The organism is Croceicoccus marinus (genome assembly GCF_001661675.2).
In the GTDB taxonomy this organism is placed as follows: Bacteria; Pseudomonadota; Alphaproteobacteria; order Sphingomonadales; family Sphingomonadaceae; genus Croceicoccus; species Croceicoccus marinus.
The window spans coordinates 929,495-1,158,669 of record NZ_CP019602.1; the positions used below are offsets into that span (position 1 = coordinate 929,495).

Consider the following 229,175-nt stretch of genomic DNA (forward strand, 5'->3'; position numbering starts at 1 on the left):
GGCGGTCGAAGCCGACAGTGGTGCGGCGATAGGGGGTAAAATCGAAACGGTTCATCTTGCAAATCCTCCATCAGAAGCAATCTAGCGGCAGGTCGCTTGGCAAACCCCGCAAACGGGCATTCGCACTTCCTGCCAGACGAAGCGGGCATCCATCCGAAACCGGCATGGCTGTCCGCCGTTTATAGTTGGTAATCCGGCGAAGCTATTCAAGAGCTTTTGGCCGTCCTGCAACCGGCGAAATCGCCATCTGAAAAGGAAATTCCATGAACGCAGAAGCTTCAACCCCGAAGGTCGAGATCTACACGCAGTTCGGCTGCCCCTATTGCCACCGCGCGGTCGCGCTGCTGAAGGACAAGGACGTCGATTTCACCGAATATGACGTGACGATGGACCGCGCCAAGCGCCAGGAAATGGGCGAGCGTGCGCCCGGTGCGCGAACCGTGCCGCAGATCTTCATCGACGATAAGTCGATCGGCGGCAGCGACGATCTTGCCGCGCTTGAGCGTGAGGGAAAGCTCGACGCGATGCTGGGCCGATGACCCCGTGACGCGGATCGCGCTTTTCCAGGCCAATACCGGCATCGATCCGGCCGCGAACGCCGATCGCCTTGTCGCGGCGATCGACGAAGCGGGCAGGGGCGGGGCGCTTATGCTGTTCACGCCCGAAATGTCGGGCATGCTCGACCGCAACCGCAAGCGCGCGGCCGAGCATGTGTCGCCGGAAGGCGAGAGCGCGGTGCTGGCCGCCGTGGTCGATGCCGCGAGGGCCCCTGGCATATGGGTCGCGCTGGGCTCCCTCGCAGTCCTTCGCGAGGATGGGGAAAGCCGCTGGGCCAACCGGTCGCTGCTGGTGTCCCCCGATGGTTCGGTCGCGGCCCGCTATGACAAGATCCACATGTTCGATGTCGATATCGACGACGGAGCGAGCGGCGAAAGCTGGCGGGAATCGAACGGCTTCGCACCCGGCGACCGCGTGGTGACCGCCGACACGCCGATCGGCAGACTGGGCCTGGCGGTCTGCTACGACATGCGGTTTCCGGCCCTCTGGGCAGCGCTGGGCGATGCGCGCTGCGATGCCATCGCCTGCCCCGCCGCCTTCACCCGCCCGACCGGTGCGGCGCACTGGCACGTCCTGCTGCGCGCCCGCGCGATCGAGGCCAGCGCCTATGTCATCGCCGCCGCGCAAGTGGGCGAGCACGAGGATGGCCGCAAGACCTATGGCCACTCGCTGGTCGTCGACCCTTGGGGCGAAGTGGTGCTGGACATGGGCGGCGAGGCGCCGGGCGTCGGATTTGCCGAGATCGACGCTGGTCGGATCGAGCGCGTGCGCGCCCAGTTGCCCAGCCTTGCCAACCGCCGTGCAATCACTAAGTGACAAATGTCATGATTGTATTCGATCTCCACTGCCGCGAAGACAGCACCCGATTCGAAGGGTGGTTCCGCTCCTCGGAAGATTTCGAGGATCAGCGGCAGAACGGATTGCTGGTCTGCCCCAATTGCGGCGGCGACCAGGTCGAAAAGGCCGTCATGGCCCCCGCGGTGGGACGCAAGGGCAATCAGCAATTGGCAAAACCCATTCCCGAGCGCAGGCCGGTGGTCGATCCTGGCCAGGACGCCGCCGTGGCTACGATGGCGCCCCTGTCCGATGAAACGAAGAAGGCGCTCGTCGCCATGGCCGAGATCCAGCGCAAGGTTCTGGAAAAATCACGCTGGGTCGGCGGAAAGTTCGCGGACGAGGCGCGGTCCATGCACTACGGCGAAACCGAAGCGCAGCCGATCCACGGCGAAACGAGTATCGAGGAAGCCGAGCAACTGATCGAGGAAGGCATCGAGATCGCGGCCCTGCCGTTTCCCGTGGCACCGCCCGACGCCGTCAACTGAACGGCTTGGCAGTCCGTTTTCGGCAATTGCCATTTGCGCCGCGCATCCTTAAACGAACCGGCGCGCGCCCGTAGCTCAGCAGGATAGAGCATCAGATTCCTAATCTGGGGGCCACAGGTTCGAATCCTGTCGGGCGCACCATTTTGCCATAGAAGTACGCACTGGTTCCTCGCCTTAGGCGAGAGGCTGGTGCTGGCATATTAGGCTCAACTGGCGCCGAATATGTCGTCGTCACTATTGGTGATCGTTCCTGCGTCGCAGCTAGCATTGTCCGCTTGCCGAGGCGGCTTGAAGGGATGGGCATTCGTGCGAACGACCACGCGCCATGTTTAAATTCAGTTCCACCGTTAGTGTAGCTAACGCGAGCTTACCGCCGAATGCGCTGCCCCTACTGGCTCCAGCGAAACACGGTTCCGTCTTTCCGCGACGGGGAGGGGCCGGGCCAGTCGGCTGCATAGGGCTCTTCGGTTGCCGGATCGATGCCGAGATAGCGCTGGGTCTTGAGCGACAGCAGCATGAACTGCCCCCGTAGCATGTCCTGCCATTGGAACAGGCTTGCATCGCTTTCGCGCTGGAATCGCACATCGGCTGGCATGCCTTCGCCAACGATTGTCACGAAATTGGCAGGGCTGGGCACACCCAGCGCCTCGATCACGACGCGGCCTTGCCCGCGGTCGTGAATTTTGAAGCGCGTTCGCTGGTCCCGGGCTTCCGCGCTGCCGGCAGCGGCGACATGCAGCATGCCGTGCGGGTCGGCCCACAGCAGGCTGTCATCGGCCAGGTTGGAGATGGTGACCGCCTGCGAGAGCGGAATATTGCCCGACCTGTCGGCCAGCGGTTCGGTCACGGCGAAATCGTCGAACTGCGCGGCCCCGCCCGTGCGGCCTTCGCCGTTGTACGAAAACAGCGCAAAGCGCACGCCCTGGAACGTCTTGAGCTGATAGGGCAGGCGCAGCGGCTCGCCGATGGATTGCCAGCTTTTGCCGCCATCCGTGCTGTAAGAAAATAGTCCGAGCTCGCTGTCCAGATCGACATGGGTGCGCAGCCGGGCCACGGGGCCAGGCAATGGCGCTGTTGCGGTTCGGTTGCGCTGCTGGTCGTAATGGCGGATCTGCCAGCCATCGCCGCCGCGTTCGACCGACAGCGTGCCATAGGGAATATTGAGCAAAGCCAGACCCGCGCGGTCCCCCGCGCCAAGATCGCGCCCGTCCACCGTCACTTGGGCGATGCTTTCGGGCGCGACGGCGCGCTGCGTCAGCGTGTTGCGCGCACGCAGGAAGTCGCTGGCGGGCAGCGCCGTCAGGTGCAGCCTGCCGCCCTGCAGCGTCCATGCCTGATCGATCGGCAGGTGATTCCACTGCCAGATCGGCCGAAGATCGGGCCCCGCGAAATCGTCGCTGCGCTGCCATGTCGGGCGGGGCGGATCGTCGTGGCCGGTGGCGGGCTTCAGCCAGCTTCGCGGGCTGCGGCCCAGATTGCCCGGCAGCCCGAAGAAGGGCCAGCCATCCTTCCACGTCACGGGTGAGAGATAGACCGTGCGCCCCATCGAACGGACATCCATCATCGAAAAGCCCCACCAGTCGCCGTTCGGCAATTCGACGATCCCGCCCTGATGCAGCGGCGACGCGCCGAACCGGTCGGCGGGCGGCGGCGGGGTCAGCTCGACGGGATCGCCCGCCGCGGGCAAGTCGGTACCGAGCCCGACATTGCCGACGCCCCAGCCCAGCGGCTCGCCCATGGTTTCGCGGGCCGAGATCTGGACTGTTTCCCACGGCCCGTCCAGGCTGTCGGCGCGGATCGCCATCATGCGCCCCACCGGCGCGTAATTGGCGGTGATGATGTAATAGTGCCCGTCGACCTTGTAGAAATGATGCCCTTCGCCCAGCGCATTGCCGGCAGGCATGATGACGCGCTCGCTGCCTTCGATCACGCCCGACAGGTCGGACTTGATCTCGACCAGGCGAACCTCGTCGTAATTATATACCGCCCACACGCGGCCGTCGTCGTCGAACAGCACCGATACGTCGTGCAGGTCGCCCGTGAACGGCGTGCGCTTCCAGGGACCGTCGGGGCTGGCGCTGCGAAACACCTGCAGGCCGAAGCCGTTCACATTGGCGAAGATGGTGAACATGCCGTCGTGAAAGCGCAGGCTGGGCGCCCAGATGCCCTGGCCATAGATGTCCTGCCCATCCTCAAGCCGCCAGCCGGGGCCGAGATCGAGCCGGTCGAACGCATAGGACCGCAGGGTCCAGTTCACCAGGTCGCGCGAATGCAGCACCGGCAGGCCCGGCATCATGTGCATGGTCGTGCCGGTCATGTAGTAATCGTCACCGACCCGGATGATGTCGGGATCCGAAAATTCGTCGTTGAAGATCGGATTGGTGAAACTGCCGTCGCCATTGTCCGCCGTCCAGCTTTCGGCGGCGGTAGGATGGGGCTGGGGCGGATCGGGCAGGGGCCGGGCGTGGGTCGCCGCCGGAACAGCCGCCAGCGCCAGCATGGCCCCAAGGACCGCGCTGCCGATCCGCAGCCGGAAACCGGCAATCGGGGCCATGACGGTCATGGCAGCAGCGCGGCATCGCCCCAGGTGACGGGCACGGGGCGGGCGGTCTTGCCGTCGCCGCGCACGACCAGTTCGACGATGGCCGCGCCGCCGGTATCGACCGACAGGGGTTTCGCCGGTTCGGCGAGGCCCATCCATTCGCTGGCGCCCAGCAGCTTTCCGTCGCCATAGACTTCGAACCGCACCCGGCTGCCATCGTCAGGCCCGCTGTCGTCGCGCCCGACCATCGCGCTGAACCGGCGGAATCCGTCGCCGCGAACTTCCAGCCGCGAATTGGCCAGCACGCCGATGCCGGTCAGGAACTCGCGGTCCGCGACGCGCAGCATCTGGCCATAGGGCGAGGAATCGGCCCGCGCGCCGCCCCATCCGGTATAGCGGGGCCGCTCTCCGTTCGAGCGGGTGTTCTGCCACGGCACGATGGCGCGGTGGATCATCGGATCGGGTTCGGGGAAATCGATGCCTTCCTCGGCGACATTGATCCGCCCCGGCATTTCGGAAAGATACATGCCGCCGGGCAGGGCGCGCGTGCCTGCCGCGCGGAACACCCGGGTCTCATGCGGGGCCAGCGTGAACTCCTGCTCGCCGGTGAAACTGCTGGCCTCGCCGCTCCACAGATCGGTCAGGGCGATCTGGCCGTCCGCCGCATATTTCAGGTGATCGGCGGTCAGCGTGACCGGCATCTGCGTGGCCGTGCGGTTGAACAGAGCGACCGCCTTCGTCCCGTCGGCCAGCGTCTTAACGAAGAACTGCACATCTTCGGTATCATAGGCCAGCACGGCCTGGTTGCCCGCAGGGTCCTGGTTCAGCGCGATCAGCTCGCGGTTGCCAAGGATCGCCAGCTGCTCTGGCGTCGCCTTGCGCAGGTCGTAGCCGATGATCAGCGGCGCGTTCAGCATCGCCCACAGGCTGAAATGGCTGCGCGCCTCGGCCGGATGATCGGTGTCGAAATCGCCCGTGCCGACGAACAGCATGTCGGGATCGTTCCAGTTGCCCGGCTGCGCATAGAGCGCGCGGCGCGACGCAGAATCGAGATTGTGCAGCATGCGGCCCCAGTAGGGCGCGATATCCTCGCTCGTGCGCGAGATATTGCCGTATTCCTTGCCCCACGACCGCACGTTCGCGCTGCCCCAGATGCATAGCGAATAGAGGAAATCGCCGTCCGGGTTGTGCTTGACCAGCGCCTGCCCGACCTGTGCGAACAAATCCTTTACCGCGGGCACGTCGGTCTTCGCGATCGAATCGAAATCGATCAGCGGCGTCACCTCGCGGTAGATGCCTTTCTGTACGTTCGGATTATCCGCGCCCATGCCGCGAATGCCGCAGCCATCGACCTTGATATAGTCGAAGCCCCATTCGCCGAAATACAGCGCGATGTCCTGGTCGATATGATCGTACAGGCCCACCTCGCGCTCTGCCGCGGTGCCGGCGGGATTGTTCGCATTGCCGTGGCCGAAGGTCTGGCCGCAGCTGTTGCGCCCGATGTCGGAATAGATGCCCGCCTTCAGCCCCATGGCGTGAAGCCGGTCGGTCAGGGGGCGGAAGCTGGTGCGGTCGCTGTCCGTCGCGGCTGACGGAAAGGTCGCGGTGCGGATCACCATGCGTCCCGTGTCGGTATCGCGCTTCAGCCACCAGCCGTCGTCGATATTGACATAGCGATAGCCCGCATCGGCCAGCCCGCTGTCCAGGATGATTTGCGCGCTGGCGAGGACCTTTTCCTCGTCGATGTCGTGATAGAACGCGTTCCAGCTGTTCCAGCCCATCGGCGGCAGCGGCGCCTGTCCGCCGCCATAGGCGCTCCACTCGCCGGTCGGGTCAAGTTCGTCCGCCCCGGCGGAAAAGGGCAGGGCCGCCAGCGCGCATGCCGCGGCGAGGGTGGGCAAGTGCAGGCGAATCATTCGGACGTTCCCGTAACAAGCGTGCGGCCGAAGAACGGCAGGACATGGTCCTGCATCCGAAAGCCAAGGCGGTTGGTATGGTCGCCGTCATAGACGTCCAGCGTGTTGTCGATGCCGCGTGCCAGCAGCGCGTCATGCAGCAGCCGGGCATCGTCCAGCAGGAAGTCCTTGTCCCCCACGTCGATCGCGACGGCGCGGTAGTCGCGGACCTTGTCGGCATATCGATCGAGGAACGAGAGCGGCGAGTTGGCCTTCCACCGGGCGAGGACGTCGGGCCGTTCCTTGCCCTGCGCATCGACGGGCAGGTCGACGTAAAGCGGCGCAGCATCGGGGTCGGGCGAAAAGGCGGCGGCAACCGCCAGCGCGCTGCGCAGATTGCCCGGCAGTTCCTGCGAAGCGGCGACGCTGGGCACCGCAATGATCGTCTGCACGTCCTGCGCGGTCAGGTCGCGCGAACCCATCGGCGACTGGCAGCACGGCGCCATCAGATAGAGCGCGCCATATTTGTCGGCATGCTTGATCCCGATGCGGCTGGCGCCGTAGCCGCCCATCGAATGGCCGACCAGTCCGCGGCTCTCGGGACGGGCGATGGTGCGATAATTTCTGTCGACATAGTCGATCAGCTCGTCCGCGATGAAATCCTCGAAATTCCCGGTCGTGGGCGAGTCCGAATAGAACGATCCGTTATGTTCGTTCCAGCTGTCGGGGAATACCAGGATCATCTCGGGCACTCCACTGGCGAACGCGCCCTCCGCCGTCTGCGGCATGTGGACTTCCTTCAGCCATTGTTCGGCCTTCACCCAGTAACCGTGCAGTGCATAGACGACCGGATAGCGCCGGTCGGGGTTCTGGTCATAGCTGGGCGGAAGGACGACATGGACGTCGCGCTCGGCGGTCGTGCCCATGAGATTGCCGGCGATGGCGTCCGAATGGACCGTCACGTGGTCGATCCGCACCTTCGCGGCGCCTTCCACCACCGGCGGCTGCTGGGTGCCGACCTGGGCATGGACAGGCGCGGTCGCCGCCGATGCAAGCGCAAGGGCCAGGCCGGCTGACAGGATGCTGCGGATCGCCATGTTTCTTGATTTCCCCTCCAATGCTGCGCTGCGGACGAGGAGGATGGCGGCGGTTTGCGCCGCCCCGCGACCTCTCATCCACGGTGCCCGTTCACCGGTTCTGCGCGCCTTCAATACTCCGGCAAATAAAAAAGAAGCAAGGGGGGGTAGATCGCAGGCGCGACAAGGGATCTGCCGCCGAGCCGATTGTTGGGGGTATCGCGGCAGGCTCCTTACTTTTCGGCGGCTGGCGCGGCCGGCTGTGATGGCGGCGTGCCGCGGATTGACAGGTTTGCCGGAACTTGGCGGTGACTTCTACGCCGACAAGACGCCTGGGCTGAACGGGCTTGTGTTCCCATCGGACAGCGTGGAGAGATCGCCGATCTGATTTCGCGTCCCGGGCAGTTTCTGCGCGAACTGGATCATTTCTGGCAGCCATTGGCCGCAACGGCCGGGAACAGCGGCGCGGACACCGGAACGCAGCACCGCTTCGCAGAGCCTTCACCGCCCCCTTCCGATCAAGTGCGATTGCGCCTTAAAGGCCGGTTTACCTGTTGCGCCTAGGATGCGCAGACCTGAAATCTGGACATACTTGGCATGGCTCATCTACGCGATCTCGCCCAACCGCTGGTGAGCGATGCGCGCACCTCTCTGCCCGAGCTGATGGGCGCGTTCTCCTTCGCTCTCGACCTGACGGAGGGGCAGCCGGAGGGGCACAGCCTGCGCGCATGCTGGATCGCGATGCAGACCGCCATGCGGCTGGGCGCGGGCGCGCAGGACCTGCGCACGATCTATTACACCGCCATGCTGAAAGACCTGGGATGCAGCAGCAATGCGGCGCGCGTTGCCGAAGTCTATCTGACCGACGATCGCAGCTTCAAGCATGACTTCAAGCTGGTCGGCGACGGCATCGGACCGGCGCTTCGCTTCGTGTTCGCCAGGACCGGGCGCGGCACGACGATCTGGCGCAGGGGTGCGGCGATCCTCAACATCCTGCGCAACGGCCCGCGGATCGTCGACGACATGATCGGCGCGCGCTGCACCCGCGGGGCCGAGATCGCGCGCCTGCTGCGCTTCCCCGAAGATGTCGCGCAGGGGATCTATTCGCTGGACGAGCATTGGGATGGCAGCGGCCGCCCGGCAGGGCTGAAGGAACGGGAAGTCCCGCTGGCCTCGCGCATGGCGCTGCTGGGGCAGATCGCCGATGTGTTCCTTTCCAGCGCCGGGCCGGACGCCGCCCGCGCCGAGGTCGCGCGCCTGTCCGGAAGCTGGCTCGACCCGGCGCTATGCGACGCCTTCCTGGCGGTGAGCGGCGATAGCGCGTTCTGGGAGCAGCTTGGCGATCCGGCGCTGCACGACGCGGTGGTCTCGCTGCTGCCCGAAGAAAGCGTCCTGCTGGTCGACGATCAGTTCCTCGACGATATTACCGCCGCATTCGGGCAGGTGATCGACGCGAAAAGCCCGTTCACTTCCGGCCACAGCCAGCGGGTCGGCGACTATGCCGCCATCGTGGGCAAGGCCATGGGGCTGGATGACGCGCAGCTACGCTCGCTGCGCAGGGCGGCGATGCTGCACGACGTGGGCAAGCTGGGGGTCAGCAGCCAGATCCTGGAGAAGCCGGGAAAGCTGGAAGACGACGAATGGACCCTGATGCGCGGCCACGCCGAGCGCACGGCCGAGATCCTGGGCAGGATCGCGCCCATGCGCGACATGGCCGACATCGCCGCGTCGCATCACGAGCGGCTGGATGGCAGGGGCTATCCGCTCGGCCTGGACGAAAGCCAGCTGGCGATCGAGGCGCGCATCATCACGGTCTGCGATTTCTTCGACGCGCTGACCGCGGACCGCCCCTATCGCGCGGCGCTGTCGGTGGACGAGGCTTTCGCGATCATGGAAAAGGAAGCGGGCAAGGCGATCGACCCGGCATGCCTTGCGATCCTGCGTCAGGCGGACATCAGGATCGGTCTGCCGGCGGCCTGACGCCCCATCATCGCCGGCTTCACGAAGCGTCGAGCGGCGCGACCGCCGCGAATCCCTGGCCGGGCTCGGGCTCCGACTCTTCATATTGCACCTCGCCCAGCGCGGCCACTTCGAAAAGGCCCTTCGAGATCGACCTGACATCGCCGAACATCGTCGCGATCCAGAACAATATGGCGAAGGTCGCGGTATAGAAGATCGACTGGCCGTAGGGGCGGTTCTGCAGCGGCAGGCGCAGGTTCAGCGGGCGCGGAACTAGGCGGGTCACCAGATAGACGCATGCCACGCCGATCAGCCCGCCCGCGATCAGGTCGCTGGGGAAATGAAAGCCCGAATAGACCCGCGGCAGGCAGATCACCAGGATCGCCCACGCGAATGCGAGGATGCCCAGCTTTCGCGATTCCCGCCAGATGCCATAGGAAATCGCCAGGGACATCGCGGCATGATCGCTCGGGAACGAGCTCCATCCCTGCAGCTCGTCCATGCTGGCGCCGATCGGGGTGATCAGGTCGAGACCCGCCGTATGCATCGGGCGCGGCAGATGAGGCATGAGGTTCTGCATGACCCGGCTGACGACAAGCGCCAGGAACATGCCCAGCAGTGCCGAGGCGATGCGGTTCCGGCGGCGCGACTGCGCATCCTCGTCATCGGCCAGGAACCATAGCCAGACGATGCACAAGACGAGCGGCAGTGTCTTGACCGAATAGAGCGCAACGACCTTGGTCATCATCAGGTCAAGCAGCGGCCACTTGCCCGCGAACCCGTTGACGGCCTGGAGCAGGGCGATGTCCAATGCGCGAACATCCATCCGAATTCTCCCTTGTGAAAATGCCGCCTATCTTGGGCACGAATCTGCCGACAAGACGCGATGCGGGAGTTTAGCAGAAAAATGGTAATTGTCGGTGACGGTACGACCAATTAGCCGCCAATTAACTCTTAAGGAGCTTCCCGGTCCGGCCCCGGTCCCGCTGCGGCCAATCTGTCGGTCTACGGCTACCGGTTCGCGGCCACCTGCCCGTACCGGATTTTCCGCCGTTCGCAGACGCGACGATGATGTTGGTCGAGTGGATATTGCAGGCTTCGGGCGCCGTTCTACCGGCGGCGCATGACGAAGATCTTCCTTGCAGCGTTGGCGCTGATCCTGCCCGTTCCCGCAATCGCCGATGAGCTGATCGTGCGCGGCGACCGCCTTTTCATTCCCGTCGAGGTCAGAGGAGAAGAGACCGAAGCCTTGTTGGACAGCGGCGCGGAAGTGACGATCTTCGACGCCCGTTTCGCAAGGCGCGCCGGTATCGCCGGGGGCGAGGAAGTGGTCGCGCGCGGGACCGGCGCTTCCACCACGACCGCGCAGCTTGTCGAAGGATCGTCGATCGTCGTGATGGGCCGCCCGATCGCGCTTCCCGTCGCAGCCGTCATGGATCTTTCCGACATCGAGGCGCGGCTGGTGCGCTCGGCGGTTCCGGTGATTGCCGGGCGCGACATCTTCGATGCCGGCCGGCTGGCCATCGACATCGAAGCTGGCCTGATCCGCTGGCTTTCCGAAGCGGAGGGCGCCCCGGGGACGAGGGTCTCGCTGAACGGCGCGCATGGGATCGAGACGATCCCGGTAAGTTTCGGCAATGGGCGTATCGTGCCGGCCGATTTCGACCTGGGCAATGGCACGGGACTTCTGATTTCGTCCGATCTGGCGGATCGGCTCGGCCTGGAACCCGTCGGCGTCGAACCGGCTGGCGGCATAGGCGGCGCGGTCGGCAGGCTGGTCGTCTATGTCCCCGAACTGACCATTGCGGGGAAGAATTTCCGCCATGTCAGGGCGCATGTTGTCGATGATGCGCAGGTTCCTGCCAATATCGGTGTCGGCCTGCTCCGCCACTTTCGGATCGTCACCGATTTCGCGAACGGCGAAGTGTGGCTGGACCCCCGCGACTGAACGGCACCAAACCGCCGCTTTGCGGGGCGGAGAAACGATTTCGGAACGCATCGGCCTCCATGCCGGTTAGAATTCAAAAGGGGGAGATGAATATGAAAACGTTTGGCATAGCTATATTCCTGGTCGCGATCCTGATGCTGGTCGCGGTGCTGGCCTCGCTGGTTCCAATCGATGCCTGGTTCGTGCGAACCGTGGACCTGGTGCGCGAACCGATGGCCTATGCGGCCGCAATCCTGCTGGTGATCGCGCTTTTCGTGAAGGCATCGGTGCGATGGGCGACGGTGCTTTCGCTCGGCCTGGTCATCGTGATCAATGTCTGGCGCATCTGGCCCTATTCCGCGCTCGCCGATACGCAGCTTCCGCTAGCCGATGCGGCCCCTCGGGCAGACGGGCAGTGCTTCACCGCGCTGGCGGCCAATGTGAAGGTCAAGAATACGCAATATGCGATGCTGGCCGACCAGCTGCGCCGATATGATCCCGACGTGCTGTTCCTGATGGAAACCGATGCGAAATGGATCGAGGAGCTGGAACCGGTGATCTCGCGCTACAGCCACGTCCAGCGCCACCCTCAGCCCGAGGCGTTCGGCCTGGTCTTTGCCACGCGCCTGCCGGTGCTGAAGTCCAACGTGATCGAGAACACCCACCGCGACACGCCTACCCTGTATGCCACGCTGCAGCCTGAAGGATCGCAGCCGGTCGAGTTCATCGGCCTGCATCCCAAGCCGCCGCTTCCGGGCTGGGATACGGAAGAACGTGACGAGAATATCGTCAACGCAGGCGTCCAGACACCGGACCGCTTGCCCGACGCTTTCGTGATGGGCGACTTCAACGATGTGCCGTGGTCGAGCACGACCGAGAAATTCCGCGAAACAGGCGACTGGCGCGATCCCCGGATCGGCCGGGGGACCTATCCGACCTTTCCGTCGGACTACAAGATCGTGGGCTGGCCGCTCGATCAGCTGATGCTGACGGGCGATCTCGACCTCGTCTCGTTCGAGGTGCTGCCCGATAACGGGTCGGACCACCGGGCCATGCTCGCCCATCTCTGCGCCAGTTCCTGATTTCGGCGTGCCTCGGCCGCCGCGCTTGCGGGCGCAGGGGGCAGGGGGCGCGCCGATAGATTTGACGTCGGAATGATGAAGGCGTGGTAAGGAGCGGTTGCGGCCAGTCGTAACCGCCGAACGCGGTGAGTCGGTCGCTTCCACGTGACAGCATGACTGCGGCAAGGCGATCGAACTGCTGAAGGTCTCTTAATTTACCGAAAAGCCGAAGGCGCGCCGGTGCCGAGGGAAAGCACCGGCGCGCCTGTCGGTCAGCCCTGTCGGTCAGCCAGGCATCGATACCGCGTTGGTGGCGTGGATCACGCCGTTCGACGCCTTCAGATCGGCCTGCACCACCGTGGCGGTGCCGCCGCTTGCATCGGTCAGGATGACGTTGTCGCCGGACAGGCTGGCCGTCAGCATGCCGCCCTGCACGGTCTTCAGTTCCGCCGATCCGCCATTGCTCTGGATCATGCCGACAAGCTGGGATGCGGTCACATTGCCCGGCACCACGTGATAGGTCAGCACCGAACGCAGCATGCCCTCGTTCTCGGGCTTGAGCAGGTCGGCGACCGTTCCCGCCGGCAGCTTGTCGAACGCGGCATCGGTGGGTGCGAACACCGTGTAGGGCCCTTCGCCGCCCAGCGTATCGGCCAGCTTCGCAGCCTTGACCGCCGCGACGAGCGTCTCGTGCTGCGGTGACGCCACTGCAGTCTCGACGATGGTAGAGCTTGCATGCCCGGACCCGGAATGATGGTCGGCATAGGCGGGAACGGCAGCGGTCAGCGCAATCGCTGCGGCCATGGAAATCGGAAGTCTCATGAAACACCTCTTGTCTCTGGGGGGAAGGATCTGGGGGATGGGGATGGGCCGCGTGCCGGACCCGAAAAAGGCGAACAGGACCTGCAGGTGGGTGGGAGCCCTGCAGGCCCTGTTCCTTCTGGAATCACGGCATCATCATCGCGCCGGTCATCCAGGTAGTCGTCAGGCAGGTAATCGCGAGTGCGAGACTGAAGCCAAGAACATATCGAACAACATGTTCTTCGCCTCCGCCCCGAACATCGTCGGAAGCATGATGGTCTTCTTCCAGTGGTGGCATTGCATCCTCCTCTTGGATAGTGCGAGCCGTGTTCTGGAAGATGCGCGTGGCCCAGGGGATCAACAACCTGTCCCAAGGTGCAATACAGACGACCGGAAAATACTTGCGGTACTTTATTCCGGCAATATTATGATTTTTGCGTAAGCGATCAGTACCCGGCCTCGATGACCACCCGGATCGCCTCGGCGGTGGTCCTGATGCCCAGCGTGCGCAGCAGCGCCGCGCGGTGCATCTTGATGGTCCGCTCGCTCAGGTCCAGTTCGTAGGCGATCTGCTTGTTCAGCTTGCCGCGCGCGATCTCGATCAGGATTTCCTTTTGTCGCGGGGTCAATTCCTCGATCCGCTGGCGCGCCTGGCTCCGCCGGTCTTCACCCACGCCGTCGGCGGGCGCGTTGATCTCCATCTGCGAGCCGAGGAAATATTCCAGATGCCCGTCGGCGTCGAAGATCGGCGCGACCATCACCGCATTGCGGAACGGCGTGCCGTCCTTCTTGTAGTTCAGGATCTCGACCATGGTGGGCCGCTTGTTGCGGATCCCGTCGCGCAATTCCTCGGTCAGGGCCTGTTCCGTGTCCGGCCCGCGAAGGAAGCGGCAGTTCTGGCCGATGATCTCGTCACGGCTATAGCCGGTGAGCGCGATAAACGCAGGATTGCACTCGACAATCGGGTTGTCGGGCAGTCGCGGATCGCTGACGACGGCTGCCACCGTGCTCGATGCGATGAGGTCGGACGCGCTCATGCCGACAAGACTAGTGACTCGGCATGCACTTGGGAAGTTTGCCCTTTGGGCCAGATTGCGGATATCCCCCGCGGCCCGGATGCTTGGGGGTGGCGTCATGGCTGGGGTGCCATGATGGGGGCGGATAAGGTCCCATTGCGATGAACGGGCGCGCACATCTGACGCTAATCGGGAATAGTTCATGAAAGTTGGTATCGTCGGTGCGGGAATCGCTGGCCTTGCCTGCGCCGACCGGCTGGCGGAGCAGGGCTGGCAGGTCCGCCTGTTCGACAAGGGGCGAGGCCCGGGCGGACGCATGTCGACGCGCCGGCTGGCGACCGGGGATGGCGACGCCTCGTTCGATCACGGCGCGCAATATCTGACGGCGCGCGACCCGCGCTTCTGCAAGGCGGTGGCCGACTGGCAAGCGCGCGGCATCGTCGCGCCATGGCCCGCGGCGGGCAAGGATGCGCTGGTCGGCGTGCCCGCGATGAACGCGGTCGTGCGCGACATGGCCGAAAGGCACGACGTCACCTTCGGCGCCGCTGTCCGCGCGGTCGAGCATCAAAGCAATGGCTGGCACCTGCATCTCGCGGGCAGCGCGGCTGGGCCGTTCGACATCCTGATCCTCGCCATTCCGGCCGAACAGGCGGGGCCGTTCCTGTCGCTGCACGATTTCGCGCTGGGCCGTGCTGCCTTGCGCGAAAGATCGTTGCCGTGCTGGACCGCGATGCTGGCCTTCGACCGGCCGCTGCCGATTGCCGCCGACGCGTTGAGGAGCGCGGGAATCATCGGCTGGGCGGCCCGCAACAATGCCAAGCCCGGACGGAGCGGCCCGGAAAGCTGGGTCCTGCACGCCAATCCGGAATGGAGCCAACGCCATTGCGAGGATGAAGGCGATTCCGTGCTGGAACGGATGCTCGCCGCCTTCGCCGACGAATTCGACGTCGAGTTGCCCGCGCCGACCGCCAGCGCCATCCACCGCTGGCGCTTTGCCAGGACGCCCGGAACCGGCGACGCGATCCTGTGGAACGGCGATAAGCTGCTGGGCGCGTGCGGCGACTGGCTGCTGGGCCCGCGCGTCGAATGCGCGTGGCTGTCGGGCGACATGCTGGGTGCGCGCATCGTGTCGAGCATAACCGGCGATCACAAGGTCGAGAGCGCGGCCTGAACCTGAACTCCGGCCAGACGGTGCCGATCATCCCACAGACAAATCGCCCTATGCCTTCGACAATCGGGCGCGCCGCACCTAGATTGGACCGCATGGGCGATTCACCCGATATCTTCGACGCCGAACCGGAAGGCGAGGGCGCGGCTCAGCCCACGGCTGCGGAACTGGAAGCGGCAGGCCAGAATGCGCTGTTCGGCGCGCCTGCCCCTGACGCTCCCCCTTCCCCTGACGCTCCGCCTGCCGCGCCGATCCAGGCCCCGATGCCGCCCCCGCAAGCGGCTGCGCCGGCGCAGCCCTATCGCGTGCTGGCCCGCAAATATCGTCCGCAGACCTTCGGCCAGCTGATCGGGCAGGACGCGATGGTCCAGACCCTGGCCAATGCGATCAAGCGCGACCGGCTGGCGCACGCGTTCCTGATGACCGGCGTGCGCGGGGTGGGCAAGACATCGACCGCGCGCCTGATCGCCAAGGCACTGAACTGCATCGGGCCGGACGGGCAGGGCGGGCCGACGATCGACCCGTGCGGCATATGCGAACCCTGCCGCGCCATTGCCGAAGGGCGCCATATCGACGTGATCGAGATGGACGCTGCCAGCCACACCGGCGTCGACGACGTGCGCGAGATCATCGAGGCGGTGCGCTATGCAGCCGTGTCGGCGCGCTACAAGATCTATATCATCGACGAGGTTCACATGCTGTCGCGCAATGCCTTCAACGCATTGCTCAAGACGCTCGAGGAACCGCCCGCGCATGTGAAATTCCTGTTCGCCACGACCGAGGTGGACAAGCTGCCTGTCACGGTGCTTTCGCGCTGCCAGCGTTTCGACCTGCGGCGGATCACTTCGCCCATGCTAAAGGATCATTTCGCATGGGTCTGCCGCGAAGAGCAGGTCGACGCGGATGACGAGGCGCTGTCGATGGTGGCGGGCGCGGCGGAGGGTTCGGTGCGCGACGGGCTGTCGATTCTGGACCAGGCGATCGCCCACGCCGACATGGCGACCGAGGGAGACGGCACCACCGTCACCGCCGAGCAGGTTCGCGAGATGCTGGGCCTGGCCGACAAGGGCGTGCAGCGGCGGTTGCTGACCGCCCTGCTGGCCGGCGACGGGGCGGACATGCTGGCGGTCATCGACAACCAATATTCGCTGGGCGTGGAGCCGCTTGCCCTGATGCGCGCGCAGATGGACCTGGTGCACCGCATCACCCTGTTCCAGCTTGGCAGCCGCGGCGGCAAGGGATCGCAGCCCGACGCCCCCACTGCCGAGGAACGCGATGCCATCGCCGATTGGGCGGAAAGGCTGCGCCCCGGCCAGTTGCACCGCCTGTGGCAATTATTGCTGAAAGGCCATGACGAGGTGCGGACCGCGCCCGATCCGCTGGTCGCCGCGCAGATGGCGCTGCTGCGCGTGATGCATGCCGCCGACATGCCCGATCCGGGCGAACTGGCGCGCAGGCTCGACGACATTGCCCCGCGCCCCGCCGCCGCGCGGCCTGCGGACGGGCAGGGCGGGGCGGGCGCATCGGCCCCGGCGGCAAGGCTGGACTGGCCCGAACTGGTCGAAAGCGTCGAGAATGCGGGCGCGCTGCGCATCGGGCAGATCATGCGCGATTATGTGCGCGTGGTGGAACTTGCACCGGGCACGCTGCGCTACCATCTCGCACCCGAATACAAGGGCGATGCCGGACCCGATCTGCGCGACGGCCTGCAGCAGGCCACCGGCACACGCTGGCAGGTCGAGCGGGCCGAGCCGGGCGAGGATGGCATGCCCTCTCTGGGCGAAGCCGCCAAGGCGAGGGCCGAGGCGGAGACGCGCGGCATACACGAATCCCCGCTGGTAAAGGCGGCGCTTGCCGCTTTCCCGGGTGCGAAACTGCTCGAACACGGGCGCATGGACAACGGCGGCGATGCGCACGAAGCGCGCTACCGTCAGGCATAAGGACCGAGACGATGAAATCGATGGAAGAAATGCTCCAGGCCGCACAGCAGGCCGCGCAGAACATCCAGAAGCAGATGAATGAGGCGCAGGCCACGCTCGACGGCATCGAGGTGGAAGGCGTATCGGGCGGCGGTCTGGTCAAGATCCGCTGCACTGCCAAGGGCCGCATCCTGGGCGTAACCATCGACGACAGCCTGATGGTGCCCGCCGAAAAGCAGATGCTGGAAGACCTGATCACCGCCGCCTTCAACGACGCCCGCAGCCGTGCCGACAGCCGCGCGAACGAGGAAATGCAGAAGGTGCAGCAGGGCGCCGGCCTGCCGCCGGGCTTCGACCTGTCCAAGCTGGGGCTCTGATCCGCGCGGCGGGCGGCCGGGGTCCTCGCTCCTGTCCGGATTAGTGGGGCAGGGAACTTGTCCTTGTCCGCGCGCGCCCCATATCCGGCTGGAACAAACCGCCGATATGCCGCGCCCGGCCGCCTTGATGACCGGCAGCGGGCAGAAAAGGGTTTAAAACGGAGCCCTCTGGCTCCCCCCCGGCGGCGGACAGGCGTATACAAGGCGATTATCGGGCCGGGCGGCCCTAACATGATGTCGCCCAGCGCGCGGCGGTTCCGGACGGGCCCGCCCGCCGAACATTCGGAAAGTGACAGATGAACAGCTACCCGCTTCTTCCCCTGCGCGACATCGTGGTGTTTCCCGGCATGGTCGTGCCGCTGTTCGTGGGGCGCGAGAAATCGGTCGCCGCGCTGGAAGCAGCGATGGCGGGCGACAAGGACATCATGCTGGTCGCGCAGCTGGATCCCGGCTGCGACGATCCGACGTCCGACGATCTGTACGACATCGGCGTGATCGCCAGCGTGCTGCAATTGCTCAAGCTGCCCGACGGCACAGTCCGCGTGCTGGTCGAGGGGCAGGAGCGTGCCTCGGTCAAGTCGATGGCGCTGCAGAACGACATGCTGGTCGCGAATGTCGAACTGATGGACGAGATCACAGCCAGCGGTACCGAGGTATCAGCCCTGATGCGGCAGGTGCTGGAACAGTTCAACGACTATGCCAAGCTCAACAAGAAGCTGTCTGCCGACGCGGGCGAGCAGCTGGGCGAGATCGACGACGCATCGCGCCTGGCCGATGCGGTGGCGGCCAATATCGCCGCCAAGGTGTCCGACAAGCAGGCCATGCTGACCGAGCGCGACCCGGTGAAGCGGCTGGAAATGTCGCTTGCCTTCATGGAGGGCGAACTGGGCGTGCTGCAGGTGGAACGCCGCATCCGCGGCCGCGTGAAGCGGCAGATGGAAAAGACGCAGCGCGAATATTACCTCAACGAACAGCTCAAGGCGATCCAGTCCGAACTGGGCGGCGAGGGCGAGGACGGCGACGAACTTGCCGAACTGGCCGAGAAGATCGAGAAGGCGAAGCTGTCCAAGGAGGCACGCTCCAAGGCCACGGCGGAGCTCAAGAAGCTGCGCTCGATGCAGCCGATGAGCGCCGAGGCGACCGTCATCCGCAACTATCTCGACGTGCTGCTGGGCTTGCCATGGGGCAAGAAGAGCCGCGTCAAGAAGGACATCGGCCGGGCGCAGGACGTGCTTGATGCCGATCACTATGCGCTGGACAAGGTCAAGGACCGGATCATCGAATATCTCGCGGTCCAGGCGCGCACCAACCGGCTCAAGGGGCCGATCCTGTGCCTCGTCGGTCCTCCGGGCGTGGGCAAGACCTCGCTGGGCCGCTCGATCGCCAAGGCGACGGGCCGCGAATTCGTTCGCCAGTCGCTGGGCGGCGTGCGCGACGAGGCAGAGATCCGCGGCCACCGCCGGACCTATATCGGCTCGCTGCCGGGCAAGATCGTGACGAACCTGAAAAAGGCCGGTGCGTCGAACCCGCTGTTCCTGCTGGACGAGATCGACAAGCTGGGACAGGATTTCCGCGGCGATCCGGCCAGCGCCCTGTTGGAAGTGCTGGACCCCGAGCAGAACGCCAAGTTCCAGGATCACTACCTCGAGATCGACTATGATCTGTCGGACGTGATGTTCGTATGCACCGCGAACTCGCTGAACCTGCCGCAGCCGCTGCTCGACCGCATGGAGATCATCCGGCTGGAAGGATATACCGAGGATGAGAAAGTCGAGATCGCGCATCGCCATCTGATCGACAAGCAGGTCGAACTGCACGGGCTGAAGAAGGGCGAGTTCGAATTGACCGAACCCGCGCTGCGCGACCTGATCCGCTTCTACACGCGCGAAGCGGGCGTCCGCACGCTCGAGCGCGAGATCGCGCGCCTGGCCCGCAAGAGCCTGCGCAAGATCCTGGAGGGCGAGGTCGAGAGCGTGGTGATCACGACCGACAATCTCGGCGACTTCGCGGGCGTGCGCAAGTTCCGCCACGGCGTCTCGGACGAGGAGAACCAGATCGGCGCGGTTACCGGCCTTGCCTGGACCGAAGTCGGCGGCGAACTGCTGACCATTGAAAGCGTGACCGTCCCCGGCAAGGGCGCGGTCAAGACCACCGGCAAGCTGGGCGAGGTCATGAACGAGAGCGTGCAGGCCGCATTCTCCTTCGTGAAGGCCCGCGCCCCGCATTACGGGATCAAGCCGTCGATCTTCCGCCACAAGGACATCCATATCCATCTGCCCGAAGGCGCGGTGCCCAAGGACGGGCCCAGCGCGGGTGTCGGCATGGTCACCTCGATCGTCTCGACGCTGACCGGCATTCCGGTGCGCGCCAATGTCGCGATGACGGGCGAGGTCACCTTGCGCGGCCGCGTGCTGGCGATCGGCGGGCTCAAGGAAAAGCTTCTGGCGGCTTTGCGCGGCGGCATCACCACCGTGCTGATCCCCGAGGAAAACAAGAAGGACCTGGTCGAGATTCCGGCCAATATCGTCGAGCGGCTGGAAATCATCCCGGTCGAGCATGTCGACGAGGTCCTGGCCCGCGCATTGGCCGAACCCGTGGCGCCGATCGAATGGAGCGAGGAAGATGACCTTGCCAGCCAGCCGACCGGTCTGGCGGGCGGCGGATTGTCGCACACCGCGCATTGATGTCGTGATGCTGGCGGGGCGAATCGCTTCGCCCGCATGCGCGCCGGCTCTGGCCCGGCGATCTGTCTGCGGCCAAATCGCCATGGTGCGTCGCAGCAATCCGGATCACCGCGCGGCAAGCCGGCTCGGCTCGTCCCGTCTGATGCCGGATTCATTCAAAAATTCGCGGTTTTTGGCCAATTCGGCGCATGTTTTGGCTTTGACAGTCCGACAAAAAATGCTCACTTGCCCGCCATCCGCGCTTGCGATTCCGGCCATCGGCAGTGGGATCGTTTCTATCGATAAAGACAAACCTGACTGAAGGGGGTTTCCTAAATGAACAAGAACGAGCTGATCAGCGAAGTCGCCGAGACGAGCGGACTGACGCGCAGCGATGCCACCAAGGCCGTAGAAGGCGTGTTCGACGCCATCACCGCCTCGCTGGCAAAGGGGGACGAGGTTCGCCTGGTGGGTTTCGGCACTTTCTCGGTCGCCAAGCGCAAGGCGTCGACCGGCCGCAACCCCCGCACTGGCGAGCCGATGACGATCAAGGCGTCGACCCAGCCCAAGTTCAAGGCTGGCAAGGGCCTGAAGGATTCGGTGAACTGATTTCACGCGGTCCGGCCGCCGGCTGATACAGCCGGCGGACCCGAACAGAAAACCGCGCGGAAGGCGAAAGCCTCCGCGCGGTTTTTCGTCATGACTCCGACTAAAGCGCGATCAGCGCGGTGGGAGCGGTCTTGCTGCTTTCGTCCACCGTCCAGCGCAGCACCTTCATGTCGCCTTCGACCACGGGGCCTTCATCGGTATTGTTGGTCAGGATCTGGCCATCGGTGCGGATGGTGAACTGGCCATCGGGCAGCACGATCTGTGCGGCATCCTTGTCCCCGTCCTGCATCGCACCCATCGCCATCATCATCGGCAGACCCTGCCCCATGCCGGCCTGTTCCCCGCCGAAGCCGGGTGCCTGTACGCGGATGCTGCCGTCGCTGCGCGGCGTGACCGATACGAAATGCGTCATCCCCGGCATGTCCTCGAGGACCGGGAACAGGAAGCTGTGGGTGAGCACGCCTTCAGTCCGGTAGCGAACGTCATAGATTCCCTCGCCGCGATAGGACACCGCCTCCCAGCCGCGCATCTTGCGAAGCGTGGCGACCAGCTTCTCGGCGATTTCCGGATCACTGGGATCCATCCCGCCGAACATCTTGATGAACTGCTCCCTCTCGCGCGCATCCTCGCCCTGTTCGGCTTCCCACTCGGCGCGCTGCTGTTCGACCTCTTCCGCCGTGCAGTCGCGCGGTTCCATGCCGTCGTCGGCGCATGAGGCCTCGAAAGGTTGGGTAGCGCCCATCTGCGCCAGCTGGTTCAGCCCCATGGTGGTGATCTCGCCCTCATAGCTGAACGCGAACACGCCCCCACTGGTCAGCAAGAGTTCGGATTCGAACTTGCCCGGCGTCAGGAAACAGGCCGACAGCGCAAGCGCTCCGCAGGCCGCGACGATGCCGCGCATCACGCGCGGAAATGCTCCCCGTTCCATTCTTCCCCCTTTCGCCGGATCAGCCGGTCCCCAAAGCGACCCTTTCCGTCATGAACCCTGCGGCGTACGCGTCGCGCAGGCGTAGAGCGAGATGGCCGCCGCGTTGGACACGTTCAGGCTCTCGACCGCCGAGCTGATCGGCAGGCGGGCGATCTGGTCGCAATGCTGCCCGATATTGTGGCGAAGTCCATCGCCTTCCGCGCCCAGCACCAGGGCGACCGGCCCGGTGGGCAGCGCCTCGGCCAAGGTCACTTCCCCATCGCCGTCCAGGCCGATGCGCCAATATCCGGCCTCGGCAATCTCGTCGAGGGCGCGGGCAAGGTTCACCACCCGCACCCAGGGCAGCGTCTCCAGCGCGCCCGATGCCGATTTCGCCAGCACGCCCGATTCGGGCGGAGCATGGCGATCCTGCGTGACGATGCACACCGCGCCGAACGCCGCTGCCGAGCGCATGACCGCGCCCACGTTGTGCGGATCGGTCACCTGGTCGAGGATGACGATCGGCGCGGCCGGATCACCCTCGAGCACGTCCTTGAGGAACAGGTCGGGCAGGGGGTCGCATTCGATCACGATGTTCTGGTGCGGCGCATCGCGCGCGACCAGCCGGGCAAGGTCGGTATTCTGCGCGAATTCGACGCGCACGTCGGGGGCGGGCTCGATCCCCTCGGCCCGCAATTCGTCCATCATCTCGTGCGTGGCCCAGATGCGGTTGATGCTGCGATGGGGGTTCTCCATCGCCGCGATCACCGCATGGCGGCCCCATAGCCGCACCGCACCCTTGGTCGCGCGCCCGCTGCCGCGTCCGCCCTGCATCCGACCTGCGCGCCCGCGCAATGCTTTCTTTTCGCCCTTGTTGGCCACTGTAACCTCGTTTCCTGTCAGGCCGGTGCGGCCATGAAATTGCGTATTCCACGCGCTGTTGCCAGCACCCCCATTGACAGGCAAGCGCAGCTTCGCCAAAGGGGCGCCTCTCGGCCGATTGGCTCCGTTTTTCGGAGCATTTCGCCAGGGGCCTTCGGGCTCTTCTTGCACCGGTGTGGACAGGTGGCCGAGTGGTTAAAGGCAGCAGACTGTAAATCTGCCCGCGCAAGCGTACGCTGGTTCGAATCCAGCCCTGTCCACCACCGCGCCGCCTGAAGGCAAGCCCATCCGAGGCCGGGCCGAACCGAAAAAATCACCCATCCAGCAGAGCCTGCAGCCGTGCCCGCAAATGGCTTACCAGGCCCGTGACCTTGGGTGCCTGTTGCCGCCGCGCGGAATAGACCGCCCAGATCGGCTCGTCCTGCGGCTTGTGGTCTTCCAGCACCGTCTGAAGCCGGCCAGCGGCCAGATGTTCGCCGACGTAGAACGCCGGGATCTGACACACGCCCATCCCGCCAAGACAGGCGTCCAGCAGCGATGCCCCGGAATTGCAGCGCCAGCGACCATCGGGCCGATAGCTCTGCCCATAGCGGAACTGCCATTGCGAGGCGGAGCCGACGAGGCATTCGTGGGCGGACAGATCCTCGACCTGCATCGGCTTGCCATGGCGCGAAATATAATCGCGCGAGGCAACCGTGATCAGCTCGCGCTGCGCGACGCGGGTGGCGATCAGGCGGGAATCCTCCAGATGCCCGGTGCGGACCGCCAGGTCGTATCCGCGCCCCGCGATGTCGACGACGTCATTGTCGAGGTCGAGCTCCACCTGAATGCCCGCATGTTTCTGCGCGAATTCGCGCAGCAGCGGCGAGATGAAGCGCTCGCCCAGCGCATAGGAGCAGGTGACGCGCAGCAGGCCGAACGGCTCGTTATGCTGGCTGAGCGCGGCGATCGCTTCCTCGCGCTCCTCGACCAGGCGCTGGCATTGGGCGAAGAACGAGTGGCCGCTTTCGGTCAAGTAAACGGAGCGGGTCGTGCGGTTGAACAGCCGCGTGTCCAGCCGCTGTTCCAGCCGCGCGATCGACCGGCTCATATGCGTGACCGAAGCATTGAACGCCCGCGCGCCCGCGGTGAAGCTGCCCGCGCGGGCCACCGCCACGAATTCCTCGATCCCGTCCCAGCCGCCGATCATGCCTGCCTCTATTATTGCGATACGGGGATAATGCTTTGCAGTAATCGCGCTTTATCACCCTGCCGTGTAAAGGCTAGTGTCGCCGCCAATCGATTCATTTCCGTTGGAGCATGCCCCATGAAGACCCGCGCCGCCGTCGCATTCGAAGCGAAGAAGCCGCTCGAGATCGTCGAAGTCGATCTGGAGGGTCCGAAGGAGGGCGAGGTGCTGGTCGAGATCATGGCGACCGGCCTGTGCCACACCGATGCCTACACGCTCGACGGGCTGGACAGCGAGGGCCTGTTCCCCTCGATCCTTGGCCACGAAGGCGCGGGCATCGTGCGCGAGATCGGACCCGGCGTTACCAGCGTGAAGCCCGACGATCATGTCATTCCGCTCTACACGCCCGAATGCCGCCAGTGTAAGTCGTGCCTGTCGGGCAAGACCAATCTGTGCACCGCGATCCGCGCCACGCAGGGCAAGGGGGTGATGCCCGACGGCACCAGCCGCTTCAGCTACAAGGGCGAGATGATCCATCACTACATGGGCTGCTCGACCTTCTCGAACTTCACCGTCCTGCCCGAAATCGCGGTTGCGAAGATCCGCGAGGATGCCCCCTTCAAGACCAGCTGCTATATCGGCTGCGGCGTGACCACGGGCGTTGGCGCGGTGACCAATACCGCCAAGGTGCAGGTGGGCGACAATGTGGTGGTGTTCGGCCTGGGCGGTATCGGCCTCAACGTGATCCAGGGCGCGAAGCTGGCGGGCGCGGCGAAGATCATCGGCATCGACATCAACCCCGACCGCGAGGAATGGGGCCGCAAGTTCGGCATGACCGAATTCCTCAACACCAGGGGGATGGGCCATGACGAGATCGTGCAGAAAATCGTCGCGATGACCGATGGCGGCGCGGACTACACCTTCGACTGCACCGGCAATACCAATGTCATGCGCACCGCGCTTGAGGCATGCCACCGCGGCTGGGGCGAGAGCATCATCATCGGCGTGGCCGAAGCGGGCAAGGAAATCAGCACGCGCCCGTTCCAGCTTGTCACCGGGCGCGTATGGAAGGGCACCGCGTTCGGCGGCGCGAAGGGCCGGACCGATGTACCCAAGATCGTCGACTGGTACATGAACGGGCAGATCGAGATCGATCCGATGATCACCCATGTGCTGACACTGGACGAGATCAACAAGGGCTTCGACCTGATGCATGCGGGTGAGAGCATTCGCAGCGTCGTGGTCTATTGATGCCGCGCAAGATCAACCTGGACGAGAAGTTCGCCCAGTTCTCCGACCACTGGGCGCCGCGCGTGGCGGGGCGCTACAACGGGAACGAGATCAGGCTGGTGCGCGCAGCGGGCGATTTCCAGTGGCATTGCCACCCCGACACCGACGAATTGTTCATCGTGGTCGAGGGCGAGCTCGTCATGGAATTCCGCGATCACGTCGAAACGCTGGGGCCGGGCGAGATGATCGTCGTGCCGCGCGGCGTCGAACATTTCCCGCGCGTGCCCGAAGGTGAGGTCAGGATGATCGTCATCGACCCCGCCGACACCGCCAATACGGGCGACACATCCACCGCCTTCACTCCGCTCGAAATCTAGGGAGAACGCCAATGTTCAGCCATGTCCATGTCGGCAGCAACGACCCGGCCCGCGCCAAACGATTCTACGACGCGATCATGGCCGTGCTGGGCGGCGGGGAAGGGGTCAAGGATCCCGAGCGCGATCGCTATTTCTACAACCATGACGGCGCGATGCTGATCGTCGGCAAGCCGCTCGACGGGGGAGAGGCTACCGTCAGCAATGGCGCGACCATCGGCTTTCGCGTCGACAGCCCCGAACAGGGCGACGAATGGGTGAAAGCAGGCATCGAGAACGGCGGCACGCTGATCGAGGATGCGCCCGGAATCCGCAAGAAGACCGCGGGCACGCTCTATCTCGCCTATCTGCGCGACCCGGACGGCAACAAGCTGTGCGCGCTGAAGTTCATGGACCGCTGATCATGGAAACCGTCTCGGAAAACCGCAGCCACGGCGGCACGCAGGGCGTCTATCGGCACCAGAGCACGGCGACGGGGACCGAGATGACCTTCTCCGTCTTCGTGCCCGACCATGCCGAGGGGCAGGTGCTGCCTGTCCTGACCTATCTGTCGGGGCTGACCTGCACCCACGCCAACGTGACCGAAAAGGGCGAGTATCGCGCGGCTTGCGCCAAGCACGGCATCGTCTTCGTCGCGCCCGACACCTCTCCGCGCGGTGAAGACGTGCCTGATGATGAAGCCTATGATTTCGGCAAGGGCGCGGCTTTCTACGTCGATGCCACGCAGGAGCCGTGGTCTGCGCATTACCGGATGCGCAGCTATGTCGAGCACGAGCTTCCCGCGCTGATCCAGTCCCGCTTTCCGGTCGACATGGCGCGGCAGGGCATCACCGGCCATTCGATGGGCGGCCACGGCGCGCTCACCATCTCGCTGCGCAATCCGGGGCGTTATCGTTCGACCAGCGCGTTCGCGCCGATCGCCAGCCCGCTGAACTGCCCGTGGGGAGAGAAGGCGCTGAGCGGCTATATCGGCGCGGACAGGGCCGAATGGCGGCAGTACGACGCCTGCGCCCTGATAGAGGACGGCGCGCGCCTGCCCGACCTGCTTGTCGATCAGGGGACGGGCGACAATTTCCTCGAGGACCAGCTGAAGACGCATCTGCTGCAGCAGGCTGTCGACGCCGCCGGGATGACAGCGCAGATCCGGATGCAGCCGGGCTACGACCATTCCTATTACTTCATCTCGACCTTCATGGCCGACCATGTCGCGTGGCATGCCAACAGGCTGAAGCGCTGACGGCCCGTTTGCCGTTTTCGAAAAGCTGATGCGGTTCGCCGCACCGACCCCTCAAACTATCCTATATGGGTAGGGGTTTTAACTCGAACTTTACCCTTTTGACCCATTCCATGACCTGCGCACCGGGCGGTCATGGGATCCCGTCCGGCGCGATTTGGCACTTAATCGCACTTGCGAGGGACGGGGTTCATGGTGAACGGTCGAGGGATGTTTTTGCTTGCGAGTACGGCGCTGGTCTGTCTGACCGGCTGCGGAGGTGGAGAAGCGGGTACGGAAAGCGTGGCATCCGTCCCGACGACAGTGATGCCTGTGGCCAAGCCGGCGCCGAAGCCGACCCCCACGCCCAAACCTTCGCCGAGCCCGGCTCCGGCGCCGGCGCCTTCGCCGACACCCAGCCCGGCTCCGGCCCCCGCGCCGACTCCTTCGCCGACGCCGGCTCCGGCCCCCGCGCCCAGCCCGTCGCCGACGCCCAGCCCTACTCCGGCTCCGACGCCTGCTCCAACGCCGACGCCCACTCCGACACCGACGCCGACGCCTACGCCGTCCAGCGCGCCGCCGGGCACGATGATGATGGGGGCCGCCACGCATCTCAGCCAGGGCTGGGGGCTTCACACGCTCGACCGCGCCGACGACATATCGGTCGACCTGCTGCGTGACGGGCAGGAATGGGACCAGGTCGAACTGTCCAAGGGCACGCTCGACTTCTCGGGAGGCACCGCGCAAAAGCTTGAGGCTGCGTGCAAGCGCGGCAAGAAGCTGCTGCTGGTCGAGATTCCGGTCAACCCGCACTATGACGGCGGAAAGTTCGTCTATTCCCCCGACGCACGCGCCGCTTTCGCCAAATATCTGCGCGCCGTGGCCGACCGCTACGGCAATTGCATCGCCGGGTTCGAGATCGGGAACGAGATCAATGGCGGCGGCAACCTCGGCCTGAAATACCCTGACGGCTACGACCTCGAAGACACCTATATCGCGCTGTTGAAGGACATTCAGACGGCGATGGGGTCCAGCCATCCGGACATCAAGATCATCGGCGGTTCGACCAACATGATCGGCACCGGCTATCTCGAACGCTTCTTCAAGGCGGGGATGCTGAACTATATCGATGGCGTCGCGGTCCACCCCTACAACGGCTATGCCTATAGCCTGCCGATGGAGATCGCCGCGCTGAAGAAGGCGATGCGCGACAACGGCAAGGAGGTCGAGATCTGGATGTCGGAGTTCGCTCACGACCATCCCGACCAGAAGCTTGCGGCATCGGAAGGCATCAAGTCCATCACGCTGATGGCGGCGAACGGCGTGGACGCGGCCGTGTGGTACGCCCTGTACGAGGAAACATGGTTCCCCAACCTTGGCCTGTGGGACGGCACGACGATCAAACAGCAGGGACGGGCGGTTCGCCTTGCCGCCAGCAAGCTGCTGCGGCACGGCAATCCGATTAAGCTGAACACCGGCGATCCGGGCCTGTTCGCCTATCGCTTCGGCCAGGGCGCGACCATCGTGTGGGGCACCCCGCGCAAGATCAGGGTCGAAGGCGCGACCGAAGCCTATGACGCCTATGGCAACCGCCTGTCCTCGACCAGCGAGATGCAGGTGTCCGAGGTGCCGGTGATCTTCATCGGCGGCAATGTCGACAATCCGGGCACCAGCTACGTGCTGGCCGATACGCTGCTGCAATATGGCACGGGCGTCTGGAAATATTTCGCTCGCAGCCGCGATGGCGGGATGGATCCTCTGACCTACAAGACCCAGTGGTACGGCAGCGACCTACGCAGTGCATGGGATGCGGTGCTGGCCCTGGGACCTGAGGGCGGCCTTCCCGCGCGCGACGCCAACGACCCGCTGCGCGCCCTGTGGCAGTGGGAATCGGACAAGGCCCGGTCGGTGACGGTCAAGGCCTGCTTCCACAAGCGGCAGGAGGGCGGCGACGGTATCGACGTCATGATCGATCGCAACGGCAAGCCCTTGGCGACGCAGATCCTTACGAGCGGGCAGACGGTGATCAGCGCCGATATCGACCTTGCCGCGGGCGACAAGATCGCGGTCTCGGTCGGGCCGAACCAGACCTGGGGTCATGATGTGTTCGGCATGCGCGCCAAGGTATTCAAGCGAGGCAGCGCCGGCACGGTCGACTGTCCCAGCTGGCGCAAGGTGGGCTGATAGAGAAAGGGGGCCGGTCGCCTTGCGCGACCGGCCCCCTTTTTACCTCTTATTTCCGAACGTTACTCCAGCGTCATCAGGCTGGCATTACCGCCCGCCGCGGTCGTATCGACCGAGATCGAGACTTCCTCCAGCAGCCAGTGCAGGCAATAGGCCGGAACGTCCGAAGCACAGGTCTCCTCGGTTGCCGACTGGGTCAGGACCAGCGGCCCGTCGCGCTCGGCAAATTCGGCCAGCGCCGCGCCGACGTCGTCGGCATTGCCTTCGACCAGCGCGCCCGCGATCATCTGGTGGCCCAGCGTCTCGACCCGACCATGCAGTTCGGGCGGCAATTCGGCGGCCCAGTCCATGTTCTCCAGCACCGCGACATTGCCGGTGGCCAGCACAGCGGACAGCTGCTGCTGGAACCCCGCCCTGGTCTTGGGGCGGATCAGGATATGGCCGCGCTTGCGCAGTTCGTATGTGTTGCGCTCGCCCACCGGACCCGGGAGCACTTCGCGATAGCCCAGGCCGCCTTGATCGGCATAGGCCCGCGCGGCGTCCGATGCCGCGATCTCGCCGCGCATGCGCAGCCACTGCGCGAACTGGTGCACCGCCGGATCGGAGAGCGCCAGCGGCAGGGCAGGGGGCTGCGAGACGAGGCGGCCCAGATAGAGCGGCCCGCCCGCTTTCGGTCCGGTGCCCGACAGGCGATGTCCGCCGAACGGCTGGCTGCCCACGATCGCACCGATCTGGTTGCGGTTGATATAGATGTTCCCCGCCTCGATCACGCGGGCCACCTGGTCGACCGTCCCGTCCAGCCGCGTATGCAGGCCGAAGGTCAGGCCATAGCCCGACATGTTGATCTCGTGCACCAGCGGCACGAGGTCGTGGCGCGAGAAGCGCGTGACATGCAGGACCGGGCCGAACACCTCGCGGGTCAGCTCGGTGGTGGACTCCAGCTCGATGATGGCCGGGGCGACGAAGCTGCCATGCTCCGCCTCTGGCGGCAGTTTCAGACGCGTGACCTTGTGGCCGGCGGCTTCCATCTCGGCGATGTGCTTCTCGATGCCTTCCAGCGCTTCCTCGGTGATGACCGGGCCGATGTCCTTCGACAGCTGCGTGGTCGATCCGATCGACAATTGCGCCAGCGCACCCTTAAGCAGGCCCAGCGTACGGTCGTACACGTCGTCCTGGATGCACAGCAGGCGCAGCGCCGAACAGCGCTGTCCCGCGCTGTCGAAGGCGCTGGCGATCACGTCGCGCACCACCTGCTCGGCCAGCGCGGAGGAATCGACGATCATCGCGTTGATACCGCCGGTTTCCGCGATCAGCGGAATCGGCTTGCCGGCGGGCGACAGGCGCTTCGACAGCTGCTTCTGGATCAGCTGCGCGACCTGCGTCGATCCGGTGAACATCACGCCCTGCACCTTGTCCGATGCGACCAGCGCCGCACCGACCTCGCCCGGGCCCGGCACTAGCCGCAGCGCATGGTCGGGGACGCCCGCCTCGTGCAGGATGCGAACCGCTTCGGCAGCGACCAGCGGTGTTTCCTCGGCCGGCTTGGCCAGCACCGAATTGCCGCCGACCAGCGCCGCGGCGACCTGACCGGTGAAAATGGCGAGCGGGAAGTTCCACGGGCTGATGCAGCAGATCGTGCCCAGCGGCTCCTGCTCGTGCCCGAAAGTCTCGACCGCGCGATTGGCGTAATAGCGCAGGAAGTCGATGGCCTCGCGCACCTCGGCGATGGCGTTGGGCACGCTTTTGCCCGCCTCGCGGATGGTCAGGCCGATCAGCACGCCCATCTGCGCCTGCATGGTGTCGGCGGCGCGGTGCAGCGCCGATGCGCGCCGGCTGACCGGCACCTCGTCCCAATGCGACGCGGCGACCTTGTCGATGATGCCGGCTACGTCTTCGGGCGACAGGTCGTGGCTGACGCCGACGATGTCACGCCGGTCGGCGGGATTGGTCACGTCGCGCGGCGTGCCACTGCCGGGTTCGCCCGCGACCCATTCGCGCTGCGCGCTTTCCTTCAGGTCGGCGGTCAGCTCGGCCAGCCGGTCCTCGTTCGACAGGTCGATGCCTGCCGAATTCAGCCGCATCGGGAAGATACCCAGCGGCAGCGAGATCTGCGGGTGCATGCTGCCGGGACGATCCATCTCCGCAACCTGGCGGGCGGGATCGGCGATGAGATCCTCGATCTCGACATCGGGGTTCGAGATGCGGTTGAGGAACGAGCTGTTCGCCCCGTTCTCAAGCAGGCGGCGCACCAGATAGGCGAGCAGCGTTTCATGCGTGCCGACCGGCGCATAGATGCGGCAGGGCCGGTTCAGCTTCTTCTTCGGCACGACCTCGTCGTACAGCTCCTCGCCCATGCCGTGCAGGCACTGGAATTCCCAATCGCCCGGCTCGAACGCTTCGCCCTTTATCTCGTCGGCGAGGTGAAAGATCGTCGCCAGGGTCTGCGCGTTATGTGTCGCGAACTGCGCAAAGATATGCTCGCGCGCGTTCAGCAACTGGCGGGCACAGGCGATATAGGACAGGTCGGTGTGAAGCTTGCGGGTATAGACCGGGAAGTCGGGCAGCCCTTCAAGCTGCGCGCGCTTGATCTCGGCATCCCAATAGGCGCCCTTGACCAGCCGCACGGGAATGCGGCGGTCGGAACGCTTGGCCAGGTCGATCAGCCAGTCGAGAACCTGCGGACAGCGCTTGCCATAGGCCTGGATCACGCAGCCAAGGCCGTTCCAGCCCGCCAGTTCGTGCGCCATGGCCAGCTCCTCGATGATGTCGAGCGAGAGTTCCAGCCGATCGGCTTCCTCGGCATCGATGTTGAAACCGATGCCGTATGACTTCGCCAGCACCGCCAGCGCGCGCACGCGGGGCAGCAGTTCCTTCATCACCCGGTCCGCCTGCGCGCGCTGATAGCGCGGATGCAGGGCCGAAAGCTTGACCGAAATGCCGGGGGCGGCATGGACCGGCTTGCCGTCGGCGCGGCGGCCGATGGCGTGGATCGCCTTTTCATAGGCAGCGTAATAGGCAGCGGCATCGTTCAGATCGACGGCAGCCTCGCCCAGCATGTCATAGCTATAGGTAAAGCCGCGCGATTCCGGGCCCTTGGCGTGCCTGATCGCTTCGTCGATCGTCTCGCCCGCGACGAAATGCTCGCCCATGAATTCCATGGCTAGGCGGACCCCCGAACGGATCACCGGCTCGCCCGCGCGGCCGATCAGGCGCTTGAGCGCGGCGGCAAGGCCGAATTCGTCGGTCCGCTCGGTCAGCTCGCCGGTGACGACGAGGCCCCAGGTGGCGGCATTGACGAACAGCGAATGATCGGGCGCCAGATGCGAACGCCAGTTTCCGCGCGCGATCTTGTCGCGCACCAGCGCGTCGCGCGTGCCGGCATCGGGAATGCGCAGCAGCGCCTCGGCCAGGCACATCAGCGCCACGCCCTCTTCGCTCGACAGCGAATATTCCTGCATCAGCCCTTCGACGCCCCAGCCGTCCTGCTTCTTGCGGACCTTGGTGACCAGGTCGCGGGCAGTTTTCTCGATCGGCACGCGCAGGTGCGGCGGCATTTCGGCGCGCGGCAACAGGTCGGCGATGCATTGCTGTTCGGGCCGGCGATAGGCATTGGTAATCGCCTGGCGCAGCGGCGTCGCTTCGCGGATCGGGGGTGCGAAACGGGCAAACGGGTCGTTCCAGTCGGCAGTCCTGTCGAGCATGGAGTCCTTTCGGCTGGTTGGACGTTTGATCGCCTGATCGGCGATTTTCCGTCTGCTTCGGGTGGCCAAATCATTTCTTTATGTTAGCTGCAACCGCTCCCGGCGGACTTCGATCCGAAAAGACAGACACTCGACCCGAAAGAGGAACTATGAGCACGGATATTTCGAGCCAGAGTCAGAACACGCAACCGGACGGGCGGGTTCTTCTCGTCGGATGCGGTAATATGGGTTTCGCCATGCTGAAAGGCTGGATCGAACAGGGCACCCCTGCGAATCGCATCGACGTCGTCGAACCGAATGACGATTTGCGCCAGCGCGCAGCGGGCACCGGCGCCAGCGTGCATGCCGACGTGGCCGACATCATTGATGGCGAGGCGCCCGCCATGGCGATCATCGCGGTCAAGCCGCAAATGATGGCCAGGGTGCTGGCCGCCTACAAGCCGTTCGCGGCCGCCGGCACGACCTTCGTCTCGGTCGCGGCGGGCACGCTGCTGGGCACGATCGAGGGTGCGCTGGGGCAGGGCAGCGCGGTCATCCGCTGCATGCCCAACACGCCCGCCGCGGTGGGCAAGGGCATGATGGTGTGCTGCGCCAACGAAGCGGTGACCGACAAGGCGCGCGCGGTGTGCGAGACGCTGCTCTCCTCCAGCGGCAGCGTCGCCTTTGTCGAGGAAGAGCGCCTGATGGACGCGGTGACCGGGGTCTCGGGCTCCGGTCCCGCCTATGTGTTCCATTTCATCGAGGCGATGGCCGAGGCGGGCGTGAAGTCTGGCCTGCCCGAGGAACTGTCGAAGGAGCTGGCGATCCAGACCGTCTATGGCGCGGCAGCCTATGCGCGCTCGTCAGACGAGGATCCGGGCCAGCTTCGCAGCAATGTCACCAGCCCCAACGGCACCACCGCGGCGGCGCTCGACGTGCTGATGGGCACGGGCCGCCTGCGCGAACTGGTGGCCGAGGCGGTGGAAGCGGCCGCCGAACGCTCGCGCGAATTGTCGCGGGACTAGGACAATGGAGATGCGCGGGGCGGATCAGTCCACCCTGCGCACATCCACCGCATAGCTGAGGTTCTGGACGGTCGATCCGACGAAGACGCCGTCGATGGGCGAGACATCGCCGAAGTCGCGTCCCATGCCAACCGTGACATGGTCGCTGTCGGTCAGCCGGTCGTTGGTGGGATCGAACGTCACCCAGCCATCGTCTCCGCACCACACGGCGACCCAGGCATGCATCGCATCGGCGCCGACGAGCTTCTGCTGTCCCGGGGGCGGGCGGGTGTTGAGATAGCCCGACATATAGGCCGCGGGGATCGAATGCGCGCGCAGCGCCGAGATCATCACATGGCTCTGGTCCTGGCACACGCCGCGCCCGGCGGCGAAAGCCTCGTGCGGGGGGGTGCGGCTGGTCGAACTGCCGGATTCGTATGCGATCTTCTCATGCACTGCATGGGTCAGCTCGTGCGCCGCCTCGACGATCGAGCGTTCGGGCGACAGCATCGGCGCGGCCCAGTCGGCGATCGCCTGGTCCAGCCCCGCGATGCGCGATGCGAACAGATAGGGCGCGGGCGACCGGATCGACAGATCGCGCGACGCGGCGGCCATCTCGCGCACATCCAGTATGCTCATCGTCGTGGTGGGCGGCGGCGGCGGGGTGATCGTCATGGTAAAGCTGCTGGCCACCGACAATTCGGTCAGCGGCTGCTCGAACTGAATGCGCGTGGTGTTGATCAGATAGGGCCCGTCCTCATCCACTGCGCTGGCAGGCTGGGGGTTGAGCACGAGCTGCTGGTCCGAGATGTCCTGCCCCGGCCACGCATAGGGCTTCAGTCGCACATTGAACCGCGCCTGCGCGACCGGCGTAGCATAGGACAGCTTGGTGCTGTGCTCGACCCGGTAGGTGACCGTCTCTCGCCCGTCCTTCGCGTCCGCATCATTCGTGCCGGTTTCGGTAACGCCTGTGTCGTTCATGCCAGCAACGCTCCGCTTTCGCGCGACGGCGCGTCGGGCTGCAGGAAATAGCGCCGCCCGATGGTCGCCGCCAGCGTGCCCAGATCGTCGCGCAGACCCTGCAGAGTGGGGCCATCGAGCTGGCGTGCATCCAGCCCGGCGATCCTGGCGTTCAGCATCTGAGCCAGCCGGAACGGTTCCTCGGGCAGCCCGTCCTGGCGCAGGTCGGGCAGGGCGGCCAGATGTTCGGCCAGCCGCCGGGCCTGGTACGCCAGCCCGCGCGGCTCCGCGGGATCCAGCAGCACCATGTCGAGCACCGGGGCGATGAAGGGAATCGTCAGATAACGGCTGCGATACAGCGCGGTCCCGTCGATCAGGTCGAGCAAAGCGGTCAGATCCTCGGCACTCGCACTGCCGGGCACGATCGCCTGCACCGCCTGCAGCATCATCGAGGCGCGTTCGGTCGCCATGCCCATGTCGTAAAAGCGCCAGGCAGCAGTCCGGCCCATGTTGTCGGACACCAGCTGGGTGATGGCCGCGGTCTGCGCCACCACCGCGTCGCAGGCGTCGATCAGCGAATCGCTGTCCATCGCGTCGACCGCGGGCAGGTTGCGATGCACCGCCCGCCAGCTGTCGCGCGAAAGCCGGTCGCGAAGCAGCAGCGCGATCTGGCGCGCCTTCTCGATCAGAGAGGGGATCGATCCCGACAGCGAGCCATCGGTCAGCGCGGAGATCGCCATGTCATGCGGGCTCGGGTGGTTCTCGTCCGCGGCGGCCAGCGGTGCGGCGGACCATTGACGCAGCAGGGCGGCCAGCCGGTCGGCGGTGGTGACCGATTCCGGCACGGCCGTGCGCCCGGCGGGTCCGTCCGAATTCTCGACCAATATGCGCACGATCCGCGCGGTCTGGTGCAGGCGTTCGCCATAGCGGCCCAGCCAGAACAGATTGTCGGCGGCCTGGCTGGGCAATTGCCCGCCGCCGCGCCGAACCGAGGGTGGGTCCAGATCGGGCGTGCGGACGGTACGGTTGCTGTCCATTTCGCCCACCACGCACAGATCGGCCGAGAAATCGTCCCGTTCCATCAGCGCGGTACGCAGGTGCCCTTGCTTCGAAATGCGCGCGAAACCGCCCGGCATCACCATCCACTGCCCGTTCGGCCCCCGCGCCAGGAAGCAGCGCAGGGTGAAACGCCGCGGCTCGAACCGGCCGTTCACGATCGAGGGTGTCGTCGATGTCGCGACCAGTTCCTGCGCGACATAGTCCATCGGGCGGCGGGCAAGACCCTGCATGATCTGTTCGCGCGCGTCGGGGTCCATGTCCGCGCCGATGCGGGTGCTGCCCTCGGGGATACCGGGAACGCCGCCCCGGAACGAGGAAGCGAACACCAGCTCGTCGAAGCGGGACAGGGCAATGTCGCGCTCTGCCTTTTGCCCGCACCACCATGTCGCCGCATTGGGCAGCATCAGCGGCCCGCCGGTCACCACCTGCGCCAGGCGGGGCAGGAAAGCGGACATGGCGCGCGATTCGACCACGCCGGCACCGGGCCAGTTCGCGACCGACAGCTGGCCCGACCTGCAGGCATCGACCAGTCCGGCGACGCCGATCTGCGAATGCTGGTCGAAGGCCATGGGGTCGATGTCGCTGGTATTGATCCAGCGCCACAGCCCGTCGATCCGCTTGAGCCCCGCGACAGTGCGGACATACAGCTTGCCATCGCGCACCGTCAGGTCGCGGCCCTCGACCAGCGAAAAGCCCATGTGGCGGGCCAGATGCGCCTGTTCGGGATAGCTCTGGTTGAAACGGCCCGGGGTAAGCAGGCCGATGCGCGGATCCGCTCGCGTGCAGTCCGCGGCTATGCCGAAGCGCAAGGCCTCGAAAAATTCGGTGATGCGCCGCGCGCCGATGCCGGCGAGCAGGCTGCCCGTGCTGCGGATCAGCGCCAGCCGGTTTTCCAAGGCATAGCCGATGCCGGTCGGCAGCCGCGTGCGGTCCGACAGTACGCGCCATTCACCCATGGGTCCGCGTGCCAGATCGACGGTATAAACGCGTAAATGATAGCCGCCGGGCGGGCGCAGGCCGACCATCCGGCGGGCAAAATTGGGGCTTCCGCTGGCCAGGGCGGCAGGCAGATGACCCTTGTTGACCAGTTTCTGATCGCCATAGATGTCGGCAACGACATGCTCGAGCAGTTCGGCCCGCTGGATCAGCCCCGCCTCCAGCATGTCCCATTCGGCGGCGCCGATCAGCACCGGCATCGGGCCCAGCGGCCAGGGGCGCTCCCGCTCGTCGCCCGTCAGGCGGAAGGCCAGTCCCAGATCCTCGACATTGCGGTCGAGATAGGACTGGGTCTTCGCCAGATCCCCGCCGCCCAGCTGCCCCAGCGTAGAGGCGACCTGGCGCCAGCGGTTCGCCATGTCGCCGCTCGCCGTGGCGAAGATGTCGCCACGATCGGGCGCACGGTACCAGCCCAGCGGATCGTTGCCGGGGTCGGGGCCGAACAGCGTATCCCCTTGGGAAACTGGCGAATTTTCGTTCATCCCGCGCGTTGCGGCCTGCGAAGATCAAGCGTCATCGGGAACTCTCCACCATCCTCTGCGGGCGGAATCTCTATATCGCCGGGCGTGTGGCCGAATGCCTGGAATCGTGCCCGTCGGCGAGCTTCCGCCTCGAAATCGTTCACCGGCACATCTCCATAGGATCGTCCTCCCGGATGGGCCACGTGATACACACAACCCCCCAGCGAGCGATTGTTCCACGAATCGAAAACATCGAAGGTAAGCGGAGCGTCCGCCGGGAGTAGCGGATGGAGGCAGGACGGCGGCGCCCATGCCTTGTAGCGGATGCCGCCGACCGCCTCTCCGGGCTTGCCGGTGGGGTGCAGCGGAACGCGGCGGCCGTTGCAGGCGACGACATGGCGGCCGGGCACCAGCCCGCGTGCCTTGACCTGCAGCCGTTCGGTGCTGCTATCGACATAGCGGACCGTCCCGCCGATCGCGCCGGTTTCGCCCAGTACGTTCCACGGCTCCAGCGCGTGGCTGATTTCCAGCGCGACGCCGCCAGCCTCGACCTCTCCGTGGATGGGGAAGCGGAACTGGCGCTGCGCCTCGAACCAGTTTGGGTCGAAGTCGAAGCCTGCCTCGCGCAGGTCCTGCAGCACGTCGAGGAAATCGGTCCAGCAGAAATGCGGCAGCAGGAAGCGGTCGTGCAGCGTGGTGCCCCAGCGCACCAGCGATCCCGACAGCGGTTTCTTCCAGAACATCGCGGTCAGCGCGCGGATCAGCAGCAATTGCGCCACGCTCATCTTGGCTTCGGGCGGCATTTCGAACCCGCGAAACTCGACAAGGCCCAGCCTGCCGGTCGGACCGTCGGGCGAATAGAGCTTGTCGATGCAGATCTCGCTGCGGTGGGTATTGCCTGTCACGTCGACCAGCAGGTTGCGGAACAGCAGGTCGCTGATCCATGGAAACTGCGGCGGCGTATCCGGCCCCGGCACCTGCGCCAGCGCGATGTCGAGCTCGTACAGGCTGTCGTGCCGCGCTTCGTCGAAACGTGGGGCCTGGCTGGTCGGTCCGATGAACAGGCCCGAGAACAGATAGCTTAGGGAAGGATGCCGCTGCCAGTAGAGCACGAAGCTCTTCAACAGGTCGGGGCGGCGCACGAAGGGGCTGTCGGGCAGGCTCTTGCCGCCCAGCACGATATGGTTGCCGCCGCCGGTGCCGATCGAGCGACCATCGACCATGAACTTGTCGGCGGTCAGGCCGACCTCGCGCGCATCCTCGTACAGCCCTTCGGTGATCGCTCGGATCTCCTCGAAGCTGGCGGCGGGGTGGATGTTGACCTCGATCACGCCGGGGTCGGGCGTGACCTTGAGCACGTTGACGCGCGGATCGGGCGGAGGGGAATAACCCTCGATCCGAACAGGCTTGCCCATCTTCGCCGCGATATCCTCGATCGCGGCGACCAGTTCCAGGAAGTCCTCCATCGATTCGACCGGAGGCACGAAAACCGACAGATAATGCCCGCGCGGCTCCACCGTCATGGCGGTGCGTACGGCCTCGGCGCTGATTTCCTGTTCGACGCGTTCCTGCGCATGACCGTCGGGGGCGGCGACACGCTCGACGCGCTGGTCGGTGGGCGCGAAGCCGTCCTCGGGCGGCGTCGCTTCGCGCAGGTCGCGTCCGGTCGGGGCGGACTGGTGGCGGAAATCGGCCAGCGGCTCCGCCGGATCGGTCGACACGCGCGGGTGGATATAGGGATAGTCGGACTTGGGCACATGCGGCAGCGACCCCAGCGGCAGGCGATAGCCCAGCGCGCTGTCGCCAGGCACCGCGAACAATGCGCCGCGCCGGGTCGTCCATTGCTCGGTCTTCCAGCGGGGGCCCGTGGCGGGCTGTGCCTGCTGCGTCTGGGCCTTCTGCTGCTGGTCCTTCTGCTTCTGCGTTTCCTGTCGCTGGATCGGCAGGGCGAAACCGACCGGGCTGGTCAGCCCGCGCGTGAACGTCTTGACGATCCGCTGGCGTTCCTCCGGATCGTCGATCTTCGGGTCCAGCGCGGTGACATTGACCGGCAATTCCGCTTCGCGCTCGATCCATTTGTGCGGATCTTCATAGACCGGCTGGATCGTCTCGCCCGTCAGGCCCAAGGCGGCGGCGGCTCCGCCGATCAGGGCCTGCGCATCGTCGGCATCGACCGTCTGCTCGTGGACCGCATCGGTATCGGGATCGTCGCTGCCCCCCGCAATCAGCGATGGATCGTTCCAGATCGGCGTCCCGTCATTGCGCCAGTAGAGCGAAAAGCCCCAGCGCGGCAGGCTTTCGCCCGGATACCACTTGCCCTGCCCATGATGGAGGAGTGCGCCCGGCGCGAACCGGTCGCGCAGCTTGCGGATCAGCCTGTCGGCATAATCGGCCTTGGTCGGGCCGACGGCCTCGCCGTTCCATTCGGGCGCTTCCGGGTCGTCTGCTGCGACGAAGGTCGGCTCGCCGCCCATCGTCAGGCGCACGTCGCCTTCCTGAAGCGCCTGATCCACCTTCGCCCCCAGATCGAGCAGCGCCTGCCAGCGATTGTCGGTAAAGGGCTTGGTGATCCGCACCGCTTCATGCACACGGTCGACGCGCATCTCGAAATGGAAGTTCACCTCTGCCGGTTCGGCAACGCCGGTGATCGGCGCGGCAGAGCGGTAATGGGGCGTGGCGGCCAGCGGAATATGCCCTTCGCCCGCGAACAGCCCGCTGGTGGGGTCAAGCCCGATCCAGCCCGCGCCGGGGACGAAGATCTCGCACCACGCGTGCAGATCAGTGAAATCGGCTTCAGGACCCTTGGGGCCCTCGACCGGCTCGACATCCGCCTTCATCTGAATGAGATAGCCCGACACGAAACGGGCGGCATAACCCAAGCGGCGCAGCAGGTTGACCATCAGCCAGCCCGTGTCGCGGCAGCTTCCGGTGCCCAGCGCCAGCGTCTCCTCGGGCGTCTGCACGCCGGGTTCCATCCGCACGACATAGCTGATCCGCTGTTCCAGAGCCTGGTTGATCGCGACCAGGAAATCGATCGTGCGGCCCTGCTGCCTGCCGGCCCATTCGTTCACCAGCGCCTCGAACTCGGTGCCTGCAGGCACGGCATCGAAATAGGCGGACAGTTCCTCGCGCATGTCGTCCGGGTAGGAGAAGGGGACTTCCTCGGCCTCTTCCTCGACGAAGAAGTCGAAAGGATTGATGATGGCGAGATCGGCGATCAAATCGACGTCGATGGAAAAGCTGGTCACGCGCTCGGGAAAGACGACACGCGCCAGCCAGTTGCCGTGCGGATCCTGCTGCCAGTTGATGAAATGGCCGGCCGGTTCGATCTTCAGCGCATAGTTCGGCACCTCGGTGCGCGTATGCGGTGCGGGTCTCAGGCGGATCACCTGCGGGCCGAGGCGGACGGGCCTGTCATAGACATAGGCGGTGCGGTGGTGCAGGGCTGCTCGGATCATAACCGGTGCTTATCGGACCCCTGCCGGTCACATTGCAACTGCGAAATTATTTCCTCGGAGGTTCGTTTGACACATTATGCCGGGATCGAGATCGGCGGCACCAAGCTTGTTGCGGCGCGCGGCAGAGGATGGTCGATCGCCGAACGGGTGGCCATCGCGACGACCACGCCCGAAGAAACGCTGGGCAAGGCGGTGCGTGTACTGACAGAATGGCACGACCATGAACCGCTGTCCGCGATCGGCGTCGCAAGCTTCGGCCCGGTGCGCATCGATCCCGCAGCCCATGATTACGGGAAGATACTCGCCACCCCCAAGCCGGGGTGGGAGGGAACGGATCTGCTGGCGGAGCTGAGCCGGTTCGGCATTCCGGTCGCACTGGATACCGACGTCAACGCGGCAGCGCTTGCCGAGGCGCGGCTGGGGGCCGGGCAAGGGTGTGACAGCCTGATCTATATCACCATCGGCACCGGGATCGGCGGCGGCGTGGTGGTGGGCGGGCGACCCGCGCACGGATTGCTGCACCCCGAACTGGGCCACATGATGCTACGCCGGGTGGAGGGGGACGATTTTGCCGGCGTCTGCCCGTTCCATGGCGACTGCCTGGAAGGGCTGGTCAGTGGCCCGGCACTTCATGCGCGTTTCGCAGGCGATGCGGCGGCGGCGGACCCGCAGGACCCGCGCTGGGACACCATAGCCAGCGACCTGGCGCAACTGCTCGCCAATCTGCTGCTTGCACTGTCCCCGCAGAGGATCGTTATCGGCGGCGGCGTGGGGCTCGGCCAGCGGTCGTTGGTGCGCCGCGCTGCCGACAGGGTGCCGCAGATCATCGCCGGATATCTGCCTGAAGTCGACCGCGCCGCCATGGACCGCCTGATCGTTCCGCCAGCCCTTGGCGCCGATGCCGGGCCACTGGGCGCGATCCTGCTTGCAACGGACAGCATGGCTTCCGCAGGTAAGTCGTTGCGCTGAGTGTAATAATTGTTAAAGCACTGCAGCAAGCGGCAGGTTAGACCGCGAATTGGCGTGTAAATATCGCGATCCCATCCGGATCGCCAGAAATCTCACAGCTAGGAGAATAATGGCAGAAGCCTCAAGATCAGCAGTCCGCGTCCTTGTCGTCGATGACGAAGCGCTTGTCGCGTTCGACGTGGCGGACCAGTGCGAGGCTGCAGGCTTCGACGTCATCGGACCCGCCCTGACACTGAAGCAGGGCATGGCGATGGCCGAGGCCGGCGATCCGTCGATCGCGTTACTCGACATCAATCTGCGGGATGAACTGGTATGGCCGCTGGCGCGGCTGCTACGCCAGCGATCGGTGCCGATCGTCTTCATCAGCGCCAATTGCAGCCATCCCGAAATCAGGGACGAATTCCCCGATGCCACATGCCTCGACAAGCCGGTCGACAGCCTGATCCTGATGGCCGCAGTCAGGCCGCTGGTAAGCGCCTGACCTGATGCAGCGCGCCGCCCGCGACAGTGTCGCAGGCGACGCGCTGGCCGATCAGATGTCCAAATTGGCGACGTTCAGCGCGTTTTCCTGAATGAATTCGCGGCGCGGTTCGACGATATCGCCCATCAGGCGGGTGAAGATCTCGTCGGTAACGTCCGCATCCTCGACCTTCACCTGCAGCAGCGCACGATTGTTCGGGTCAAGCGTGGTCTCCCAAAGCTGCTCGGCGTTCATTTCGCCAAGACCCTTGTAGCGCTGCACCGACAGCCCCTTGCGGCCTGCCGCCATGATCTGGTCGAGCAGCTGGCTGGGCCGGTTGATCGTCGCCACGACCTGGGCCTCGGTCTGTTCCTCGTCGTCGTCGGACTGTTCGGCCTGCGCCTGCTGGGACACGCGGACAAGGCTGGCGCCCCCCTCGAAGGGTTCGGCCAGTTCCTCGGCCAGCTTGCTGATCTTGCGCGCTTCCGCGCTTTCCAGGAACTTGTTCTCGATCACGTGGAAATCGGTGACGCCGCGCCAGATGCGCGAGATGCCATAGCCTTCGTCGGTGACTTCCGCGGCCCAGCGCGCCTCGGTATCGCCGCGCTGCAGCCATTCCGATGCGCGCTGCAGGGCGGCCGCGCGGGTCGGTGCATCGATGCCCGGTGCCAGCGCACCGGCAAGGGCCAGCGCCTCGATCACGCCCAGGTCATAACGATTGGGCGCAAAGGCCAGCGCGTTGCGGAAACGCCGCGCCTTTTCGACCAGCGCGGCCAGATCCTCGCCCCCGCGCGCGCCGCCCGAAGTTTCCAGCACGCGGCTGCCAAGCCCCGCGTTCACCAGATATCGTTCGAGCGCGTCATTGTCCTTGAGATAGACCTCGGACCGGCCCTTCGCGACCTTGTAGAGCGGCGGCTGCGCGATATAGAGATGCCCCGCCTTCACGATGTCGGGCATCTGGCGGTGGAAGAACGTCAGCAGCAGCGTACGGATATGCGCGCCGTCGACGTCGGCGTCGGTCATGATCACGATCTTGTGATAGCGCAGCTTTTCCAGGTTGAACTCGTCACGCAGGCCCGTGCCCATCGCCTGAATCAGCGTGCCGACTTCCTTGGACGAGATGATGCGGTCGAAACGCGCACGCTCCACGTTCAGGATCTTGCCGCGCAGGGGCAGGATCGCCTGATACTGGCTGTCGCGCCCGTTCTTGGCCGAACCGCCTGCGGAATCGCCCTCGACCAGGAAAAGTTCGCACTTGGTGGCGTCCTTTTCGCGGCAGTCGGACAGCTTGCCCGGCAGGCTGGCGACGCTCATCGCGCCCTTGCGGCTCATCTCGCGCGCACGGCGGGCAGCCTCGCGCGCGGCGGCGGCGTCGACCACCTTCTGGATGATCGTCTTGGCATTGGCGGGGTTTTCCTCCAGCCATTCGCTCATCTTGTCGCTCATCAGGCTTTCGAGCGGCTGGCGCACTTCGGAGCTGACCAGCTTGTCCTTGGTCTGCGATCCGAATTTGGGATCGGGCAGCTTGACCGACACGATGGCGGTCAGGCCCTCGCGCATGTCCTCGCCCGACAGGCTGACCTTTTCCTTCTTGATCAGGCCGGACCGGTCGGCATAGCCGTTCAGCGTACGCGTCAGCGCAGCGCGGAACGCGGCGAGGTGGGTGCCGCCGTCGCGCTGCGGGATGTTATTGGTGAAGCAAAGCACATTCTCGTAATAGGAATCGTTCCATTCGAGAGCGACCTCGATCCCGATGCCGTCCCGGTCGGCCATGATGGCGATGGGCTCGGGGATCAGCGGCTGCTTGTTGCGGTCCAGATAGGACACGAACGCGCCGATGCCGCCTTCGTAGAACAGATCGTGCTCCAGCGGTTCTTCATGACGCAGGTCGCGCAGGATGATGCGCACGCCCGAATTCAGGAACGCCAGCTCGCGGTAGCGGTGCTCCAGCTTGTCGAAATCGTATTCGTTCACGTTCTTGAACGTCTGGTCGCTGGCCAGGAAGCGCACGCGCGTGCCCTTGCGCGGTTCGCCGTCGTCGTTCAGCGGCGCATCGCCAACCACCTTGAGCGGCGAGACGGCATTGCCAAGCTCGAACCGCATCCAGTGTTCCTTGCCGTCGCGCCAGATCGTCAGTTCCAGCCATTCGGACAGCGCGTTCACCACCGACACGCCCACGCCGTGCAGGCCGCCCGACACCTTGTAGGCATTGTCGTCGCTGGTATTCTCGAACTTGCCGCCCGCATGCAGCTGGGTCATGATGACCTCTGCCGCCGAGACGCCTTCCTCGCGGTGGATGTCGGTGGGAATGCCGCGGCCATTGTCGTCCACCGATACCGAATTGTCGGGATGCAGTTCGATGATCACGCGGTCGCAGTGGCCGGCCAGCGCCTCGTCGATGGCGTTGTCGGACACCTCGAATACCATGTGGTGCAGGCCCGAGCCGTCATCGGTGTCGCCGATATACATGCCCGGACGCTTGCGGACCGCATCCAGTCCCTTCAGCACCTTGATCGATTCGGCTCCGTAAAGGTTGCCATTGGGACCCTTGGGCTTGTTCTCTGCACCCTCGTTCGCGGGCGTCGCACCGTTTTCTTCCATGACCACGATATAGGAATTGCGGGCCGAACCCCCAAGCGGAACCGCATCCCGCGCGGCGATTTTCCACAATTGCGGCACTTTGGCCGATGGAAAGGCGGATAATCGACGTGATGATGACCCTGATCGTGGTGCTGGCGGTGTCGGGTGCGCTGTTGCTGGGGGCGATCTGGGGCGTTTACGGGCACATGTCGGGCAGACTGGAGGGCTTCCTGATCGCGCTGGCGGGCGGCGCGCTGGTGCTGTCGCTGGTCAGCGAGCTGATCGAACCGGCGATCGAGCAGTCCAGCGTCTTCCTGGCGAGCGCCGGGGTGGCTGCCGGAGCGATCGTGTTCGCGGCGGCCGACTATCTGATCGACGAGAAATGGGGCCCCAATTCGGGCGGAGGGTTGCTGGCGGTGATCAGCCTCGACGGAATACCGGAAAACCTGGCGCTGGGCGTGGCGCTGATCGGGGCGGGGCCGATGGGGGTGGCCGCGCTGGCGGGATCGATCTTCCTGTCGAACCTTCCCGAGGCGGCGGGCGGGGCGAAGCAGATGGCGGATAACGGGGACAGGTCGAATGGCCGCATCGTCGCGATCTGGGCGGTGACCGCGGCGGTGCTTTCCGCCGCAGCGATCGCGGGCAATCTGCTGCTGGCAAAGGTGTCGCCGGAATGGCTGGCGTTCATCCGCTGCTTCGCGGCGGGCGCGGTCGTCGCCAGCCTGGCGACCGAGGTGTTCCCGACCGCCTTTCGCAAGGACCATCACCTTGCCGGTGTCGCGACCGCGCTGGGGCTCGTGCTTGCCTTCCTTCTCGGCGAGCTGGGCGGGTAAGACGGACAAACCAAAGGAAAAGGGCCGCCCCGGATGTCCGGAACGGCCCCTTTCGAAACTCTGCCCCGGCTGGAAAGCCGGAGTGGGCCGATCAGCCGAATTCGTCGGTTGCGCCCATGGCCAGCGACCGCTGCGCTTCGATCTGCGCATCGGCCTGCTCCATCGCGTCGCGAATGCACGAGCGGACAAGCAGTCGGCTGGAGAAGGTCGGAACCTCGTCGTTGCAGGTCTCGGTAACCTCGGCAAGAACGCGCGACTTCAGCGCATTCACGTCGGTTTCCTGCGACAGGTCGAGGTCGGAGAAGTCCACGCGGACTTCGACGTCTTCAGCGTGCGCGGCCGGTGCAATGCCGAAAGTGGCAAGAGCGGCCAGAGCAGGAACGATAAACTTACGCATAAATTCCTCCTTTGAGTGTGCCGCCAGGTTCAAACATCCCGTCTGGTTTAGGTCAGCCAGTTATCATTCGTTCGAGCCTTTTGTGCACTGCACCATGCGGTTGCGCAAATGCGAAAACAGCGGTCGATTTTGCGTTTTATGCAACAGTAAATCGCCCGTTAGTCATCCATCGGCTTGCCCTGCCTGATGTTTCGGCTTCCGCGTGCAATCGATCGCCGCATCTGGACAGAATCGGGCAGCGTTTCTATCGCGCGCCCATGGCTCATGAACCCTCAGCAACTTCGGGCGCGGCAGCGCGCCTCGGCTCCGATTCCGTCGGCGATACCATCCTGATTGTCGACTTCGGCAGCCAGGTGACCCAGCTTATCGCGCGCCGCGTGCGCGAGGCGGGCGTCTATTCCGAAATCGCGCCCTTTACCATGGCGGAAGAGGCGTTCAGGCGGATGAAGCCGCGGGGCGTGATCCTGTCGGGCAGCCCCGCCAGCGTGCCCGACGAAAACAGCCCGCGCGCGCCGCAGATGCTGTTCGAGGCAGGGGTGCCGATCCTGGGCATCTGCTATGGCCAGCAGGTCATGACGCATCAGCTTGGCGGAGAAGTCCGTCCCGGCCACGAAACAGGTGAGGGCGGCGAGTTCGGCCGCGCCTTCCTGACCGTGACCGAGAAATGTGCGCTGTTCGACGGGCTGTGGCAGAACGAAGAGCGTCACCAGGTCTGGATGAGCCACGGCGACAAGGTGACGAAATTCGCGCCGGGGTTCGAGATCGTTGCCACCAGCGACGGCGCGCCCTTCGCGGTGATCGCCGATGAAAAGCGCCGCTTCTATGGGACGCAGTTTCACCCCGAGGTCGTGCACACGCCCGACGGCGGCAAGCTGATCGCCAATTTCGTGCGCCACGTCTGCGGCTGCGCGGGCGACTGGACGATGGCGCAGTTCCGCGACGTCAAGATCGCCGAGATCCGCGAGCAGGTCGGCGATGCCAAGGTGATCTGCGGCCTGTCGGGCGGCGTCGATTCCGCCGTTGCCGCCGTGCTGATCCACGAGGCGATCGGCGACCAGCTGACCTGCGTGTTCGTCGATCACGGCCTGATGCGCATGGGCGAGGCGGAGCAGGTGGTCGGCCTGTTCAAGGGCCACTACAATATCCCGCTGGTCCACGTGGACGCCTCGACCCTGTTCCTTAAAGGACTTGAAGGCGTTTCGGACCCCGAAGCCAAGCGCAAGTTCATCGGCAAGACCTTCATCGACGTGTTCGAGGACGAGGCCAGGAAGATCGGCGGCGCGGATTTCCTCGCGCAAGGGACGCTCTATCCTGATGTGATCGAAAGCGTTTCCTTCACCGGCGGTCCCAGCGTCACGATCAAGAGCCATCACAACGTCGGCGGCCTGCCCGAACGCATGGACATGGACCTGGTCGAACCGCTGCGCGAGTTGTTCAAGGACGAGGTGCGCGAACTGGGCCGCGAGCTGGGCCTGCCCGACATCTTCGTCGGCCGCCACCCGTTCCCCGGACCGGGCCTTGCCATCCGCATCCCGGGCGAGGTCAGCCGCGAGAAGGCCGACATCCTGCGCAAGGCCGATGCGATCTATCTGGAAGAGATCCGCAACGCGGGGCTTTACGACGCGATCTGGCAGGCGTTCGCCGTGCTGCTGCCGGTCAAGACCGTGGGCGTGATGGGCGATGGGCGGACCTATGATTTCGTCTGCGCCCTGCGCGCGGTGACCAGCACCGACGGGATGACCGCGGATGTCTATCCGTTCGACAGCCATTTCCTGTCGCAATGCGCGACGCGCATCGTGAACGAGGTGAAGGGCATCAACCGCGTGGTCTATGACTATACGTCGAAGCCCCCCGGCACGATCGAGTGGGAATAGGCGGCAGAACCGGCCCGCGACGGGCCGGCGCAAACCATTTCCCTGCGAAAGCGGAACGGGTTATGGTGCGGCCCGTTCGTTCAACAGGGTGGGCACGCAGCCAGTCGTCCGCCCGACGGGCCGCCCACGCACCCGGCGGCCAGAACTGGAGTGCCCGGTGAACGCCATGGACCAAGATTACAAACCGAACGATCTCAACCTGTCGCTTCAGGCCTTCTGGCTTGAATGGTGGATGATGCCGATCACCTTCACCGCTCGCATGATGGGCTTGGGCCACACAGAGGTCGACGACGAGCGCGAGATCGACCGCGAGTGCGAGGATTGCCAGCTTCCGGTGCCAAATTCGCACCAGAAGGACAGGGATCACGATCTTTTCGCCTGATTGTCGCGACTAAATTGGGCCATATCGCCTTCGCATGCTGGACGCGGCCTTGCAGAAGGCTTATCTTGCCGCACGCATGAAACGGCTCCTCGCTCTCCTTGCCCTTGTCTTCGGCATGACCTCGCTGGTCGCGCCGGCGCATGCGCGCATGGTGGTCAGCGCCGAATGCAGCGAAGCAGCGGGGCTTCAGAACGCCCCCACCGCCCGGCCCGACCATCGCGGCGATGCCGTTTCGGCCGAATGCCGCAAGAAACGCAATCGGCCGCTGGGCAAGCCCTTTACCGGGACTTTCCGCACGGTCGTCCTGCCCACCGTCATGCTGGTGGACCGCCCGCTGGAATAGGGCCTTCGCGTCGCCGGCAGCCTGCCGTGCGGCGTTTTTCATTTCAGGCCGCTGGCCAAGCCACCGGTCATTCATGCCCTGCGCGCAGGGCCACGCCATTTTCCTGAACCGCATCCAAAGAAGGGAACGCCCATGATCGGCGGCCTTGCCAAGTCCATTTTCGGATCGTCCAACGACCGCTATGTCAAATCCATCGAGAAGGTGGTCGCGAAGATCAATGCCCTGGAGCCTGAGTACGAGGCACTGAGCGACGAGCAGCTGCAGGGCGCGACCGCGACGTTCCGCGACCGCCTGGCCGAAGGCGAGACCCTCGACGATTTGCTGCCCCAGGCCTTCGCCGTGGTCCGCGAGGCATCGAAGCGCGTGTTCGGCATGCGCCATTTCGACGTGCAGATGGTCGGCGGCATCGTGCTCCACCGCGGCGAGATCGCCGAAATGCGCACGGGCGAGGGCAAGACGCTGGTGGCGACGCTGGCCGTCTATCTCAACGCGCTGGAAGGCAAGGGCGTGCATGTCGTCACCGTCAACGACTATCTGGCCCGCCGCGATGCCGAGACGATGGGCAAGCTGTACAATTTCCTTGGCCTGACGGTTGGCGTGATCGTGCCCAATCTGCATGAAAGCCAGCGGCGCGAAGCCTATGGCTGCGACATCACCTACTCGACCAATAACGAGCTGGGTTTCGATTATCTGCGCGACAACATGAAGCATTCGCGTGAGCAGCAGGTCCACCGCCCGTTCAATTTCGCGATCGTCGACGAGGTCGATTCGATCCTGATCGACGAGGCGCGGACCCCGCTGATTATCTCGGGCCCGACCGAGGACAAGTCCGAACTCTACGTCTCCATCGACGCCATCGTTAAGCAGATGGACGAGGAGGATTACGAGAAGGACGAGAAGACCAAGAACATCGGCTGGACCGAGGACGGGATCGAGAAAGTCGAGCAGCGACTGATCGAGGCAGGCCTGCTGGAAACCGACAATCTCTACGATTTCGAGAATACGCAGGTCGTCCACCACCTGGACCAGGCGCTGCGCGCGAACATGATGTTCAAGCGCGACACCGATTACATCGTCAAGGACGGCAAGGTCGTCATCATCGACGAGTTCACGGGCCGCATGATGGACGGTCGCCGCTGGTCCAACGGCCTGCACCAGGCGGTCGAGGCCAAGGAGGGCGTCAAGATCGAGCCCGAGAACCAGACCATGGCCTCGATCACCTTCCAGAACTATTTCCGCATGTATCCCAAGCTAGCGGGCATGACCGGCACCGCCGCGACCGAGGCGGCGGAATTCTTCGACATCTACAAGCTGAACGTCGTCGAGATCCCGACCAACGTTCCGATCGCCCGCATCGACGAGGACGACCAGTTCTACAAGTCGACGCTGGAAAAGTTCGCCGCCATCGCCAAGGCGATCAAGGAGAAGAACGAGATCGGCCAGCCGGTGCTGGTCGGCACGGTGTCGATCGAGAAGTCGGAACTGCTGTCGAACTTCCTGACGCAGGAAGGCGTGAAGCACTCGGTCCTCAACGCCCGCATGCACGAGCAGGAAGCGCATATCGTGGCGCAGGCGGGCCGCATCGGCGCGGTGACCATCGCGACCAACATGGCGGGCCGCGGCACCGACATCCAGCTGGGCGGCAATTTCGAATTCCGGCTGGAGGACGAGGTGCGCGACATGCCCGAAGGGCCGGAACGCGATGCCGCGATCGCCAGGATCAAGGAAGAGATCGCCGCAGAACGCCAGCGCGTGCTGGAAGCGGGGGGTCTGTTCGTGCTGGGCACCGAACGGCACGAATCGCGCCGCATCGACAACCAGCTGCGCGGCCGCTCAGGCCGTCAGGGCGATCCGGGACTCTCGCGCTTCTACCTCTGTCTCGAGGACGATTTGCTGCGCATCTTCGGGCCGGACACGCTGTTCTCCAAGATGATGAACGCGAACCTGCAGGACGGCGAGGCGATCGGCAGCAAGTGGCTGTCGAAGGCGATCGAGACCGCGCAGAAGAAGGTCGAGGCGCGCAACTACGACATCCGCAAGCAGGTCGTGGAATACGACAATGTCATGAACGACCAGCGCAAGGTGATCTACGAACAGCGCGCCGAGATCATGGACAGCGAGACGGTCGACGATGTCGTGCTGGAAATGCGGACCGACACGGTCAATTCGATGGTGGGCACGGCCTGCCCGCCCGGATCCTATCCCGAGCAATGGAACGTCGAGGTCCTGAAAGCCACCTATGCCGACGTGATCGGCGAGGAAGCGCCCATCGATTCCTGGCTGGAAGAGGATGGCATCGATCCCGAGGACATAGAACAGCGCCTCGCCGCGCAGGCCGATGCCAGGATGGACGCCAAGATCGCCGGCATCGATCCCTCGATCTGGCGGCAGGTGGAGAAATCCGTGCTGCTCGACCGGCTCGATCATCACTGGAAGGAACATCTCGCCACGCTCGACGCGCTGCGCCAGGTGGTGGGTTTGCGCGCCTATGCGCAGAAGCAGCCGATCAACGAATACAAGCAGGAAGCCTTCGCCCTGTTCGAGCGCATGTTGGAAGCGATTCGCGAGGATGTGACCCGCATCCTGATGACGACCAACCTGCGCATGGCGGCACCCGAACCGGCGCCGCTGCCCGAACTGCCGGAATTCCTGACCAATCCCACGGGCGCCATGTCCGTGGGCGGCCAGGCGGCGGGCGGACAGGTGGCGGGCGGACAGGCCGCAGGTCTCATGACCGGCCATGTCGATCCGCTGACCGGCATGGACAACAGCAATGACGGCGACGGCTCGCGCGGGCGCGAGGCGCTGTTCGGGGCGCTGGCGGGATCCACCTTTGCACAGGTCGGTGCCGGCGGGGCGGAGCGCGACAATCCCTATGAAGGGATGGACATCAATCGCAACTCGCCCTGTCCCTGCGGGTCGGGCAACAAGTACAAGCATTGCCACGGCGCGATCAGCTGATCCGCCTTCAAGGGTAAATGCAAGCGGCCCTCCGGACGGGTTTTTTCGCTGTCCGGGGGGCTTTGCCGTTTGATTGTTACGTTCGCAGCGAATGCGTCACGAATGCGTCACATCCTTGCGCCAACTCCGGTCCGCAACCGGGGGACCGCCGCATCGTGGATATCGTCTACATCTACCTGACCGACCCATACGCCGAAGCGATGGAGCCTTTCGCGCATGAGGACATGTGCTTCCGGTTCGAAAGGCTGGAGGCGTCCGGTCCGCGCCGCCTGATCGACGGTCCGATCTGGGCATTCGTAGACTGGGTGATGGACGATCTGTCGGGTCTGGAGATGTGCCGCAGGCTGCGTGCGGACGACCGCACCCGCGACGCGCATGTCACGATGGTGCTGGAACGCGACGATACCGACGACCGCCGCCGCGCGCTGAGCGCGGGCGCGGATGATTACATGGTCGGGCCGCTCGACCGCAACGAGGTGCTGGACCGCGTGCTGGCGGTGCAGGCGCGCAGCCGCCATCGCCACGCGACGCAGAACCTGCAGGCGGGCGAGCTGGTGATCGACCTGATGGCTCTGCAGGCGCGCTGGGGGCAGACCGCGATCGCGCTGCGACCCAACGAGTTTCGCCTTTTGCGATTCTTCGCCGAAAATCCGAATCGCGTGCTTACCCGGCACGAGCTGATCGAAGGGCTGGGCAAGCTTGAGCCCGCCATCGACGAGCGCACCGTCGACGTGTGGATCGGCCGCCTGCGCCGCGCGCTGAAGTCCGCCGGTGCGGGCAATCCGCTGCGCACCGTGCGCTCGCTCGGCTACGTGCTCGACATCGGTTGACCGCGCGTCAGGGCTGGAGCCCGTAAAGCGCGTAGTCCTGCGCCACGCCCGGCCAGATCCGGGCGATATAGGCGATGACATCTTCCCCGCTCCGGTCGCCCAGGCGGCGCTGCGCAAACCCCAGAAGATAGCGGGTCATGTAGGAATCGGGCGCACTGGCGAGCGCGGCCTCGGCATCGGCGCGGGCCTTGTCAGGCTGCCCCATCGTCAGCCATGCCAGCGCCCGGCTGTCGAGCACTGCGGGGCTTCCGCCCTGCTGGACCGCCTGGTCGCATGTCTCCAGCATGGTTTCCCGCCCGACGTTGAAACGGGCGCGATACCAGCAGGAATTATTGAGCAGATAGCTCTTGCCGGGCTGTTCCGCGACCAGCCCGTCGATCAGCGCCAGCCCTTCGTCGGCGCGGCCGCCATAGGCGAGCGCATCGGCCCGCGCGCTGACGAAAGCCTCGTGATCCTCGCCGTTGTCGTCATATTCGTCGAGCAGGGCCAGCGCCTCTTCGGTCCGGTCCATGCGGGCAAGCTGGTCGGCAAGCGTGCGCGCATTGTCGCCATTGGGGTCGAGGTCCAAGGTCTCGCGGAAGTCGGCCAGAGCTTCCTCATCCTTCGCGAGGTAGTGTTTCATGTACCCGCGATAGCGGTAGTTGTCGGGGTTCGGGTCGAGTGCAATCGCCTTGTCCATGTCGGCGAACGCGCCGGCCAGGTTACCGGTCTGATCCCGGAACCGCGCGCGCTTGATGAAGCCGCCGGCTTCGTCGGGATCGCGTTCGATGGCCTTGGCATAGGCATCCTCATAAGGCTGCAGCCGCTTCTTCAGATCGGGCCGGCCATATTCCCAGGCCCGCGGCGCATCGGCCGGGGCGAGCAGGAACGGCAAGGCGCTGGATGCGCGGGCCACTTGCGCGCGGGCGTTCGCGACCTCGCTTGCAGGCAATTCGCCGCCCAGGCTTTCAAGCCGTTCGCGCGCGATCAGGCGGCCACCCGCCAGTTCGACATGCCGTACGACATGTTCGCCGCCGAAAGCCACTTCGGCATCGGGCCTGCCGCGCAAGGCAAATCCCTCGCCATTCTCTGGCAGCAGGATGGTAATTTCGCTTTCGACGAGGCTGGGGAAGCCGAGCGCGACCGGAATATCCTTCCATGCAGGCCGGGCGCGATCGGCGGATAGCTCGTAGTCCGATGCGGGCAGCATATCGAGATCGTGGCGCATGCGAGCGCCCTCCCTCTTCCAGGGCGAGCCGATCAGCCCGGTAACAGTCAACGCGACGACACCGTCTTCCTCCACGATCTCGACCCCGCCCCCCGTCGGCGTCAGCGCGCGGAGCTGGGCGTTGGCGGCCAAGGAATCGATCAGTTGTTCGCGTTGGTCGTCGCTCATCTGGCCGATCGTTGCGGCCAGGTTGCTTGCGGTGGCTCCCGAAATCCTGGTGACGACGGTGGCTATGGTCGGAATCTCGACGCCTCCGCGCTGGTCGAGCGTGATCTGCATCGTCAGCTCGGGAACGGCGGGCAGGCGCGGCTCCACCGCTTGCAGTTCCGCCCCCGCCGCGCGGACGGGCAGCGCATGGCTATAGGGCGGCGTGTTGGCGATATTGGCCAGCCGCGTTCCCGCAGAGGTCCCGTCCAGCCAGTACGGCGTACCGCCGATATCGGCGCGCACGATGACGTGATCGAATGCGCCGGGCATCGGCACCATGCCGGGAACGGCATCGCTGAAGATCGTGTTGACCAGCACCGGCTCAGCAGCGATGTCAAGCCCGTCCAGCAATGCGAGCAGCAGCAGCGACTTCGCCTTGCAATCGCCGAAGCGCAGGTCCCATGTCTTCGCCGGGGCCTGCGGCGTGTAATTGCCGCCGGACATGCCGTTCATCAGATAGCTGATCCGCTCCTGCACCAGCCTTGTCGCCATGGCGGCGCGCTCTAGCGGATCGCTTGTCGTGGCGGCGATGCGTGCGACCTCGCCCGCCAGTGGGCTGCCCGGCGCGATCGTGCCTTGCACGTCATACAGCGGCGCGAAGACCGACGAGACCTGCTGCCAGTCGCGGAACGTGGCGGCCTGCAGGATCTGCGGACGGGTGAAGCGGCTGGGCGCGTCATCGGGCAAGTCCCCGCGCTCTGCCAGCGGCAGGTCGATGCTGACATAGCGATAGCCGCCGCGGCTGGTTTCGTCGGCGCCGGCTACATCGGGCCCGGCATTCCATGTGATCGCCTCGTCCTCGGGCCATGACACAACATTGCGGGCGAAACCTGCTTCCATCGGCTTTGCGAACAGCAGCGAATTGAGCTGCGCGCCGCCCGCCAATGTCTCGTCGCGGACGGTTTGGCTGTAGACGATGTTGAGAACGTCGCCGATGCGCAGGCCTGGGATCGGCATGGTCGCGGTCAACTTGCCGTCCAGCGTGCGCCGTTCAAGCTGCGTCTCGCGCCGCAGCACGGTATAGCGTTCGCCCGACGACAACACGTCCACGGTTCCGCCGCCACGCAGGATACGCACGGCATGGATGGTCAGATCGCCCTTTTCGGGCATCCATGTGGCCGTGCTGGTGCCGCCCTGGGTCAGCGCCTCGGCGCTGTCCAGCTTGATCGCGCGGTCCATATAGATCGTGACCGTCCCGTCCTCGATCCTCTGCTGGACGTCCATGCGCGCGATCGGGGTCTTGGCCGAGATGTCGATGGTATCGGTGCTTAGTACATCGGCCCAATCCGGAGCGGGGCCGTACAGCACCTCCTCTCCGGCAAAGGCGGGCGCAGCCGCAAGCATGACAGGCGCAAGCAGCAGCGCAGTGGCGAAACGCATCGAAAAGCCCCCTTGATCAATCCCTTCCTGCGATGCTGCCACTCGCCGGGGGGCAAGGCAAATCATTCCCGCTTTCGCCGGTTGGCGGCTCCCGCGGCGTGCCGATATGAACCAGCCGGCGCGCTTGCAGCAGGGTCGCAAAAAGCGGCCCGGCATCCCTTGCGGGAGCCGGGCCAGGCAGGTGCAGAAGATCGGGCGGGATCAGAATTCCATCGACGCGCCCAGCGAGAATGAGGCGCCGCGCTTGTAGCTGTTCACGTCGAGGCGATTGGTGCCGTTGTCCTGATATTCCAGATGGCTGCGGGCGAAGATATTGCGCGCCTGGAAGTTCAGCTCGACACCCTGGCCCAGAAACTCCGCCTCAGTCCGTGCGACGAAATCGACGGTCAGGCCTGGATCCTCGACGATCGGCGGCTGCTGCGGGCCATAACCGATCACGCGGTCGCTGGCATAGTTCAGCAGGACGGTGAACTGCTGCAGCACGCCCATGTCCTCAAGCCCGAACTGAAGGTTGGCGACATGCTCCGACTGGCCGGTCATGGCGTCGCCGGTGTCGAAATAGCTGTCGATCGTGACCGGGCTCCCGGGAAACAGCGCCGTCGTCTCGCCGTCGAAGCCCGACAGTTCGGACTTCGAATAGGTGTAGTTCGCGATCAGCATCAGCTTCTTCGTCTCGAACCAGCCGCCTACGTCGAACAGTTCATAGCCGTACTGCGCTTCGAACTCGGCACCGTATAGCTTGGCCTTGGGGACGTTGATGAAGCTCGTGATGCGCCCGCCGCCCGAGGTGATGTTGGTCACCGCCTCGATCGGCTCGTCGATTTCCTTGTAGAAACCGGCGACGCTCAGCCGGTCCCCTCCGCCGATGTAATATTCGGCGCGAACCTCGGCGTTGAGCAGTTCGCTGTCGCTCAGGAACGGGTTGCCGCGGAACTGGCGGTTCGTTTCCGGATCGTAATAGGTCTGCTCGATCAGCTCGCGGAACTGCGGGCGGCCGATGGTCTTCGACCCCGACAGGCGCAGCTGCAGGTCGTCGCTCGCCTCGAACGTCAGCGTCGCCGCGGGAAGGAAATAATCCTCCTCGATATTGGTGACCGAGGCGGTCGGATCGATGTCGCTGAACACCGGCGCGAGCGAGACGTTCTGCTCGCCCTTTTCATAGCGCACGCCGACATCGACCGTCAGCGTGTCGAGCGGCAGCCAGCGCAGCTGCCCGTAACCGGCGTGCACCTGCAGCGCCGCGTCGAAGGCGGGGCTTTGCGAGGGTTCGACCAACGCGACGTTGAAGCCGGCAAGCGTCGCGCCGTTCACGATGTCGCCCGGGCGGCGCAGGCCGACCGCGGTCAGCACGTTATTGTTGAGGCCGTTGCCGACCTGGTCGGGGTCCACGCTCATCTGCAGCTGGAATTCGCGCCGTGCCGAATAGCGGTCGGTGTCGGAATAGGCATAACCGATGGTCGAGACGAGATCGGGCATGATCTCGTAGCTGGCGTCGATGCCGCCGTACCACAGCTGCTCCTGCAGATCCTCGAATACCGAGGTGATCGGGTCAACGTTCTGGATCTGGTTGCCGGTGACATTGGCCACGTAATAATTGCCGGTCGGCGTATCCAGATTGGTGCGGACATAGTTGAACGTCAGATTGTACGGCGCCTCGCGGTCGGTGCGCGCATATCCGCCGCGCAGGTCGAGCGAGAAGGGTCCGAACTCGAACTCGCCCACGACCTGGCTGTCGATCAGCTGGCGCTCGTACCAGGCGGTGTTCTGGGTGACGACGTCGAAATTGTCCTCGAACTGATAGGTATTGGCCAGGCTCGCCTGCTTTCGCGTGTCGCGGATATACAGGTTGGTCCAGCGAATGGTGTGCTCGCCGAAATCCATGCCGATGCCGACAAGCGCGTTGAACAGCATGCGCTGGTCGGTGATGAAGTTCTGCGTGTCGTCGCGCAGGTCCAGGTTGGTCGTGCCGGTCTGCGAGGTGACCAGACGGTTGCGCCAGCTGTTCTTCAGGCCCGCCGTCGCGATCACGCCCAGCACGGCGTCGGAACCGACATCGAACGAGGTGCCGGCAGTGGCCGACGCCGACCAGTTGGGCGGCAGATTGCCGATCTTCTGCACGGTGGCGAGGTTGGTCGGGAAGATCTGCCCGGCGATGCCTTCCTGCGTCTGGATCCCGGCATTCTCGATCCGCTCCCCGCTTGCGTAGAAGGATTCGAGGTTCGAGGGGATGTCGCGGTTGCCATTGTCGAAACCGGTCCAGTCGATGTCCGAACCGTAATAGCTGAGCCCGTCGCGCCCGGTCGTGCGGGTGTCGCCGCCGCCGCTGACCGACAGGGTGAAGAAGCTCTCGTCAGGCACGGCGCGGGTGGTGAGGTTGATCACGCCGCCGCCGAATTCGCCGGGAAAGTTCGCCGAATAGGTCTTCTGCACCAGCGAGGATGCGATGACATTGGTCGGGAAGATGTCGAGCGGGACCACGCGGCTGAGCGGTTCGGGGCTGGGCAGCGGCAGGCCGTTCAGCATCGCCAGCGAATAGCGGTCGCCAAGGCCGCGGACATAGACGCGGCCGTCGCCGACCAGCGACAGGCCGGTCACGCGGTTGAGCGCCCCTGCGATATCGCCTTCGCCGGTACGGGCGATCTGTTCGGCGGTCAGCACGTTGACGACCTGGGTCGACGAACGTGTCACGTCGCGCACGCGGCGGCCGGTCACGATGATGTCGCCGCCCGGAACCGAGATATCGGGTTCGGAATAGGTGTCGTCGACGGGCTGGTCGCTGTCCTCAAGCACTTCGGCACCGGGGCCGAGCGCGTCTTCCGCCTGCTGGATCTCAGCAGATTCGGTGCTGGGATCGTCGCCCGGGGGTACGCCGATGACATCCTGCGCAAAACCGGTGGCGGGAAAGGAAAGCGCGGTGGAAAGCAGGAGCACGCCTGCAAGGCGCTTGCCGGTCGACATGGCTGTGAAACCCCCTCAATGGATCAGTCGGGTCAGGCCCATGCAGGGGCCTGTCAAAAATCAGATATGAAAAGGGGGAGGGCGGACCCGGCGCTGGTCCGGATCGCACCCTCCCCGATCAGGCGATCAGGAATAGACCGGCAGTTCGGTGCACGGTCCGGTGTTGTTGCCAAAGGTCAGGGTGGCGCTGTCGCAGGTCCAGCCTTCGTACCAGGTGTCGGTCTGGTCAGCGACGGCACCGATGTAGTCGGTGTCGTCGAAGTAGCTCGACAGCGCGGTCGGGTTGTAGGCGGCGACGCCCGTCTCGCCCGTGCCGTTGATGAACGAACCGGTCAGGGTGATCGCGAAGGCCGCATCGGTGTCGTCGCCGTCGTTGAAGGCGGCGGCAACCTGCGCGTCGGTCACGCCCGACGAACCGCGGAACGGCTGGGTCGTGCCGCAATCGGCGACGACCGATGCGAACAGCGGATCCTGTGCCAGGGTCACGGTCTCGTCCAGACGCACGCAGGTCCGGTCGCCTTCTATGTCGATCACCGAATTGACCAGGCTGAACTGCGCGCCGCCGCGAAGGCGAAGTGCCTGCGAGCTGCCGGTGCTGCGCGACAGGAAGGTCGCGTTGGCGATCTGCAGGTTCGTGCGGGGCAGGGCGCCGGTGGTGTAATCCTCATCGGGCGAGTCCAGCTCGATGATGCTGTCACCGGTGTTCGCACGCTGTGCGACGATCACGTACTGCAGGTTCGCCTGCGCGCCGGTGTCGACATCGAGCGAGTCGTCCGAAGCGCCTACGACCACGACGTTCTTCATGTTGACCCGGCCGCCGAAGAATTCGGTGCCGTCGTCCGAGCTGTTGAAGCTCATCCAGTGGTCGATGGTCGTGCCCGAACCGATGCCGCCGGTGGTCAGCGACTGCAGTTCCGAGCCGCCTTCCAGCGTGAAGCCCGAATAGCGGATCTGGAAGTACTGCATGGTTCCCGAGCTGTCGCCGGGCGTGTTGCCGCCGAACAGCGTCTCGACGGCCGCGCCTTCCAGGGCCTGTTCGCAGCTGGCCTGGTTCGCCTTGTTCGGAACGCCGTCGCGGCAATCGGAAACCGGCGCGCGGCCCAGCAGCACGACGCCGCCCCACTGCGCATCGGAACCGTCGGTCGACAGGCCCAGCACGTTGTCGCGGCTGGTGAAGACGATCGGCATGTCGGGCTCGCCGACGGCATCGATCTGGTTGCCGCGGTTGACGACCAGATAGGAACGACCGGTCGCGCCATAAAGGATCGCGCCGGGCTCGATCGAGAGCGTCACGTCGCTGTCCGCGTCGCTGGGAACCGCGCCGCCATCGGTGCCGACATCGACGCGGCCATTGATGGAGTAGAGCAGGCCTTCGATATAAGGCAGGTTGTCGCTCTCGTCGAACGAGGCGGGCAGGGTGCAGACGCGATATTCGCCGGTATCGCCGGTGATCGTGCCCGCGTCGGTCAGGCCGCCGCTGGAATTGATGGTCGGGCAGCCGGCGGCCGGCGTCACCATCGGGGTCGGCGTGGGCGTGGGCGAAGGCGTCGGCGCGGGGGCCGGGGCCGGGTTCTCGATGATGATGTCACCGCCCGTGCCGGGAGAGACGATTTGGTCGCCGCCACAGCCGGCGAGCGCCAGCATGCTGCAGCCAAGAATAAGCGAGCGGTGAATATTGGTCACGGCGAATGGTCCCCTTGGTACCGAGAATCGAATAGCGTCGCGATTTCGGATCGCGGGGTCCGGCTAGACCCGCGTTGTGACAGTTTCTTTGCAAGCATTTGATCATCGCGGCGGTGCAGAGGCGAAAGCGGCGGAAATCCGCCGTTTCGACGCTGCAGAAAGATTTTTCGCTTCCCGGCCGCGCCAATGTTTCAGAAAAATGACAATGTTACAGAAATGTTGCAGTCCGCCGCGTGTGAGCGCATGTTTCCTTCAAGACGACAACAAGGAGAGAAGGTAATGGCAATCGCTACGCTGCTTGCAGGGCTGCTTCTGGCAGGAACCACGACGGCCGCGGCCACTGCGGCCGATGGCCAGGACGCTGCGACGCAGCCGACCACTTCCAGCGAGGAGATCGAGGTCGCGGCGGTCATCGACAACGGCGATCCGGTGCAGCTGCTCAATCGCGGCGTAAGCCACGCGCGCGACGGCGAAACCGAGATGGCGCGCGCCATGTTCACCCGCGTCGCCGACAATCGCATGCGCTATCAGGTTGAGACGGTGAACGGCGGCTGGAAGGATTCGCGCAACCTGGCCCGCAAGGCGCTGGGCATGCTCGACCGGGGCGAATTCACGCAGTCGCGTATGGCCAAGGCCGAATAGGCACGATCCAGATATAACTTCGCAAGACGGGGCGCGGTCCGCACCAACGGGTGCCGGACCGCGCCCCTTTTCGTTCGGGCCTTCGGCCGATTCCGACCCATTTCCGATCTTGTCTCGCGTGCGGCAAGCGCGCATGATCGCCGGGTGTTCACATCCAGCGCAGGGCGGTCTTTCGCCCCCGCACAAGCTCTGCAACCGAGATGACGGTCCGATATCTGTCAGGAAACTGTAACACGGTCGTAACACCGTTTCCGCATCGCGCGGCCAGCCCATTTTTTCCTGTATGGCGAGCGTGATGAACGAAATGATTCGATCCGAAGCGGCCTCCATCGGCTCGCTTCTGCCGCAGGAGCTCTACTATAATCGCGAGCTGAGCTGGCTGGCCTTCAACCGCCGTGTCCTGGCCGAAGCTGCGCGGCCCGAATATCCCTTGCTGGAACGTGTCCGCTTCCTCTCGATCTCGGGCAGCAATCTCGACGAATTCATGATGATCCGCGTGGCGGGCCTTGCCGGACAGGTGCGGCGCGGGATCTCGAAACTGTCGATCGAGGGGCGCACCCCCTCGCAGCAACTCAGCGCCATCCGCGAGGCGACCGAGGAACTGCAGATGGAGCAGCAGCACGTCTGGCGCGAACTGCACGGACTGCTGGCCAAGGAACACATCCACGTCGCGGACGAGGGCCGCATCGATACCGAGGCGCGCAACTGGCTGAAGGACTATTTCCTCGACCATCTGCTGCCGGTGCTGACGCCGCAGGCGATCGACCCCGCGCATCCGTTCCCCTTCGTCGCGAACCAGGGGCTGGGCGTGCTGTTCCACCTGACCCGCATCTCGGACGGCGAGCAGGTGGTCGAGATGATCCTGATCCCCTCGGCGCTGCCGCGTTTCGTGCGCGTACCGGGCGGGGAGGACGCGACCTATATCTCGATCGAGCGGCTGATCTGCCGCTTTGCCGATCTGCTGTTCCCCGGCTTCCGCATCGAGGGTGACGGCGCGTTCCGCGTGCTGCGCGATTCCGATATCGAGCTTGAGGAAGAAGCCGAGGATCTCGTCCGCTATTTCCGCACCGCGATCCAGCGCCGCCGTCGGGGCCGCGTCATCCAGCTTGAGATCGAGGAGGATTTCGACCCCGTTGCCGAGGTGCTGCTGCGCGAACAACTGGGCCTTTCGGATGCGCAGGTGATCAAGACCAATGGCATGATCGGCGTCGAAGGGCTTGCCGACATTGCCGAGGAAGATCGGCCCGATCTGAAATTCGATCCCTATTCGCCGCGCTATCCCGAACGCATCATGGAGCATGACGGGGACTGCTTTGCCGCCATCGGCGAAAAGGACATCGTCATCCACCACCCGTATGAAAGTTTCGAGGTGGTGGTCGATTTCGTCCGCCAGGCCGCCAACGATCCCGACGTGGTGGCGATCAAGCAGACGCTGTACCGCGCGGGCAAGCAATCGGCGATCATCAACGCGCTGATCGCGGCGGCAGAGGCCGGCAAGTCGGTCACTGCCGTGGTCGAGCTGAAGGCCCGGTTCGACGAGGAGCAGAACCTGCTGTGGGCCAACCAGCTGGAACGCGCGGGCGTGCAGGTGATCTATGGCTTCGTCGACTGGAAGACCCACGCCAAGGTGTCGATGGTCGTGCGGCGCGAGGGCAATCGCTATCGCACATATTGCCACTTCGGCACCGGCAATTACCACCCGGTGACGACGCGCATCTATACCGACCTGTCCTTCTTCACCGCCGATCCGCGCTTTGGCCGCGATGCTGCCAAGCTGTTCAATTTCGTGACCGGCTATGTCGAACCCCACGGGCTGGAACAGCTGGTCGTATCGCCCATCGACATGCGCAACGAATTGTATCGCAACATCGACCGCGAGATCGCGAACCAACAGGCCGGGCGGCCCGCCGCCATCTGGGCCAAGCTGAATTCGCTGACTGACAAGGGTGTGATCGACAAGCTGTACGAAGCGGGGCAGGCGGGCGTGAACATCAGCCTGGTCGTGCGGGGCATCTGCTGCCTGAAGACCGGCATACCGGGCATCTCGGACACGATCGAGGTCAAGTCGATCATCGGCCGCTTCCTTGAACACAGCCGCATCTGGGCTTTTGCCAACGGCTATCGTCTGCCCAGTCCGCGCGCGCGGGTGTTTATCAGCAGCGCCGACGCGATGAGCCGCAACCTGGATCGCCGGGTCGAGGCGATGGTGCCGATCCGCAACCGCACCGTGCACGACCAGATCCTCCAGCAGGTGCTGCTCGCCAATCTGCTGGATACCGAACAAAGCTGGATATTGCAGGACGATGGCAGCTATATCCGGGCCGATTCCACCGACAGGCCTTTCAACCTGCACAATTATTTCATGACCAATCCCTCGCTTTCGGGGCGCGGCCAGGCACTTGTCGAAGATGCCGTGCCGCGGCTTGCCTTGCGCAAGGGTGCACAGGTCTGACAAGGTCCCCAGAATGACTTCCCAGAACATCCGCCGCAAACGCGACTCCTCCCGCAGCAATGGAGGGTACAGCTGCGCCGTCATCGACATCGGCTCGAACACGGTGCGCATGGTCGTCTATGGCGGCTCGTCACGCGCACCGACGGTCCTGATGAACGAGAAGGTGACCGCCCGGCTCGGCCGCGACCTGGCCGATACCGGCAGGATGCCCGAAGACGGGATGGAGCTGGCGCTGGCCGGGCTGGCCCGCTTCGCGCTGATCCTGTCCGACCTTGAGATCGAGGATGTCCAGACCGTGGCCACCGCCGCCGTGCGCGAGGCTTCCAATGGGGCGGCGTTCCTTGGCAGGGTCGAGGCGCTTGGCCTGGAACCCCGGCTGATCTCGGGCGAAGAGGAAGCGCAGATCAGCGCGGCGGGCGTCATCGGCGCGTTTCCCGGGCGTGACGGCGTGGTCGCCGATCTGGGCGGCGGCAGCCTGGAACTGGTCGCGATCCGCGATGGCGAGGCGCAGGGCGGCGTCAGCATGCCGCTGGGCACGCTGCGGCTTGCCAGCCTGCTTGAACAGGGCGAGGAACGCGTCGACGCGGTGATCGAACAGGCGCTGCGCGATGCGGGCTGGGACCATTCGATTACCGGGCCGCTGTTCATGGTCGGCGGAACGTGGCGATCCATGGCGCTATACGCGATGCACCGCCAGTCCCATCCGCTGTCCGATCCGCACGGGCTCAGCATCGATGCGGACGCCGCGGCCAAGCTGGCGAAGCGCATCGCGCGCGCCGATGGCGGCGAGCTCAAGCTGGTGCCCCGCGTGTCGTCGATGCGCGCATCGATCCTGCCGGGCGCAGCGGTGCTGCTGGGCGCGCTTCTGGACCGCCTGCAGCCCGAGGGGCTGGTATTCTCTTCATGGGGGCTTCGCGAAGGTCTGTTGCATGCACGGTTGAGCAAGGCCGAGCAGGGGCAGGATCCGCTGCTGGCAGGCGTGGGCCAGTTCGCGTCGCAACTTGGCGCATCGCCGGCCGTATCGGCGCGGATCGCGGGCTGGACCACCGCCGCGCTTCCGGCCGAGCGTCACGGAACCGAGCGGCTTCGCCTTGCCGCGACCATGCTGGCGCTGGCCTCGATGCAGGTCGAACCGAACCTGCGCACCACTCAGGCGGTCGAATGGGCGCTGTACAAGCGCTGGCTGGATCTGACGGATAGCGAGCGGGGGATGCTGGCGGCGGCGATCCTGGCCAACAGCGGACAGACCGAAATGCCGCAATCCATCTCAGCGCTCGCGCCCGAAGACCGGCTGCGCGAGGCGATCGGCTGGGGCCTTGCCATCCGTCTCTGCCGCCGGCTTGGCGGACAGTCGCGCAAATCGCTCAACGTAAGCTTGCTGGCGGTCGAGGATGACGAGTTGCGGCTGTATCTTCGCAACAGCCATGCTGCACTGTACGGTGCGCCGCCGCGCAAGGACCTGAAGCTGCTCGCCGAACATCTGGGTCTCGATCCCGTGGTCGAAATCCTGGTGAAGGAGGATTTCGCTGCCAAACGGGATGAAATCGCGGACCGCAAGTGGAGCGATGCCATCGCTGCCAAATAACCAACAAAAAACGTCCCGGCCGAAAGCCGGGGCGTTTTTCTGTTCTATTCGCTTACAAAGCGAGAAGCGTCGTCAGACGTCGTTTCCGAGCGCGCCTTCGACCTTGCCCTTCACCTGCTGCCCTTCGCCCTTGACTTCCTGCTTGCGGCCTTCGTTCCGGGTCTCCGGATTGCCGCTCTGCTGCTTGGCCTTGCCGATGGCTTCGTTGGTGTTGCCTTTTACCTTGTCGCTGAGTTCACCCATGGTGTTCTCCTTTTTCCAATGTGACCCGATTATCCGGGCTTTGGAATAGAAACGAATCGGCGGGCTGCAATGATCCGGGCCGGGCTTCGGTTCGTCGCGCCAAGCGGTCCATTGATCGCGCAATCACGAAAAAGCCATGATTCGCAGCCGTTTGCGGCAACAACCCGCCCGAAATGAGCCTGGGTTGGATCTGGCTGAAAGAAGTGGCTCCCCGAGTTGCAATGTGGAGCCATCCACGCGCATCCATCGCCTTCCACAATGCTGCGCTAAGCCGCAGAAACGCTGGGGATGGGCTCCACACCATTCCATTGACAGCCACCCCAAGCCGCGTCACAAATGGTGAACTTCTGTGGTAACGCAAAGGAAGGCTCCACTTTGAAAAGCCTTACTGCATTGAAGGTCCGAACGGCGGGGCCGGGCATCCATGGTGACGGCAAAGGCCTCTATTTGCGAGTGAAGCCTTCCGGTGCGCGTAGCTGGGTCTTGCGGGTCCAGTACAACGGCAAACGGCAAGACATCGGCCTAGGTTCGACAGATGATCTGACGCTGGCAGAAGCGCGCGAGAAGGCGGCGTATCTGCGCAAGATCGCCCGCCGGGGTGATGATGCCATTGCCGAACGTGACAAGGCCAAGATCAAGATCCCGACCTTTGCCGAGGCTGTCGAGCGCGCTCATGCCGAACTCGGGAAAGGCTGGGCAGAGAAAACCGCAGAGCAGTTCAAGTCATCGCTGGAAACTCATGCTGTGCCTGCCATCGGCAAACGGCGTGTCGATCAGATTGAAACCGCGCATATCATCGCGGCGCTAGCCCCGATCTGGACCGATAAGCCGCAGATCGCTCGCAAAGTTCGCCACCGTATCATGCAGACGCTTGCCTTCTCAAAGTCGCACGGATGGCGCACTGAAGCTGTCCCGCTGGCAAAGGAAATCACGGACGGGCTAGCGAAACAGCCGGAGAGCAAAGGCTTCCGTGCGATGCCTTACAAGGAACTGCCGACCTTTCTTGCAGAACTAATCGGTGAAGAAGATTCTCCTGCGCGGCTGGCGCTGGTGTTCACAGTTCTGACCGCCGCCAGATCAGGAGAGGTGCGCAAGGCGCACTGGTCTGAGATTGATTGGGAAGCGCGAGAATGGAACCGGCCTGCTGATCATATGAAGAGTGGCAAGCCGCATACAGTGCCACTATCCGATGCCGCTTTGGCAATTCTGGATCGAGCCGCAGAACGCTATGGCGACGATGGTTTGATCTTCCCTAATGGCAAGGGAAAGACCCTCTCTGATGCCGCACTAGGCAAAATGTTGAAGGACAGCGGGCGAGGGGAGACGGTCCACGGTTTCCGCTCCAGCTTCCGCGACTGGGCCGCTGAGAGGATGCCCCATATCCCATATGCAGTAGCGGAAATGGCATTGGCGCATAGCGTCGGAGATGCGACCGAACGCGCGTATCTGCGAACCGACCTGCGCGACCTGCGGCGTTCCCTCAGCGATGCATGGGGGGCTTTCGCCGCCCCATCCATAAGTTCTGATCGCGGCGACATCATCAGGATGGAGAGAGTCTAATGCCTGAAGGCGTCCTACATCAGCCTTCGCGAAGATCGCTCGATGAGTTGAAACTTCGCGCACCCGACTTCCCGGTGCGTGAGTTTGAAAGGGCAATCGGAACTTATAAAATCGAACGGGAGCATGTCGAGCAGCCGAGCCGAGATGTGCGAGATGAACTGGACGAAATCGCATCTCTTTCAGCCAAGCTCTATTCCCTGCTTTCCGCCAAAAGCGATGAGATGGAAGGCTATCTTGGCGTCGAATGCGTTAAATTTGGCAGGCCTATGTTGCCCGAAACGATGATGAAGGATCTGCTTCATCTGCAAGGCCTAGCGCTGAACGCGAAGACTGAGGCGGCGAAAAATGTCTCAAAAGGAAGGGGGGCATCTCCAACAACTCGGCTTATCTGCGAACTTGCTGCAGCGCTTGATAGCGCCGGGTTGGAAGCCACCAGTAAAGCTAATGGACCGCTGAGGATCGCGTTCGACATCGCGATGGAAGAACTGAATCTATCTTTTGCAGATACCGGCGACACGGTGCGAAAGGCGCTCAATTCGCCGCTCCGGAAACAAAGGCTTCGTTAATCGGCAATTGTTTCCGAACAGGGTTGCTGCGCGCCGGGCGAATATGAGTATCTATTCCTGCCATCTCATTCCACTTGGAAAGGATGGCAAATGTCAGAACGCCTGTTGCGGCTTGAAGCAGTCGAAGACCGAATTGGTCTGAAGAAATCCAAGATCTACATGATGGTAAGCGCGGGCGAGTTTCCGCGCCCGGTTAAACTCGGCAACGGGCATATCAACGGCTGGCCTGAAAACGAGGTCACCGCATGGATTAAGGCTCGCATCGCTGAACGGGGGGAGGCGGTCTGATGGCCAGCAAAAACCCCCACCAGCGCGAACTGGCAGGGGCTGCATCCTTTGACCGGGAGTGCCAGCCTTCTAGCAGCGAAACGCGCGAAAACTCAACAACTTTCGACCACCAAGTCATCATCGGCCAAGGCATCGGGAACATGTTCCTGGTGTCCGTAGAGCCCGCCCACCCCGATCATCCACCACAGATATTCGACTGCCACCGCAAGGCGCGTGGCTACGCTGGCGGGCTTCGACTCTGCCACCGTTGGCAGCTTGTCGACCAGACGGGAGGCGACAAATGAACACTGTAAAGAAAGACCCAGCCAGCGACATCTTCGGGGCCGTGCTGGCCTTCGAAAATGTGACCAACCGCCTGGTGCGGATCGAGCGCATGGTACGGCTCATGGCGGCATCGCAAGTGCTGTCAGAGCAGGACGGTGATGCCTTCGAAGGGATGGCAGACCTGATCGAGTCCTGCAGCGCCGAAACGGTGAAGTACCAGGATGAATTCTCCGCCCTCTCCAGATCCTACATGCAGGAGGCGGCGCTATGAAAGTTCCTCCCTACTTCATCAAAGAACTGCCGCTGGTCGAAATGGAAGCGGGCTGCGCGTGGCTGCAACTGCCATCAGGCACAGGGCCGCAGCTGGTCGTGCCGCGCAGTACGTGGCGGCATTTCCTTGAGGCCGAAATACGGCGCTTGAACGAGTTCGAAAAGGTCGAGCGCGCGGCACGGCAGGTTGTCCAATTCGAGGAGGCGGGGGGCGCACGATGAACCTCCCCCACTTCAGCAACAGCGCCGTGCCGATTGATCGGAGGCAATTGGAACAGCTTCTGGAAAGCATGACGGCAATGCAGAACCTTACTGCACAGATTGTCGCGACACTGCTCGACAAGCTGGACGACATCGATGGCGACCCAGATGTCGAACTCGACGGCGACGAAACCGACAGCAGCCAGTGCGAAGACGATCACCCGCTGATCGGCACCGGCGCGCTTCGTCCAGGCATCTGGGGCGGTGGTTCCGGCTGTAGCATCTCCGACCCTGACTCGGCGGTGGACGACAGTCCCTGTGATGCCGACTCTGAAGACGGCATTTGAGGTGCGCCCGTGTCTAGGAAGAAGTGGAAAGCGGACCACCGCGCCGACACGCGAGGGGATGGCCTTATCGGCCTCCCCAAGTGCGTTTACACCAGCGAGGCCTATCGTAGTCTCGACCTATACGGGCGGGCTGTCCTGATGGAGATCCTGTCCCGCTTCAACGGCTACAACAATGGCGAGATCGGCTGCAGCTATCGCGAAATTGCCGAGGGCCTTGGCAATAGGAACTTCAACCGCATTGCCCGCGCCGTCGCTGATTGCATGGAACGCGGCTTGCTCGACATTGGGCAGGAAGCTGTCTGGAAAGAGCGGCACTCTCGCCAGTATCGCCTGACATGGATCATGAGCGGCAAACCGCCCTTCACTGCTAAGGCGACCAACGATTACCTCGACTGGGCACAAAAAAAGGCCGCTGACCACGTCTCAGCAGATGGGAATGAAACTGCTGACCACGTCTCAGCAGGGCCGAACATGTCTGCTGAGGCATTGTCAGCAGTGAAACAGGCAAAAGCGCAGAAATCCGTCAAATCTGTTTCAGGCAATCTGCTGACCACGTCTCAGCGCTTATATAATAGCCATCCCAAGGCAGGGAAAACCGGCTGTGAAACACCTGAAATAGTACATGACCCCAAAAGCGGCGATAAGGCCGATCTTTGGAAATGGACGGTCGACCATCTGAAGCGCAGCGAACCCGGCGAGCAATCGCGGCTGGCAAAGGCTGTCCCTATCCCGGCAGCAACCCTGTCGAAGTTCATCAACGGCGGCGGTCTGCCCGACAAATACCGGGAGCCGCTGACCGATGCGGTGGTGGTGTACTGATGCCCTGGCACAAACACCGCCCCGCAACAGCGCACCACTATGGCCCCGCTTACCGCCGAATCCGCAAGCGACTGCTGGCAGGCGATCCAGACTGCGCCATCTGCGGCGAACGGCCAGCCAAGATCGCAGATCACCGCCAGCCAATCTGCATGGGTGGCGAAACGACGGCAGCGAACATGCAGCCGGTCTGCATTCCCTGCAGCCTGAGCAAGACCGGCAAGGAAGGCGCTGCGATGCGAGCGGCCAAGCGTCGGGCACGGCAACGACAGGAACGCAAGGCATGAGGGGGGACCGCCATTGTCTGGCAGCATCGCCTGACACCGCACCGCCACCGTCCCCACGCGCAGATTTAATCCCGCTGTTTGAAAACAGGAGCGGCAATCAATGACCGACCGAACCCCATGGCAGCACAGGCGGCAGTCGGCCACGGCGCGTGGCTACGGAGGAGAGCATAAGCGCCTGCGCAAGATCCTGCTGGCGGCCGAGCCGCTATGCCGGGAATGCCGGAAGAAGGACCGCGTAACTGCCGCCACGATAGCCGATCACATCATACCGCTATCGCGCGGCGGCAAGACCGAACTGGCGAATTACCAGCCGCTATGCCGCGAGTGCAGCGACAAGAAAACGCTGACCGACCAGGGCAAGCGCTATCGCCCGCGCATCGCGCCAGACGGGTGGCCGATCGAATGACGGGGGGCAGCCAAATGTCCAACGCCTGCGATCACAGGCACCGACCCCGCCCACCTCTTCAACCGCAAATACAGTTTCTCGCCCGCGCGCGCGAGGCAGCAATAGGAGACCCGCATGACCGAGATTATCCAACCTTCTGAGCAAGCGCTGAGAGTTCGGGATCAGATCCTGAAGATCGTTTTTGCTGAGAACGACCAGACAGGCGACACCCGTTCGGTGTTCCATGGCATCGCGCTCGCCTTCGGACAGGTGCTTTCGTCCGTCCAGCCCAACCCAGAAGATGCGGCTGCGTGGATGACCCGCGAAGCGCAACGCATCCGATTGACCGGCAAGCCGGAGGGGCCGTTGCAATGAGCGAGGAACTGCAAGAGGCGGCAGAGGTCCGCGCCCGCACCGAACGCCTGATCGATACGCTAGGCGGCGCAGGAATGACGCAGCGGGCCATTGTGGTCGGAATGCAGCTTGCGCTGACCGAACGTCTCCTAACGGCGGATGGAGCAGCGGCTGCAGCCAGGTTCCTGCGCGATCAGGCCGATCAGGTTGAAGCTTGGGGGCCGGACTACCTTGCGGCGCTGCAATCTTGACTTTCGCGATCAATTATGCGACAGCCGCCTTTGTCGATTGCGTGAGATGCGCAGTCAGACCCCGATCCCCCCGTCCGCGATGGACGCAGGCTCGGCCGAAAACCTGAACTTCAGGCACAGGCGAGGTGCGTCCAAGATGAACTACGCGGATTCCGCATTTGAAATTAAACAACTGAACGACAGCGGCGCTATCGAAGGCCTGCTGGCGGGCTTCAACACGCTCGACAGTCACGGCGACCGCATTGACGCAAAGGCCTTTACCCGCACGCTTGCAGAGCGCGGCGACCGCCCGATCCCGATGCTGCTACATCACGATCCGCGCCGCCCGGTTGGTGCCTGGCAGGAATGGCAGGAGCGCCCCGATGGCCTGTTCGTAAAGGGCAAGCTTACGCTGACCGCGCGCGATGCACAGGAGGCCTATGCGCTCGCAAGGGATGGCGCATTGACCGCTCTCTCCATCGGCTATCAGGCCAAGCAGGCTCACCGAGACCAGCGAACCGGCGAGCGGCATTTGCTCGATGTCGAGCTGCACGAAGGCAGTCTGGTCACCATCGGCAGCAACCCTGACACCCGGGTTTCCTCGATCAAGATGATCGCCGGGGTGCGGGATATTGAAGATATGCTTCGGGAAGGCGGTCTTTCCGGGCGCAAGGCCAAGGCAGCGGCGGGCGCTGCGTGGCGAACCATCAACGACAGCAACAACGATCAGGCTGCGGAGGATGCCCTCCGGGCTGCAATCGCTCGCCTGCAGAAATGAGAGATAGAACCATGAGTGACATTGCAGATCTGATTTCCAAGCACACTGACGCGATGGAAGCGCAGCTTGAAGAGACGAAGACCATTGCGCTGGAAACGCGCGGTCAATTCCAGGAACTGGAACAGAAGATGTCTCGCGGGGGCGGCGGCGGCGTTGGCGAACACAGCGATAGCTGGGGATCTGAGTTCACCCGCGAGGTCGGACACGAGGTCAAAGGCCTGATGCAGACCCGAGGACATATCGGGCTGGAACTCAAAACCATCATTACCAGCGCGACGGGCGATAGTCTTATTGTCCCGCAGCGCGATCAGATGCTGGGGCTTCCCAAGCGCCGGCTCACTGTTCGCTCGCTGATGTCCATTGTGAACGTCACCAGCGGCAGCGTGGAATATCCCAAGCTGGCCACCCGCACGAATGCCGCCGATGTGGTGGCCGAGGCGACCCTGAAGCCTGAGAGCGGATTGACGTTCGATCTGGAGACGGCTCCGATCCGTACCATTGCCCACTGGATTCCGGCATCCGTCCAGGTGCTGGAGGATGTGCCGCAGCTTCAGTCCCTCATCGACGAGGAACTGACCTACGGCGTGGCGCTGAAGGAAGAGGCGCAGTTGCTCTACGGCGACGGCACCGGCCAGAACCTCAGCGGACTGGTGACGAATGCAACCGCCTTTGCCGATCCCATGAGTCTGGTGCAGCCGACCATGATTGACCTGATCGGCGCGGCTATCCTGCAGTGCTCGCTGACTGACGTTCCGCCCGATGGGATTGTCATCCACCCGTCCGACTGGTGGCGGATGCGACTGCTGAAGGATGCCGATGGCAAGTACATTTTGGGCGATCCAGGGGCGAACGTGACGCCGATGCTGTTTGGCCTGCCGGTTGTTCCGACGCAGGCGCAGACCATCGACAAGTTCCTGGTCGGCAGCTTCCGCTCCCAGACGCTTTACGACCGCCACCGGACGCGCATCGAGATCAGCACGGAGCATGATGACTTTTTCACGCGCAACCTCGTCGCCATTCGCGGCGAGGAGCGCATCGGTATGGCGGCGAAACGCCCTGAAGCGCTGATTTACGGCGACTTCGGAAACGTGACCTAAGGCCATCGATGGCGCTGCGCAGTCATATCCGCAGTGTCGTCATGCGTGGGGGAAAGGCTGGCAGGGTACTTGGTCGTCACCTGCCAGCCGGAACCCCGGGGGGCCTTCTAAACCGCAGAGCCCTTCGGACAGAGTACCGACCCGCTCCCAAAACATACGCATCAACAGTTCAGACTTCGGACCCCCACCATGCCCAGGCAATGCGAACAATGCGGCGAACTGGTGACCGTTCAGGCGAACACAGCAGCCGAACGCGGCTGGCGCGAGAGGGCGAAGCGGTACTGCACCGAACGTTGCCGGAAACGCGCTGAGCGGGCGCGAGCGAGGGCGAGAGCCAATGCGTGAAATACCCTTCGACCGCTACCCGGTAATCGCAGCCGATCTAATCCGCAACCACGGCCCCGCTGCGCTGTCTCTGGTGGCCGAGGAACACCGGCAGGCCACTATCGGCTGCGACGCCGAGGGCGCGGCCTTTTGGAGGTTGGTGTCGGCGCGGATGAAGAATGGTCCCATAACGTGCGCCACCGCCTGCGACCATGAGCAAATGCCGGATTGAGCCAATAGGCCACCAAGAATGTCGCGATAGTGCCAGCCACCGCAAGGACGCCGACAAGATTGCCGTCGAGCCCACCCGCTAGCGCTTGGAAAAGGGCAAGCACCGCGATGGCCGCTACGCCTGGTAGCATTCTTCCGAAGAATCGCATTCAGGGCTTCCTCCCATTTTATGCACTCGGCATAACACGCTGAAGCAACTTGCCCAAAACGTTCCTGCTCTGTTCCAAAGACTAATGGGCCGAATCAAGCTAGACACGATCACCGACTTTGCGCGGCGAGGATATGACGCCAAGGTGGTCTGCGGTGCCTGTGGTAACGCCGCGCACTGGAATGCGACCGAACTGGCGATGGAATTGCACCGCCGCAGGAAATCGCTCAGGATCGATGCGGTGGAGCCGCACATGCGGTGCCGGGCCTGTGGGAAGCGTGGCGCTATGATTCAGCCGGTGGAGATGTTTTAGCGGATGCGCAGAATTGCGAGAAACCTGTTTTCGCAATCGGCAGACCGAGGGTTCGCCGCCAATATCGGTAATTTTGAAAGAGTGTGCTGACAGAGCTTGGTGAGACACCAAACTCCTCTGCTATGTCGACCATTGAGCGGTCACATGCCAATGCCTCAATAATTGCAGTATTTCGTTCTGAATTTGCGCGAGCATCCCAGAAGACGCGAAACGCCATTTCATAGTCTTCGGTTTTTGGCACACTGCTTACGGCGGCGACCTTCTTCCGGAGATCAAAAAGGATTTTCTCACCCATATTAGGAATTTTTAGCGCTTCGACATCACTTAGCGCATTGAACTGACCAATCGTGGTGATCCCGTCCTTGACGAGCGCATTGACTGCCTTGTCGGTCAAACCGCAGAACCGAAGAGATACATCATCGATTGTGTCTGGAAGAAGCATATGAGTCGCCAGTGAAGCAGTTCTAAAAAGTGTTGAACTGTTCTTGATACCAGCTTCTTGCAACGATGGATTGCAACTGAACCATTATCAGCAGCGCCTGACTGGCATCGCCCGCGATACAGGTGTGTATCCGGTCGAGCATTCCTGATTGCGCAGTTTGGCCAGCAGGCTTTGAAACACCACCGGGTGTAGCGGTTGCTCAAATCTTAGACCTGCGCTGATGCCAGGCCGAACCCATCGAACCGTGGCGTAGAGCGGGCCGATGTTTGCGATGCCGACCTTGATCCTGTCTCCTTCGTACAGAGCCGCAGGTATACCTTCGATCTTGCATCCATGGCAGGTGAGATCGAGAATCGTGACGTTTTGGGCTGGCTGAAAAGCGTGGCGAAAGGAACCCACAGTCTCCACCGGCTCGCGCGAAGCCGACCTCTTCATAATTTACTTCCTCTGCGACCTAAGCCACGGTTTTTGCATACCAATTGAAGAATGAACAGCGCTGTGCGATGGAAGAACCGCCCCGTGGACCAGGAGGCACACGAGACGGTTCCCCGCGGTCGGTCGCGACCCTTGCCCCCATGCGCGCCATGACAGCGCACAGGGTCTGCTAAAACAACCACATTGAACGAAAGGTGAGGACGTCAAAATCGGGTCGCGGGTGATCTTAACGCCCTCGTGCACCATTTACCGAACTGTTGGGTCCCGGTCGATAGCGATTCCTTATTACCGTATCTCGGGAATTAATTGATGGCAGTGAGGATTACTACTGCGATTGCCACTAGGATAATGAGCGGCACGACGAGATGCACATCGCGAGCGCCACACTTGCCGCAAGTCGTGACAAGGAGATCGCCCTCAGTCAACGCACCGCATCGGTGACATCGGTTTGGCAGCTTCCTCAGTTTTACTTCCTTCACCGACCGGGCGCAGGATGGCGCGCAGGATGCTCAATACCTGCTAGTGCGGGCGGCGGTCCATAGACAAGTGGCTCAGCCTGCCGTTCAGCCGGAGAAGTGATTAACAGGACCGCAAAGGGATCGCCTTCACAAATTGAAGATCGGGTGTTTTGCCTTTCTGCAGGTTGGCGAGAACGTGTAGATAGACAGAGGGATAGAGTGGCTGAAGAAACCGCAGCCCAACCTCTCTGCCACGCTCCACCCATTGGATCTTGGCTTCGACTGGCGCGAGGCCCCCGAAGCGGACCGTCAGCATGTCACCGACATTTAAGCTACGAGAGATGCCTTCCAGCCGCGCGCCCTCCGCTGTCAGATCAACCAATCGCGCCGGGTAAGCAATGCCGGAACCGATCCGATAGTGGCAGTCAGCCTTGACGGAACTGCGCTCTTGGGCGCGGCTGAGTATCTCTGCTTGTGCCATGCCGAGAGGTTTAATCAAATATCCCTAACGGACCGTAAACCATAGCAGCTAAAGCCGCTTTCCATGTTGCATGAAGCCGCTGCCCTGTCGATGGTGGGCGAGGCTCTGAAGCTGGCGACGATTGAAGGCGATGCCGATCGGGCGGCCTTATGGGGCCTTGTCCGCGCCCGATTGCGGGCAACTGCCTGACAGGTATTGCGCAGCTTGTTCTCGTCCTGTTCTAACAGACTATGGGGCGAATCAAGCTAGACACGATCACCGACTTTGCGCGGCGAGGATATGACGCCAAGGTGGTTTGCGGTGCCTGTGGTAACGCCGCGCACTGGAACGCGACCGAACTGGCGATGGAATTGCAGCGCCGCAGAAAGCCACTACGCGTGGAGGCTGTCGAGCCGCTGATGAAATGCAGCGCCTGCGGCAAGCGGCGGGCGGTTATCCAGCCGGTAGAGCAATTTTGATTAAGCTGGCCCGCCCTAAAGCTATCGTTCAGTTCGAATAAGCTGGCCTGTATCACTTCCTGAAGCCTGTTCATCTGAATCAATGGGGCCTGCTGCGCTTCCCGCTCCAGCTGCCGTACCGGAACCTGATGGGCTTTCGCCGTCGCTGGGGCTAGATCCTGCCTGCGGGATTCCAGGCTGTATATTGCCATCACTCGACGATCCATGGCCGCTATGACCTGAGGCCAACGCGACAGCAAGACCATCGTCGGTCGCGTCGAATGTCGTGTTAAGATTTTTGCCCAAGTACGAGGCCGCACTTAGCAGCGCCGCCGCGATGATGGCGATAAGCATGGCGTATTCGGTGGAGGTGGCACCGGAAGCATCGCTCCAGAGCCTAGCGATTACATGACGGTGCGATTTTCGAGGCATAGGCCGACACTGGAATAACATCCTTAAATTCTGGTTAAAGATGCCCGTCGAGGCGCGGCTTAGAACAGCATAAATTCTCGAACCTCACCTACAACGGTTGCAAGTATTCATGTTGCATCCATGTTGCACGGAGCCGCCGTCACTTGCGGGGAAATGACAGAAAATGGATTGTGGGAACCAGTGTGGGTTCTAGCTTGGCCGCTAATGGCCAAAGCCCTGTTTTCCAAAGTTAAAACTGGAAAATGTGGCTCCCCGAGTTGGATTCGAACCAACGACCAAGTGATTAACAGTCACCTACTCTACCGCTGAGCTATCGGGGAGCAGCCCCCCAAGCGGTATTGAGGGGGGCAGGGCCGTGCCTATATGAAGGCGCGTCGGGTTTGGCAAGCCACGATTTTCATCTTTTTCCGCAAGACGGCCAGTTCGCGAAAAAAACCGCATGGCGCGCATCTTCAGATCATGAACTGCTCGCCCACGATCCTCTCGTCCAGGCTGTGGCCGCGGTCGAACAGCAGGGTGAGATCGCATTCATGCGCGATCTTGACGTCGATGCTGGCGATGTCGCGGATTTCCTTCTGGTCTGCCACTGCCGAGACCGGACGCTTGGAGGCATTCAGCGCCTTGATCGAGATCGGCAGGAAATCGGGCAGGATCGCCCCGCGCCAGCGCCGGGGACGGAACGCGCTGATCGGGGTCAGCGCCAGCAACCCGCACGACAGCGGCAGGATCGGCCCGTTGGCGGAGAAATTATAGGCGGTGGACCCCGCAGGCGTCGCCACCAGCACCCCGTCGCAGGCGAGTTCCGGAATGCGGATCTTGCCGCCCACGCTGATCTGCAGCTTGGCGGTCTGGCGCGTTTCCCTGAGCAGCGACACCTCGTTGATGGCATGTCCGGTGATGGTCTCGCCGCTCTGCGTGGTGGCGGTCATGTCCAGCGGGGACACGGTCTGCGCCCGGGCGGCGGCGACGCGCTCGGCGATGGGCGCGTTTATGCTGCCCAGCTTGTTCATCAGGAAGCCGACCGTGCCCAGGTTCATGCCATAGGCCGGGATGATCCGCTTCGTCTCCAGCATCTGGTGCAGGGTCTGCAGCATATAGCCGTCGCCGCCCAGCACGACGACGGCGTCGGCGTCCTCCAGCGGCACCCAGTGATGATCGCCGCGCAGGCGCTGCGCCGCGCGCTGCGCCTTGTCCGTGTCGGAGACGGCCAGCGCCAATCGCCTGTATTCTGCCATTCAGCCCTCTCGTCGGATGTCGGCGCGACCCTATGGGCGGGATCGGGCGAACGCAATCGCCGCGTGTGACGGCATCAGGCCGGTTCGGACTTCTTCGCGGGCGTGCCGGCGCGCCGCACGATCGCCGACAGGCCCTTGGTCAGCTGGAACAGGCCGTTGAGCCGCGCCTTCGGATCGTTCCACGGGCGCTCGATCACCAGCTTGTTGTCGGGCCGCAGACGCGCGGTGCCTTTCAGCCGTTCGACATAGCCGATCAGACCCATCGGATCGGGGAACTCGTCCTTGTGGAAATGGATCAGCGCGCCGCGCGGGCCGACGTCGATCTTGGCGATATTGGCGGCCAGCGCCTGCGCCTTGATCTCGATCAGCTTGACCAGATTCTCGGTTGGCGAGGGGAGCGGTCCGAACCGGTCGATCATCTCGGCGGCGATACCCTCGATCGCCTCCTTGTCGTCGGCATCGTTCAGGCGGCGATAGAGCGCCATGCGCACGGCCAGGTCGGGGACGTAATCCTCGGGGATCATGATCGGCGCGTCGACGGTGATCTGCGGGCTCAGGCTGCTGCGGTCCTCGACCACGCCCAGATCGCCCGCCTTGGCGGCCAGGATCGCGTCTTCCAGCATCGACTGGTAGAGTTCGAAGCCGACCTCGCGGATATGGCCCGATTGCTCGTCGCCCAGCAGATTGCCCGCGCCGCGAATATCCAGGTCGTGGCTGGCCAGCTGGAAACCGGCTCCCAGCGAATCCAGATCGCCCAGCACCTTCAGCCGCTTTTCCGCAACCTCGGACAATTGCGTGCCCGCATCATGCGTCAGCAGCGCATAGGCGCGCAGCTTTGCCCGGCCGACGCGCCCGCGAAGCTGGTAAAGCTGCGCAAGGCCGAAGCGGTCGGCGCGGTGGATGATGATCGTATTGGCCGACGGGATGTCCAGCCCGCTCTCGACCACGGTGGTCGACAGCAGCACTTCGTATTTCTTCTCGTAGAAGGCGCTCATGCGCTCTTCCAGCTCGGTCGCGGGCATCTGGCCGTGGGCGGCGACATAGCGCACTTCGGGCACGTTCTCACGCAGCCATTCCTCGATCTCGCCCATGTCGGAAATGCGCGGCACGACGATGAAGCTCTGCCCGCCGCGGTGATGTTCGCGCAGCAGCGCCTCTCGCACCACCATGTCGTCCCATTCCATCACATAGGTGCGCACCGCCAGCCGGTCGACGGGCGGGGTCTGGATGACCGACAATTCGCGCAGGCCCGACATCGCCATCTGCAACGTGCGCGGGATCGGCGTGGCGGTCAGCGTCAGCACGTGGACGTTGGCGCGCAAGGCCTTCAGCTTTTCCTTGTGCGTCACGCCAAAGCGCTGCTCCTCGTCCACGATGACGAGGCCCAGGTTCTTGAAGCTGACGCTCTTGGACAGGATCGCGTGCGTGCCGATGACGATGTCGACGGTGCCGTCTTCCAGCCCGTCGCGCGTTTCGGACGCTTCCTTCGACGGGACGAGGCGAGAAAGGCGGCCGATCTTGATGGGGAAGCCAGCGAAACGCTCGGTAAAATTGCTGTAGTGCTGACGCGCAAGCAGGGTTGTCGGCGCGATCATCACCACCTGCTGCCCCGCCATCGCGGCAAGGAACGCGGCGCGCAGGGCCACCTCGGTCTTGCCGAAGCCGACGTCGCCGCAGACCAGCCGGTCCATCGCGCGGCCATCGGCCAGATCGGTCATGACATCGCCGATGGCGCGTTCCTGGTCGTCGGTCTCGTCCCAGGGGAAACGGTCGACGAAGGCGTTGTAGTCGGCCTCCGGCTCGATCACCGGCGCCTTTTGCAGCGCGCGTTTCGCGGCGGTCGCCAGCAGTTCGTGCGCGATCTCGCGGATGCGTTCCTTAAGCCGGCTCTTGCGCTTCTGCCACGCCTCGCCGCCCAGCCGGTCGAGCGCGGCATTCTCGTTCTCGCTGCCATAGCGCGACAGCACGTCGAGGTTTTCGACCGGGACATAGAGCTTGTCGCCGCCGTGATATTCCAGCGCCACGCAGTCGTGCGGGCTCTTGCCGACGGGAATCGATTCAAGGCCCAGATAGCGCCCGATGCCGTGGTCCATGTGGACGATCAAATCGCCGGGGCTGAGCGCCTGCAATTCGGCCAAGAAGGCGTCGGCATCCTTGCGCCGCTTCTTGCGGCGGACCAGCCGGTCGCCCAGCAGGTCGCGTTCGGTCAGCAGCTCGATCTCGTCACTGACGAACCCGCTTTCCAGCGGCAGTACCACGGCCACGGGCTTGCCCTTGGCGGCAAGGCCCAAGGCTTCCTGCCAGCTCTTGGCAAGGGAAGGTTCCCGTTTGCCCGCTTCGCCCAGCTGCGACGCGATGCGCCCGCGCGAGCCAGGAGAATAGCAGGCCAGCACCACGCGCTTGCCCGCCTTCGCCTGCTTCTCCAGATGCTTCGACGCCGCTTCGTAGACATTTTCCGAGCGCGAGCGTTCAGGCGCGAAATCACGGGCCGAGGCAAAACCGAAATCCAGCGACCGTTCGCTTTCCGGCTCGGCGAAGATCGAGCTGCGGTGCACGGGCCAATCGCCCAGCGCGGCGCTGAATTCGTCCTCCGCCAGATAGAGCGCATCGCTTTCCAGCGGGCGATAGCTGCCCGCCTTCTGGCCCGACGTCTGCTGCCGGGCCTGGCGATAGTCGCGGATCTCGGCCAGCCGTTCCTCGCCCGCCCGGATCGCGCCGCCGTCAATGACGACGCAGTCGTCCTTGCCCAGATGGTCGAACAGGGTGGACAGCTTCTCTTCGAACAGCGGAAGCCAATGCTCCATGCCCGCCAGCCGCCGACCTTCGCTGACCGCCTGATAGAGCGGATCGCCCGTGGCATTCGCGCCGAACATCTCGCGGTATCGTCCGCGGAAACGCTTGATCGTATCCTCGGTCAACAGGGCTTCGCTGGCGGGCAGCAGCAGGTGCTCGTCCGCGATGCCGGTGGTGCGCTGCGTCGTCGGATCGTAGAGCCGCATGCTCTCCAACTCGTCGCCGAAGAAATCGAGCCGCAGCCCCGCCTGGATCGTCTCGCCCGCCTCGTTCCTGGTCTTCAGGCCCGATGGCACGATGTCGAAGATCGAACCGCGCACCGCGAATTCGCCCCCATCGATGGCGGTGTCGCTGCGCGCATAGCCCTGCCGCTGCAGCAGCGCGGTCAGGCTGTCATGCCCGATTTCGATCCCCGGCTTCAGCATCCGCGTCGCCTCGCGGATGCGGAATGGGGTCAGCACACGCTGCAAAAGAGCATTGACCGTGGTGACCAGAAGCTGCGGACCGTCAGGCTTTCCCTGCAACGCCTGCAGCGCCGCCAGCCGCCGCGCGCTGACCGAAAGGGCGGGGCTGGACCGGTCATAGGGCAGGCAGTCCCACGCCGGAAACTCGATCACGTCCAGTTCGGGCGCGAAGAACGGCGCGGCGTCGGCGATCGCGATCATCGCCTGCTCGTCCGGTGCGACGAACACTGCGCGCGCGGCGTTTCCGGTGCCGCGGCATGCCCGCGCAAGGTCGGACAGCACCAGCGGCAATGCACCGCGGGCAAGCGAAGACAGCACCAGCGGCTGTTCCGCGGCGATCAGGCGTGAAAGATCCGTCATGTCGGGGCTATCTGGCGACGGAACAGCCGCGCTGCAAGCCCCGGCTTACTTATGAATATAGACGTAGTCGAGCCGCTGGAGCGCATCCATCATCGGCCCCTGGAACCGCTGCGGCGGAGGCTGGACGCCCAGCGCCCATGCCATGATGTCGACATCATCCTCGTCAAGCAGGGCCTCGAACCAGCTGAGTTCCTGTTCGACCCATTCGGCGTGGCGCTGGTCGAAATAGCCGCCGATCATGAAGTCGGCCTCACGCGTGCCCCGGTGCCATGCACGGAATTTAGCTCGTCCGAGCCGTGCGGGTTCGGGGAGGTCCTCTTCGGGCTTGGCATCGTCGCTCATGTCGGTCGGGTATACCTGTCGGCGATGCGGTGCAAGCAGCGGAATGCGGCGCTATAGCCATCGGCATGCGTCCTGAAGTGCTCAATCCCCTGTTCGCCGCAGCCGACAGCCTGAAAGGCGTGGGCGCAAAGCTGGAGAAGCCTCTCGACCGGCTGGGCCTGACGCGCGTCAAGGATTTCGCCTATCATCTGCCCGACCGCTTTATCGAGCGGCGACAGGTCAGCGCGCTGGCCGAAGCCGGCATCGGCGAACACATCATCGTGAAGCTGACGGCCGACCAGTACCGGGCCAGCGGATCCGGGCGCGGGCCGTTCCGCGTGATGGCAACCGATGCCGAAGGCGCACAGATCGCGCTGACCTATTTCGGACGCGCGTCCTTTTCCGCCAAGAAACTGCTGCCGCTGAACGAGGCGCGCTGGGTCGCGGGCAAGCTGGAGCAATATGGCGACACGCTGCAGATGGTGCACCCCGACCATGTGGCGGAGGACGGCGGCGCCGCGCTGGGCCAGACGTGCGAGCCGGTCTATCCGCTGTCCGACGGGCTGACGGCAGGGCGGCTGCAGCCCTTGGTCGAACAGGCATTGGCGGCGCTGCCTCAGCTGCCCGAATGGATCGAGCCGAGCGTGATGGAGCGGCGCGGCTGGCCATCCTGGCGCGATGCGCTGCACCTGGTCCACCGGGCACGGCACAAGGAGGCGCGCGACCGGCTTGCCTATGACGAATTGTTCGCCAGCGCGCTCGCGCTGATGCTGGTGCGCGCCGACAATCGCCGCCGCAAGGGCATTCCGATGCAGGGCGACGGCCATCTGCGCGACCGGCTGACGCTGCCCTTCGCGCTGACGGGCGCGCAGCAACGCTCGATCCGCGAGATCGAGGGCGACATGGCGCAGCCGCACCCGATGCTGCGCCTGCTGCAGGGCGATGTGGGCAGCGGCAAGACGGTGGTGGCGCTGCTCGCCATGCTGAACGCCATCGAATGCGGCAAGCAGGCGGCGCTGCTGGCGCCGACCGAGATCCTTGCGCGCCAGCACCATGCCACCCTGCAGGAAATGGCGCGCGGTACCGGCGTGGAGGTCGCGCTGCTTACCGGCCGGGACAAGGGACGCGCGCGCGAATCCATCCTGATGGGCCTGCTCGACGGGTCGGTGCATATCGTCGTCGGCACCCACGCGATCTTCCAGGAAAGCGTGAACTACCGCGATCTGGGCCTTGTCGTGATCGACGAGCAGCACCGCTTCGGCGTTGGCCAGCGGCTGATGCTGCAGCAAAAGGCGAGGGGGACTGCGCATTGCCTGGCGATGACCGCCACGCCGATTCCGCGCACCCTGCTCCTGGCCCAGCATGGCGAGATGGAAGTCAGCCAGCTCGACGAATTGCCGCCGGGCCGCAAGCCGATCGATACGCGCGTGGTGCCGACCGAACGCATGGACGATGTCGTCGCCGGGCTTGTCCGCCACGTCCAGTCGGGCAAGCAGGCCTATTGGGTCTGCCCGATGGTGCATGAGAACGAGCGCGAGGATCTGGCCGCCGCCGAAGAGCGCTTCGACATGCTGAAGCAGGTGCTGGGCGAGGGCAATGTCACGCTGGTCCACGGGCAATTGCGGCCCGAGATCAAGGACGCGAACATGGCGCGCTTCGCCAGCGGAGAGGTCGCCGTGCTGGTCGCCACCACGGTGATCGAGGTGGGGGTCAACGTGCCCAATGCCTCTCTGATGGTGATCGAGCAGGCCGAGCGTTTCGGCCTGGCGCAATTGCACCAGCTGCGCGGGCGGGTCGGGCGCGGGGCGGCGGAATCGGTGTGCCTGCTGCTGCGCGGACAGGCCCTGTCCGAGACGGGACGCGAGCGGTTGGCGCTGATGCGAGAGACGCAGGACGGGTTTCGATTGGCTGAGGAGGATCTGCGCCTGCGCGGCGGGGGCGAAATACTCGGCACCCGCCAATCGGGCGAAACCGCGTTTCGCGTGGCCAGCCCCGAACAGATCGCCGAACTGCTGGAAGCCGCGCATGACGACGCCCGCCTGCTGATGGAGCGCGAAGGTGCGGAGCTGTCCGGTTCGCGCGGCGATGCGGCACGCATCGCGCTCTATCTGTTCGAGCGCGACTATGGCGTGCAGCTATTGCGCGGGGGATAGCACCGCCTTTCGAGGTTGCGCGGCCGCCCCGGATGCGAAACAACGGCAGCCGGGATCAGCGGGCGGAGAGGGCGGCTTGTCGCGAACTATCGATATGGGATTGGCTATCCGGCTTGTGCCGCTGGCGGCGTTTGCCGCGCTGGCGGGATGCGGAGAGCCCGAGCCGGGCCTTGAAACGCCCGAACGGACCGCGGCGCTGGAACGCTGCGACGTGAAGCTGGCCGCGCTCGCAAGCGGCGAGGAGCAGTTGAAGCGCCTGTGCGATTGCACCACCGGCCGGCTGGCGCAGCAGGGCTTTACCTTGGCCGATCTGGAAGGCGAACACCGCGACCGTGCAATGGAGCAGGTTCGCTGGTGCATGACGCAAAGCGGCGCAATACCGCTGAAGACGCCCGGCGGCATCGAAATGCCGGCCGAGACCATGCCGGAGCCTTTGGAGGAGACTGGGGAAACGGCCCCAGCGCCGGGCAGCGAGGCCGAAGCCCCGGTTGCCGCCGAACAGGATCAGCTCTGAAGCAGAGCCAGGTCGACGGTGCCGCTGCCGCGCTGCTTGATGCCGATTTCCTTGGCAGCAGCTTCCGACAGGTCGATCACGCGGTCGCCGTGAAAGGGGCCGCGGTCGTTGATCCGCACGACCACCGATTTGCCGGTCCGGCTGGATGTCACGCGCACCAGGCTGCCGAAGGGCAGGGTACGGTGGGCCGCCGTCAATTCGGTCGGGTTGAATTTTTCGCCGTTGGCAGTGCGGCGGCCCGCGAACTTGGGTCCGTACCAGCTCGCTACGCCGGCACCCAGGGTCTCGACCACATCGCTCTGCGCCAGTTCGGCGATAGCGCCGGACTGAAGCCCCAATTCGGCATTTTCCGAAGCGGGGATCAAATCGACGGCAGCGGAGTTATCCGATGCGAGGCCTACGCTGGCCTCGATGTTGGTGGGCTCTTCGGTGCCTGCACGGGCGACCGAGACCGGAACGGCCGCGAGCGAGGCGAGACCGAAGAAAGCGATGGTGCGCACTGGGCGCAGCCGCATGTTTACACGCGTCTTCATGCCCTGAAGCATAGCAGGAAAAGCCCGGCTGTGGGTTCGACCCGCCGCCTTTCGGCCACATTTGGTCCTGCGTTTTCGGGTTGATGGCGCGCTTTCCGGCAGATTTGCGGGATAAGCGAAACCTGCCCGAATCACGAAATTGCCCGATCGGGATGCAAGGCTGCCGCCTTCGGCAACAGGTGTCGGAACGGGCCGAACCACGGCAAATGGGGCCGGTATCGCTACCGGCCCCACTCTCACCGGCCCGTGGCTTCCACATCATGCAAGCACGAGTAGAAGGCTTGGCGCCCGGCGGTATTGGCGTCCGATCCGAAGATCGTCAGGCCTCTGTCGCTCGGCGCTCGCGCCGGCATCCGGTATATGCCTGCCCTGCAGTTCGATCGCCGTGGCCGAAGCCATTAGGATCGTGTCGCAGGCGCTTCCACATACCGAGACCTTGGTTCCAGCCACCGTTTCATCCGCATCATCGACCCGAAGGCCGGATGAATTGTCCGCGGCAGCCGGTCTTCCGGCCATGCCATCGCTCGTCCGCCTGGGGTGATCCGTCCGGATTTTTACGGCCCTTACAAGAAAGGCTGCAAAGGGGTGTCCAGACCGCTCACCGGCATTCGACCGATGGATCGCCCGTTTCGGTAGATCCTTCCATTTCAGTGCCTTTCGGCAAGATCTGGAAAGCAACCTTTCCGTTCGACAGTTGAAACATGCGCGCTGGCAGCGAGTCACACAACAAATTTATCCACAGGAAAGCATTTTCCCGGTGGACAAAGGTGGAAAACTGATTATGGATACGCGGTTTTGCGCCCGCAGCGGCTGGCGGAATGGCGGTTTTCCGCCAATCCCGCCCCACCGTTGCCGGTGGATAATTATCCGCCCTGCTTGGCCAGCAGTTTCAGCCGCAACGCATTGAGGTGGATGAAGCCTGCCGCATCCTTCTGGTCGTATGCGCCGGCATCGTCCTCAAACGTCACATGCTTTTCGGAATAGAGGCTCAGGGGGCTCTTGCGGCCCACCAGATGCACGCCGCCCTTGTAGAGCTTCAGTCGCACGGTGCCGGTCACCTTCTGCTGCGACAGGTCGATGGCGGCCTGCAACATCTCGCGCTCGGGCGCGAACCAGAAGCCGTTGTAGATCAGCTCCGCATATTTCGGCATCAGCTCATCCTTCAGATGGGCTGCGCCGCGGTCCAGCGTGATCTGCTCGATCCCGCGGTGGGCGGCGGCATAGATCGTGCCGCCCGGCGTTTCGTACATGCCGCGCGACTTCATGCCGACGAAACGATTTTCGACCAGGTCCAGCCGCCCGATGCCATGCTTGCGGCCCAGCTCGTTGAGCGCTGTCAGCAGCGTCGCCGGGCTCATCGCCTCGCCGTTCAAGGATACGCCGTCTCCCTTCTCGAACCCGATCTCGACATATTCGGGCTTGTCAGGCGCGTCCTCCGGATCGACAGTGCGCGAATAGACATAGTCGGGCGTTTCTTCCCACGGATCTTCCAGCACCTTGCCCTCGGACGAGGTGTGGAGGAGGTTCGCATCGACCGAGAACGGGCTTTCGCCGCGCTTGTCCTTGGGTACGGGGATCTGGTGCGATTCGGCCCATGCGATCAGCGCGGTGCGGCTGGTCAGGTCCCATTCGCGCCACGGCGCGATCACACGGATATCGGGGTCGAGCGCATAGGCCGACAATTCAAACCGCACCTGGTCGTTGCCCTTGCCGGTCGCACCATGCGCGATGGCATCGGCGCCGGTTTCGCGCGCGATCTCGATCAGGCGCTTGGAAATCAGCGGGCGCGCGATCGACGTGCCCAGCAGATAGTCGCCTTCATAACGGGCATTGGCGCGCATCATCGGGAAGACGAAATCGCGCACGAATTCCTCGCGCAGATCATCGATATAGATGTTCTCGTCCGGCAGGCCCATCAGCTTGGCCTTGTGCCGCGCGGGCTCCAGCTCTTCGCCCTGGCCCAGGTCGGCGGTGAAGGTCACCACCTCGCAGTCATAGGTCACCTGCAGCCATTTCAGGATCACGGAGGTGTCGAGACCGCCCGAATAGGCGAGGACGACCTTCTTGATGTCGGACTTGTCGGTCATGGCTGCATGGCTTTCTGATCAGGATGCGTAGGCGGCTGCGGCGCGAACGCGCGTCGCAGCGCGCCACTAGGACAGAGCGAAACGGCGGGCAAGGGGCACGCGGCCCCCTTCAGGCGGAAGAAAGTGCCGTCTTGCGGACCGGTGCGTTCTCGTCCGCCATGATCGACCGCTCCGCCTCGGCCATATAGTCGCGGTGCATCGGCAGTGCATGGCGGCTGCGGACATACTGGATCTGGAAATTGCACATGCCGCCGCTTTCGAACGCGGCGGTCGCGCCCGACAGGTAGAACGTCCACATGCGGAAGAACCGCTCGTCGTACATGGCGACGATCTCGTCCCTGTGGTCCAGGCAGCGCCTGTACCATTCGCGCAATGTCAACGCGTAATGCAGGCGCAAAGTCTCGACGTCCGACGCGATCAACCGCACCTTCTCGCTCGCCGCGACGGTTTCTGACAGGGCGGGGATATAGCCGCCGGGGAAGATATACTTGCGGGTGAACGCATCGGTCGTGCCGGGCTTGCCCATGCGGCCGATGGTGTGGATCAGCGCGACGCCGTCTTCCTTCATCAGCCGTGCGCAGCATCGGAAATAGGTTTCGAACTGCGGCTGTCCGACATGCTCGAACATACCGACCGACACGATGCGGTCGAATGTCGCGCCTTCCGCCGCCAGGTCGCGGTAGTCGACCAGCCGGAACGTCACGCGGTCGGCGACCCCGGCGGCCTCGGCGCGCTGGCGGGCGAGGGCCAGCTGCTCCTCGCTCAGCGTGATGCCCAGAACCTTCACGTCGGCATGGCGCGCAAGGAAGATCGCCATGCCGCCCCAGCCGCAGCCGATGTCCAGCACCTGCTGTCCCGGCTTCAGGTCCAGCTTGGCGGCGATATGGGCCAGCTTCTCGGTCTGCGCTTCCTCCAGCGTCATGCCCTCGCGCGGCCAGTACGCGCAGCTGTACTGCATGTGCGGCGCATCCAGCATCAGCCGATAGAGGTCGTTCCCGATGTCGTAATGATGCGCGACATTGGCCTTGGAACTGGTCGCCTTGTTGAACTGGGTGGCGATGAATTTCAGCCGGTCGGCCATGCGCCGGCGAAAGCGGGGAGGGGAGATGCGCTGCCCCGCGTCCCAATGGTTGTTGCCCTGCAGCAGCTCGACCATCTCCATGATCCCGCCTCCGCTCTCCACGATCAGCCGGCCGTCCATGAATGCTTCGGCCGCGCCCAGCCGCATGTCCATCACGATGTCGCGCGGGACCTTCCTGTCGGTGAAACGGATCCCGACCTCGGGCATGATGCCGTCGGGCGTGCCGAAGGAACGGGTCGAACCGTCGGAATAGGCCACGGTCAGCCGCCCGCGTTTGACCGCCTTGGCAAGCAGGGTTTCAAGAAGACGCTTGGCGCCGGGCATGGACGGGTTCTCCTGAACGGACGCCATGCTGCGGATGGCGGGGGAAATTGCAGAATATGCCCTGTTCGCAGCGGTTCAAGGCGCGAGGCGGCTTTTCCCCGTCAGCCGCGGGCATCGCTTTCGCCGCGGGCCATGAACAGCACGTCGCGCGGCTGCGACAGCAGGTGCTGGCCCGAATCGACGCAGATCGTCTCTCCGCTGGCCAGATGTCCTTCGGCCAGGAAAACCGCCGCGTCGGCCAGTTCCTCGGGCTGGGTCAGCCGTTGCAGCAGGTTCATGCGGCCGCTGGTCTGGTGCTCGTCCGCCTGCTGGTCGTGGCTGGGCAGCATCGCGCCCGGCGCCAGGCCGTATATCCGGTCGTCCCCGCCGTCATGCGCCATTGCCAGCATGCGCGTCGCCATGCCCAGCGCGGCCTTGGACATTGAATAGGAGAAGAAGTCGGGATTGGGGTTCCACAATTTCTGGTCCAGCACATTGACCACGCGCCGCCCGCCCGGTGCCTGCGCCTTTGCCAGAAAGGCCTGCGCCAGCAGCACCGGACCGGCCGCATTGGTCCGCATCGCGCGTGTGAAGATCGCGGGATCGACGCGCGCCGCATCGTCATGTTCGAAAACCGAGGCGCTGTTCACCAAGGCGCGCCAGTCGGAAAGCCGCGCGGCCAACTGGCCGATCATCGCTTCCGCCGCGCCGTCATCCGACAGGTCGGCCTGGACAGTCTCGGCGCTGGGCAGGGATGCGGCCAGCGCCTTGGCCGCGTCGGCGGAACCGCGATAATGGATCACGACATGCCAGCCGTCTTCGGAAAAGCGCCGGGCCATGCAGGCGCCCAGGCGCCTGGCGGCTCCGGTAATCAGGACGGCAGGTTTGGTCATGCCGGGCAACTAGCCATGATTGGCGGGGATTTGAAAGAGCCGATGCAAAAAGGGCCGGGAAGTCTGCACTTCCCGGCCCCGATCGCGCCGAATGGCTGTCAGCGGCAGCGTGCGTCGCCGCGATCGATCGCGCGGCCGATCAGCGCGCCCGCGGCAGCACCGAGCACGGTGCCGGTGGTGCGGTCGCGCCCGCCGTCGATCTCACGCCCCAGCAGGGCACCGCCGGCGGCACCGATGATCAGCCCGGTGGTGCCGTCGTCGCGCTTGCAGTGATAGCGGCCATCGTCCCCGCGCCAGTACCGATCACCCGAGTTCATGCGGCGCGGTTCGTGATAATGGCGGTCCTTGGCGCGCTTGCCATAGGCAGGTGCCCACGGCGGCGGGTCGGCAGCGGCAGGAGCAGCCGGGATCGCCACAGCGGCGGCCAGTACGGTTCCGATCAAGGCCATTCTCATCTATTCGTCCCTTTCCTCATCTGTTCGCCGCGAGACCCGCGACCTTTGCATGCAGCATGCTTCAGGAACGCCGAACGCTGGATGAACAAAGCTGTTATCATCGGTTATGACGTTTGAATGGTTTCCGCCTGACGATGAACTGCAGTTAACCCGTTGATAACCATAAGCAATCAACCGGGCAGCAGGATAAGGAACCAACCATTTGGCCCCGTTACAGCTTGGCGATCTGTTCCTTCGCGGCGGCCATAGCCTTTTCGCGGCCACCGGGCATGCCGACGCCTTCGGCCCGGATGATCGTGATGTCGGTCACGCCGATGAAGTTGAAGAAGGTCTTCAGCAGGCCTTCCTGATAATCGGCGGGGCTGTCGTCGCCATAGCTGCCGCCGCGGCCCGATGCGACGATGATGCGGTGCCCGTCGACCAGACCCTCGGGCCCGTCTTCCGAATAGCGGAAGGTGACGCGCGGCACGCCCAGCCGGTCGATCCACGACTTGAGCGCCGAGGGAATCGTGAAATTATACATCGGCGCACCGATCACCACGACATCGGCGGACAGGAATTCGTCCAGGATGGCCTTTTCGGGCGGAGCGGCGGCCTTCATGTCGTCGGTCCAGTCATCCTCGCCCATGCGGATCGCGCCGGTGGTGATGGGGTTGAGGTGGGCCAGCGGCTCGACACCCAGGTCGCGGGTGACGACTTCGGCATCGGGATTATCGGCTTTCAGCTTTTCCATGATCAGGCCGGTCATCTCGCGCGTGACGGAACTTGCGCCTGTGGTGCTGGAATCAATTCTCAGGATTTTCATGTGACAACTCCGGTATCAAACGATAACTACCGCCATATGGAGATTACCCGGCCCCGCCTGCAAGAAGGCACAGAACCGTTCGCTAGGCACACCGGTGTGACCGGGGGCCGCGACGGCGAAGGCGATGCCGTGCCGGGCCATTCGCCCGCCGCATGCCCCGCCGTGACCGAGGTGTTGTCCCGCGTCGGCGACAAATGGTCGATGCAGGTCGTGATGCAGCTTGGCTATGGATCGATGCGCTTCAACCAGCTGAGGCGCGAGATAGACGGCATTTCGCAGCGCATGCTGACCCGCACGCTTCGCGGGCTGGAACGGGACGGCCTGGTAAGCCGCACGGTAACACCCAGCGTGCCGCCGCGCGTCGATTACGCGCTGACGGCGCTGGGCGAATCGCTGCGCGAGCCGGTCAGCCGACTGGGCGACTGGGCGGTGGCGAACAGGGACACCGTGGCCGAAGCGCGCGCCGCCTATGATTTGCGCGAAGAGGGTTAGAGGAACTTTTTGTAGCCGACATGGCTGGGCGCGAATCCCAGCCCTTCGTAAAAGCTGTGCGCGCCGGCGCGGCGCCGGTCGCTGGTCAACTGCACGAAGGCGCAGCCCTGTTCGCGGCAGTGATCCATCGCCCAGCGGATCATCGCCGCGCCATGACCCTGTCCGCGCAGGCTTTCGGCGATATGCACCGATTCAAATTGCCCGCGCACCGCGCCCAGGCGCCCGATGCCGGGCAGGATGGTGATCTGCATCGTGCCGACGATATCGCCGTCCAGTTCGGCCACTACCAGCGTCTGCCGGGGATCTGCGTCTACCGCCTCGAACCCGGCGACATAGCGCGGATCCAGCGGCTCGCCGCCAATCTCGCGCGAGCGGCCCAGCACGTCGTCGGCCAGCAGCATCACGATCGCGGGAAGATCGTCGCGCGTGGCGCGTCGGAAGGAAATGCTCACCCCAGTGCCGCCTGTTTCTCGGCCTCGATGCGGTCGAGTTCGGCGCGGCTCTTCTTTTCCGCCGCCGTCTTCAGCTGCCCGCAGGCCGCGTCGATATCGCGCCCGCGCGGGGTGCGGACGGGGGCGCTGATGCCGCCCTCGAACACGATGTTCGAAAAGGCGCGGATCCGTTCGGGCGTCGAACATTCATAGGGTGCGCCGGGCCAGGGGTTGAACGGGATCAGGTTCACCTTTGCGGGCAGGTCATACTTTCGCAGAAGTCGGACAAGCTCGCGCGCATCCTCGTCGCTGTCGTTCCGGTCCTTCAGCATCACATATTCGAAGGTGATGCGCCGCGCATTCGACGCGCCGGGATAGTCGGCGCAGGCCTGCAGCAATTCCTCGATCCCGTATTTCCGGTTGATCGGCACGATCTCGTCGCGCACGTCCTTGCTGACCGCGTGCAGCGACACGGCCAGGTTGACGCCGATCTCCTGCCCGCAGCGCTCCATCATCGGGACGACGCCGCTGGTCGACAGGGTGATGCGCCGCTTGGACAGCGCAAGTCCTTCGCCGTCCATCACGATGGACAGCGCGTCGCGCACATTGTCGAAATTATACAGCGGCTCGCCCATGCCCATCATGACGATATTGGTCAGCAGCCGCCCGTCGGCCGTATAGTCGCTCTCGCTCTCGTCCCCCAGGTCATCCATGCGCCGCGCAGGTTCGTTTCCGCGGGGCCATTCGCCCAGGGCATCGCGCGCCAGCATCACCTGTCCCACGATCTCGCCCGGCGTCAGGTTGCGGACCAGCCGCATCGTCCCGGTATGGCAGAACCGGCAATTCAGCGTGCACCCCACCTGGCTCGACACGCATAGCGTGCCGCGATCCGCGTCGGGGATGAACACCATTTCGTAGTCATGGTTGTCGGCGGTGCGCAGCAGCCATTTGCGGGTGCCGTCGCTGGAATGCTGGGCCTCCACGATTTCGGGCCGGGCGATGACGAAGCGTTCCGCCAGCCACGGGCGCATGGTCTTGGCGATGTCGGTCATCGCCTCGAACTCGGACACACCGCGGTGATAGATCCAGTGCCAGACCTGCTTGGCGCGCAGCCTGGCCTGCTTCTTGTCCAGGCCCGCATCCTCGAACAGATCGGCGATCTGCTTCCTGGGCAGGCCGAGCAGGTCGAGGCGGCCATCCTCGCGCGCGGTGATCGGGCGGGGGACGGGCACGGGGTCGATATGGCCCGGGATGGGCATGTTGGCTGGCACTACTGTCATGATGCGCTTCCATATAGTCCACGCCAAGCGCTTGCGCCAGTGGGACCGACGCCCCCGAACGACTTCATACATCTTCGGGCGCACGCGAATTCGCATCTGCGGGAAAAGTTCCGTATCGCGTTGTATCTTATGGCGTTTGCCGCAAAATCCGCACCGCTCCCCGGCAGACTGTGTGAAATATGAGACAAGTTGACTTGTTGTCTTATGTTCATGAAACGCAACATTGTGTCCGAGCATTCTCCCGGTCCATGCCCCGTGAAAGGGGCAATGAGGGAAAAGACTGGAGTACTTATGAAAAAGCTGATTTCCATGGCCGCCGCAGGGACCGCTGCCGCCGCCGTCGCCATGCCGGCCCACGCGCAGATGAACGACTACGACTTCTCGGGTCCGCGCGTCGAGGCGATCATTGGCTACGACATCACCACCGCCGGGTCGGATTCCGACAACGACATCAACGACCAGGACGATGAAAGCATCGACGGCCTGCTCTATGGTGTCGGCCTTGGCTACGACATCGACATGGGCAGCACCGTGCTGGGCGTCGAGGGCGAGTATACCGATTCGACCGCGAAGACCGAATTCAGCGACGGCCGCGATTTCGAAGGCTTCGGCCTTGGCCGCGTCGACACTGGCCGCGACCTCTACATCGGCGCGCGCGCCGGCTACAAGGTCCAGCCCGACCTGCTCGCCTATGTGAAGGCGGGTTACACCAACGCGCGCTTCAACGTGCTGGCGCGCGACGGCGAAAGCGAGCTGAAGGACAATATCGACACCGATGGCTATCGCCTTGGTGCCGGCCTTGAATATGCGATGTCGCCGAACAGCTTCGCCAAGTTCGAATATCGCTATTCGAAATATGGTGAGGCCGAGTTCGACTACGGCAACGATATCGAAAGCGACCGCTTCGACATCGACACCGATCGTCACCAGATCGTCGGCTCGGTCGGCTATCGCTTCTAGGCTTTAGTCGGTTCGAGAAAGGGCGGGGCCGGGCAACCGGTTCCGCCTTTTTCGTATTCAGCGCGCGCAGGTGACCAGCGCCGCGTCGATGGCCGTCGGCGCGCCGGTCAGGTCATAGATGTCGCGGAAATAGCGCGAACGCTGGTCGCGGCCATGCACCACCATCGTATCGGCTTCGCGCAGTGCGGCGATGATCGCCCTGCTGCCGCCGGTGGAGACATCGCGGCTGGTCGCGGTGGCGCCCTGTCCCGCCAGGCGAAAACGCCGACTGCCGATCTGCAGGGTCACCGCGCTGCCCGTGCGGATAACGCGCGACAGCCTGACCTGCAGCGCGGGCGCGTCCGGGGCGAGCGAGATCGAGGCGAACGGCTGCAATTCGCGCGCGGCGCTCGACGGCTGGGCCTCTGCGATCGCATAGCAGCGGCGGCCATCCTGGAACGCGCCCCAGCCCGCATGGACCGAGATCGCCTGCGGCGCGGCCATGGCGGGCGCAGCCAGCAGGGCCACAGGCAGCAGGGCCACGGCCAGCAGCGCGAAACGCCTAGCCATAGGCGATCCCGACCACTTCCCATTCCTTGTCGCCCGCGGGCAGGCGCACGGTCCGCAGATCGCCCGGCGATGCGCCGCGCAAGGCCCGGGCGAGGGGGCTGCCCCAGCCGATCCGGTTGGCGCCCGCATCCGCCTCGTCGTCGCCGACGATGGTCAGGGTGCGATGTTCGTCGTCCTCGTCCGCGATGGTGACGGTGGCACCGAAATAGACCCGCTCCTTGTCGGGCTGCTCCGCCGGATCGACCACGCGCGCGGCCTTCATCCTGCGGGCGAGGCGGGACAGCTCGCGGTCGATCTCGCGCAGTTTCTTGCGGCCATAGATATAGTCGCCGTTCTCGCTGCGGTCGCCGTTGCCCGCAGCCCAGCTGATGATCTCGACGATTTCGGGCCGGTCCTTGCCCAACAGCACGTCATAGCGTGCGCGCATCGCGGCAAAGCCCTGCGGCGTGACGGGGTTTCCGGTCGGTTTCATGCACCGTGACTAGCGCGGGCCGGATGACGAAGTCACCCGGCCCGCGAAATTATCGATGGGAAATGCAATCAGCGACCCGGCTGCTTGCCCATGTAATAGCTCAGCGGATAATCGCCGCTGCGCTTGCCCGCATCGGGATAGAGCGCGTCGTAATAGGCGGCATTCTCCAGCACGCGCGCGACATAGCGGCGGGTCTCGCTGAACGGGATCGCCTCGATCCATTCGACCCAGCCGATCTGGCCGGTGCGCGGATCGCCATTGGCGCGCAGCCATTTGCCGACATTGCCCGGTCCCGCGTTATATGCCGCGATAGCCAGCGGATAGGATCCGCCGAACACGTCCATCATGCGCGAGAAATAGCCGGAGCCGAGCCGGATATTGTACTGCGGATCCGAGATCAGCGATCCCGAATTATAGCTCAGATACATCTTGCCCGCTTGTTCCTGCGCAGTGCCGGGCATCAGCTGCATCAACCCGCGCGCACCCGCGTGGCTGACCGCATCGGTGGCGAACTGGCTTTCCTGCCGCGCGATCGCGTGGATCATCGTCCAGTCGCCGCCCGCCGGAACGTCGATCCGGGGGAAGCCATAGGGCGAGAAGCCATATACCTGCTTGGTCGAAGCCTCGCGCCCGGCGATGACGGCCAGGTCGCGGCGCCCGGTCTCATACGCCAGCTCGGCGATCAGTGCATATTCCTCGGGCGTTTCGGCCTGGCGGCCAAGTTCCTTGAAGAAGGCGACGCCGGTGCGCCAGTCACCGGTGCGCCCGACCTCGCGCACGGCTTGCACCAGTGGGCGGCGCTGGAACTCGGCCCGCTGCTCGGCAGTGGGAGAGCCGAGCCTGCCTGCCGGGATCTTCAGCGGACGGCCCAGTCTTTCGAGCGCCATCTGGCCATAGAACTGGTCGGGATAGGCGGCGGCCTTCTCGAACTCGGCGCGCGAGAAATCGGCCATGCCGGCCTTTTGCGCGGCAACCCCGGCGAAGTAAAAGCCCTTGGTGCGGGCAGGCGCGGTCAGCTGCGACGCGCCATAGGTGGCGAACATGCGCGCCGCGCTGGCATTGTCGCCGCGCCGCATCGCCGCATCGCCGACATTGTAGAACAGCTTCTCGTACTCGTCGCGGATCGGGCCGGACAGTTTGGACACGTCGGTGCCCGGCGCGAATGCCGCGTCGGCGCGCTGCGCGATGCGGACCGCGCTGCCGATGTCACCGCTCTCAAGCGCGGAATCGGCCTGGTATCGCATCTCGCGCACGAACAGCAGCGGATCGCCGGGAAGCTGGGAAAGCGCAGGCGAATTCACGATGAACGACCGCGCCGCCGCCTGCTGGCCCGAGGTCCGCAGCTGGCGGGCTCGGTTGAAGATCCAGCCCGCATCGCCCGCCGCCGCGGCAGGCACCTGCAGGCCAAGGGCGGTCGGATCGCTGCCTTGCGCCGCGGCAAGCCGCGCCATCATCAAGCTGCGTTCCGGGCCGGTGATATAGCGCATCTGGCGCGCGGCGGCCTCACCCTCGTTCTGCCAGAGCAGCTCGTCCACGCGCGCGACGTGATCGGCCATGGTGAAGGCCCCGCCGAACATCGCGGACAGCGAAGCCTCCGCCGTGGGCGACATCGCGCCCGCGCGCCACGCGCGGCGTGCCGCATCGATGGCCTGCGGGCGCCCCATCGCGCGCAAGGCTAGCGCATATTGCGCCTGGCCCTGTCCCGTCAGTGGCGGATGCGTGTCGAAAAACGTCACCAGCCGCGCCGCATCGACATATTCGCCGTCGAGCCGTCCCTCGGCCTTTTCCTGCAGGCTCTCCTGGTCGGGGAGGCCGGGATATTGCGTGATGAAGTTCGAAACCTCGGTGAAACTGGGGTTAGGCTGCTGCTTCAGCTGCTGCCAGCGCGTGACCGCATAGGCCATCGGGCCGGGCCGCACCGCAAGATGCCGCGCGCGGGCCCTTTCCCAGTCGCCGGGCTTCCACTGGATGGTGCCGAAGCTTTGCGGAGACTGCTGCTGGACAGCGGTGTTTTCCTCTGCGCAGGCGGGCGATGCGGTCAGCGCGAGCAAGGCAAGCGGTGCGGCCCCTGCACGAAGCCGCGGAAAAAGGCGAGAAATGCGTTGGGTGTCCATGCTGGACATAGTAGGGGGTCCCTCCTTATCAGCGAATGAACGGCAGGATTGGCAAATCGATCCCGCCTAAGCGCGGGAAGTCCCGCCAGCAAGATACTGTATTCAGGAGCGTTTCCAAAAATGTTCTCGGGTTCGATTCCGGCACTGGTCACCCCCTTCGCGGACGGCGCGGTCGACGAGGCCGCGTTCCGCCGCTTGATCGACTGGCAGATCGAGAGCGGATCCTCCGCGCTGGTCCCCTGCGGCACCACGGGCGAGGCGTCCACCCTCTCTGTCGACGAGCATCACCGCGTGGTCCAGATCTGCGTGGAACAGGCGGCGGGCCGCGTGCCGGTTATAGCGGGTTGCGGATCGAACGACACGGCCACCGCACTTATGCACATGGAGCACGCGGCTCGATACGGCGCGGATGCGGCACTGGTCGTCGCGCCCTATTACAACCGGCCCAGCCAGGCCGGGCTGATCGCGCATTTCTCGCACCTGGCGAAGCATTCGGACCTGCCGATCGTGCTTTATAACGTGCCCGGCCGGACGGTCACCGACATAGAGCCCGAGACCGTGTGCGACCTGGTCAATCTGTTTCCCGACCGGATCGTCGGCATCAAGGACGCCAGTGGCGATCTGTCGCGCGTGGTCGATCACCGCATGGGCATCGGGCGCAGCTTCTGCCAGCTTTCGGGCGACGACGAATTGTCGCTGCCCGCCAATGCGGCTGGCGCGGCGGGCTGTATCTCGGTCACCGCGAATGTCGCGCCCAAGCTGTGCGCGGAATTCCAGCAGGCCTGCGTCGACAACGATTTCGCGCTGGCCCGCAAGATCAACGACCGGCTCTATCCGCTGCATTACGCGATGTTCGAGGATTCCTCGCCCGCACCGGTGAAATATGCGCTGAGCCGCGTGCACGACTGGCTGAACGATTCGGTGCGCCTGCCGCTGACCGCCTGCAGCGAGGCGGCGCGCAAGGCGGTGGACGAGGCGCTGGTCCACGCGGGTCTTCTGGAAACCGCTTGAAGCCCCAACCTGCCGCCGACCGAATTTTGACCCCGCCGCCCCTTTTGCAAGGGGCCGGCAGCGCCTAGATTGAACCCATGGCCCGCCCCAAACCCTCCGCGTTCGAAAAAGTGAAAACCGTCGCCGATAACCGGCGGGCGCGATACGATTATTTTATCGATGAAACTTTCGAGGCCGGCATCGCGCTGACCGGCACCGAAGTGAAATCGCTGCGCTTCGGCGAGGGTTCGATCAGGGAAAGCTATGCCGAGGTGCGTGATGGCGAGGCATGGCTGGTGAACGCCAACATCCCCGAATTCAGCCACGGCAACCGCTTCAACCACGAGCCCAAGCGCCCGCGCAAGCTGCTGCTGCACCAGCGCGAGATCGAGAAGCTGCTTGGCGCGGTGGAGCGCAAAGGCATGACGCTGATCCCTTTGTCGGTCTATTTCAACGGCAAGGGCCGCGCCAAGGTCGAGCTTGCGCTGGCGAAGGGCAAGCAGACTCACGACAAGCGCGCGACCATCAAGGACCGCGACTGGCAGCGCGACAAGGCCCGTCTGATGCGGGAGAACGGGTAGGCGCCGCCATCGCGCGGACGCCGCCGCCGGGTGCATCATCGGTTGAGCCGGAAAAAATCGCGGGTTGGTCGAATTTCAGCCTGTCCGTTCATGACTTGTGTAGCCATTTCGCCCTATCACGGGGCAACGCAAGCCGCCCCCGGACCGGAGTCGAAACGGTGAACCGGAACAGCGCGGTCAGGAAGGTTCGATGGGTTCTCCGGTGATGAGCCGTATCAAGCGCTGGACGCGCGCCAACATGCCCACTCGCGAGGGGTTGGCCAGCAATCGCTGGCTGGCGCCGATCGCGCATCGTTTCCTGTCCCCCGAATTATGGCGCTTCACGCGGCGGTCTGTCCCGCGCGGGGTTGCTCTGGGCCTGTTCGCCGGTTTCATCGTGCCGCTTGGCCAGATCTTCCTCGCGGCGTTCCTGGCGCTGCCGACGCGTGCCAATGTCCCGGTCGCGACTTTGGTCACCTTCGTCACCAACCCGTTCACCTTCCCGATCTGGGCGCTCGCCGCGAACCGCGTCGGTACATTCATCCTCGACACCGATGCGACAACCGCACAATCCGCCATGCAGGAGATCGAGGGCGGACGGCTGGACTGGCTGCGCGAGTTGTTCCAGCTTGCCGGAGTGACGGTATTCGGATTCATGGTGCTCGCGATCGTGATGGCGGTGATCGGCTATGTGCTGTCCTCGTGGGGCTGGCGCTGGTGGATCGGGCGCAAGCGGTTCCGCACCATTCGCCGCCGCCGCGAAATGGCCGCCATGGGATCGGAAAACTGAGCGGCAACACCGTCACCGGGCCGCGCGGGCTGTCGAGCTGGCCTGACTGGCTGCCCGTCGCGCTGGCACTGGTGGCCAGTGCCGTCGTCATCCAGCTTTTGACCGGGCTGTGGCTGCTGACTGCCGCCTATGCGGGCGCCGTGCTGGTATTCGCGCTGGCCCTGCGGACGCTGGCCGCGCGTAACGCCGTGCCCGCGCGTGAAAACCTTGCTCCCCCCGACTGGTCGGTCACCGTATCCGCGATCGAGCGAGACAACATGGCCGCCGTCATCACCGATGGGGCGGGACGCGTCGTATGCGCGAATACGCGCTATGGCGAATGGTTCGGTTTCGACAGCGCCCCGCCCGATCTTGCACTTGACGACGCATCGAACGAACGGCTGCGCGAAGCCGCTCGCGAGGCTTGGCGCACGGGGGCCTGCCGGGTGGAATCGCTGGTCGGCACCAGTGGCCGCTGGCATGCCGACGTGCGGCGCGCGGGGCGGGGGCAGGACTATCTGGTCTGGGAACTCGCTCCGGTCGAGATGGTCGACCTGGGTGCCCGCGTAACCCGCCAACTGGGCGACAAGCTGGGCAAGGCACTGTCGCGCGCCGGAATCCAGGCCGCCGCCGTGAACGCCGATGGCGAGATCATGGGCGCGAACAAGGACTTCCTGCGCCGCGCGACAGGCGACAGCGAATCCGAACTGGCAGGCCGCGAATTCGTCGAATTCCTGACCGCCGACGATTACGAGCGCATCTTCTATGCGCGCGAGGGGACGAGCGGCGAGGATCTGCGCCTGCTGCATTTCCCGATCGCAGACCCCGACCTGCCGGTGGACGACAGCGCGCCGTCGCTGTTCCTGATCCTCGACGGCGGCATTCGCGCCAGCGATTCCGCCGCCCTGCCCGAGATCGAGGCGCTGCTTGCGCTGTTGCCCTTGGGCCTGGCGATGACCGATCGCGACGGGCGCTTCCTGTTCGCCAACAAGGCGTTCCGCCGGGCCGCCGGGCTGGAGGAGCAGGGCGAGATCCCGCCGTTCCCGAGCGATCTGGTAGTGCGCGAGGACAAGGGCCCTTTCGCCGATGCGATCCGCCGCCATGCCGCGGGCTCGTCCTCGGCAGGCGCGATGCCGGTGCGGCTTGAGGCGAGCCCCGACGAGCCGGTGACGCTCAGCCTCGCGGGCGTGCGCGGCCTCGGCGATGCCGCCGTTCTGCTCAGCCTGAAGGACACGACCGAGGAGACGCGGCTTAAGCGGCAGGTCGCGCAAGCGACCAAGATGCAGGCCGTGGGCCAGCTTGCGGGCGGCGTTGCGCATGACTTCAACAATGTGCTGACCGCGATCATCGGCTATTGCGACCTGATGCTGCTGCGCCACGCGCCGGGCGACAGCGATTACGACGACATCCAGCAGATCAAGGCAAACTCCAACCGCGCCGCGTCGCTTACCCGGCAACTGCTGGCATTCTCGCGCCAGCAGACGCTGCGGCCGCAGGTCCTGCAACTGCCCGACGTGGTGAGCGAGGTGTCGAACCTGCTCAAGCGGCTGATTGGCGAGAAGATCCAGCTGCGCGTCGATCATGACCGTGCTTTGGGCGCGGTGCGCGCCGATCCGCAGCAGCTTGAGCAGGTGATCATCAACCTGGCCGTCAACGCACGCGACGCGATGATGTCGAAGAGCGACAGCGACGGCGGCGTGCTGACCATCTCGACCCGCAGGATCGGCCCGCGCGACGTGCGCGCCATGAAGAACGAGGTGCTGCCGCCTGCCAACTATACCGCGCTGGTGGTGGAAGATACCGGCACCGGCATCCCGGCCGACGCGCTCGGCAAGATCTTCGAGCCTTTCTATACGACCAAGGAGATGGGCAAGGGCACCGGGCTGGGCCTGTCGACGGTCTATGGCATCGTCAAGCAGTCGGGCGGCTATATCTTCGCCGACAGCCATCCGGGCGAGGGTGCGCGTTTCGCGGTCTATCTGCCCGTCCATGTGCCGGTCGCGGGTTCCGAACCCGCCCGCAAGCAGGCCGAGGCCGAGCCGCGCGCCGTGTTCGGCGGCACCGGCGCGATCCTTCTGGTCGAGGACGAGGATACCGTCCGCGCGGTGGCAGAGCGCGCGCTGACCCGGCAAGGCTATAAGGTCACCACCGCCAAGGACGGCGAAGAAGGCCTGCAGATCGTGCGCGACGGGGGCGAATTCGACATGGTGATATCGGACGTCGTCATGCCGACGATGGACGGCCCCGCCATGGCGCGCGAGATTCGCGAGCTGAAGCCCGACCTGCCGGTGCTGTTCATGTCGGGCTATGCCGAGGAGCAGTTGCGGCGCGAAATCGACTTCACCGGCATGCATTTCCTGCCCAAGCCGTTTTCCGTTGCACAAATTGGAAAGAAAGTTGGGGCTATCCTGGGTGAGCACGCCGCGGCCGCGAAACCCGCGGAAACCGGAGATGGCAGCATGTAGGAAATTTCTTTGTTCTCCACTTGTTCTAGTGGAACATATGCAATACATAGCTGTCCATGCAGTTGACCTTTGGGGGCAACGGACTAGGCATCAGGGGGCCGCGAAATGGCAGCAAATCTGAAACTTGTGAACGGGGTATCCGCCGTGGATCGTCAAAAGGCGCTGGACGCCGCACTCGCCCAGATTGATCGGGCATTCGGCAAGGGCTCGGCCATGAAGCTGGGCAGCCGCGAAGCGATGAATGTAGAGGCGATCTCGACCGGATCGCTGGGACTGGACATCGCCCTCGGCATCGGCGGCCTGCCAAAGGGCCGCATCATCGAGATCTATGGCCCGGAAAGCTCGGGCAAGACCACGCTGGCGCTGCATGCCATCGCAGAAGCGCAGAAGACGGGCGGCACGGCGGCGTTCGTGGATGCCGAGCATGCGCTCGACCCGGTCTATGCCAAGAAGCTGGGCGTCAATATCGACGAGCTGATCGTCTCGCAGCCTGACACGGGCGAGCAGGCGCTTGAGATCACCGACACGCTGGTGCGTTCCAACGCCATCGACGTGCTGGTGGTCGATTCGGTGGCGGCGCTGGTGCCGCGCGCCGAGATCGAGGGCGAGATGGGCGACAGCCACGTCGGCCTTCAGGCCCGCTTGATGAGCCAGTCGCTGCGCAAGCTTACCGGTTCGATCAACAAGTCGAAATGCATGGTGATCTTCATCAACCAGCTGCGCATGAAGATCGGCGTTATGTACGGCAACCCCGAGACGACGACCGGCGGCAACGCGCTGAAGTTCTATGCCTCGGTCCGGCTCGACATTCGCCGTACCGGGCAGATCAAGGACCGCGACGATATCGTCGGCAACGCGACCCGCGTGAAGGTCGTGAAAAACAAGGTCGCTCCGCCGTTCAAGCAGGTCGAATTCGACATCATGTACGGCGAGGGCATCTCCAAGATCGGCGAGATCCTGGACCTTGGCGTCAAGGCGGGCCTGGTCGAGAAATCGGGCGCATGGTTCAGCTATGACAGCGTCCGCATCGGGCAGGGGCGTGAGAATGCGAAGACGTTCCTCAAGGAAAACCCCGAACTCTGCCAGAAGCTCGAATCGGCGATTCGCACCAAGACCGACAAGGTCGCCGAAGAGATGATGACCAATCCGGGCACGGAGGATGATGGCGACGAATGATCGCCCGATCCGGCACGCCATATACGACATGGATGAAGGGGCGGGGAAGCGATTTCCCGCCCCTTTGCGTTGCCGTGACCCGGTCCGGCGGGCAGGCAATCGGCATTTCGATCGAGACGGAACGGGCTTTCGTTGCGATGGCTTCTTGTCGAAACCGCGGTCCTGTCCTAACTGCCGCGCATGACGTCGACCAATGATATCCGCTCCTCGTTCCTGAGCTACTTCGCCGGGAAAGCGCACGAGAAGGTCCATTCCGCGCCGCTCGTGCCCTATAACGATCCCACGCTGATGTTCGTGAACGCGGGCATGGTGCCGTTCAAGAACGTGTTCACCGGGCTGGAAAAGCGTGAGATACCGCGCGCGACCTCGTCGCAGAAATGCGTGCGGGCGGGCGGCAAGCACAACGACCTCGACAATGTGGGCTACACTGCGCGGCACCACACCTTCTTCGAGATGCTGGGCAATTTCTCGTTCGGCGATTACTTCAAGGACGAGGCAATCCTGAACGCCTGGACCTTGCTGACCAGGGAATGGGGCCTCGATCCGGAAAGGCTGACGGCGACCGTCTATCATACCGATGACGAGGCGTTCGACTTGTGGCGCAAGATCGCGGGCCTGCCCGAAGAGCGCATCATCCGCATCGCGACCAGCGACAATTTCTGGTCGATGGGCGACACCGGCCCCTGCGGTCCGTGCAGCGAGATATTCTACGACCACGGCGACAAGATCTGGGGCGGTCCTCCGGGATCGGCCGAGGAAGACGGCGACCGCTTCATCGAGATCTGGAACCTGGTGTTCATGCAGTTCGAGCAGCAGGCCGACGGCACGCGCCAGCCGCTGCCCAAGCCCTCGATCGACACCGGCATGGGGCTGGAGCGTATCTCTGCCGTCATGCAGGGGGTGCATGACAATTACGACATCGACACGTTCAAGGCGCTGATCGCGGCGTCTGAAAACCTGACCGGCGTCGCGGCCGAGGGTGATGCCCGCGCCAGCCACCGCGTGATCGCCGACCATCTGCGCTCGACCGGATTCCTGCTGGCCGATGGCGTGCTGCCGTCGAACGACGGGCGCGGTTATGTGCTGCGCCGGATCATGCGCCGCGCCATGCGCCATGCCCATCTGCTCGGTTCCGCAGACCCGCTGATGCACCGGCTCGTGCCGTCGCTGGTAGCCGAGATGGGGCAGGCCTATCCCGAACTCGCCCGCGCGCAGCCACTGGTCGAGGAAGTGCTCGAGCGCGAGGAAACCCGTTTCCGCCAGACTCTGGAAAAGGGCCTGCGCCTGCTCGACGATGCCGCCGCCGATCTGGGCGAGGGGGACGAGCTTCCGGGCGAAACCGCGTTCAAGCTCTATGACACCTATGGCTTCCCCTATGATCTGACCGAGGATGCACTGCGTTCGCGCAAGATCACGGTCGATCGCGCCGGTTTCGACGCGGCGATGGACCAGCAGAAGGCGGCGGCGCGCGCCGCTTGGAAGGGATCGGGCGACGCCGCTTCGGGCGAAGTCTGGTTCGACATCGCCGAGCGCGAGGGCGCGACCGAGTTCACCGGATACACCTCGACCGCCGGCGAAGGCACTGTCGTCGCGCTGATCGTGGACGGGGCCGAGACGCAGAGCGCGGATGAGGGGCAGGACGTGATCGTCCTTACCAACCAGACCCCTTTCTATGGCGAAAGCGGCGGCCAGTCGGGCGATGCAGGCACGATCACGCGACCCGACGGGCTGAAGATCAGCATCAGCGATACCGGCAAGCCGCTGGGCCGCCTGCACGCCCATCACGGCAAGGTAGAGGCCGGCGCCATCGCGGTGGGCGAGACGGTGCACATGGCCGTCGACGTCGAACGCCGCGACGCGATCCGCGCGAACCATTCGGCGACCCATCTGCTGCACGCCGCCTTGCGCAATCGCCTGGGCGGGCATGTCACGCAAAAGGGATCGCTGGTTGCCGAGGAGCGGCTGCGCTTCGACTTCTCGCACCCCAAGGCGCTGACCGGCGAGGATATCGCCGCGATCGAGGCCGAGGTGAATGCCGAGATTCGCCACAACGAAGCCGTGACCACGCGCCTGATGAGCCCGGACGAGGCCATCGAAGCCGGTGCGATGGCACTGTTCGGCGAAAAATATGGCGAGGAAGTGCGCGTTCTGTCCATGGGCCGTCCGGGAAGCGACGCGCGCAATTACTCGGTCGAGCTGTGCGGCGGCACCCATGTGAACGCGCTGGGCGACATCGGCGTATTCCGCATCGTGTCGGAAAGCGCCGTGTCCTCGGGCGTGCGGCGTATCGAGGCGCTCACGGGCGAAGCGGCGCGCCAGTGGCTGGTCGCGCGCGAGGATGCGCTGAAGGCGATTGCCGGTGCGATCAAGGCCTCGCCCGACGAGGCGCTGGAGCGCGTGCAGGTGCTGATCGACGAACGCCGCAAGCTGGACAAGGAACTGGCCGAAGCGCGCAAGGCGCTTGCGCTGGCCGGTGCCACCGGCGCGGGCGCAGCCGCCGCTCCTGCCGATGAGGAGATTGGCGGGGTGAAGTTCTCGGGCCAGGTGCTCGACGGAATGAATCCCAAGGAGCTGCGCGGCCTTTTGGACGAGGCAAAGAAGCGCATGGAATCGGGCGTGGCCGCGATCGTGACGGTCAACGAAGGCCGGGCCGCGATCGCCGTTGCGGTGACAGACGATCTGACGCAGCGTTTCGATGCCGTCGCGCTGCTGCGCGAAGGTGTCGCCGCACTGGGCGGCAAGGGCGGCGGCGGCCGTGCGGACATGGCGCAAGGCGGCGGTCCGGATGGCGAGAAGGCTGCAAATGCGATCGCCGCGGTCAAGAGCGCGATGGCCGAAACGGTCGCCTGACGATAGCGGGTTGGCTCACGACCTTGCGAATTCGCCTGCGAATGGGCCTTAGGAATGGGTAGGTGAGGTCTTCAGCTTCGGCCGCTTGCTAAGCTCGCCCTCCAGCATCAGCTGGTCGCGGAATTCGTCGCGCTTCTCATGGATAGAGGCGATGACCGGACCCATCGCGACGCCGACATTCACCAGCACGGCCTCGCTAAGCTGCAGCGAGCTTTCCAGCGTTTCGGGCACCGCATCGGTGGCACCCGCGCGGTAGAGTTCGGCCGCGTGGCCGGTATCGCGGGCGCGCGTCACGATCGGCACGTCGGGATAGCTGCTCCGCAGTTTCCGGACGAGCCGCACGGCCAGCACCGGCTCATCCATCGTCAGGATGAAGGCATTCGCGCCGGACAGGTCGATGCGGTCCAGCGCCGGGCCGCGCGCATCGGCATAGAGCAGCGGATGCTGCTTGCGGCGGGCGACATGGACCAGTTCCGGATCGGCATCGATGGCCAGGAACGGGCGCCCGTGCTTCTGCATCATTTCCGCCACCAGCTGCCCGACGCGGCCATAGCCGATGATGATCGAGCGTTCCTGCGTCCCGTCGTCGACCGACACGGGCGGCGCGGCATCGACGCGGCGGGCGACTGCCTTGCCGATCAGCGCCAGGATGGGGGTGATCGTCAGCCCGATGGCGGTGACGATCTGCCAGAACTGCGCGGTCTGGGGCTGGATCAGCTGCGCGCTGGCGGCGGCGGCCATGACGATCAGCGTCGTTTCCGACGGGGCCGACATCAATATGCCGGTCTCGACCGCCGTACCGCGCCGCGCGCCCATCATGCGCAGCAGCACGCTGGTGACCACGGCCTTGACCGTCAGCACGCCGGCCACTGCAATCGCGATGGGACCGATATTGGCGATCACCACGCCAAGATCGACGCCCATGCCCACGGTGATCAGGAAGATCCCCAGCGCCAGCCCCTTGAACGGGGCGGTAATGCCCTCGACCTCGGTATGATATTCGGTTTCGGCGATCAGCAGGCCCGCGATCAGCGCGCCCACGATGGGCGACAGGCCGACCGCCGCGGTGGCCAGGCTGGCGATGATGACGACAAGCAGGCTGGCGGCTAGGAACAGTTCCGGGCTCTTGGTGCGGGCCGCCTGCGCGAACAGTCGCGGCAGCATGAAGCGCCCGCCGATCATCAGCACCGCGACCGTCAGCGCGCCGGTCCATAGCGTGGTCCAAAGCCCGTCCATGCCTTCGGATGCCGCATAGGGAGCCATCGCGCCCAGCAGGAAGATGATGGGGACGATGGCGATATCCTCGAACAGCAGCATCGACAGCGCAGCCTTGCCGACCGGCGATTTCGTGCCGGAAATCGGCAGCACCAGCGCGGTAGAGGACAGGGCGAGCGCAAGGCCGAGGCCCAGCGCCCCGCTCCAGTACTGGCCCATCACCATCAGCGCGAAGGCGACCAGCGCGGCCGATATGGTCAGTTCCAGCGCGCCCAGCCCGAACACCAGCCGCCGCATCGACCAAAGCCGATTGAAGCTGAGTTCCAGCCCGATGGTGAACAGCAGCAGGATGATCCCGAACTCGGCGAACGGATCCAGCCCTTGCGGGTCGGTTATCGTGACATATTGCAGCCATGGATAGTCGAACACCAATCGGCCCAGGCCGAACGGCCCCACGGCCATGCCGACCAGGATGAAGCCGATGATCGGCGTGACGCGAAAGCGCGCGAAGACGGGGATGACGATGCCCGCCGCCCCCAGAATGACCAGTGCATCGGACAGGACGGGGGTAAGGTGCAGTTCGCTCGCCATGGCAAGACGAATATGCAGCTATGCCCGCAGAGGGAAGGGGGCATTACCGGCAAAGCGTTGAATTTCATGCAACGGACCGCGCGCGGATGAAAAAAACCCGCCGGTGCATGTTGGCACCGGCGGGGTTTCCGATCCGGCAAGGGCGGCGGCTTACTGGCCTTCGTCCAGCAGGCCGCGTGCGCGCAGCAGGGGCTGGACCTGCGGATCGCTGCCGGTCAGCGCCCGGAACGCGTCGTTATAGTCGATGGTCCCGCCGCGCGAGAGCACGGTATCGCGGAACTTCTGGCCATTGGCGCGGGTCATGCCGCCATTGGCGTCGAACCATTCCCCGGTGTTCGCCGACAGCATCTCGGTCCACAGATAGGCGTAATAGCCTGCCGCATATCCGCTGGCCCAGACATGGCGGAAATAGCTGGTGCGGTAACGCGGCGGCACCAGATTGGTGTGAAGCCCCGTTTCGGCCAGCGCCGCTGCCTCGAACGCATTGACGTCGGCGGGGATTTCACCGGCCGCAAGATCGTGCCAGTCCATGTCGAGCATGGCCGCGGCCAGCGTTTCGCCCAGCGCATAGCCCTGGTCGAAAGTCTGCGATTCCTGAACCTTCTGCAGAAGCTCCGCCGGCATCGGTTCGCCGGTTTCGTAATGCCTGGCGTAATTGGCCAGCACGGTGGGTTCGACTGCCCATTTCTCGTTCGCCTGGCTGGGGAACTCGACGAAGTCGCGCGGCGTCGCCGTGCCCGACAGCGAGGGATAACGCTGGTCCGCGAACATGCCGTGCAGCGCATGGCCGAATTCGTGGAAGATCGTCTCGACATTATCGAAGCTGGCCAGCGCGGGCTCACCCTCTGCGGGCGGGGGGATGTTCAGCACGTTGTAGATGACGGGCTTTTCATCGAACAGATGCGACTGGCCGACGAAGCCCGACATCCACGCACCGCCGCGCTTGTTGTCGCGCTGGAACGGGTCGAAATAGAACAGCGCCAGTTCCGAACCATCGGCATCGTAGACGGTATAGACCGAGACGGTAGGATGCCACACCGGGAGGTCGGTGCGCTTCTTGAACGTCAGGCCGTAGAGCTTGTTGGCGGCGAAGAACACGCCGTCCTCGAGCACGCGATTAACCTCGAAATACGGCTTGGTCGCATTGTCATCCAGGTCGAACTTCTGTGCGCGAACCTTTGAGGCGTAATAGTCCCAGTCCCACGGCTGAACCGTGAAATTGCCGCCTTCCGCCTTGATCATCGCGTTGATGGCGGCGGCATCCTCGGCCTGGGCCTTGGCGGTGGGGGCGGCCAGGCCGTTCATGAAGGCGATCGCGTTTTCCGGCGTTTCGGCCATGCGGTCGTACATCTGATAGCTGGCGTAATCGGGTTCGCCGAACAGGGCCGCCTTTTGCGCGCGCAGGGTCGCGATTTCCTTGATCAGCGCGCGGGTGTCGTTGTCGCCGCCGCCAACGGTGCGGTTCCAGCTTTTCTCGTACAGGGCCATGCGCGTGTCGCGGTTGTCCAGCGACGACAGCAGCGGCTGCTGCGTCGTGTTCTGCAGGGCGATGACATACTGGCCGTCCAGCCCCCGCTCGCTGGCGGAGGTCGCGGCGGCGGTGATCTCGGCGTCCGACAGGCCGGCAAGCGCCGCGCGGTCGGAAACCACCAGCGCTTCGTCCTTGGTCGCCTGCGTCAGGGTCTGCGAGAATTCGGTGCTCAGCGCCGACAGCCGCGTGTTGATGTCGCGCAGCTGCGTCTTCGCCTCGGGCGAGAGTTCGGCACCTGCGTGGACGAACCGCTCATAGGTCTTTTCCAGCAGCACGGCGTCTTCGACCGTCATGCTCATCGCGGCGCGATTGTCGTAGACCGCCTTGACGCGGGCGAAGATCTCGTCGTTCAGGTACAGCGCGTCGCTATGCGCGGCCAGCTGGGGCGACAGCTCTGCATCGACGGCGTCGAGCGTGTCGTTGGTGACCGTTCCCGTCATGACCGAGAAGACGCGCTGCGCGCGGTCCAGCATCCGGCCGGTGCGCTGCAGGGCGACGATCGTGTTGTCGAACGTGGGCGCCTGGGGATTGTCGGCGATCGCCTGCCATTCGGCCTTTTCGATGGCCATGCCCTGTTCGATCGCGGGCTTGAAATCGCTGTCCTGGATGCGCGTGAAATCCGGCGCATGGAAGGGCAGGGCGGAAGGCTCGGCAAAGACGCCGGTGCCCTGGGGGATTGCGGTTTGCGTGGGTGCGGTTGGCGCCATGGTGGTATCCGTCGCGGTCGTGGTGCATGCGCCAAGCGCTGCGGCGCAGAGCGCCGTGCCGATCAGCAGGGCCGGTTTATACAAGAAATCTCTCCGAGAATATTACGTTCGGGGGGGACGCGGCCCGATCGCCGCGCCAGAGCCGCCCACGATCCGACCGGGGTCGAAAATCGGCAGCCTTGCAGGCTTTATGCCAAATTTCGGTCGCAAATGAAACCATTATGCGGCGAAAGGTGCGATGCCCGGCCCGTCGGCGGGCCTTTTCGGGCCGCGGCCCGGTCAGCCTTGGTACTGGTCCGCAGCCGGTCCGGCCAGCCAGTCTTCCATGATCGCGCTGACGCGATTGACGACCGGGCGGCGTACCAGCTCCGCGTGGGTGACGTTCAGCCGCCGGACGGTGATCTGCGGACCGGTAAGCACACTGCTCCAGCCCGAAAGACGGTCGGGATTGTTGAGAAGATCCGTCGGGTGCATCTTTTCCGCCGCCATCAGCAGGGTGGGGGCGGTGCGCCTGGTATAGCGCAGCGCGGTTGCCGCCTGCACCAGGCTGCCGACGAATTGCGGATTCTCGCTGGTGATGAATTCCGGGATATACTTGGGCCGGAAACGCCCCAGCGTCTTCGGAAACCAGAAGCACAGCGACCGCGCCAGCCTGCGCGCCGCATGGTCGAGACCGTTGGTACGGAGCGACTGCCAGAATTCGTCCCGCAGCCAGGCGAACCAATGCGCCGGCGATGCGCTGCAATGCGCGATCTGCGCGTCGATGACGACCAGCCGCGTCTTGCGTCCGCGTCGTTCCAGCTCGCGCGCCAGCGCATAGGCCATGACCCCGCCGAACGAATAGCCGAGCAATGTCACCTCGCCCTCGGGCTGCTCGTTCTCGATCAGCGGGATAAGGACGTCGACCAGCGTCTCGATCCGCGGCGTGCGGATCATCGCCTCGGCCTGCGGCAGGGAGTGCAGCATGATCAGGCGGCGATGCGCGATCAGGGGTTTCAGGCTGTCGTAATCGGTGTCGGTTCCGCGAATGCCGGGGGCGATGAAGATCGCTTCGCCATCGGGATTGCCTTCGCGCGTGATCGGCACGTCGCGGTGGCGTTCGTGGCTGAGCGCGGTCGCCAGGGCGGCGGGGGTGGAGTGATGGGTCAGCAGATTGACCGGAATAGGCCGGTCGAGAATATCCTCAAGCTCGAGCGCGATGTCGACGCACATCAGCGAATCTCCGCCCGCCGCGAAGAAATCCTCGTCCTTGGCAAAGGGGGCGCGGGACAAGGCGTCTCCGAACAGTCGCGCGATCGTCTCGGCCACGCGGGCATCGCCGGCAGGGGCGGGGGAGGAAGCCGTTTCGGCATTGTCGGGAGTGCTGTCGTGCGGCTGTTCGGTACCCAGCAGCCTGAGCGCGGCGCGGTCGATCTTGCCGTTGGGAAGGCGCGGTATGGCATCGACCCACACGATCCTGTGCGGCAGCATGCTGACCGGCAGGCGCCGGCGCAATGAAGCCAGCACGATGGCATCGTCGGGCGCCTTCCCATCGGCACGGGCGAACGCGATGAGGCGCAGGTCGCCGTCCTCCACCGTCTGGATCACGCTGCCGGCGTCCGTGATCCCGTCCATCGCCGCGATGGCATCGTCCACTTCGGCCAGTTCCACGCGGTGACCGCGCAGCTTTACCTGATCGTCGATGCGGCCCAGGAATTCCAGCCGGCCCGAAGCCGCGATACGGCCCAGATCGCCGGTGCGATAGACGCGCGAATGGCTGAAGCGATCGAAGACGAAGCGGGCATCGGTCTTCACCTTGTCGCCGACATAGCCATGGGCAAGCACCGCTCCGCCGATGCAGATCTCTCCCGCCTCTCCTTCGCCGACCGGCTCGCCGCTTGCCATGTCGCGGATATGAAGCTGTGCCCCCGCTACGGGCACGCCAAGGTCCGGGCTCTGCGTCGATCCGCGTTCGATGGTGGCGATGGTCGTGCAGATCGACGCCTCTGTCGGGCCGTAATGGTTATAGATGCGGCTGGCCCGGCAAGCCGCGAAAATCTCGTCCGCGATGTCTTGGGTCAGCACTTCGCCGCCGCTGTTGATGGCCTTGACCGTGTCTGGGATGGCACCGGCACGCGCCAGCTGGCGAAGCGCGGTGGGAACCCCCTGAAGCAGGGTCGGATGTTCGTCGGCGGTGAATTGTTCGAGCGCGTCGTCCTTGAGCACGACGGCCCCTCCGCAAGCGAGCGGGGCAAAGATCTCGAACACCGAGGGATCGAAGGAGACCGAGGTGACCGCCGCCACCCGGTCAAGCTCGCCATCGCGGAAATGGCGGATCGATCCGAGGATATAGAAGCTGGCGTTATGGCCCAGCAGCACGCCCTTGGGCCTGCCGGTCGAACCGGAGGTGTAGAAGATATAGGCGGGATCGTCCTGTTCGGTGCGCAGTCCGGGCGCCTCCTCGTGCTCCCGGATCGCGGAGGGATCGAGGCGCGTGCCGGTGAAACCCGCGGGAACGATCGCCGGGTCGGACGCGATCAGGACCTGCGCCGCGCTGTCCTTCAGCATGAAGGCGGCGCGATCTTCCGGCTGGGCGATATCGATCGGGACATAGACGCATCCTGACTTCAGCGCCCCGATCATCGCCGCGATCAGATCGATCGAGCGCGGCATCGCGATGGCGACACGGTCGCCCCGCTGCAGCCCTGCGCCGATCAGCGCATTGGCGAAACTGTTGGAACGCTGGTCGAGCGCGGCATAGCTGATCACCTCGCCCCGGCGGATGATGGCCGGCGCGTCGGGCGTGCGCCGGACCTGTTCGCAGAACAGCGCGTCGAGCCGGACCGGGCTCGACCCGGCGCCGCTGGGCGGATTGCCTCGGTCTTGGGACGTGAATTCGAGCTGCGCGTTCACGCTCTCAACCGGCTTCTTCTCGGCGAGAATTCTGCAGCTGTGCCAGTTCGCGCTCTCCGTCGGGTCCGTGATGCGCGATGAAGGCGGCGCGAAACCGCGGATCGCCAAGCATGAAGGGAGCGTCCGGCAAGGTCATGTAACGAACGGCCAGGCTGATGACGGGCGCGTTGAGCGGCCGGAACCCGGGGTTGCGAATGCCGCCTTCCTCGCACCCGGGGAAGAACTGGCCGATCATCAGGCCGGATTCCACATAGTCGGGCTTCAGCTGCTTCTGGACTCGCTCGATCATGGCGGCATCCTCGGCCCCCTCAAGCGCGGAGAAGGTGACGACATAGGCGCGCAGCACGTGCGGGATGCCCGAACCTTCGCCCCACGCAAGAAAATCGCTGCGGACCCGCGCCATGATCTCGCCGATCTGCGCTTCCTCGCCGCGACCGGCGGAACAGTCGGCAAAGCGGATGCCGCCGGACGCGGATCCCTGTCGCGCGAATGGGCAGATCGGGCCCGGCCGGCCGAGATCGGGATGCTTGCTGGTCAGATGGCGCGACACGAAGCAGGCCATCCTGGACAGCGCATCATGCGCCTTGCCCTGGTCATCGGACTCGACGATTTCGCGCACCGTTCTGAACGGCGAGATGGCCGCGGGCTTGATCGGAATCCGCGATTGTATCGTCACTATATACCGACCCTTTGGTCCCGCTGCGTGGCGTTCAGGCGGCATGGCAGGCCAGGCGCCACGCGTCTGCCTTTCCACCGAACATTTTGATGGTAGCCGATCCGGCGCGCTTTTGCGCTTGCGAATTCGGGTGTGCCATAACTAGCCAGAAAGATGTTGCTGTCAAAGGCACTAGCCGGCGGCGAACTGCGGACAGGGCGGATCCTGCGCCCCGATGCATTGCCGCGCCGCACCCAAAAAGCAATTTGATCTCGCCGCGCCGGCTTGCCAGATTGTCGCCATGGATCAGACCCGATTGACGCTCTACGGCCTGCCGCATTCGCTCTATACCGCAAGGGTTCGCGCCTATCTGCGCAAGCAGGGCATCGCCTATGTCGAGGTGCCGCCAACGGATGATCGGTTCGCGGACGTCATCGTGCCGGCCATTGGGCGCGGGATTATCCCGGTAATCGAGATGCCGGGCGGCCGGATCATCCAGGACAGCGTCGATATCATCGACCATTTCGAAACGGCGGGGGCGCCGAAATGGTCCGCCTATCCCGCAGATCCGGCAGTCCGCGCCCTTGCGCATCTTTTCGAGCTATACGCCGTCGTGGGGCTTACCCGCCATGCGATGCATTACAGGTGGAGCTATCTGGAGCATCACGAAGCATTCCTGACCCAGGCGTTCGCGATCGGCGGCGATGAAGCGCGGGCGCAGGCGACAATGGGCCGCATGCAGTCTTATCTGCCGATGCTGGGCGTGAACGCCGATACGATCCCGGCAATCGAGCAGAGCTTTCACCAATTGCTGGAGGGACTTGAAGCGCATTTCGCGCGCCATCCCTATCTCCTCGGCAATCAGCCTTCTGTGGGCGATTATGCGCTGTTCGGTCCGCTATATGGTCACCTTGGGCGCGATCCCGTGCCGCTGGCGATCATGCAGGCCCGCGCGCCCCGCGTCTTCCGCTGGACAGAGAGGATGCATGCCCCCGACCTGGACATGGTCGAATTCGGCGATCGCACGGGCGGGTTTGCAGGGGCGGGCGAACTGCCGGACACGCTGGGCCCCCTGCTGGACCAGATCGGCGAGGAGATCCTGCCCGACCTGCGCGACAGACTGGCGTTTCTGCGCAGTTACGTTGCGGACGGAAAGGCCAGGCCGGGCATGCCGGTCACCGCCAAACCCCACCAGCGCATCATCGGCGAGGTCGAGACTCAATTTCGCGGCATTCCCTATCGCGGAGGCGTGCAGCCCTATGTTTTCTTTCTGTGGCAGCGATTGATCGATGCCGCCGCCTTCGCACCGGAAGCAGAGGCGATATTCACAAAGCACGGGCTCGCCGGGCTGATCGAATGCGAACTGCCGATCCGCGTCGAGCGGCGCGATCATGTCGAGGTGTGGGGCTAGGCGCGACGAGGGCTGGCTCTGGAGGCTCGGCCATGATTTATGGCGCCAATGGCGCGTTTTCGTTCACTAAGCGACGAAAATTGGTCGGGGAGAGAGGATTCGAACCTCCGGCCCCTGCCTCCCGAAGACAGTGCTCTACCAGGCTGAGCTACTCCCCGACCGGACGCGCCCGACATGCGGGCGGTGAGGCAGAGGCGCGCCTATAGGCGGGAGCGGCGGGGCTGGCAAGCGGGCAATTTGCAAGTTTTCATCCACATGCCGGGACACAGCCTATCCACAGGGTTTTGCCGGCGGGGGGAGGGCAGCGATGACCCATCGGCTGGGCATCGGCGCGGCATCGGCTATGGTCGCGGCCATGGCTACACAGGCAAACATCACCGCTTCGCTCGCGCGCGCGAGCGGACATTACGAAGACCAGTATCTCGGCCTGATGCGCCGGGTATGGGAACATGGCAGCGAGCGCCGCGATCGTACCGGGGTGGGCACGCGCTCGCTGTTCGGCGAGACGATGCGGTTCGACCTGTCGGGCGGCGCCATGCCGCTGATCACGACGAAGCGGGTGTACTGGAAGACGGCCACGCGCGAGTTGCTGTGGTTCCTAACCGGGGACACCAATATCCGCCCGCTGGTCCGGCAACGCGTCGGCATCTGGACCGACTGGCCGCTGGTCAAGTACCGTGCCGCCACCGGCGAGGAGATCGGGATGGAGGAATTTTCCAACCGCATTGCCGAGGACGAATCGTTTGCCGCCCGCTGGGGCGAGCTTGGCCCTGTCTATGGCAAGCAATGGGTCGACTGGCCGGTCTATCTGCCCGCTGGGGACGGGCTCTATCGCAAGGGCGAGGGGGTCAACCAGGTCGCGCAGCTGGTCGACAGCCTCGCGAATAACCCGGGCAGCCGCCGGCACATCCTCGAAGGGTGGAACGTGGCTGAGCTGGACAGCATGGCCCTGCCGCCGTGCCACAAGACCTATCAGTTCCATGTCGCGGACGGAAAGCTGAACGGGCTGATGTTCCAGCGCAGCTGCGACATCGCGCTGGGGCTGCCGTTCAACCTGTGGTCCGCGGCGCTGCTTCAGGTGATGCTGGCGCAGCAGGTCGGGCTTCAGCCGGGCGAGTTCACCTGGATGGGCGGCGACGTGCATCTTTATCTCAATCACGCCGATCTGGTGGCGGAGCAGCTGACCCGCACGCCGCAGGGCGCGCCCAGGCTTACGATTCTGCGCAAGCCGGATTCGATTTTCGACTATCAAATCGATGATTTCGCAGTGGAAGCCTATACGCCGCAGGCCCATATCGCTGCACCCGTCGCGGTCTAGAAGCGCGGGAAATCGCAAGTTTTCCGGCTTCGTCATTTTTCTGTTTTGAAAGCCGTTGACAGGGCCGAAAGCCTGCCCTAGTTGCGCGGCTCCCAAGGGGCGCACGCCTCCACGGACTGCCCCTTACAAGGCATACGCGGGTGTAGCTCAGTTGGTTAGAGCGCCGGCCTGTCACGCCGGAGGTCGCGGGTTCGAGCCCCGTCACTCGCGCCACCTTGGGAATTGATTTTCAACGATATTATACTTCCCCTCACCGGGGTTCCCGAGTTCACCTGAACTTCGGCTTCATTCGTTGGCAATCTCCGCACCAGTCCAGATCGTCGCACTGACGGGCAGCTATTGCTGTCCTTGGAGGACGTAAATGGAGTTGGGATACACAATCGGTCGGCTGACTCGGACTAGGGCCGACCTGACCAAATACTGGTCGTTCTGCATCCAGTGGCACAACGCTGAGGGTAAGCGCCAACGCTACTCGCTAGGCACGACTGAAAGGGCAGAGGCGGAGGCTATGGCCCGCCAAGTGTGGGCATCCATGCAAACCGCCAAAGGGTTCGAGACTGTTGGCGACTATGTGACCGCCTATCTGGACCTGCTGCCAGAGGGGCGCGATGAGAAGCGCAAGCGGGAAGCATGGCGGGCAGCCAAGCCCTTTTGGGCGGGTATCCGGCCTAGCCTTGTTGATGCAGAAATGTGTCTTGCTTACGAGCAGAAGCGTGACCGCTCGGCCCACACCATGCGCCATGAACTTGGGCTGGTGAAGCGTGCGCTAGCATGGGGTATCCGTGAAGGTCATCTGGACAAGGCCCCCGAGGTGGTGTTGCCACCTATGCCCGAGGCCACCGTAGATCATCTGACCAAGGCCCAGTTCCGCAAGCTGTTGGATGGCTGTGTTGCATCCCACATCCAACTGTTCGCCATGCTGGCAGTGACGACAGGTGGCCGCAAGACTGCCCTCTTGCAAGCCAAGTGGGATCAAGTTGACCTTGATCGGGCCATCATCGACCTCAACCCTAAGAGGCGAACCCAGAACGGTAAGTATCGTGCGACCGTGCCACTTAACGACATGATCCTGCCCGTCCTCCGCGAAGCGAAGGAATCGGCCATGACCGACTATATAATTGAATACAACGGCAACCCCTGTCTCGACATCAAGAAGGGGTTTGCTGCCGCTGCCCAACGGGCCGGAATCAAGGCCCACCCGCACATGCTCCGCCATAGCGCGGCGGTGTGGATGGCCGAGGATAGGGTGCCGATGGGTGAGATTGCTGCACTATTGGGGCACAGAAACATCAATATTACGACCCGAATTTATGCCCGCTATCACCCAGATCATTTGCGAAGTGCCGCAAGAAGTCTCTCTTGGTAGGACCATAGGAGGGCAGGTTAAGGGGAATGTCAGCCCATAGATCTGTGGTGTTAGGTCGATCCATGCCTTCCCGCTTCGTTTCGTGTTTATCAGACCACGAGCGAGGTCGGGAAGTGCCACTTGTTACCGCATACGGCTCGATCAGAGGCAGCCTATCCCGCAAGCTCTTATCGGAAATAAGGTCCTGGAAACACTGACCCTGCCATATCCAGTCAATGCTCCGTCCCTAAGTAAATTCGCTGACCAAGCGGACGATCCTCTGGCCGACCGGCATGAGGTTGTTGTCCCCCATGAACTCAATGAACGCAGGCTTGTTGAGGACCCGAGTCCGTAAGCCCGAGGCATGTGGAACACCAAGGGCGTTTCTCAGCTCCATTTTCTGAATGTCGTTGGGCCATCCGGCTCTCAGGTGCTGCTCAATATACTCGATGGCATTGTCAACATACGCTGTTGATTTCCATTGAGAGCTGACCCGGGAGGGGCATAAATTTCCACTGAGAATTGACCCATGTTTTGATCGTTCTCCTGGCTTGCAGGTCGGGAGATCCTGGAGTGATCGACATGGCGTTACTGAGTGTAATTCGACGCTGGCATTTCCGGCAGCACATCCCGATCCGTGAGATTGAACGGCGTACGGGATTGTCGCGCAACACGATCCGCAAGTATCTGCGGGCGGATACGGTGGAGCCGAAGTTCAAGGTCCCCGATCGCCCGAGCAAGCTGGACCCGTTTGCCGAGAAGCTCTCGGCCTGGCTGAGGATCGAGGCCAACAAGTCGCGCAAGCAGCGACGCACAGCCAAGCAGATGCACGCCGATCTCGTGGCCTTGGGATACGACGGTTCCTACAACCGCGTGGCGGCTTTTGCGCGGACCTGGAAGGCCGACCGCCAGCGTGATGCCCAAACAAGTGGGCGCGGGACTTTCGTGCCGCTGATCTTTCAGCCTGGCGAAGCCTTCCAGTTCGACTGGAGCGAGGACTGGGCCATGATCGCCGGCAAGCAGACCAAGCTGCAGTCCGCACATACGAAGCTGTCGCACAGCAGAGCCTTCATTGTCAGGGCCTATCCGCTCCAGACCCACGAGATGCTGTTCGATGCCATGACCCAGGCCTTCCGGGTGCTGGGCGGGGTGCCGCAGCGTGGAATCTTCGACAATATGAAGACCGCGGTCGACAAGATCGGCAGCGGCCCAAGAGGATCAGGGAGGGCCCGGCAAGTCAACGCCCGCTTTGCGGCCATGGCGAGCCACTACCTGTTCGAACCGGAGTTCTGCAACCCGGCCGCGGGATGGGAGAAGGGTCAGGTCGAGAAGCACGTTCAGGATGCGCGGCGGCGACTGTGGCAGGCCCATGGTCCTTCCGGGCCGGCCTTCCCGGACATCGATGCGCTCAATGCCTGGCTCGAGGCGCAATGCATCGCGCAGTGGGGAGAGATCCCGCATGGCGTGCTGCCCGGCACCATCGCTGATGTGCATGCCGCCGAACTCGCAAGCCTGATGCCGCTGGGTCGGCCCTTCGACGGCTTCGTGGAACACACCAAGCGGGTGTCGCCGACATGCCTGATATCCTTCGAGCGCAACCGCTACAGCGTGCCCGCTTCCTTCGCCAATCGGCCGGTAAGCCTGCGGGTCTATCCCGAACGCATCGTCATTGCCGCCGAGGGGCAGCTCCTGTGCGAGCATAGGCGGATCATCGAACGATCCCATGATCAACCGGGACGGACGATCTATGACTGGCGGCATTATCTTGCGGTGATCCAGCGCAAACCCGGCGCCCTGCGTAATGGCGCGCCCTTCACCGAGATGCCGGCAGCGTTCCGCCAACTGCAGAGCCAGCTTCTGAAGCGCCTCGGCGGCGACAGGGAGATGGTGGAGATCCTCTCGTTGGTCCTGCACCATGACGAACAAGCCGTGTTGTGTGCCGTCGAACTGGCCCTCGAAGCCGGCGTCGCGACTAAGACCCACGTCCTTAATATCCTGCATCGCCTGATTGACGGCAAGGATGGCACGCCGCCCAGAATCGATGCCCCGCAGGCCTTGACCTTGCAGTGTGAACCCAAGGCCAACGTCGCCCGCTACGATACCCTGCGGAATAAGGATCTTCGCCATGCGTCATGACCCTGCCAGCGCCGCCGTCGTGGTCATGTTGCGCTCACTCAAGATGTACGGCATGGCCCAGGCTGTCGGCGAACTCATCGAGCAAGGGGCGCCCGCGTTTGATGCGGCCGTCCCCATCCTCTCCCAGTTGCTCAAGGCCGAACTTGCCGAACGCGAGGTCCGGTCCATTGCCTACCAGATCAAGGCGGCCAAGTTCCCGGCCTACAAGGATCTGGTCGGCTTCGACTTCGCTTCCAGCGAGGTGAACGAGGCCATGGTCCGCCAGCTTCATCGCGGCGAGTTCGTCGATGGGGCTCACAACGTCGTGCTGATCGGTGGTCCCGGCACCGGCAAGACGCACATTGCCACCGCGCTTGGCGTTCAGGCTGTCGAACATCATCGCAAGAAGGTTCGTTTCTTCGCCACGGTCGATCTGGTCAATGCGCTGGAACAAGAAAAAGCGATGAACAAGGCCGGTCAGCTTGCCGACCGGCTGCTGCGCCTCGATCTGCTGATCCTCGACGAACTGGGCTATCTGCCGTTCAGCCCGTCAGGCGGTGCGCTCCTCTTCCACCTGCTCAGCAAGCTCTATGAGCGCACCAGCGTCATCATCACCACCAACCTCAGCTTCAGCGAGTGGGCTGGCGTGTTCGGGGACGCCAAAATGACGACCGCGCTGCTCGATCGGCTCACTCACCATTGCCACATTCTCGAGACCGGAAACGACAGCTTCCGGTTCCGTGCCAGTTCGGCAGCGCCCAAATCCAGAAAGGAAAAATCACCCGCTTGACCCACCGCCCGCACAGCGGGACATAATACCCACCCGGGTCAATTCTCGATGGAAACCCCGGGTCAGCTCTCAGTGGAAATCAACACTCAGCCCGGGTAGCGCCGCTAACTCCTACGTCCTCGAACTCCCTGTCGAACCCATCACCAAGCGCCTTGCGCTGAGCATCCACGCTCTGATCGCCAGTGGACACGCGGTAATATGCGATACGGCTCATGCATCACTCCCTCAGAAGATGCGCATCACTTGTGAGGTATCTCGCAGAAGTAGTCAATCTATCTTATGAGGCAGTTTGCGGGTGCGTCAGTAAGCTATCTCACAAGGTAGAACTTGTGAGGGGTGCTATATTTCCTTAAGAAGCTTAGCCGCATATTGCCGAGTTCGGGACATGTCAGTCTGCGTGTGCAGAAGGTCAGCCCGGCGATCATCCAAGGGAGGAATTAGCCCTCGCTCTGCGTGAAAGGGCGAGCAAATGGCGGCGCTTAGATCGAAGCTGAATGATCTACAGCCAGAGTATCCATCCGGCGGGGACCGCCTTGTCTGGGTAGGTATTGAGCGCTCTTTAGCGTGCTCTTGTGAGCGCGCTTATGGAGTGGTCGATGGGTCAGGTGACGGTGTTTTCGGGGCCAGAGCGGCGCCGACGTTGGAGCGAGGAAGAGCGGCTGCGGATACTTTCCGATGCTTTCGCGCCGGGCGCCTGCGTTGCCGAGGTGTGCCGACGTCACGATATTTCTTCGGCGCTGATCTACACCTGGCGGCGCAAGCTGCGCGAGGCAGGCGAACGGGCAAGCAGCTTATCCGAGGCGTTGCCGGCGCCGGTGTTTGCCGAAGCGGTGGTGGATGAGGACGCAGCGGCGACCAGCACGGTCGAGCACCCCGTGATGATCATTGATCTGCCGCGCGGCAAGCGGCTGAGCATTTATCCTGCGGCATCACCGGCGCTGGTTGCTGCCGCATTGAAGGCTCTGCGATGATCCCTCCGAGCGCGCGGGTGTGGATCGCGCTGGGCCACACGGACATGCGGAAGGGCATGCAGGGCCTGGCCCTGCTGGTGCAGCAGGGTCTCAAGCGTAATCCTCATAGCGGCGATCTGTTCGTGTTTCGCGGCCGCGCGGGATCGCTGATCAAGATCATCTGGCACGACGGGATCGGCATGTCGCTCTATGCCAAGCGGCTCGAGAAGGGCCGCTTCGTGTGGCCCGCCGCCAAGGAGGGAACGGTGTCGCTGACCCCTTCGCAGTTGGCCTGCCTGCTGGAGGGGATCGACTGGCGCAACCCGCAGTATACGTGGCGCCCGGCGAGCGCAGGATAATCGTCAGAAGGTGGTGTTTTGCCCTTGCGGCAGAGGGTGGAACATGATTCCATCCCTTCCATGGAAGCCGCCATTTCGCCCCTTCCGGACGATGTCGAAGCGCTCAAGGCGCTGGTGGCGACGATGGCCCGCAGAGCCGAGGAGGCCGAGCAGCACGCCGCCACTGTCGCAGCCGAACTGGCCAACGCCCATGCCCACCAGAGCGCCATCGAAGCGGTGATCGCCCACCTCAAGCTGCAGATCGCCAAGCTCAGGCGCGAGCAGTATGGCCCCAGCGCCGAGCGCAGCCGCCGCTTGCTTGATCAGATGGAGCTGCAGCTCGAAGAGCTCGAAGCCGACGCCGCCGAGGACGATCTGATCGCCGAGGAAGCGGCAGCCAAGACCACCACGGTCACCGCGTTCGAACGCAAGCGGCCCACAAGAAAGCCGTTCCCCGATCACCTGCCGCGCGAGCGCGTCGTGGTGCCCGCCCCATGTTCCTGCCCGGCCTGCGGCGGGGATCGGCTCTCCAAGCTCGGCGAAGACGTCACCGAGACGCTCGAGGTGATCCCGCGCTCGTGGAAGGTGATCCAGACGGTGCGCGAGAAGTTCTCGTGCCGGGACTGCGAGAAGATCGCGCAGGCCCCGGCGCCGTTCCACGTGGTCCCGCGCGGATGGGCGGGCCCCAGCTTCCTCGCCATGCTGCTGTTCGAGAAGTTCGGGCAGCACCAACCGCTCAACCGGCAGGCCGAGCGCTTTGCCCGCGAAGGCGTGCCGCTCAGCGTCTCGACGCTGGCTGATCAGGTCGGCGCAGCTGCCCATGCGCTGATGCCGCTCTACAAGCTGATTGAAGCGCACGTCCTTGCTTCGGACCGCATCCATGGTGACGATACCACCGTGCCGGTCATGGCCAGGGGCAAGACCGATACGGCTCGATTATGGGTTTACGTTCGCGATGATCGCCCGTTCGCCGGATCTGATCCACCAGCTGCCCTGTTCCATTACTCGCGCGATCGGCGCGGCGAGCACCCGCAGACCCATCTCGCGGCATGGTCCGGTATCCTGCAGGCCGATGCCTATGGCGGCTACAACGAGCTCTATCGCGAAGGCCGTGATCCCGGTCCCGTGCTGGAAGCTGGATGCTTTGCCCATGCGCGCCGCAAGTTCTTCGAGCTGGCCGATGTCGTAAGCTCAGCCCGCAAGAAGAGCCGTGGCCAGCGCAGCAGCATGACCTATCCGATCGCGCTGGAAGCCGTGCAGCGCCTCGACGCCCTGTTCGATATCGAGCGGGGCATCAATGGCACGGCTCCGGCCGAGCGGATTGCCGTTCGCCAGGAACTCAGCGCACCGCTGATGTCCGAGCTCCACACCTGGCTCACCGCGCAGGTGGCCAAGCTGTCGCGCGGCCATGATCTGACCAAGGCCTGCCTCTACATGCTGAAGCGCTGGGACGCGTTCACCCGCTTCCTTGACGACGGCAGGATCTGCCTCACCAACAATGCTGCCGAACGCGCGTTGCGCTGCATCCCGCTCGGCCGCAAGGCATGGCTGTTCTGCGGGTCCGACCGCGGCGGGCAACGCGCCGCCATCATCTACACGCTGATCCAGACCGCCAAGCTCAATGACGTCGATCCGCAGGCCTGGCTCGCCGATGTCCTCGCCCGCATTGCCGATCACCCCGCCACCAGGCTCGACGAGCTTCTGCCATGGAACTGGGCGCCGCTCCCCGACGCAATCGCCGCGTAACTTCGGCTACGCCTCGGCCGGCGTCACACCGCGGCCTTCACCGGATGGATACCAGCCAGATAGCCACCATTTGCCTGCACTTATGCAGAGTTCTGCTCAGTCCTATGATCGAAGCCTAAGGTTGATGCGATTTGGCGAGCCGCCCCAACGGCTTTGCGAACGCCTCACAGCCGCCCATATTTCCGTTATACTGCCAGTCCTTGATGATCCCATCAGGGCCAGCAATGATTTTGACGTCACAACTATATTGTGTTGGCGTCCAGCTAGTCGCGGTTGTCGTCCCAGAGTAAGGGGTAGTGCCGACCGTGCCGAACGTTTGAGCAGTGCTTGTAGTCGGCATATTCATGGTGAAGTTTCGCCCCCATCCATAAACAGTATCGTCACCGACCTTCATCTGCCCCGATGGATAACCCAGATTGTCAAACGCCACCTGTATAGGTTGGCCCATCAGGACGTTGAGTCCGTTCTCCATGTTAGAGAATGTTGTGCAGCCGCCCAGCAGCAACGCTGCAGGAAATATCCACTTTTTCATGATGCCCCCTTGATCGAATTGCAATTTTCGCATTGCGATGGATCGCAAACGCGGTGGGGGTCAATCACAACGCAACCTTAAAATTTCGTATCAAGTTGCAGCATTGATGAGCCAATTACGCTTTTTGCATATCCTCGGATGTCAGTGCATTGGTGAGATTGGGTGACGGCCCATCAAATGCCACGCTGGTCAGTAGGTCATAGGAGGTGGAGGGCTGCACGATCGTCTCAGGGCCTTGCTGGCGGAGGCTGTCGAAAGGCACCCATTTTCTTTTGCGGGTCCCATCTGCCTACTCAGCGGGTTCCTCCGCTGCGCTAAGATGAGCATTTCAAAAAAGCCGCTAAAGCGCCGCGTTGTTCGTTGTTGTTCGATTTCCCACAGTGGCGGACCCGTGGTGAATTCACATCGCTTATATCTCGAGCCATGGTCGTCCACTCGGAACATCGAGGCAAAGAGTTGATGCGATGAGTAAATGGCTGACCACGGTTGTGACTACGTTGAGCATTCTGGCGCTCACATCGCTTGTCGGGGCGCTTCTTAAGGGGCCGATTGATAAACTGGCTAATGCGAACCGCCTGAGTGCCCACGTGGAGCTGGCACCATGGATTGACAGAAGCGTGATTCAGGAGCTTTCTGAAAAGCCTGTTGAACCTCCCAAGACTTCTGAAGAAATCCTCGCCGATTTGGAACTGAGCATGAAGGAAATTTCCCTTAAAAGCGGTGCTGAGTTTGGCGTGGCTAGAGTAAGTATTGAGAATGCTAGTTCTCGCAACGTCACTGATGCCAACTTTCGTGTTGACCGGCGCTATGGGGAGGTCGAAGCCTTCCTTATCGATGCGGATAGAGAAGCTCTTTCTCTAGGCGAAGTGGATAGAGTAAAACTTCCGGATTTGGCCCCCGGGGACCGGCTTACCGTGTATATGTGGGGTAACTTTAGTCAGTACTTCTTTCCTGAGAGTTTCCGTAGCTATTCCTCAGAGGGCGAGTTCCGTACGACTTTTAGTTGGCCAGAGGCCCAAGAGTTTGAGTATCAGAGTGGAATAGGAAGATTGCTCAATGAGTACGCTTGGACAGTCTTCTTCTTGATGGTCTTCATACTTGCAGTAATTTTTGGACTTCTGGCCGCTGTACAGGATGAATATCTGAAAAAGATGCTCAAGGACGATGCATTTTATATGGCCGAGAAAAGAAGGTATTTGTCCGATCCCAAAAAGTTCGCTCCTCAGTTCAACGACAAATCTCCAAGCTCGGCCTTGCCCTCGGTTCCTAGTGATGAAACAGACCTGAGCGATGTCTCAAGTGGGTAAAGCAAAAGGCAACTCCACGTCTCCCCCATGCTGCCACTCAAACTCCAAGACCCCGTTGCGATAATCGACTGTGACGGCACGAAAGACTGCCAGCAGCGCAGCGTTGATGGTCTAAGAGTCTGATTCAAAACTAACCGACGTGATTTCATAGCCTTGTGATGCGGCGCGTGAGGAGCTGGATCGAGGCGATGAAGAGCCACGCGGTTGCCGAGGCGATGGTCTGCTCGAAGTCCTTTGCGAGACGTCGGTTTCGGTTGAGCCATGCCAGGGTGCGCTCGACAACCCAGCGGCGTGGGAGAACCTCAAAGCCCTTTGCTGTGTCGGACCGTTTGACGATTTCGACGGTCCACTTACCAACCCTGCGCAACGCCTGGCGGAGCTTGTCGCCAGCATATCCGCCATCGGCGAAGACATGCCGTAGCCACGGGAAGCGATGGATGATTTCGGCGAGCACCAGCGGTGCGCCATCACGATCCTGGATGTCGGCGGTGTGGATCACCGCATGAACGAGATTTCCATCGGTGTCGGTGAGGATGTGGCGCTTGCGTCCCTTGATCTTCTTGCCTGCGTCATAGCCCCGTGAGCCGCCACTTTCCGTGGTTTTGACGCTCTGGCTGTCGATCACTCCGGCGCTTGGCGACGCCTCGCGGCCTACAGCTTCGCGCCCGATCAGCAACAGGACATGATTGAGCGACAGCCACAGCCTGTTATCACGCCACAGGTAGAACCAGCGTCGCACCGTCGAGACCGGCGGAAAGCAGGGCGGTAGCATCCGCCATGGCAGTCCGCCCCGCAGCAGATACAGGATCGCTTCGACAATCCGCCGCAGCGGCCACTTGCGAGGGCGGCCAACATGAGAAGGTGGCGGGAAGAACGGCTCCAGCACCGCCCATTCGGCATCGGTCAAATCACTTGGCAATGCCAGTTCCGCGCGGGCATACTGCGTCCGAGTGGTGTCGGTCCACATCGTTGATTTCCTTCGGTTCGTTGCAAAACCGCTGAATCAACGACTTGAGTAAGCGTCAAGCTAACCAGCTGATACCACTCAACTTAATTTCGGATCAGGCTCTAAGGCATCGAGCATCGTATTGCTGTCATAGGCGGATGGCGTTAGCCTTTTTGATGGCCGATATGCTTCGGCTGCGAACCGGCGCTCTCAGGTTCACGCGAACCTATGGGCGCCATTTTGGGTCGATTTGGCTAGGTAAAGGAGGTTCGGCGCAAAAGGTAATACACGGGAAACCGCTACTTTCGCTGCAGGTTATGGGCCTGTCACGCCGGAGGTCGCGGGTTCGAGCCCCGTCACTCGCGCCACCTTGGGAATTCTCTAAATTGTTGAGAATAAACGCTTCGGGCCGGCAAAAATGCCGGCCCGGAAGTCGTTTCGGGCTATGCGAAACAGCCGGCGTTCAGCGCCAGCGGCCTGTTTCCATCCAGATCAGGAAGCGCTTCAGCGGAAGCAGCCAGACCACGCCCAGGATCAGCCAGACGGGTACCTGCAGCAGCACCGGCCAGCGCGAGATCGGACCGACCAGCGTGACCGCGATCGCCGCATAGATCATCAGAGCCAGCAGCAGCAGCAGGATGCCGACGGGCTTGCGCCAGGTGGGTTGCCAGTCGCGCTTGCTCATCTTGCCGTCACCCTCATCTTGCCGTCACCAGGCCAAAGGGGCCGAACATGCGCTGCGGGGTGATCACCGCGGCAAGCGGACGGTCATGCGCCTCAACCGGCAGCGCGGGCAGTTCCTGCACGTCCCAGGCAAGGCCGATGGCCAGCGTTTCGGGATGATCGGCCAGCCAGCGGTCGTAATGCCCGCCGCCCTGTCCCAGTCGCGCGCCGCTGGCGGTGAAGCCCAGCAGCGGGACGATCAGCACGTCGGGTTCGGCCCCCTCCGCATCGTCCGCCGGTTGCAGCGCGCCATAGGGGCCGACTTCAAGATCGCCGTCGCCCCATGGGTCGGTCCAGAGCGCGAATTCCATCGGCTGCCCGTCGGCGGGAAAGCGGGGCAGGGCCAGCGTGTGCCCGGCCTCTGCAAAGAAACGGGCATAGCCGCCCGTGGGCGCCTCGCCGATGGTGGGGTGATACAGGCCGATCACGGCACCCGCCGGGATCAACGCCTCGATCGGAGCGGGCGGGCGGCGAAACAGCAGGCCGCGAACCGATTCGGGCAGGGCTGCGACATGGTCGAGCCGCGCCTTGCGCAGGTTCTTGCGAAGATTGCGCTTGGCTTCCAATGTCTACCCCGCATCCGGAAAAACTGTGACGGGCCCACCGTGGGTCGTTTGCCGTGTGAAATCCTCTGACGCCTCAAGCATCAGGTGGGGGCCGATTGCCCCGGCCCACGAGCCAGGACAGGGTCAGCCCCCCTTGGATTATTTATAGCCTCAGGGATGTTCTGTCGGCTCGTGCCGGGCAGAACCCGTCGCGTACTGATTTAGGCGTGGTGGTCGCCGCCCTCAAGATGTCTCGCGATATTTTCGATGCGCTGTGTCAATGATTCCACGCGTTTGGACAGGGTTTCGCGCAAATGTTCGTCCATGGCCGGCTGCGGACGGTCGGGCGCCTTGCGCAGGCTGTCGAGTTCGTCGGCCAGCATCAGTGCCGCGAACAGCAGCATGCGCGGCTCCGACATCTCGACCGCGCCTGCCGCGCGCGCCTTGCCGTCGATCATCCGGCCAAGCGAGGTGATATGCGCTTCCTCGCCCTTGCGGCACGATACGGAAAAGCGGCGCCCCGCGATTTCCAGCGTCAGATTGCTGCCGGCCATCAGGAAAGAACCCTAGTCATGGCCGTTCATGTCCGCCAGCAGGGCATCGATCTGCCCCAGCGCGTCGCCGACCGTGTCGCGCAGGGCCGCGTTCTGCACCTTCAGCTTCAGCATCTCGTTATCGATCGGCGGTCGCAGCGTCGCCGCCTGTTCCAGCCGCGACAGCGCAGCCTCGAGCTGGCCGAAAGCCGGGCCGAGCGGATCGTCCTGTCCCGCGGCGGGACCGGCTGCCGGATCGGGTTCGGCGTACAGGCGTTGCGGATCGGCCTTGGCCATGAAGCTTCTCCATCGGGCGTCGAACCGGCACCGGCCATGCGCCCGGCCCGGGGCGAATGGGGATTGTTAAACCGGTTCAACAGGAAACAAGGTTAATTCATCGGAACGCGGCGGTAAAGTTACCCGCGCGCTACGCGCCAAGGCAGAGTCCGTGCCCTGAATTCAAAAGCTTTGCGTCCGGACGGTGGACACGGGCGGCGGGACGGGCCAGCCTTGACGAGCGATGGCCTGCGTCCCATTGCACCCGCGCACGCCGAATCGTCCGCCATCCACCGGCTGTTCGGCCTTATGATTGGGAAGGTCCGGATTACCCCTATGAGCACCGACACCACCATTGCAGATGCCCGCGTCTCCTCCATGGCCAACGCCATCCGTGCGCTGAGCATGGATGCGGTGCAGGCCGCCAATTCGGGCCATCCCGGCATGCCGATGGGCATGGCCGAAGTGGCGACCGTCCTGTGGGGCGAATATCTGAAATTCGATCCTTCCGCGCCGGACTGGATGGACCGCGACCGCTTCGTGCTGTCGGCGGGGCACGGTTCGATGCTGGTCTATTCGCTGCTGCACCTGTCGGGCTATGCCAATCCCACGATGGACGAGATCAGCCGGTTCCGCCAGCTGGGCAGCCCCTGCGCCGGCCATCCCGAGAACTTCCTGCTGCCAGGCATCGAGGCGACTACCGGCCCGCTGGGACAGGGCCTTGCGATGGCGGTCGGCATGGCGCTGGCCGAACGGCACCTCAATGCGAACTTCGGCGACGACTTGGTCGACCACCGCACCTGGGTGATCGCGGGCGACGGCTGCCTGATGGAGGGCGTCAACCACGAGGCGATCGGCCTTGCCGGGCATCTGGGCCTGGGCCGGATGACAGTGTTCTGGGACGACAACGACATCACCATCGACGGCCCCGTGAACCTGTCGTCGAGCGAGGATATACTGCTGCGCTATCAGGCGGCGAAATGGCACACGGTGCGCTGCGACGGGCATGACGCGGATTCGATCCGCGCCGCGATCGACGCCGCGATGGCCGATCCGCGCCCCTCGCTGATCGCGTGCAAGACCGTCATCGGCAAGGGCGCGCCCAACAAGCAGGGCACCAGCGCGGTGCACGGCGCTGCGCTGGGCGCCGACGAAGTGGCCGCGGCCCGCAAGGAGCTGGGCTGGACCGCCGAACCCTTTACCGTGCCGGACGAAATCCTGTCGGACTGGCGCAAGACCGGCGAGCGCGGCAAGACCGCCCATGCCGAGTGGAACGAGCGGCTGGAAAACGCTCCCAATCGCGGCGACTGGGAACAGCACATGATGCCGGTGGGCGACCTTGCCAGCGCGGCGGTCGAACGCTTCATCACCGATCTTGCGAAGGAGCCCAAGACGGTCGCCAGCCGCAAGGCGAGCGAGATGGTGCTTGGCCCGCTGACCGAGAAGCTGCCCAGCCTGGTCGGCGGCTCGGCCGACCTTACCGGATCGAACAACACCAAGACCAAGTTCACCGATCCGCTGACCGCAGAGAACTATGGCGGCCGCTATGTCTATTACGGCATTCGCGAGTTTGGCATGTCCTGCGCGATGAACGGCATGGCGCTGCACGGCGGCGTGGTGCCCTATGGCGGCACGTTCCTGATCTTCAGCGACTATGCCCGCAACGCGATCCGCCTGGCCGCGCTGCAGCAGACGCGGGTGGTCTTCGTGCTGACCCACGATTCGATCGGCCTTGGCGAGGATGGGCCCACCCACCAGCCGATCGAGCACGTGATGAGCCTTCGCCTGATTCCGAACCTCAACGTGTTCCGCCCCGCCGACATCATCGAGACGGCGGAATGCTGGGCGCTGGCGCTGGAAACCTCGGACACGCCTTCGGTGCTGGCCCTGACCCGCCAGAACCTGCCGCAGCTGCGCGGGAAGGGGGACGAGAACTGGTCCCGGCTGACCAACAGGTCGGCGCGCGGCGGCTATCGCCTGAAATCGGCCGAGGCGGAGCGCAAGGTGATCCTGATGGCATCGGGCAGCGAAGTGCACCTCGCCACCGAAGCGGCGAAGATGCTGGAAGCCGACGGCATCGGTGCCGACGTGCTGTCCATGCCCTGCCTCGACCTGTTCGAGCAGCAGGACGCTGCCTATAAAGAGGAACTTCTGCCGGAGGTTAATCCCTCGGAGATACTGCGGGTATCCATCGAGGCGGGTGTCACGCAGGGCTGGGAGCGCTACACGATGGCCCGCGGGCTCAACATCGGGATCGACCGTTTCGGCGCGTCCGGTCGCGCGGAAGAGCTTTTCGAGCGCTTCGGCTTTACGCCCGAGGCGGTCACCGCCAAGATCAAGGCTGCACTGGCCGGGAACTGAGTTTCCGGTTCGACAAAGAAAACAGCAGGATAACAGGAGCATAATTCTATGGCGACCAAGGTTGCGATCAACGGTTTCGGACGTATCGGGCGCCTTGTCGCGCGCGCCTTGTTGGAGCGTGACGACCACGACCTCGAACTCGTCGCGATCAACGACCTTGCCAGCGTCAAGGCGAATGCCCTGCTGTTCAGCTATGATAGCACCCATGGCCGCTTCCCCGGCACCGTCGAGGCGGGCGAGGACAGCATCACCGTCAACGGCAAGAAGATCGCCGTCACCGCGGAACGCGATCCCGGCAAGCTGCCGCATGCCGCGATGGGCGTCGAACTGGTGCTGGAATGCACCGGTTTCTTCCAGTCGAAGGAAGCGGCCAGCCCGCACCTGACCGCCGGCGCCAAGCGCGTGCTGATCTCCGCCCCCGCGTCCGGCGTGGACCAGACCGTCGTGTTCGGCGTGAACCAGGACGTGCTGACCGGTGACGACATCGTGGTGTCGAACGCCAGCTGCACCACCAACTGCCTGGCGCCCGTCGCCAAGGTGCTGAACGATTCGTTCGGGATCGAGCGCGGCTTCATGACCACAATCCACAGCTATACCAACGACCAGCGCATGCTGGACCAGATGCACAGCGACATGCGCCGCGCCCGCGCGGGCGCGACCAACATGATCCCGACCACGACCGGCGCGGCGCGCGCGGTCGGCCTGGTGCTGCCCGAACTGAACGGCAAGCTCGACGGTTCGTCGGTGCGCGTGCCCACGCCGAATGTGTCGCTGGTCGACCTGGTGTTCGTGCCCAAGAAGGACATCACCAAGGACGCCATCAACGAGGCGCTGAAGACCGCTTCGGAAGGCGCGATGAAGGGCGTCCTGGCCTATACGGACGAGCCGCTGGTGTCGTCGGACTTCAACCATTACCCCGCAAGCTCGACCGTCGACAGCCTCGAAACCTCGGTGCTCGAAGGCAAGCTCGGCCGGGTCGTCAGCTGGTACGACAACGAATGGGGTTTCTCGAACCGCATGATCGATACCGCCGGGGTGATGGCGAAGTTCATCTGATTCGGGCCGGGGGACGCGGGGCATGAACAGCGGGCGGTTGGCCGGTATCGCAAGGCACGATCGTCCGCGTGGCCCCATCGAGACCGTGAACGAAGTCGCCGTGACCACCCGTGAGGGTGTGCACGGCGATTATCGCGGCGCGATGAAGCCCGAAGGTTCGCGCAAGCGGCAGATCTCGCTGATCACGGCAGAGGGCTGGTCCGCGGCGCTGTCCGACCTTGATCTTGAAGCGGGCGCGATCCCGTGGTGGCACCGGCGCGTCAACCTGCTTGCTAAGGGCATTACCCTGCCGCAGCGCGCGGGCGAGCACATCCACATCGGCAAAACGCTGATCATCGAAGTGGCGCAGGAATGCGATCCCTGCAGCCGCATGGAAGAAATTCACCCCGGATTGAAAGCCGCCCTCACGCCGGACTGGCGCGGGGGGATCCTTGGCCGCGTGCTTGTCGAAGGCACGATCCGCGTGGGCGATGCAATAAGGATTGAGGAATGACCGCTTTCAAGACGCTGGACGACCTTGGCGACGTGACGGGCAAGGTCGCGCTGGTGCGCGTTGACCTGAACCTGCCGATGAACGGCGGGCAGGTGACCGACAAGACCCGCATCAATGCCTCCGCGCCGACGATCCTGGAACTGGCCGATGCAGGCGCCAAGGTGCTGCTGCTGGCCCATTTCGGCCGCCCCAAGGGCGCGCGCAGCTCGACGATGAGCCTGTCGATGGTGGTCGACGCGGTGCAGGACGTGCTGGGCCGCGAGATCATGTTCGTCCCCGAAGTCGCGGGCGAGGTGGTGGCGCAATCGATCGGCATCATGCGCGCCGGCGATATCGCCATCCTGGAAAACACGCGCTTCTGGCCGGGCGAGGAAAAGAACGACCCCGAATTCGCGGCGGCAATCGCGGCCAACGGCGATCTGTATGTGAACGATGCGTTCTCCGCCGCGCACCGCGCCCATGCCAGCACCGAGGGGCTGACGAAGCTGCTGCCCTCTTATGCAGGGCGCGCGATGCAGAAGGAGCTGGAGGCGCTCGATAAGGCCCTGGGGTCGCCGGAAAAGCCGGTTGCCGCGGTGGTCGGCGGGGCCAAGGTCTCGTCCAAGCTGGCGGTGCTGGAGCATCTGGTGGGCCAGGTCGATCACCTGATCATCGGCGGCGGCATGGCCAACACCTTCCTGGCCGCGCGCGGGGTCGATGTCGGCAAGTCGCTGTGCGAGCACGAGCTGACCGGCACGGTTGAGAAGATCCTCGACGCCGCCGACGCGTCGGGCTGCACCGTGCATTTGCCCTATGACGTCGTGGTATCGAAGGAATTCGCCGCCAATCCGTCCAGCCTGCGGATCTGCAACGTGCACGAGGTGGCCGGTGACGAGATGATCCTGGACGTCGGACCGCAGGCGGTCGAGGCGCTGGGCGACGTGCTGAAGACCTGCCGCACTCTGGTGTGGAACGGCCCGATGGGCGCGTTCGAGACACAGCCCTTCGACGAGGCGACGGTCAAGCTCGCCAAGACCGCGGCGGCGCTGACCAGCGAGGGATCGCTGGTATCGGTGGCGGGCGGCGGCGACACGGTGGCCGCGCTCAATCACGCCGGCGTGGCGGATCAATTTTCATATATTTCAACGGCTGGCGGTGCTTTCCTCGAATGGATGGAAGGCAAGGAACTGCCCGGCGTTGCCGCACTCACGCGCTAAGCCCCTGACGGGGCGCACTGGATTAGCGTTCGAACAATGAAGTCAGGGAGGAATGCACGATGGATATGAAGAAGCAGATCGCCGAGGGTAAGGGCTTTATCGCGGCGCTCGACCAGTCAGGCGGGTCCACGCCCAAGGCGCTGCGCGGCTATGGCGTGGAGGACCACGAATGGTCGGGCGATGACGAGATGTTCGGCAAGATCCACGAGATGCGCAGCCGCATCATCACCTCGCCCTGCTTTTCGAACGGCAAGGTGATCGGCGCGATCCTGTTCGAGAAGACGATGGACGGCAAGGTCGATGGCAAGACGACCCCGCAGGCGCTGATCGACCGGGGCATCGTGCCCTTCATCAAGATCGACAAGGGGCTTGAGGACGAGGGCTTTGGCGGTTTTGGCGGCGTCCAGCTGATGAAGCCGATGCCGGATCTCGACGCGCTGCTGAAGCGTGCGAAGGGGCTGGGCGTGTTCGGCACCAAGGAGCGTTCGGTCATCAACGAGGCCAATGCCGAGGGCATCGCCGCCATCGTGAAGCAGCAGTTCGAAATCGGCATGCAGGTCCTTCGCCACGGGCTGGTGCCGATGCTCGAGCCCGAATATTCGATCAAGGCGCAAGGCCGGGCCGAAGGCGAGAAGATCCTGAAGGACGAGATCCTGAAGCTGCTGCCGACCGTGCCCGAGGGCGAGCAGATCATGCTCAAGCTGTCGATCCCGGTCGAGGCGAACCTGTACGCCGAGCTGATCGAGCATCCCAAGGTGCTTGCGGTCGTCGCGCTGTCGGGCGGCTACAGCACCGAGGAAGCGTGCGAGAAGCTGGCGAAGAACAAGGGCATGATCGCCAGCTTTAGCCGCGGCCTGCTGCAGGACCTGCGCGCGCAGCAGAGCGACGACGAGTTCGACGGCACGCTGTCCGCCGCGATCGACCAGATCCACGCCGCCAGCGTCGCCTGATCGGTTCTTTGCTTTGGCATCAAAAGGGGCGCTTTCCCGGCCGGGAAGGCGCCCCTTTTATCGTGCCAAGAACATGAAGCGATAGTCGCCAGCCGCGATCTCGCGCTCGGCAACGCGCTCGGGCAGGGCGGACTCCAGCAGCATGGTGCGGCCGCCGACGATCATGTCCTCTCCCGCGACGAGGTCCGCGGTTTCGCTCCATCCGGTGCCCGTCACGCGGGTGCTGACCACGATGCGGCCTGCCCAGATGCACTGCGTGCCCAAGGCGCAGCGGCTGTCCTCCTTCACCGCCAGCGGTGTCAGCATCAGGTCGCCTGCCATTACCGGCTGGCCGATGGCCACGGCGCTGCCTTGCGGCGCGGCGCGGGTGGCATGCGGGCTCGCGGCCGAGCCGCGATCGCTCGCGCAGCCGCCCAATGCCATGGCTGCAAGCAGGATTGCCGGGATCAGTCTGCGCATTTGGCTTCACTCTCCTTGCGGACCGCACTAGACGGGCGCGGATGAACGCAACGCGACTCTATCTCATCTCGCCGCTCGACGTGTCGGGCGACTTTCCGCAGCGGCTGGCACGGGCGATCGACGCCTCGCCGGGGCTGGTGACGGCCTTCCAGTTCCGCGTGAAGGGCATGGACCAGCACGAAGCCGCCGCCCTGGCCGAGCCGCTGCAGGCGATCTGCGCCGAACGCGATGTGGGCTTCATCGTCAACGATTCGATTGCGCTGGCCAAGCGGCTGAGGGCCGACGGCGTGCATCTGGGCCAGAAGGACGGCACGGTGGCCGAAGCGCGCGAGGAACTGGGCCGGGACGCGCAAATCGGCGTGACCTGCCACGACAGCCGCCATTTTGCCATGGAGGCTGGCGAGGCGGGGGCCGATTACGTCGCATTCGGCGCGTTCTTCCCCAGCACCACCAAGGACAGCGAATATCGCGCGGACCTGGAAACGCTGGAATGGTGGTATCGCATCTTCGAGCTCCCCTCCGTCGCCATCGGCGGCATCACGCCCGACAATTGCGCGCCGCTGGTGACCGCGGGGGCCGATTTCCTGGCGGTGTCGGGCGCGGTCTGGAACGGTGACGAGGAAGCCGCCGTTCGCGCCTTTGCCAAGGCGATCGGCGAAGCGCCGGCTCCTTCCGAGGATTGATCGCGCCCCGCTTCGTCGTTCGGACCTATCGCGCACGCCGGGCGTTATGCGATTGAAACGAATGACGAAGGGGAATCTATGCCCAACCGAAAGATCGCCGCCAAATTTGCGGCGCCATTGGCACTTGCGATGATGATCGCGGCCTGCGGCTCCAGCGACGCACCTGCCGAACAACAGACCGCCCAGGCGGCGGAAACCGACGATAACGATGCCGATTCGATGCGCAGCCGCGATGGCGAGGCGCAGGCGGCCGACACGACCCCCGATAGCGAGGAGCGCCCGATCATGCAGGCGCAGGTCATCCTCGACCGGCTGGGCTTTTCCCCCGGCGTGATCGACGGCAAGATAGGCATGAGCACCAACAACGCGCTGGAAGCCTTTCAGAAGGCCAACGATCTCAGCAAAACGGGCGAATACGACGATGCCACGCGCGAGGCGCTGCTGGGCAGCGTTGCCGAGGCTGCGGGGTCCGCGAATGGCGAGCAGCCGCCATCGGAGCGCGAGGGCATGGTGGCGCCGCCGATGCCGCCATCGGGCCGCCCCATCCCTCAGCCGGTGCCCGCGACCCGCGTGGTGACGATCCCCGAGGAATTCGCGATCGGACGGTTCGAAGAGCTTCCCGACGATCCCGCCAAGCAGGCCGAGATGAGTCAGCTGGGTTACGAATCGCTGGAAGAGAAGCTGGCGGAACGCTTCCACACTACGGTCGAGACGCTCAGGATGCTCAATCCTAACGGTGCGCCCGCAGGCAGCGCGCCGGCCTCTGGCCAGCAGGACGGCGGAGCAGAGCAGGGCGCGGGCGACGGTTCGTCATCGGAAACCGAATCCGCCGAAGCCAGCTCGTTTCGCGCAGGCCAGCAGATCCGCGTTCCCAATATCGGTGCGGACTATATCGACGCCTCCGCCGATATCGACAGCGAGTGGCGCAGCACGCTGCGCAATCTGGGTATCGGCAGCGACCAGCCGCAGGCGGCCCGCATCGTGGTCGACGAATCGGAAAGCACGCTGATCGCCTATGACGAGAACGACCGGATCGTCGGCGCCTTCACGGTCACCTCCGGCTCCAGCCGCGATCCGCTGCCGATCGGCGAGTGGGACATCTACGGCATCGCGCGCAATCCGCCGTTCTCCTACGATCCCTCGCTGTTCTGGGACGTGCCCGACGATCAGGAGAGTCAGCAATTGCCGCCGGGGCCTAATGGCCCCGTGGGCGTCGTGTGGATCGACCTGTCGAAGGAGCATTACGGCATTCACGGCACCTCCGCGCCCGAAACTATCGGGCGTGCGCAGAGCCATGGCTGCGTGCGGCTGACCAATTGGGACGCGGCGCGCCTGGCCCAGATGGTGGACCAGTCGACCGAGGTGATCTTCCAGAAATGAGCGAAGCGGGCGACATCATAACCCGCCTCGCGCTGAAGCCGCATCCCGAAGGCGGCTGGTACCGTGATACCTGGCGCGAGGATGCGCCGGGCCAGCCGCGTGGCCATGCCAGTGCGATCCTGTTCCTGCTTGAGCAGGGGCAGCGGTCGCACTGGCACCGGATCGACGCGGCGGAGATGTGGATCTTCAACGCGGGATCGCCGCTGAACCTGTCGACCGCGATCGTCGAGAATGGCGAGGATGTGCGCCGCGAAATTATCCTGGGCAGCGACATTCTGGCCGAGCATCACGCTCAGCACCTCTATCGCGCGGGCGACTGGCAGGCTGCGCAGGCGGGCGAGGGCTGGTCGCTGGTCAGTTGCGTCGTCGCGCCGGGCTTCTCGTTCGACGGTTTCGAACTTGCGAGGCCCGACTGGCTGCCCATGGGGGCCGCGCAGGGCTGATCCGGCGTCAATCTGGGGATGCAGCGCCCCATATCGGCCCGCCGGCATTGCAAAGACGGCGTGGCCGCCTAGATCGGGCGCTCGTATCTGTTGACGGGAACCGACCATGACTACCCATACCACTCGCATGCTCATCATCGGCTCTGGCCCGGCTGGCCTGTCCGCCGCGATCTATGGCGCGCGCGCGGGTATGGAACCGATCGTGGTGCAGGGGCTGCAGCCCGGCGGCCAGCTGACCATCACCACCGATGTCGAGAACTATCCCGGTTTCCGCGACGTGATCCAGGGGCCGTGGCTGATGCAGGAAATGCAGGCGCAGGCCGAGCATGTCGGCACGCGCATGATGTGGGACACGATCACCAGCGTCGACATCGCGGGCGGATCGCCGTTCACGGCGGTGGGCGACAGCGGCGACGAATATGTCGGCGACGTGCTGGTCATCGCCACGGGCGCGCAGGCCAAGTGGCTTGGCGTAGAGGGTGAGCAGAAATATTCGGGCAAGGGCGTATCGGCCTGCGCGACCTGTGACGGGTTCTTCTATCGCGGCAAGAAGGTCGTGGTCATCGGCGGCGGCAACACCGCTGTCGAGGAAGCGCTCTACCTCACCAACCATTCCGACGATGTCACGCTTATCCACCGCCGCGACGAGCTGCGGTCCGAGAAGATCCTGCAGGACCGGCTGTTCGGCAATCCCAAGATCAGCGTGCTGTGGAACAAGACGGTCGAGGAATTCCTGGGCGACGAGGGCGGGCTGAACGCGCTGCGCCTGAAGGATAGCGTCACGGGCGAGGAAAGCCGCTTCGATACGCAGGGCGCGTTCGTGGCCATCGGGCACGCGCCAGCGACCGAGTTGTTCAAGGGGCAGCTGGACATGGACGACAGCGGCTATCTGCTGGTCGAGGCGGGGACGCCCAAGACGGCGGTGCCCGGCGTGTTCGCTTGCGGCGACGTGATGGACCACACCTATCGCCAGGCGGTGACCGCGGCGGGCACGGGCTGCATGGCCGCGCTGGATGCCGAGCGCTTCCTGGGAAAGCTGGAATTCGCGAAGAAGGAAGCGGCGGAGGCTTGATCGGCCGGTTTCAGCCGGGGCGCCGGTCCATCACGAAGCGCAGCAGCGCGCCATAGGTTTCCAGCATTTCGCCGTCGACATCCTCGTCATCGATGATGAAGCCGAAGCGGTCCTCGATCTCGGTCAGCAGGCCCATCACGGCCTGCGAATCGAGTTCGGGGATGGCACCGAAAAGCTCGGTATCGTCCTCGAAGCCGGAAACACGCTCTTCCTCGAGCGCGAGCGTATCGACCAGTATGGCGCGCAACTTGCGGTCGGCGGATTCGGTCGCGGGCGGAATGGCGTTGTTCATGACGGAGCGGGGACTTAGCTTTTGACAAATGTCGACGCAAGCGTGGCGAATGCTATCCTGCAGGGAATGACCCGTCCTGCCTGTCCAGAACCGCTCGATCACTTGTCCCGGCGCGGTACCGCCGATGCACCGGCGCTGGTGCTGAAGGACCGGGCGCTGGACTATGCGGCGCTGGAGCTGTGGACCGGCAGGCTGGCGGCATGGCTGGCCGACCGCGCCCGGTCCGAGGGCTGGGAAAGCGGCGCACGCGTGGCCAGTTGGGCGGGGAAGGGCCTGCTGACCTGCGTGATGCCTCTGGCCGCCGCGCGGGCGGGTTTCGTGCATGTTCCGGTCAATCCGGTGCTGAAGCGCGCGCAGGTGCGTCATATATTGTCCGACTGCGGCGCAAGGCTGCTGATCGGCAATAGCGGGCGGCTGGATGCACTGCACGGCGGCGATTTGCCTATGGACTGCGCGGCGCTCGACGAAAAGATCGTCACCGAACAGGCGGAGCGGTGCCGCCCGCTGGGTCCTTCGGCTGCCGATCCCGATGCGCTGGCGGCAATCCTCTATACCAGCGGATCGACCGGCAAGCCCAAGGGCGTGATGCTGAGCCATGCGAATATGTGGCTGGGGGCCGAAAGCGTGGCGGAATATCTGGCCATCGCGCCGGACGACCGGGTGCTGGCGGTGCTGCCGCTGGCGTTCGATTATGGGCAGAGCCAGCTGCTGTCGACCTGGTTTGCGGGGGCTTCGGCCTATCCCATCGACTATCTGCTGCCGCGCGAAGTGGTAAAGGCGGTCGGGGCGCGGCAGATCACCACGCTGGCGGCGGTGCCCCCGCTGTGGGTGCAATTGCTTGAGCAGGACTGGCCGGAGGCGGCGGTCGCCCCGTTGAGGCGACTGACCAATACGGGCGGCGCGCTGGGCGAGACGCTGGTACGCCGCCTGCGCGACCGCTTTCCGGATGCCCGGCTGTTTGCCATGTACGGCCTGACCGAGGCGTTCCGTTCGGCCTGTCTCGACCCGGACCTGATCGACAGCCGCCCGGCATCCTTCGGCAAGGCGGTCCCCCATGTGGAAATCATGGTCGTGAACGACCAGGGCCAGCCCGCCGCGCCGGGCGAGGAGGGGGAGCTTGTGCACGCCGGACCCTTCGTGGCGCAGGGATACTGGCAGGACCCGCAACGCACGCGCGAAAGGTTCAGGCCAGCGCCCCGATGGTCGGAATATGGCGGCACCGCGGTCTGGTCGGGCGACTGGGTAAGGCGCGACGCCGAGGGGCTGCTCTATTTCGTCGGGCGGCGCGATGCGATGATCAAGGTGCTGGGCCAGCGCATCAGCCCGCAGGAGATCGAGGATGCCGCATTGGCGACCGGCCTGGTCGCGGAATGTGCCGCGCTGGGCCTGCCGGACGAAGCGCTGGGGCAGGCGGTGCATCTGGTCGCCCGCGCCGCGCCCGGAACCGATGGCGAGCCAACCGATGAGCTGCTGACGGCGCTGCGGCGCGATCTTCCGGCCTATATGTTGCCGCAAGAGGTGCATTGGCGCGCCGAATTGCCGCGCGGGGCGACGGGCAAGCTCGACCGTGCGGGCCTGCAGCGCGAGCTGGAGGAGGCGCAATGAAGCCGATGGGTCCGATCCCCGACGGGTTTGCCGCCATCGACGGCGAGCTGGCGATCGGCGGGCGCAAGGCGAGCGATCTGGCGGCGCAAGGCACGCCGGTCTTCGTCTATGATCGCGCGATGCTGGATGCGCGCGTGGCGGATCTGCGCGCCGCCATGCCGCCCTGGCTGGCGATCCATTATGCGATGAAGGCGAACCCTTTCGCGCCTCTGCTGGCCCACATGGCCGGGCTGGTCGACGGTTTCGACGTCGCCTCTGCCGGAGAGATGCAGCTCGCGCTGGAGGCTGGGATGACCGCCGATGCGATCAGCTTCGCCGGGCCGGGCAAGAGCGAGGGCGAGCTTGAGGCTGCGGTGCGGGCGCGGGTGACGCTCAACACCGAATCGGCGGGTGAAATTCGCCGCGCGCTGGCAATTGGCGACCGGCTGGGCATCGCGCCGCGGCTTGCCATTCGCGTGAACCCCAGTTTCGACATCAAGGGTTCGGGCATGAAGATGGGCGGCGGGGCCAAGCCCTTCGGCATCGATGCCGAACTGGTCCCGCCGCTGGCGCGCGAGATCGCGGCGAGCGGGGCGGAGTGGCGCGGTTTTCATATCTACGCGGGAAGCCAGGCGCTGGATGCGCAGGCCGTGATCGCGACCTTGGCCGCAACGCTGGCGCTGACCGGCGAGCTGGCCGATCAGGCCGGGGTGAACGTGCCGCACTGCAACCTGGGCGGCGGCTTCGGCATTCCCTATTTCCCCGGTGACACCCCGCTCGATATCGCGCGCGTGGGCGAGGCTCTGGACGCCGCGTTCCGCGTGCTGCCCGATCGGCTGGCGGAGACGCATTTCGCCATCGAGCTTGGCCGTTTCCTGGTCGGCGAGGCGGGCGTCTACCTGACGCGCGTGATCGATGTGAAAGAGAGCCACGGCGAGATCTTTGCCGTCACCGATGGCGGGCTGCACCACCAGCTGGCCGCATCGGGCAATTTCGGCACCGTGGTCAGGCGTAACTATCCGGTGGCGGTCGCGAACCGGTTCGGCGAAGCGGCCGCGCAGCGCGAGCAGACCATCGTGGGCCGCCTGTGCACGCCGCTCGACCTGCTTGCGAACAAGGTCGCCCTGCCGCAGGTCCGGCCGGGCGACCTTGTCGCGATCTTCTGCGCGGGGGCCTATGGCGCCAGTGCCAGCCCTGCGGCCTTTCTGGGCCACGGCCCCGCGCGCGAGATCCTTGCCTAGCGGGTGTCGACCAGCAGCAGTTCGACGTCGTCCTTTGCGGTGATGGCCAGAAGCTCCTCGCCCGTCACCGCGATGCCGTCACGTTCCTGCGCGTCATGGCCGTTGGCCGTCACCGCGCCGCCCACCGGCACCGTGTAGTAATGGCGCGACGGGTCGAGCGGCAGTTCCAGCGTGTCGCCCGCCCGAAGAGTTGCCGCCAGCACACGCGCATCGGCGCGCAGCGGCAATGCGTCGTCCTTCTCCGGCTCTCCGCTGGCGACGGTGATCCACGACCCGGCGCGATTCCCGCGCGGGAATTCGCGCTGGCCCCAGCCGGGCGCCTCGCCGGTCTTTTCGGGCATGATCCAGATCTGGAACAGTGTGGTGTCCTCGTCCTCCAGATTGAATTCGGCATGGGTGATGCCGGTGCCCGCGCTCATCACCTGAACGTCGCCTGCGCCAGTGCGACCCTCATTGCCAAGACTGTCGCGGTGGCTGATCGCACCGGTCCGCACGAAGGTCACGATTTCCATGTCGCGGTGCGGATGGGGCGGGAAGCCGCTGCGGGCCTGGATCCAGTCGTCGTTCCACACGCGCAGCCGGCCCCAGCCCGTCCGGTCCGGGTCGTGATAATTGGAAAAACTGAAATGATAGCTGGTATCGAGCCAACCGTGATTGGCCTTGCCGAGCTTGTCGAAGGGGCGGATTTCGATCATCGTCATTCTCAACTCGGCGGGGTTCCCCCGATGGGTCGGGGCCGCCGGCATGCATGCGAGATGGACGGTTTCGCGGGTCGTTCAAGAAGGCACATTGCTGTGCCCGTGGGCGCTATTGCTCGCCGTGCCCGCGCGCCAGATAATCGGCCGACTGCATCTCCATCAACCGGCTGACGGTGCGAGAGAATTCGAACGCACCGTCGCCCGACGGATAGAGCTGCGCAGGCGGCGCGTCGGCCGTGGCGATCAGCTTGACCCCGTTTTCATAAAGCGCATCGACCAGGGTCACGAAGCGCGCTGCCTCGTTCCGCATGTCCGGTCCCATGACGGGGATGCCGACCACGATGACGGTGTGGTAGTGCCGCGCGATCGCCAGGAAATCGCTCGACCCGCGGGGCTGGGCGCACAGGCGCTTGAACGAGAAGACGGCCACGCCCTTCAGGCTCTTGGGCACCCAGATCGAGCGCTGTTCGCCCACTTTCAGGTCGAAGCCGGTCACGTGTTCGGCATCTTCGGGCGGGTAATCGGTCAGGCGGAAGAACGCCTCGCGCGCCTTGGCGGTGGCTTCGGGGCCGGTCGGCGAATACCACACGTCCATGCCGCCCAGCCGCTCCAGCCGGTAATCGGTCGGGCCGTTCAGCGTCAGCGTGTCGAGTTCCTGCTGGATCAGGTCGATGAAGGGCATGAACAGCCCGCGATTGATCCCGTCCTTGTAAAGGTCGCGCGGGGGGCGGTTGGAAGTGGTGACCACCGTCACGCCCTCGTCGCGGATCAGCGCGGTGAACAGCCTGCTCATGATCATGGCATCGGCCGTGTTCCTGACCACCATTTCGTCGAAGCACAGGCAGCGGATGCCCTGCGCCAGCTGGTGCGCGACGGGGGCGACGGGATCGCCGGCTTCCTTCTTGCGCTCTTCGCGCAGGTGCTGGTCGACCTCCAGCATGAATTCGTGGAAATGCACACGCCGCTTGGCGTCGATCGCCAGCGTGTCGTGAAACAGGTCCATCATCATGGACTTGCCGCGGCCGACGTCGCCCCACATGTAGATGCCGCGCGGTCGGGGCGGTTTCTCGCCCTTCAGCCGGGCGAAGAAGCCTTGTCTGGCGGGGGCGGCCTCCAGCTCGTCCTGCAGCCGGGCAAGTCGCTCGATGGCGGCGCGCTGCTCCGCATCCGGACGCAGTTCACCGTTCTCGATCAACCATTCGTAGCGTTCGACGAGCTTCGTCAAGAAATCAGCCGTTCTTCCGCATGAGCGCGACAGCCATGACGCCGCCCGGCGCCGGTGCGCGGGGCGGTGCAGGCACCACCCGGATCAGACCAGCCGTTCGGCTTCCATCTTCTTGATCTCGGCAATGGCCTTGGCGGGGTTCAGACCCTTGGGGCAGACATTGGCGCAGTTCATGATGGTGTGGCAGCGATAGAGGCGGAAGGGATCCTCCAGCTCGTCCAGGCGCTCGCCCGTCATCTCGTCGCGGCTGTCGGCCAGCCAGCGATAGGCCTGCAGCAGGATCGCCGGCCCAAGGAACTTGTCGGAATTCCACCAATAGCTGGGGCACGCGGTCGAGCAGCAGGCGCACAGGATGCACTCGTACAGTCCGTCCAGCTTGTTGCGCTCTTCCGGCGACTGCAGGCGTTCCTTGCCCGACGGGGTCGGGGTCACGGTCTGCAGCCAGGGGCGGATCGAGGCATATTGCGCATAGAAATGGGTGAAGTCGGGGACCAAATCCTTGATCACGTCCATGTGCGGCAGCGGGGTGATGCGGATTTCGCCCGAACCGCAATCCTCGATCGCGGTGGTGCAGGCGAGGCCGTTCTTGCCGTTGATGTTCATCGAGCATGACCCGCAAATGCCTTCGCGGCAGGACCGACGGAAGGTCAGCGTAGGATCCATCTCGTTCTTCATCTTGATGATCGCGTCCAGCACCATCGGGCCGCAATCGTCCAGATCGATCTCGAAAATGTCATAGCGCGGGTTTTCGCCGCTATCGGGATCATAACGATAGACCTTGAATTTCTTGACCTTCCCCCCGGTGGCCGAACCGTAATTATGGCTCTTGCCGGTGATCTTGCTGTTCTTGGGAAGGGTAAAGGTCGCCATGATCGTCGCTTTTCCGTTCTGCGGGGCCGCCAGTCTGCCCGCCTGCACGCGCGCGGCCCGGTTCTGCGCTGCGGGTTAGCCAAGCTTGCCGCGCTGCACAAGCGGTGGATTGCACTTCTTTTAATGGCGAGTGCGGGGCCGGGGTTCAAGTTTCCCGGCGATCATTGCCCATAGGGGCACCCTGTTTCTCAAGCCGGTCGGCGCGCACCAGGCTGCGCAGCACCAGCCACGCCATGGTGCCCATCGCGATGTAATGCGCCGCCCCGCCCAGTGCGACGCCCCATGCCACCCCCTCGGCCCCGCCGATAGGATGGAAGATCATGATGCCGATGGCGGTCGCGATGACGGCGAACGCGCGCGAGGCGAGCGAGAGCTTGGCGCGTCCCGTGCTGTCGAGCATCGGTTCGAACGCCACGCTGGCCAGTTCGAAGCTGGCGCCGACTACCAGCGCGATCAGGATCGGTTCGCCTGCGGCGAATTGCTCGCCGCCCAGCAGTTCCAGCAGGAAGCGGCCGGCGAGCAGCACGATCAGCACCACCACCGCGCTGCCCGCCCCAGCCAGAATGCTCGTCTGGCGGATCAGCTTGCGGAAATCGTCGAGGGCCGAGGCGACGCGCGCGCGCGCAATCTCGGCATAGGCGGCGCGGGCCAGCAAAGTGGAAAGCTTGGCAAGGCCCTGCGCCAGCTGCTGCGCCAGCCGGTACAGGCCCGCCGCGCGCGTGCCGACCAGATAGCCCACCGCCAGCAGCGGCCCGTTGCGATAGGCAGCTTCCAGCGTGGCCGAGCAGAAGGTGATGAGGAAGAAGCGGATCACGCCCGGGTTGTCGTTCAGCGCTCCGCCGAAATCCCCGACATGGGAAAGCCGGATCGATTGCGGGCACAGCCGCCGGGCCATGATCCAGTAGATCACCGCCTCGAGAATATCGATCGCGGCCCATGCGATCAGGAAGCGGGTCAGGCTTGGCCCGGTCAGCCAGATCGCCAGTGCGGCAAGCAGCCGGCCCAGCGGCACCACCGCCTCTACGTAAACGGCCACGTCGAACCGGTCGAGCGCGCGGACGATCCCGGTGGGCGCGGACACCAGCGCCCATAGCGAGGCGACATTGAACCAGAACGCCAGGTCGATCAGTTCGGGGTTCAGGCCCAGTTCCTCGGCGAACTGATAGAACGCCAGATAGGCAATGGCGCAGCCGACCAGCGCGCCGCACACGTCGAGCACGCCCGCCAGCATGGCCAGCCGCCCGAACGCGTCCCAGTTCCTGTGATGGACATGCTCTGCGCCAAAGCGGACGACGACGCGCCAGGTCTGGAAACCCGCAACCGCGATCAGCGCCTGCGACGTACCGAAGATCAGCGAGAAGTGCCCGAAATCCTTGAGGCCGAGCGTCCGCGTCAGGATCGCCAGATAGACCAGCGAGCAGATCGCCCCGAATCCCTTGCCGCCCATCAGCCAGCCCAGATTGGCCAGCATGCGTCCCAGCAGTGAACGATCCTCGTGGGAAGCCGGGCGTTTTCGCTTCATGGCCCGGTGCTTGGCCGAACTGGCGGCGCGAGGCAAGACAGGCGGGCGAGAACTCACAGCCATGGACGCGGCGGCGGGCGGGTTTCGCCGCGATTGCGGTTCGCGCATGTTGGCATTAAAGGCCTCCGCCATGATCGAACACGCCATCCTGCTCAGCGCCGGCCAGGGCTCGCGCCTGCTGCCGCTGACCGCCGAACGCCCGAAGTGCCTTATCGATTTCTCGGGCCGGACCCTGATCGAATGGCAGATCGAGATGCTGGCCCGCGGCGGGGTGAAGCGGATCGACATCGTCACCGGCTTCAAGACGGACGAGGTCGAGCATGCCATCTCGCAGATCAACGACCTGCGGGTGGACATCAAGTGCCACTTCAACCCCTTCTTCAAGGTGGCCGACAATCTGGGCTCGTGCTGGATCGTGCGCCATCTGATGAAGGACGACTTCCTGATCCTGAACGGCGATACGCTGGTCTCGGAAGAGATCGTGCGCAAGGTGCAGCAGGGCGCCGACGGTCCCGACGGGCCGTGGCCGATCGCGGTGACGGTGGACGAGAAGCCCGCCTATGACAGCGACGACATGAAGGTGCTGCGCGAGCCTGACGGCCGCCTGCTGCACATCGGCAAGACGCTGGCGGCCGAGGAGACGAACTGCGAATCGATCGGCTTCCTCGCCTTTCGCGGCGAGGGCGTCGAACTGTTCCGCGAAGCCGTGCGCAGCAAGATGCGCGAACGCGACGGGGTGGAGCACTGGTATCTGAAGGTGATCGACACCATTGCCGGAACCGGGCAGGTCGGCACATGCTCGATCGCCGGGTCGGAATGGGCCGAGGTCGACTTCCTGACCGATATCGAAAGCGCGACCGAACTGACCGACCGCTGGGCCTGAAGGCCTGCGTTCCTCAGCCGAAATGCGGTTTCAGCGCGGCCACCAGCGCCGCTATCTGCGCATCGTCCAGCGCGACCGCGCTGCCCAGGTCCGGCAGCTTTGGCCAGCCTGCGTCGGGGAATGAAGTGCCCTCGAACTCGCGGCTGCCTTCATAGCGCGGGATCACATGCGCGTGGACATGCGGGTCGACCATCATCAGCATCAGATAGTTGATTTTTGCGTAATCGACGAAGCTGCGCAGCGCCGTCTCGATCGCGGTGCTGGCCAGCTTCATCTCGGCATGCGCTTCGGCTGACAGGTTGGACAGCGCGGTCGCATCGGACTTTGCGGCCAGCACCAGGCTGCCCAGCGCCGGCTGGGCAGGGCGCAGCAGGACGGCCCAGTGCTCGAATTCAGCCACCAGCGTCGCGGGATAGCCGAACTTGCGCGTCGTCTCGTTCATGGGGCGTGTCCTTCTCTCAACCTTCGGAAAGCCAGCTGGTCAGCCTGCCGTCGCGTCCGCGCACGATCTCGGCCTGAAGCAACCGGACGGCATGCACCGCGCACGAGATCACGGTCCACCATGCAACCCCCACGATGCCGAAATCGGGGCGGCCGGACAGCATGGAGACGAACAGGATCACCATGTTCGGATTGCGCCGCGCCGTGATCAGCCGGAACCAGGAATCAAAGCGGCGCCAGACGTGGATATGCATCTCGTGATTGCGGCGCATGAATATACCCTCGATCACGCGCTGCAGCACATAGCCGCCGATGATCGCGATCATCACCGATTCGAAGATTTCCGGCGTCAGGCCGAGACCCCAGTGCACCAGCCCGGTTGCCCAGAACCACCACCAGAAGGGCGGGTGGATCAGGTCGATGCCGTGGTCGAAGACGTTGCCCCACCAGCTTGAGGTGATGGTGCAGCGCGCCAGCTTGCCGTCGACCGTGTCGAGCACCATGAAGCCGAGCCCCACCGCCATGCCGGCCCAGTACTCGCCCTGCGCGAACAGATAGGTCGCCAGGATGCACAGCACCGCACCGACCGCGGTGACCATGTTGGGCGTGACGCCGAAACGCGCGCAGATCCGCGTGATCATCAGCGCCCATTCGGGCCAGAGATATTTCGTCAGGATGTCGGTCACGCCCTTGTACGCACCGAAATAGCTGGCCCTTTCGATGCGGCGCACCGTGTCGGGGAACAGCGCCATCAGGAACGGCGTCTCGCGCTTGCGCAGCTGCTTGTTCTCGATCGTCGGTCCGTTCTCATAGGCAAGCACGGTCATGTCGCCCGCCGCCAGCGGCTTGTCGCCGCGGATCGAAGTGCGGACCGCCTCAGCCTCCGCTTCGCTGCGCACATGGGCGAGGGCGGGGATGCGGCCCATCGTCAGCACCAGCCCAGGATTGGCCGCCACATGGCGCAGCCATGCCGGGTCCCAGGCAAAGGCGTCATGAACGATCACGCGGGTCTCGCCGTTGCCGCCGCCATTGCCATCGGTCGCCAGGCCGCTCGCCGCGGCGATGCGCCGCGTGCGTTCGCGGTTCGAAAGGCCCCAGATCGGGGTCGGGTTCTCTCCCACGCTTTCGATGGCGATGGGTGGCGCGTTCCTTGTCATCACCGATCCCCTAATTGCAGCCACGCCGCTTCGCAACGACGATTGCCGCCGCTTGCCCGCCCGCGCTAAGGCCGGTTGCATGAACGATACCGCCTCATTCCTGCCGGGAAGCGCACTGATCCTTGCCGGTTCGCGATCCGAAACCGATCCCCTGGCAAAGTCCGAGGGGGTGGACCACAAGTCGCTGATCCGCATCGACGGGCAGACGATGCTCGAACGCGTGCACCTTGCCCTCGTCAGGGCCGGGTTCCGGCGGATCTATGTGTCGGCATCGGAAGATCAGGTCGTGCGCCTTGCCGAAGCCCTGGGCGCAATCGTGGTGCCTCCCGCATCCGGCCCCAGCGGCAGCGTCGCGGTTGTATTCGAACAGTCGGGCGCGCCGCTGCTGGTCACGACTTCCGATCACGCTTTGCTTCGGCCCGAATGGGTGCGGGATTTCATGCAGGATGCGCCGGCAGGCTGCGACGTCGCCATGCTGCTGGCAGAGCGCGCGAAGGTGGAGCAGGCCGTCCCCGGCACGCGGCGCACCTGGCTGCGCTTTGCCGATGGCGACTGGTCGGGCTGCAACATGTTCCTGCTGAACGGTGCGGGCGCAGCGCGCGCCCTGCAGGTCTGGAGCGCGGTGGAAGCCGACCGCAAGCGGCCATGGCGCATCGTGGGGCGGCTGGGCCTGGGGACGCTGTTCAGCTACGCTATCGGGCGGCTGAGCCTGGCCGAAGGCGTGCGCGCCTTGGGCAGGCGCAACGGGCTTGCCGCCGAAGTCGTCGCCGCGCGCGACGGCGAGGCGGCGGTCGATGTCGACAAGCCGGACGATCTCGTCCTGGCGCGCAGGCTGCTGGCGCAGCGCGAAGGAGCGGAATGATGGGAAAGCGCTGTGCGATCTTTGGCGCGTCGGGCGGTATCGGCAGCGCGCTGGTACGCAGTCTGGCGGGCCGGGGCGATGTGGACAGGGTCTATGCCGCGGCCCGCAAGCCGGGCGCCGAGGGCGACGACAGGATCCGGCCCGTGCCGATGGATCTTGGGGACGAGGCCAGCATCGCCGATGCCGCGGCCGACATGGCCGCGGATGGCCCGCTCGACCTGGTGATCGTGGCGAGCGGATTGTTGCAGAGGGAGCCCGATGTTGCGCCGGAAAAGAGTTGGCGGGCGATCGACGCCGCCGCCATGGCGGAGGTGTTTCGCGTCAACACCATCGGTCCGGCGCTGGTCGGCAAGCATGTGCTGGAACATCTGAACACTGGCGGCAGGCCCGTATTCGCCGCGATTTCCGCGCGGGTTGGATCGGTCGAGGACAACCGGCTGGGCGGCTGGCACTCCTATCGAGCGTCAAAGGCGGCCTTGAACCAGATCATGCGCAATTTCGCGATCGAGCTGGGGCGGCGGAACAAGGCGGCCATCGCCGTGTCGCTTCATCCCGGCACGGTCGACACCTCTCTGTCCGAGCCTTTCCAGTCTGGCGTGCCCGAGGGGAAGCTCTTCACCCCGGATTATTCCGCGCAGTGCCTGCTGTCGGTGATCGATGGGCTTGAGGCGAAGGACAATGGCGGTTTCTTCGCGTGGGACGGCAAGCCCATCCCGTTCTGATCGCCCCAGGCGAACCATGCGAAAAAGGCCGCTCCGGTTGGAGCGGCCTTTCCCTGATCAGTTCCCGAAGGTCCGCTGCCACCATCCGCGGCGCGGCGGGCCATCCGAACTGCCGTCGGACGAATTTTCGTCCGGGCCTGCTGCCGCCTCGTTCGAGGCTTCGCCTGCTTCGACGGCATCGTTCGCGGCGACCGGTTCGTTCGCGGTGACTGGTTCGTTCGCGATGACTGGTTCGTTCGCGGTGACGGGCGCTTCGGGGGCGCTGTCCTCGCTCGCGGCTTCCAGCTCGGGCGTCTCGGCTGCCGGAGCGGCCTCGGCCTCTGCCGGCGTTTCTTCCACGTCTACCTTCTTCTTGCGGCGAGCGCGCGGCTTCTTCGGCTTCTCCTCCGCGGGGGCGTCGGGCTGAGCCGATGCTTCCCGGTCGGCTTCCGCTTCCGCAGCCGGCTGCGTAGCCTCTGCCTCATCCACATCCGCCTTCTTGCGGCGGGTGCGGCGACGCTTGGGCTTTTCCTCGGCTACAGGCTCTTCGCCAGGCGCTTCGGCTTCGGCAGGCGATGCCTCGGCTTCAGCGGGTGCTGCCTGCTCATCGCCGGGCTCTGCCTGCTCGGAAGGCTGCTCTGCGGGCTGATCGTCCGAACGATCGTCCTGGTCGGCAGTCTCGTCGCGGCTGGACTTGCGGCGGCGGCGGCGACGCTTCCTGGGCGCGTTGTCATCCTCGCCGTTGCTTTCGTCCGAACCTTTGTCCTGCTCGTCCGAATCGTCGCTGTCGTCGTCGTCCTCGTCGTCCGAACCCTGCTCGCCGTTCTGTTCGCCCTCGTCACGGCCGCGACCGCGTTTGCGGCGGCCACCGCGGCGGCGGCGGCGCTTGCGGCGCGGCTGGCCATCATCGTCGTCGTCCGAACCTCTGTCGGTCTCGTCCTTCCGGTTCTCGTCCTGATCGTCGTCGTCCCGGTCGTTGTCGTCCCGGTCGTTGTCGTCCTCGTCCTCGGGAAGATAGTCGTCCTCCTCGTCGACGATGACCTCGAACTTGGGGGTGCCGGTCGGGCGCGGGCCGGACGAGCCGACGCGCATCTTCGCGCCTTCGTCCTCACCCTCGGGCAGTACCTCGACGCTGACGCAGTAGCGGTCCTCGATCTCCTGCAGATCGCCGCGCTTGGCGTTGAGCAGGTAGATCGCCGCCTCGGTGCTGGCGTGCAGCGTGATGATCGAACCCTTGCCCTTGGCAGCCTCGTCCTCGATCAGGCGCAGCGCCGACAGGCCCGCGCTGGATGCGGTGCGGACCAGGCCCGACCCGTCGCAGTGCGGACAGGTGCGCGTGGTCGCTTCCAGAACGCCGGTGCGCAGGCGCTGTCGGCTCATCTCCATCAGGCCAAAGCCCGAGATGCGGCCGACCTGGATTCGCGCGCGGTCGTTCTTCAGCGCGTCCTTCATGCACTTCTCGACCTTACGGATCGAGCTGTTGTGCTCCATGTCGATGAAGTCGATCACGACCAGGCCCGCCATGTCGCGCAGGCGCAGCTGGCGCGCGATTTCCTTCGCCGCTTCCATGTTGGTGTGCAGGGCGGTCTGTTCGATCCCGTGCTCCTTGGTGGAGCGGCCCGAGTTGATGTCGATCGACACCAGCGCCTCGGTCGGGTTGATGACCAGATAGCCGCCCGATTTCAGCTGCACGACCGGGTCGTACATCGCCGAAAGCTGGTCTTCCGCGCCATAGCGCTGGAACAGCGGCACGGGGTCGGCGTACTGCTTCACCCGGCGCGCATGGCTGGGCATCAGCAGCTTCATGAATTCCTTGGCGGACTTGTAGCCTTCCGGCCCCTCGACCACCACTTCCTCGATCTCGCGGTTATAGATGTCGCGGATCGCGCGCTTGATCAGGTCGCTGTCCGAATGGATCAGCGCCGGTGCGCTCGACTTCATCGTGTTCTCGCGGATCTCGTCCCACAGGCGGGCGAGATAGTCGAAATCGCGCTTGATCTCGGTCTTGGTGCGCTGAAGTCCCGCGGTCCGCACGATGCAGCCCATCGACTTGGGCAGGCTCATCTCGGCGACGATCTGCTTCAGGCGCTTGCGGTCGGCGGCGCTGCTGATCTTGCGCGAGATGCCGCCGCCATGGCTGGAATTGGGCATCAGCACGCAATAGCGGCCCGCCAGCGACAGATAGGTGGTCAGCGCCGCACCCTTGTTGCCGCGCTCTTCCTTGACGACCTGCACCAGCAGCACCTGGCGGCGCTGAATGACGTCCTGGATCTTGTACTTGCGGCGCAGCGCAAGCCGCTTGGCGCGGGCTTCGTCGGCTGCCTTGGAACGGGTGCCGGCGCCGCCGCGATTGCCCTGGCGGCGACCACGACCGCGCCCACGGCCGCCGGAGCGGTTACCGTTGTCGCCGTTGTCGTCGTCGTCCGAATGGCCATCGGACGAATCGTGGCCCGAAACGGAGCCATCCTCGATCGTTGCTACCTCGTCCGATTCGTCGTCGCCGACATCCTCGACACCGTCTTCGCCGGCCATTTCATCGGCGAGCGAATCGCTGCCGTCGTCGTCGCGGTTCCTGGCGTTCCGGCCACGGCGGTTCCGGCGGCGGCCGTCGCGGCCCCCGTCGTTGCCGTTGGCGTCGTCCGCGTCGTCGCGGCCGCCGTCGTCGCGATCATCGTCGTCTTGATCGTCATCGCCGTGGTCGCCATGCTCGTCGTCGTCCTCGGCGCGCAGGCGTGCCTCTTCCTCGGCATGCTCCTGCTCGGCCGCGAGCAGCGCATCGCGATCTTCCTTGGGGATCTGGTAATAGTCGGGATGAATCTCGTTAAAGGCGAGGAAGCCATGCCGGTTGCCGCCGAAATCGACGAAGGCAGCCTGCAGCGAGGGTTCGACCCTCGTCACCTTCGCCAGATAGATATTGCCCTTTATCTGCTTGTGTTCTGCCGATTCGAAATCGAATTCTTCAATCCGGTTGCCCTTGAGCACCGCCACCCGCGTTTCTTCCGGGTGGCGCGCATCGATTAGCATGCGCGTTGTCATTTATGGATCTCCAGACGCGCGAAGCCGCCACTGACCGCATGTGCGGGGCGGCGGGATTGGCGCGACATTTCAGTAAGGCGCGCACGGAGCGAGCGGGCATCGGCCCGTTCTCCGGCGCGAAACGTGAATAGCCGGGACCGCGCACATCAAGGCGCGTTACCGGCGGCGAAAAGCGTGTGGTGAAATGGTCCGGCAAACGCGCGCCGAAGACGACGATGCCAGCGGCCCTGCAAGGCAGGGTGGTCGCCGCAATCATCGTCTTCATGGCCATATCCACCAATTCCAATCCGGTCCCGGATGTGTGTCCGGGCGGCGCGCCACGCGGGATACGACCCTGCAAGCCGATGGATCGGCGATCTGGTCTATCCGGCGGAATCGCGCCTGAAGTCGGAAGAAGAGGATGGAAATCGTTCGCCCGTGGGCCCTTCTCGAGAGCCGTCGGCCGGGGGCCGACTTGCAGTACGCCAGATAATCCATCCACCCGACGATCGTCACGCTAGCACCGGCGGGACCGTTCGGCAATATAAAGCCACGATGCGGTTAGATCGTTTGCAGGAATTGCCGGTTTTTCATGCCGGGTTTTTCATGCCGGGGCCCAAGCGCCCATCTTGTGCGCGGCGGTTCGGGCGGGCAAGTCCGCCGGTAATGGACGAGCCGGTACTGCAACTGGAGAAGGGGGACGAGGCGGGCTCGCGGCTTCGCCGTGCGCTGCCCATGCCGGGATGGCAGGCGCCCCTATCGCTAATGCTGGGCATCGCCGCCGGATTGCTGCTGCTCGCGGCGTTTCCTGCCGGAGGGCGGGGGGAGGCGCTGGTCACCATGGCCATGCCCGAATCGCGTTCGATGGCCATGCCGCGCATCAGTGCGGGCAGGGCGGGGAACGCGGCTCCGCTGGTGGTGATCGATGCGGGGCATGGCGGCTTCGATCCCGGCGCGACCGGCCCCAGCGGACTGGCCGAGAAGGATGTCGTCCTTCCTATCGCGCTGGCATTGCGCGAACGCCTGCTGGAACTCGGCGCGGTGCGGGTGGCGCTGACGCGGGAAGGGGACCGCTTCCTGCCGCTGGAGGAGCGGGTCGCGCTGGCCGAATCGCTGGAGCCGGACCTGTTCGTGTCGATCCACGCTGACAGCGCGCCGGTCGAGGAAGCGCGCGGCGCCAATGTCTATGTGCTGTCACCCCGCGCCAGCGATGCCGAGGCAATGGCACTGGCGCGTGACTTCAACGCCGCGGACGGCGCGGCGGATACCGGCGACGCCGCGCTGGGCGATGTCGAGGCAGTGCTGGCCGAGCTGGCGCGGCGCGAGACCACGCTGGGATCTGCGCGGATCGCCGACCGGCTGGAATCGCGGATCCGCGCGGCCATGCCGGTGCATGGCAGGTTCCGGCGCGGGGCCAACCTGGTGGTGCTTCGCTCGGCACGCATGCCATCGATCCTGTTCGAGGCGGGCTATATCAGCAATGCCGAGGATGCGGCGCGCATCGGCAGCGAGGCCGGGCGCGAGGCGATCGTCGATGCGATGGCCGGCGCGATCACCGCGGGACTGCTGGCGGTCGATCGCTAGGTCATGGTGCCATGCAGATTATCCCCCGCGCATCGCCTTGTTCAGCGTGACGTCAGTCCGTTTCGTCTTTTATCTTGCGCGAACCCCATGCTAGTGCCGCCCCGATCATGAGCCCGACCGAGCAATCCCCGAACACCACCGCCCAACGAAACGCCGACCAAGGCATTGCCGGACGCATCGGCCGCGGGTTTTCCGCCGCCTGGTCCGGCTTCGTCCGCAAGTGGCGTGAAAGCCGCCTGTTCAAGGCGGTCGCCGTGCTGCTCATCGGCGCGATGCTGCTGTTCGCTGCGGGCTATGCGTGGCTGGGCGCGGGGCTGCCGTCCGCTGACCGACTTCTGACTTATCAACCCGCGCTGCCCACCATGGTGCGCGGCGCTGACGGCGAGATCGTCAACAGCTATGCGCGCGAGCGGCGGGTGCAGCTGCGCTATGTCGATTTCCCCGAGCAGTTGCAGAACGCCTTCCTGGCGGCCGAGGACAAGACGTTCTGGTCGCATGGCGGCGTCGATATCGGCGGGCTGGCGGGCGCGGTCGTCGACTATGTCTCGAAGATGGGCTCGGGCGAGCGCGCCAAGGGCGGATCGACTATCACCCAGCAGGTGGCGAAGAACATCCTGGTGGGCGATGAATATTCGATCACCCGCAAGCTGAAGGAAATGATCCTCGCCCAGCGGATCGAGGGCGTGCTCGACAAGGAGCAGATCCTCGAGCTTTATCTCAACGAGATCCCGCTCGGCCGGCAGAGCTTTGGCGTGCAGGCTGCGGCGCGCGCCTATTTCGACAAGGACGTGAGCGCGCTCGACCTGCACGAGGCGGCTTTCCTTGCCATCCTGCCCAAGGCGCCCGAACGCTATGGCCGCGTCCAGTATCGCGACATGGCGATCGCGCGGCGCAATTACGTGCTCGACCAGATGGTCGACAACGACTGGGCCACCCGGGCCGAGGCCGATGCCGCCAAGGCGCAGCCGCTCGGCCTCGTCCAGAACCGCCGCGAGAGCTATGACCCCGCGGGCGGCTATTTCATCGAGGAAGTGCGACGCCGCCTTCTGAGTATGTACGGCGAAAAGGCCGAGGATGGGCCGAATTCCGTCTATGCCGGCGGTCTGTGGGTACGCACCTCGCTCGACCTGGAAATGCAGAAGGCGGCGCGCAAGGCGCTGCGTGCGGGGCTGATGCATTATCACGGCAATCGCGGGTGGACCGGCCCGATCGCCACGATCGACATGGACGAGAACTGGCAGACCCAGCTGATCGTCTCGAACCTTGCCATCGACTACCAGGACTGGCGCGTGGGCGTCGTGACCGAACGCAGCGGCAGCAATGCGCAGATCGGCTTCAGCGACGGCGAGACCGCTTCGCTGGGCAATCTGCCCGATGCGCTGAAGGCGGGCGACGTGATCGTGGCATCGCCCGAAGGTGCGGGCTGGCGCGTGCGGACCATCCCCGAGGTTTCGGGCGGTCTGGTCGTGCAGAACCCGCAGACGGGCCGGGTGCTGGCGATGCAGGGCGGCTTCGATTCGCGGCTCGGCAGCTTCAACCGCGCCACCCAGGCAGAGCGTCAGCCCGGGTCGACCATCAAGCCCTTCGTCTATGCCACCGGCCTCGACCAGGGCATGACGCCGGCGACCCTCGTCACCGACGGGCCGTTCTGCGTCTATCAGGGCGCCGCGCTGGGAGAGAAGTGCTTCCGCAACTTTGGCAATACCCGCGGCGCGGGCGAACAGACGATGCGCTGGGGGCTGGAGCAGTCGCGCAATCTGATGACCGTCCATATCGCCAACGATTCGGGCATGGACAATGTAATCGGCACGTTCGAGCGTGTCGGCATCGGCAGCTATGACCCCTATCTCGCCTTTGCGCTGGGTGCAGGCGATACGACGGTGCTGCAGATGGTGAATGCCTATAGCGCGCTCGCCAATCACGGGCGGCAGTTCGACGCGTCGGTGATCGATTACGTTCAGGACAAGAACGGCAAGGTGATCTGGCGTGCCGACAAGCGCCGCTGCGCGCGCTGCGACCAGGACGAATGGGACGGCAAGTCGATGCCGCGCCTGGCCGAAGCCGGCAAGCAGGTGATGGATCCGGGCACCGCCTATCAGGTCGTGCACATGCTGGAAGGCGTGGTTCAGCGCGGCACCGCGACGCGGCTGCGCGACCTGGACCTGCCGCTGTTCGGCAAGACCGGCACGACTTCCGGCCCGACCAATGCATGGTTCATGGGCGGTTCGGCCGATCTGGTCGCGGGCGTCTATGTCGGTTTCGACCAGCCGCGCAACCTTGGCGGATGGGTGCAGGGCGGCAATACCGCGGCGCCGATCGTCAAGGAGCTGATCCAGGACACCAAGGCGCGCTGGCCGACGACTCCGGTGCAGGCGCCCGATGGCATCCGCATGGTCAGGATCGACCGCCGCAGCGGCAAGCGCGTGTTCGACGGCTGGCCTTCGCTGACCGAATACACGCCCGCGACGATCTGGGAAGCGTTCAAGCCCGATACCGAACCGCGCCGCTCGCTCGACCGCCAGACGCTTGAGGAAAAGCGCATGGCCGCGCTGGCCGCGATCCGTGCTGCACGCGCCGAACGCCGGGCGTCGACCAGCAATGACGCGGTCGCGATCGACGATACTTTCCTTGAAGATCAGGGCGGCATTTACTGATTTGTTCTGGCGGCCTAAGAAGGCGGCATGAACAAGCGCATGCAAACAAGCTTCATGGCTGGCGCCCTTGCCACCGCCATGCTTTCGGCAGGTCCCCTGGCCGCCGCCCTTCCCAAGGGGGCGCAAGCGCCGCCGGTGGTCACGACGGGGGCCATGGCGGGGAAGGCCTTTTCGTTCGATCTTGCCAGGGCGCTGAAGAAGGGGCCGGTCGTGCTCTATTTCTTCCCCAAGGCCTTTACCCAGGGCTGCACGCTGGAAGCGCGCGCCTTTGCCGAGGCAATGCCACAGTTCAAGGCCGCGGGCGCCCAGGTCGTCGGCCTGTCCGCGGACGATGTCGAAACGCTGAAGAAATTCTCGACCGAGGAATGCCGCGATGCGTTTCCCGTCGCCCGGGCGACCCCCGCCACGATCCGTGCCTATGACGTCGCCCTCCAGATGAACGGCGGGGCCGGTCTGATGAGCGATCGAACGTCATATGTGATTTCGCAGGACGGGCGGATTACCCTGGTCCATTCCGATTCCGACTGGCGCGAACATGTCTCGCGCACGCTGGCGGCGGTTCGCGCGCTGGATCGCTGACGCGGCGCATTCGGCGCGTATTCGCGCGCACCGGTCGGACCGCGATCGCCGCCGCCCCTTGCGGCGTGCGATCGCATTGCGCACTTTCACATTTCGGGACCCTTCGCTAAGCGGGCGCAAGTCCGGGGGCGAGTGGCCCTCACAGGAGAAGTTCCATGCGTGCCGAAGGGCAGGCCCTTGTCGACCGTATCGAGGCATCGCTCGCGCTGATCCGCCAGTCGCTGGACTGGGAGCAGGCGCTGCGCCGCCTCGACGAGCTGAGTGCGCGGGTGGAAGACCCGAACCTGTGGAACGATCCCAAGCAGGCGCAGGCAATCACGCGCGAGCAGAAGCAGCTGGGCGATGCGGTCAAGGCGGTGAACGAGATCAGCGCCGAGATGTCGGACGCGGTCGAATTCGTCGAGATGGGCGAGGCCGAGGGCGACGAGAGCGTGATCAAGGACGGTTTGAACAGCCTGACCACGCTTGCCGACCGCGCCGACCGCGACAAGGTCGGCGCGCTGCTTTCGGGCGAGGCGGACAGCTACGACACCTATCTCGAAGTGCATGCGGGCGCGGGCGGCACCGAAAGCCAGGACTGGGCCGAGATGCTGCAGCGCATGTATGCGCGCTGGGCCGAGCGGCGCGGCTTCAAGGTCGAGGTCGTCGACTACAGCGCAGGCGAGCAGGCCGGGATCAAGAGCGCGACCCTGCTGATCAAGGGCGAGAACGCCTATGGCTATGCCAAGACGGAAAGCGGCGTGCACCGGCTGGTGCGCATCAGCCCCTATGACAGCAGCGCGCGGCGGCACACCTCGTTCAGCTCGGTCTGGGTCTATCCCGTGATCGATGACGATATCGAGATCGAGATCAATCCTTCGGACCTCAAGATCGATACATACCGCGCATCGGGTGCGGGCGGCCAGCACGTCAACACGACCGATTCCGCCGTTCGCATCACCCACCAGCCGACCGGCATCGTGGTCGCCAGCCAGAACGACCGTTCGCAGCACAAGAACCGCGCCACCGCGATGAACATGCTGAAGGCGCGCCTGTACGAAAAGGAACTGGCCGAGCGCGAGGCGGCGGCTTCGGGCGAATACCAGGCCAAGACCGAGATCGGCTGGGGCCACCAGATCCGTTCCTATGTGCTGCAGCCCTATCAGCAGGTGAAGGATTTGCGCACCGGCCATGTCTCGACCAATCCGTCGGACGTGCTCGACGGGGGCCTGGACCAGTTCATCACGGCAGCCCTGTCGCAGCGCGTGACGGGCGAGAAGGTGGACGTGGAGGACGTGGATTGATTCACCGCGCTTCCCTGCTTTCGGTATTGGCCTTTGCGCTGGTCCTTTCGGGATGCAATATCACCGAAGTGGATGAGGGCCGCCCCGAAAGCGCGCGCGACTTCCCCGAACCCGATCGCCCGGTTTCGCAGGTGGGCGCCAGCCAGTTCGCTTCCGAACGCGCGCGCGACGACCGGCGCGAGGCGGTGACCGTGATGGACCTGGCCAATATCCGCGAGGGCATGACCGTGGCCGATATCGGCGCGGGCGAGGGGTATTACACCACCCGCCTGGCCGAACGCGTCGGGGTCGAGGGGCGCGTGCTGGCGCAGGACATCGATTCGGAAGTCCTGCAGCGGCTGGGCGCGCGGGTCGAGCGCGAGCGGCTGGACAATGTATCGATCAAGCTGGGGCGCGAGGACGATCCGGGGCTGCCCGAAGGCAGCTTCGACCGCATTTTCCTGGTACACATGTATCACGAGGTGGCCGAACCCTATGCCTTCCTGTGGCGACTGCGGCCCGCGCTGAACCCGGGCGGACAGGTGATCGTCGTCGACGTCGACCGCGCGACCGACAATCACGGCATCCCGCCCAAGCTGCTTTTCTGCGAATTCGAATCGGTCGGCTTCAAGCTGGCCGCTTTCATTCGCCGCCCCGAAATGGCAGGCTATTACGCCCGCTTCGAGGCGGCGGGACCACGGCCGGACCCGGCCGACATCGAACCCTGCGAACAGGAGATTGTTGCGGCAGGGAAGGCGGAGACCGGCGCAGACGGCGTCGATGTCCGCCCTGACAGGATTATAGAGACATGAGTTTTAAGGGACTGGAGCCGATCAACTATGGCGGACGCGAGGTCTGGCCACTGATCGAGGGCGGCAAGGGCGTTTCGGCGACCAATCACGCCAGCTCGGGCGCATGGGCCGCGGCGGGCGGCGTCGGCACCGTCAGCGCGGTGAATGCCGACAGCTATGACGCCGAGGGCAAGATCGTGCCCCAGCTGTACGAGCAGATGACCCGCAAGGAGCGTCACGAGCAGCTGATCCGCTATGCCATCGACGGCGCGGTGGAGCAGGTGAAGCGGGCGCATGACATCGCAGGCGGCAACGGCGCGATCAACATCAACGTGCTGTGGGAAATGGGCGGCGCACAGCAGGTGCTGGAAGGCACGCTGGAGCAGACCAGGGGTCTTGTCACCGGCGTCACCTGCGGTGCGGGCATGCCCTACAAGCTGGCCGAGATCGCGCAGCGCTTCGGGGTGCATTATCTTCCCATCGTCTCGTCGGCCCGCGCGTTTCGCGCGCTGTGGAAGCGCAGCTATTCCAAGGTGCCCGAACTGATGGCCGCGGTGGTCTATGAAGATCCGTGGCTGGCCGGCGGCCACAACGGCCTGTCCAATGCCGAGGATCCGCTGAAGCCCGAGGATCCCTATCCGCGCGTGAAGGCGCTGCGCGAGACGATGCGCAAGGAAGGCATGTCGGAAGATACCGCCATCGTGATGGCGGGCGGCGTGTGGTTCCTGCGCGAATGGAACGACTGGATCGACAATCCGGAACTGGGCAAGATCGCATTCCAGTTCGGCACGCGGCCCCTTTTGACGCAGGAAAGCCCGATCCCGCAGGGCTGGAAGGACATGCTGCGCACGCTGGAGCCGGGCGACGTGCTGCTGCACAAGTTCTCGCCCACCGGTTTCTATTCCTCGGCCGTGCGCAATCCGTTCCTGCGCAACCTGGAACAGCGCAGCGAGCGGCAGATCCCCTATTCGCGGATCGAGGCGGGTGATCACACCGTCCAGCTCGACGTGGGCGTGAAGGGCAAGAACTTCTGGGTGACGCCGCATGACCGCGAACGCGCCCGCACGTGGGCCGCCGCGGGCGAGACCACGGCACTGAAGACGCCCGACGACACAGTCGTCTTCGTCACGCCCGAAGAGCATGAGACGATCCGCAAGGACCAGGCCGATTGCATGGGCTGCCTTTCGCATTGCGCGTTTTCGTCGTGGAAGGACCATGACGACTACACCACGGGGCGCCTGGCCGATCCGCGCAGCTTCTGCATCCAGAAAACGCTGCAGGACATCGCCCATGGCGGCGATACGGACGACAATCTGGCCTTTGCGGGCCATGCCGCCTATCGTTTCAAGCAGGACCCGTTCTATTCCAACGGCTATACGCCGACGGTAAAGGAACTGGTCGACCGCATCCTGACCGGCGATTGATCCGACGAAAGGACCGCGCGCAGATGGGTGAGCAGAAACAGGGCGCCTGTCACTGCGGCGCGGTCCGGTTCGAGGCGGAGGTCGATCTCGGCTCCGCCCGGCGGTGCGACTGCTCGCTGTGCCGGATGCGCGGGGCCGTGGCCGTAAGTGCGCCGCTGGAGGGGTTCACCCTTCTGGCGGGCGAGGATGCGCTTCGGCTCTACCGGTTCAACACCGGCACGGCGAAACATTATTTCTGCGGCACCTGCGGCATCTATACCCACCACCAGCGGCGGTCGAACCCCGATCAATATGGCGTGAACGTCGCCTGCCTGGACGGCATGAGCCCGTTCGACTTCGCCGAGATCGAGGTTCTGAACGGCCGCGCGCATCCGGCCGATACCGGCGCGAACAAGCGTTCGGGCGTGCTTCGCTACACGCCCGACTAGGGGTCAGGCATAGCCTTCGATGACGCGGTCGGGCGGACTGTGGCCGTCGGCCCAGCTCTGGATATTGGCCAGGATCTTCATGCCTGCGGCGGTGCGCCCTTCCTCGGTCGCGCTGCCGATGTGGGGCTGGGTGATCACATAGGGATGCGCGATCAGGCGCGGATCGACGACGGGTTCGTCGGGATAGACGTCGAGCCCGGCCGCCCACAGATGTCCGCTTTCCAGCGCCGCGATCATCGCTTCCTGATCGATCAGGTCGCCGCGGCCGGTATTCACGATCACCGAGCCCTCCTTCATCAGAGCGATGCGCCGTTCGTCCAGCAGGTGATGGGTCGCGGCGCTTTTCGGGCAATGCAGAGTGACGATGTCGCTTTGCGCCAGCAGCCCGTCGACGTCGGCGAAATATTCCGCACCGAACATCCGCTCCACCGATTCGGGCAGGGGGCGGCGGTTGTGATAGACGATCTGCAGGCCGAAGGCGCGCGCGCGGTGCGCCACAGCCTGGCCGATGCGTCCCATGCCGATGATGCCCAGCGTCTTGCCGCCCAGCGATCGGCCCAGCATCCCCGTCGGACCCCAGCCCCGCCATTCGCCGTGACGCACGATACGCGTGCCCTCACGCATCCGCCGCATCACGCCGATCATCAGTGCCATGGTCAGGTCGGCGGTATCGTCGGTGAAGACGCCGGGCGTGTTCGTCACCACGACCCGGCGCGCGCGCGCAGCGGCCAGCGCGATATGGTCGGTCCCCGCGCCGAAACTGGCGATCATGCGAAGGCGCTCGCCCGCGCCTTCGATCATGGCCGCGTCGATCGTGTCGGTCACGGTGGGCACCAGCACGTCGCAATCGTTCATCACGTCAACCAGCTCGCCGCGCGTGAACGGATGATCGTCATCGTTCAGGCGAACATCGAACAGCTGGCTCATCCGCTGTTCGATATCCGGCATCAGGCGGCGGGTGACGATGACGCGGGCCTTGCCCTCCACGCGGCGCGACGTTGCTGCCAAGGGTTCGGACATTGGTGGGCCTGCCTTCGTATCGCTGTCTGCCATGCATGCGGGCTACGCGGTGCAGGGGCGCACGGTCAACACAAGGATGCGGCGGTTGTGGGCGGCGGCTCTATCACCGCTTGGCGCGGCAGTTTCGCAAGTCTATGCGAAGGCGATGAAGCTCCGCCGCATCCTTCCTGCCAGCCTGTTGCCTGCGATCCTGCTTGCCGCCTTTTCGCTTGCGCTTGCTACGGCGGTTCCCGCCATGGCGCAGGACACGGACGAGGTGCCGTACTGGGCGTCGCTGACCACCGACAAGGCCAATATGCGGGTGGGTCCGGGCGGCAGCTATCAGATCGTGTGGGTCTATCAGCGCAAGGGCTTGCCGTTGAAGGTCGTGCGCCGCCTGTCGGGCTGGCGCCTGGTCGAGGATCCGGACGGCACGCGCGGCTGGCTGGTCTCGCGCTTCCTCAGCCGCGAGCGGTCCGCGATCGTCACGGGCGACGACAATGTGATGATGCGGGCCAGGCCGGACGAAGGGTCGCAATTGCTGTGGCAGGTCGAACCGGGCGTGACCGGCTGGCTGGGCGACTGCGCACAGGGCTGGTGCCGATTCGCCGTGGGCGAGCGCGAGGGGCCGCTGCGCGAGGGCTGGGTTCCGCAGGACCGCCTGTGGGGACCGGGCGAACCCTGATCGACCACGGCCCGCTGATCGACGCCCGCCTGGACGCGCTGTTCGGCCCGGCCGGCACTATGGGCGAATTCCTGTTTCCCTTTTTGCTGTGCGTGACCGGAGCGCTCGTCGGCAGCTTCGCCGGGGCATCGGCCCTGCGCATCGCGAGGGGCGACAGCGTGGTGACGGGGCGGTCGCGCTGCGATTCCTGCGGGCGGGTGCTGCATCCGGCCGATCTGGTGCCGATCCTCTCCTTCGTTGCGCTTGCCGGGCGGTGCCGGACCTGCCGCGCGCCCATCGACCGGCTTCAGCTGCTGGCGGAACTGTCGGGCGCGGTCATCGGCGGGGCGGCATGGCTGTTTATGGCAGGCCCGCTTCCGGCTGTCCTGGCCGCGCTGTTCGGCTGGCAGTTGCTGGTGCTGGCGCTGTCCGACTGGCGATCGTTCCATCTGCCGCCGGCGGGGATCGCCGTGCTGGCGGGCAGCGCGCTTGTCCTGCCATTGGTTAAGGCGCTGCAGGGCGGCGCCGTCTTCCCGCTGTTGCTGCAGCAGCTGGCGGGGGCGGGGCTGGGCTATGTGCTGCTGGCCGCACCGGCGCTGGCCTTTCGCGCGCTGCGGGGGCAGGACGGGATGGGAAGCGCCGATCCGCCGCTGATGGCCGCCATCGGAGGATGGGCCGGTGTGCTGGGCGTATGTTTTATTGTGTTGCTGGCCGCAGCCATGGGGATCGCGGTAGCACTGGCCATGCGCCTGGCAGGCAGAATCCCCGATCGGCCCGCATCGCCCGGGGCTAAGGACGAATCCGCGCCCGGTTCCGGCGAAGCGCTGCCGCTGGGCACGCTGCTGTCCTTTGGGGCGATTACCGTCACTTTCGCCGGATTTTCGCTGCTGACACCCTAGCTTGCGCGTATAGGAACCGTCAGCCCTCTTGCGCAGCGGCGCGCCGTTGCCTAGGGCGCTCTTCGCGGGTGCGATGCGCCCGCGCAGCTTGAAGTCCGTTATCCCGGCATGCAGCCAGAGAGGGCCTTTTGGTCGACCTGTCACAATATCTGCCGATCTTCATTTTCCTGGTGATCGCGCTGGGGCTTTCTGCCCTGTTCGTCTTCCTGCCGATGGGCGTGTCGCGCCTGACCGGCTCGCATAATCCCGACGCGGAAAAGCTCTCGGAGTACGAGTGCGGCTTCCCTGCGTTCGAGGATCCGCGCAGCCAGTTCGATGTGCGATTCTATCTGGTGGCGATCCTGTTCATCATCTTCGATCTTGAGGCGGCGTTCCTGTTTCCCTGGGCGGTCAGCCTGGACCTGACCGGATGGCCTGGCTGGATCACCATGATGGTGTTCCTGTTCGAACTGATCGTCGGCTTTGCCTATGCCTGGAAGAAGGGAGCTCTCGAATGGGAGTGAACGACACCTCCGTCTCGCCCGAAGAGGCTGCGCGCGCCGCGGCCACGACGCCGGCTGCGCCGAACCCGCCGGGCACGACCGTATCGGGTGCCGCGCACAACCCCGCGCTGCATCCCGCGGCACAGCCGGGCGAACTGCGCCAGCCGGATTCGGATTACTTCAACGCGCTGTCGACCGAAGTGAACGACAAGGGCTTCCTGCTGACCAGCACGGAAGAGCTGTTCCAGTGGGCGCGCACCGGTTCGCTGTGGTGGATGACCTTTGGCCTTGCGTGCTGCGCGGTCGAGATGATCCACGTCAACATGCCGCGCTATGACATGGAGCGTTTCGGCGTCGCGCCGCGCGCTTCGCCGCGCCAGTCCGACGTGATGATCGTCGCGGGCACGCTGTGCAACAAGATGGCCCCTGCGCTTCGCAAGGTGTACGACCAGATGTCCGATCCCAAATATGTGATCAGCATGGGGTCGTGCGCCAATGGCGGCGGCTATTATCACTATTCCTATTCGGTGGTGCGTGGCTGCGACCGGATCGTGCCGGTCGACATCTATGTCCCGGGCTGCCCGCCCACGGCCGAGGCGCTGCTGTATGGCGTCATGCAGCTTCAGCGCAAGATCCGCCGCGAAGGGACGGTGAAGCGCTGATGGCTGTCGTTCATTCCGCTCCGAAATTCGCGCCGAACACCGGCGTCAGGGACGTGCTCGCCGGGGCGCTCGGCTCCATGCTGGTCAGCGCGCATGAAGAGCATGGCGAGATCTTCCTGGTGGTCGAGCGTGCGCAGCTGAACGCGGCACTGCGCGTGCTGCGCGATGTGCATGACTATCAGCAGCTGATGGAAATCGCGGGCGTCGACTATCCCTCGCGGCCTGAGCGGTTCGAGGTTTGCTACTGCCTGCTCTCGCTGACGAAGAACCACCGCATCATCGTCAAGACCAGCACCGACGAGGCCAAGCCGGTGCCGACCGTGACCGACATCTGGCCCGTGGCCGGATGGCTGGAACGCGAGGTGTTCGACATGTACGGCGTGCTGTTCGCCGGCAACACCGACCTGCGCCGGATCCTGACCGACTATGGCTTCGAAGGGCATCCGTTCCGCAAGGACTTCCCGCTGACGGGCCATGTCGAACTGCGCTATTCCGAGGATGAGAAGCGCGTCGTCTATCAGCCGGTCGAACTGGCGCAGGATTTCCGCAGCTTTGATTTCATGAGTCCCTGGGAAGGCGCGGACTACGTGCTGCCGGGCGACGAGAAGGCGGCCGAGCATCCCGCTCCGCCGCCGGTCGACGAACCGAAGACGACCGAAAGCCCCAAGGACACCGGCGCCGGAGCGCGCGCCGATGCCGAGGCCGCGAAGACCCGCAGCGCCGGCTCGCCCGATCTGGAGGAGGCCGGTCCCGCGACCGACGCGCCCGACCCGACCGAAAGCCGGGAAGGGGAACCGAAGCGCATGGGCCGCACCGCCGACACAGCAGGCGCGACCGAGGTCGACAAGAGCGATCCCGACGCCGACGCCGAAGGCGAGAAGGGTAAGGACCGATGAGCCTGCAACTCGAAGAATCGCCGACCACCGGCGACGACGTCATCTCGAACTACACGATCAATTTCGGGCCCCAGCACCCGGCGGCGCATGGCGTGCTGCGCATGGTGATGGAGCTGGACGGCGAGATCATCGAGCGCGTCGATCCGCATGTCGGCCTGCTTCATCGCGGCACCGAGAAGCTGATCGAGTACAAGACCTATCTGCAGGCTCTGCCCTATTTCGACCGGCTCGACTATTGCTCGCCGCTGTGCATGGAGCATAGCTATGTGCTGGCGATCGAGAAGCTGCTGAACCTTCAGGTTCCGCTTCGCGCGCAATATCTGCGCGTGATGTTCGCGGAACTGACGCGCATCTGCAACCACATGCTGAACATCGGTGCGCATGTCATGGACGTTGGCGCGATGACGCCGAACCTGTGGGTGTTCGAACTGCGCGAGGACTGCCTCAATTTCTTCGAACGCGCATCGGGCGCGCGCATGCACAGCGCCTGGTTCCGCCCCGGCGGCGTGCACCAGGACGTACCTTTGAAGCTGCTGACCGACATCGGCGACTGGGTCGACACCCGCCTGCCCGAACTGTTCGGCGACGCGATGAGCCTGGTCACCGACAACCGCATCTTCAAGCAGCGCAATGTCGACATTGCCGTCGTCAACAAGGACGACGCGGTGAAATGGGGCTTTTCCGGCCCTATGATCCGCGGCAGCGGCATCGCCTGGGACCTGCGCAAGTCGCAGCCCTATGACGTCTATGACCGCATGGATTTCGAGATTCCCGTCGGTACCAACGGCGATTGTTACGATCGCTTCATGGTGAGGGTGGAAGAAGTCTATCAGTCTGTCCGCATCATCAAGCAGTGCCTGGCCGAGATGCCGGACGGGCCGATCGCATCCGAGGATCGCAAGGTCTCTCCGCCCAAGCGCGGCGAGATGAAGCAGTCAATGGAAGCGCTGATCCACCACTTCAAGCTCTATACCGAGGGCTTCCACGTGCCCGCGGGCGAGGTCTATGTCGCGACCGAAAGCCCCAAGGGCGAATTCGGCGTCTATCTGGTCAGCGACGGCAGCAACAAGCCCTATCGCTGCAAGATCCGGCCGACCGCGTTCAGCCATCTTCAGGCGATGGACATGATGTGCAAGGGCCACATGCTGCCCGACGCGACCGCCATCCTGGGTGCGATCGACGTGGTGTTCGGGGAGTGCGACCGGTGAGGCTGACCCATTCCGAACAGATGAGTGTGCTGGCGTCGAGCACGGGGCTGGCCCTGATCGTGCTGTTCTTCGGCGCGCTGATGCTGGGTTACGAGACGAGCGAATGGCTTGCCGAAGTGATCGCCTGCGTCGCCGGGTACGAGTTCTTCAGCTTCGGCCACTCGCAATATCGCAGTTGGAAACGCCGCCGCGGAGGTCCGCGTGGCTGAGACCGAGACAATGACCAGGCTGGATACTGCAAAGCAGATGATTGCGCATTACAATGCGCAGGACGCCGATTCCTATGTCGCGCTTATGACCGAGGATGCGTGCGAGGCGGCCTATCGCGGTGCCGTCGTGCGCGACGGCCGCGAAGGCACGCGCGAAGGGCTGAAGGCGATGTTCGCGGAGTTTCCCGAAAACCGCGCCGAGGTGATCGACGCGAAGCAGTTCGGCGACACCGTCACCCTGCACGAGCGCGTATGGCGCAGCGCCGATGCGCAGCCTTTCGACGTGCTCGCAGTCTATAGTTTCGAGGGCGACAAATGCTCTCGGGTGGAGTTCATCCGCTGATGGCCGACCGTTACATCGAACCCGATACGCCCGAACTGCGCGCCCGCTGGGGCGGCTTTGCCTTCACGCCCGCGTGGGACGAAAAGGCGAAGGCCGCGATCGCGCGCTATCCCGAGGGGCGGCAGAAATCTGCCGTGATGGCGCTTCTCGACTTCGCCCAGCGCCAGGTTGGCGAGGATACCGGCACGCAGGGCTGGTTGCCCATCCCGGTGATGGAATATGTCGCGGCCTATCTCGACATGCCGGTGATCCGCGTGGTCGAGGTTGCGACCTTCTACACCATGTACAATCTGGTGCCGGTCGGGAAATACCATGTGCAGGTCTGCGGCACGACGCCGTGCTGGCTGCGCGGCAGTGACGAGATCATGGCCCGCTGCAAGGCTCGCGGCATGGCCAAGGGACATACCACCGACGACGGCCTGTGGACCCTGACCGAGGTGGAATGCATGGGCAATTGCGCCAGTGCGCCCATGGTCCAGATCAACGACGGGAATTACGAGGATCTGACGGCAGAGCGTTTCGACGCGGTGCTCGATGCGCTGGCCAGGGGCGAGACGCCCAAGGAAGGCACGCAGGATCCCGATCGCCACACGGTCGAGCCCGTTGGCGGCCCGACGACGCTGACCGCGATGGTCGATAGCAACCACGATTACCGGGGAGAATGGTGATGGCGACGCTTCAGCAGCGCAATTACCGGTTCGCGGGCGCCGGGTTCCTGTTCGCGGCGGCAATCTTCCTTGCCACGCAGAACAATGCGATGGGCGCGACCTTCGCGGCGCTGGGCGCGGTTTTCGTCGCACTCTCGTACAGGAACGGGAAGCAGGATGGCGAGTGATGGAAGGCCTGATCCCGATCGCGGTCGCCCTGCTTGGTGTGATTATCGCGTGGAAAGTTCTCAAGGGCGTCGTCAAGACGGTCGTGCTGGTCGCGATCCTGATCGCCGCGGCTATTTTCGTTTTCGGAGTCTGATCGATGCTGGCTGATAAGGACCGCATCTTCACTAACGTCTATGGCTATCAGCCATGGGGCCTTTCGGCTGCGCAGAAGCGCGGCGACTGGGACAATACGAAGGACATCCTTGCCAGGGGCCAGGATGCCATCATCGAGGAAATCAAGGCCTCGGGACTGCGCGGCCGCGGCGGGGCGGGTTTCCCGACCGGCCTCAAATGGTCGTTCATGCCCAAGGAAAGCCCGGACGGCCGTCCCAGCTTCCTGGTCATCAATGCCGACGAATCCGAACCTGGTTCGTGCAAGGACCGCGAGATCATCCGCCACGATCCGCACAAGCTGATCGAAGGCGCGCTGGTCGCCGGTTTCGCGATGCGTGCGCGCGCGGCCTATATCTACATCCGCGGCGAATATATCCGCGAGGCCGAGGTGCTGTTCGCGGCCGTGCAGGAGGCGTATGACGCCGGTCTGGTCGGCAAGAACGCGGCCGGTTCGGGCTATGACTTCGACGTCTTCGTCCACCGCGGCGCGGGCGCCTATATCTGCGGCGAAGAAACCGCGATGATCGAGAGCCTTGAGGGCAAGAAGGGCCAGCCCCGACTCAAGCCTCCGTTCCCGGCGGGCGCGGGCCTCTATGGCTGCCCGACCACGGTGAACAACGTGGAATCGATCGCGGTTGCGCCCACCATCATGCGGCGCGGCGCGGCGTGGTTCTCAAGCTTCGGGCGCGAGAACAACAAGGGCACCAAGCTGTTCCAGATCAGCGGGCACGTCAACAAGCCCTGCGTTGTCGAGGAAGCGATGTCGATCCCGTTCGGCGAGATGATCGAGCGGCATTGCGGCGGCATTCGCGGCGGCAAGGACAATCTGCTGGCGGTGATCCCCGGCGGATCGTCGGTCCCGCTGGTCCCCGCGGCCGAGATCTGGGACGCGCCGATGGACTTCGATGGATTGAAGGCCGTCGGTTCGGGGCTGGGAACGGCGGCGGTGATCGTCATGGACAAGTCCACCGACATCGTGAAGGCGATCAGCCGCATCAGCTATTTCTACAAGCATGAAAGCTGCGGCCAGTGCACGCCCTGCCGCGAAGGCACCGGCTGGATGTGGCGCGTGATGGAACGGCTGCGCACCGGCGAGGCGGCGGTCGAGGAAATCGACATGCTGTTCCAGGTGACCAAGCAGGTGGAAGGCCACACAATCTGCGCGCTGGGCGATGCGGCCGCATGGCCGATCCAGGGCCTGATCAAGCATTTCCGCCCCGAGCTCGAGCGCCGGATCGCAGAGGCAGGCAACATGGTGGAGGCCGCCGAGTAATGCCCAAGGTTACCGTAGACGGACAGGAAATCGAGGTCCCGCAGGGCGCGACCGTGCTGCAGGCCTGCGAGCTTGCGGGCAAGGAAATCCCGCGCTTCTGCTATCACGAGCGGCTGTCGATTGCCGGCAATTGCCGCATGTGTTTGGTCGAGGTGAAGCCCGGACCGCCCAAGCCGCAGGCGAGCTGCGCTCTGCCCGCGGCCGACGGGCAGGAGATCCGCACCGACAGCGAGATGGTCAAGAAGGCGCGCGAAGGGGTGATGGAGTTCCTCCTCATCAACCATCCGCTCGATTGCCCGATTTGCGACCAGGGCGGCGAATGCGACCTGCAGGACCAGGCAATGGCCTATGGCCGCGGCGCCACGCGCTATCACGAGAACAAGCGCGCGGTGACCGAGAAGTACATGGGCCCGCTGATCAAGACGATCATGACCCGCTGCATCCACTGCACCCGCTGCGTACGCTTCAGCGAGGAAATCGCCGGCGTGGACGAGATCGGCGCGCTGTATCGCGGCGAGAACATGCAGATCACGACCTATCTGGAAAAGGCCGCGAAGCACGAGCTTTCGGCCAATGTGATCGACCTGTGCCCGGTAGGCGCTCTCACCAGCCGTCCCTATGCGTATGAAGCGCGTCCGTGGGAGCTGAAGAAGACGCTGGGCATCGACGTGATGGACGCGGTCGGCGCGAATATCCGCATCGACAGCCGCGGGCGCGAGGTGCTTCGCATCCAGCCCCGCATCAACGACGACGTGAACGAGGAATGGATCGCCGACAAGTCGCGCTATGCGGTCGACGGGCTGACGCGCCGCCGTCTCGACAAGGTGTGGATCCGCAAGGCCGGCAAGCTGGAACAGGCCAGCTGGGACGAGGCATTCGGGGCAATCGCGGCGGCCAGGGCCGGCAAGGATATTGCCGTCGTCTATGGCGACCTTGTCGATTGTGAGACGATGTTCGCGGCCAAGGCGCTGCTGAAGGCCTGCGGCTCGACGCTGATCGAAGGGCGTCAGACCGGGCTGGTCTATGACACCTCGAACCTGGCGGCGGTGAACTTCAACACCACTTTGGCTCAGATCGAGAATGCCGACGCCGTGCTGGTGATCGGCAGCCAGATCCGGCACGAGGCGCCGCTGCTGAACGTGCGCCTGCGCAAGGCGGTGAAGGGCGGGGCGAAAATCTTCCACGTCGGTCCGGAATACGAGACGACCTATGCGGCGACGTTCCTTGGCAATGATCTGTCGGTGCTGAACGCGCTGGGCAGCGATGTCGTCGACGCGATGAAGGGGGCCGAGCGGCCCGCTATCATCGTCGGCGGTGCGGCGCTGGGCCGCGGCGCGCTGGGCAAGGCGCTGGCGCTGGCCACCGAGTTCAATGTCGTCAAGGACGGCTGGAACGGCTTCAACGCGCTGCATTTCTCGCCCTCGCGCATGGGCGGGCTGCTGCTCGGCCTCGCGCAGAAGGGCGGCATGGCGGACCTCGCGGCGGCGAAGCCCAGGGTCCTGCTGTCGCTGGGCGCGGACGAGATGGATTATGAACCGTTCGGCGACGCATTGAAGGTCTATATCGGCCATCACGGCGACAAGGGCGCGCACGCGGCGGACATCATCCTGCCGGCCGCCGCCTTTACCGAGAAGGCGGGCACCTACGTCAATATCGAAGGGCGCGTGCAGCGGTCCGAGAAGGCCGTGTTCGCCCCCGGCGATGCGCGCGAGGACTGGACCATCCTGCGCGCGCTGGCGGATGCGCTGGGCGTTTCGGTTGGTTTCGACAATTTCGAACAGCTTCGCGCGGCGATGTTCGCGGATACGCCAGCGCTGGCACACGAAGGGCTCGTCGATCTGCGCGTGTCGCTTCCGGCGGGCGGGGGTGACGCTTCAGGCGTGATCGGCAATTATCCGATTGCCGATCCCTATCTCACCAACCCGATCCTGCGCGCCAGCCCGACGATGCAGCGCTGCTCGTCTGAACTGTGGCACGGCGAAACCGTTGCGGAGGCCGCGGAATGACCGACTTTCTCGTTGATCTCGGCATACAGTATGGCTGGGCCTGGTTCCTGGCCACGGTCGCGGGCGTGCTGCTGATCGCCCTGCCGCTGATGCTGGGCGTTGCCATGATCATCTATGCCGACCGCAAGATCTGGGCCGCCATTGCGCTTCGCAAGGGTCCCAATGTTGTCGGCCCGTTCGGCTTGCTGCAAAGCTTTGCAGACGGCCTCAAGGTGTTCCTGCAGGAAACGATCATCCCCTCGGCGTCGAACAAGGGCCTGTTCCTGATCGCGCCGATCATAACCTTTACGGTGGCGCTACTGGCCTGGGCCGTTGTGCCGTTCGGTCCGGGCATGGTGCTGGCCGACATCAATATCGGCCTGCTCTACATCCTGGCGATCAGTTCGCTGGGGGTGTACGGCGTGGTGATCGCGGGCTGGGCGTCGAATTCGAAATATCCGTTTTTCAGTGCGATGCGTGCTGCCGCTCAGATGATTTCCTATGAAGTCTCGATCGGCTTCATCCTGATCTGCGTCATCCTGTTCGCCAATACCAACAATCTGACCCTGATGATCGAGGCGCAGCGCGGCTTCGGCCTGGGCTTCGTCAACGGGTTCGTGTTCCACCTCCTGCTGTTCCCGATGTGGGTGCTGTTCCTGATCTCGGGCATGGCGGAAACCGCGCGCGCGCCGTTCGACCTGACCGAGGCGGAGAGCGAGCTCGTAGCCGGTTACCAGACCGAATATTCGTCGATGAGCTTCGCGCTCTTCTGGCTGGGCGAATATGCCAACGTGCTGCTGATGTGCGCGCTGAACGCGATCCTGTTCTTCGGTGGCTGGCTTCCGCCGTTCGACTGGGAGCCGCTGTATCTCATCCCCGGGATCGTCTGGTTCCTGCTGAAGATCCTGTTCTTCTTCTTCATCTTCAGCTGGGTAAAGGCCACCGTGCCCCGCTTCCGCTATGACCAGCTGATGCGTCTTGGCTGGAAGATCTTCCTGCCGATGAGCCTGCTGTTCGTCGTGCTCGTTTCCGGCTGGCTTATGCTGACGAGGTATTCATGAGCGTCGCTCATCTCATAAAATCGTTCACCCTTTGGGAATTCCTGAAGGCGCACACGCTGACGCTGAAGTATTTCTTCAAGCCCAAGGCGACGATCAACTATCCGTTCGAGAAGAACCCGCTGAGCCCTCGGTTCCGCGGCGAACATGCGCTGCGCCGCTATCCCAACGGGGAGGAGCGCTGCATCGCGTGCAAGCTGTGCGAAGCGGTCTGCCCCGCGCAGGCAATCACCATCGAGTCCGAACCGCGCGCCGACGGCAGCCGCCGCACCACGCGTTACGACATCGACATGACGAAGTGCATCTACTGCGGTTTCTGCCAGGAAGCCTGCCCGGTCGATGCCGTCGTCGAGGGGCCGAATTTCGAATATGCCACCGAAACGCGTGAAGAACTTCTTTACGACAAGGCGAAACTGCTGGCGAACGGGGACAAGTGGGAGCGGGCGATTGCCGCGAACCTTGAAGCCGATGCGCCGTATCGCTAGGGGCGCGCTCGCGGGACATCAAAACCCATGATCCAGACCATCACCTTCTATCTCTTCGCGGCCATCGTGATTGCATCGGCCTGCTTCGTCATTCTGGCGAGGAATCCCGTGCATTCGGTCCTGTGGCTCATCCTTGCCTTCTTCAACGCCGCGGCGCTGATGGTGCTGGTGGGGGCAGAGTTCATCGCGATGCTGCTTGTCATCGTCTATGTGGGCGCGGTTGCCGTGCTGTTCCTGTTCGTGGTCATGATGCTCGACATCGACTTTTCGGAACTGCGCGCCGGCTTCGTCAAGAACGCGCCGCTGGGCGTGGCCATCGCGGTCGTGCTGTTCGTCGAGCTGTTCGTGGGCCTCGTCGCCTATAACGCGGGCGGGCTGGAACTGGGCACCCCCGACGGGCTGAACGCGCCGGTGCTGGGCCGCAGCAATATCGCCTCGATCGGGGCGCTGCTCTATTCGCGCTATCTCTTCCTGTTCGAGGCGGCGGGCGTGATCCTCCTGGTCGCCATGGTCGGCGCCATCGTGCTGACCCTGCGCCATCGCCCCGAAGTGCGCGGCCAGGACATCTCGAAGCAGGTGAAGCGCCGTCCGGAAGAAGCCATCGTCAAGACCCGTCCCGAAGTGGGCGCGGGCGTGAAACTGTAAGGAGGGCGCCGTGATCGGAATCGAACATTACGTCGTCGTCAGCTCGATCCTGTTCGTGCTGGGCGTGCTGGGCATCTTCCTCAACCGCAAGAACGTGATCGTCATCCTGATGGCGATCGAGCTGATCCTGCTGGCGGTGAACATCAATTTCGTCGCCTTCAGCGCCTTCCTCAGCGACCTGACCGGCCAGATCTTCGCCATGTTCGTCCTGACCGTAGCGGCGGGCGAAGCGGCGATCGGACTTGCGATCCTGGTCATCTATTTCCGTGGCCGCGGCACGATCGCGGTGGACGATATCCACCGGATGAAGGGATAAGGCCGCCCGCCATGATCCAGATACTCGTCTTTGCGCCGCTGCTGGCGGCGATCGTTGCCGGTTTGGGCAATCGTTCGATCGGATCCTTTCCGGCGAAAGTGATCACCACCGGCGCGCTGTTCCTGTCCTGCGCGCTGGCATGGATGATCTTCGTGCCCTTCATGACGGGCGGGGCCAGTGCCTATGTCGCGCCGGTGCTGAAATGGGTCCAGTCCGGCGACATGAGCTTCGACTGGGCGCTGCGCGTGGATACTTTGACTGCCGTGATGCTGGTGGTGATCACCAGCGTTTCCGCGCTCGTGCACCTCTATTCGTGGGGGTACATGGACGAGGATCCGGACCAGCCGCGCTTCTTCGCCTATCTGTCGCTGTTCACCTTTGCCATGCTGATGCTGGTGACGGCCGACAACCTCGTCCAGATGTTCTTCGGCTGGGAAGGGGTCGGCCTTGCGTCCTATCTGCTGATCGGCTTCTGGTTCAAGAAGCCCAGCGCCAATGCCGCCGCGATCAAGGCTTTCGTGGTCAACCGCGTGGGCGACCTTGGCTTCATGCTGGGCATCTTCGGCACGTTCCTGGTGTTCAACACGACCTCGATATCCGAGATACTGGCCGCCGCGCCGGGCATGCAGGGTTCGACGATCTCCTTCCTCGGCATGCGCCTCTACACGATGGATATTCTTTGCCTGCTGCTATTCGTCGGCGCGATGGGCAAGTCGGCGCAGCTTGGCCTGCACACCTGGCTTCCCGACGCGATGGAGGGTCCGACCCCCGTGTCGGCGCTGATCCACGCAGCGACCATGGTCACCGCGGGCGTTTTCATGGTGTGCCGCCTGTCCCCGATGTTCGAGGTTGCACCGGTTGCCTCCGGCTTCGTGATCGCGATCGGCGCGCTGACCTGTTTCTTCGCCGCCACCGTCGGCACGACGCAAACCGACATCAAGCGCGTGATCGCCTATTCGACCTGTTCGCAGCTGGGCTACATGTTCTTTGCGGCGGGTGTGGGCGCCTATAACGCGGCGATGTTTCACCTGTTCACCCACGCCTTCTTCAAGGCGCTGCTGTTCCTGGGCGCAGGCTCTGTCATCCATGCGATGCACCATGAACAGGACATGCGCTATTACGGCGGGCTGCGTAAGCAGATCCCCATCACCTTCTGGGCGATGATGGCCGGCACGCTGGCGATCACCGGCGTGGGGCTGTGGTTCGCGCATGTCGGTTTCGCGGGCTTCTATTCCAAGGACGCGATCCTAGAATCCGCCTTCGCGCGCGGGACCGAGCTGTCGCAGGTTGCCTTCTTCCTCGGCATCTTTGCGGCGCTGCTGACCAGCTTCTACAGCTGGCGCCTGATGTTCCTCACCTTCTGGGGCAAGCCGCGCTGGATCGAGAGCGAGCATATCCAGCACGCCGTGCACCACGGCCATGACGAGCCGGACGAGCACAATCCCGCGCATCAGGAAAATGCAGGGCACGACCCGCATCATCCTGCGGACCCGGCGCATGCGCATGACGGAACCGGCGGCTATCACCCGCACGAAAGTCCGGCGGTCATGCTGCTGCCGTTGATCGTGCTGTCGATCGGCGCGGTGTTCGCGGGCGCGGTGTTCAGCCACGCCTTCCTCGACAGTGCAGAGTTCTGGGGCGGCTCGCTCTACTACAACGAGCATCTGGTCCATGCGATGCACGCGGTTCCGGCCTGGGTGAAGATTGCCCCCGGCCTGGTCATGCTGATCGGCCTGGCGATCGCGTGGAACAACTATATCCGCGACACCAGTGCACCGGCCCGTTTCGTCGGCCAGTTCGGCTTCCTGTACCGCTTCCTCAAGAACAAGTGGTACTTTGACGAGCTGTATCACACCATTTTCGTGAAGCCCGCCTTCTGGCTTGGCCGCAAGTTCTGGACCATCGGCGACATCGGGATCATCGATCGCTTCGGACCCAATGGCGCGGCGTCGCTCGTCGCGGCCAGCTCGCGCTTCGCGAGCAAGGTGCAGACGGGTTATCTTTATTCCTATGCTCTGATCATGCTGCTGGGCCTTGTCGCCGCGGTCAGCTGGGTCATTGCAACGATGGCGGGGCAGTAAGTTCGTGGACGGCTTTCCGATCCTTTCGCTCATGCTTCTGGTGCCGCTTGTCGGCGCCGTCGCATGCTTCTTCGTTTCCGCGCAGACGGCGCGGTTGGTGGCGCTGGCGGCGACCCTGGTCGACCTTGCGCTCGGCATATTGCTGTGGGGTGCCTTCGACATCGGCGGCGCGCAGTGGCAGTTTACGGAGCGGGCCGACCTGTTCGCCGGCTTCAGCTGGGCGCTGGGCATCGACGGTATCGCTCTGCTGCTGATCCTGCTGACGGTGTTCCTGATGCCGATCTGCATCGGCGCCAGCTGGCATTCGATCCAGAAGCGCGTGGGCGAATACATGGCCGCGTTCCTGCTGATGGAACTGCTGATGATCGGCGTGTTCGCCGCGCAGGACCTGTTCCTGTTCTACATCATGTTCGAGGCTGGCCTGATCCCGATGTATCTGATCATCGGCATCTGGGGCGGCGACAACCGGATCTACGCGGCATACAAGTTCTTCCTGTATACGCTGATCGGGTCGGTGCTAATGCTGATAGCGATGTTCTGGATGGTCCGCGAGGCGGGCACCACCGACATCCCGACGTTGATGGCCTATGACTTCCCGGCCGGGGCGCAGACCTGGCTGTGGCTTGCCTTCTTCGCCAGCTTTGCCGTGAAGATGCCGATGTGGCCGGTGCATACCTGGTTGCCCGATGCGCACGTCCAGGCACCCACCGCCGGATCGGTGATCCTGGCGGGCGTGCTGCTGAAGATGGGCGGCTATGGCTTCATCCGCTTCGCGATTCCGATGTTCCCCGAGGCCAGCGTCCAGTTCGCCTGGCTGGTCTTCGCGCTGTCGATGATCGCGGTCGTGGTCACCAGCCTGATCGCGCTGGTCCAGCACGACATGAAGAAGCTGATCGCCTATTCCTCGGTCGCCCACATGGCGATCGTGACCGCGGCATTGTTCGCGTTCAACGTGCAGGGCTTCGAAGGCGCGATGATGGTGATGCTGGGCCACGGCCTGGTGTCGGGCGCATTGTTCCTGTGCGTGGGCGTGATCTACGACCGGCTGCACACGCGCGAGATCGAGCGTTACGGCGGCCTTGCGATCAACATGCCGAAATACGCCATCTTCTTCCTGCTGTTCACCATGGCCTCGATCGGCTTGCCGGGCACCAGCAATTTCATCGGCGAGTTCCTGGGCCTTGCCGGCATCTACCAGGCGTCGAGCTGGGTGGCGCTGGTCTGCACCACCGGCATCATCCTGGGCGCGGGCTACATGCTCTATCTCTATCGCCGCGTGGCGTTCGGCGGGCAGAGGAACGCCGATGCGGCGGCGATGCCGGATCTGGACGGACGCGAATGGATGATGATGGTTCCGCTGGCGGCCGCGACCCTGTGGATGGGTATCTATCCCGAGAGTTTCCTGGCGCCGATGCGCAGCGACATCGAATGGCTGGACCAGCGGCTTGCAAGCGTGGCGCCCCCGGGCGACGCCCATCTCGCCATGCCCAGACTCGAAGCGCAGGCGGCCGCGGCCACTGCCGAAGAACACCATGATATGGGTGAGGGTGCCCACTGATGACCGATTTCTCGCAATCCCTCGCGCTTATCGTCGCAGAGGAAATCCTCACCGTTGCCGGCCTGATCCTGCTGCTGGCAGCTGCGTGGCTGGGCGATAAGGCCTCGCGCGGCATCTCGATCGCAGCGGTCGCCACCTTTGCGGCCTGTGCCGCCTTCGCGATCCCGACGCTTGCCGGCGGCCTGATGGGTCCGGACCGGATCGCGTTCATGGGCCAGTACAACGCCGATGCGTTCTCGGCCTTTGCCAAGCTTCTGATCTATCTGTCGGCGGCGGTCACGCTGATGGTCGCGCCGCGCTTCCTCGACCAGTACGGGGCGATGCGGGCGGAATTCCCGGTGCTGGTGCTGTTCGCGGTGCTCGGCATGAACCTGATGGTGTCGGCGGGCGACTTCCTCACGCTGTATATCGGGCTCGAGCTCAATTCGCTCTCGGCATATGTGCTGGCCTCCTTCCTGCGCACGGATGAGCGTTCGGCCGAAGCCGGTCTCAAATATTTCGTCCTGGGCGCGCTGGCCAGCGGCATCATCCTGTTCGGCATGAGCCTGACCTATGGCTTTACCGGCAGCACCGATTTCTCCGCCGTTCGCCTGGCGATGACCGGGCAGATCGGGATCGGGGCGATCTTCGGGCTGGTGTTCGTGCTGGCGGGCCTGGCGTTCAAGATCAGCGCGGTGCCGTTCCACATGTGGACACCCGACGTCTATGAGGGTGCGCCGACTCCGGTCACCACCTTCTTCGCCACCGCTCCCAAGGTTGCCGCACTTGCGCTGACCATGCGGGTCGCGCTGGGCGCGTTCGGCGGGCAGGTCGGCGCGTGGCAGCAGATCGTGATCTTCGTGGCGCTCGCCTCGATCGTGGTCGGTGCGCTGGGTGCGATCGGACAGGCGAACATCAAGCGCCTGCTGGCGTTCTCGTCGATCAACAATATCGGCTTCCTGCTGATCGGCCTTGCCGCCGCTACGCCGGAAGGCGCTTCGGCCATGCTGGTCTATCTTGCCATCTATGTCGCCATGAGCATCGCGGGCTTTACCGTCGTGCTGATGCTGCGCGACGTCGACGGCCGCCCGGTCGAGGCGATTGCCGACCTGGCGGGGCTGTCGTCGGTGCGTCCGGCGATGGCGTGGGCGTTGCTGGCGGTCATGTTCAGCCTTGCCGGCATTCCGCCGCTGTTCGGTTTCTGGGGCAAGTTCGTGGTGTTCCAGGCGGCGGTTGATGCCAATATGATCGCGCTTGCCGCCATCGGCATCGCGGCCAGCGTCATCGGTGCGTTCTACTATATCAAGGTGGTCAAGATCGCGTTCTTCGACGAGCCGAGCGGCCGTATCGCGGCAGAACGCGGGGCGCTGTCGCACCAGATCATCCTCCTGCTTGCCTGCCTGTTCATCTCGCCACTGGGTTATGTGCTGACGCCGTGGCTGGGCGCGATGGCGGACAGGGCGGCGCTGGCGCTGTTCTTCGTCGGCTGATCGCGTGATGGCGCCCGCGCCATCGGCCTTGCACCGGTTGGAGATCGTCGAGCAGGTCGGATCGACCAATGGCGAATTGCTTGCCCGGCTCTCGCGCGGCGAAGCGCTGCGCGAGGGTGACTGGCTGGTCGCAGACCGGCAGGTCGCCGGGCGAGGGCGCCTCGGCCGCGAGTGGCAGGACGGCGCGGGCAATTTCATGGGCTCGACCGTCGTGGCGATCGGGGCCGGCGATCCTCCGGCACATACGCTGGCGCTGGTGGCAGGTGTTGCCGTGCACCGGGCGGCTGCCGAACTTCTGCCGGATGCGGCCGGGCTGACGCTGAAATGGCCCAACGACCTGCTGCTGGACGGCGCCAAGCTGGCCGGCATCCTGCTGGAGCGGCGCGGCGATCATGTCGTGGTCGGCGTCGGCGTCAATCTCGTCCAGGCGCCCAAGCTGGCCGATCGGCAGACGGTCGCGCTCGCGGATATAGGACTGGCGGTCCCGCGCGATGACTTCGCGGATGCGCTCGCCCGCACATTCGCCGACGAACTGGCGTCGTGGCGCTCCTCCGGGCTTCACCAGACCGTAGCACGATGGACGCAGCGGGGTCCGGTCGTCGGAACCCGGCTCGTCGTCAATCCCGCGACCGAGGACCGCCTGACCGGGCAGTATCGCGGCCTGGATCCGGCTGGGGCGTTGCTGCTGCGCTTGGCGGGCGGGGCCGATCGTGCCATTCACGCGGGCGAGGTTGAACTGCTCCGCAACGAAGAGGATTGAGATGCTGCTCGCCTGCGACGTCGGCAATACGAATATCGTCTTCGCCCTGATGGAAGGGGCGCAGGCGCGTACCCGCTGGCGCATCGCCACCGACGCGCGGCGCACGGCGGACGAATATGCCGTCTGGCTGATGCAGCTGTTCGCGCTTGAGGGGCTGGATTTCACCGCGGTGACGAAGATGATCGTCTCCACCGTTGTGCCGCGTGCGCGCCATAATCTGACCGTTCTGGGCGAGAAATATTTTGGCGGCACGCCGCTGTTCGCGGGCGAAGAGCCGGTCGGCTATGGCATCAGGGCCGATGTCGACGAACCGGGATCGCTGGGCGCGGACCGCGCGGTCAACATGGTCGCGGCGCATGATGCGTGGCAGGGCGACCAGATCATCATCGATTTCGGCACCGCGACGACCTTTGACGTAATCGATTTCGCCGGCACCTACAAGGGCGGCATCATCGCGCCCGGCATCAATCTCTCGCTCGACGCTCTTGTCAGCGCCGCGGCCAAGCTGCCGCGCATCGCCATCGAATCGCCCGGCGATGATCGCAGCGTCATCGGCCGCAACACCGAGAGCCAGATGCAGATCGGCGTATTCTGGGGCTATGTGGCCATGATCGAAGGGCTTGTCGCGCGGCTTAAGGCAGAGATCGGGCGGCCCGCGCGTATCGTGGCAACCGGCGGCCTGGCGGTGCTGTTCGACGAGTGTACCGAAATATTCGACCATATAGATGTCGATTTGACGCTGCGGGGTCTATCAATTCTGGCGGAGCGTACCGATATTACTGCGCGATGACTCCTAAAAATGAACTGATATTCCTCGCGCTCGGCGGGTCGGGCGAGATTGGCATGAACGTCAATCTCTACGGCTGCGACGGGAAATGGCTGATGGTCGACCTGGGCATGAGCTTTGCCGACCCCGGATACCCCGGCGTCGACCTTGTGTTCGCCGACCTCGACTTCATCGAGGAGCGGGCCGAGGATCTGGTCGGCATCGTGCTGACCCACGCGCATGAGGACCACATCGGCGCGGTCCCTTATTTCGCGGCCGATCTGGGCGTGCCGCTCTATGCCACGCCGTTTACCGCGTCGCTGGTGCGCGAAAAGCTGGTCGAAGCCGGCATCCAGGACGAGGTGGAGCTGCATGTCATCGACCATCTGGACAGCTTCCGTCCCGGCGGATCGATTTCTCCCTTCCAGGTCCGCTACGTTCCGCTGGCCCATTCGATCGCCGAGGGTAACGCCGTACTGGTCGAGACGCCCTATGGCCGCGTCTTCCACACCGGCGACTGGAAACTGGACGACGATCCGCAGGTCGGCGAACCCTCCACGCCCGAGGAACTGACCGAGATCGGGGACGAGGGCATTCTGGCGCTCGTGTGCGATTCGACCAATGTGTTCAACGCCGCCGCATCGGGCAGCGAGGGCGAGGTACGCACCGGCCTCGACGCCGAGGTGGCGCGTCACCGCGGCAAGCGCGTGCTGGTCACGACCTTCGCATCCAATGTCGCGCGGCTGCAGACGCTGGGGCAGGTGGCTAGGGATACCGGGCGGCAGCTGTGCGTCGCGGGGCGCTCGCTCGACCGCATCATCGGCGCCGCGCAGGCGAACGGCTATCTGCAGGATTTCCCCGATACGGTCGATTTCGACACCGCCATGAGGCTTCCGCGGGGCGAAGTGCTCATCATCGCGACCGGCGGCCAGGGCGAGCCGCGCGCCGCACTCGCCCGCATAGCGGCCGAACAGCATCCGCTCGACCTGGTGAAGGGCGACGTGGTGCTTTTCTCAAGCCGCCAGATCCCCGGTAACGAACTGGCCATCGGGCGCATCATGAACCAGCTCGCGGGACGCGGGATCGACATGGTGACCGACCGGCAGGAACTGATCCACGTGTCCGGCCACCCCGGCCGGCCCGAGCTCGAGGCTCTCTATGGCTGGATCAGGCCAGAAATCCTGGTTCCCGTGCATGGCGAGATGCGCCACATGGCCGAGCAGGCGCGCGTCGGCGCGAAGGCTGGCATCCCCAGCCAGGTCGTGCAGAAGAACGGCGACATCATCCGCCTCGCCCCCGGCAAGCCCGGCAAGATCGGCGAGAGCAAGGCGGGGCGGCTCGTGCTCGACGGCGACATCATCGTGCCTGCGGACGGCGAATCGATCGTCGAACGCCGGCGTCTCGCCAGCAACGGGCACATCACGGTCGTCCTCCCGCCCGCCGGATCGAAGGGCGAGGTCATGATCAACGCCATCGGCCTCCCGCTGGTCGAGGACATGGACGAGTTCCTGGACGAGGCGAAGAACGATGTGGCATCGGCGATCGCGCGGCTGAAGGGCCGCTCGCGCGAGCCCGAGGCGGTGCTGGAAGCGGCCCGGCTTGCCGCCCGCCGCGCGGCGCGGCGCTGGTCGGGCAAGAACCCGCAGGTCGCGGTGCTTGCGATGGGCGCGGGCTGAGCCTAATCCCGGGTCCATGCAATGGACCTCCGGAATCGCGATCTACTTCCTGTTGTGGATCTTCAGCGCCTTCATGGTGATGCCGTTCGGAATCCGGACGCACCAGGATGCAGGGACCGCGCCCGAAGCGGGCCACGCCGACAGCGCGCCGATCAACTTCCAGCCATGGCGCATCGTATGGCGCACCACTCTGGTGGCGGCCGTGCTGTTCGTGCTGTTCTACGTGAATTACGAGCAGGGCTGGATCACCGCCGAGGATATCGACTTCTTCCCCGCGCCCCCCGATCTTGAGGCGGAGCAGGCGCTGACCACCGCCGACCCGGCCCGCTAGGCCGGGCGGAACCGCAGAGAGGGCCCCGCCCGGCGATCCGTTACCGGCGCAGCCGCTCGATCGACTGGGCCAGCGCGACATAGAGCTTGCCCATGTCGCTCGACAGCACGGTCACCGCCAGCGAATTGCCTTCGCGGGTGGACAGCAGGTTGCGCAGCATCGCCTCGAAATCGTGGATGTAGCGATTGACGTGCTCGCGGAACTCGCTGTCCGCTTCGAAATGCTCGACGATCAGGCGGGCGTCGGCATTGTCGATCAGGCGCACGGCGCGGCGGGTGAAGATGCCGCGCTCGCCCTTCAGATAGGCCTGCCATGCGCTGTCGCTGACATCGGTCGACAGCACCTTGTCGATGTCGATCGCGGTCGAATTCAGCGATTCGGTGATCTGCGTCACACGGCGGGCGAAATGGTCGTCGATGTCCTCTTCGGCGCGGCGGCGCGCTTCGGCGACGCGATATTCCAGATGGCCGGTGATCTCGTTGACGCGGTTCAGATGCTCTTCCAGTTCCCCCGCGGCATCGCGGGCGGCGCTGGTCGCGCGCGACACCGCGGCGTCCAGCGTTTCCAGCGTGTCCCTGGTGCTGGCCTCGACCGCCTCGCGAACGACGATGCCGCTTTCTTGGGCCAGCTTATCGGCAATGGCCCGCACCGCGTCGGATGATGTGCCCTCGATATTGGCGACAGCCTCGCGGCTCGCTTCGGCGAGGCGGCTGATCGCGCCGCTCAGCGTGGCCTCGGCTGCTTCGGCCATGGCCTCGCTGTCGCTGCGGGCCAGGGCCAGCGTGTCGCGCAGATCGGCGATCTGCGCCGCATGCTCGCTGCCGCGTTCGTTCAGCCGGTCGTGCAATTGCTCAAGCTCCGCGATGGCCGAACGCGTGCTGTTGCGCGCAGCCTCGACCGCGTTGTCGAGCGACTTGCTGTTCTCTCCCGCTTCGCCCAACGCGGCGCGCAGGTCTTCCATGCGGTCGGCCACCGAAGTCACACGGGTCTCGGCCTCGTCCAGCGAAGCAGGCAGCGCCTCGCGCGTGTGGCGCGAGCTCGCTTCGATCAGCTCGAGCAGGCGTACCGAATTGTCGGTCAGCGCCAGCACGGCCTTGTCGGTGCCCGACAGGGCTTCGCGGCTTTCGGTCAGCTTGGCGGCCAGCGCTGCCAGGCTGGCACAAACCAGCGATTCGGCCTCGCGCCCGCTTTCGGCGACCTGTTCCATCCGCTTGCCGAAATCGGCGATCCGGCCCGAAATGATCTCGGCATGGCGGGCCAGCGATTCGCTGGTCGCCTGCTGGCGGCGGCGGCGCTCGTCGAGTTCGCCGTCGATTTCGGCCAGCTGCGCGTCGAGCGTCGCCAAGCTTTCGCGGCCCGCGGCAATGCGTGCCTCGCGGCGTTCCTCGAAGCTGCGGTCGATCGTGTCGAGATGGTCCGCCGCGGCTTCGGTCATTTCGCGGCCCGCTGCCAGCTGGCGCAGGCGGCGTTCCTCGAACCCTTGCTCGATCGCCACGAACTGCTGCGCGATGGCTTCGCCGAATTCGCGCTGCACGTCGTGATAGGCCTGGCGACGCTGTTCGATCCGAGCGTCGAAATCGTCGAGCTGACCCGTCACCGCATCGCCGAACTCGCGCTGGGCGGTGATATAGCTCAGGCGGCGCTCCTCGATCCGGCCATCGACATCGTCGAGCTGGGTCGCAAGCGCCTCGGTCAGATAGCGGCCGGCAGCCTCGCCCTTCTGGCGGCGCTGCTCGATCTCGCCGTCCAGGGCTTCCAGCCCGGCGCGCAGGCGATCGGACAGCGCGCGGGTGGCCGCTTCGCTGCGCTCGATCCGCCCGGCAATCTCGGCTTCCAGCGTTTCGCCATGCTGAAGCAGCTCGCCATGCAGGCGCCCGATCTCGAGCGAGAGCATCGACACGCGCGAGCCGACCGTTTCCAGCGTTTCCTCGCTCTTGCGGTCGAGGCCGGAGAACATCGTCGCAGCCTCGCGCCCACCCTCGGCCATGCGGTCGCGCCAGGCGGCGATCGCCTCGCCGCCGACTTCGGCAAAGCGTTCCATCAGCGCGTCGGCTTCGTCGTTCACCGCGGTCAGGCGATTGCGCCAGCCGGTGATCGCACCTTCGCCCGAATGGTCGAAACCGGCAAAAAGCGTTTCCGCCTCGCGCCCCAGGTCGCCAAGCTGCTTGCGCAGCCGGTCCAGCGCCTCGGTCTCGCCGCGCGCAATGCGGCCCGCGATGTCGCCGCTTTCGCTTTCCAGCTTGGCAAGGCGCTCCTGCAGCGCGTCGACGGCATCGATCTCGGCTTCGGCCAGGCGGTTGCGCGCCTGGTCGAGAATGCGCTCCATCGCCTCGGCGCGTTCGCGAACGGCGGCCAGCGCGTCGATTTCCTGCTGGTCCAGCCGCTCGCGCAGTGCCGAACCCTCGGCATCAAGCGCGGCGAAGCGGTCGGAAGCGATCGATCCCAGCTGGTCCGCGCAGCGCTCGAACTCGGTCAGTGCCTCGTTCACGCGCGCGCGCATCTCGTCCACCTTCAGCGTCGAGGCTTCGCCTGCCTGGCCCAGCCTGCCGAACCCTTCGGTCAGGCGGTTCAGCTGGCCATGCGCGCCTTCGCCCGCCTGGCCGATCGAATTGACCAGGTCGCGCGCCGCATTGGTCAGCACCGGCAATTGCCCGCGCAGCTTCTCCATATTGTCGAGCGCCGCGCCCGACACGCCGTGCAGGCGATCGACCTGCTCTCCGTTATCGGTGATAAGATCCTGCAATCGACCGGCATTTTCGGACAGGCGCTCGCTCGCGATACGGCCCAGCGATTCAAGGTCGCGGCCCTGCGCGGTCAGGAATTCGCGCGCGATCGACAGTTCGGCGTTCACCTTGCCAAGCCGCTCCTCCAGCGCGATCGATTCGTGGCGCAGCGAGGCGGCGGCATCGGCGAAACGCCCCGCTTCGGCGCGGCTGTGACGCAGCGCCAGCATCCACAGCGCGACGATCAGCGCCGCCGGCATCGACCATTGCGCGATCAGCGCGGCCCAGGCAGCGAAATCGGCGGGAACGGCGCCGTCAGACAGTTGCGCGAAAGCGAAGAAGCCCGTCCACAGCGCAAGCGCCAGCACGGCGAGGGCAGGGACGATCCAGCCCGCGCTGCGCGGTGCAACGGCCTCGAAGGCGGGATCGGCGTGGGCCATGTCGTCGGCCACCTCGTAATGCCCGTCATATTGATGGGCGTCGGGATGGGACCGCGCATCGTCGCGCTCGAAACCGGCGGATTCGGTTGCCTGTGCCGTATCCTCCTGATCTTCCTGTCCAAAGCGGATGATATTGCGCCGTCTGTTCATGCTGATAGCCCGTCCCGATCCTAAGCCCCACGATCTAGCACAGAACCCGCATTGTTACAGGCCCCGCTTCGGCATTTCTGGGGAAGGCGCGGGGCAGGTTACGGTGGATAAGACGGTAACGCAGCGGCCCGGGCCAGCGCCTGCGTCGCAAGCCTTTGCACAGATCGCGCGCACCATCTTGCGCGGGGGCGCTTTTCCGCCGCATGAGGGGCACTGTTCGCCGACGCGGCGGGGCAAGATTGGGTGTGGTCCTTGCGCATAGCAGTCATTTCAATGCTGGAACCGGTGGAAGGCGGCGACCGACCGTCGGCCTCGCTGCGCATTGCCGGCGAGCCGGTCGCACGCCACCAGCTCGAGATTGCGGCGGCTGCCGGTGCCAAGCGCGTTCTCGTGCTCGGCGATCCGGGCGACGAACGGGTCGAGATGATGCTGGGCGCGGCGCGCGTGGCGGGGCTTCCGGCCAAGATCGTGCGCGATGCGCCCGCATTCTGCGGGGAGGTGACCGCAGCGGACGAACTTCTGGTATTCGGCGATTCGCTGATGGCCGATGCCTCGCTGGCGCTGGACCTCAGCAGCGGGCGCGGCGTGGCGACCCTGCCTGTCGAGCAGGGGCTGGCCGCGGGGTTCGAACGCATCGATGCCGAATATGCATGGGCAGGCGTGATGGTGGTGCCCGGATCGCTGGCGGAACGGCTGCGTGAACTGCCCCGCGATTGCGATATCGCGTCTTCGCTGCTGCGGATCGCGCTGATGACGCGGCTTCAGGCGCATCCCGTCGATGTGGCGGCCCTGTCCGATGGCCGCTGGACCCTGATCCGCAGCGAGGCGGATGCGCAGGCGGCGGAAAGGCGCCGCCTCGCCAGCACCATCGCCGAGGCTAGCGGACAGACCGTCGGCACCAGGATCGCGGCGCGCGCGGCCCAGCAATTCGGCGCCCGGCTGCTTGAGCAGGATCACAGCGATCTGCTGCTGGCGGCGATCGGACTGCTGCTGGTCGGCGCTGCGCTGGCGGCCACGGGTTTCCAGATCGGCTGGCTGGCCTTCTTGTTCATGGGGCTGAGCTGGATGGTCCTGCGCGGCCACCGCGTGCTGCAGGCGGTGCGCCGCCAGACGCGCATGCGGCCGCGCGGGCGCGACATCGGGTCGCTGCTGTTCCTGGCATTCGACGGCGTGATGGTGGCGGTGATCGCGATCAACGGCGGACCGGGCCTGGCGCGGTCGCCCGCCTGGTTCGCGGCGTTCATGGCCATTGCGCTGCTGCGGCTTGGCGCGGCGGAATTTCCCCATGTACCGATTCGCCCATGGCTGGACGACCGTTTCCTGCTGTGCCTTGCGCTTGCGCTATCGGCCATCTGGGGGGGACCGATACTGCTTTCGATGCTCCTCGCAGGAGCCATTGCGCTGGGGTGGATTGCCCTTACGTTCCAAACGGGAACGGCTCGTACGAAACTAACGCGCCCTTAACCACACGGTGATATGCCAAGCCCATGGGCGAACTGGAAAAGACCGGCGGAATAGCCTCCGCCATGCGCTCCGAACTGAAGCGCGGAGATCGGGTGCTGGGCGCGCGCGGCGTTGTGCTGCGCCATATCATCGGGTGCGAGGATCGCGCCATGTTCTCGGATGCGATCGTGGCGCGCGTGCGCGGGCTGGCGAACGATGTCGCCGCGCAGCTTGCGATCAGCCTGGCCGAAGCGGCGGGAGAGAAAGAGCCCGAGCAATGGGTGGAACATCTGGCCGAACCGCTCGCCGGCGCGCTGATTGATGAGCCGATGCTGCTCGAACATCTCCATTCGGTGTCGATGGAATGGCAGCTTACCGAAAGCCTTGAGCGGCGCGCAGGCATGGATCCCGCGCTCTCACCGCTGCTGCAGACGCTGATCAGCGCCGACGATCCCAATGCCAGCTCGCTCGCCATGGACCTGCTGACCGGGCAGGCAGCTTTCGTGCGCCACATGCAGCGCATGACCTTGCCGCTGGTCGAGCTTCCCGCCGATGTGCTGTTCGCCGTGCTGAACACGCTGCGCGGCGTGGTCGCAGGCGACCTCAGCTTCGAACAGCATGCGCGTACGGCGGAGCATGCGATCCGCACCCAATATGACGAATCGACCACGCGCATCGCGGTCGCCAACCGGCTGGTCCGTGCACTTGGGGCAGGGGCCTTTGCCGCGCTGTCGGTCAGCCATGCGGGCGTCGCGGTGTTCCTGTCCGCGCTGGCCGCGGCGACGGGGGAAACGCGCGACGACGTGGCGTCCTCTACCGGCGAAAGCCAGCTTGCGCGCCTGGCGCTGTCGCTGCGCGCCGCCGGCCTGGGCGACAAGGAGATCGAGCGCGAGTTCTTCGCGATCCATCCCGACATCACGCTGCCCGACAATTTCGCCGCGCTGCGCGGGAATGACGCGCAGGCCCTTCTGACCGGCGGGACGCCAGGGTCCGGCCCCGATTCGGGTTACGAGCCGGAACGCTGAAAATGGCCGAAGGTACCCTCGCACCGACCGGCGCGACCGCTGCGCTGACCGCGCGCAGCGATGCGCAGGACCGGCTGGTCGCGGCGGATCAGCGGCTGCTGGTGCTACAGCGCGAATGCGGCGGGGACATGCCCGGGCTGATCGCGGTCCCCGAACTGATGCAACTGGTCCGCAAGTCACGCGCCTATGGCATGAAGCTGGCGCAGGCGCTGACGGTCACCCATCCCGGCGGCTCGCTGAAGGGCTGGGCCGAGATCGAGCCCGACGATGAGGGCTGCACCATCCGCCTGTCCGACTGGCACGCGATGGATGCAGTTCCGGCTACTGGCGACCAGCCCGCTGGCGCAGAGGACGACGAGGCCGCCGAAACGCGCCTTGCGATCGAGCAATTGCTGGCAGAAGCGGTGCTTTGGCTCGACGGGCAGCAGAACATCGTCGCACTCGAGACGGAGTGCACCGAATTGTCGCCGATGGTGGCGCGCGCGCGGCGTCAGCGCGGCCAGAACTGGTCTACCCTGTTCCAGACCGACGGCGACGTGCAGTCGCACTGGAGCCTGCGCAGCGGCATCATCGCCGGTATCGAGGAATCGGAACGGCGCTGGCATCTGATGCTGACGGGCGGCACGACGGGAAATGCAGGCCAGCAGATCCTGATCCGCCGGCACGAGGAACCGATTTCCGCCAAGCCCGCGAATGATGAGGATTTGCTGCCGGGCGATCTCTTGTCCCAGCAGCTTGCTCCCGCGCTCGATGCGCCGGTTCGCCGGATCATCCAGCTGGGCGAGATCATGCGCGACCGCCTGGCCGGTCCGCTTTCGCGCGAATATGTCAGCTATGCGGGCGACATCGTCGATGCCGCCAAGCATCTCGCCGGCCTGGCGCAATCGTTGTCGGATGGAGAGGACGAGCCCGAGCCCGACATGGTCCCGGTGGTGCCGGGAGAGATCGCCGAGAGCGCCTGCCGTTTCCAGACCACGCGCGCCGCGCGCAAGCAGGCGCGCTTCACCATCGCCTTCGACCCGGCCCGGGCGCTGGGCGACCGGCGCTGGTGCATGCAGATACTGCTCAATCTGCTGGGCAATGCAGTGGACTACGGTCCGCGCGGCGGGGAAATATTCGTCGATTGCGCCGCCGAAGGCCCCTGGGTCAGCGTCAGCGTCACCGATGAGGGCAAGCCGCTTTCGGCGCAGGACTGCGAAAAGATCTTCGCAAAATATGAACGGCTCGGCCGCGAGGGCGACGGCACCGGCCTTGGCCTGCATATCGCCCGGCGGTTGGCCGAAGCGATGGGCGGCAGCCTGACGGTTTCGCTTGGAAAGCGCGGCGGCAATTGTTTCACGCTTCGGCTGAAGGCGGCGGACGAAGCCGCGGCCGAATAAGGCCGGGTTCAGCGCCCGCTGCGGCGCCGCCGCACGATCCACACCAGTATCAGCCCGGCAGCCATCGCCAATACGCCGATATAGGCCCATTGACGCTTGCCGATCATGAAGCTGTCGGCAGGCCAGCCGACGAAGCCAAGTCCTTGCAGCGTCCACAGCACGCCCAAAAGAAAAATGACGATGCCGAGGACGGTTAAGGCCAGTCTCCGCATCGTCATTTCCTTCGTAACTATCTCAGTCCAGGCGATTACCGCTGGGCGATAGGCACATAATCGCGCTTCTCCGGGCCGGTGTAAAGCTGGCGCGGGCGGCCGATTCGCTGGCCGGGATCGGAAATCATCTCGTTCCACTGCGCGACCCAGCCGACGGTGCGGGCAAGGGCGAACAGCGCGGTGAACATCTCGGTCGGGAAGCCGATCGCCGACAGGATCACGCCCGAATAGAAGTCCACGTTGGGGAACAGCTTCTTCTCGACGAAATAATCGTCGTTCAAGGCCATTTCCTCAAGCTGCAGGGCAACCTCGAACACGGGGTCGCTGACGTTCAGCGCATCGAACACCTCGCGCACCGTCTTCTGCATCACGGTCGCCCGCGGGTCGTAGTTCTTGTAGACGCGGTGGCCAAAGCCCATCAGGCGGAACGGATCGTCCTTGTTCTTGGCGCGCGCGATATATTCGGGAATCTTGTCCGGCGTCCCGATCTCGTGGAGCATGTTGAGCGCGGCCTCGTTCGCGCCGCCATGCGCTGGGCCCCACAGACAGGCGATGCCCGCCGCGATGCATGCGAACGGATTGGCACCCGACGAACCCGCCAGCCGCACGGTCGAGGTCGACGCGTTCTGCTCGTGATCGGCATGCAGGATGAAGATGCGGTCCAGCGCCTTCTCGACCGCGGGTACGACTTCATATTCCTCGGCGGGAACGCCGAAGGTCATGCGCAGGAAATTGCCGGTATAGCTCAGCCGGTTGTCGGGCTGCATGAAGGGCTGACCGATCGCGTATTTGTAAGCCATGGCCGCGATCGTCGGCATCTTGGCGATCAAGCGGTGCGAGCTGATCTTGCGGTGCTCGGGGTCCGAGATGTCGGTGCTGTCGTGATAGAACGCCGACAGCGCGCCGACCACGCCGCACATGATCGCCATCGGGTGCGCATCGCGGCGGAAGCCCTGGTAGAACTGGCGCAGCTGGTCATGCAGCATGGTGTGGCGAGTAATGGTGAACTCGAAAGTATCAAGCTCGTCCTTGGACGGCAGCTCGCCGTTCAGCAGCAGGTAGGACACTTCCATGAAGCTGGAATTTTCCGCCAGCTGGCCGATGGGATAGCCGCGGTGCAGCAGCACGCCTTCCTCGCCATCGATGAAGGTCAGGCCCGAATCGCAGCTGGCCGTCGACGTGAAACCGGGGTCATAGGTGAACATGCCCGTCTTGCCGTAGAGCTTGCCGATATCGACGACATCCGGCCCAAGCGTCCCGCTCTTCATCGGAAATTCGTAGTCGCCGCCCCCTGCGGTCAGTTTCGCCGTATCGCCCACTTACTCACTCCTCTTCTTCTGATGTCTTAGTTTCCTGCGGCGGTGCTTCAGTCAAGCTCCGATCCGGCAGGCGCCGATGCACCGGCATGGTCGCGAATGCGCGCAAGGCTCTCCTCGCGTCCAAGCAGCACCAGCACGTCGAAGATGCCGGGCGAGGTCGACTGCCCGGTCAGCGCCGCGCGCAGCGGCTGTGCGATCTTGCCAAGACCCAGCTCGCGTTCCTCGGCCATGGCTTTCAGATTGTCTTCCAGCGGCCCGGCAGCCCAGTCGTCCGCCGCGTCCAGCCGTGATGCGACATCGCCCAGCAGCGCGTGTGCGCCTTCGGCCTGCAGCAGCACGGCAGCCTTGTCGTCCAGCGGCAGCGGCCGCTGTCGGAACAGGAACAAAGCGCCTTGCGCCAGTTCATCCATGTTCTTCGCCCGCGCCTTGAGCGACGGCATCGCCGCGATCAGCAGGTCGCGGTGCTTCGCCGCATCGAAACCGGGCTCCAGCGCAGCGATGCGCGGGGCCGCCAGATCGGCCAGGCGCGCATCATCCGCTTCGCGCATGTACTGGCCGTTCATATTGGCCAGCTTCTTCAAGTCGAAACGCGACGCGCTCTTGCCCACGGCGGGCAGGTCGAACAGCTCGACCGCTTCGTCGCGGCTGAAGATTTCCTGGTCGCCGTGACCCCAGCCAAGGCGCAGCAGGTAATTGGACACCGCCTCGGGCAGCAGGCCCATCTCGTCGCGATAGGCATCGACGCCCATGGCGCCGTGGCGCTTGGACAGCTTCGCCCCGTCGGCGCCGTGGATCAGCGGGATATGGGCATAGACCGGATCGTCCCAGCCGCCTTCGACGTCGTGCATCGCGCGATAGATCGGAAGCTGGCGAAACGCATTGTTCAGATGGTCGTCGCCGCGGATAACATGGGTCACGCCCATGTCGTGATCGTCGACCACCACGGCCAGCATATAGGTCGGCGACCCGTCGGAACGCAGCAGGATGTAGTCGTCGATCTCGGCGTTCTTCACCTCGACCCGGCCCTGCACGGCATCCTCGATCACCAGCGAGCCTTCTTCCGGCGTCTTCAGCCGGACGACGAAGGGCGCGCCGGCCGGCGCCTCGGAAGGATCGCGGTGGCGCCAGCGGCCGTCATAGCGCAGCGGCTTCCTGGCGGCGCGCTGCTCGGCGCGCATCTGCTCAAGCTCTTCGGACGTGGCATAGCAGCGATAGGCGTGGCCCGCTTCCAGCAGCTTGAAGGCAACCTCGGCATGGCGAGCGGCGCGTTCCGACTGGAACACCGGCTCCTCGTCGTAATCAAGGCCCAGCCATTCCAGCCCGTCGAGAATCGCGTCGATGGCTTCCTGCGTCGAGCGGGCCTTGTCCGTATCCTCGATCCGCAGCAGCGCCTTGCCGCCGAAATGCCGGGCATAAAGCCAGTTGAACAGCGCGGTGCGCGCGCCGCCGATATGCAGGAAACCCGTGGGCGAGGGCGCGAAACGCGTGACGACAGTCCCTTGCGCGGTTGCTTTCGCGTTGCCGCTGTCGGTTCCGTCTGCCTGGCCGCTTGCCATCTGCGCGTGCTTCCTCTTTCAATGCATGTCATGGGCGAACCGCTCGAACCGGAGAAGACGTTTCATGAATGACTTGCGCGGCGCCATGGGGAAGGGCCGTGCCAGTACCGTCGTTCCGATAGCGGGCGAGGTCGAAGGCGATTCACGCCCCTCTTCGCGGTTGCGGAAATGGGGGACCGAAGCCCGTTTGTCCAGTGCCGCGGATGGAATAGAGGCGTTCCTGGCCGATCGCGGCTTCGAACGCATGCCGTGGCTGGCCGTGGCGATGCTGACGGGCATCGGGCTATGGTTCATCCTGCCGGGGCCGGGCGAATGGCTGATCGCCATCGGCCTGTGCGGCGTGATGGCAGGATTGTCGCTGGTGCGGCTGGAGGGCGACCGGCATGCGCTGCTGCGCAATGCGGCGACCGGTCTGGCGCTGATGCTGGCTGCCGGGATCGTGCTGGTCTGGGCTCGCTCGACCCTGATCGGCGCGCAGCCCATCAGCGGGCCAAGGGTCGCGGTGGTGGAAGCGATCGTGCTCGAGCGCGAGGAGCAGCCCGCGCGCGAACGCGTCAGGCTGATCGTCGCGACCCGCGATCCGCTGGACCAGATACCGATCAGGGCGCGGCTGAACGTACCGGCGGAGATGGACGACCCGGCGCTGGTGGCAGGATCGAAGTTCCGCGCCAAGATCCGCCTGACCCCGCCCCAGCGTGCGGCGGTGCCGGGCGGCTATGACTTTGCGCAGTCGGCCTGGTTCGACGGGCTTGCTGCATCGGGATCGGTTCTGGAACCCCCCATCGTTACTGGCCTCGCGGGCGGGGCAAGCGGCTGGCGCAGCGAGCTTGCCGCCCATGTCCGGCAGCAGGTCGGGCAGTATGGCGGCGCGGCATCGGCTGCGATCGCAGCGACGCTGATCACCGGCGACCGCGGCGCCATCCCCGAAGCCGACGCGCAGGCGATGCGCGATTCCGGATTGGCGCATATGCTGTCCATCAGCGGGCTTCACGTGGGTGCGATCGTGGCGATTGCGTGGCTTCTGGTGGTCAGGGTGGGCGCTTTGTTCCCCTGGCTTGCCCTGCGAGTGCGGCTCCCGTTGGCGGCAGCGGGGTCGGGCGCGCTGGCGGGGATCGGTTATACGCTGATGACAGGAGCCGCGCTGCCGACGGTGCGGGCCTGTCTGGCTGCGCTGCTGGTCGTGGCCGCGCTGTCTCTCGGGCGGCAGGCGCTGTCACTCAGGCTGATCGCGCTGGCCGCGATGACGGTGATGCTGTTCTGGCCCGAAGCGGTCATCGGCCCCTCGTTCCAGCTGAGCTTTGCCGCGGTGACGGCTATCGTCGCATTCCACAACAGCCGCTTGGTCGAGTGGCTGAAGGAGCAGCGGGGCGAGGGACAACTGGCGCGCTGGGCCCATGCCGGCCTGCTGCTGTTCCTGACGGGCCTGATCGTCGAGGCTGCGCTGAGCCCGCTGGTCCTGTTCCATTTCCAGCGGTCGAGCCTCTATGGATCGCTTGCCAATGTCGTCGCGATTCCGCTGATGACGGCGGTAACCCTGCCTGCGCTGACCGCGGGGCTGGTCTTCGATTTGCTGGGGGTTGGAGCGCCCCTTTGGTGGCTTTCGGCAAAGTCGCTCGACCTGACACTGGGTATTGCACACACGACGTCCTCGCTTCCCGGGTCGGTGCTGCAATTGCCGCAGGTCTCGCTTGTGGCGGCGCTGGCATGCGTCGCGGGCGCGTTCTGGCTGGCGCTGTGGTCGGGGCGGTTTCGGCTGTGGGGACTGCTGCCGCTGTCAATCGGAGTGTCCGCGCTCTTCCTTGCGCGCCCGGCCGACCTGCTGATCGAACAGAGCGGACGAAATGCCGCCATGCTGTCGGATGACGGCGAATTATACCTTCTGCGCACCAGCACGAGTTTCGCAGCGGACGCGATGGTGGAGGCGATGGGCAAGACGCCGAAGGACGGTGAACCGTTCAGCGAATTTCCCGAATGGCCCGGGGCGCGCTGCAACGGCGATTTCTGTCAGCTTCAGGCGCAGGGCAGGACCCTGCTTGTCGCCCAGCGACCCGTGGACGTACCATATGGCCCGCTGGTCGCCGCCTGCGCGCGGGCCGATATCGTGATTTCCAGCAGGCGGCTCCCCGCGGATTGCCGGCCGTCCATGTTGAAGGCCGACGGCAGCCTGCTGTCGCGCCGCGGCGGGCTGGCCGTCGATCTGGAAAGCGGCTCCTACCGGGCGGTCAGGCCCGAAGGCGACAGCCACGGATGGTAGGCCGCGGGGTGCGGCGTTCAGTGATAGCGGCGCAGCAGTCCGGCAAGCCGGCCCTGGACCTGCACTTCCGACGGATCGTAGGTCTGCGCCTCATACGACGCATTCGCAGGATCGAGCCGGACCATGCCGTTCACGCGGCGGAGGTATTTCAGCGTCGCTTCCTCACCGCGGACCAGCGCAACGATGATCTCGCCGTCTCGCGCCGTGTCGGTGCGGCGCACCAGCGCATAATCGCCATCGAAGATGCCGGCCTCGATCATGGAATCGCCGGAAACTTCCAGCGCATAATACTCCCCGCTTCCCAGCAAGGCAGCGGGAACGGGCAGCATCCGCGAATCCTCCAGCGCCTCGATCGGGACGCCGGCGGCGATGCGGCCATGCAGCGGAATTTCAATCACGTCGCTCGATACGCCGGGCTGCGGGGCAAGGCGCTTGAATTCGACGACATTGTCGGGTTTGGCCGGCGCGGATTTCGCCCGGGCGGTGCCGGTCACATCGTCCGGCTGGCGGATCACCTCAAGCGCGCGGGCACGGTTCGGCAAGCGGCGGATGAAGCCGCGTTCCTCCAGCGCCGAGATCAGGCGATGCACGCCCGACTTCGACTTCAAGTCGAGGGCTTCCTTCATTTCCTCGAACGAGGGGGAAATTCCGCTATCCTCAAGCCGTTGCTGGATGAAGATCAGCAATTCGTGCTGTTTGCGCGTAAGCATGGCCGTATCCTGTTCCGCCTTGCGCCCAGCGGCGCGAACGAATACGGAACAATTAAGCAACATCGGAACACGCGTCAACCCATGTTAACGCAATAATGCGTCAGTTTCTGTTGCGCGGCGCCAGCGGAATGACCCGAACGACATCGCCGGTTTTCACTTCCGCCGTTTCCGCAGGGCGCAGGATCAGCGCATCGGCTTCGGCCAGAGGCGTCAGTGCAGCGCTGTCCTGCAAAGCCAGCGGCATCACGCCCAGATCGGTGAACGCTGCGCGCAGGAATTCCGTCCTTTTCCCGGTCGCTGGCAGATCCCCCAGGCAGAACGCGGGCTGCATCGCGGGCAAGGGCGACCGGTCGCCCATCAGCGCGCGGGCGATCGGCTGCGCGAAGAGATGCGCGGTCACGAAACTGGAGACCGGATTGCCGGGCAGGCCGATAACCAGCTGTCTACCGAGACGAGCGACCAGGATCGGCTTGCCAGGCTTGATCGCGACGCGCCAGAAGTCGATCTTGGCGCCCATCTCCTCCAGCACCGGCAAGACGAGGTCGTGATCGCCCACCGATGCGCCGCCGCTGGTGACGATCATGTGCGCGTTCTTCGCCTGCTCGAAAGCGGCGCGCAGCGCGTCGCGGCGGTCGGGTACGGGGCCATGGCTTTCGATTTCGCAGCCGAGGTCGGTGAACAATGCGCCCAGCATGGCGCCATTGCTGGCGGGGATCGCGCCGGGAGGCAGGTCCTCGCCCGCGGGTCTCAATTCGTCGCCACCCTCGATCACCGCGACGCTGGCTTTTTCATGCACTGAAAGCCTGCCGTGTCCCGCCGTGATCGCCAGCGCCAGCCGAGCGGGCGTCAACCTTTCCCCAGCGCGCGCAATGATGTCGCCCTGCGCGAAGTCGAGCCCGCGGGGGCGGATATGCCGGCCGAGCGGTTCGGGAGGATCGCCGTCGAAGAACAGCCTGCTTCCTTCGGCGCGGCAGTCTTCCTGCACGGCGACCATGTCGGCACCGCCCGGAACGACCGCGCCGGTCGCGATGCGAACGGCCTGCCGGGGTCCGACCGTGCCCTGGAACGGGTGTCCTGCGGCGCTTTCGCCGACGATGTCCCAAGGGCCTGGCATGTCGACTTGCCGCAGGGCATAGCCATCCATCGCCGACATCGGATCGGGCGGCTGAGATCGCAGCGCCGCGACATCACTGGCGAGCCACCGACCGGCTGCCTCTCCGATCGGCAATTCCACGGCGGGCAGCGGCTGCGCCATCGCGAGAAGGCGTCGCTGCGCTTCCTCGAGCCCCAGCAGCCAGCTTGCCGTCAAAGCTCCAGATCCTCATGCCCCGCGGCGCGCCAGCGGCCCGACTTGCCGCCATCCTTGGCGATCAGTCGGATCCCGCCGATGACCATGCCCTTGTCGAGCGCCTTGGCCATGTCATAGATCGTGATCAGCGCCACCGAGACGGCAGTGATCGCTTCCATCTCGACCCCCGTCTTCGCCTCGATAGAGGCAGTGGCGGTGGCATGGATCGAGCCATGCTCGAAGGTGAAATCGACGTTTACCGCGTCGATGGGCAGCGGATGGCACAAAGGGACGAGCTCGCCCGTCTTCTTGGCCGCCATGATGCCCGCGATGCGTGCCGTGGCCAGCACATCGCCCTTTTTCACGCTGCCTTCGCGGATTGCCTGCAGGGCTTCATCGGACATGGCGATGCTGCCGCCGGCGACCGCGGTGCGGCGGGCGGGGGTCTTGCCTCCCACGTCGACCATGCGCGCGGTGCCGCTTTCGTCCAGATGGGTGAGCTTGCTGGTCAACGAATCATGCCCATCGAGCCGGGCCCATCGAACCGGGCAGTCCCGCCATACGCGGCAGGCCAAGCAGGTCGCGCGTCGCCGTCGTCACGTCGCGCTGCCGCATGAGGCTCTCGCCCACTAGGAAACAGCGTACGCCCGCCATGTCGCAGATGGCCTGGACATCGTCATGATCCGCTATGCCGCTTTCGCTGACCAGCAGCGCGTCCGGCGGGGCAAGCGGGGCGAGGCGGGCCGTGGCGGCGATATCGGTGGTAAAGGTGCGCAAATCGCGATTGTTGACCCCGATCAGCCCCGAGCGCAGCCGGTGCGAGCGCTCCATCTCGGCCTCGTCGTGCACCTCGACCAGCACGTCCATGTGCGCGTCGATGGCGGCAGCCTCGATCTCGGCCGCCAGACAATCGTCCAGCGCGGCGAGGATGATGAGGATCGCGTCCGCCCCGATCGCGCGCGCTTCGGTCACCTGCCATGGATCGACCATGAAATCCTTGCGCAACACCGGCAGCGTGCAGGCGGCGCGGGCGGCGACCAGATAATCCTCATGCCCCTGAAAATGCGGGGCATCGGTCAGCACCGACAGGCAGGCGGCGCCGCCGGTGGCATATTCGCGCGCATGTTCTGGCGGGTCGAAATCCTGCCGAATCAATCCCTTGGAAGGCGAAGCTTTCTTGATTTCCGCGATCAGCCCAAAGCCGCGGCGCGAAGCCTGCTCAAGCCTATGCGCGAAACCGCGGGGCGCTTCCTGCGCCCGCGCCAGCACTTCCAGGTCGCGCAGAGAGCGCTGCTTCTTGCGCGCCGCGACTTCCTCGCGCTTGACGTTGCAGATCTCGAGCAGCCGGTCGCTCATGGGCATGTCCCCGAATTGACGGTCCTGATCCAGCAATCGAGGAGCGCCTTGGCCAGACCCTTGTCGATCGCCTCGGCAGCTTCCTCGGCGCCCTCATACAGCGTGCGCGCTTCGCCTGCCACGATCAGCGCAGCGGCGGCATTGAGAACGACCGCGTCGCGGTAGGCGCCCTCGGCCCCTGCCAACAAATCGCGCAAGGCCGCCGCGTTGTAATCGGCATCCCCGCCCCTGATCGCTTCCAGCGGGTGGAAGGGCAGGCCTGCATCCTCGGGCGTCACTTCATCGGGAAAATCGAAGCCGATTGCGGCTGTCCGGCTGGGCCCGGCGATCGAAAGTTCGTCCAGCCCCTCATGTCCCGACACCACCAGCGCCCGCTCGGTCCCCAAATCGCGCATCGCCTGCGCATAGAGAGGAACGAGAGCTGGGCTTGCGACGCCGACCAGCTGGCGGGTCACGCCCGCCGGATTGGCCAGCGGGCCGGTCAGGTTGAAGATCGTGCGCCGTCCCAGCGCCCGGCGGATCGGCGCGATCCGGGCCAGCGCGGGATGATGCGACTGGGCGAAGAGAAAGGCGATAGACAGGTCGGGCAATGTCGCAGCCGCCATTGCACCTGCCTTGCCCAGGTCCAGGCCAAGGCTTTCCAGCGTATCAGCACCGCCCGCCTTGCTGCTGGCCGCGCGATTGCCATGTTTCGCCACCGGAACGCCGCATGCCGCCACCACCAGCGCCACCGCGGTCGACACGTTGAGCGAATGCTGGCCGTCCCCGCCGGTGCCGCAAACGTCGATGGAGAGCGCAGGCGCGGGAACGGGCTTCATCCGTGCCCGCATCGCGCGGACGGCCCCGGCGATTTCCTCCGCCGTTTCGCCACGTTCGGCCATCGAGACCAGAGCGTCGGCAATGGCGTCATCCGGCATTTCGCCGTCGAGCATCCTGCCGACCAGCGCCTCGGCCTCGTCGATGGTCAGGCCCGTCGATGCCATCATGCAACGACTGCCTGCTCGGCGGGAAGCGTCGCCTCGATCCCGCAGAGTTCGAGGAAATTGGCCAGCATCGCGTGGCCGTGCTGGGTGGCGATGCTTTCGGGATGGAACTGCACCCCGTGGATCGGCAGGCTTTCGTGCCGGAAGCCCATCGCGTGGGTGCCGTCCTCGGCCGGGCGCGGCGTGCTGGCGTTGATGGTCAGGCAGGCCGGCACATCCTCGACCACCAGCGAATGATAGCGTGTCGCGGTGAAGGGCGAGGGCAACCCCTTGAACACGCCCGTCCCGTCATGATCGACGGGCGAGGTCTTGCCGTGCATCAACCCGCCGCGCACGACCGTTCCGCCGAAATACTGCCCGATCGCCTGATGGCCCAGGCACACGCCCAGCAGCGGACTTCCTGCATCGGCGCAAGCACCCACCAGGTCCAGGCTGACTCCCGCCTCGTTTGGCGTGCAGGGCCCGGGCGAGATCAGAAAACCCCTGGCGCCCGAAGCCAGTGCTTCTGCCGCGGTGATCGCATCGTTGCGCACCACGTCCACCTTCGCGCCCATTTCCATCAGGTAGTGGACGAGGTTCCAGGTGAAGCTGTCGTAATTGTCGATGACGAGGATCATGGTGCCCGCCTTTGCGCGTGAATATTATCGAGATCAAGTCGCCCGAAGGGGTGGGACGGACGGAACGGGGTGCGGCGTTATTGCCCGTAGCCCGCTTCGCCGGCCAGTTTCAGCGCTTCCTTCGCCGCGGCGAGCAGGGCACCGGCCTTCGCCTCGCACTCGCGCTGTTCGTAGGCCGGGTCGGAATCGGCGACGATCCCGGCGCCTGCCTGCACATGCATCATGCCGTCCTTTACCACCGCGGTGCGCAGAACGATGCAGCTGTCCACCGACCCGTCCGGCGCGAAATAGCCGACACCGCCCGCATAGGCGCCGCGGGTTTCCGGCTCCAGCTCGGCGATGACCTGGCAGGCGCGTACCTTGGGCGCGCCGCTGACCGTGCCAGCGGGGAAGCCCGCGAACATCGCGTCGATCGCATCGGCATGGTTCGCCAGTTCGCCCACCACGTTCGAGACGATGTGCATGACATGGCTGTAATGTTCGACGGTGTAGCTTTCGGTCACCTTGACCGTGCCGGGACGTGCGACGCGGCCCACGTCGTTGCGGCCCAGGTCGAGCAGCATCAGGTGCTCGGCGCGTTCCTTGGGGTCGGCCAGCAGGCTTTCGCGGTTCGCGTGGTCCTCATCGGCATCCTTGCCGCGCGGGCGGGTGCCCGCGATGGGGCGGATGGTCACTTCGGGCCCGCCTTCGCCGCCGCCGCGCACCCGCACCAGGATCTCGGGGCTGGAGCCCGTCAGTGCAAAACCGGGCAGGTCGAGGAAATAGAGAAAGGGCGACGGGTTCACTCGCCGCAGCGCGCGATAGAGCGCCAGCGGAGGCAGCGGGAAGGGGCAGGTAAAGCGCTGCGCCAGCACGACCTGGAAGATGTCGCCCGCGGTGATGTATTCCTTCGCCGCCAGCACCATTTCGCCGTAGCGCCCCTTGGGCAATTGCGGGGTCAGCGCAGCTTCGGGCTGATCGTTCAGGAGCACGGGTGCCGAGAGCCGCGCGCCTTGCAGCGCGGCAAGGCAGCCCTCGATCCGATCGGCGGCGGCGGCCACCGCATCGTCGGGCTTTGCATCCGACGGCCATACCGGCGCGACGCAGAACAAGGTGTCCTTCAGCCTGTCGAACACCAGGATCAGCGTCGGCCGGGTGAAGATCATGTCCGGCAGGTCCAGCGGATTGGGCGCCGGGCGGTCGATCTTCTCGACCAGACCGATCGTCTCGTAACCGAAATAGCCGACCAGGCAGGCGAGCGCGGGCGGCAGTTCCGCGGGCACGTCGAACCGGCAATTGGCCGCCAGCGCGCGCAGCGCGGTAAGCGGCTCGTCGTCGAGGCGCACGAAAGCCTCGCGGTCATGCCGCCAGTCGCGGTTGACCTCGGCCTCGGTCCCGCGTGCGCGAAACACCAGGTCGGGGTCCAGCCCGACCAGCGAATAGCGCCCGCGAATCTCGCCCCCCTCGACCGATTCGAGCAGGAAGTCGCCGCGGCCCGGTTCGATCAGCTTGACCGCCGCGGCCACCGGAGTCTCGCAATCGGCGATCACCTTGCGCCATACGACGCCCGCGCGCCCCGCGCGCAGGTGGCTGGCGGCAAGGGCGTCGCGGTCGCGATCCGCCTGGTGGGGGGCAGTGGATTCGAGCATGAGGGGCCGTTCGATCAGTTGCTCTGCGGCGCGAGCTGGTCGCGCACCGCCGCGATGGCATTGTCGTTGCGCTTCACCGGCACTTCGCGCGCGATGGCAAGGCGCAGCTGGTCGACCAGCTCCTGCTGGCGCAGGTTCGACAACTCGGCCTGGGTCTGGGCGATGATTGGATCGTCGTTCGCGATTTCAGGCACGTCGATGCTGTCGAGCGAGACGATGAACCAGCCGAGCCCGTTGGGCGCTTCCAGTCGCTTGGCGGTATCGGGCGCCATGGTGAACATCAGCGCAAGCGGCGGCGCGATGCCGCGCTGCTGGCGCTGGGCCAAGAGCTGGCGGCGCGTCAGGTCGATCTGGTCGATCGGCGGCGTGCGGATGTCGAGCGCCGCCAGCGCTTCGGACAGGCTCTTGCCGCTGCGGATCGCGGCCAGCACCTTGTCGGACGCGGCCTTGGCCTGCTTCGATCCCTGTTCAAGCTTGTAGTCGCGGGTCAGTGCCTGCTCGATCTCCTCGAACGGCGGGGGCGCGGCGCGGCTCACTTCGCCGGGCGCGAAAATGACATAGCTCTGCCCGTCGATGCCCGGAGCGATCTGGGCATCGCCGCCCGGCTGCATCGCGAAGGCGGTCTGCGCCAGCCGTGCCTCGGACGGATCGACCGTGCCTTCGCCGAACACGCTGCCGTCTTCCAGCAGCGGCGGCGTGGTCGATATTTCGGTACCCAGCGAACCCGCGACATCGGTAAGGCTCGCGCCGGATTGCAGCCGGTCCTCGATCTCGGTGGCGCGGTCGGCAAGCAGGGTGCGGGTCTTTTCCTCGCGAATGACCTCCGCCAGTTCGCCGCGCACATCGGCCAGGCTGCGTTCCGGGACCGACCGCACATTGCCGACGCGGATCAAATAATAGCCAAGCGGCCCGCGCACGGGGCCGACGATGCTGCCGGGCTGCGCGCCATAGACCGCCGCCGCTACCTCGGGCGTTGAGGTAGAGGCAAGCTGCTGGCGGCTGGTCGCGGTGACGGTGTTCGTCTCAAGCCCCTGCCGTTCGGCTACCGCGCGCAGTTGCGAGGGCGAGGTGACCTGCTGGCGCAGCGCGCTGGCGGCCGCTTCGGTGGGGACGATCAGCTGCTCGATCTCGCGCTCCTCGCGCGCGGCGTATTGGCTGGCGTTCGCGCGGAAGCGTTCGGCGATCTCGGCATCCGTCGCGTTGACGGCGTCGCCCAGCACGTCCGGCCCAAAGCTGGCATAGCGGATCGTGCGGCGTTCCGGCAGCATGTAGCGTTCGCGATTGGCGGCGAGATATTTCCTCAGCACCGCATCGTCCACCGGGCCCTCGTCGACGAAGGCGGGGCTGGGGATCAGCGTCACCGCGCCGTGGCGAGCCTCGTTCAGAAGGCCGGCATAGCGGCGCGCGATCCCGGCAGGCGCGGTGTCGCCATAGGTCGCGGGCACGAGCAGCATGCGCGAGACGAGGCCCTGGGCGATGTCGTCGCGGACCATCTGGTCCGACAGGCCGCGGCGGCCGACCGCCTGGTCGTACAGATCCTGGCTGAACTTGCCGTCGGGACCCTGGAACGCGGGCATCTGGGCAAGTTCGCTTCCCACCAGCGATTCGCCGACCCGCATCCCGCCCGACAGGCCGAAATCGTACAGCGCATTGCGCGCGATCATCTGGTCGAGCAGATCGTCCAGCGCCCCGGCCTCGAGAAAATCCTCCATCGAGGCGGTGGGATTGTTCTGGCGCGCCTGTTCAAACGCGCTGCCCGCCGTGGTGCGCAGATCGGACGTGGTGATCTTCTGGTCGCCGACGGTCGCCACGCGTTCACCGCCCGCGATGCCGCCAAAGCCCGACCCGGTGATGTCGGCGCTGGCAAAGGCAAGCGCGATCAGCGCGACGAACCCCAACGTCAGCACAAGGCCGATCGGTGACTGGAATAGCTTGCGAAAACCCTGGATCATGTGAACTGGCAATCCGTTACGTGGCCCCGCGGGACCGAAATGTCGCATGGCCCCGCGATGCAGCGCGGGGTTGATGGCGCAGGGCTTTAGGCGGGTGATGGCCCGGCTGCAACACCGTCCCCGCAAAGCAGGCACGCCCGGTCGGCTACCGTTTTGACACAGGACGGTGCTTGGGCTAGCCGCCGCCGACCGGCAAGGCTATCGACCATGGCTGGAATCACCGATGTCATGTTCATAACAGCATCAACCTACAGGGCGGACGGGTAATCGATGGCACAACGCTGCTATGTGGTCGGAAACTGGAAAATGCACGGCATGCGCGCCGATCTCAGCGAAGCGCGCGCCATCGACCGGGCGTCCTTGCGCCTTCCCAAGGTAGAGGTGGCGATTGCGCCGCCCGCGACCCTGATCGCGACCTTGCGCGAAACGGTGACCCAGATCGGGGTCGGTGCGCAGAATTGCCACCGATCGGAAAAGGGCGCGCATACCGGGGACATATCCGCCCCGATGCTGCGCGAGGCGGGTGCGGATTTCGTCATCGTGGGCCATTCCGAACGCCGCGCCGATCACGGCGAGACCAATGACGACGTCAAGGCAAAGGCGGAAGCCGCGCAGGCGGTCGACCTTGGCGTGATCCTGTGCGTCGGCGAAAGCGAGGAACAGCGCGATTCGGGCGAGGCTGAGGAAATCGTCGCCCGCCAGCTGGCGGATTGCCTGCCCGCGTCGGCACAGCGGCTGTCCGTCGCCTATGAACCGATCTGGGCGATCGGCACCGGGCGCGTTCCCTCTGTCCAGGACGTGGGCACCATGCACAAATGGCTGCGCGCCGTGCTGATGGACCGCTATGGCGACGAGGGTAAGGAGATCCGCATTCTCTATGGCGGTTCGGTCAAGGGCGACAATGCCGCCGAACTGCTGTCCGTGCCCGAGGTCGGCGGCGCGCTTGTGGGCGGCGCAAGCCTGACCGCCGACGGCTTCGTGCCGATCATCGCCGCCGCTTCCGCGCTCGACGAGGGGTGAGGACGCAAACTTGCCAGACGGCCTGACTGCCGGTAAGAGCGCGGCGCGGGATCGCGGTGCCCTTGCACATGCAGCTACGGCCCACGATCTTCGCTGCCATCCTTTCTGACTGAATATCCGGATCAATCGATGTCGCTTTTCCTGTTTCTTACCATTGTCCAGGCGATTGTCGGCGCTGCGCTGGTCGGCGCGATCCTGATGCAGCAGTCCGAAGGCGGCGGCCTTGGCGTGGGCGGCAGCCCGTCCGGATTGATGAGCGCGCGCGGCGCTGCCAATTTCATGACCCGCGCGACCGGCATCCTTGCCGTGCTGTTCGTGGTGCTGTCGATCATCCTGGCCGCGCTTGCCGTCGAAACGACGCAGGGTAGCGACATCGATACCTCGCTCGATCGTTCGATCCCGGCCGTGGCACCCGATCCGCTGGCGCCCGCGGCACCTGCGGCGGCACCCGCTCCCGCAGGCGAGGGTGCTCCGGCGGCTGGCGGCGATCCGCTGGCCGGCGCGGCGGAATAAGCACCAGCGCTGGATCGCCTCGCAGGCCTCGTACCAGAATCATAAGCCGGGCCGGGGCGTTCGCTTGGCCCATCCATCCCATCGAAGAAAAGCGGCCGCAGGCTTCACACGAAGCTTGCCCCTTTTCGATTCTTTCGACTAAGGCCCACCTCCCATGGCGCGGTACATTTTCATCACCGGCGGCGTGGTCTCCTCGCTCGGCAAAGGTCTCATGGCGGCATCGCTCGCCGCCCTTCTGCAGGCGCGTGGCTACAAGGTCCGGATTCGCAAGTTCGATCCCTATCTCAATGTCGATCCGGGGACGATGAGCCCCTATCAGCACGGCGAGGTCTTCGTGACCGACGACGGGGCGGAAACCGACCTCGACCTTGGCCATTACGAGCGTTTCACCGGCGTTTCGGCGCATCAGGGCGACAACATCACGTCGGGCCGGATCTATCAGTCGATCATCGCCAAGGAGCGCCGCGGCGATTATCTGGGCGCGACCGTGCAGGTGATCCCGCACGTGACCGACGCGATCAAGGAATTCGCGCTGGCCGATACCGAGGGGCTGGATTTCGTCCTTTGCGAATTCGGCGGCACGGTCGGCGATATCGAGGGGCTGCCTTTCATCGAGGCGATTCGCCAGCTGCGCAACGAGCTGCCGCGCGAGCAGACCGCCGCGATCCACGTCACGCTGGTCCCCTATATCAAGGCCGCGGGCGAGCTTAAGACCAAGCCGACCCAGCACTCGGTGCGCGAGCTGACCAGCCTTGGCGTTCAGCCCGACCTGCTGCTGTGCCGCTGCGAACATCCGCTGCCCGACAGCGAGCGCCGCAAGATCGCGCAGTTCTGCAACGTGCGGACCGAGGCGGTCATTCCCGCGCTGGACGCCAGCAGCATCTATGCCGTCCCGCTGCAATATCATGCCGAGGGGCTGGACGCCGAAGTCCTGCGCCATTTCCGCATGGACGCCCCCGCGCCCGAGCTGTCGACGTGGCACGACATCGTCGACCGTTTCGAGCACCCCGAGGGCGAGGTCACGATCGGCGTGGTGGGCAAATATGTCGGTCTGCCCGACGCCTACAAGTCGCTGAACGAGGCGCTGGTCCACGGCGGCATGGCCAACCGCATCAAGGTCAACGTCAAGTGGATCGACGCCGAACTTTTCGAGCAGGACGAGGACGACATCGTCGCGCAGCTTGAACCGATGCACGGCATTCTGGTCCCCGGCGGGTTCGGCGAGCGGGGGAGCGAGGGCAAGATCTCCTCGGTCCGCTTCGCGCGCGAACGCAACGTGCCGTTCCTGGGCATCTGCCTCGGCATGCAGATGGCCTGCATCGAGGGCGCTCGCAACACGGCGGGCATAGCGGCTGCCAGCTCGACCGAGTTTGGCGAGACCAGCGAGCCGGTCGTGGGCATCATCACCGAATGGATGACGCCCGAAGGACTGGAAAAGCGCGCCGAGGGCGGCGATCTGGGGGGCACGATGCGGCTTGGCGCCTATGACGCAAAGCTGTCGGGCAACAGCCGCGTCGCCAATCTGTACGGCGGCACCGACATTTCCGAGCGCCACCGGCACCGCTACGAAGTCAATGTCGCCTATCGCGAGCCGCTGGAAAACGGCGGATTGCTGTTCTCGGGCATGTCGCCTGACGGCCTGCTGCCCGAAATCGTGGAGCGTCCCGACCATCCCTGGTTCATCGGCGTCCAGTTCCATCCCGAATACAAGAGCCGGCCGTTCGCGCCCCATCCGCTCTTCGCGGGCTTCATCCAGGCGGCGCTGGACCAGTCGCGTCTGGTCTGACCCCTTCTGCCGAACAGCACCGCAGTGGCGATTAAGGTTAGGATTTTAAGAAAAACCTTGCCATTGTTTGCGGTGAACGGTTAGCACCACAGCGACGGTGCAAGAAATGTTACACGCCGCGGCGCAACTGCGCATCGCGAATGTGTCGGGCCCTCAGGGTTGGGGAAGGGTCCGGTGTGATTGTAGCATGATTGCCTCGTCGTCGATGGGGGCAGGGGCGTGCTTGGGAATCCTCGCTTCTTCGCTTTCGTCGTCTTGATATCGGTATTCCCGACCCCGATCGCGATGCGCCAACCGGTTGTACTGCGATTGCAAGAACTTGCTGGCTGGGATGACTGTCTTTCTGCGACCCGGATGGTCATTCCCAGAAGCGAGGCGGCGGCAACGTCGCGGGGGCGGGCAGTTTCCGATGCCCGCCCCCGAACCAATCCATCGCCTCAGATCAGACCTTTCGACCGCAGCGACACATGGCCGCTGCGCCCCACGATGATGTGATCGTGCACGGTCACGCCCAGCAGGCGTCCGGCCTCGGCAATGCGGTTGGTGATCTGGATGTCGGCGCGGCTGGGTTCGGGATTGCCGCTGGGGTGGTTGTGCACCAGGATCAGCGCGGCAGCGCCCAGGTCCATGGCACGCTTGATCACCTCGCGAGGGTGGATCGCCGCCTCGTCCAGCGAGCCGTCGCCCACGTGGTCGTCGCGAATCAGCCGGTTCTGCGCATTCAGATACTGCACGCGCACCCGCTCGACCGTCAGATGCGCCATGTCGATCGTCAGATAGTCGATCAGCGCCTGCCAGCTGCCCAGAATCGGTTGCTCCTGGACCTGGCTGCGGGCAAGACGGCGCGCGGCAATGCCCACGATCTTGAGCGCCGCCGCACTGGTCTCTCCCATACCTGGGTGGTCGGCCAAGGCCTTGCGATCGGCATTGAACACGCCCGCAAGGCTTCCGAACCGCTGCAACAGGCTGCGCGCGATGGGCTTCACGTCCTTGCGCGGTATCGCCGTCATCAGAAGATATTCGACGATTTCATGATCGCCCAATGCATCGATCCCGCCGGACAGCAGCCTTTCGCGCAGGCGCGAGCGGTGCCCGCGCGGGTCGTTGCCGTCCCCCGGCTTGCCCTGCGGCTGAACCGCGGGTGCATCGATCGGCAGCGAATCCTGCCCCTCGGCCATGAGCGTTGCGTCCCTTACTGCCGCACACAATTCGTGCGCATGCCCGTGCGGTCATTGCCTTTTGCCGGACGAATGCGCAAGTTCGCCCGGGAATTCGGCCAGCTGCAACGGCGCCGACACCGGGTTGCGCAGACGGCATGAGCGAAAACGACGATATCGAGCTGGCTGGCGAGGGGCCGATCGAGGATCCGGTCGCGGAGCCCGCTCGCCCATCGCGCGCCAGCCGCATCTGCAAGCGGCGCCTGGCAGCCGATGTGGCGCTGGTGTTCTTCGCTATCTCGCTGGGCATCTTTGCCGGCCTTTACGTGACGCGCGAAAGGCTGGCCGGGGATTTGATCGATTCCACGCTGGACGAATACGACATCCCGGCCCGCTACGACGTGGTCTCGATCGGCCCGCAGCAGCAGGTGGTCGAGAATATCGTGATCGGCGATCCCGCCGACCCCGACATGACGATCGAGCGCGCGATCCTTTCGGTCGACTATCGCTTCGGCTCGCCCGCGATCGGAACGGTGCGGCTCGAGAATGCCAGGATGAACGGGCGCTGGGACGGCGAGAAGATCAGTTTCGGCGCGCTGGATCCGCTGCTTTACGAAGGCGGCAGTGACGAGCCATTCGCGTTGCCCGATCTCGATCTGGTTCTAGTGGATGGCCGTGCATCGATCCGCAGCCCATGGGGCGATGCCGGGGTGAAGCTGCATGGCAGCGGCAATCTGGCCGATGGCTTCGAGGGGGTCGTCGGAGCGGTCATGCCCGGCCTTTCGCTGGCCGACTGCCAAGGCGAGGGCGGCAGCCTGTACGGCACGGTGCAGACCCGCGGCGAGCGGCTGATTTTCGAGGGACCGCTGCGCCTGTCCGCGCTCGATTGCGGCGCGGCGGGTTCGCTTGGCTCCAGCGCCCTGCAACTGCGTGCCCAGACGGCGGATTTCGCCGGGTTCGAATTGCGCGGCCGGCTGACTGCCACGCAGCCGCAAGCCCTGCCTTTCGAAGCCGCCGCGCTGACCGGAGACATCGCCCTGACGCGTCACGCCGACGACGGCACGCTGGTGTCCAATTTCGACCTTGCCGCCACGGACGCTTCGATCGGCAGCGTCCAGGCCGGAGAGCTGGCGCTGAACGGCAGGGTAAGGGCGCGCCGCGATCTGAGCTTTGTCGCGTTCAACGGTGCGCTGGACGGCGAAGGCGTCATGCCGGGGTCGCAGCTGAATTCCCAGCTCGCCAGCTGGCAGGCCGCCGCCAGCGGCACGCTTGCCGCGCCGCTGCTAGGCAGGCTGCGCCGCGGCCTGGCGCGCGAATTGCGCGGCAGCAGCTTTTCGGCGGAACTGCAGGCTAGGCACGAAGGCGGGCAGACGACGATGATCGTCCCGCAGGCGCGCTGGCGGGGGACCAGCGGGCAGATCATCCTGTCGGTCTCGCGCGGGCAATATGTCGCCGGTGCGGGCCACGCGCCCAACCTGGCTGGCAATTTTTCGACCGGCGGGGTGGGTCTGCCGCGAATCACGGGCCGGATGGAGGAGCGCGATGACGGCATGCGCTCGATGGTCCTCACCATGGCCGATTACTCGGCGGGCGACGCCCGTCTGGCGGTGCCCCAATTGCGGATCGTGCAGAACGCGGCGGGGGCGGTATCGCTTTCGGGCCGGGTGCTGGCGAGTGGCGCGTTCCCCGGCGGTTCGGTCCAGGGGCTGGACCTGCCGCTTTCGGGCGGATGGAGTGAGCGGAGCGGGCTGGCGCTTGGCATGCGCTGCATCGCGCCGCGGTTCCGCAGCATGCAGTTTGCCAGCCTGACGATGCAGCAGCAGGTGCTGACGCTGTGCCCGCCAAGCGACGGCGCGATCTTCCGCAGCGGTGCACAGGGCACGCGCTTTGCCGCCGGCGTGCCCGACCTGTCGCTTTCGGGCGAGCTGGGCGGGACGCCGGTAGAGGTCAGCGGCGGCCCGGTCGGCTTCGCGGTTCCCGGAGCGTTGGCGGCGCGTGATCTGACCGTCAGGCTGGGCGAAGGCAGTTCGGCCACCGACTTCATCCTTTCGGAATTCACCGCAGTCCTGGGAGGCGAATTGCGCGGCGGATTCGACGATCTTGAAGTCAGGCTGGCTTCGGTTCCGCTCGACATCACGCGCGCGTCCGGAAACTGGTCGTTCGTCGATGGCGTGCTTTCGCTTTCGGATGCGGCGATCCGCGTTACCGACCGCGCTGCGCAGCCGCGGTTCAATCCGATGGTCGCCAGCGATGCCTCGCTGACATTGGCCGACGGCCGCATCGCCGCCGACGCGTTTTTGCATGAGGAAACCAGCGGGCGGCAGGTGGTGGATGTCGACATCGTGCATGACCTTGGCAGCGGGACGGGCCATGCCGATCTGGATGTGCCCGCGCTCTCGCTGGACAAGAGGCTGCAGCCGACCGATCTCACCCCGCTGGCGCTTGGCGTCGTCGCCAATGCCGAGGGCGTGGTCACGGGCAGGGGCCGGATCGACTGGAACCGACAGGCGCTGACGTCGACTGGCAGCTTCACTACCGAATCGCTGGATTTCGCGGCGGCCTTTGGCCCGGTGAAGGGTCTGAAGGGCACCATCCGCTTCACCGACCTGCTGGGTCTGGTCACCGCGCCCGACCAGCGGATCAGCGTGGCGGAGGTCAATCCCGGCATCCCGGTCGAGAACGGCACCATCCGCTTTGCGCTGGAACCTGGGAAGGTCTTCGCCTTCCAGTCGGGGCAGTGGCCGTTCATGGGCGGTACACTGGAAATGCGCCCTGTCCGCATGACGCTGGGGGTGGAGGAGACGCGCAGCTATGTCTTCGTCATCACCGGACTGGACGCTGCGCGCTTCCTGGAACGGCTGGGCATGGCGAATCTGTCCGCCACCGGCACGTTCGACGGCACGCTGCCGGTCATCTTCGACAGCGCGGGCGGCAGGATCGAGGGCGGGTTCCTGCAGTCGCGTCCACCGGGCGGCAATCTCTCCTATGTCGGGGCGCTTAGCTATGAGGATATGCCGGCGATCGCGAATTTCGCCTTCGATGCGCTGAAATCGCTGGATTACCGCGAAATGACCGTGGGCATGGACGGCGCGCTGGAGGGCGAGATCGTGACGCGCGTGCGCATCGACGGGGTCAGCCAGGGCGAGGGGGCGTCGAAGAACATCATCACGCGCAAGCTCGCCAGCCTGCCGGTCCGCTTCAACGTCAATATCCGCGCGCCCTTCTACCAGCTGTTTTCCAGCCTGAAGTCGCTCTACGACCCCTCCGCGGTGCGCGACCCGCGCGAGCTGGGCCTGCTGATGCAGGAGGACGGCGAGCTGGTGCCCGATCCAGACGCGCCCGAAATTCCAACCGATCCGGAACCCGCCGCCCGCAATCGCTTGCCGCGAGCCGAACCGTCCATTCACACTGCCGAAAGCGAGACCATGCCATGAACCGTGCCAAATCAGCGTTGACCGGATTGACGCACGCAGACCGCGCTGCGACTGGTCACGCCATGAAGGAGCATGGAAGCGTATCGAGGGGTTTGGGGCATATCGCACTGGCGATGATTTGCACGTCACCGCTGATGGCCTGTGTGAACGTAAACGCACCCAATGATGCGATCGTCATCGAGCTCAATATCAACATCAAGCAGGAAGTGCTCTATCGTCTGGTCGATTCCGCCGAACAGAACATAGAGGATAATCCGGAGATTTTCTGATGGCCCGTTTCAAGATTTCAACCGCAGCCGGACTGGCGATTGCCGCCGCGGCGTTGATGGCTCCGCTCATGGTCGCGCCCGCACAGGCGGTGCAGCGCGATCCCGCCTATGCCTCGGCGCGCGCCAATGGCGCCATCGGCGAGAAGATCGACGGCTATCTGGGCATCGTCGGCTCTCCCGATGCGTCGCTGCGCAAGCTTGTCGACGACCTCAACATCCGCCGCAAGGCCAGCTATGCCGACAAGGCGCGCGCCGAGGGCGTGACGATCGAGGAATTCGCCTTCGCGCAGGGCTGCATACTGATCGCCCGCACTTCGCCCGGCGAGAAGTACCAGGCGCCCGACGGCAGCTGGCAGACCCGCGGATCGGGCCCGGCCCGGCTGGACCCTCGGTGTCCTTCGGTCGGCTGAGCGCGTTTCCCCGGCGAGGCTTGCGACAACTATAAGACGATTGCCCCCTCTGGCTGTGTTGACTTGACCAGACCCCTTTCCTAAAGGGGCCGCGCCTTAGACGGGCAGCTATGCCGCGCGTGACGGGGTCTTCAAGGGAGCCTGACATGAGCGACGAGCAGCCCGGACGAGAGCCACTTGGCGAAGACAGGCGCATCGACTCGCTCGACGAACGGCTGAAAGCCGCGCGAGAGCGGGAAACGGCGCGTAACAAGCCGCAGGTGCAGGGAACCGACGAGAATTATCGTATGGGTTCCCGCGTGCTGGCGGATCTGCTGGGGGGCCTTGTCGGCGGCGCGCTGATCGGTCTGGTTATCGACCGATTCGCGGATACGTCGCCCTGGGGTCTGTTGGTGATGCTCGCACTCGGGATTGTCGTCGCCTTCAGGAACATTATCCGGCTCGCGAACCGGCGCCCAGACTGAACCTTGCGGGGTTCACGAAAGGGCGTCTTTCTGCAAAAGGGCCAAGGGTCTTCGAGACCGGGGAACGGTTTCGTTTCCTTGGGGCAATAGGGATTATCAGCAAGTGGCAAGCGAAGCCAAGGTCGATCCGATGCACCAGTTCACGATCGAGCCGATGTTCGGTTCGGATGCGTGGGCGATCGGCGGCTACAACATTGCTTTCACGAACAGCGCGCTGTGGATGGCGATCTCTGTCGTCGTGCTGTGGGCGTTCGTCGCGGGCGGCATGAAGCGCGAACTGGTGCCGGGCCGCTGGCAGATGATGGTCGAAAGCTTCACCGGCTTCATCGACGACATGCTGGAAGCGAACATCGGAACGGCCGGGCGTAAATACGTGCCCTATATCTTCTCGCTGTTCATGTTCATCCTGTTCGCCAATATCCTGGGCCTGCTGCCGCTTGGCGTGATCGGGCTGCATCCCTTTACGTTCACCAGCCATTTCACCGTCACCGGCGTGCTGGCGATCATCTCCTTCGGGATCGTGCTGATTGTCGGTTTCGCCAAGCACGGTCTGCACTTCTTCTCGCTGTTCGTGCCGCATGGCACGCCGGTTCCCATGATCCCCGTGATCTTCGTGGTCGAACTGATCAGCTTCATGGTGCGCCCCTTCAGCCTTGGCCTGCGACTGTTCGTGGCCATGATGGCGGGGCACGTGCTGCTGGAAGTGCTTTCCAGCTTCGTGATCGGTTCGGGCAACTACAGCGCGGGCATCTTCGCGCTAGCCGGTATCCCGAGCTTCATTCTCATGGTGGGCATCTGCGCGCTGGAAATCCTGGTTGCCGGGATCCAGGCCTATGTGTTCGCCCTGCTGACCAGCGTCTATCTGAACGACGCCGAAAATCTTCACTGATCCTTCAATCATCTAATCAAGTTTTCCAAAGGAGTTTTTGAAATGGACGCAGAAGCCGCAAAGCTGCTCGGTGCCGGTCTCGCCGCTCTGGGTGCGGGCCTCGCCTCGATCGGCGTGGGTAACGTTTTCGCCAAGTTCCTCGAGGGCGCGCTGCGCAATCCGGGTGCTGCCGACGGCCAGCAGGGCCGCCTCTTCATCGGCTTCGCCGGTGCCGAGCTTCTGGGCCTGCTCTCGTTCGTCGTCGCGATGATCCTGATCTTCGTCGCCTGATCGAACGAACCGGAATATCGCCCGGCCGCACGACGCGGCCGGGCGAACAGAATCTGATCCGTCTTTAGGGCCCCGCCATGCCACAGATATCCCAGCTAGCCGCAACCTATGCGAGCCAGGTCTTCTGGTTGCTGATCTTCTTCGGCCTGACCTATTTCGTCATCGGCCGCGGCATGGTGCCCAAGGTGATGGACACCGTGGCGATGCGCGACAAGCAGATCGCCGACGATCTTTCCTCTGCCGAGGCAGCCCGCCGGGCCGCCGACGAGCAGGAAGAAGCCTGGCGCGAGCGCGAGAATGAGAACCGTGCAAGGGCGCAGGAGCTGATTGCCGAGGCCAAAGCCAAGGCAGCAGCAGAGACCGAAGCACGGCTCGGCAGGGCCCAGACCGGCATCGACGCCACGCTGGAAGCTGCCGAGGCGCGCATTGCCGAGGCCCGCGAAAAGGCTGCGGCCGAGATCGAGGGCATCGCTGCCGAGGCGACCCAGTCGATCGTTGCCCGGGTCGCTGGCCTGACGGTTGACGACACCACCGCGCGCAGCGCGGTCAGGAAGGAGCTTGCCTGATGGCAGCCGAGACCGCTCTCCCGCCCGCTTCGCAGGCTGTCGAGGAACAACTGGATCATGCCGCCTCGGCTGAGGGCATGACCGAGGAACATCACGTCGAACCCGCGCTGCTGGGCATTGCCCCGCCGGCGGCGGTCGTCAGCTCGGCCATGATCGTGCTGCTTGCCATCGCGTTCTTCTATGCCAAGGCGCACAAGAAGATCGCGGGCGGGCTGGACGCACGCATTGCCGAGATCAAGAACCAGCTCGAGGAAGCGAAAAGGCTTCGCGCCGATGCCGAGGCGCTGCGGCAGGAATATGCCGACAAGATCGCCAATGCCGAGAAGGACGCGGCTGCGATGCTCGATCACGCCCGGACCGAGGCTGGCGTCATCGTCGCCAAGGCCGAAACCGATGCGACCGCCATGGTCGCCCGCCGCGAGAAGATGGCCGAGGAAAAGATCGCGGCTGCCGAACGCGGCGTGATGGACGAATTGCGTGTCCGCGCGGCACAGGCGTCGGCTGCCGCCTCCGCCGATCTGATCGCCAGGAACTATGGCGCGGATGCCGACAGGACCATGGTCGACCAGGCGATCGGTTCGATCTGATCTCTGCATGAGTGATCTACGAAAGCCCCCGCCGCGCGCGGGGGCTTTTGTTTATGAAGGCCGCGATCAATAGCGCAGCGTGCGCACGATGAAGCGGTCCTTCGCGCTTCGATAGCTCTCCATCTCCGCGCCGTCGTGCTCGCGCTTCAGCGCGTTATATTCGCGCAGAAGGGCAGGGCTAGAGCTCAGGCGGTCGCGGAACTTCTCGAACACGTCCAATGTGCCGCCTTTCGCAACGAGCAGTATGCCAAGCGGCGGAACCGCGTTCTTGTCTTCGAAGCTGGCGAAATCCTCGGTCCGGTCCGACAGGCCGCGTGCGAAGAGGCTGGCAAGCGCCAGCTCGGCCTCGCTGAATTCCTCCGCATCGACGCGGACCATCACGGCGAGGTCGCCCTTCGTAAGGCAATCGGCGATGGCGGTCGCGCCGACATGCATGATCTCGCTTCCCGTCGGAAGCACGCGGATAAGGCGCTGCGACACGCTGCGATAGAGTTGTTCCGCATCTGCGCGCGCACGATGATGGTCCGGCGCCAGGCGAAAGATGACGTCATTCGCGTCCATCGACGATATGCCTCAGAAGTTGTCCTTGGCCGCACGCAACGCGGCAAAGGTCGCCACCGGACCCCCGCCGCCCCAGCGCGACTGCATATCCGGATCGTCCGCGCGCAGGAACGGATTGGTTGCCAGTTCCAGCCCCAGCCGCGTCGGTACCGTGGGCAGGCCTTCCGAGCGGCGCTCGTTCACCTCGTCGGCATATTGAGCCAGTGCCCGGTTGTCGGGATCGGCATGCAGCGCAAAACGCGCGTTCGCGGCGGTGTATTCATGCGCGCAATAGAGAAGTGTCTCAGCGGGCAGCGCCTTGATCCGCTCCAGGCTGGCCCAGAACTGCTCTGCGGTGCCTTCGAACATGCGGCCGCAGCCCAGCGCGAAGACGCTGTCGCCGACAAAAGCGACGCCTGCGTCCGGAAGGTGATAGGCGATGTGTCCCTTGGTATGGCCGCCCACGTCGATGACATCGGCGGCTAGCCTGCCCAGAGAAACGCTATCGCCCCCCGACACGTTACGGTCGATTGCCGCGATCCTGGACGCTTCTGCGGCGGGAGCGACGATGGTGCATCCGGTGGCCGCCTTGATCGCCTCGTTCCCGCCGGCGTGATCGGGGTGCCAGTGCGTGTTCCAGATCTGGGTGATCCGCCACCCTTTCCGCTCCGCTTCGCGCAGATAGGCGTCCGCGTCGGGAGTATCGATGCAGGCGGTTTCGCCGCTGACCGGTTCGTGCAGCAGATAGCCGTAATTGTCGGAGAGGCAGGGAAACTGGTGGACTTCGATCATGGCGCGCTCCTTCGCTTGCAGATGTAGGCGCACATTAACCAAAGCAAAAGTCCCGCCGCGGATGTCCGGGCGGGCCTTTCGAGTGTTTGATGGCTGGCTTGGCCGTCTTGGGAGTAAATTCCGTGACGTCGAACGGTGAACGAGGTCACCGCCGGCCGACTTGCGCACCGGCCTCGCCACCGCTGCGGAAGGGGTGGATCGCTGACGCGCTCCGCCCCTTCCTCGCTGTGCTCAGTTCTTCTGCTTCAGCGCTTCGCCGAGGATGTCGCCCAGCGACGCACCCGAATCGGACGAACCGTACTGCTCGACAGCCTGCTTCTCTTCGGCGATCTGGCGCGCCTTGATCGAGAAGTTCGGCTTCTTGGTGCGGTCGAAACCGGTGACCATCGCGTCGATCTTCTGGCCGGTCTGGAAGCGGTCGGGACGCTGTTCGTCACGGTCGCGGCCAAGGTCCGAACGCTTGATGAAGCCGGTCGCGCCGTCTTCGCCAACCTGGACTTCCAGGCCGCCATCGCGGACCTCGAGAACGGTGACGGTGACGACTTCGCCGCGGCGCAGGCCAGCACCGCCGGTGGCGGTACCGCCAACGGCCGGAGCACCCTTTTCAAGCTGCTTCATGCCGAGCGAGATGCGCTCCTTCTCGATGTCGACGTCCAGGACGACGGCTTCGACTTCCTCGCCCTTGCGGTGCAGGGCCAGGGCGTCCTCGCCCGAGATGCCCCATGCGATGTCCGACATGTGAACCATGCCGTCGACGTCGCCCGGAAGGCCGATGAACAGACCGAACTCGGTCGCGTTCTTGACTTCGCCGGTGACGGTCGAGCCGACCGGGAACTTGTCGGCGAAATCGTCCCACGGGTTCGACTGAGCCTGCTTGAGGCCAAGCGAAATGCGGCGCTTCTCGGCGTCGACTTCCAGCACCATGACTTCGACTTCCTGCGAGGTCGAGACGATCTTGCCGGGGTGGACGTTCTTCTTTGTCCAGCTCATCTCCGAAACGTGGACCAGGCCTTCGATGCCCGCCTCCAGCTCGACGAAGGCGCCGTATTCGGTGATGTTGGTGACGGTACCCGTCAGCTTCGCGCCGACCGGATACTTAACCGCCACGCCATCCCAAGGATCGCTTTCCAGCTGCTTCATGCCAAGGCTGATGCGCTGCGTATCCTGGTTGATGCGGACGATCTGCACCGTTACGGTCTGGCCGATCTCGACCACTTCGCTGGGGTGGTTGACGCGCTTGTAGCTCATGTCGGTGACATGCAGCAGGCCGTCGATGCCGCCCAGATCCACGAACGCACCGTAATCGGTGATGTTCTTGACCACGCCGTCGATGACCTGGCCTTCGCTCAGTTCGCCGATCAGTTCCTGGCGCTGTTCGGCGCGGGTTTCTTCCAGAACGGCACGACGCGACACGACGATATTGCCGCGGCGGCGATCCATCTTCAGGATCTGGAACGGCTGCGGGATGCCCATCAGCGGGGTGATGTCACGCACGGGGCGGATATCGACCTGCGATCCGGGCAGGAAGGCCACGGCGCCGTCGAGGTCGACGGTGAAGCCGCCCTTGACGCGGCCGAAGATCTGGCCCTCGACGCGCTTGCCTTCGCCGAACTCGCTCTCAAGGCGGTCCCAGGCGGCTTCGCGGCGGGCGCGGTCGCGTGACAGCATTGCTTCGCCGTCGGCATTCTCTACGCGGTCGACGAAAACCTCGACCTCGTCACCGACCTTCAGCCCGTGCTCGTCCGAATTGCGGGCGAACTCGGAAAGGCGCACGCGGCCTTCGCTCTTGAGGCCGACGTCGATGACGGCCTTGTCATTCTCGATGGCGGTGACGGTGCCCTTGACGACGCGGCCTTCGAAGCCGCCCTCGGCTTCCGAGCCGAGCATGTCGTCGAGCATTTTCGCGAAATCGTCGCGAGTGGGGTTAGGCGAAGTTGCCATTAGGATTGTATTCCCGTTCGTTTCGTTTTCCGGCCAGGCGGTTTTTCCGCCGGTCTTTACTCCGCCATCCGCACCATTGCATCGACGGGTCAAAAGGGGCCGAACCATCCGCAGGGCCGGATGCGCCTGCGAATATCCGATGGGCAAAACCGAATGGAGGATGGTGGAAACGGCGAAGGCCGCGTCTGCCACCGACCGGGCGGCAAAACCCGTCGGACGGGCGCGCGATTAGGCCGGATCGCAGAGAAAAGCAAGGCGAAAGCATCGCCGGCATGCCCCGGACAGGCCGCCCGGACGACACCGGCCGGTCACCCCTGAGGGGTGCCGGCCGGTGCGCGTTACAGCGTTACCGAAAGGAATCAGTCGGTGGTATCGGTGGTGGTCATGTCGGTGCTGGCGTTACCGCCCGTCGAAAGCTCGTCGGTGCGCCAGATCTTCATCGCGTCGATCGATGCGTCGGCCATCAGGCCCTCGGCATTGAAGACATAGGCGGTCGATTCCTCGCTGTCGGCCTGCGCGTTGGCCGAAGCGTCCGCGACGGTGATGCCGGCGTCGGCGCCGATGCTCCATTCGCCGCTATCGGTATATTCCTGCAGTGTCGCGGGGTCGCTGACCTTGAAGACATAGGACGCGGCCTGCACGCCGGCCTGAAGGCCGATGCTGCCTTCGCCCATGCGCCAGTAACTTACGATTTCACCATTCTGGACCAGCGCGCCGTCACCGCCGGCTCCTCCGACGCCCAGCGCAATCTCGGTCACGTCGGGGAAGACCAGATAGCCTGCCGGCGTGCCCATCCCGCAGCTCGGTTCGACGGTCTGGCACTGCGCGAGCGCAGCCATGACCTTGGCGTCGAGGTCGGCTGCGACCGGGTTCTGCATGTCGTCGGCGGTGGTGGTCGCTTCGACATCGGCCTCGGCAGCCGGTTCCTGGCCGCAAGCGGAGAGCGCGAGCGCCAATGCGCCCAGTGCGAGAGGAGTGCGGATACGCTTCATGGAGACGGTTCCTTTTACTACGTGAACCCTGTGGAGTTCTGGCTAGCTGAACGAAAGGCCATGCCCATTGTTCCGGCCGAACTTGCAGCGGGAAAGCGGTCAGCCCGCCTTCAATCCCTTGCCGGCCATCGCCTGCTCCACCGCGTCGATCGCGGCCTGCAGCGCCTCGGCCGGGGTCATGTCGCTGTTGTCGAGGAGCAGCGCGTCCTCGGCCTGCAGCAGCGGAGCCTCGGCGCGATTGCGGTCGCGTTCGTCGCGCTTGGCGAGATCGTCCATCACCTGGTCCAACGTCAGCTTTTCGCCGCGCGAATGGCTTTCGGCATGGCGCCGCCTGGCGCGCGCTTCGAGGCTGGCGGTGACGAACAGCTTAACCTCGGCATCGGGCGCGATGACGGTGCCGATGTCGCGTCCGTCCAGGATCGCGCCGCCCGGCTGCGCGGCGAACTTGCGCTGCCTTTCAAGCAGGGCGGCGCGCACGCGCTTATGCACCGATACGCGCGATGCCAGCGCGCCGCATGCGACCGTCCGCAGCTCCGGCTCCTTCAGCAGCATGTCGGGGAACTCGGTCGCCCGCGCCGCGTCCATCGGATCATCGGGGTCCAACCCCATCTTGCGCGCCTGCAAGCCGACCGCGCGATAGAGCAGCCCGGTATCGAGCACCGGCAAGCCGAAATGCTTGCCCAGGCCCCTGGCAATCGTTCCCTTTCCGCTGGCGGTGGGACCGTCGACGGCGATGATCATGCGAGCTTCCTTTTCCTGAAGGCCTTCCACAATCCCCAGATTGCGATGGAAGCCCAGAACCCCTCGAGCACGAGGGAAGCGAGATTGAGGTGATACAGCAGCGATATCGTCAGCAGCGCGGCCCCGGCCAGGTTGACGCCATGCTGGACGAAGGGGTTCGGTCTTTCGTGCCCGGTAATGTACCAATAGGCCCAGACGATGCACCCCATTCCGGCGAAACCGACCATCGTCGGCCAGTCGAGAGCCGTCATGCGGGAGCGGCTTCCCGCGCATGTTGCAGCAGAGCCGTGAAATTGGGAAAGCTGGTCGCGATGGGGGCGGTATCGTCGACTTCCACGCCGTTCCGGCTGGCAAGCCCCGCCACGGCCATGCTCATGGCAATGCGGTGGTCGAGGTGGGTGACGACGGGTTCGTCCGCGGTTCCGGCCAGCGGATCTCCGCCGGTGCCGGTGACGACCAGCCCGTCCTCGCGCTCTTCCACCTTGGCCCCGGCAGCGCCCAGCGCGGCGGCCATGGCGGCCAGCCGGTCGGATTCCTTGACCCGCAGCTCGTCCAGCCCGGTGGTGATCGTGCGCCCTTCGGCCAGCGAGGCGGCGACGAACAGCACCGGGAACTCGTCGATCATGGCAGGGCCAAGGGCGGGGTCGACCTTGATGCCGTGCAGCCGCGATTGGCGCACCCGCAGGTCCGCCACCGGCTCGCCGCCGACATCGCGGAGGTCGATTTCGTCGATCTGCCCGCCCATTTGGCGCAGCACGGTGAACAGCGCGGCGCGCGTCGGGTTCAGGCCGACATTCTCGATCACCAGGTCCGATCCTGGCACCAGCAGCGCGGCCACGGCAAAGAAGGCCGCGCTGGACGGATCGCCGGGTACGGTAATGTCCTGCGCGCGCAATTCGGCCTGGCCGGCGATCTCGATGATGCGCTCGCCGCCGGTTTCCTCGACCGTCAGCTGCGCGCCGAAGCCCTGCAGCATGCGTTCGGTATGGTCGCGGGTCGGCACCGGTTCGATCACGCGGGTGATGCCGGGGGTGTTGAGGCCCGCGAGCAGAACCGCGCTTTTCACCTGGGCCGAAGCGACCGGCAGGCGATATTCGATCGGCACCGCGGGCGAGGCCCCGCGCATGGTCAGCGGCAGCCGGCCGCCGGGGCTGGGGGTGAACTGCGCCCCCATCTGCGACAGCGGGTCGATCACCCGGCCCATCGGGCGCTTCGACAGGCTGGCATCGCCGGTGAAGGTCGCAGTAAGCGGATGGCTGGCGACCAGCCCCATCAGCAGCCGCGTCGAGGTGCCCGAATTGCCCATGTCCAGCGCGGTTTCCGGCTGAAGCAGGGCGCCCACGCCCACGCCGTCGATGTTCCAGGTGCCGTCGCCCTCGCGCTCAATCGTGGCGCCCATCGCGCGCAGGGCCGCCGCCGTGGCCATGACGTCCTCGCCCTCGAGCAGTCCGCGCGCGGTCGTGCGGCCCACGGCCAGCGCGCCGAACATCAGGGATCGGTGGCTGATCGACTTGTCGCCCGGCACCCGGATGCGGCCCGTCAGCGCCGAGCCGGGCATGAAGCGGTGCGGGGAAGGGCTGGACGCGTGCTGGCTCAACGTTAATGACCTTTGTCTCAGTGTTCCGGTGCCGCGGGTTCCGGCCGGATCGGCGGGGTCCGCGTGCAAATCGGAAATGATGGGCTGGATCGGCGCAGGCTTTTGACAGCGCGCAAGCCCTATGGCAAGGCGCGCGGCTCGTGCCGGAGGCGGGAAGGGGAGCGATCCCCGATTCTTGCAGTCGGCGCCCGAATTTCACGAAGCGAGAATGCGCCGACCCGGCGCGAAATCACGAGGTTTTCATGGTCAAGCCCGAATGGGGTGCCAAGCACACCTGCCCGAAGTGCGGCACCCGCTTTTACGATCTCGGCAAGGACGATCCGGTTACCTGCATCGAATGCGGTAATGAATGGACGCCCGAGCCCGTGCTCAAGTCCAAGCAGCCTATTCCCTATGAGGAAGAGAAGACTCAGAAGCAGGAGAACGACGAGGATCTGGGTGACGACGATCTGGACATCGACGTCGACGACGACGACGATTCGCCGGACAACGATGTCGACCTGGGCGGCGACGACGATCTTGGCGTCGCCAAGGCCAGCGACGACGACGAGGAAGATACCTGATCCTTCGCAGGGATCGGGCCGCGTCAGGGTCTTTTTTCGCCGGTTGAATTTTGCTCTTGCAACCGGCGGAATCACTGCCTAGAGAGCCGCTCTCCGCACTGGATGCCCCGTAACGAACCGGGGTGAAACGGGCGGAGAGCAGGGCCCCTCCCAGGGTGCCCCGCCAGCTGCGAGGGGCTGGAAAGTCCTTAGGGATGCGATGAAGATTGGGGCCGTAGCTCAGCTGGGAGAGCGCTACAATGGCATTGTAGAGGTCAGGGGTTCGATCCCCCTCGGCTCCACCATCGTTTCACCGGGCAGGTTCAGAACAACGAACGCACAGTCGCCGCGCGAACGTCAGACGCGTTGCGCGCGGGTCCGGCCGCACGGCTATTCTCACTAACCGCCGCCCCGGTCCGGCCTTCGCCGTATTGCCGGAAGACCGGGCGAGCCGAAGCCCGCCCGGAACTTCACGCGATCATTTCGCCTCCATGAAGCCATGCATCGTCAGCCACGAGGCGAAGGCATCGAACCAGCCGGTGCTTGTCGTGGTCTTGGGGTACATGCCGAAGCCGTGGCCGCCCTGTTCATAATAATGAAACTCGACAGGCCGGCCGGCCGTGCGCCAGCTTTCGATCAGGCCGAAGTCGGTGGTCTGGAACAACGGATCGTCCGCCGCCAGCGCCACGAACAGCGGCGGTGCATCCTCGGGAACCGGCATGGCGTTCAGCGGGCCGTAGATATCCGCAAGGAAGGCGGGGTCGGCATCGGGGCCGTAGAGACCGGTCGCCATCGTCAGCGCAGCACCTGCAGAAAAGCCGACCATCCCGATCCGGTCCGGATCGACGTTCCACTCATCCGCATTCGCGCGGATCAGCGCAAAGGCAGCCTCCGCATCGGTCAGCTGGGGCGCGATCGCCTTGGCCATTTCCTCGGGCGCGGGGCGGGGCGGGCGTGCGGCACTGTCACGCGGCATGCGGTCGGCCTGCTGGAACGCCTGCAGATCTGCAGGGGTCTGGTTCAGCCGGTATTTCAGCACGAAGGCGGCGATACCCCTGTCGGCAAGCGCGCGCGCGACGTCCCAGCCTTCGTTCTCCATCGACAGCGTGCGGAACCCGCCGCCGGGGGCCACCACCACCGCTGCGCCCGTCGCCTTGGCCGGATCGGGAAGGAAGGGCGTCAGCGTCGCATCGGTCACATTGCGCGCGAAACGGCTGCCATATTGCTGGTGCCACGATTCCGGAGCGGTCGCCCCAGGCAGCGTCCCGGTGTCGAGGTCGATCGCATCGGGCTGGGCAGGGACCTCGATCGAGACCATCTGATCGTCCTGCGCATAGGCCTGGACGGACGTAAAACTCAGCATCAGACCTGCGACGAGGGGTCCAAATTTCATGATCATATCCTCCACCATGTGATTATCGGATGCTGGAAACGCGCATCGCGGAATCGATGAAACACCGAATTCGCCGGAATGAATAATCCGACAATTGAAATTGCAGCAAGGTCATTCGCGTTTTCGCAAACGCTTTCATCTGCGCAAAGCCGCCAGTTTCCGCGCGAAAGCGGTGCTGCAATGCGCTCAATTGTCGGTGTAACTGCGGTTCGGCGGGGGCTCAGCTTCCGCGCAGCATGCGCATGGCGGCCATGCGAATCCGCTGGTAGTTGCCATCCTGCAGCGGTCCGAGGATCCCGTGCAATTCGGGCGGCAAATGGTCCAGCGGATGACCATCTGGCCGAAACACGTAGTGATCGAACCAGGCCCGCCATGCCTCGCGCTCGGCAGGCGGCCGTTCCGCTATGGCGATCAGTGCCAGCATCATGGCCGCGAAGGGCTGGTCGGGGCCGGACGCGAAGCCGTCCCACCAGAAATTGACCAGCACGTTGACGGGATCCAGCGCCTCGACCTTGTGCCACCAGAGCTTGGGTATGTAGATCGCATCGCCCGGCTCCAACTCGGCGACAAGGGCGGTGTCGCGGATGGCGTCGAAGCGCGGATAACGCGGATCGCCCGCCTTACTGTCGACTGCCAGCCCGACCGGCTGCCCGGCCATAGTGAAGTCGATCGGACCGACGTAAAGATCGCCGATAGCCTCGGGCGGGAACAGGGTGAAGCGGCGCCGGCCCATCGCGGCGCAGGCGACATTGTCCTGCGTATCATAGTGACAGGCGACGCTCGAGGGATGTCCGATCCAGAAGCGTGGAAGGATCGATTGCGGCAGGAACGCCAGCCTGGTCAGCCCCTCGATACCGGGAAGATAGCGCTCCGATGGTAGCGATCCCATGTACAGCGTAGCGGTATCGTTACCGTCGGCGCCTTGCAGGATCCTGTCGAGCCCTTCCGCAAAGCCGACGCTTTCGCGCTGGAAGTTGAAGCCGGACAGGTTGTCGGCATAGTAATAGCGCCGGTCGGTTTCCGGTGATCCGATGAAAATCTCCGCCTCGCGCCCCACGTCGAATTGCCGCAGATGGTCGAAGATCGACGCTTCTTCCTGCTTCAGCAGGGGCCAGTCGCGGGCGGCGGCCTTCATGACGACCGGCCGGCATGGCTGCATCACATGCTCGCGAAACGCGTGCTCGGTGGCGAAATCCTGCGGGCTGGCGAGCGGAACGGGCTGCGACATCAGGCGTCGGCGAAAAGCCGCTCGTTACGTAGTCTGGCCATGTGCCTGATGTGATGGATCGACGCGGCCTGGATGTAGGCGATCTGAAGATCGCCGCGGCGGAACAGGTCGAGCGCCGCCTCGTCGGGTAGCGCGTGAAGCGAATCGAGGCTGGTCGAATACAGCCCGTCGAGCTGCAGGCGCGAGCCGTCGTCGAAATCCAGCGTGATGTCGATCGGCTCGATCAGCCGGTGTTCGACGAAGCGGGCGATCATGCTCTCGGTCTCGGGCAGGCCGCGGCCGAGGACCTGCATCGCGTGCTGGACCTGCTGCAGGGCGGGGGTGGCGGAACCCTGTTCGTCGAAGACGGGCTTGCCATGCGGAACGAAGACCGGATCGCCCGGCGCGACCGCGATCCTCCCCTCGTGCAAAAAGAAGCCCTGCCGCACCAGGTCGGCGGGGCGGTATCCCGGCAGCATGCCATCCGCGGCGAACAGGTTCGTCCCTGCCTCCAGCCCCATGACCGCACCAGCATAAAAGGCGCCGGTATCGGGATTCTTGGTGAAAAGGATCGGGTATTCGGTTGCCGCCAGCGGAATCTCCTCGCTAACGACCTGCACGAAATGCCGCTGCCCCGCATTGGCGAGGTCGAGCCTGAGGCTGGAATGGGACTGGTAATCGAGCAGTTCTAGTTCGGGCACGCCTTCAACTCCTGCAATCTGTGCGCGCGCCGGTCTACCCGCGGCGACGGTGTCAGCCTACCCGCAAAAATCACTCAGACAAAATGTTGCAATCTTGTAGGAGTATTCTATGAATCGGCGCGACTGGCAGGGTGGATGTTCGATTATCCTGCTGCCATCGAGATGGTTTGGGATTTCGTAACGCCGTAGAGCGACGACCTGAGGGGATGTAATCCGATGAAAAACACGAGTTTTCTTATGCGTTCGCGCAAAATTGGTAGCGGTAACATGCTGCTGCTCGGCTGTGCGACGAGTGCGCTTGCATTGGTGTGCGCGACGCCCGCCATGGCGCAGGATTCGCAAGAATCGCAGGACGAGCCTGAAGCACAGGGCTCCGAGAGCAACGAGATCATCATCGTTACCGGCCTGCGCGGCTCACTCCAGCGCAACCTGGACGAGAAGCGCAACGCGGCTGGTGTCGTCGACGTGATCTCGGCCGAGGACATCGGCAAGTTCCCCGATTCCAACGTCGCGGCATCGCTGCAGCGCCTGCCGGGCGTGTCGATCCAGCGCAGCGGCGCGCGCGGCGAGGCGACGGGCATCACCGTTCGCGGCTTTGGCGGCGACTTCAACACCACGCTGTACGACGGACGCCGGATCTCGACCGCGACGGGCAACCGCCAGATCGACTTCAGCACCGTGGGCGTGGACTTCATCGGCCAGCTCAGCGTTCTGAAGACTCCCGACGTCTCGCTGTCGTCCGATTCGATCGGCGCGACCGTCAATATCGAATTCCCCACGCCGTTCGACAATCCGGGCTTCCGCGCGGCCGTGACCGCATCGGGTTCGATCCAGGACCGTTCGGGCGATATCGTTCCGACTGCGGGCATCCTGGTCAGCAACACCTGGAACGACACGTTCGGCGTGCTGGGCAGCGTGGTCTATACGCGCCGCGATACCGACAGCAACCGCGTCTATGTCAGCGGTTGGCCGGGCGGCAATTTCGCGCCCTGCCAGCTGGCCGGAAGCACGGCTGAAACCTGCGCGCCGACCGCCGCGACGGTGGACCCCGATGTTCCGGCTGCGAACCAGCGCACCATTCCGGGCTGGTTCCCCCAGCAGTACGGCGCCGAACAGCAGCGCGTGAACGACGAGCGTGTCGACGCGCGTCTCGCCCTGCAGTGGCAGCCGGCCTATGGAACCATGGTCACGCTGGACAACAACTATTCGCGCCAGAAGATCGAATCGAACAACTATGCCTTCGGCGTGTGGTTCAACCAGACCGACCTGCGCAATGTCGAGCTGGACGAGAACGGCACCGCGGTGAATTTCACGCAGGCGGGTTCGCCCACCGACTTCACCTCGGCGCTGAACAAGCAGATCCTCGAGACGAACCAGACGGGCCTGAACATCGAGTTCGAGGCCAGCGACAACCTGACCTTCGAGGTTGACGGCGCCTATGCGAAGAGCAAGCTGAACCCCGGCGACGTGATCGGCAGCCTCAACGCCGACGTCGGCTATGGCGGCGCGCTTGGCACCAATCTGCAGTTCATCGTGGACGGCGACAGCAACGAGGCGTTCCCCTCGCTCGCCAATTTCGGTCCGGCCGGGGTCGGCGGAGACTGGGCGAATACCGACCTGATCGGTTCGCACGTCACCGTGAACCAGACCCAGCGCAATACGGACGAGCTTTGGCAGCTGCGCGCCGAGGGCCAGTGGCAGCAGGACGACCTGACGCTGCAGTTCGGCGGCCAGTATTACGAGGACCGCTTCGAGTTCGCCAACTACTCGACCTTCGTGAACAATTTCTGGCAGGCCTATGCCGGCTATGGCGATCCTTCGGGCCGCGATACGGGCATCGCGCCGCTGCCGGATTCGCTCTACCAGGGTACCATCAGCCTCGACGGGTTCATCCCCGGCTTCGACGGCGCGCTTCCGCCTTCCGTCTTCCTGATCAACCCGGTCGACTACCAGAACTATCTGACCGGCCTGGGCAATCCGCAGACGCAGGACATTCCCGGCTATAACGCAGGCTGCTGCGGCGGGAACTTCACCGGCACCTTCGACCAGGCGCTGGACGGCGGCAGCGTCCGCGACATCACCGAAAAGACCTGGGCGCTGTTCTTGCGTGCCAGCTTCGAATCCGAAATCGCCGGCATGCCGTTCTTCTTCAATGCCGGCATGCGGAACGAGAATTCGAACATCAAGGCGAACGGCAACGGCACGGTTCCGGTACTGATCCAGACCAGCACGGCCGATCCGACGCTGCTGACGGTGACCCTGTCCGATCCGCAGCCGCTGACCGCCACGACGGACTACAACTACCTGCTGCCCAGCCTGGATACCCGGCTTGAAATCACGCCCGAATTCCAGATGAGGTTCAGCGCATCGCGCACCATCACCCGGCCCACGCTGAACCTGCTGTATCCGCAGCTGAACGTGGGCACCGGGCAGCGCGTCGGTGCGCTCAGCGCCGCGGGCGGCAATCCGTCGCTCAGGCCCTATCTGTCGGACAACTTCGACCTGGCGGCCGAATGGTACTACCAGCCGAACTCGTATCTGTCGGTGAACGGCTTCCTGAAGAACGTGTCGAACTTCATCGTCGGCGGTGTCACCAACCAGACCATCAACGATGTGATCGATCCCACCACCGGCCAGCCCGCCGTCTTCGCGGTGACGCAGCAGGTCAACGGGCCCGACGCCACGGTCAAGGGTATCGAACTGGCGCTGCAGCACGTGTTCGGCGACACCGGCTTCGGCTTCCAGGCCAATGCCACCTTCGTGGAAACGAACCGCCCCTATGACGAGAACGACATCTCGCAGACGGGCTTTGCGGTCACGGGCCTGGCCAATTCGGCGAACTTCGTCGGCTTCTACGACAAGGACGGCTTCCAGATCCGCGCCGCGCTCAACTGGCGCGACGAATATCTGCTGCAGTTCGGGCAGAACCAGAACACCGGTTCGTTCGGCGCAGAGCCGACCTTTGTCGACCAAAGCTTCCAGATCGACCTGACCAGCAGCTATGACATCAACGACAACTTCAGCGTCTTTGGTGAAGTTCTGAACGTCAACAACAACAAGCAGAGCACCCACGGGCGCTTCTCGAACCAGCTGCTTGACGTGTTCGACTATGGTCGCCGCTACACGGCGGGGGTTCGCTTCCGCTATTGAGGCTCTCCCCTGTGGCGGGGCGCAGGTTGATTGCGCCCCGCCATTTTTTCCGGTCATAGTGACGCCATGGACAAGGTCGACAGCATCGTCATCGTCGGCGGCGGCACCGCCGGTTGGCTGACCGCGGGCGTCATCGCCGCACGCCACCAGGGGCGGAGGCCGCATGGCTTTTCGGTGACCCTGGTCGAATCTCCCAACGTGCCGATCATCGGGGTGGGAGAGGGGACGTGGCCGACGCTGCGTTCGACGCTGCGCAAGATCGGCGTGTCGGAAACCGATTTCTTCCGCGAATGCGATGCCGCGTTCAAGCAGGGCGCCCGGTTCAATCGCTGGACCACGGGCGAGGCGGACGAGGGCTATTACCACCCGCTGATGCTGCCGCAGGGTTTCGCGCGCCTCAATCTCGTGCCGCACTGGCTGGAGAACGGGGACGAGAGCTTTTGCGATGCGGTGACCCCGCAGGGCCGGATCTGCGATCAGGGTCTTGCACCCAAGACCATCGCGACGCCCGAGTACGAGGGGCTGGCGAATTACGCCTATCACCTCGATGCGGGCAAGTTCTCCAAGTTCCTCACGAAGCACTGCGTCGAAAAGCTGGGCGTGCGCCACGTCCTCGCCGATGTGAGCGAGGTCGTGCAGGCGCCGAACGGCGATGTCGCCTGCGTGAAGACCGCGGACGGGCAGGCCATCGACGGTGATCTGTTCATCGATTGCACCGGCTTCAAGGCGCTGCTGATCGAGGAGGCGATGAAGGTGCCGTTCCGCGACTGCAACGACGTGCTGTTCTGCGACACGGCGCTGGCGGTGCAGGTGCCTTACGCCGACCCGTCCGATCCGGTGGCCAGCCATACGATTTCCACCGCCCAGTCGGCGGGATGGATCTGGGACATCGGCCTGCCGACCCGCCGCGGCGTCGGCCACGTCTTTTCCAGCAGCCATGTCGATGCCG

The 229,175-nt window shown here is 64.7% G+C and carries 208 protein-coding genes, 6 tRNA genes and 1 pseudogene (2 of these 215 running past the window's edge); 130 read left to right on the plus strand and 85 right to left on the minus strand.

Annotated features, from left to right (window positions below; all coding sequences use genetic code 11):
* Positions 1–55: the beginning of an Hsp20 family protein gene (locus A9D14_RS04510; RefSeq protein WP_066843302.1), read on the minus strand. Its footprint begins 428 nt before the window's first position; only the first 55 of its 483 coding nucleotides appear in the window; its start codon is at positions 53–55; its stop codon lies beyond the left edge, outside the window.
* A 208-nt stretch (positions 56–263) separates the two neighbouring features.
* On the opposite strand from A9D14_RS04510, the gene grxC reads away from it, so the two are divergent.
* The 4 genes from grxC to A9D14_RS04530 all read left to right on the plus strand — a co-directional run bounded on the left by grxC (position 264) and on the right by A9D14_RS04530 (position 2,021).
* On the plus strand, positions 264–539 hold the full coding sequence (gene grxC, locus A9D14_RS04515) for a glutaredoxin 3 (protein WP_066843304.1): 276 nt from the start codon (positions 264–266) through the stop codon (positions 537–539).
* 4 nt (positions 540–543) lie between these two features.
* Complete coding sequence (locus tag A9D14_RS04520) at positions 544–1,374, plus strand: carbon-nitrogen hydrolase family protein (protein ID WP_066843306.1); 831 nt, start codon at positions 544–546, stop codon at positions 1,372–1,374.
* 8 nt (positions 1,375–1,382) lie between these two features.
* Positions 1,383–1,880, plus strand: a complete 498-nt coding sequence (locus A9D14_RS04525) for a DUF1178 family protein (RefSeq protein WP_066843308.1) — start codon at positions 1,383–1,385, stop codon at positions 1,878–1,880.
* Positions 1,881–1,944: 64 nt separating this feature from the next.
* Positions 1,945–2,021 (plus strand) — tRNA-Arg (locus tag A9D14_RS04530).
* Positions 2,022–2,268: 247 nt separating this feature from the next.
* On the opposite strand, the gene A9D14_RS04535 is transcribed toward A9D14_RS04530, so the two are convergent.
* The 3 genes from A9D14_RS04535 to A9D14_RS04545 are packed head-to-tail and all read right to left on the minus strand — an operon-like array spanning position 2,269 to position 7,414.
* On the minus strand, positions 2,269–4,443 hold the full coding sequence (locus A9D14_RS04535) for a glycoside hydrolase family 43 protein (protein WP_198302046.1): 2,175 nt from the start codon (positions 4,441–4,443) through the stop codon (positions 2,269–2,271).
* Positions 4,440–6,338 carry an NPCBM/NEW2 domain-containing protein gene (locus A9D14_RS04540; protein WP_066843310.1) on the minus strand — a complete coding sequence of 633 codons (1,899 nt, stop codon included), beginning with the start codon at positions 6,336–6,338 and terminating at the stop codon, positions 4,440–4,442. The genes A9D14_RS04535 and A9D14_RS04540 overlap by 4 nt, the downstream gene beginning before the upstream one ends.
* Positions 6,335–7,414, minus strand: coding sequence for an alpha/beta hydrolase (locus A9D14_RS04545; protein WP_066843312.1), 1,080 nt, complete (start codon positions 7,412–7,414; stop codon positions 6,335–6,337). The genes A9D14_RS04540 and A9D14_RS04545 overlap by 4 nt, the downstream gene beginning before the upstream one ends.
* A 576-nt stretch (positions 7,415–7,990) precedes the next feature.
* Between A9D14_RS04545 and A9D14_RS04550 the strand changes: the two genes are divergently transcribed.
* Complete coding sequence (locus tag A9D14_RS04550) at positions 7,991–9,373, plus strand: HD-GYP domain-containing protein (protein ID WP_066843314.1); 1,383 nt, start codon at positions 7,991–7,993, stop codon at positions 9,371–9,373.
* A 19-nt stretch (positions 9,374–9,392) separates the two neighbouring features.
* Here A9D14_RS04550 and A9D14_RS04555 read toward each other — a convergent pair whose 3' ends face one another.
* The gene (locus A9D14_RS04555) at positions 9,393–10,178 is read right to left on the minus strand and encodes a phosphatase PAP2 family protein (protein ID WP_066843316.1); all 786 of its coding nucleotides are present in this window, start codon (positions 10,176–10,178) and stop codon (positions 9,393–9,395) included.
* Between the two features lie 297 nt (positions 10,179–10,475).
* On the opposite strand from A9D14_RS04555, the gene A9D14_RS04560 reads away from it, so the two are divergent.
* Positions 10,476–11,300 (plus strand): aspartyl protease family protein, encoded by an 825-nt coding sequence (locus tag A9D14_RS04560; protein ID WP_066843318.1) that lies wholly within the window; start codon positions 10,476–10,478, stop codon positions 11,298–11,300.
* Between the two features lie 92 nt (positions 11,301–11,392).
* Entirely contained in the window at positions 11,393–12,361 is a 969-nt protein-coding gene (locus A9D14_RS04565) for an endonuclease/exonuclease/phosphatase family protein (protein ID WP_157668133.1), read from the plus strand.
* 264 nt (positions 12,362–12,625) lie between these two features.
* Here the strand turns inward: A9D14_RS04565 and A9D14_RS04570 are convergent, their stop codons facing one another.
* Entirely contained in the window at positions 12,626–13,162 is a 537-nt protein-coding gene (locus A9D14_RS04570; RefSeq protein ID WP_066843323.1) for a fasciclin domain-containing protein, read from the minus strand.
* Between the two features lie 37 nt (positions 13,163–13,199).
* On the opposite strand from A9D14_RS04570, the gene A9D14_RS04575 reads away from it, so the two are divergent.
* Positions 13,200–13,583, plus strand: a complete 384-nt coding sequence (locus A9D14_RS04575; RefSeq protein WP_157668134.1) for a hypothetical protein — start codon at positions 13,200–13,202, stop codon at positions 13,581–13,583.
* Between the two features lie 4 nt (positions 13,584–13,587).
* Here A9D14_RS04575 and A9D14_RS04580 read toward each other — a convergent pair whose 3' ends face one another.
* Positions 13,588–14,178 (minus strand): PAS domain-containing protein, encoded by a 591-nt coding sequence (locus A9D14_RS04580; protein ID WP_066843327.1) that lies wholly within the window; start codon positions 14,176–14,178, stop codon positions 13,588–13,590.
* A gap of 181 nt (positions 14,179–14,359) precedes the next feature.
* On the opposite strand from A9D14_RS04580, the gene A9D14_RS04585 reads away from it, so the two are divergent.
* The 6 genes from A9D14_RS04585 (at position 14,360) to A9D14_RS04605 (ending at position 20,893) form a co-directional block, all read left to right on the plus strand.
* Complete coding sequence (locus A9D14_RS04585; protein WP_066843329.1) at positions 14,360–15,328, plus strand: NAD(P)/FAD-dependent oxidoreductase; 969 nt, start codon at positions 14,360–14,362, stop codon at positions 15,326–15,328.
* 92 nt (positions 15,329–15,420) lie between these two features.
* Positions 15,421–17,265, plus strand: a complete 1,845-nt coding sequence (locus A9D14_RS04590) for a DNA polymerase III subunit gamma/tau (RefSeq protein WP_066843331.1) — start codon at positions 15,421–15,423, stop codon at positions 17,263–17,265.
* Between the two features lie 11 nt (positions 17,266–17,276).
* Positions 17,277–17,621, plus strand: a complete 345-nt coding sequence (locus tag A9D14_RS04595; protein WP_066843333.1) for a YbaB/EbfC family nucleoid-associated protein — start codon at positions 17,277–17,279, stop codon at positions 17,619–17,621.
* A 296-nt stretch (positions 17,622–17,917) separates the two neighbouring features.
* Positions 17,918–20,305, plus strand: a complete 2,388-nt coding sequence (lon, locus tag A9D14_RS04600) for an endopeptidase La (RefSeq protein WP_066843335.1) — start codon at positions 17,918–17,920, stop codon at positions 20,303–20,305.
* Entirely contained in the window at positions 20,244–20,606 is a 363-nt protein-coding gene (locus tag A9D14_RS19330; RefSeq protein ID WP_157668135.1) for a hypothetical protein, read from the plus strand. Before lon ends, A9D14_RS19330 begins: the two co-directional genes overlap by 62 nt.
* A gap of 14 nt (positions 20,607–20,620) precedes the next feature.
* Positions 20,621–20,893 (plus strand): HU family DNA-binding protein, encoded by a 273-nt coding sequence (locus A9D14_RS04605; protein WP_066843337.1) that lies wholly within the window; start codon positions 20,621–20,623, stop codon positions 20,891–20,893.
* Between the two features lie 100 nt (positions 20,894–20,993).
* Here A9D14_RS04605 and A9D14_RS04610 read toward each other — a convergent pair whose 3' ends face one another.
* Positions 20,994–21,821, minus strand: a complete 828-nt coding sequence (locus A9D14_RS04610) for a hypothetical protein (protein WP_066843339.1) — start codon at positions 21,819–21,821, stop codon at positions 20,994–20,996.
* Positions 21,822–21,869: 48 nt separating this feature from the next.
* Positions 21,870–22,634 (minus strand): 23S rRNA (guanosine(2251)-2'-O)-methyltransferase RlmB, encoded by a 765-nt coding sequence (gene rlmB / locus A9D14_RS04615; protein WP_066843341.1) that lies wholly within the window; start codon positions 22,632–22,634, stop codon positions 21,870–21,872.
* Positions 22,635–22,859: 225 nt separating this feature from the next.
* On the opposite strand from rlmB, the gene A9D14_RS04620 reads away from it, so the two are divergent.
* Positions 22,860–22,945: transfer RNA gene (locus A9D14_RS04620), tRNA-Tyr, on the plus strand.
* 50 nt (positions 22,946–22,995) lie between these two features.
* Here A9D14_RS04620 and A9D14_RS04625 read toward each other — a convergent pair.
* Positions 22,996–23,871 carry a LysR family transcriptional regulator gene (locus A9D14_RS04625; RefSeq protein ID WP_198302047.1) on the minus strand — a complete coding sequence of 292 codons (876 nt, stop codon included), beginning with the start codon at positions 23,869–23,871 and terminating at the stop codon, positions 22,996–22,998.
* Positions 23,872–23,988: 117 nt separating this feature from the next.
* Here A9D14_RS04625 and A9D14_RS04630 point away from each other — a divergent pair, with 117 nt between their 5' ends.
* The 5 genes from A9D14_RS04630 to A9D14_RS19335 all read left to right on the plus strand — a co-directional run bounded on the left by A9D14_RS04630 (position 23,989) and on the right by A9D14_RS19335 (position 28,851).
* Complete coding sequence (locus A9D14_RS04630) at positions 23,989–25,101, plus strand: S-(hydroxymethyl)glutathione dehydrogenase/class III alcohol dehydrogenase (protein WP_066843343.1); 1,113 nt, start codon at positions 23,989–23,991, stop codon at positions 25,099–25,101.
* Complete coding sequence (locus tag A9D14_RS04635) at positions 25,101–25,457, plus strand: cupin domain-containing protein (protein WP_066843346.1); 357 nt, start codon at positions 25,101–25,103, stop codon at positions 25,455–25,457. Before A9D14_RS04630 ends, A9D14_RS04635 begins: the two co-directional genes overlap by 1 nt.
* A gap of 11 nt (positions 25,458–25,468) precedes the next feature.
* Entirely contained in the window at positions 25,469–25,855 is a 387-nt protein-coding gene (locus A9D14_RS04640) for a VOC family protein (protein ID WP_066843349.1), read from the plus strand.
* A gap of 2 nt (positions 25,856–25,857) precedes the next feature.
* Complete coding sequence (gene fghA, locus A9D14_RS04645; protein WP_066843352.1) at positions 25,858–26,691, plus strand: S-formylglutathione hydrolase; 834 nt, start codon at positions 25,858–25,860, stop codon at positions 26,689–26,691.
* Positions 26,692–27,255: 564 nt separating this feature from the next.
* The gene (locus tag A9D14_RS19335; protein ID WP_066843355.1) at positions 27,256–28,851 is read left to right on the plus strand and encodes a glycoside hydrolase; all 1,596 of its coding nucleotides are present in this window, start codon (positions 27,256–27,258) and stop codon (positions 28,849–28,851) included.
* Positions 28,852–28,913: 62 nt separating this feature from the next.
* Here the strand turns inward: A9D14_RS19335 and putA are convergent, their stop codons facing one another.
* A complete protein-coding gene (gene putA, locus A9D14_RS04655; RefSeq protein ID WP_066843358.1) occupies positions 28,914–32,552 on the minus strand; it encodes a bifunctional proline dehydrogenase/L-glutamate gamma-semialdehyde dehydrogenase PutA in 3,639 nt (1,212 codons plus the stop codon).
* A 236-nt stretch (positions 32,553–32,788) separates the two neighbouring features.
* Between putA and proC the strand changes: the two genes are divergently transcribed.
* On the plus strand, positions 32,789–33,556 hold the full coding sequence (gene proC / locus A9D14_RS04660; protein WP_232468765.1) for a pyrroline-5-carboxylate reductase: 768 nt from the start codon (positions 32,789–32,791) through the stop codon (positions 33,554–33,556).
* A 24-nt stretch (positions 33,557–33,580) separates the two neighbouring features.
* Here proC and A9D14_RS04665 read toward each other — a convergent pair whose 3' ends face one another.
* From A9D14_RS04665 to A9D14_RS04675, 3 genes are read right to left on the minus strand one after another with little or no spacing between them, the layout of a single operon-like run.
* Positions 33,581–34,516 carry a transglutaminase family protein gene (locus A9D14_RS04665; protein WP_083987633.1) on the minus strand — a complete coding sequence of 312 codons (936 nt, stop codon included), beginning with the start codon at positions 34,514–34,516 and terminating at the stop codon, positions 33,581–33,583.
* Entirely contained in the window at positions 34,513–37,032 is a 2,520-nt protein-coding gene (locus A9D14_RS04670) for a circularly permuted type 2 ATP-grasp protein (RefSeq protein ID WP_083987635.1), read from the minus strand. The genes A9D14_RS04665 and A9D14_RS04670 overlap by 4 nt, the downstream gene beginning before the upstream one ends.
* Positions 37,029–40,469, minus strand: coding sequence for a transglutaminase family protein (locus A9D14_RS04675; RefSeq protein WP_066843366.1), 3,441 nt, complete (start codon positions 40,467–40,469; stop codon positions 37,029–37,031). Before A9D14_RS04675 ends, A9D14_RS04670 begins: the two co-directional genes overlap by 4 nt.
* Positions 40,470–40,535: 66 nt before the next feature.
* Between A9D14_RS04675 and A9D14_RS04680 the strand changes: the two genes are divergently transcribed.
* A complete protein-coding gene (locus tag A9D14_RS04680) occupies positions 40,536–41,438 on the plus strand; it encodes an ROK family protein (RefSeq protein ID WP_066843371.1) in 903 nt (300 codons plus the stop codon).
* 109 nt (positions 41,439–41,547) lie between these two features.
* Entirely contained in the window at positions 41,548–41,919 is a 372-nt protein-coding gene (locus A9D14_RS04685; RefSeq protein WP_066843374.1) for a response regulator, read from the plus strand.
* 51 nt (positions 41,920–41,970) lie between these two features.
* On the opposite strand, the gene gyrB is transcribed toward A9D14_RS04685, so the two are convergent.
* Positions 41,971–44,499, minus strand: coding sequence for a DNA topoisomerase (ATP-hydrolyzing) subunit B (gyrB, locus tag A9D14_RS04690; protein ID WP_066848272.1), 2,529 nt, complete (start codon positions 44,497–44,499; stop codon positions 41,971–41,973).
* 86 nt (positions 44,500–44,585) lie between these two features.
* Here gyrB and A9D14_RS04695 point away from each other — a divergent pair, with 86 nt between their 5' ends.
* Complete coding sequence (locus tag A9D14_RS04695) at positions 44,586–45,311, plus strand: ZIP family metal transporter (RefSeq protein WP_232468767.1); 726 nt, start codon at positions 44,586–44,588, stop codon at positions 45,309–45,311.
* Positions 45,312–45,402: 91 nt separating this feature from the next.
* Here the strand turns inward: A9D14_RS04695 and A9D14_RS04700 are convergent, their stop codons facing one another.
* On the minus strand, positions 45,403–45,708 hold the full coding sequence (locus A9D14_RS04700) for a UrcA family protein (RefSeq protein WP_066843382.1): 306 nt from the start codon (positions 45,706–45,708) through the stop codon (positions 45,403–45,405).
* Positions 45,709–45,965: 257 nt separating this feature from the next.
* Between A9D14_RS04700 and guaA the strand changes: the two genes are divergently transcribed.
* The 5 genes from guaA (at position 45,966) to A9D14_RS04725 (ending at position 52,098) form a co-directional block, all read left to right on the plus strand.
* The gene (gene guaA, locus A9D14_RS04705) at positions 45,966–47,582 is read left to right on the plus strand and encodes a glutamine-hydrolyzing GMP synthase (protein WP_066843384.1); all 1,617 of its coding nucleotides are present in this window, start codon (positions 45,966–45,968) and stop codon (positions 47,580–47,582) included.
* Positions 47,583–47,739: 157 nt separating this feature from the next.
* Positions 47,740–47,964: a hypothetical protein gene (locus A9D14_RS04710; RefSeq protein ID WP_157668136.1), complete on the plus strand. Its 225-nt coding sequence runs from the start codon at positions 47,740–47,742 to the stop codon at positions 47,962–47,964.
* 49 nt (positions 47,965–48,013) lie between these two features.
* Complete coding sequence (locus A9D14_RS04715) at positions 48,014–48,307, plus strand: hypothetical protein (protein WP_157668137.1); 294 nt, start codon at positions 48,014–48,016, stop codon at positions 48,305–48,307.
* A 132-nt stretch (positions 48,308–48,439) separates the two neighbouring features.
* On the plus strand, positions 48,440–51,268 hold the full coding sequence (gene secA, locus A9D14_RS04720) for a preprotein translocase subunit SecA (RefSeq protein ID WP_066843392.1): 2,829 nt from the start codon (positions 48,440–48,442) through the stop codon (positions 51,266–51,268).
* Between the two features lie 200 nt (positions 51,269–51,468).
* Positions 51,469–52,098 (plus strand): response regulator transcription factor, encoded by a 630-nt coding sequence (locus tag A9D14_RS04725; protein WP_066848277.1) that lies wholly within the window; start codon positions 51,469–51,471, stop codon positions 52,096–52,098.
* A 7-nt stretch (positions 52,099–52,105) separates the two neighbouring features.
* On the opposite strand, the gene A9D14_RS04730 is transcribed toward A9D14_RS04725, so the two are convergent.
* The 3 genes from A9D14_RS04730 to A9D14_RS04740 form a co-directional block, all read right to left on the minus strand.
* Positions 52,106–54,892, minus strand: a complete 2,787-nt coding sequence (locus tag A9D14_RS04730) for a DUF3857 domain-containing protein (RefSeq protein ID WP_066843395.1) — start codon at positions 54,890–54,892, stop codon at positions 52,106–52,108.
* A gap of 201 nt (positions 54,893–55,093) precedes the next feature.
* Entirely contained in the window at positions 55,094–57,850 is a 2,757-nt protein-coding gene (locus A9D14_RS04735; RefSeq protein WP_066843398.1) for a TonB-dependent receptor domain-containing protein, read from the minus strand.
* 126 nt (positions 57,851–57,976) lie between these two features.
* On the minus strand, positions 57,977–59,533 hold the full coding sequence (locus A9D14_RS04740; RefSeq protein WP_087910459.1) for a hypothetical protein: 1,557 nt from the start codon (positions 59,531–59,533) through the stop codon (positions 57,977–57,979).
* A 279-nt stretch (positions 59,534–59,812) separates the two neighbouring features.
* Between A9D14_RS04740 and A9D14_RS04745 the strand changes: the two genes are divergently transcribed.
* The 3 genes from A9D14_RS04745 to A9D14_RS04755 all read left to right on the plus strand — a co-directional run bounded on the left by A9D14_RS04745 (position 59,813) and on the right by A9D14_RS04755 (position 64,212).
* On the plus strand, positions 59,813–60,175 hold the full coding sequence (locus A9D14_RS04745; protein WP_066843404.1) for a hypothetical protein: 363 nt from the start codon (positions 59,813–59,815) through the stop codon (positions 60,173–60,175).
* A 295-nt stretch (positions 60,176–60,470) separates the two neighbouring features.
* Complete coding sequence (locus A9D14_RS04750) at positions 60,471–62,627, plus strand: RNA degradosome polyphosphate kinase (protein WP_232468771.1); 2,157 nt, start codon at positions 60,471–60,473, stop codon at positions 62,625–62,627.
* Positions 62,628–62,640: 13 nt separating this feature from the next.
* On the plus strand, positions 62,641–64,212 hold the full coding sequence (locus A9D14_RS04755; protein ID WP_066843409.1) for a Ppx/GppA family phosphatase: 1,572 nt from the start codon (positions 62,641–62,643) through the stop codon (positions 64,210–64,212).
* A gap of 72 nt (positions 64,213–64,284) precedes the next feature.
* Here the strand turns inward: A9D14_RS04755 and A9D14_RS04760 are convergent, their stop codons facing one another.
* Positions 64,285–64,455 (minus strand): CsbD family protein, encoded by a 171-nt coding sequence (locus tag A9D14_RS04760; RefSeq protein ID WP_066848280.1) that lies wholly within the window; start codon positions 64,453–64,455, stop codon positions 64,285–64,287.
* A gap of 336 nt (positions 64,456–64,791) precedes the next feature.
* On the opposite strand from A9D14_RS04760, the gene A9D14_RS04765 reads away from it, so the two are divergent.
* From A9D14_RS04765 to A9D14_RS04825, 14 genes are all read left to right on the plus strand, one after another.
* Positions 64,792–66,015, plus strand: coding sequence for a tyrosine-type recombinase/integrase (locus A9D14_RS04765; protein WP_066843412.1), 1,224 nt, complete (start codon positions 64,792–64,794; stop codon positions 66,013–66,015).
* Positions 66,015–66,581 carry a hypothetical protein gene (locus tag A9D14_RS04770; RefSeq protein WP_066843415.1) on the plus strand — a complete coding sequence of 189 codons (567 nt, stop codon included), beginning with the start codon at positions 66,015–66,017 and terminating at the stop codon, positions 66,579–66,581. Before A9D14_RS04765 ends, A9D14_RS04770 begins: the two co-directional genes overlap by 1 nt.
* Positions 66,582–66,671: 90 nt before the next feature.
* Entirely contained in the window at positions 66,672–66,869 is a 198-nt protein-coding gene (locus A9D14_RS04775) for a helix-turn-helix transcriptional regulator (protein ID WP_066843417.1), read from the plus strand.
* Complete coding sequence (locus tag A9D14_RS19340) at positions 66,869–67,153, plus strand: hypothetical protein (protein ID WP_157668138.1); 285 nt, start codon at positions 66,869–66,871, stop codon at positions 67,151–67,153. The genes A9D14_RS04775 and A9D14_RS19340 overlap by 1 nt, the downstream gene beginning before the upstream one ends.
* A complete protein-coding gene (locus A9D14_RS04780) occupies positions 67,150–67,404 on the plus strand; it encodes a hypothetical protein (RefSeq protein ID WP_066843419.1) in 255 nt (84 codons plus the stop codon). The genes A9D14_RS19340 and A9D14_RS04780 overlap by 4 nt, the downstream gene beginning before the upstream one ends.
* Positions 67,401–67,625 (plus strand): hypothetical protein, encoded by a 225-nt coding sequence (locus A9D14_RS04785; protein ID WP_066843421.1) that lies wholly within the window; start codon positions 67,401–67,403, stop codon positions 67,623–67,625. The genes A9D14_RS04780 and A9D14_RS04785 overlap by 4 nt, the downstream gene beginning before the upstream one ends.
* Positions 67,622–67,951 (plus strand): hypothetical protein, encoded by a 330-nt coding sequence (locus A9D14_RS04790; protein WP_087910460.1) that lies wholly within the window; start codon positions 67,622–67,624, stop codon positions 67,949–67,951. Before A9D14_RS04785 ends, A9D14_RS04790 begins: the two co-directional genes overlap by 4 nt.
* A gap of 138 nt (positions 67,952–68,089) precedes the next feature.
* On the plus strand, positions 68,090–68,770 hold the full coding sequence (locus tag A9D14_RS04795; protein ID WP_157668139.1) for a hypothetical protein: 681 nt from the start codon (positions 68,090–68,092) through the stop codon (positions 68,768–68,770).
* A gap of 384 nt (positions 68,771–69,154) precedes the next feature.
* Complete coding sequence (locus tag A9D14_RS04805; RefSeq protein WP_066843429.1) at positions 69,155–69,460, plus strand: HNH endonuclease; 306 nt, start codon at positions 69,155–69,157, stop codon at positions 69,458–69,460.
* 114 nt (positions 69,461–69,574) lie between these two features.
* Positions 69,575–69,814, plus strand: coding sequence for a hypothetical protein (locus A9D14_RS04810; protein WP_066843431.1), 240 nt, complete (start codon positions 69,575–69,577; stop codon positions 69,812–69,814).
* A complete protein-coding gene (locus A9D14_RS19345; RefSeq protein WP_066843434.1) occupies positions 69,811–70,044 on the plus strand; it encodes a hypothetical protein in 234 nt (77 codons plus the stop codon). The genes A9D14_RS04810 and A9D14_RS19345 overlap by 4 nt, the downstream gene beginning before the upstream one ends.
* A gap of 136 nt (positions 70,045–70,180) precedes the next feature.
* A complete protein-coding gene (locus A9D14_RS04815) occupies positions 70,181–70,801 on the plus strand; it encodes an HK97 family phage prohead protease (protein WP_157668140.1) in 621 nt (206 codons plus the stop codon).
* A gap of 11 nt (positions 70,802–70,812) precedes the next feature.
* Complete coding sequence (locus tag A9D14_RS04820) at positions 70,813–71,898, plus strand: phage major capsid protein (RefSeq protein ID WP_198302049.1); 1,086 nt, start codon at positions 70,813–70,815, stop codon at positions 71,896–71,898.
* A 337-nt stretch (positions 71,899–72,235) separates the two neighbouring features.
* On the plus strand, positions 72,236–72,454 hold the full coding sequence (locus tag A9D14_RS04825) for a hypothetical protein (RefSeq protein WP_066843442.1): 219 nt from the start codon (positions 72,236–72,238) through the stop codon (positions 72,452–72,454).
* 431 nt (positions 72,455–72,885) lie between these two features.
* On the opposite strand, the gene A9D14_RS04830 is transcribed toward A9D14_RS04825, so the two are convergent.
* The 9 genes and pseudogenes from A9D14_RS04830 to A9D14_RS04865 form a co-directional block, all read right to left on the minus strand.
* The gene (locus A9D14_RS04830; protein WP_157668141.1) at positions 72,886–73,419 is read right to left on the minus strand and encodes a DNA-directed RNA polymerase subunit alpha C-terminal domain-containing protein; all 534 of its coding nucleotides are present in this window, start codon (positions 73,417–73,419) and stop codon (positions 72,886–72,888) included.
* Positions 73,420–73,443: 24 nt separating this feature from the next.
* Positions 73,444–73,791 carry a PilZ domain-containing protein gene (locus A9D14_RS19350; RefSeq protein WP_157668142.1) on the minus strand — a complete coding sequence of 116 codons (348 nt, stop codon included), beginning with the start codon at positions 73,789–73,791 and terminating at the stop codon, positions 73,444–73,446.
* A 579-nt stretch (positions 73,792–74,370) separates the two neighbouring features.
* Entirely contained in the window at positions 74,371–74,730 is a 360-nt protein-coding gene (locus tag A9D14_RS04835) for a PilZ domain-containing protein (RefSeq protein ID WP_066843448.1), read from the minus strand.
* Between the two features lie 220 nt (positions 74,731–74,950).
* Positions 74,951–75,379 carry a hypothetical protein gene (locus tag A9D14_RS19980; RefSeq protein ID WP_232468773.1) on the minus strand — a complete coding sequence of 143 codons (429 nt, stop codon included), beginning with the start codon at positions 75,377–75,379 and terminating at the stop codon, positions 74,951–74,953.
* A gap of 115 nt (positions 75,380–75,494) precedes the next feature.
* A pseudogene (locus A9D14_RS20445) lies at positions 75,495–75,620 on the minus strand (Flp family type IVb pilin); the annotation flags it as partial.
* A gap of 224 nt (positions 75,621–75,844) precedes the next feature.
* A tRNA-Asn gene (locus A9D14_RS04850) sits at positions 75,845–75,919 on the minus strand.
* 132 nt (positions 75,920–76,051) lie between these two features.
* Positions 76,052–76,834 carry an NAD kinase gene (locus A9D14_RS04855; RefSeq protein WP_066843453.1) on the minus strand — a complete coding sequence of 261 codons (783 nt, stop codon included), beginning with the start codon at positions 76,832–76,834 and terminating at the stop codon, positions 76,052–76,054.
* Between the two features lie 74 nt (positions 76,835–76,908).
* Positions 76,909–80,451: a transcription-repair coupling factor gene (gene mfd, locus A9D14_RS04860; protein WP_066843456.1), complete on the minus strand. Its 3,543-nt coding sequence runs from the start codon at positions 80,449–80,451 to the stop codon at positions 76,909–76,911.
* Positions 80,452–80,496: 45 nt separating this feature from the next.
* Complete coding sequence (locus A9D14_RS04865) at positions 80,497–80,793, minus strand: FAD assembly factor SdhE (protein ID WP_066843460.1); 297 nt, start codon at positions 80,791–80,793, stop codon at positions 80,497–80,499.
* 65 nt (positions 80,794–80,858) lie between these two features.
* On the opposite strand from A9D14_RS04865, the gene recG reads away from it, so the two are divergent.
* Both recG and A9D14_RS04875 read left to right on the plus strand, forming a co-directional pair.
* Entirely contained in the window at positions 80,859–82,925 is a 2,067-nt protein-coding gene (gene recG, locus A9D14_RS04870) for an ATP-dependent DNA helicase RecG (protein ID WP_066843462.1), read from the plus strand.
* Between the two features lie 100 nt (positions 82,926–83,025).
* On the plus strand, positions 83,026–83,439 hold the full coding sequence (locus A9D14_RS04875; protein WP_157668144.1) for a hypothetical protein: 414 nt from the start codon (positions 83,026–83,028) through the stop codon (positions 83,437–83,439).
* Here the strand turns inward: A9D14_RS04875 and A9D14_RS04880 are convergent.
* The 6 genes from A9D14_RS04880 to A9D14_RS04905 all read right to left on the minus strand — a co-directional run bounded on the left by A9D14_RS04880 (position 83,430) and on the right by A9D14_RS04905 (position 89,596).
* Positions 83,430–83,972, minus strand: coding sequence for a septal ring lytic transglycosylase RlpA family protein (locus tag A9D14_RS04880; protein ID WP_232468775.1), 543 nt, complete (start codon positions 83,970–83,972; stop codon positions 83,430–83,432). The genes A9D14_RS04875 and A9D14_RS04880 overlap by 10 nt on opposite strands.
* 863 nt (positions 83,973–84,835) lie before the next feature.
* Positions 84,836–86,059, minus strand: coding sequence for an argininosuccinate synthase (locus A9D14_RS04885; RefSeq protein WP_066843466.1), 1,224 nt, complete (start codon positions 86,057–86,059; stop codon positions 84,836–84,838).
* Positions 86,060–86,168: 109 nt separating this feature from the next.
* The gene (locus A9D14_RS04890) at positions 86,169–87,464 is read right to left on the minus strand and encodes an SAM-dependent methyltransferase (RefSeq protein WP_066848286.1); all 1,296 of its coding nucleotides are present in this window, start codon (positions 87,462–87,464) and stop codon (positions 86,169–86,171) included.
* Positions 87,465–87,565: 101 nt separating this feature from the next.
* A complete protein-coding gene (locus tag A9D14_RS04895; protein ID WP_066843470.1) occupies positions 87,566–88,336 on the minus strand; it encodes an SDR family oxidoreductase in 771 nt (256 codons plus the stop codon).
* Positions 88,337–88,434: 98 nt separating this feature from the next.
* Entirely contained in the window at positions 88,435–88,791 is a 357-nt protein-coding gene (locus A9D14_RS04900; protein ID WP_066843473.1) for a glycine zipper 2TM domain-containing protein, read from the minus strand.
* A 211-nt stretch (positions 88,792–89,002) separates the two neighbouring features.
* Positions 89,003–89,596 (minus strand): FMN-dependent NADH-azoreductase, encoded by a 594-nt coding sequence (locus A9D14_RS04905; RefSeq protein WP_066843476.1) that lies wholly within the window; start codon positions 89,594–89,596, stop codon positions 89,003–89,005.
* A gap of 96 nt (positions 89,597–89,692) precedes the next feature.
* On the opposite strand from A9D14_RS04905, the gene A9D14_RS04910 reads away from it, so the two are divergent.
* On the plus strand, positions 89,693–90,088 hold the full coding sequence (locus A9D14_RS04910) for a winged helix-turn-helix transcriptional regulator (protein WP_332459781.1): 396 nt from the start codon (positions 89,693–89,695) through the stop codon (positions 90,086–90,088).
* Here A9D14_RS04910 and A9D14_RS04915 read toward each other — a convergent pair.
* Together A9D14_RS04915 and rlmN are read right to left on the minus strand one after the other, a co-directional pair.
* Positions 90,085–90,540, minus strand: coding sequence for a GNAT family N-acetyltransferase (locus tag A9D14_RS04915; protein ID WP_232468777.1), 456 nt, complete (start codon positions 90,538–90,540; stop codon positions 90,085–90,087). The two genes, A9D14_RS04910 and A9D14_RS04915, sit on opposite strands and share 4 nt — an antisense overlap.
* Positions 90,537–91,799, minus strand: a complete 1,263-nt coding sequence (rlmN, locus tag A9D14_RS04920; protein WP_198302051.1) for a dual-specificity RNA methyltransferase RlmN — start codon at positions 91,797–91,799, stop codon at positions 90,537–90,539. The genes A9D14_RS04915 and rlmN overlap by 4 nt, the downstream gene beginning before the upstream one ends.
* A 291-nt stretch (positions 91,800–92,090) precedes the next feature.
* Here rlmN and A9D14_RS04925 point away from each other — a divergent pair, with 291 nt between their 5' ends.
* The gene (locus A9D14_RS04925) at positions 92,091–92,759 is read left to right on the plus strand and encodes an outer membrane protein (RefSeq protein ID WP_066843482.1); all 669 of its coding nucleotides are present in this window, start codon (positions 92,091–92,093) and stop codon (positions 92,757–92,759) included.
* Positions 92,760–92,816: 57 nt separating this feature from the next.
* Here the strand turns inward: A9D14_RS04925 and A9D14_RS04930 are convergent, their stop codons facing one another.
* The 3 genes from A9D14_RS04930 to A9D14_RS04940 form a co-directional block, all read right to left on the minus strand.
* A complete protein-coding gene (locus A9D14_RS04930) occupies positions 92,817–93,308 on the minus strand; it encodes a hypothetical protein (protein WP_066843485.1) in 492 nt (163 codons plus the stop codon).
* Positions 93,301–93,780, minus strand: coding sequence for a GreA/GreB family elongation factor (locus A9D14_RS04935; protein ID WP_066843488.1), 480 nt, complete (start codon positions 93,778–93,780; stop codon positions 93,301–93,303). Before A9D14_RS04935 ends, A9D14_RS04930 begins: the two co-directional genes overlap by 8 nt.
* Positions 93,781–93,848: 68 nt before the next feature.
* The gene (locus A9D14_RS04940; RefSeq protein ID WP_232468779.1) at positions 93,849–95,831 is read right to left on the minus strand and encodes a lytic transglycosylase domain-containing protein; all 1,983 of its coding nucleotides are present in this window, start codon (positions 95,829–95,831) and stop codon (positions 93,849–93,851) included.
* Positions 95,832–96,014: 183 nt separating this feature from the next.
* Here A9D14_RS04940 and dapA point away from each other — a divergent pair, with 183 nt between their 5' ends.
* The 6 genes from dapA (at position 96,015) to alaS (ending at position 104,704) form a co-directional block, all read left to right on the plus strand.
* Positions 96,015–96,905 (plus strand): 4-hydroxy-tetrahydrodipicolinate synthase, encoded by an 891-nt coding sequence (dapA, locus tag A9D14_RS04945; protein WP_066843494.1) that lies wholly within the window; start codon positions 96,015–96,017, stop codon positions 96,903–96,905.
* 77 nt (positions 96,906–96,982) lie between these two features.
* Positions 96,983–97,465, plus strand: coding sequence for an SsrA-binding protein SmpB (gene smpB / locus A9D14_RS04950; protein WP_066843496.1), 483 nt, complete (start codon positions 96,983–96,985; stop codon positions 97,463–97,465).
* A 205-nt stretch (positions 97,466–97,670) separates the two neighbouring features.
* Positions 97,671–98,234, plus strand: coding sequence for a DUF2062 domain-containing protein (locus A9D14_RS19985; RefSeq protein ID WP_232468781.1), 564 nt, complete (start codon positions 97,671–97,673; stop codon positions 98,232–98,234).
* Positions 98,231–100,678: a hybrid sensor histidine kinase/response regulator gene (locus tag A9D14_RS04960; RefSeq protein ID WP_066848305.1), complete on the plus strand. Its 2,448-nt coding sequence runs from the start codon at positions 98,231–98,233 to the stop codon at positions 100,676–100,678. Before A9D14_RS19985 ends, A9D14_RS04960 begins: the two co-directional genes overlap by 4 nt.
* A gap of 105 nt (positions 100,679–100,783) precedes the next feature.
* A complete protein-coding gene (gene recA, locus A9D14_RS04965) occupies positions 100,784–101,854 on the plus strand; it encodes a recombinase RecA (protein WP_066843498.1) in 1,071 nt (356 codons plus the stop codon).
* A 180-nt stretch (positions 101,855–102,034) separates the two neighbouring features.
* Positions 102,035–104,704 carry an alanine--tRNA ligase gene (gene alaS / locus A9D14_RS04970; RefSeq protein ID WP_066843501.1) on the plus strand — a complete coding sequence of 890 codons (2,670 nt, stop codon included), beginning with the start codon at positions 102,035–102,037 and terminating at the stop codon, positions 104,702–104,704.
* Positions 104,705–104,752: 48 nt separating this feature from the next.
* Here the strand turns inward: alaS and A9D14_RS04975 are convergent, their stop codons facing one another.
* The 4 genes from A9D14_RS04975 to A9D14_RS04990 form a co-directional block, all read right to left on the minus strand.
* Positions 104,753–106,510 carry a cation:proton antiporter domain-containing protein gene (locus tag A9D14_RS04975; RefSeq protein ID WP_066843504.1) on the minus strand — a complete coding sequence of 586 codons (1,758 nt, stop codon included), beginning with the start codon at positions 106,508–106,510 and terminating at the stop codon, positions 104,753–104,755.
* 150 nt (positions 106,511–106,660) lie between these two features.
* A complete protein-coding gene (locus A9D14_RS04980) occupies positions 106,661–108,832 on the minus strand; it encodes a M3 family metallopeptidase (RefSeq protein WP_066843507.1) in 2,172 nt (723 codons plus the stop codon).
* Between the two features lie 195 nt (positions 108,833–109,027).
* On the minus strand, positions 109,028–111,640 hold the full coding sequence (locus tag A9D14_RS04985; protein ID WP_066843510.1) for an amino acid adenylation domain-containing protein: 2,613 nt from the start codon (positions 111,638–111,640) through the stop codon (positions 109,028–109,030).
* Positions 111,641–111,644: 4 nt separating this feature from the next.
* Positions 111,645–112,316, minus strand: a complete 672-nt coding sequence (locus tag A9D14_RS04990; protein ID WP_083987654.1) for a DUF6875 domain-containing protein — start codon at positions 112,314–112,316, stop codon at positions 111,645–111,647.
* Positions 112,317–112,596: 280 nt separating this feature from the next.
* Here A9D14_RS04990 and A9D14_RS04995 point away from each other — a divergent pair, with 280 nt between their 5' ends.
* A complete protein-coding gene (locus A9D14_RS04995) occupies positions 112,597–113,706 on the plus strand; it encodes a glutathione S-transferase family protein (protein ID WP_066843514.1) in 1,110 nt (369 codons plus the stop codon).
* Between the two features lie 81 nt (positions 113,707–113,787).
* Here the strand turns inward: A9D14_RS04995 and A9D14_RS05000 are convergent.
* Positions 113,788–113,864: transfer RNA gene (locus tag A9D14_RS05000), tRNA-Pro, on the minus strand.
* A gap of 197 nt (positions 113,865–114,061) precedes the next feature.
* Between A9D14_RS05000 and thyA the strand changes: the two genes are divergently transcribed.
* From thyA to istB, 5 genes are all read left to right on the plus strand, one after another.
* Complete coding sequence (gene thyA, locus A9D14_RS05005) at positions 114,062–115,024, plus strand: thymidylate synthase (protein WP_066848309.1); 963 nt, start codon at positions 114,062–114,064, stop codon at positions 115,022–115,024.
* Positions 115,025–115,160: 136 nt separating this feature from the next.
* Positions 115,161–115,237 (plus strand) — tRNA-Asp (locus A9D14_RS05010).
* Positions 115,238–115,532: 295 nt separating this feature from the next.
* Positions 115,533–116,390, plus strand: a complete 858-nt coding sequence (locus A9D14_RS05015) for a tyrosine-type recombinase/integrase (RefSeq protein ID WP_232468783.1) — start codon at positions 115,533–115,535, stop codon at positions 116,388–116,390.
* Positions 116,391–116,951: 561 nt separating this feature from the next.
* Positions 116,952–118,505 carry an IS21 family transposase gene (gene istA, locus A9D14_RS05020; protein ID WP_066848313.1) on the plus strand — a complete coding sequence of 518 codons (1,554 nt, stop codon included), beginning with the start codon at positions 116,952–116,954 and terminating at the stop codon, positions 118,503–118,505.
* Positions 118,495–119,274 (plus strand): IS21-like element helper ATPase IstB, encoded by a 780-nt coding sequence (istB, locus tag A9D14_RS05025; protein WP_066843517.1) that lies wholly within the window; start codon positions 118,495–118,497, stop codon positions 119,272–119,274. The genes istA and istB overlap by 11 nt, the downstream gene beginning before the upstream one ends.
* A 79-nt stretch (positions 119,275–119,353) precedes the next feature.
* Here the strand turns inward: istB and A9D14_RS05030 are convergent, their stop codons facing one another.
* Positions 119,354–119,488, minus strand: coding sequence for a recombinase family protein (locus A9D14_RS05030; RefSeq protein ID WP_083987656.1), 135 nt, complete (start codon positions 119,486–119,488; stop codon positions 119,354–119,356).
* Between the two features lie 382 nt (positions 119,489–119,870).
* On the opposite strand from A9D14_RS05030, the gene tnpA reads away from it, so the two are divergent.
* The 3 genes from tnpA to tnpC are packed head-to-tail and all read left to right on the plus strand — an operon-like array spanning position 119,871 to position 122,308.
* The gene (gene tnpA / locus A9D14_RS05035; protein ID WP_066848315.1) at positions 119,871–120,245 is read left to right on the plus strand and encodes an IS66-like element accessory protein TnpA; all 375 of its coding nucleotides are present in this window, start codon (positions 119,871–119,873) and stop codon (positions 120,243–120,245) included.
* On the plus strand, positions 120,242–120,583 hold the full coding sequence (gene tnpB / locus A9D14_RS05040) for an IS66 family insertion sequence element accessory protein TnpB (protein WP_066843519.1): 342 nt from the start codon (positions 120,242–120,244) through the stop codon (positions 120,581–120,583). The genes tnpA and tnpB overlap by 4 nt, the downstream gene beginning before the upstream one ends.
* Before the next feature lie 60 nt (positions 120,584–120,643).
* A complete protein-coding gene (tnpC, locus tag A9D14_RS05045) occupies positions 120,644–122,308 on the plus strand; it encodes an IS66 family transposase (protein ID WP_066843521.1) in 1,665 nt (554 codons plus the stop codon).
* A 115-nt stretch (positions 122,309–122,423) separates the two neighbouring features.
* On the opposite strand, the gene A9D14_RS05050 is transcribed toward tnpC, so the two are convergent.
* Positions 122,424–122,840 carry a hypothetical protein gene (locus A9D14_RS05050; protein WP_157668145.1) on the minus strand — a complete coding sequence of 139 codons (417 nt, stop codon included), beginning with the start codon at positions 122,838–122,840 and terminating at the stop codon, positions 122,424–122,426.
* A gap of 464 nt (positions 122,841–123,304) precedes the next feature.
* Here A9D14_RS05050 and A9D14_RS05055 point away from each other — a divergent pair, with 464 nt between their 5' ends.
* The gene (locus A9D14_RS05055; protein WP_066843525.1) at positions 123,305–124,147 is read left to right on the plus strand and encodes a hypothetical protein; all 843 of its coding nucleotides are present in this window, start codon (positions 123,305–123,307) and stop codon (positions 124,145–124,147) included.
* A gap of 145 nt (positions 124,148–124,292) precedes the next feature.
* Here A9D14_RS05055 and A9D14_RS05060 read toward each other — a convergent pair whose 3' ends face one another.
* From A9D14_RS05060 to A9D14_RS05080, 5 genes are all read right to left on the minus strand, one after another.
* A complete protein-coding gene (locus A9D14_RS05060; RefSeq protein ID WP_066843528.1) occupies positions 124,293–125,114 on the minus strand; it encodes an IS5 family transposase in 822 nt (273 codons plus the stop codon).
* A gap of 442 nt (positions 125,115–125,556) precedes the next feature.
* Positions 125,557–125,778 carry a DUF2842 domain-containing protein gene (locus tag A9D14_RS05065; RefSeq protein ID WP_066843531.1) on the minus strand — a complete coding sequence of 74 codons (222 nt, stop codon included), beginning with the start codon at positions 125,776–125,778 and terminating at the stop codon, positions 125,557–125,559.
* A 13-nt stretch (positions 125,779–125,791) separates the two neighbouring features.
* Positions 125,792–126,382: a 5-formyltetrahydrofolate cyclo-ligase gene (locus tag A9D14_RS05070; RefSeq protein WP_066843534.1), complete on the minus strand. Its 591-nt coding sequence runs from the start codon at positions 126,380–126,382 to the stop codon at positions 125,792–125,794.
* 200 nt (positions 126,383–126,582) lie between these two features.
* Complete coding sequence (locus tag A9D14_RS05075) at positions 126,583–126,915, minus strand: cell division protein ZapA (protein WP_066843537.1); 333 nt, start codon at positions 126,913–126,915, stop codon at positions 126,583–126,585.
* A 12-nt stretch (positions 126,916–126,927) separates the two neighbouring features.
* Positions 126,928–127,191 (minus strand): hypothetical protein, encoded by a 264-nt coding sequence (locus A9D14_RS05080; protein ID WP_066843540.1) that lies wholly within the window; start codon positions 127,189–127,191, stop codon positions 126,928–126,930.
* Positions 127,192–127,506: 315 nt separating this feature from the next.
* Here A9D14_RS05080 and tkt point away from each other — a divergent pair, with 315 nt between their 5' ends.
* The 5 genes from tkt to A9D14_RS05105 are packed head-to-tail and all read left to right on the plus strand — an operon-like array spanning position 127,507 to position 133,226.
* Complete coding sequence (tkt, locus tag A9D14_RS05085) at positions 127,507–129,531, plus strand: transketolase (RefSeq protein WP_066843543.1); 2,025 nt, start codon at positions 127,507–127,509, stop codon at positions 129,529–129,531.
* A gap of 48 nt (positions 129,532–129,579) precedes the next feature.
* Positions 129,580–130,587: a type I glyceraldehyde-3-phosphate dehydrogenase gene (gene gap, locus A9D14_RS05090; protein ID WP_066843546.1), complete on the plus strand. Its 1,008-nt coding sequence runs from the start codon at positions 129,580–129,582 to the stop codon at positions 130,585–130,587.
* Between the two features lie 22 nt (positions 130,588–130,609).
* On the plus strand, positions 130,610–131,080 hold the full coding sequence (locus A9D14_RS05095; RefSeq protein ID WP_066843549.1) for an MOSC domain-containing protein: 471 nt from the start codon (positions 130,610–130,612) through the stop codon (positions 131,078–131,080).
* Complete coding sequence (locus A9D14_RS05100) at positions 131,077–132,276, plus strand: phosphoglycerate kinase (protein ID WP_066843552.1); 1,200 nt, start codon at positions 131,077–131,079, stop codon at positions 132,274–132,276. The genes A9D14_RS05095 and A9D14_RS05100 overlap by 4 nt, the downstream gene beginning before the upstream one ends.
* Positions 132,277–132,335: 59 nt before the next feature.
* Positions 132,336–133,226 carry a fructose bisphosphate aldolase gene (locus tag A9D14_RS05105; protein WP_066843555.1) on the plus strand — a complete coding sequence of 297 codons (891 nt, stop codon included), beginning with the start codon at positions 132,336–132,338 and terminating at the stop codon, positions 133,224–133,226.
* A gap of 57 nt (positions 133,227–133,283) precedes the next feature.
* Here the strand turns inward: A9D14_RS05105 and A9D14_RS05110 are convergent, their stop codons facing one another.
* Positions 133,284–133,685, minus strand: coding sequence for a hypothetical protein (locus A9D14_RS05110; protein ID WP_087910464.1), 402 nt, complete (start codon positions 133,683–133,685; stop codon positions 133,284–133,286).
* A gap of 41 nt (positions 133,686–133,726) precedes the next feature.
* Here A9D14_RS05110 and thiE point away from each other — a divergent pair, with 41 nt between their 5' ends.
* From thiE to trxB, 4 genes are all read left to right on the plus strand, one after another.
* Complete coding sequence (gene thiE, locus A9D14_RS05115; protein WP_066843563.1) at positions 133,727–134,368, plus strand: thiamine phosphate synthase; 642 nt, start codon at positions 133,727–133,729, stop codon at positions 134,366–134,368.
* A gap of 78 nt (positions 134,369–134,446) precedes the next feature.
* Complete coding sequence (locus tag A9D14_RS05120; protein ID WP_232468785.1) at positions 134,447–135,748, plus strand: L,D-transpeptidase family protein; 1,302 nt, start codon at positions 134,447–134,449, stop codon at positions 135,746–135,748.
* Entirely contained in the window at positions 135,745–136,191 is a 447-nt protein-coding gene (locus A9D14_RS05125; protein WP_066843566.1) for a cupin domain-containing protein, read from the plus strand. Before A9D14_RS05120 ends, A9D14_RS05125 begins: the two co-directional genes overlap by 4 nt.
* A 106-nt stretch (positions 136,192–136,297) precedes the next feature.
* On the plus strand, positions 136,298–137,263 hold the full coding sequence (gene trxB / locus A9D14_RS05130; protein WP_066843568.1) for a thioredoxin-disulfide reductase: 966 nt from the start codon (positions 136,298–136,300) through the stop codon (positions 137,261–137,263).
* Positions 137,264–137,273: 10 nt separating this feature from the next.
* Here trxB and A9D14_RS05135 read toward each other — a convergent pair whose 3' ends face one another.
* Positions 137,274–137,555: an acyl carrier protein gene (locus A9D14_RS05135; RefSeq protein WP_066843572.1), complete on the minus strand. Its 282-nt coding sequence runs from the start codon at positions 137,553–137,555 to the stop codon at positions 137,274–137,276.
* A 66-nt stretch (positions 137,556–137,621) separates the two neighbouring features.
* On the opposite strand from A9D14_RS05135, the gene A9D14_RS05140 reads away from it, so the two are divergent.
* Both A9D14_RS05140 and A9D14_RS05145 read left to right on the plus strand, forming a co-directional pair.
* Complete coding sequence (locus A9D14_RS05140; protein WP_066848321.1) at positions 137,622–139,160, plus strand: acyl-CoA ligase (AMP-forming), exosortase A system-associated; 1,539 nt, start codon at positions 137,622–137,624, stop codon at positions 139,158–139,160.
* Positions 139,157–140,380, plus strand: coding sequence for a pyridoxal-dependent decarboxylase, exosortase A system-associated (locus A9D14_RS05145; RefSeq protein WP_066843574.1), 1,224 nt, complete (start codon positions 139,157–139,159; stop codon positions 140,378–140,380). The genes A9D14_RS05140 and A9D14_RS05145 overlap by 4 nt, the downstream gene beginning before the upstream one ends.
* Here A9D14_RS05145 and A9D14_RS05150 read toward each other — a convergent pair.
* The 4 genes from A9D14_RS05150 to A9D14_RS05165 form a co-directional block, all read right to left on the minus strand.
* On the minus strand, positions 140,377–141,075 hold the full coding sequence (locus A9D14_RS05150; RefSeq protein WP_066848329.1) for a pirin family protein: 699 nt from the start codon (positions 141,073–141,075) through the stop codon (positions 140,377–140,379). The genes A9D14_RS05145 and A9D14_RS05150 overlap by 4 nt on opposite strands.
* A 112-nt stretch (positions 141,076–141,187) precedes the next feature.
* Positions 141,188–142,303 (minus strand): cell division protein ZapE, encoded by a 1,116-nt coding sequence (gene zapE, locus A9D14_RS05155; protein ID WP_066843584.1) that lies wholly within the window; start codon positions 142,301–142,303, stop codon positions 141,188–141,190.
* An 84-nt stretch (positions 142,304–142,387) separates the two neighbouring features.
* Positions 142,388–143,173: a succinate dehydrogenase iron-sulfur subunit gene (locus A9D14_RS05160; RefSeq protein WP_066848332.1), complete on the minus strand. Its 786-nt coding sequence runs from the start codon at positions 143,171–143,173 to the stop codon at positions 142,388–142,390.
* Positions 143,174–143,318: 145 nt separating this feature from the next.
* Entirely contained in the window at positions 143,319–144,695 is a 1,377-nt protein-coding gene (locus A9D14_RS05165; protein WP_066843588.1) for a lipopolysaccharide biosynthesis protein, read from the minus strand.
* Positions 144,696–144,825: 130 nt separating this feature from the next.
* Here A9D14_RS05165 and A9D14_RS05170 point away from each other — a divergent pair, with 130 nt between their 5' ends.
* Entirely contained in the window at positions 144,826–145,578 is a 753-nt protein-coding gene (locus A9D14_RS05170) for a phosphocholine cytidylyltransferase family protein (protein WP_066843591.1), read from the plus strand.
* A gap of 13 nt (positions 145,579–145,591) precedes the next feature.
* Here the strand turns inward: A9D14_RS05170 and A9D14_RS05175 are convergent, their stop codons facing one another.
* Together A9D14_RS05175 and A9D14_RS05180 are read right to left on the minus strand one after the other, a co-directional pair.
* Positions 145,592–146,020 (minus strand): HIT family protein, encoded by a 429-nt coding sequence (locus tag A9D14_RS05175; RefSeq protein ID WP_066843596.1) that lies wholly within the window; start codon positions 146,018–146,020, stop codon positions 145,592–145,594.
* Positions 146,021–146,036: 16 nt separating this feature from the next.
* Positions 146,037–147,176 carry a CDP-alcohol phosphatidyltransferase family protein gene (locus tag A9D14_RS05180; RefSeq protein ID WP_066843598.1) on the minus strand — a complete coding sequence of 380 codons (1,140 nt, stop codon included), beginning with the start codon at positions 147,174–147,176 and terminating at the stop codon, positions 146,037–146,039.
* 79 nt (positions 147,177–147,255) lie between these two features.
* Here A9D14_RS05180 and A9D14_RS05185 point away from each other — a divergent pair, with 79 nt between their 5' ends.
* Positions 147,256–148,038, plus strand: a complete 783-nt coding sequence (locus A9D14_RS05185; RefSeq protein ID WP_066843600.1) for a nucleotidyltransferase family protein — start codon at positions 147,256–147,258, stop codon at positions 148,036–148,038.
* Positions 148,038–148,760 (plus strand): SDR family NAD(P)-dependent oxidoreductase, encoded by a 723-nt coding sequence (locus A9D14_RS05190; RefSeq protein WP_066848335.1) that lies wholly within the window; start codon positions 148,038–148,040, stop codon positions 148,758–148,760. Before A9D14_RS05185 ends, A9D14_RS05190 begins: the two co-directional genes overlap by 1 nt.
* A gap of 57 nt (positions 148,761–148,817) precedes the next feature.
* Here A9D14_RS05190 and A9D14_RS05195 read toward each other — a convergent pair whose 3' ends face one another.
* Positions 148,818–151,775 carry an Rne/Rng family ribonuclease gene (locus tag A9D14_RS05195; RefSeq protein WP_066843602.1) on the minus strand — a complete coding sequence of 986 codons (2,958 nt, stop codon included), beginning with the start codon at positions 151,773–151,775 and terminating at the stop codon, positions 148,818–148,820.
* Between the two features lie 645 nt (positions 151,776–152,420).
* On the opposite strand from A9D14_RS05195, the gene A9D14_RS05200 reads away from it, so the two are divergent.
* The 7 genes from A9D14_RS05200 (at position 152,421) to A9D14_RS05230 (ending at position 160,476) form a co-directional block, all read left to right on the plus strand.
* Entirely contained in the window at positions 152,421–153,338 is a 918-nt protein-coding gene (locus tag A9D14_RS05200) for an N-acetylmuramoyl-L-alanine amidase family protein (protein WP_066843605.1), read from the plus strand.
* Positions 153,339–153,445: 107 nt separating this feature from the next.
* A complete protein-coding gene (locus A9D14_RS05205) occupies positions 153,446–155,992 on the plus strand; it encodes a penicillin-binding protein 1A (RefSeq protein ID WP_066843607.1) in 2,547 nt (848 codons plus the stop codon).
* Positions 155,993–156,046: 54 nt separating this feature from the next.
* Positions 156,047–156,571, plus strand: a complete 525-nt coding sequence (locus A9D14_RS05210) for a peroxiredoxin (protein WP_232468787.1) — start codon at positions 156,047–156,049, stop codon at positions 156,569–156,571.
* A gap of 155 nt (positions 156,572–156,726) precedes the next feature.
* The gene (gene prfB, locus A9D14_RS05215; RefSeq protein ID WP_066843613.1) at positions 156,727–157,854 is read left to right on the plus strand and encodes a peptide chain release factor 2; all 1,128 of its coding nucleotides are present in this window, start codon (positions 156,727–156,729) and stop codon (positions 157,852–157,854) included.
* On the plus strand, positions 157,854–158,645 hold the full coding sequence (locus A9D14_RS05220) for a class I SAM-dependent methyltransferase (protein WP_083987993.1): 792 nt from the start codon (positions 157,854–157,856) through the stop codon (positions 158,643–158,645). The genes prfB and A9D14_RS05220 overlap by 1 nt, the downstream gene beginning before the upstream one ends.
* A complete protein-coding gene (locus A9D14_RS05225; protein WP_066843615.1) occupies positions 158,642–160,048 on the plus strand; it encodes an NAD(P)H-dependent flavin oxidoreductase in 1,407 nt (468 codons plus the stop codon). The genes A9D14_RS05220 and A9D14_RS05225 overlap by 4 nt, the downstream gene beginning before the upstream one ends.
* Positions 160,049–160,071: 23 nt before the next feature.
* The gene (locus tag A9D14_RS05230; RefSeq protein WP_066843617.1) at positions 160,072–160,476 is read left to right on the plus strand and encodes a GFA family protein; all 405 of its coding nucleotides are present in this window, start codon (positions 160,072–160,074) and stop codon (positions 160,474–160,476) included.
* 3 nt (positions 160,477–160,479) lie between these two features.
* On the opposite strand, the gene A9D14_RS05235 is transcribed toward A9D14_RS05230, so the two are convergent.
* Positions 160,480–161,496: a 2-hydroxyacid dehydrogenase gene (locus A9D14_RS05235; protein WP_066843620.1), complete on the minus strand. Its 1,017-nt coding sequence runs from the start codon at positions 161,494–161,496 to the stop codon at positions 160,480–160,482.
* A 31-nt stretch (positions 161,497–161,527) separates the two neighbouring features.
* Between A9D14_RS05235 and A9D14_RS05240 the strand changes: the two genes are divergently transcribed.
* The 24 genes from A9D14_RS05240 to A9D14_RS05345 all read left to right on the plus strand — a co-directional run bounded on the left by A9D14_RS05240 (position 161,528) and on the right by A9D14_RS05345 (position 182,230).
* Entirely contained in the window at positions 161,528–162,160 is a 633-nt protein-coding gene (locus tag A9D14_RS05240; RefSeq protein WP_232468789.1) for an SH3 domain-containing protein, read from the plus strand.
* The gene (locus A9D14_RS05245) at positions 162,139–163,038 is read left to right on the plus strand and encodes a prepilin peptidase (RefSeq protein WP_083987660.1); all 900 of its coding nucleotides are present in this window, start codon (positions 162,139–162,141) and stop codon (positions 163,036–163,038) included. Before A9D14_RS05240 ends, A9D14_RS05245 begins: the two co-directional genes overlap by 22 nt.
* A 128-nt stretch (positions 163,039–163,166) precedes the next feature.
* The gene (locus A9D14_RS05250; RefSeq protein WP_066843622.1) at positions 163,167–163,541 is read left to right on the plus strand and encodes an NADH-quinone oxidoreductase subunit A; all 375 of its coding nucleotides are present in this window, start codon (positions 163,167–163,169) and stop codon (positions 163,539–163,541) included.
* Between the two features lie 107 nt (positions 163,542–163,648).
* Entirely contained in the window at positions 163,649–164,182 is a 534-nt protein-coding gene (locus A9D14_RS05255; RefSeq protein WP_066848349.1) for a NuoB/complex I 20 kDa subunit family protein, read from the plus strand.
* Entirely contained in the window at positions 164,182–165,078 is an 897-nt protein-coding gene (locus A9D14_RS05260) for an NADH-quinone oxidoreductase subunit C (protein WP_066843624.1), read from the plus strand. The genes A9D14_RS05255 and A9D14_RS05260 overlap by 1 nt, the downstream gene beginning before the upstream one ends.
* On the plus strand, positions 165,075–166,286 hold the full coding sequence (locus A9D14_RS05265; protein ID WP_066843626.1) for an NADH-quinone oxidoreductase subunit D: 1,212 nt from the start codon (positions 165,075–165,077) through the stop codon (positions 166,284–166,286). The genes A9D14_RS05260 and A9D14_RS05265 overlap by 4 nt, the downstream gene beginning before the upstream one ends.
* Positions 166,283–166,495 (plus strand): hypothetical protein, encoded by a 213-nt coding sequence (locus A9D14_RS05270; protein WP_066843629.1) that lies wholly within the window; start codon positions 166,283–166,285, stop codon positions 166,493–166,495. The genes A9D14_RS05265 and A9D14_RS05270 overlap by 4 nt, the downstream gene beginning before the upstream one ends.
* Before the next feature lie 10 nt (positions 166,496–166,505).
* Positions 166,506–166,838, plus strand: coding sequence for a nuclear transport factor 2 family protein (locus tag A9D14_RS05275; protein WP_066848352.1), 333 nt, complete (start codon positions 166,506–166,508; stop codon positions 166,836–166,838).
* Positions 166,838–167,506 (plus strand): complex I 24 kDa subunit family protein, encoded by a 669-nt coding sequence (locus A9D14_RS05280; RefSeq protein ID WP_066843632.1) that lies wholly within the window; start codon positions 166,838–166,840, stop codon positions 167,504–167,506. Before A9D14_RS05275 ends, A9D14_RS05280 begins: the two co-directional genes overlap by 1 nt.
* The gene (locus A9D14_RS19355; protein ID WP_157668146.1) at positions 167,506–167,673 is read left to right on the plus strand and encodes a hypothetical protein; all 168 of its coding nucleotides are present in this window, start codon (positions 167,506–167,508) and stop codon (positions 167,671–167,673) included. The genes A9D14_RS05280 and A9D14_RS19355 overlap by 1 nt, the downstream gene beginning before the upstream one ends.
* Positions 167,673–167,807, plus strand: coding sequence for a hypothetical protein (locus A9D14_RS20260; RefSeq protein WP_269769223.1), 135 nt, complete (start codon positions 167,673–167,675; stop codon positions 167,805–167,807). Before A9D14_RS19355 ends, A9D14_RS20260 begins: the two co-directional genes overlap by 1 nt.
* 3 nt (positions 167,808–167,810) lie before the next feature.
* Entirely contained in the window at positions 167,811–169,100 is a 1,290-nt protein-coding gene (gene nuoF, locus A9D14_RS05285; RefSeq protein WP_066843641.1) for an NADH-quinone oxidoreductase subunit NuoF, read from the plus strand.
* A complete protein-coding gene (gene nuoG / locus A9D14_RS05290) occupies positions 169,100–171,106 on the plus strand; it encodes an NADH-quinone oxidoreductase subunit NuoG (RefSeq protein ID WP_066843648.1) in 2,007 nt (668 codons plus the stop codon). Before nuoF ends, nuoG begins: the two co-directional genes overlap by 1 nt.
* Positions 171,103–172,146, plus strand: a complete 1,044-nt coding sequence (nuoH, locus tag A9D14_RS05295; RefSeq protein ID WP_066843650.1) for an NADH-quinone oxidoreductase subunit NuoH — start codon at positions 171,103–171,105, stop codon at positions 172,144–172,146. The genes nuoG and nuoH overlap by 4 nt, the downstream gene beginning before the upstream one ends.
* Positions 172,143–172,628 (plus strand): NADH-quinone oxidoreductase subunit NuoI, encoded by a 486-nt coding sequence (gene nuoI, locus A9D14_RS05300; RefSeq protein WP_066843652.1) that lies wholly within the window; start codon positions 172,143–172,145, stop codon positions 172,626–172,628. Before nuoH ends, nuoI begins: the two co-directional genes overlap by 4 nt.
* A gap of 27 nt (positions 172,629–172,655) precedes the next feature.
* Complete coding sequence (locus A9D14_RS05305; RefSeq protein WP_066843654.1) at positions 172,656–173,273, plus strand: NADH-quinone oxidoreductase subunit J; 618 nt, start codon at positions 172,656–172,658, stop codon at positions 173,271–173,273.
* Positions 173,274–173,283: 10 nt separating this feature from the next.
* Positions 173,284–173,589: an NADH-quinone oxidoreductase subunit NuoK gene (gene nuoK / locus A9D14_RS05310; protein WP_066843658.1), complete on the plus strand. Its 306-nt coding sequence runs from the start codon at positions 173,284–173,286 to the stop codon at positions 173,587–173,589.
* A gap of 11 nt (positions 173,590–173,600) precedes the next feature.
* Positions 173,601–175,670 (plus strand): NADH-quinone oxidoreductase subunit L, encoded by a 2,070-nt coding sequence (gene nuoL, locus A9D14_RS05315; protein WP_066843661.1) that lies wholly within the window; start codon positions 173,601–173,603, stop codon positions 175,668–175,670.
* Positions 175,671–175,701: 31 nt separating this feature from the next.
* On the plus strand, positions 175,702–177,228 hold the full coding sequence (locus tag A9D14_RS05320) for an NADH-quinone oxidoreductase subunit M (RefSeq protein ID WP_066848355.1): 1,527 nt from the start codon (positions 175,702–175,704) through the stop codon (positions 177,226–177,228).
* Positions 177,228–178,697, plus strand: a complete 1,470-nt coding sequence (nuoN, locus tag A9D14_RS05325) for an NADH-quinone oxidoreductase subunit NuoN (RefSeq protein ID WP_066843663.1) — start codon at positions 177,228–177,230, stop codon at positions 178,695–178,697. Before A9D14_RS05320 ends, nuoN begins: the two co-directional genes overlap by 1 nt.
* A 7-nt stretch (positions 178,698–178,704) precedes the next feature.
* Entirely contained in the window at positions 178,705–179,457 is a 753-nt protein-coding gene (locus A9D14_RS05330) for a biotin--[acetyl-CoA-carboxylase] ligase (RefSeq protein WP_066843666.1), read from the plus strand.
* Position 179,458: 1 nt separating this feature from the next.
* Positions 179,459–180,247 carry a type III pantothenate kinase gene (locus tag A9D14_RS05335; RefSeq protein WP_066843669.1) on the plus strand — a complete coding sequence of 263 codons (789 nt, stop codon included), beginning with the start codon at positions 179,459–179,461 and terminating at the stop codon, positions 180,245–180,247.
* Positions 180,244–181,899 (plus strand): ribonuclease J, encoded by a 1,656-nt coding sequence (locus tag A9D14_RS05340; protein WP_066843672.1) that lies wholly within the window; start codon positions 180,244–180,246, stop codon positions 181,897–181,899. The genes A9D14_RS05335 and A9D14_RS05340 overlap by 4 nt, the downstream gene beginning before the upstream one ends.
* A 16-nt stretch (positions 181,900–181,915) precedes the next feature.
* On the plus strand, positions 181,916–182,230 hold the full coding sequence (locus tag A9D14_RS05345; protein WP_066843678.1) for a DUF1467 family protein: 315 nt from the start codon (positions 181,916–181,918) through the stop codon (positions 182,228–182,230).
* 40 nt (positions 182,231–182,270) lie between these two features.
* Here the strand turns inward: A9D14_RS05345 and A9D14_RS05350 are convergent, their stop codons facing one another.
* Positions 182,271–185,543, minus strand: coding sequence for a coiled-coil domain-containing protein (locus tag A9D14_RS05350; protein ID WP_066843679.1), 3,273 nt, complete (start codon positions 185,541–185,543; stop codon positions 182,271–182,273).
* A gap of 273 nt (positions 185,544–185,816) precedes the next feature.
* Here A9D14_RS05350 and A9D14_RS05355 point away from each other — a divergent pair, with 273 nt between their 5' ends.
* Genes A9D14_RS05355 through A9D14_RS05365 form a run of 3 tightly spaced genes read left to right on the plus strand, consistent with a single transcriptional unit; the run spans position 185,817 to position 189,390 of the window.
* Positions 185,817–187,007: a hypothetical protein gene (locus tag A9D14_RS05355; RefSeq protein ID WP_066843682.1), complete on the plus strand. Its 1,191-nt coding sequence runs from the start codon at positions 185,817–185,819 to the stop codon at positions 187,005–187,007.
* A 23-nt stretch (positions 187,008–187,030) separates the two neighbouring features.
* Positions 187,031–188,011 carry a hypothetical protein gene (locus A9D14_RS05360; protein WP_066843685.1) on the plus strand — a complete coding sequence of 327 codons (981 nt, stop codon included), beginning with the start codon at positions 187,031–187,033 and terminating at the stop codon, positions 188,009–188,011.
* Between the two features lie 2 nt (positions 188,012–188,013).
* Positions 188,014–189,390 carry a sensor histidine kinase gene (locus A9D14_RS05365; protein WP_066843688.1) on the plus strand — a complete coding sequence of 459 codons (1,377 nt, stop codon included), beginning with the start codon at positions 188,014–188,016 and terminating at the stop codon, positions 189,388–189,390.
* Positions 189,391–189,398: 8 nt separating this feature from the next.
* Here A9D14_RS05365 and A9D14_RS05370 read toward each other — a convergent pair whose 3' ends face one another.
* Genes A9D14_RS05370 through gltX form a run of 3 tightly spaced genes read right to left on the minus strand, consistent with a single transcriptional unit; the run spans position 189,399 to position 192,477 of the window.
* A complete protein-coding gene (locus A9D14_RS05370; protein ID WP_083987995.1) occupies positions 189,399–189,602 on the minus strand; it encodes a hypothetical protein in 204 nt (67 codons plus the stop codon).
* 35 nt (positions 189,603–189,637) lie between these two features.
* The gene (locus tag A9D14_RS05375; protein WP_066843694.1) at positions 189,638–190,921 is read right to left on the minus strand and encodes a citrate synthase; all 1,284 of its coding nucleotides are present in this window, start codon (positions 190,919–190,921) and stop codon (positions 189,638–189,640) included.
* 47 nt (positions 190,922–190,968) lie between these two features.
* Complete coding sequence (gene gltX / locus A9D14_RS05380; protein WP_066843697.1) at positions 190,969–192,477, minus strand: glutamate--tRNA ligase; 1,509 nt, start codon at positions 192,475–192,477, stop codon at positions 190,969–190,971.
* A 187-nt stretch (positions 192,478–192,664) separates the two neighbouring features.
* Here gltX and A9D14_RS05385 point away from each other — a divergent pair, with 187 nt between their 5' ends.
* Positions 192,665–194,731, plus strand: a complete 2,067-nt coding sequence (locus A9D14_RS05385; RefSeq protein WP_198302052.1) for a ComEC/Rec2 family competence protein — start codon at positions 192,665–192,667, stop codon at positions 194,729–194,731.
* Positions 194,732–194,748: 17 nt separating this feature from the next.
* Here the strand turns inward: A9D14_RS05385 and lexA are convergent, their stop codons facing one another.
* The 8 genes from lexA to A9D14_RS05425 form a co-directional block, all read right to left on the minus strand.
* Positions 194,749–195,441, minus strand: coding sequence for a transcriptional repressor LexA (gene lexA / locus A9D14_RS05390; protein ID WP_066848361.1), 693 nt, complete (start codon positions 195,439–195,441; stop codon positions 194,749–194,751).
* Between the two features lie 100 nt (positions 195,442–195,541).
* Positions 195,542–196,750 carry a molybdopterin molybdotransferase MoeA gene (locus A9D14_RS05395; protein WP_087910469.1) on the minus strand — a complete coding sequence of 403 codons (1,209 nt, stop codon included), beginning with the start codon at positions 196,748–196,750 and terminating at the stop codon, positions 195,542–195,544.
* Positions 196,747–197,241: a cyclic pyranopterin monophosphate synthase MoaC gene (gene moaC, locus A9D14_RS05400; RefSeq protein WP_083987664.1), complete on the minus strand. Its 495-nt coding sequence runs from the start codon at positions 197,239–197,241 to the stop codon at positions 196,747–196,749. Before moaC ends, A9D14_RS05395 begins: the two co-directional genes overlap by 4 nt.
* Before the next feature lie 4 nt (positions 197,242–197,245).
* A complete protein-coding gene (trpC, locus tag A9D14_RS05405; RefSeq protein ID WP_066843699.1) occupies positions 197,246–198,085 on the minus strand; it encodes an indole-3-glycerol phosphate synthase TrpC in 840 nt (279 codons plus the stop codon).
* Positions 198,082–199,071 (minus strand): anthranilate phosphoribosyltransferase, encoded by a 990-nt coding sequence (trpD, locus tag A9D14_RS05410; RefSeq protein WP_066843702.1) that lies wholly within the window; start codon positions 199,069–199,071, stop codon positions 198,082–198,084. Before trpD ends, trpC begins: the two co-directional genes overlap by 4 nt.
* Positions 199,068–199,685, minus strand: coding sequence for an anthranilate synthase component II (locus tag A9D14_RS05415; protein WP_066843705.1), 618 nt, complete (start codon positions 199,683–199,685; stop codon positions 199,068–199,070). Before A9D14_RS05415 ends, trpD begins: the two co-directional genes overlap by 4 nt.
* A 77-nt stretch (positions 199,686–199,762) precedes the next feature.
* Positions 199,763–201,313, minus strand: coding sequence for an anthranilate synthase component I (gene trpE / locus A9D14_RS05420; RefSeq protein ID WP_066843708.1), 1,551 nt, complete (start codon positions 201,311–201,313; stop codon positions 199,763–199,765).
* A gap of 14 nt (positions 201,314–201,327) precedes the next feature.
* Positions 201,328–203,265, minus strand: coding sequence for a peptidylprolyl isomerase (locus tag A9D14_RS05425; RefSeq protein ID WP_066843711.1), 1,938 nt, complete (start codon positions 203,263–203,265; stop codon positions 201,328–201,330).
* A gap of 270 nt (positions 203,266–203,535) precedes the next feature.
* Between A9D14_RS05425 and tpiA the strand changes: the two genes are divergently transcribed.
* The 3 genes from tpiA to A9D14_RS05440 all read left to right on the plus strand — a co-directional run bounded on the left by tpiA (position 203,536) and on the right by A9D14_RS05440 (position 206,584).
* A complete protein-coding gene (tpiA, locus tag A9D14_RS05430) occupies positions 203,536–204,285 on the plus strand; it encodes a triose-phosphate isomerase (protein WP_066843713.1) in 750 nt (249 codons plus the stop codon).
* Between the two features lie 129 nt (positions 204,286–204,414).
* Positions 204,415–204,798: a preprotein translocase subunit SecG gene (gene secG, locus A9D14_RS05435; protein ID WP_066843716.1), complete on the plus strand. Its 384-nt coding sequence runs from the start codon at positions 204,415–204,417 to the stop codon at positions 204,796–204,798.
* Positions 204,799–204,952: 154 nt separating this feature from the next.
* Positions 204,953–206,584: a CTP synthase gene (locus A9D14_RS05440; protein WP_066843719.1), complete on the plus strand. Its 1,632-nt coding sequence runs from the start codon at positions 204,953–204,955 to the stop codon at positions 206,582–206,584.
* A 437-nt stretch (positions 206,585–207,021) separates the two neighbouring features.
* On the opposite strand, the gene radC is transcribed toward A9D14_RS05440, so the two are convergent.
* Positions 207,022–207,762, minus strand: a complete 741-nt coding sequence (gene radC, locus A9D14_RS05445; protein ID WP_083987668.1) for a RadC family protein — start codon at positions 207,760–207,762, stop codon at positions 207,022–207,024.
* 137 nt (positions 207,763–207,899) lie between these two features.
* On the opposite strand from radC, the gene A9D14_RS05450 reads away from it, so the two are divergent.
* From A9D14_RS05450 to A9D14_RS05485, 8 genes are all read left to right on the plus strand, one after another.
* Entirely contained in the window at positions 207,900–211,175 is a 3,276-nt protein-coding gene (locus tag A9D14_RS05450) for an intermembrane phospholipid transport YdbH family protein (RefSeq protein WP_083987670.1), read from the plus strand.
* Positions 211,172–211,444, plus strand: a complete 273-nt coding sequence (locus A9D14_RS19990) for a YnbE family lipoprotein (protein WP_232468791.1) — start codon at positions 211,172–211,174, stop codon at positions 211,442–211,444. Before A9D14_RS05450 ends, A9D14_RS19990 begins: the two co-directional genes overlap by 4 nt.
* The gene (locus A9D14_RS05460; protein WP_066843721.1) at positions 211,444–211,854 is read left to right on the plus strand and encodes a YdbL family probable chaperone protein; all 411 of its coding nucleotides are present in this window, start codon (positions 211,444–211,446) and stop codon (positions 211,852–211,854) included. Before A9D14_RS19990 ends, A9D14_RS05460 begins: the two co-directional genes overlap by 1 nt.
* Before the next feature lie 146 nt (positions 211,855–212,000).
* Positions 212,001–212,318, plus strand: a complete 318-nt coding sequence (locus A9D14_RS05465) for an AtpZ/AtpI family protein (protein WP_066843724.1) — start codon at positions 212,001–212,003, stop codon at positions 212,316–212,318.
* 130 nt (positions 212,319–212,448) lie between these two features.
* Complete coding sequence (locus A9D14_RS05470) at positions 212,449–213,207, plus strand: F0F1 ATP synthase subunit A (protein ID WP_415877353.1); 759 nt, start codon at positions 212,449–212,451, stop codon at positions 213,205–213,207.
* Between the two features lie 42 nt (positions 213,208–213,249).
* Positions 213,250–213,477, plus strand: coding sequence for a F0F1 ATP synthase subunit C (locus tag A9D14_RS05475; RefSeq protein WP_066770184.1), 228 nt, complete (start codon positions 213,250–213,252; stop codon positions 213,475–213,477).
* 77 nt (positions 213,478–213,554) lie between these two features.
* A complete protein-coding gene (locus A9D14_RS05480; protein WP_066843730.1) occupies positions 213,555–214,043 on the plus strand; it encodes a F0F1 ATP synthase subunit B family protein in 489 nt (162 codons plus the stop codon).
* Positions 214,043–214,630 (plus strand): F0F1 ATP synthase subunit B family protein, encoded by a 588-nt coding sequence (locus A9D14_RS05485; RefSeq protein WP_087910470.1) that lies wholly within the window; start codon positions 214,043–214,045, stop codon positions 214,628–214,630. The genes A9D14_RS05480 and A9D14_RS05485 overlap by 1 nt, the downstream gene beginning before the upstream one ends.
* A 66-nt stretch (positions 214,631–214,696) precedes the next feature.
* On the opposite strand, the gene A9D14_RS05490 is transcribed toward A9D14_RS05485, so the two are convergent.
* The 7 genes from A9D14_RS05490 to aroA form a co-directional block, all read right to left on the minus strand.
* Complete coding sequence (locus A9D14_RS05490) at positions 214,697–215,191, minus strand: GrpB family protein (protein WP_066843733.1); 495 nt, start codon at positions 215,189–215,191, stop codon at positions 214,697–214,699.
* A gap of 12 nt (positions 215,192–215,203) precedes the next feature.
* Positions 215,204–215,962: a hydroxyacylglutathione hydrolase gene (gene gloB, locus A9D14_RS05495; protein WP_066843736.1), complete on the minus strand. Its 759-nt coding sequence runs from the start codon at positions 215,960–215,962 to the stop codon at positions 215,204–215,206.
* A 231-nt stretch (positions 215,963–216,193) separates the two neighbouring features.
* Complete coding sequence (rpsA, locus tag A9D14_RS05500) at positions 216,194–217,903, minus strand: 30S ribosomal protein S1 (RefSeq protein WP_066848388.1); 1,710 nt, start codon at positions 217,901–217,903, stop codon at positions 216,194–216,196.
* A 359-nt stretch (positions 217,904–218,262) separates the two neighbouring features.
* Positions 218,263–218,895 carry a YSC84-related protein gene (locus tag A9D14_RS05505; protein ID WP_066843739.1) on the minus strand — a complete coding sequence of 211 codons (633 nt, stop codon included), beginning with the start codon at positions 218,893–218,895 and terminating at the stop codon, positions 218,263–218,265.
* A gap of 99 nt (positions 218,896–218,994) precedes the next feature.
* Positions 218,995–219,636, minus strand: coding sequence for a (d)CMP kinase (gene cmk / locus A9D14_RS05510; RefSeq protein ID WP_066843742.1), 642 nt, complete (start codon positions 219,634–219,636; stop codon positions 218,995–218,997).
* Positions 219,633–219,887, minus strand: coding sequence for a CBU_0592 family membrane protein (locus tag A9D14_RS05515; protein WP_066843745.1), 255 nt, complete (start codon positions 219,885–219,887; stop codon positions 219,633–219,635). Before A9D14_RS05515 ends, cmk begins: the two co-directional genes overlap by 4 nt.
* Positions 219,884–221,194 (minus strand): 3-phosphoshikimate 1-carboxyvinyltransferase, encoded by a 1,311-nt coding sequence (aroA, locus tag A9D14_RS05520; RefSeq protein WP_066843746.1) that lies wholly within the window; start codon positions 221,192–221,194, stop codon positions 219,884–219,886. Before aroA ends, A9D14_RS05515 begins: the two co-directional genes overlap by 4 nt.
* Before the next feature lie 281 nt (positions 221,195–221,475).
* Here aroA and A9D14_RS05525 point away from each other — a divergent pair, with 281 nt between their 5' ends.
* Both A9D14_RS05525 and A9D14_RS05530 read left to right on the plus strand, forming a co-directional pair.
* The gene (locus A9D14_RS05525) at positions 221,476–221,796 is read left to right on the plus strand and encodes a TIGR02300 family protein (RefSeq protein ID WP_066843747.1); all 321 of its coding nucleotides are present in this window, start codon (positions 221,476–221,478) and stop codon (positions 221,794–221,796) included.
* 208 nt (positions 221,797–222,004) lie between these two features.
* Positions 222,005–222,080, plus strand: a tRNA-Ala gene (locus tag A9D14_RS05530).
* 173 nt (positions 222,081–222,253) lie between these two features.
* Here the strand turns inward: A9D14_RS05530 and A9D14_RS05535 are convergent.
* The 3 genes from A9D14_RS05535 to A9D14_RS05545 form a co-directional block, all read right to left on the minus strand.
* Positions 222,254–223,168 (minus strand): alpha/beta hydrolase, encoded by a 915-nt coding sequence (locus A9D14_RS05535; protein ID WP_232468793.1) that lies wholly within the window; start codon positions 223,166–223,168, stop codon positions 222,254–222,256.
* A gap of 220 nt (positions 223,169–223,388) precedes the next feature.
* Positions 223,389–224,396: a cupin-like domain-containing protein gene (locus A9D14_RS05540; protein WP_066843754.1), complete on the minus strand. Its 1,008-nt coding sequence runs from the start codon at positions 224,394–224,396 to the stop codon at positions 223,389–223,391.
* Complete coding sequence (locus A9D14_RS05545) at positions 224,396–225,076, minus strand: SapC family protein (RefSeq protein WP_066843757.1); 681 nt, start codon at positions 225,074–225,076, stop codon at positions 224,396–224,398. Before A9D14_RS05545 ends, A9D14_RS05540 begins: the two co-directional genes overlap by 1 nt.
* 237 nt (positions 225,077–225,313) lie before the next feature.
* On the opposite strand from A9D14_RS05545, the gene A9D14_RS05550 reads away from it, so the two are divergent.
* Together A9D14_RS05550 and A9D14_RS05555 are read left to right on the plus strand one after the other, a co-directional pair.
* The gene (locus tag A9D14_RS05550; RefSeq protein ID WP_066843760.1) at positions 225,314–228,226 is read left to right on the plus strand and encodes a TonB-dependent receptor; all 2,913 of its coding nucleotides are present in this window, start codon (positions 225,314–225,316) and stop codon (positions 228,224–228,226) included.
* 66 nt (positions 228,227–228,292) lie between these two features.
* Positions 228,293–229,175: the 5' portion of a tryptophan halogenase family protein gene (locus A9D14_RS05555; protein ID WP_066843763.1), read on the plus strand. It continues 656 nt past the right edge of the window; the window shows 883 of its 1,539 coding nt (coding positions 1–883); its start codon is at positions 228,293–228,295; the stop codon falls past the right edge of the window.

Bases quoted from the DNA above. Each gene is read 5' to 3' on its own strand.
- A9D14_RS05370 (WP_083987995.1), bottom strand. From the start codon at position 189,602: ATGCGGAGACTGGCCTTAACCGTCCTCGGCATCGTCATTTTTCTTTTG.
- A9D14_RS04925 (WP_066843482.1), top strand. From the start codon at position 92,091: ATGAAAAAGCTGATTTCCATGGCCGCCGCAGGGACCGCTGCCGCCGCC.
- A9D14_RS04675 (WP_066843366.1), bottom strand. From the start codon at position 40,469: ATGATCCGAGCAGCCCTGCACCACCGCACCGCCTATGTCTATGACAGG.
- A9D14_RS19355 (WP_157668146.1), top strand. From the start codon at position 167,506: ATGGCGACGCTTCAGCAGCGCAATTACCGGTTCGCGGGCGCCGGGTTC.
- A9D14_RS04975 (WP_066843504.1), bottom strand. From the start codon at position 106,510: ATGGCGAGCGAACTGCACCTTACCCCCGTCCTGTCCGATGCACTGGTC.
- grxC (WP_066843304.1), top strand. From the start codon at position 264: ATGAACGCAGAAGCTTCAACCCCGAAGGTCGAGATCTACACGCAGTTC.
- tnpA (WP_066848315.1), top strand. From the start codon at position 119,871: ATGGGTCAGGTGACGGTGTTTTCGGGGCCAGAGCGGCGCCGACGTTGG.
- thiE (WP_066843563.1), top strand. From the start codon at position 133,727: ATGAACGCAACGCGACTCTATCTCATCTCGCCGCTCGACGTGTCGGGC.
- A9D14_RS04765 (WP_066843412.1), top strand. From the start codon at position 64,792: ATGGTGAACTTCTGTGGTAACGCAAAGGAAGGCTCCACTTTGAAAAGC.
- A9D14_RS04865 (WP_066843460.1), bottom strand. From the start codon at position 80,793: ATGAGCGACGATGCCAAGCCCGAAGAGGACCTCCCCGAACCCGCACGG.
- A9D14_RS04935 (WP_066843488.1), bottom strand. From the start codon at position 93,780: ATGAAACCGACCGGAAACCCCGTCACGCCGCAGGGCTTTGCCGCGATG.
- recG (WP_066843462.1), top strand. From the start codon at position 80,859: ATGCGTCCTGAAGTGCTCAATCCCCTGTTCGCCGCAGCCGACAGCCTG.
- gloB (WP_066843736.1), bottom strand. From the start codon at position 215,962: ATGATCGAAGTCCACCAGTTTCCCTGCCTCTCCGACAATTACGGCTAT.
- A9D14_RS05030 (WP_083987656.1), bottom strand. From the start codon at position 119,488: ATGAGCCGTATCGCATATTACCGCGTGTCCACTGGCGATCAGAGCGTG.
- A9D14_RS04905 (WP_066843476.1), bottom strand. From the start codon at position 89,596: ATGAAAATCCTGAGAATTGATTCCAGCACCACAGGCGCAAGTTCCGTC.
- A9D14_RS05335 (WP_066843669.1), top strand. From the start codon at position 179,459: ATGCTGCTCGCCTGCGACGTCGGCAATACGAATATCGTCTTCGCCCTG.
- A9D14_RS04895 (WP_066843470.1), bottom strand. From the start codon at position 88,336: ATGACCAAACCTGCCGTCCTGATTACCGGAGCCGCCAGGCGCCTGGGC.
- A9D14_RS05150 (WP_066848329.1), bottom strand. From the start codon at position 141,075: ATGATCGAAATCCGCCCCTTCGACAAGCTCGGCAAGGCCAATCACGGT.
- A9D14_RS05415 (WP_066843705.1), bottom strand. From the start codon at position 199,685: ATGATCCTCGTCATCGACAATTACGACAGCTTCACCTGGAACCTCGTC.
- A9D14_RS04630 (WP_066843343.1), top strand. From the start codon at position 23,989: ATGAAGACCCGCGCCGCCGTCGCATTCGAAGCGAAGAAGCCGCTCGAG.
- secA (WP_066843392.1), top strand. From the start codon at position 48,440: ATGATCGGCGGCCTTGCCAAGTCCATTTTCGGATCGTCCAACGACCGC.
- gltX (WP_066843697.1), bottom strand. From the start codon at position 192,477: ATGGCAAGCGGCCAGGCAGACGGAACCGACAGCGGCAACGCGAAAGCA.
- gap (WP_066843546.1), top strand. From the start codon at position 129,580: ATGGCGACCAAGGTTGCGATCAACGGTTTCGGACGTATCGGGCGCCTT.
- A9D14_RS04775 (WP_066843417.1), top strand. From the start codon at position 66,672: ATGTCAGAACGCCTGTTGCGGCTTGAAGCAGTCGAAGACCGAATTGGT.
- A9D14_RS20260 (WP_269769223.1), top strand. From the start codon at position 167,673: ATGGAAGGCCTGATCCCGATCGCGGTCGCCCTGCTTGGTGTGATTATC.
- A9D14_RS05080 (WP_066843540.1), bottom strand. From the start codon at position 127,191: ATGGCCAAGGCCGATCCGCAACGCCTGTACGCCGAACCCGATCCGGCA.
- A9D14_RS04805 (WP_066843429.1), top strand. From the start codon at position 69,155: ATGACCGACCGAACCCCATGGCAGCACAGGCGGCAGTCGGCCACGGCG.
- A9D14_RS04880 (WP_232468775.1), bottom strand. From the start codon at position 83,972: ATGAAGACGCGTGTAAACATGCGGCTGCGCCCAGTGCGCACCATCGCT.
- A9D14_RS04525 (WP_066843308.1), top strand. From the start codon at position 1,383: ATGATTGTATTCGATCTCCACTGCCGCGAAGACAGCACCCGATTCGAA.
- A9D14_RS04685 (WP_066843374.1), top strand. From the start codon at position 41,548: ATGGCAGAAGCCTCAAGATCAGCAGTCCGCGTCCTTGTCGTCGATGAC.
- A9D14_RS05550 (WP_066843760.1), top strand. From the start codon at position 225,314: ATGCGTTCGCGCAAAATTGGTAGCGGTAACATGCTGCTGCTCGGCTGT.
- A9D14_RS05055 (WP_066843525.1), top strand. From the start codon at position 123,305: ATGAGTAAATGGCTGACCACGGTTGTGACTACGTTGAGCATTCTGGCG.
- A9D14_RS05175 (WP_066843596.1), bottom strand. From the start codon at position 146,020: ATGAACGAGACGACGCGCAAGTTCGGCTATCCCGCGACGCTGGTGGCT.
- trpD (WP_066843702.1), bottom strand. From the start codon at position 199,071: ATGATGGCATCGACGGGCCTGACCATCGACGAGGCCGAGGCGCTGGTC.
- A9D14_RS05450 (WP_083987670.1), top strand. From the start codon at position 207,900: ATGAGCGAAAACGACGATATCGAGCTGGCTGGCGAGGGGCCGATCGAG.
- A9D14_RS04835 (WP_066843448.1), bottom strand. From the start codon at position 74,730: ATGGCACAAGCAGAGATACTCAGCCGCGCCCAAGAGCGCAGTTCCGTC.
- A9D14_RS05360 (WP_066843685.1), top strand. From the start codon at position 187,031: ATGGGCGAACTGGAAAAGACCGGCGGAATAGCCTCCGCCATGCGCTCC.
- tkt (WP_066843543.1), top strand. From the start codon at position 127,507: ATGAGCACCGACACCACCATTGCAGATGCCCGCGTCTCCTCCATGGCC.
- trpE (WP_066843708.1), bottom strand. From the start codon at position 201,313: ATGCTCGAATCCACTGCCCCCCACCAGGCGGATCGCGACCGCGACGCC.
- aroA (WP_066843746.1), bottom strand. From the start codon at position 221,194: ATGCCCGGCTCGGCGCTGACGGGCCGCATCCGGGTGCCGGGCGACAAG.
- A9D14_RS05340 (WP_066843672.1), top strand. From the start codon at position 180,244: ATGACTCCTAAAAATGAACTGATATTCCTCGCGCTCGGCGGGTCGGGC.
- A9D14_RS05525 (WP_066843747.1), top strand. From the start codon at position 221,476: ATGGTCAAGCCCGAATGGGGTGCCAAGCACACCTGCCCGAAGTGCGGC.
- A9D14_RS04760 (WP_066848280.1), bottom strand. From the start codon at position 64,455: ATGGGTGAACTCAGCGACAAGGTAAAAGGCAACACCAACGAAGCCATC.
- A9D14_RS04555 (WP_066843316.1), bottom strand. From the start codon at position 10,178: ATGGATGTTCGCGCATTGGACATCGCCCTGCTCCAGGCCGTCAACGGG.
- A9D14_RS04565 (WP_157668133.1), top strand. From the start codon at position 11,393: ATGAAAACGTTTGGCATAGCTATATTCCTGGTCGCGATCCTGATGCTG.
- A9D14_RS04810 (WP_066843431.1), top strand. From the start codon at position 69,575: ATGACCGAGATTATCCAACCTTCTGAGCAAGCGCTGAGAGTTCGGGAT.
- A9D14_RS04570 (WP_066843323.1), bottom strand. From the start codon at position 13,162: ATGAGACTTCCGATTTCCATGGCCGCAGCGATTGCGCTGACCGCTGCC.
- A9D14_RS04730 (WP_066843395.1), bottom strand. From the start codon at position 54,892: ATGCGTTTCGCCACTGCGCTGCTGCTTGCGCCTGTCATGCTTGCGGCT.
- A9D14_RS05515 (WP_066843745.1), bottom strand. From the start codon at position 219,887: ATGACGGCTCTCGACTGGCCGACGATGGTCGGTTTCGCCGGAATGGGG.
- A9D14_RS04640 (WP_066843349.1), top strand. From the start codon at position 25,469: ATGTTCAGCCATGTCCATGTCGGCAGCAACGACCCGGCCCGCGCCAAA.
- A9D14_RS04930 (WP_066843485.1), bottom strand. From the start codon at position 93,308: ATGGCTAGGCGTTTCGCGCTGCTGGCCGTGGCCCTGCTGCCTGTGGCC.
- A9D14_RS05200 (WP_066843605.1), top strand. From the start codon at position 152,421: ATGGACGAGCCGGTACTGCAACTGGAGAAGGGGGACGAGGCGGGCTCG.
- A9D14_RS05120 (WP_232468785.1), top strand. From the start codon at position 134,447: ATGCCCAACCGAAAGATCGCCGCCAAATTTGCGGCGCCATTGGCACTT.
- A9D14_RS05225 (WP_066843615.1), top strand. From the start codon at position 158,642: ATGAGTTTTAAGGGACTGGAGCCGATCAACTATGGCGGACGCGAGGTC.
- A9D14_RS04590 (WP_066843331.1), top strand. From the start codon at position 15,421: ATGGGCGATTCACCCGATATCTTCGACGCCGAACCGGAAGGCGAGGGC.
- A9D14_RS19990 (WP_232468791.1), top strand. From the start codon at position 211,172: ATGAACCGTGCCAAATCAGCGTTGACCGGATTGACGCACGCAGACCGC.
- lexA (WP_066848361.1), bottom strand. From the start codon at position 195,441: ATGCTTACGCGCAAACAGCACGAATTGCTGATCTTCATCCAGCAACGG.
- A9D14_RS05535 (WP_232468793.1), bottom strand. From the start codon at position 223,168: ATGAAATTTGGACCCCTCGTCGCAGGTCTGATGCTGAGTTTTACGTCC.
- A9D14_RS05305 (WP_066843654.1), top strand. From the start codon at position 172,656: ATGATCCAGACCATCACCTTCTATCTCTTCGCGGCCATCGTGATTGCA.
- A9D14_RS05440 (WP_066843719.1), top strand. From the start codon at position 204,953: ATGGCGCGGTACATTTTCATCACCGGCGGCGTGGTCTCCTCGCTCGGC.
- A9D14_RS04890 (WP_066848286.1), bottom strand. From the start codon at position 87,464: ATGCCCGGCGCCAAGCGTCTTCTTGAAACCCTGCTTGCCAAGGCGGTC.
- A9D14_RS05105 (WP_066843555.1), top strand. From the start codon at position 132,336: ATGGATATGAAGAAGCAGATCGCCGAGGGTAAGGGCTTTATCGCGGCG.
- A9D14_RS19345 (WP_066843434.1), top strand. From the start codon at position 69,811: ATGAGCGAGGAACTGCAAGAGGCGGCAGAGGTCCGCGCCCGCACCGAA.
- rpsA (WP_066848388.1), bottom strand. From the start codon at position 217,903: ATGGCAACTTCGCCTAACCCCACTCGCGACGATTTCGCGAAAATGCTC.
- A9D14_RS19985 (WP_232468781.1), top strand. From the start codon at position 97,671: ATGAGCCGTATCAAGCGCTGGACGCGCGCCAACATGCCCACTCGCGAG.
- A9D14_RS04885 (WP_066843466.1), bottom strand. From the start codon at position 86,059: ATGACCGACAAGTCCGACATCAAGAAGGTCGTCCTCGCCTATTCGGGC.
- nuoI (WP_066843652.1), top strand. From the start codon at position 172,143: ATGAGCGTCGCTCATCTCATAAAATCGTTCACCCTTTGGGAATTCCTG.
- A9D14_RS05160 (WP_066848332.1), bottom strand. From the start codon at position 143,173: ATGGCGACCTTTACCCTTCCCAAGAACAGCAAGATCACCGGCAAGAGC.
- gyrB (WP_066848272.1), bottom strand. From the start codon at position 44,499: ATGGAAGAAAACGGTGCGACGCCCGCGAACGAGGGTGCAGAGAACAAG.
- trxB (WP_066843568.1), top strand. From the start codon at position 136,298: ATGACTACCCATACCACTCGCATGCTCATCATCGGCTCTGGCCCGGCT.
- A9D14_RS05135 (WP_066843572.1), bottom strand. From the start codon at position 137,555: ATGAACAACGCCATTCCGCCCGCGACCGAATCCGCCGACCGCAAGTTG.
- A9D14_RS04780 (WP_066843419.1), top strand. From the start codon at position 67,150: ATGAACACTGTAAAGAAAGACCCAGCCAGCGACATCTTCGGGGCCGTG.
- A9D14_RS05355 (WP_066843682.1), top strand. From the start codon at position 185,817: ATGCTGGAACCGGTGGAAGGCGGCGACCGACCGTCGGCCTCGCTGCGC.
- A9D14_RS05060 (WP_066843528.1), bottom strand. From the start codon at position 125,114: ATGTGGACCGACACCACTCGGACGCAGTATGCCCGCGCGGAACTGGCA.
- A9D14_RS04900 (WP_066843473.1), bottom strand. From the start codon at position 88,791: ATGAGAATGGCCTTGATCGGAACCGTACTGGCCGCCGCTGTGGCGATC.
- A9D14_RS05490 (WP_066843733.1), bottom strand. From the start codon at position 215,191: ATGGACGCGAATGACGTCATCTTTCGCCTGGCGCCGGACCATCATCGT.
- A9D14_RS04625 (WP_198302047.1), bottom strand. From the start codon at position 23,871: ATGATCGGCGGCTGGGACGGGATCGAGGAATTCGTGGCGGTGGCCCGC.
- A9D14_RS05065 (WP_066843531.1), bottom strand. From the start codon at position 125,778: ATGAGCAAGCGCGACTGGCAACCCACCTGGCGCAAGCCCGTCGGCATC.
- A9D14_RS05260 (WP_066843624.1), top strand. From the start codon at position 164,182: ATGGCTGTCGTTCATTCCGCTCCGAAATTCGCGCCGAACACCGGCGTC.
- nuoL (WP_066843661.1), top strand. From the start codon at position 173,601: ATGATCCAGATACTCGTCTTTGCGCCGCTGCTGGCGGCGATCGTTGCC.
- A9D14_RS05100 (WP_066843552.1), top strand. From the start codon at position 131,077: ATGACCGCTTTCAAGACGCTGGACGACCTTGGCGACGTGACGGGCAAG.
- A9D14_RS04855 (WP_066843453.1), bottom strand. From the start codon at position 76,834: ATGGCAGAATACAGGCGATTGGCGCTGGCCGTCTCCGACACGGACAAG.
- lon (WP_066843335.1), top strand. From the start codon at position 17,918: ATGAACAGCTACCCGCTTCTTCCCCTGCGCGACATCGTGGTGTTTCCC.
- A9D14_RS05195 (WP_066843602.1), bottom strand. From the start codon at position 151,775: ATGACAACGCGCATGCTAATCGATGCGCGCCACCCGGAAGAAACGCGG.
- A9D14_RS04815 (WP_157668140.1), top strand. From the start codon at position 70,181: ATGAACTACGCGGATTCCGCATTTGAAATTAAACAACTGAACGACAGC.
- proC (WP_232468765.1), top strand. From the start codon at position 32,789: ATGCTGAAAGGCTGGATCGAACAGGGCACCCCTGCGAATCGCATCGAC.
- A9D14_RS05425 (WP_066843711.1), bottom strand. From the start codon at position 203,265: ATGATCCAGGGTTTTCGCAAGCTATTCCAGTCACCGATCGGCCTTGTG.
- dapA (WP_066843494.1), top strand. From the start codon at position 96,015: ATGTTCTCGGGTTCGATTCCGGCACTGGTCACCCCCTTCGCGGACGGC.
- thyA (WP_066848309.1), top strand. From the start codon at position 114,062: ATGGCTACACAGGCAAACATCACCGCTTCGCTCGCGCGCGCGAGCGGA.
- A9D14_RS04790 (WP_087910460.1), top strand. From the start codon at position 67,622: ATGAACCTCCCCCACTTCAGCAACAGCGCCGTGCCGATTGATCGGAGG.
- fghA (WP_066843352.1), top strand. From the start codon at position 25,858: ATGGAAACCGTCTCGGAAAACCGCAGCCACGGCGGCACGCAGGGCGTC.
- trpC (WP_066843699.1), bottom strand. From the start codon at position 198,085: ATGAGCGACCGGCTGCTCGAGATCTGCAACGTCAAGCGCGAGGAAGTC.
- A9D14_RS05480 (WP_066843730.1), top strand. From the start codon at position 213,555: ATGCCACAGATATCCCAGCTAGCCGCAACCTATGCGAGCCAGGTCTTC.
- A9D14_RS19340 (WP_157668138.1), top strand. From the start codon at position 66,869: ATGGCCAGCAAAAACCCCCACCAGCGCGAACTGGCAGGGGCTGCATCC.
- A9D14_RS05050 (WP_157668145.1), bottom strand. From the start codon at position 122,840: ATGAAAAAGTGGATATTTCCTGCAGCGTTGCTGCTGGGCGGCTGCACA.
- tnpB (WP_066843519.1), top strand. From the start codon at position 120,242: ATGATCCCTCCGAGCGCGCGGGTGTGGATCGCGCTGGGCCACACGGAC.
- A9D14_RS05145 (WP_066843574.1), top strand. From the start codon at position 139,157: ATGAAGCCGATGGGTCCGATCCCCGACGGGTTTGCCGCCATCGACGGC.
- A9D14_RS05210 (WP_232468787.1), top strand. From the start codon at position 156,047: ATGGCTGGCGCCCTTGCCACCGCCATGCTTTCGGCAGGTCCCCTGGCC.
- A9D14_RS04535 (WP_198302046.1), bottom strand. From the start codon at position 4,443: ATGACCGTCATGGCCCCGATTGCCGGTTTCCGGCTGCGGATCGGCAGC.
- A9D14_RS04750 (WP_232468771.1), top strand. From the start codon at position 60,471: ATGAACGAAATGATTCGATCCGAAGCGGCCTCCATCGGCTCGCTTCTG.
- A9D14_RS04725 (WP_066848277.1), top strand. From the start codon at position 51,469: ATGGAGCCTTTCGCGCATGAGGACATGTGCTTCCGGTTCGAAAGGCTG.
- A9D14_RS04735 (WP_066843398.1), bottom strand. From the start codon at position 57,850: ATGTCGACCGGCAAGCGCCTTGCAGGCGTGCTCCTGCTTTCCACCGCG.
- recA (WP_066843498.1), top strand. From the start codon at position 100,784: ATGGCAGCAAATCTGAAACTTGTGAACGGGGTATCCGCCGTGGATCGT.
- A9D14_RS05475 (WP_066770184.1), top strand. From the start codon at position 213,250: ATGGACGCAGAAGCCGCAAAGCTGCTCGGTGCCGGTCTCGCCGCTCTG.
- A9D14_RS04665 (WP_083987633.1), bottom strand. From the start codon at position 34,516: ATGAACGACACAGGCGTTACCGAAACCGGCACGAATGATGCGGACGCG.
- A9D14_RS05170 (WP_066843591.1), top strand. From the start codon at position 144,826: ATGATCGAACACGCCATCCTGCTCAGCGCCGGCCAGGGCTCGCGCCTG.
- A9D14_RS04610 (WP_066843339.1), bottom strand. From the start codon at position 21,821: ATGGAACGGGGAGCATTTCCGCGCGTGATGCGCGGCATCGTCGCGGCC.
- radC (WP_083987668.1), bottom strand. From the start codon at position 207,762: ATGGCCGAGGGGCAGGATTCGCTGCCGATCGATGCACCCGCGGTTCAG.
- A9D14_RS05540 (WP_066843754.1), bottom strand. From the start codon at position 224,396: ATGTCGCAGCCCGTTCCGCTCGCCAGCCCGCAGGATTTCGCCACCGAG.
- A9D14_RS05485 (WP_087910470.1), top strand. From the start codon at position 214,043: ATGGCAGCCGAGACCGCTCTCCCGCCCGCTTCGCAGGCTGTCGAGGAA.
- A9D14_RS05460 (WP_066843721.1), top strand. From the start codon at position 211,444: ATGGCCCGTTTCAAGATTTCAACCGCAGCCGGACTGGCGATTGCCGCC.
- A9D14_RS05140 (WP_066848321.1), top strand. From the start codon at position 137,622: ATGACCCGTCCTGCCTGTCCAGAACCGCTCGATCACTTGTCCCGGCGC.
- A9D14_RS19330 (WP_157668135.1), top strand. From the start codon at position 20,244: ATGACCTTGCCAGCCAGCCGACCGGTCTGGCGGGCGGCGGATTGTCGC.
- A9D14_RS04770 (WP_066843415.1), top strand. From the start codon at position 66,015: ATGCCTGAAGGCGTCCTACATCAGCCTTCGCGAAGATCGCTCGATGAG.
- A9D14_RS05265 (WP_066843626.1), top strand. From the start codon at position 165,075: ATGAGCCTGCAACTCGAAGAATCGCCGACCACCGGCGACGACGTCATC.
- A9D14_RS04545 (WP_066843312.1), bottom strand. From the start codon at position 7,414: ATGGCGATCCGCAGCATCCTGTCAGCCGGCCTGGCCCTTGCGCTTGCA.
- A9D14_RS04820 (WP_198302049.1), top strand. From the start codon at position 70,813: ATGAGTGACATTGCAGATCTGATTTCCAAGCACACTGACGCGATGGAA.
- nuoH (WP_066843650.1), top strand. From the start codon at position 171,103: ATGACCGACTTTCTCGTTGATCTCGGCATACAGTATGGCTGGGCCTGG.
- A9D14_RS05350 (WP_066843679.1), bottom strand. From the start codon at position 185,543: ATGAACAGACGGCGCAATATCATCCGCTTTGGACAGGAAGATCAGGAG.
- istA (WP_066848313.1), top strand. From the start codon at position 116,952: ATGGCGTTACTGAGTGTAATTCGACGCTGGCATTTCCGGCAGCACATC.
- A9D14_RS19350 (WP_157668142.1), bottom strand. From the start codon at position 73,791: ATGAAGAGGTCGGCTTCGCGCGAGCCGGTGGAGACTGTGGGTTCCTTT.
- A9D14_RS05470 (WP_415877353.1), top strand. From the start codon at position 212,449: ATGCACCAGTTCACGATCGAGCCGATGTTCGGTTCGGATGCGTGGGCG.
- rlmN (WP_198302051.1), bottom strand. From the start codon at position 91,799: ATGACAGTAGTGCCAGCCAACATGCCCATCCCGGGCCATATCGACCCC.
- A9D14_RS19980 (WP_232468773.1), bottom strand. From the start codon at position 75,379: ATGGCAATATACAGCCTGGAATCCCGCAGGCAGGATCTAGCCCCAGCG.
- nuoF (WP_066843641.1), top strand. From the start codon at position 167,811: ATGCTGGCTGATAAGGACCGCATCTTCACTAACGTCTATGGCTATCAG.
- A9D14_RS04995 (WP_066843514.1), top strand. From the start codon at position 112,597: ATGGATCAGACCCGATTGACGCTCTACGGCCTGCCGCATTCGCTCTAT.
- tnpC (WP_066843521.1), top strand. From the start codon at position 120,644: ATGGAAGCCGCCATTTCGCCCCTTCCGGACGATGTCGAAGCGCTCAAG.
- A9D14_RS05230 (WP_066843617.1), top strand. From the start codon at position 160,072: ATGGGTGAGCAGAAACAGGGCGCCTGTCACTGCGGCGCGGTCCGGTTC.
- A9D14_RS04550 (WP_066843314.1), top strand. From the start codon at position 7,991: ATGGCTCATCTACGCGATCTCGCCCAACCGCTGGTGAGCGATGCGCGC.
- A9D14_RS05185 (WP_066843600.1), top strand. From the start codon at position 147,256: ATGAACGATACCGCCTCATTCCTGCCGGGAAGCGCACTGATCCTTGCC.
- A9D14_RS05075 (WP_066843537.1), bottom strand. From the start codon at position 126,915: ATGGCCGGCAGCAATCTGACGCTGGAAATCGCGGGGCGCCGCTTTTCC.
- putA (WP_066843358.1), bottom strand. From the start codon at position 32,552: ATGCTCGACAGGACTGCCGACTGGAACGACCCGTTTGCCCGTTTCGCA.
- A9D14_RS05205 (WP_066843607.1), top strand. From the start codon at position 153,446: ATGAGCCCGACCGAGCAATCCCCGAACACCACCGCCCAACGAAACGCC.
- A9D14_RS05095 (WP_066843549.1), top strand. From the start codon at position 130,610: ATGAACAGCGGGCGGTTGGCCGGTATCGCAAGGCACGATCGTCCGCGT.
- secG (WP_066843716.1), top strand. From the start codon at position 204,415: ATGTCGCTTTTCCTGTTTCTTACCATTGTCCAGGCGATTGTCGGCGCT.
- A9D14_RS05465 (WP_066843724.1), top strand. From the start codon at position 212,001: ATGAGCGACGAGCAGCCCGGACGAGAGCCACTTGGCGAAGACAGGCGC.
- A9D14_RS04595 (WP_066843333.1), top strand. From the start codon at position 17,277: ATGAAATCGATGGAAGAAATGCTCCAGGCCGCACAGCAGGCCGCGCAG.
- guaA (WP_066843384.1), top strand. From the start codon at position 45,966: ATGGCTCATGAACCCTCAGCAACTTCGGGCGCGGCAGCGCGCCTCGGC.
- A9D14_RS05330 (WP_066843666.1), top strand. From the start codon at position 178,705: ATGGCGCCCGCGCCATCGGCCTTGCACCGGTTGGAGATCGTCGAGCAG.
- A9D14_RS05320 (WP_066848355.1), top strand. From the start codon at position 175,702: ATGCTTCTGGTGCCGCTTGTCGGCGCCGTCGCATGCTTCTTCGTTTCC.
- A9D14_RS04560 (WP_066843318.1), top strand. From the start codon at position 10,476: ATGACGAAGATCTTCCTTGCAGCGTTGGCGCTGATCCTGCCCGTTCCC.
- tpiA (WP_066843713.1), top strand. From the start codon at position 203,536: ATGGCACAACGCTGCTATGTGGTCGGAAACTGGAAAATGCACGGCATG.
- smpB (WP_066843496.1), top strand. From the start codon at position 96,983: ATGGCCCGCCCCAAACCCTCCGCGTTCGAAAAAGTGAAAACCGTCGCC.
- nuoN (WP_066843663.1), top strand. From the start codon at position 177,228: ATGACCGATTTCTCGCAATCCCTCGCGCTTATCGTCGCAGAGGAAATC.
- A9D14_RS05190 (WP_066848335.1), top strand. From the start codon at position 148,038: ATGGGAAAGCGCTGTGCGATCTTTGGCGCGTCGGGCGGTATCGGCAGC.
- A9D14_RS04575 (WP_157668134.1), top strand. From the start codon at position 13,200: ATGGGGATGGGCCGCGTGCCGGACCCGAAAAAGGCGAACAGGACCTGC.
- A9D14_RS05015 (WP_232468783.1), top strand. From the start codon at position 115,533: ATGGCCCGCCAAGTGTGGGCATCCATGCAAACCGCCAAAGGGTTCGAG.
- A9D14_RS04700 (WP_066843382.1), bottom strand. From the start codon at position 45,708: ATGCGTAAGTTTATCGTTCCTGCTCTGGCCGCTCTTGCCACTTTCGGC.
- A9D14_RS04585 (WP_066843329.1), top strand. From the start codon at position 14,360: ATGAAAGTTGGTATCGTCGGTGCGGGAATCGCTGGCCTTGCCTGCGCC.
- A9D14_RS19335 (WP_066843355.1), top strand. From the start codon at position 27,256: ATGATGATGGGGGCCGCCACGCATCTCAGCCAGGGCTGGGGGCTTCAC.
- A9D14_RS04785 (WP_066843421.1), top strand. From the start codon at position 67,401: ATGAAAGTTCCTCCCTACTTCATCAAAGAACTGCCGCTGGTCGAAATG.
- A9D14_RS05125 (WP_066843566.1), top strand. From the start codon at position 135,745: ATGAGCGAAGCGGGCGACATCATAACCCGCCTCGCGCTGAAGCCGCAT.
- cmk (WP_066843742.1), bottom strand. From the start codon at position 219,636: ATGATCATCGCCGTCGACGGTCCCACCGCCAGCGGAAAGGGAACGATT.
- A9D14_RS05505 (WP_066843739.1), bottom strand. From the start codon at position 218,895: ATGAAGCGTATCCGCACTCCTCTCGCACTGGGCGCATTGGCGCTCGCG.
- A9D14_RS04670 (WP_083987635.1), bottom strand. From the start codon at position 37,032: ATGAACGAAAATTCGCCAGTTTCCCAAGGGGATACGCTGTTCGGCCCC.
- A9D14_RS04755 (WP_066843409.1), top strand. From the start codon at position 62,641: ATGACTTCCCAGAACATCCGCCGCAAACGCGACTCCTCCCGCAGCAAT.
- A9D14_RS05240 (WP_232468789.1), top strand. From the start codon at position 161,528: ATGCATGCGGGCTACGCGGTGCAGGGGCGCACGGTCAACACAAGGATG.
- A9D14_RS05165 (WP_066843588.1), bottom strand. From the start codon at position 144,695: ATGAAGCGAAAACGCCCGGCTTCCCACGAGGATCGTTCACTGCTGGGA.
- A9D14_RS05345 (WP_066843678.1), top strand. From the start codon at position 181,916: ATGCAATGGACCTCCGGAATCGCGATCTACTTCCTGTTGTGGATCTTC.
- alaS (WP_066843501.1), top strand. From the start codon at position 102,035: ATGACGTCGACCAATGATATCCGCTCCTCGTTCCTGAGCTACTTCGCC.
- A9D14_RS05280 (WP_066843632.1), top strand. From the start codon at position 166,838: ATGGCCGACCGTTACATCGAACCCGATACGCCCGAACTGCGCGCCCGC.
- A9D14_RS04635 (WP_066843346.1), top strand. From the start codon at position 25,101: ATGCCGCGCAAGATCAACCTGGACGAGAAGTTCGCCCAGTTCTCCGAC.
- A9D14_RS04695 (WP_232468767.1), top strand. From the start codon at position 44,586: ATGGAAAGGCGGATAATCGACGTGATGATGACCCTGATCGTGGTGCTG.
- A9D14_RS04580 (WP_066843327.1), bottom strand. From the start codon at position 14,178: ATGAGCGCGTCCGACCTCATCGCATCGAGCACGGTGGCAGCCGTCGTC.
- nuoG (WP_066843648.1), top strand. From the start codon at position 169,100: ATGCCCAAGGTTACCGTAGACGGACAGGAAATCGAGGTCCCGCAGGGC.
- A9D14_RS05180 (WP_066843598.1), bottom strand. From the start codon at position 147,176: ATGACAAGGAACGCGCCACCCATCGCCATCGAAAGCGTGGGAGAGAAC.
- A9D14_RS04825 (WP_066843442.1), top strand. From the start codon at position 72,236: ATGCGTGAAATACCCTTCGACCGCTACCCGGTAATCGCAGCCGATCTA.
- A9D14_RS05235 (WP_066843620.1), bottom strand. From the start codon at position 161,496: ATGTCCGAACCCTTGGCAGCAACGTCGCGCCGCGTGGAGGGCAAGGCC.
- A9D14_RS04795 (WP_157668139.1), top strand. From the start codon at position 68,090: ATGGAGATCCTGTCCCGCTTCAACGGCTACAACAATGGCGAGATCGGC.
- A9D14_RS04745 (WP_066843404.1), top strand. From the start codon at position 59,813: ATGGCAATCGCTACGCTGCTTGCAGGGCTGCTTCTGGCAGGAACCACG.
- A9D14_RS04605 (WP_066843337.1), top strand. From the start codon at position 20,621: ATGAACAAGAACGAGCTGATCAGCGAAGTCGCCGAGACGAGCGGACTG.
- A9D14_RS05110 (WP_087910464.1), bottom strand. From the start codon at position 133,685: ATGCGCAGACTGATCCCGGCAATCCTGCTTGCAGCCATGGCATTGGGC.
- A9D14_RS04540 (WP_066843310.1), bottom strand. From the start codon at position 6,338: ATGATTCGCCTGCACTTGCCCACCCTCGCCGCGGCATGCGCGCTGGCG.
- A9D14_RS05365 (WP_066843688.1), top strand. From the start codon at position 188,014: ATGGCCGAAGGTACCCTCGCACCGACCGGCGCGACCGCTGCGCTGACC.
- istB (WP_066843517.1), top strand. From the start codon at position 118,495: ATGCGTCATGACCCTGCCAGCGCCGCCGTCGTGGTCATGTTGCGCTCA.
- prfB (WP_066843613.1), top strand. From the start codon at position 156,727: ATGCGTGCCGAAGGGCAGGCCCTTGTCGACCGTATCGAGGCATCGCTC.
- mfd (WP_066843456.1), bottom strand. From the start codon at position 80,451: ATGACGGATCTTTCACGCCTGATCGCCGCGGAACAGCCGCTGGTGCTG.
- A9D14_RS05275 (WP_066848352.1), top strand. From the start codon at position 166,506: ATGACCAGGCTGGATACTGCAAAGCAGATGATTGCGCATTACAATGCG.
- rlmB (WP_066843341.1), bottom strand. From the start codon at position 22,634: ATGCAGGGCGGACGCGGCAGCGGGCGCGCGACCAAGGGTGCGGTGCGG.